This is a genomic window from Acidovorax sp. FHTAMBA, from assembly GCF_038958875.1.
GTDB lineage: Bacteria > Pseudomonadota > Gammaproteobacteria > Burkholderiales > Burkholderiaceae_C > Acidovorax.
In genome coordinates, this window is sequence record NZ_CP152407.1 from 631,107 (window position 1) to 853,932 (window position 222,826).

Consider the following 222,826-nt stretch of genomic DNA (forward strand, 5'->3'; position numbering starts at 1 on the left):
TCATCGCGCTGATGAGCAGCAGCATGCCGCCGCCCACCTGAAAGCTTTGCAGCGAGATGTTGAAAAAATCCAGGATCTGCAGGCCCAGCAGCGCACAGGCCGCAATCACACAGAACACGCTGAAGCTGGCCACCTGGATGGTGCGTCGCCGCTGAGGGTACGAAAACCCCTGCGTGTAGTGGATGAAAAACGGCACGATGGCCAGCGGGTTCACGATGGCCAGCAGGGTGATGAGAGGTTTGAGATCCATATCAGTTTTCCGTTGTGCAGCTTGTCGCCCACAGATTTTCAACTTGGCGCTGTCGAAGCCAGTGCCCCGCGCAAGGGCCGCCGAAGCCGCGTATGCGGCGCTTTGCTTGTGTGCGCTGGGGGCGTCCCCCTCCCGCTTTGCGTAGCGAAGCGAGAGAGGGGGAAGGCGCGAAGCGACTCAGGGGGTGTCTCATCTACCTGCCTCCAGAGACTTCGAGGAACGACATGGTGGTGTAGGGCGACGCATCCGACATCAGCCACACGATGGCCTCGGCCACCTCTTCAGCCGTGCCGCCGCGCTGCATCGGCACCTGGTGGGCCAGGTCGCGCACGCGGTCGGGCAGGCCGCCGCTGGCGTGGATGTCGGTCTCGATCAGGCCCGGGCGCACGGCGTTCACGCGGATGCCTTCGGCGGCCACCTCGCGCGCCAGGCCCATGGTGAAGGTGTCGATGGCGCCCTTGGCCGCTGCGTAGTCCACATACTGGTGGGCCGCGCCCAGCCGCGCGGCGGCGCTGGAGACGTTGACGATGGTGCCACCCTGGCCGCCATGTTTTGTGCTCATGCGGCGCACGGCCTCGCGGGCGCAGACAAAGCTGCCGATCACGTTGACATCGAACATGCGGCGCAGGCGCGCCACGCTCATTGCGTCCACCCGCTGGGTGGTGTCCACCACGCCCGCGTTGTTCACCAGGGCGGTGATGCGCCCGAGTTGTGTATCCACGGTGGCAAACATGGCCAGCACCTGGGCCTCGTCGGCCACATCGGCCTGCACGGCCAGCGCGGTGCCGCCAGCGGTGCGGATCTGCTGCACCACGGCATCGGCAGCGGCCTCGTTGCCCTGGTAGTTCACGGCCACCGCCCAGCCCTGGCGCGCGGCCAGTTGGGCGGTGGCGGCGCCAATGCCTCGGCTGGCGCCGGTGATTAACACGATCTTGTCCATGAAAGCGTGGTCTCCTGCAAGAATGGCGCATTGGAACAGGTTCTTTGCGCTGCGCGGCGGTCGGGTGCGCGGCGCAACGCATCGTTGGCTTTTAACTCAAGGAGATTGCAGCATGGGACAGTTTGTCGATCTGACGTCCGGTGACGGATTTGTGTTTCCGGCCTGGGTGGCGCGGCCGGATGTCGCCCCCCGTGGCGCGGTGGTCGTGCTGCAGGAGATCTTCGGGGTCAATTCGCACATCCGTGCGATCGCCGACCGCTTTGCCGCCCGCGGCTACCTGGCGGTGGCGCCCTCGACCTTCCACCGGGTGAAACCGGGGGTCGAACTGGGCTATACCGCTGACGACATGCAGGCGGGCATGGGCCTGAAGGCTGCGGTGGAGGCGCTGCCCGCGCCGGGCGTGATGCCCGACATCCAGGCCGCCATCGACCACGCCGCAGAGCAAAGCGGCCGCAAGGTGGGCATTGTGGGATTCTGCTGGGGCGGCCTGCTGACCTGGCGCGCGGCCTGCGAACTGCAGGGGCTGTCGGCTGCCGTGCCCTACTACGGCGGCGGCGTGACCACCCCCGAAGAAATCGCCCGCCAGCCCCGCGTGCCCGTGCTGGCGCATTTTGGCGAGCGTGACCACTGGATCCCGCTCGACGGCGTGCAGGCGTTTTCGCGCGCCCACCCCGGGGTGGAAGTGCACGTCTATGCGGCTGACCACGGCTTCAACTGCGACCAGCGCGGCAGCTACGACGAGACCGCTGCCATGGCGGCGCGGGACCGCACGCTGGCCTTCTTCCACAAACATCTGGCTTGATGGCTCCCCCTGAGTCGCCTACGGCGCCTTCCCCCTGCGGGGGACGCCCCCAGTGCGGCGGGGCGGCCCTTGCACGGGGGCAATGGCGTGGATGTGCCCCGTGGAGGCTTCAGGGGAGTGCGATGGATTGATCGTGTCGGGAGGTTGCCATGGCGGGACTGACGTGCGTGCGGGGTTTTATGTCTTTTAGGCTTTCAGCGCTTATGCAGCAAGCGCTGGCAGCTATTATTTTGATAGTTATGGCCGGTGCGGCGGCGCCGGTGCGTGCCGCCGACTACGCTGGCCCGCTGTTCGACGCCCACCTGCACTACAACGAGGAGGCGTGGGATGGCAAAGCGGGCCCGCATCCGCCTGCGGATGTGCTGGCGCGCATGAAGGCCAGCGGGGTGCGCGCCATCGTGGCCAATTCGCGGCCCAATACCGGCTCGCTCACCCTGGCGGGCCTGCGCGAGACGCGCGAGGCGGGTGTCACCGTGGTGCCCTTTGTGCGGCTGTACCGCAACCGGGCCGACTACACCGGCTGGTTTGCCGACGAAACGATTTACGACATGGTGCTGGCCGAACTGGCGCGCGGCACGGGCGCGGGCCCTTACCGCGGCATTGGCGAATTCCACCTGTACGACAGTGCCAACGCCAACGGCCCGGTGGCGAAAAAGCTGATGGCGCTGGCCGAGCAGCGCGATCTGGTGGTGCTGGCGCATGTGGACGATGCGGCGATCGATCTGCTGATGGCCCACACGCCCTCCAAGGGGCAGAAGGTGCGACTGATCTGGGCGCATACCGGCATCGGCGGCGCGCCGGTGGAGCGGGTGGATGCGCTGCTGGCGCGCTACCCCGGCCTGGTGGGCGAGCTCTCGTACCGCCCGGGCCTGGTGTGCGACGACAACCAGCTGTGCCCCGCCTGGCGCGCGCTGCTGCTCAAGTACCCCACGCGGTTTGTGATCGGATCGGACACCTGGGTCAACCAGCGCTGGCAGTATTACGAGAGCCTGATGCAGGGCTACCGCCAGTGGCTGGGCGGCCTGCCCGCCGACGTGGCGCGCAAGGTGGCGTGGGACAACGGGGCCGGGCTGTTCGGCACACCAGCGCCGGCGCGCTGATTGCTATTCGCTGATCGTTGGGTCAGAGGCTGCGCAGCCGCGCCTGCAGGTCCAGCGCGTTCTCGGTAGCGGCTCCGCTGGCCGTGTTGTCGAAGATGCACCACACGCTGGCGGCCTCTAGCGGGGACTCCTGCGTGGCCGCTTTCAGGCGCGTGGCCAGCGCATCGATCAGGCCCGCGTCATAGGCCGAGTAGTAGGTGCGCGGCGAGCCGTGCAGCCGGCAGTACACCAGAGCGGGCCACCCGCCCGGTGCGCGCCCGGCATCGTGCAGCACCGGGTCGGCCAGCACGCGTGCGGCCTGCCAGTGCGCCAGCAGCGCGTCGGCCTCGGGGGTGAACCAGCTCGCATGGCGCGGCTCCACGGCCAGGCCGACACCGCCCGGCAGCAGGCGCCGCAGGCTCGCAAAGAAGATGTTGGCCACTGGCGCATCCAGCACCAGGCTGGGCGGCAGCTGCACCAGCAGGCAGCCCAGGCGGTCGCCCAGGCCGATGGCTTGCTCCAAGAATGTCTGCAGCAGGGCGGTGGAGTCCTTGAGCCGCGCGTCGTGCGTGATGCTGCGCGGCAGCTTGACGCAAAACCGGAACCCTGCTGGCGTGGCCGCAGCCCAGCGCGCGTAGGTGCTGCGCGGGTGCGGCCGGTAGAACGAGGAGTTGATCTCCGTCGCCGGGAGCTGCTGCGCATAGCGCGTGAGGTGCGGGAGCGCGGGGTCGGCCGCAAAGCGATACTGGCTGGCGCGCGGCAGGCTCCAGCCGGCGGTGCCGATGAACAGCGGGGCTCCCGCATCGGAAGAGGCGGGGTGAAAGGTGGCTGAAGGTTCGGCGGCGGGTGGGCGCATCAATGCACTCCGTGGTGTGTGCAGATGCGATGCTGCCCCCGGCGGTGCGGGGCAGGGGTAGGAATTACCGCCGGGTTCGTGAGAGGTATTGCTTGCGCCAGAACAGCGCCACCAGCCCCAGTGCGATGAACGCCATCGCGCCCAGCGCCCACCAGAAGCCGTCGGCCTTGTGGATCAGCGGCAGGAACTCGAAGTTCATGCCGAAGATGCCCGCAATCAGGTTCAGCGGCAGGAACACGGCAGTGAGCGCGGTGAGCGTGCGCATGATGTCGTTGGTGCGGTTGCTCTGCACGCTGAAGTGCATCTGCACGGCGGTTTCGGTGCTTTGCTCAAGCCGCCGCACGTGGTGCACCACGCGCTCGATGTGCTCGAGCACGTCGCGGCTGCGCACCTTGAGCAGGTCCAGCTCGCGCAGGCCGGTGGGCGTCTCGGGCAGGGGCCAGGTTTCCAGCGCGTCGATCCAGTCCTGCACGGCGGTGCGCTGGTCTTCGCAGATCTCGTCGAGCATGTGCAGCGACAGGCGTGCTTCGAGCAGCGAAGTCCAGTTCACGTAGCGCGCACGGGGTTTGAGCAGCTCGTTTTGCCAGTGGTCGAGCTGGCGCGTGAGCTCGCGGCGCAGGTCCAGGTAGCCATCGACCATCTGGTTGACCACGCGCAGCATCAGGTCGGCCGGGCTGGTGGGCACGCGGGCGCCAGGCATGGGGCTGCTGCGCCCTTCGCTGGTGCTGGCGGGCAGCGAGGCCAGCAGGCGGGCCGCGTAGGCGTCGCGCACCGCGCAGTCGGCCGGGTGCACGGTCAGCAGCAGCTGGTCGAACACCGCAAAACCCACCGGGCTGGTGTCGATGCGCCGCAGCACGGGCGGGCCCGAGCGTTTGGGCGGGCTGCTGCCGGTGGGTGCAGCCGGTGCGTCCGGGGGCCGGGGCGGCTCGGCGGCGTCGCCATTCAGGGTGGCCAGGCGGCGGAACACCAGCAGGTCGTACTGCGAGGTGTAGTCGTAGTGCGAGGGCAGCTGGGCGTTGAGCAGGTCGGACACGTGCAGGTCCACCAGCTGCAGCCCCACCAGGGTCTGCAGGCTGGCCTGGATCTCGGCCAGCCGCGCCTGGAAGGCCGGGCGCGCGCAGGCGATCCAGACAAAGCCCTGCGTGGGCATCTGCGTGGGCAGCGCGGCCAGCTCGTGCACGCCGCCGCTGTGGATGTGGAAGATGCGCATGCAACCCCGGTTTTGAATAAAAAGTGCCTCCAGCGCTTGCCCATCAAGCGCTAGTAGCTCTTATTTTCGGAGCAATCGTGCCACGTCGCGTGCGAAGTAGGTCAGCACGCCATCGGCGCCGGCGCGCTTGAAGGCCAGCAGGCTTTCCATCATCACGGCGTCGTGGTCCAGCCAGCCATTGGCGGCGGCGGCCTTGATCATGGCGTACTCGCCGCTCACCTGGTAGGCGAAGGTAGGCACCTTGAACTCGTCCTTCACGCGGCGCACGATGTCCAGGTAGGGCATGCCGGGCTTGACCATCACCATGTCGGCGCCTTCGGCGATGTCGATGGCCACCTCGCGCAGGGCCTCGTCGCTGTTGCCGGGGTCCATCTGGTAGACGTTCTTGTCGGCCTTGCCCAGGGCGCCGCGGGTGCCCACCGCATCGCGGAAGGGGCCGTAGAAGGCGCTGGCGTACTTGGCGCTGTAGGCCATGATGCGCGTGTGGATGTGGCCCTGCACCTCCAGCGCCTCGCGGATGGCGCCAATGCGGCCGTCCATCATGTCGCTGGGGGCGACGATGTCCACGCCCGCCTCGGCATGCGTGAGCGCCTGGCCGGTGAGGATCTCCACCGTCTCGTCGTTGATGATGTAGCCGGTGTCGTCCAGCACGCCGTCCTGGCCGTGGCTGGTGTAGGGGTCCAGCGCCACGTCGGTCATCACGCCAAGCTGCGGGAATTCCTTCTTGAGGGCGCGCACCACGCGCGGGATCAGGCCGTCGGGGTTCAGGGCCTCCTTGCCGTCGGGCGTCTTGAGCGAGGGGTCAATCGCCGGGAACAGCGCCAGCACCGGGATACCCAGGCGCGCGCAGTCTTCGGCCACGGGCAGCAGCAGGTCCAGGCTCAGGCGGTCCACGCCGGGCATGGAAGTCACGGCTTCGCTGCGGTTCGTGCCCTCGTGCACGAACACGGGGTAGATCAGGTCGTCGGCGGTGACCACGTTTTCGCGCACCAGGCGGCGGGTGAAGGCATCGCGGCGCAGGCGGCGCGGGCGGTTCTGGGGGAAGGGGGCGGGGCTTTGGAGATGCATGCCGAAGATTATCCCCTTGTGCCGCCGTGCGGCGTACCCCGGCGGGCGCACGCGTCAGCGCCCGGAAATGTCCCTTGTACCCGCCCAGCCCCGGTGCTAAATTGGCGCCGGGCAGCTTGCTGCCCCCCGCTTTTCCTCCCTGAGCGGGGGCCTGGATTGCAGCGATGCACAACAGGCTTTAAGGGCCCGGCGCAATTGCCGGGCTTTTTTTTGGAATCGCCGAAACGCCCCCGCATGCGCACTTAAACTGCCCGCATGCTCTGGGTCAAAGCCTTTCACATCGTCTTCGTGGCCAGCTGGTTTGCCGGCCTGTTCTATCTGCCGCGCATCTTCGTCAATCTGGCGATGGTGGCGCCCGGCTCGGCCGCCGAGCGCGACCGCCTGCTGCTGATGGCGCGCAAGCTGCTGCGCTTTACCACCTTGCTGGCCGTGCCCGCGCTGGCCCTGGGCCTGTGGCTGTGGCTGGGTTACGGCATTGGCCGTGGCGCGGGCAATGGCTGGATGCACGCCAAGCTGGCGGTGGTGGTGCTGGTGATCGGGTACCACCACGCCTGCAGCGTGGTGCTGCGCAAGCTGGCCGACGGCACCAGCCGCAGGAGCCATGTGTGGTTCCGCTGGTTCAACGAAGTGCCCGTGCTGCTGCTGTTGGTGGCGGTGGTGCTGGTGGTCGTCAAGCCCTTCTGACGCAGCCGCACACGGCGCATGCACAAGACCTCCGCCTGGCCCCTGGCGCTGATCTACACGGCGCTGATCGTCTTTGCCAGCCTGTTCCCGTTTGACGGCTGGCGCGCCCAGGGGATCAACCCGCTGGTGTTTTTGCTGGCACCGCTGCCGCCACCGTACTGGACGGGTTTTGACGTCACCACCAACATGGTGGGGTATGCGCCGCTCGGGTTTTTGCTGGTGCTGGCCATGCTGCGCTCGGGCTGGACGCGGGGCGTGGTGCCGCTGGCCACGCTGGCGGGCGTGCTGCTGTCGCTGGCCATGGAGTTCCTGCAGATTTACCTGCCCCGCCGTGTGCCCTCCAACCTGGACCTGCTGCTCAACGCTGCGGGCGCGCTGGCGGGCGGGTTGAGTGCGGCGTTGCTGGAGCGCCTGGGCGCCATCGACCGGTGGAGCGATTTCAAGGGCCGCTGGTTTGTGGCCGACGCGAGCGGTGCCATCGTGCTGCTGGCGTTGTGGCCGGTGGCGCTGCTGTTTCCGGCGGCTGTGCCGTTCGGACTGGGGCAGGTGCTGGAGCGGCTGGAGGCGGCGTTGACCGAGTTGCTGGCCGACACACCGTTTCTGGCCTGGCTGCCGGTGCGCGAGGCGGCGCTCGACCCGCTGTCACCCACTGCAGAGCTGCTGTGCGTCACCCTGGGCCTGCTGGCGCCGTGCCTGCTGGGCTACTGCGTGATCCGGTCGGCGGGGCGGCGGGCCCTGTTTGCGCTGGCGGTGGTGGCGGTGGGGGTCACGCTCACGGCGTTGTCGGCGGCCTTGAGCTGGGGGCCCGTGCACGCCTGGGAATGGATGGGCCAGCCGGCACGCGTCGGCATGTGGGGCGCCATGGCGCTGGCGGCGCTGTTGCTTGGGCTGCCGCGGCGCGCGTGCGCGGCCTTGCTGCTGCTCACGCTGGCCTGGCACCTGGCCTTGCTCAACCAGGCGCCCACCAGCGCGTACTTTGCCCAGACGCTGCAGATCTGGGAGCAGGGCCGGTTCATCCGCTTTTACGGGCTGGGCCAGTGGCTGGGATGGCTGTGGCCCTACGCTGCGCTGCTGTATGTGCTGCTGCGCGTGTCGCGCCGCGAAAGGCACTGAACCCGGGCGGGTTGCATCGGCAGGGGCCACGCTCCCCGAAAAACTAAAATGCCCGGATGAGCGACACCACATCCGCACCGGCCGCAGTGCCCGGCTACTACCAGCGCCACATTTTTTTCTGCCTGAACGAGCGCACCAACGGTGAAGACAGCTGTGCCCACCACAACGCCCAGGCGGGTTTCGACCGCTGCAAGGCGCAGGTCAAGGCCGCAGGCCTGGCGGGCGCTGGCAAGGTGCGGGTGAACAAGGCGGGCTGCCTGGACCGCTGCGCAGCGGGACCGGTGGCCGTGGTCTACCCCGAGGGCACCTGGTACACCTATGTGGATGCCGCCGACATCGACGAGATTGTCGAATCGCACCTCAAGAACGGCCAGGTGGTGGAGCGCCTGGTCACGCCAGCGGAACTTGGCCGCTGAACGCGCCTCCATCCTCCGTTCCGCAAATTTTTGGTGTTTTTGGCCGTTGGCGCTTATCCATCAAGCGCGAGCAGCTATTGATTTGGTAGTAAACCCGTGAATGCACAGACCGAACGCCTGACCCTGTCCGGCCCCGCAGGCGCCATCGAGGCGGTGCGTGACGCCCCCCTGCTGGCCGATGGCGCGGCCCCCCGGGGGGTGGCGGTCATTGCCCATCCCCACCCGCTGTTTGGCGGCACGCTGGACAACAAGGTGGTGCAGACGCTGGCGCGTGCGTTTGTGCAGTGCGGCTGGACGGCTGTGCGCTTCAATTTCCGGGGTGTCGGCGGTACCGAAGGCGTGCACGACGACGGCCAGGGCGAGTTGCAGGACATGCTGGCCGTGGTGGAGCAGGTGGCGCCCGCGGCCCAGGGGCAGCGCATTGCACTGGCGGGTTTCTCGTTTGGCGCATTTGTCACCAGCCATGCGCTGGCAGCCCTCTGGCCGGAAGGGCGTGTGGACCAGGCGGTGCTCATCGGCACTGCGGCCAGCCGGTTCACCGTGGCGCCCGTGCCGCCGGACGCCCACCTGCGAACGCTGGTGGTGCACGGCGAGCACGACGACACGGTGCCCCTGGCAGCGGTGATGGACTGGGCCCGCCCCCAGATACTGCCTGTCACAGTCATCCCCGCAGGCGGTCATTTCTTTCACGGACAATTGCCGCTTCTGAAAAATCTGGTGGTCCGCCACCTCCAATCGGGCGCCTGAGCGGGCGGCCCGGCCGGCCTGGCCGGTGTCGTCATCTCCTGCGCGTCTTTCTCTCCAACCCCTACCTCGAGCCTCTCCAGCCCCTTCTTGCCCCATGAAACGAATCCTGTCTGCGTTGCGATCTCTGGCCGTCTTTGCTGCGGTGGCCCCTGCCGCCTTTGGTGCCCATGCCCAGGCCCCCCAGCCTCCTGAAATTGCCGCACGCACGTACATGCTGGTGGACGTCACCGCCAACCAGGTGCTCGCCGCCAAGGACATCGATGCGCCGGTGGAACAGGCCTCGCTGACCAAGCTCATGACGGGCTACCTGGTGTTCGACGCACTGCGGAGCAAGAAGATTTCGCTGGACCAGAAGCTGCCCGTGAGCGTGCGTGCCTGGAAGATGCCCGGATCGCGCATGTTCATCGACCCCAAGATGCAGGTGCCGGTCGAAGACCTCATCAAAGGCATGATCGTGCAGTCCGGCAACGACGCCACCGTGGCGCTGGCCGAGGGTGTGGGCGGCACCTACGAGAATTTCGTCAAGCTCATGAACGATCAGGCCAAGGCCCTGGGCATGACGGGAACCAGCTACAAGAACCCCGAAGGCCTCACGGAACCCGGCCATCTGACCACCGCACGCGATCTGAGTGTGCTGGCGGTGCGGCTGATGAAGGATTTTCCGGAGTACATGCATTACTACTCCACCAAGCAATACAGCTATCCGGGCACCCCGCCCTCCAACGGCAGCAACCGCAATTCGCTGCTGTTCCGCGACCCCACCGTGGACGGCCTCAAGACCGGCCACACGGCTGCTGCGGGCTACTGCCTGGTGGCCACGTCCAAGCGGGAGTTTCCGGGCGTGGGCCAGCGCCGCCTGCTGTCCATCGTGCTGGGCACTGCCAGTGAAAACGCGCGCGCCAATGAAAGCCAGAAACTGCTGAACTGGGGTTACACCGCGTACGAAGCCGTCAAATTGTTCGATGTGGGGCAGCCTGTGGCCACGCCCGCGCTGTGGAAGGGCACGGCCAGCACACTCAAGATTGGCCGTGAAGAAGCGATTGTCGTGGCCGTGCCTGCGGGCAGCGCGGGCAAGCTCACCACCCAGATCGCGCGCCCTGACCCCTTGGTGGCACCCTTCACCAAGGGTCAGTCCATCGGCACGCTGAAGGTGCTGCTGGGCGACCAGCCCGTGGCCGAGGTTCCGCTGGTCTCGCTGGAAGGTGTCGAGCAGGCCGGCATCCTGGGTCGCGCGTGGGACGCGATCCGGTTGTGGATTAAATAGGACACAACCCCCTTGAGCGGCTGCGCCGCCAGCGCCCGCAAGTGAAACGACGCTGCGCAGCTGGGGCGGCCCTTGCGCGGCGGTCGCTGGCATCGGCTGTGCTCTTGCAGCAATGGTGGGACGACGCGCCAGGCGGCTGGGTTCGGCGAGAAAGCCGCGTGGTGCTTGCCTGTTTTGGGGCTTGCTGCTACATTAGAAGGCTTTTCGGAATTTCCGAAGGGATTCACGTTTTCGCTTTCACGAAGCAAATTCACGTTTAGGGACGTATTTCATGCCAACCATCAATCAACTGGTCCGTCAGGGGCGCGAGGTCGAAAAGACCAAGTCCAAGAGCCCCGCGATGGAAAACTCTCCACAGCGCCGTGGCGTGTGCACCCGTGTGTACACCACGACGCCCAAGAAGCCCAACTCCGCTCTGCGTAAGGTCGCCAAGGTGCGCCTGACCAACGGTTTTGAGGTCATCTCCTACATCGGCGGTGAAGGCCACAACCTGCAAGAACACAGCGTGGTGCTGGTTCGCGGCGGTCGTGTCAAGGACTTGCCTGGTGTGCGTTACCACATCGTGCGCGGTTCGCTCGACCTGCAAGGCGTGAAAGACCGCAAGCAGTCGCGCTCCAAGTACGGTGCCAAGAAGCCCAAGGCCAAGTAAGCCCTGCGCTTTTGCACAAAATTTTCGGTGCTGTTTCCCGCGTGGCGCGGTGATGCAGCGTAGTGACCCCAAACGCAGGTGTTCTGCGCGGGTCGAGTAAGTGAGAGTTCTGAATTGGCTCTCGCGGTGTCTGAAAAGATGCCAACTGAAGCAAAGATAGAGGTGAAAAAATGCCACGTCGTCGCGAAGTCCCCAAACGTGAAATCCTGCCGGATCCCAAGTTCGGCAATGTCGAGCTGTCCAAATTCATGAACGTGATCATGGAAGGCGGCAAAAAGGCAGTTGCAGAGCGCATCATTTACGGTGCCCTGGAACTGATCGAGAAGAAGCACCCTGACAAGGATCCTCTGGAAGCCTTCACCGTTGCCATCAACAACGTGAAGCCCATGGTCGAAGTGAAGTCCCGCCGCGTCGGTGGTGCCAACTACCAGGTGCCTGTGGAAGTGCGCCCTGTCCGCCGTCTGGCCCTGTCGATGCGCTGGATCAAGGAAGCCGCCCGCAAGCGTGGCGAAAAGTCGATGGCCCAGCGTCTGGCCAACGAACTGCTCGAAGCCACCGAAGGCCGTGGTGGTGCCATGAAGAAGCGTGACGAAGTGCACCGCATGGCCGAAGCCAACAAGGCATTCAGCCACTTCCGCTTCTAAGCAGACGAGCTGCCCTCGTCGCTCTGCGCAAGGCTGCCGGCAATTTTGCCTGCAGCCTTGTGGCGATTGAGGCAGTCACAAAACTGATGGGTTGCAGCGTCAAAAATGCTGGGCCCGCCCCCGAATAACACGAACCATCCAAGGATCCACCATGGCTCGCAAAACCCCCATCGAGCGCTACCGCAATATCGGTATCTCGGCCCACATTGACGCTGGCAAGACCACGACCACCGAACGTATTCTTTTCTATACCGGTGTGACCCACAAGCTGGGTGAAGTGCACGATGGCGCTGCCACCACGGACTGGATGGAGCAGGAGCAAGAACGCGGCATCACGATCACCTCGGCTGCCGTGACCTGCTTCTGGAAGGGCATGGACATGTCCTACCCCGAGCACCGTTTCAACATCATCGACACCCCCGGCCACGTGGACTTCACGATTGAAGTGGAGCGTTCCATGCGCGTGCTGGATGGCGCCTGCATGGTGTACTGCGCCGTGGGTGGCGTGCAGCCCCAGTCGGAAACCGTCTGGCGCCAGGCCAACAAGTACAAGGTGCCGCGTCTGGCCTTTGTGAACAAGATGGACCGCACCGGTGCCAACTTCTTCAAGGTCTACGACCAGATGAAGCTGCGCCTGAAGGCCAACCCCGTGCCCGTCGTGATTCCGATTGGCGCCGAAGAGAACTTCAAGGGCGTGGTCGATCTGCTGAAGATGAAGGCCATCATCTGGGACGAAGCGTCCCAGGGCATGAAGTTCAACTACGAAGAGATCCCCGCCGATCTGGTCGCGTCTGCCAAGGAGTGGCGCGAGAAGATGGTCGAAGCTGCTGCTGAAGCCTCGGAAGAGCTGATGAACAAGTACCTGGAAGAAGGTGACTTGACCGAAGCCGAAATCAAGGCAGGCCTGCGCCAGCGCACCATTGCCACCGAGATCCACCCGATGCTCTGCGGCACCGCGTTCAAGAACAAGGGCGTGCAGCGCATGCTGGACGCCGTGATCGACTACCTGCCCGCACCGACCGACATCCCTGATGTGACGGGTACGGACGACGACGAGCAGCCGATCAGCCGCAAGGCCGACGACAGCGAGAAGTTCTCTGCGTTGGCGTTCAAGCTGATGACCGACCCGTTCGTGGGTCAGCTGACCTTTGTGCGCGTCTATTCGGGCGTGCTGACCAAGGGCGACACCGTCTTCAACTCGGTCAAGGGCAAGAAAGAGCGCATCGGCCGTATCGTGCAGATGATGGCCAACGATCGCGTGGAAGTGGACGAAATCCGCGCCGGCGACATCGCTGCCTGCGTGGGCCTGAAGGAAGTGACCACCGGCGAAACCCTGTGCGATGTCGGCTCGCCGATCGTGCTCGAGCGCATGGTGTTCCCCGAGCCCGTGATCTCGCAGGCTGTTGAGCCCAAGACCAAGGCCGACCAGGAAAAGATGGGTATCGCACTGCAGCGCCTGGCCGCAGAAGATCCGTCGTTCCGCGTGCGTACCGACGAAGAATCCGGCCAGACCATCATCTCCGGCATGGGTGAGTTGCACCTCGAAATCATCGTGGACCGCATGAAGCGCGAGTTCGGCGTGGAAGCCAACGTGGGCAAGCCCCAGGTGGCCTACCGCGAAACCATCCGCAAGACGGTGGAAGAGGCCGAAGGCAAGTTCGTGCGCCAGTCCGGCGGCAAGGGCCAGTACGGTCACGTCGTGCTCAAGATCGAACCCAACGAAGCCGGCAAGGGCATCGAGTTCGTCGACGCCATCAAGGGCGGTGTGGTTCCTCGCGAATTCATCCCGGCCGTGGAAAAGGGTATCAACGAAGCCGTTACGCAAGGCGTACTGGCCGGCTACCCCGTGGTGGACGTCAAGGTCACGCTGCACTTCGGTTCGTACCACGATGTGGACTCGAACGAACTGGCGTTCAAGATGGCTGCCATCTTCGGCTTCAAGGAAGGTTGCAGGAAGGCCGGTCCGGTCATCCTGGAGCCCATGATGTCCGTCGAAGTGGAAACGCCTGAAGACTACGCCGGCAACGTGATGGGCGACCTGTCCAGCCGTCGCGGCATGGTGCAGGGCATGGACGACATCGTCGGTGGCGGCAAGGCCATCCGCGCTGAAGTGCCGCTGTCGGAAATGTTCGGCTACTCCACCACGCTGCGTTCGGCCACGCAAGGCCGCGCCACGTACACGATGGAGTTCAAGCACTACAGCGAAGCTCCTCGCAACGTCTCGGAAGCCATCATGGCTTCGCGCGCCAAGTAATACCTGTGGTTGAAAGGTCCGCCCTGGGGCGGACCTTGTTCCCATGAATCTGTATCAAATTGGCCGTTGACGCTTGTCCAGCAAGCGCGAGCAGCTATCAAGACAGTAGCAAATTTTTTTGCAATCTGCGACCCGGTGCCGTCCCGTTGCCCTGTGCAGGACGAATCAGCAATCGGGTGCAGACGTTAAACCCCGACACAGGCATTGCTCTTTGGAGAATTGAAAATGGCAAAAGGTAAGTTCGAACGTACCAAGCCCCACGTCAACGTGGGCACGATCGGCCACGTGGACCATGGCAAGACGACGCTGACGGCAGCCATCGCTACCGTGCTGTCCGCCAAGTTCGGCGGCGAAGCCAAGGCCTACGACCAGATCGACGCAGCGCCCGAAGAAAAGGCCCGCGGCATCACGATCAACACCGCCCACGTGGAATACGAAACGGCCAACCGCCACTACGCCCACGTGGACTGCCCCGGTCACGCCGACTATGTGAAGAACATGATCACCGGCGCTGCCCAGATGGACGGCGCCATTCTGGTGTGCTCGGCCGCTGACGGCCCCATGCCCCAGACCCGCGAACACATCTTGCTGGCTCGCCAGGTGGGCGTGCCTTACATCATCGTGTTCCTGAACAAGTGCGACATGGTGGACGACGAAGAACTGCTGGAACTCGTCGAAATGGAAGTGCGCGAACTCCTGGACAAGTACGACTTCCCAGGTGACGACACCCCCATCATCCGTGGCTCCGCCAAGCTCGCCCTGGAAGGCGACAAGGGCAAGCTGGGTGAAGAAGCCATCATGAAGCTGGCAGAAGCCCTGGACAGCTACATCCCCACGCCTGACCGCGCAGTGGACGGCGCCTTCCTGATGCCCGTGGAAGACGTGTTCTCCATCTCCGGCCGCGGCACCGTGGTGACCGGCCGTATCGAGCGCGGCATCATCAAGGTCGGCGAAGAAATCGAAATCGTCGGTATCAAGGACACCGTCAAGACCACCTGCACCGGCGTGGAAATGTTCCGCAAGCTGCTGGACCAGGGCCAGGCTGGCGACAACGTCGGCCTGCTGCTGCGCGGCACCAAGCGCGAAGACGTGGAGCGTGGCCAGGTGCTGTGCAAGCCCGGCTCCATCAAGCCCCACACACACTTCACCGCTGAAGTGTACGTCCTCTCCAAGGACGAAGGCGGCCGCCACACCCCCTTCTTCAACAACTACCGTCCCCAGTTCTACTTCCGTACCACGGACGTGACCGGCGCCATCGAGCTGCCAGCCGACAAGGAAATGGTCATGCCTGGCGACAACGTGTCGATCACTGTGAAGCTGATCAACCCCATCGCCATGGAAGAAGGTCTGCGCTTCGCCATCCGCGAAGGTGGTCGTACCGTCGGCGCTGGCGTCGTGGCCAAGATCATTGCTTAATTCTTGAGCAGAAAAGGAACTTGCCATGTCCAAGCAAAAAATCCGCATCCGCCTGAAGGCGTTTGACTACAAGCTGATCGACCAGTCCGCTGCCGAGATCGTTGACACCGCCAAGCGCACCGGCGCCATCGTCAAGGGTCCCGTGCCCCTGCCGACGCGCATGAAGCGTTTTGACATCCTGCGCTCGCCGCACGTCAACAAGACCAGCCGCGACCAGCTCGAAATCCGCACCCACCAGCGTCTGATGGACATCGTGGACCCTACGGACAAGACCGTGGACGCCCTGATGAAGCTCGACCTGCCCGCTGGCGTGGACGTCGAAATCAAGCTGCAGTGATGCAGCAATGGCTGCTGTGAGGCGGGCTTGCCTGCCTTGCAGTGACTGAAATAACGCGAACTTGCTTGAAAAAGCAGTTCGCGTTATACTTTAGGGCTTCGCTTGATTTGCGCCCGTAAAACGGTGCTCCATGGCGAAGTTTTATTAACCTTCTTTCATGCACGCAAGCGAGAGTTTGCGGAAACGCCGTAGCCAATTGAAGTTGCGGCGGTGAGAGTTTTGGAGAAAACCAATGAGTCTGAGCAACTCCCTCGGGTTGCTGGGTCGCAAAGTGGGCATGATGCGTCTGTTCACCGATGATGGGGACGCAGTGCCTGTCACGGTGGTGGATGTGTCCAACAACCGCGTTACCCAGGTCAAAACCCAAGAGAACGATGGCTACGTGGCCCTGCAGGTCACGTTCGGCTCGCGCAAAGCATCGCGCGTGACCAAGCCAGAAGCCGGCCACCTTGCCAAGGCAGGTGTGGAAGCCGGTGAAATCATCCAGGAATTCCGCGTGACCGCAGAAACCGCCGGCAAGTACGCCGCGGGCGCTGCTGTGCCTGTGGCCGATGTCTTTGCCGTGGGCCAGAAGGTCGACGTGCAGGGTACTTCCATCGGTAAGGGCTACGCCGGTACCATCAAGCGCCACAACATGGCCTCGCAGCGCGCGTCGCACGGTAACAGCCGTTCGCACAACGTGCCTGGCTCGATCGGCATGGCACAAGACCCCGGTCGCGTGTTCCCCGGCAAGCGCATGACGGGCCATCTTGGCGATGTCACCAAGACCACGCAAAACCTCGATGTCATCCGCATCGATGAAGCGCGTCAACTGCTCTTGATCAAGGGCGCTATTCCGGGCTCCAAGGGTGGGTTCGTGACCGTGCGTCCCGCCGTCAAGGCCAAAGATTCCAAAGGAGCGAACTAATGCAGCTCGAACTCCTGAATGACCAGGGCCAAGGTGCATCCAAGCTGGATGTTCCCGAAACCGTGTTCGGTCGTGAATACAACGAAGATCTGGTTCACCAGATCGTGGTGGCCTATCAGGCCAACGCACGCCAAGGCACTCGCGCCCAGAAGGACCGCGAGCAAGTCCGTCACTCGACCAAGAAGCCTTTCAAGCAAAAGGGTACGGGTAACGCACGTGCAGGTATGACCTCTTCGCCACTGTGGCGGGGGGGCGGTCGGATTTTTCCGAACATGCCTGACGAAAATTTCACGCAGAAGATCAACAAGAAGATGTACCGCGCCGGTATGTCTGCCATCTTGTCGCAGCTGGCCCGCGAAGGCCGTCTGGCTGTGGTCGATTCGCTGAAGCTTGATTCCCCCAAGACCAAGGTCCTGGCTGACAAGTTCAAGGCGATGAACCTGCAATCGGTGATGGTGATTGCCGACGAAGTGGACGAAAACCTGTACCTGGCTTCGCGCAATCTGGTGAACGTGCTCGTCGTTGAGCCCCGTTACGCCGATCCCGTGTCGCTGGTGCGTTTCAAGAAAGTGCTCGTCACCAAGGGTGCAATCGACAAACTCAAGGAGATGTTCGCATGAGCACACTCAAGTTTGACGAAGGTCGTCTGATGCAAGTGCTGGTCGCTCCCATCGTGTCCGAAAAGGCCACCATGGTTGCCGAAAAGTCCAATGCAGTGACGTTCAAGGTGCTGCAGAACGCTACCAAGCCAGAAATCAAGGCCGCTGTGGAATTGATGTTCAAGGTGGAAGTCAAGGGCGTTTCTGTGGTGAACACCAAAGGCAAGACCAAGCGTTTCGGCAAGACCGTGGGCCGCCGCGACAACGTTCGCAAGGCATACGTCACGCTGCAGCCAGGTCAAGAGCTGAACCTCTCCGGGGAGGCCGCGTAATCATGGCTGTCGTTAAGATGAAACCTACCTCGCCCGGCCAACGTGCCGTGGTGAAGGTCACGCGTGACCACCTGTACAAGGGTGAAGCGTACGCCCCCCTGCTGGAGCCACAATTCCAGAAGGCCGGTCGTAACAACAACGGTCACATCACTACCCGCCACAAGGGCGGTGGTCACAAGCACCACTACCGTGTGGTGGACTTCAAGCGCAACAAGGACGGCATTCCGGCCAAGGTTGAGCGCATTGAGTACGACCCCAACCGTACGGCCCACATCGCTCTGGTGTGCTATGCCGACGGCGAGCGTCGCTACATCATCGCTCCCCGCAACCTGGAAGTGGGCGCAACCCTGCTGTCCGGTTCGGAAGCTCCGATCCGCGCTGGCAACACGCTGCCTATCCGCAACATCCCTGTGGGTTCGACCATCCACTGCATCGAGCTCAAGCCCGGTGCCGGTGCACAGATCGCACGTTCGGCCGGTGCTTCGGCAACGCTGCTGGCCCGTGAAGGCGTGTATGCCCAGGTGCGCATGCGCTCTGGCGAAGTGCGCAAGATCCACATCGAATGCCGCGCCACCATTGGTGAAGTGGCCAACGAAGAGCACAGCCTGCGCCAACTGGGCAAGGCCGGTGTGAAGCGCTGGATGGGTATTCGTCCTACGGTTCGCGGCGTGGCCATGAACCCTGTGGATCACCCTCACGGTGGTGGCGAAGGCCGCACCGGCGAAGGCCGCCATGCAGTCGATCCTTGGGGCAATCTGACCAAGGGTTATCGCACCCGTAACAACAAGCGCACACAGATCATGATCGTGTCGCGTCGCAAGAAGTAAGGGGTAACAGATGACTCGCTCTCTCAAAAAGGGTCCATTTGTTGACCATCACTTGATGGCCAAGGTCGAAAAGGCCGTTGCCACCAAGGACAAGAAACCAGTCAAGACCTGGTCGCGTCGCTCCATGGTTCTGCCCGAGTTCATCGGTCTGACCATTGCCGTGCACAACGGCAAGCAGCACGTACCTGTCTATGTCACCGACCAGATGGTGGGCCACAAGCTGGGCGAATTCGCCCTGACGCGCACCTTCAAGGGTCACCCCGCTGATAAAAAAGCGAAGAAGTAAGGAACGACCATGTCTGAAACACGTGCAGTCCTCCGGGGCGTCCGTCTGTCGGTCGACAAGGGCCGTCTGGTCGCCGATCTGATCCGCGGCAAGAAGGTGGACCAGGCTCTGAACATCCTGAACTTCACGCAGAAAAAAGCTGCGGGAATCGTCAAGAAGGTTCTGGAGTCGGCCATCGCCAACGCCGAACACAACGATGGCGCTGACATCGACGAACTGAAGGTCAAGACCATCTACGTCGAACAAGGCACCACGCTCAAGCGCTTCACCGCGCGCGCCAAAGGCCGCGGCAACCGCATCAGCAAGCCCACGTGCCATGTGTACGTGACGGTTGGCAACTAAAGGCTCGGGAAGACTATGGGACAGAAAATCCATCCTACCGGCTTCCGCCTTGCGGTCAGCCGCAACTGGTCCAGCCGTTGGTACGCCAGCAACCGTGATTTCGCGGGCATGCTGGCCGAAGACATCAAGGTGCGCGAGTACCTGAAGGCCAAGCTCAAGAACGCGGCTGTGTCGCGCATCCTGATCGAGCGTCCTGCCAAGAACGCACGCATCACCATTTACTCGGCACGTCCTGGTGTGGTGATCGGCAAGAAGGGCGAAGACATCGAGAACCTGAAGAAGGAACTCGCTGCTCGCCTGGGCGTGCCGGTTGCAGTGAACATCGAAGAAGTGCGCAAGCCTGAAATCGATGCCAAGCTGATCGCCGACAGCATCACGCAACAGCTCGAAAAGCGGATCATGTTCCGCCGCGCCATGAAGCGCGCCATGCAGAACGCCATGCGTCTGGGTGCCCAGGGCATCAAGATCATGTCGTCCGGTCGTCTGAACGGTATCGAAATCGCTCGTTGCGAGTGGTACCGTGAAGGCCGCGTGCCACTTCACACGCTGCGTGCGGACATCGACTACGGCACCTCTGAAGCCAAGACCACCTACGGTGTGATCGGCGTCAAGGTCTGGGTCTACAAGGGTGACACGCTGGGTCGTAACGACCTTCCAGCTGTGGAAACGCCCCGTCCCGACGAAGAGCGCCGCCCACGCGGTCCACGCCGTGACGGCCGCCCAGGTGGCGATCGTCCAGGCGCAGGCCGTGGAGCCCCACGTCGTCCTGTCGGTGGTAACACCGCACCGGCCGACGGCAGCGACAAGCCAGCGGAAGCTGGTGGCGCTGATAACACCGCCGTTAAGCGCGTACGCAAAGTCGCCGCGCCCGCTACAGCAGCGGACGGTAAAGGAGAATAACTATGCTGCAACCTGCTCGCCGCAAATACCGCAAGGAGCAAAAGGGCCGTAATACCGGTGTCGCAACGCGGGGTGCCTCCGTTGCGTTCGGTGATTTCGGTCTGAAGTGCACCGATCGGGGCCGTCTGACGGCCCGCCAGATCGAAGCTGCACGCCGTGCGATTTCACGTCACGTCAAGCGTGGCGGCCGTATCTGGATCCGCGTGTTCCCGGACAAGCCAATTTCTACCAAGCCCGCAGAAGTGCGTATGGGTAACGGTAAGGGCAACCCCGAGTACTACGTGGCCGAAATCCAGCCCGGCAAGATCGTGTTCGAGATCGTCGGTGTGCCCGAAGAACTGGCCCGCGAAGCGTTCCGCCTGGCTGCAGCCAAGCTGCCGCTGCGCACCACGTTCGTCAGCCGTCACATTGGCTCGTAATTCAGGAGAACAAGCAATGAAGACTACTGAACTGCGCCAAAAAGACGTCGCCGGCATCGAAGCCGAAATCAAGGCTCTGCAGAAGGCCCATTTCGGCCTGCGCATGCAGAAGGCTACGCAGCAACTGGGTAACACCAACACGCTGCGCACCACGCGCCGTGATATCGCCCGTGCCAAGACCATCCTTGCTGAAAAGCAAGCCGCCAAGTAAGGAGCCCATATGACGGAACCTAAAAAATCCCTCAAGCGCACCTTGGTTGGCAAGGTGGTCAGCGACAAGCGTAACAAGACCGTGACCGTGCTGATCGAGCGCCGTGTGAAGCACGAGCTCTACGGCAAGATCGTTGGCAAGTCGAGCAAGTACCACGCGCACGACGAAAACAACGAGTACAAGCTGGGCGACACCATCGAAATCACCGAGAGCCGTCCGCTCTCCAAGACCAAGAACTGGGTGGCAACCCGCTTGGTGCAAAAGGCCGGTCTGCTGTAATCCGGCAGCCTCTTCGGCTCCGGGGCCAAGACCCCGGGCGGCAAAGCCCTTCAAAACGACCCACAATGTGGGTCGTTTTGCGTTTGGGGCCGCACTTTGCTGGTGGCTCCGGGCAGTTCGGCCCACCCATATTTCCCTTCATCCACCCATCCCAAGGAGATAGCAATGATCAAAGTCGGTGACACCCTGCCCGCAGCCACGCTGATGGAATATTCTGAAATTGAAGGTGAAGGTTGCAGCATCGGGCCCAACCCGGTGGCGGTGGACAAGGCCACTGCGGGCAAGACCATTGCGCTATTTGCCTTGCCCGGCGCCTTCACACCCACCTGCTCTGCCAAACATGTCCCCGGATACGTCGAGAAGGCCGCCGAGTTCAAGGCCGCTGGCGTGGATGAAATCTGGTGCCTGAGCGTGAACGACGCATTCGTGATGGGGGCTTGGGCGCGTGACCAGAAGACTGCCGGCAAAGTGCGCATGCTGGGCGACGGCAGTGCCGACTTTGCAAAAGCGACAGGTCTGACCCTGGACCTCACCACCAAGGGCATGGGCTTGCGCAGCAACCGCTATTCGATGCTGGTGCGCGATGGCAAGGTGGTCACGCTCAATGTGGAAGCACCGGGCAAGTTCGAAGTGAGTGACGCTGACACCCTGCTTGCCCAGGCCAAGGGTTGATGGATAGCGCGAATGCTATTAAATAAATAGCATTTGACGCTTTCTGGTTATGCCCTGAAGGCCGATTTGACTAAAAAATATCGACCTTGAGATAGTGGGCGCCAGCGATGGGGTTGTGGTAGTAGGGCGGTATCTCGGCAAAGCCCAGGTCGGTATACAGCGCCCGCGCCGACTCCATATCGTCCAGCGTGTCGAGCAATACACAGGCATAGCCGGCCTGCCGCGCCCGGTCCAGCATGGCCTCGGCCAGCTCGCGGCCCAGGCCGAAGCCGCGGAAGGCCTTGCGCACGAACAGGCGCTTCATCTCGCTGGCGTTGGGGTAGTCGGCGGTGTCCAGGGGGCGCAGTGCGCAGCATCCGGCAATGGCGCCCTCCACCTCGGCCAGCAACAGCGCGCCGCGTGGCTCGGCATAGTCGCCCGGCAGGCTGGCCAACTCCCTCTCAAAGTCCTGAAAACACAGGTCGACGCCGAGGGTGTCAGCGTACTCACGAAAGATGTCGCGGACGGCGTCCATTTCGACGGGCGAGCTGGGGGCCCGCAGGATGACGGTAGGCTTGTCCAAAGCGCAGCGGTGGTGGCAACAAAAAACCGCAGTGTACCGACTCCGCTCTAGAACCCAGGCGAAGCGCCCAGTGATGCCACCCACCAGGCCAGGCCGGCACTGAGCGAGAGCACCAGCAGCGCCAGGGCGCGTGCAGCCAGGTTGTCGCGTGACGGCACCGTGGGCACGGGCAGCACCTTGTCACCGTGAAGCATGGGCCGGACCAGGCGCTGGCGGCGCACCAGCACGTAAAAGAGGATCGCGGCCAGGTGCAGCCCCACCAGTCCGAGAACCAGGTACTGCCCGATTTCCTTGTGGTAACCGGTGGCCTGGCCCACCACTGCGTTCGATACGAAGCGCGTGAGCGGGCCTGAGAAAGCGATTTCGTCGTCGCTGAGCAGACCGGTGCCCACCTGCGCGAGCAGTACCGCCAGCATCCCCACCACCGCAAGGGCGCCAAGGGGGCTGTGGCCCGCGTTCTCCTCGGCAGGGTCGTTGCCCCGCAGGTAGCGCACCAACCGGGCGGGCGACAGGAGAAAACTCGAAAACCGGGACCAGCGCCCGCCCACCACACCCCACACCAAGCGGAATACCAGCAGTGCCAGCACCCCGTAGCCGAGCCGGAAGTGCCACTCCATCGCATTGCCCCCCACCTTGGCGGTGATCACCAGGCCCACGACGCAGGCGGCCAGTGCCCAGTGAAAGAGACGGGTGGGAAGGTCCCAGATGCGTACGGTGTGTTGCGTCATGGTGGCGGGGCGCGCGATGGCAAGGCAGGAATGGCATGCATTGTGAAGGAGCGCGGGAAACCCCGAAAGGGCCCGTCACTGCCAAACAGGCGGTAAACGGTCATACTTCCGGCGGTTTCCCCCGCTTTTGTTCATCTGCAAATAAAGGAAATTCCCCATGAAAACACTCACCGCGTAGGTCCTCGCCGCTGCAACACTCACGTTGTCCGCACCAGCTTCTGCCCAGTTTGCGAAGGCGGAAGACGCCATCAAATACCGCCAGAGCGCACTGTTTGTGATGGGCCAGCACTTCAGCCGCATTGGCGCCATGGCCAATGGACGCATTCCTTTTGACGCCAAAGCCGCCCAGGAGAACGCGGATGTGGTGGCCGAGATGGCCAAGTTGCCCTGGGCAGGGTTTGGCGCGGGCACGGACAAGGGCGCGCCCACCAAGGCTTTGCCGCAGATCTGGACTGAGCAGGCCAAGTTCAAGGAGCACTCGGACAAGCTGGAGGCCGAGGCGATCAAGCTGGCCGCTGCCGCAAAAACCGGCAATCTGGACAACCTGAAGACCGCGTTTGGCGCCACAGCCGGCACGTGCAAGGCCTGCCACGACGCCTATCGGGGCAAATAATTTGCTACTAAATTAATAGCTGTAAGCGCTTATCGGTAAAGCGTTACAGGCAGATTTCATTAGAATCCAACCGGGGCTCGCAGCCCCGGCGCCAATGCGAGCTCAGCCTTCGGCCAGCAGCTTCTCGATCAGCAGGTGCAGGGCGGCAAAATCGGGTGCGCCGACATAGGTTTTCACGATCTCGCCGCGTTTGTTCACGATGAAGGTGGAGGGGGTGAGCCGCACATCGCCCCAGGCCTTGGCCACGTTGCCGGTGTTGTCGATGGCCACCTTGAAGGGCAGCTTGCGGGTCTCGGCAAAGTTCACCACGTAGCTGGGCGGGTCGTAGCTCATGGCCACGGCCACGGTGTCGAAGCCCTTGGCCTGGTACTTGTTGTATGTGGCCACGATCTCCGGCATCTCGGCCACGCAGGTGGTGCAGCTGGTGGCCCAGAAGTTGACCAGCGTCACCTTGCCCTTCATGTCGGCGGTGGTCTGGCTCGATCCGTCCAGCAGTACAAAAGTGGACTCCGGCGCTGCGGATCGGCCTGTATCCAGGTACACGTAGGCGCCCAGGGCCACAAACGCCGCCACCGCCACACCTGCTGTCCAATGCTTGATCGCCATGACTTTTCGATTCCTTCTGAAAATGCAACCCGTGGCACTGCACCGATGCATCCGGGGAGATTGTGCCGGACCCGCCCTGGCGGCACGCCCGATACCGCAGGCCGCGCAGGCCCATTGGTTCCGATGGAGTGGTAAAGGCGGCAGAAAGTTCGGGCGCCGGGGTGTGGGGCAGTTGACCTGTGTCACTGTGCCGATAATCGACCGATGAACTGGACCCCGACCCGCGCTGCTGCCCTGGCGCTGTTGCTGTGTGTATTGCAGGGCTGCAGCCCTGCGTTGAACTGGCGCAGCGTGCCCCTGCCGGACGCTGGCATCACCATCACCCTTCCCTGCAAGCCCGACTACGCCACGCGCACGGTGGAGCTGGCGGGCGCGCCGGCCGAGCTGTCCATGTCGGGATGCGATGCGGACGGCGCCACTTTTGCCGTGTCGCACGCTGCGCTGGGCGATCCGGCGCTGGCGGGGGCGGCGCTCAGGCACTGGCGTGCGGCGGTGTTGGCCCACCTCGGCCCCGGCGCTGCCGGATCGGCGGTGGATGCTCCCTACGCGCCCCGTGGGGTGCTGCCCTTGCCAGAGTCGGTGCGCACGGTGGTGCAGGGCCAGCGCGCCGATGGCAGCACCGTGTATGCCCAGGGCGTGTGGTTTGCGCGCGCTCAGGGGCCGCAGTTGCGGCTGTACCACGCGGTGGTGTACACGGGCACGCCACGCCCTGAGCTGGCCGAGCAGTTCTTTGCAGGCTTGGTGCTGCCATGACCGGGCACGAGGTGCTGCCGCGCCGGGCGGCCGTCATTGTTTTTCTGGCGTTTGCGTTTGCCTACTTTTTGTCGGCGCTGGTGCGTGCCGTCACGGCCACGCTGGCGCCCACGCTGGCCCAGGAGTTCGCGCTGTCGTCCAGCGACCTCGGGCTGCTGGCGGGAGGCTTTTTCCTGGGGTTCGCCGCCACACAGCTCCCCCTGGGTACCTGGCTGGACCGGCATGGCCCCCGCAAGGTCGCGCTGGGGTTCTTGGGTGTCGCCGTGGCGGGGAGCCTGGTGTTCTCGGTGGCCACGGGCTTTTCGGGCTTGCTCGCCGGGCGCATGTTGTGTGGCGCAGGGGTCAGCGCCTGCCTGATGGCGCCGCTCACGGGGTACCGGCGCTGGCTGGAGCCCACGGCGCAGATGCGGGCCAACTCCTGGATGCTGATGACCGGGTCGCTGGGCATGGTGGCGTCCACGCTGCCGGTGCAGTGGGCGTTGCCGGTGGTGGGGTGGCGGCCGCTGTTCTGGGGGCTGGCGGCGCTCATTGCGTTGTCCATGGTGGTGATCGCCCTCTGGGTGCCTGCCTGGGCGGCGCCGCTCCGGGGTGCGGCCCATGAAGGCCGCGCACCTTCACCGGGGGGCGGCGCAGCAGGCGTGGCGGCGGGGTATTCAAAGGTGTGGCGCCACCCGTACTTCCAGCGACTGGTGCCGCTCGGGTTCTTCGTGTACGGCGGCATGGTGGCCATGCAGACCCTGTGGGCCGGGCCGTGGATGCAGCGCGTGGCGGGCTACACCGCGCTGGAATCCGCAACGGGCCTGTTCTGGATCAATGTCTCCATGCTGTGCACCTTCTGGACCTGGGGCATGGTCACGCCCTGGCTGCTGCGCAAAGGGCTGGACGCCAACCGGCTGATGACCGCGGGCCTGCCGCTGTGCCTGCTGGTGCTGCTGGGCATCATCCTTGCAGGGCCGCAGGCCGGGGGGGGTGCCTGGGCGCTGTTTTGTGTGTCATGCACCTTCGTGTCGCTGTCGCAGCCCGCAGTGGCCATGGCGTTTCCCCAGATCCTGGCGGGGCGGGCGCTGTCCGCGTACAACCTCGTCATCTTTGCGGGCGTGTTTGTGGTGCAGTGGGGCATTGGCCTGGCGGTGGATGCGTTTGCGGCCGCCGGGCTGGATACGGTGCCCGCATTTCAGGGCGCCATGGCGGTGTACCTGGCCTGCAACGCTGGCGCCTATGCGTGGTTCCTGCTGGGGGGGCGGCGCCATAATGCACTGCAAACCTCCGCACCATGAAGACTTACCCACCGAAAGACCAGCCTCGGCCCGCCTGCCGCGTGCAAACGATGGGGCGTTGCCTTGTGGCGCGCAAGTCATGACCATGAGCTCCACCAGCATCCTCATCATTGCCCACGCCCCGTTGGCCCACGCGCTGCGGGAGTGTGCGCTGCACGTGTTTGCCGATTGCGGCGACAGCGTGGCCGCCCTGGACGTGCAGCCCAACCAGCCGCCTGAAGAATCGCTGGCCCAGGCGCGCATCCTGCTCGACAGGCTGGGGCCGGATTCCACCCTGGTGCTGACGGATGTGTTCGGCGCCACTCCCTGCAACGTGGCGCAGCGCCTGGTCGATGGTGTGCGCTCGCGCCTGGTGACCGGCGTCAACCTGCCCATGCTGCTGCGCGCCGTGAGTTACCGGGCCGAGCCGCTCGACTCTGTGGTGACCCGCGCGGTGGTGGGGGGCACACAAGGGGTGATGCAGGTGGCCATCTCCGCTCCGCAAAACCAGAACCGACGTACCGTACATGATCAAGACTCGCACGACCATCAACAATAAGCTGGGCCTGCATGCCCGCGCCTCGGCCAAGCTCACCAAGCTGGCCGGGAGTTTCCCTTGCGACGTTTTCATGAGCCGGGGCGAGCGCCGCATCAATGCCAAAAGCATCATGGGCGTGATGATGCTGGCCGCCGGCATGGGCACCGAAGTCGAGATTGAAACCAGTGGCGACCGCGAGCAGGAGGCCATGGATGCGCTCCTGGCCCTCATCGCCGACAAGTTCGGCGAAGGTGAATGAGGATGGCCCCCACGGTCGCGCACTGCGTGTCGCTCCCTGCTCCCCGAGGGGCCCCAGCCCGCCTTCGGGCGGCCGGGCGGCGGGCTGAGGCGCTCTTCTCTGCGATCTGCATCGGATAACTCCCATGACCTTCTCCGTCCACGGTCTTGCAGTTGCCCGCGGGATCGCCATCGGCCGCGCGGTGCTGGTGGCGTCCAGCCGTGTGGACGTAGCGCACTATTTTGTGGAGCCCCATCAGGTCGAAGACGAGATCGAGCGCGTGCGCCAGGGACGCAATGCCGTGGCCGAAGAGCTGCAGCGGTTGCAGAACGACATGCCGGCCGATGCGCCCCACGAGCTGACCGCGCTGCTTGATGTGCACCTTATGCTGCTGCAGGACGAAGCCCTCACGGGCGGCGTCAAGCACTGGATCAAGGAGCGCCTGTACAACGCCGAATGGGCGCTGACCACCCAGCTCGAAGTGATTGCGCGCCAGTTCGACGAGATGGAGGACGAGTACCTGCGCGAGCGCAAGGCCGACCTGGAGCAGGTGGTCGAACGCATCCTGCGCTACATGAAAGGTGTGGCCAGCCCGGTGGCGCCGCCACCCAGCAGCCCGCGCCGCAAGACCCAGCAGGACCTGCTGCTCGATGACACGGTGGATGTGCCGCTGGTGCTGGTGGCGCACGATTTATCGCCCGCCGACATGCTGCAGTTCAAGCAAAGCGTGTTCGCCGGGTTTGTGACCGATGTGGGTGGCAAGACATCGCACACCGCCATCGTCGCGCGCAGCATGGACATCCCTGCCGTGGTGGGTGCGCGCAGCGCCAGCCAGCTGGTGCGCCAGGACGACTGGGTCATCATCGACGGCGATGCGGGCGTGGTCATCGTCGATCCGTCGCCCATCATCCTGGCCGAATACGGCTTCCGCCAGCGACAGGTGGAGCTGGAGCGCGAGCGGCTGGCGCGCCTGCGGCACACGCCCGCCATCACCATCGACGGCCACAAGGTGGAACTGCTGGCCAACATCGAGCAGCCCGGCGACGCTGCGGGCGCCGTGCGCGCCGGGGCGGTGGGTGTGGGGCTGTTCCGCAGCGAGTTTCTGTTCATGGGCCGCACGGGCAACCTGCCCGGTGAGGACGAGCAATACCGCGCCTACTGCGAAGCCATCGAGGGCATGCAGGGCCTGCCCGTCACCATCCGCACCATCGACGTGGGCGCCGACAAGCCGCTGGACCACAAGGCCCACAAGGACAACTACCTGAACCCGGCCCTGGGCCTGCGCGCCATCCGCTGGAGCCTGGCCGACCCGGCCATGTTCCGCACACAGCTGCGTGCCGTGCTGCGGGCGGCGGCCCATGGCAAGGTGAACCTGCTGTTCCCCATGCTGGCGCACACGCACGAGATCCAGCAGACCCTGGCGCAGGTGGACCTGGCCCGTGCCGAGCTGGATGCGCGCGGCGTGCCCCACGGCCCGGTGCAACTGGGCGCCATGATCGAGGTGCCCGCGGCTGCGCTCATGGTGCGCACCTTCCTCAAGTATTTCGACTTCCTTTCCATCGGCACCAACGATCTGATCCAGTACACCCTGGCCATCGACCGCGCCGACGAAGCCGTGGCCCACCTGTACGACCCATTGCATCCGGCCGTGCTGCGGCTGGTGGCCGACGTGATTGCCGAAGGCGAGCGGCAGGGCAAAAGCGTGTGCGTGTGCGGCGAGACGGCGGGTGATGTGGCCATGACCCGCCTGCTGCTGGGCCTGGGCCTGCGCAGTTTCTCGATGCACCCGGCGCAGATCCTCGCCATCAAACAAGAGGTGCTCAGGGCCGACACCCGCAAGCTGGCGCCGTGGGCGCAGCAGGTGCTGGGCGGGGACGAGCCTGCCGCGCTGCTGGCCCATTAGGCGAGCGCAAAAATGCTACTAAAATAATAGCTATTGGCGCTTGATGGATAAGCGCCGAGGGCCAATTTGACCAAAATTCTTGGATCAACGCGCCCGCATTCCCATCACCGCGGCGCTGATGATCATCACCGTTGCCAGCCCAATGCTCCAGCTGAACGAGCGGCCGCTCACCACGATCAGCAGCGCGGTGGACGCCAGCGGTGTGATGTAGCTCAGGATGCCGATGTGCCGCGCGTCCCCCAGCTTGAGCGCCTTGTCCCACATAAAAAACGACGCCCCCAGCGGCCCCAGGCCCAGCACTGCGAGCAGCGCCCAGTCGCGCGGCTGCAGCGCCACGGCGGGCTCCAGCGCCACGTGGCACAGCAGCGACAGCACGCCCGACACCAGCCCGAACAGGCCGATGGCGGTGGTCGGAAAAGCCGCCACGCGCTTGGTCATGAGCGAATAGGTGGCCCAGATGAAAGCCGCCGCCAGCGCAGGCAGGTAGCCCCAGGCCAGCGTGCCACTCAGCTCGCGCCCGCCCGCAATCGCAATGGCTGCGCCTCCAAAACCCAGCAGCGCTGCCAGCACATGCGGCAGGCGCAATGCCACGCCGGGCAGCACCACGGGCGAGAGCACCACGATGAACAGCGGCCACAGGTAGTTGACCAGGTTGGCCTCCACCGGCGGCGCGTGGCGCAGCGCGATGAACAGCAGAAAGTGGTAGGCAAACAGGCCATACACCCCGAGTGCCAGCGTGCGCAGCGGGATGCGCCACTGCGACGGGTCATGCAGCACGAACGGCCAGGCGGGCACGCTGCCGATAACGAGCGCAATACCCGTGAGCAGGAAGGGCGGAATGTGGGTGAGCGACACCCCCAGAGAGGCGAGGGAGGCCCACAGAGCGATGGCGCCCAGGGCATAGAGGTTGGCTTGCATGGCCGAGAGCTTACGCGCGCCTGCTGTGGTGAATCGTCGCGCAACACCGGTCCATCGTCGCGTCACCGGGTTGTTGGTGTGTGGTCAGCGATGTTGAGCGCGGCGCAGCGCAGCCGTGAGGGCCGAGGGCGAACGGTAGCCCGTGCGCCGTGCCACCTCCGCCACCGCCATGCCCGCGTTGCGCAGCACACGGGCCTGCGCCAGGCGCAAGCCACGCAGCCAGGCGATGGCACCCACGCCGTTCTCGTCCCGGCAGCGGGCGGCAAACTGGCTGGGGCTCAGGTACACCTGCGCCGCGAGGTCGGCCACGGTCAGTTCCCGGTGCCATTGCTGCGCTGCCCATTGCTGCAGCGCGGGCCAGTCGATGGCGCGGCGGCGTGTGGGGCCGGGCGTGGGCAGGTCCGCGCGGGCGCTGCCAAGCCATGCCTCAAGCAGCAGCGCGGGGCCGTGGGCTTGTGCCAGCGGGCGGCCCTGCTCCAACGCACCGGCCAGATAGTGGGCCAGGGGCAGGGCACTGGCGGGCGGGGTGATCCGGTGGCGCTGGCCGGTGCAGTGCGCCCAGCCGGGGCGGGCGCTGTCGAGCACCAGGCACACGCTGCCCCGGGATGATTCAAAGTCGTGCCTGTCGCCTGGGGCTATCACGCAGCCGCCGCCGGGTGAAACGCGCATGCCGTGTCCTGCGACCTCCAGGTCAAGCGTGCCGGAGAGGCCCAGCAGAATCTGGAAGTGGTCGTGGCTGTGGCTGCCCGGCGATGCGCTGTAGTGCCGCAGCGAGAGCGATTCCGTCGGCGTCATCGCACGCTGTGGTGGTGTTGCTCGGCGCGTGGCTTACACGCCAGCGGCGTGCGCCTGCTGGTCGGCGTGGTAGCTGCTGCGCACCATGGCGCCCACGGCCGCGTGGCTGAAGCCCATCTTGTAGGCCTCTTCCTCGAACATCTTGAAGGTGTCGGGGTGCACGTAGCGGCGCACGGGCAGGTGGCTGTTGCTGGGCGACAGGTACTGGCCGATGGTCAGCATGTCGATGTTGTGTTCGCGCATGTCGCGCATCACCTGCAGGATCTCTTCGTCCGTCTCGCCCAAGCCCACCATGATGCCGCTCTTGGTGGGAACATTGGGGTGCAGGGCCTTGAACTTTTTCAGCAGGTTCAGGCTGAACTGGTAGTCAGAGCCTGGGCGCGCTTCCTTGTACAGGCGGGGTGCGGTTTCCAGGTTGTGGTTCATCACGTCGGGTGGCGCGGCTTTCAGGATTTCGAGCGCACGGTCGTCGCGGCCCCGGAAGTCGGGCACCAGGATCTCGATCTGCGTAGCGGGCGACAACTCGCGGATGTTCTGGATGCATTCGACAAAGTGGCCGCTGCCGCCGTCGCGCAGGTCGTCACGGTCCACGCTGGTGATCACCACGTACTTGAGCTTGAGGGCGGCAATGGTCTTGGCCAGGTTCAGCGGCTCGTCCTTGTCGAGCGGGTCGGGGCGGCCGTGGCCCACGTCGCAGAAGGGGCAGCGCCGCGTGCACTTGTCGCCCATGATCATGAAGGTGGCTGTGCCTTTGCCAAAACATTCGCCGATGTTGGGGCAGGAGGCTTCTTCGCACACCGTGTGCAGCTTGTGCTCGCGCAGGATCTCCTTGATTTCGTAGAAGCGTGTGGTGGGGCTGCCCGCCTTCACGCGAATCCACTCAGGCTTCTTGAGCACTTCGCCTTGCTCGACCTTGATCGGAATGCGCGAGAGCTTGGCGGCCGCTTTTTGCTTGGCCAGCGGGTTGTAGGCTTCGACGGATTGCGCTTCGCGGACGACTTCAGGGGTGCTCATGGCGTGTAGACAGGTTCAGGGCGCCAAACGGATGCTGAGCTGCTGGCCCAGCACCTGCGCGGCTTCTTCCCAGGTGGTGTGGACCCCGATTGTAGAAAGGTCCACCGTCTGCAAACCTGCGTAACCGCAAGGGTTGATGCGGGCAAAGGGCTCCAGGTCCATCGCCACATTCAGCGCCACGCCGTGGTAGGTGCAGTGCCGGCTGACCTTGATGCCGAGCGCAGCGATCTTGCCCAGGCCTTCGAAGTCGGGGGTTGGCGGGGCGACACCCACCCGTTTCTGCGGGCGTTGGGGCAGCATGGCGTGGCTGTGCGGGTCATCAAGGCGCACATAGATGCCGGGGGCGCCGCCCACCCGGTGCCCGGTGATGCCAAAGTGCGCCAGCGTGCGGATCACGGCCTCTTCCACGCGGTACACATATTCCTTGACGAAATAGCCTGCACGTTGAAGGTTGATCAGTGGGTAAGCCACGACCTGACCGGGGCCGTGGAAGGTGACCTGCCCGCCCCGGTTGGTGGCCACCACGGGGATGTCGCCTGGGTTGAGCACGTGATCACTCTTGCCTGCGAGCCCCTGTGTGTACATCGGAGCGTGCTCACACACCCAGAGCACATCGGGTGTTTCGGGGTTGCGACTGGCCGTGAAGTCCTGCATGGCCTGCACGGTGGCGGCATAGTCCACGCGGCCCAGCATGTGAATGGCGATGGTCATGCAGAGAACCTGCGCTTGTCTGCGGTCAGAGCACCACTTTGACGAGGGGGTGCGACGACAGCGCCCGGTACAGCTCGTCGAGCTGCTCCCGGCTTGTTGCCGTGATGGTGATGGTTACTCCGAGGTAATTGCCAGCGCGGCTGTCGCGCAGTTCAATGGTGCTGGCGTCAAATGTGGGGTCGGCCTTGCGGGCCAGCTCCGTGATGGCGTGCACAAAGCCATCGACCTTGGCCCCCATCACTTTGATCGGAAATCTGGAGGGGTATTCGATCAGCGAGTCCTTGCGAGGATCGCCAGGTTGTGCATCAAGACCGTTGGCAGGAGGCGAAGGAGGTGTGGTCATGGTGAGGGGTTCTTTTGCTTCGATTTCAATAGCTGCAGGCGCTTTGCCATTGTGCGACAAGGCCCGGGCGGCGCGTCGATAACTGGTCCGTTTCTGCGCGGTGAAGCACGGCAATGCACATCGCATTGCACCCCGAAACCCGTTGGCCCATCACCACAGGCGGGCGAGTCCTGGTGGCGGTTACATGACCCGTTTGCGGTTTTTTGTCGTTCGCCACGGGTTTTTACTTATAATTAGAGGCTTTGTGAAAGTTGCAGTCTGTAACGCGGGCGTCATTCAACAATGAAAACAATCGCGACAGAGACTGAAACTGAGGCTGAAGAATCTGACTTCAAGCCCCTGACGGCCCAAGAGGCTGATCAGTGGCGCAGTCGCAATCCCCCCGTCTCCGTGTGGAAGGTGGTGGCGGGTCAGGCGCTGGTCGGGCTGCTGGTGGCTCTTGGGGCCTGGGCGGTGGCGGGAAGTGTGCAGGCAGGCTGGTCTGCTGCGTATGGTGCGCTGTCCGTGGTGATTCCGGCAGCCTTGTTTGCCCGGGGTGTGCTGCGCCAGAAGGCGTCGATCAACCCGCGCGCTGCGATGGTGGGGTTCTTTGGCTGGGAGATTGCCAAGATCGTATTGACGGTTGCGCTGCTTGCGGCGGCACCCTGGGTGGTTCCCGGCCTGAGCTGGATCGCCCTGCTGGTGGGCTTGGTAGTCACGATGAAAACGTACTGGGTTGCGCTGTTGGTGCGGCCCGGTGTTCGAAAAACCGATTGATTTAGAGAAGAGTTGTCCGATGGCCGCAGAAGCGCACGCTCCGACTGCAAGTGAATACATCGTTCACCACCTGCAGCATCTTCAAAACGTCAAGCAGACCAAGATTGTTGACTTCACGGTCATCAATTACGACTCCATCATTATTGGTTTGGTTCTGGGTGTCATCACCCTGCTGATTCTCTGGTCGGCTGCCCGCAAGGCGACTTCCGGCGTTCCTGGCCGCTTCCAGGCTGCGGTGGAAATGCTGGTCGAGATGGTGGACAACCAGGCCAAGGCCAATATCCACAACGCTGAAAGCCGCAAGTTCATCGCCCCCCTGGGCCTGACGGTGTTCGTCTGGATCTTCCTGATGAACTTCATGGACATGATTCCCGTGGACCTGCTGCCCTCCATCTGGGCCCAGATTTACGGTGCTGCCGGCCATGATCCGCACGACGCCTACCTGCGCGTGGTGCCCACTGCTGACCTTTCCACCACTCTGGGTCTCGCATTTGCGGTCCTGATCCTGCGCTTCTGGTACAGCGTCAAGATCAAGGGCGCTGGCGGTTGGGCGCATGAGCTGGTTTCCGCGCCTTTCGGCACCAGCAAGAACCCCATCTTCGCCCTGATCCTGGGCGTGGTGAACGTGCTGATGCAGATCATTGAATATGTCGCCAACACCGTGTCGCATGGCATGCGGTTGTTCGGCAACATGTACGCCGGTGAACTGGTGTTCATGCTGATCGCCCTCATGGGTGGTGCGGCTGCACTGTCGCTGTCGGGTGTGCTGCTGCCTGTGGGCCACGTCATCGCTGGCACCATCTGGACGCTGTTCCACATTCTGGTGATCTCCCTGCAGGCATTCATCTTCATGATGCTCGCACTGATCTACCTCGGTCAGGCGCACAACGCGCACTAAGTTTCCCTTTCGTTTTTTCTTTCCTCAACTTTTCTTTTTTACTCAGGAGTCATCATGGAAAACATTCTCGGTCTCGTCGCTCTGGCTTGTGGTCTGATCGTTGGTCTGGGCGCTATCGGCGCTTCCATCGGTATCGCACTGATGGGTGGCAAGTTCCTCGAATCGTCGGCACGTCAGCCTGAGCTGATCAACGAACTGCAAACCAAGATGTTCATCTTGGCCGGTCTGATCGACGCTGCCTTCCTGATCGGTGTGGCTATCGCTCTGCTGTTCGCCTTCGCTAACCCCTTCGCTTCCACGTTCTTGGCCAACCTGCCCAAGTAAGTTCCGTTCAACGCCACTTTAGAAAGGTGTTGCCGTGAGTATCAACGCGACCCTGTTCATTCAGGCCATCGTCTTCCTGATCCTGGTGTGGTTCACGATGAAATTCGTGTGGCCCCCGATCGCCAAGGCGTTGGATGAACGAGCCCAGAAAATCGCCGAAGGCCTCGCTGCTGCCGACCGTGCCAAGTCCGAGCTGACCGCTGCCAACCAGCGCGTCGAGAAGGAATTGTCACAGGCGCGCAACGAAACGGCCTCGCGTCTTGCGGACGCCGACCGCCGTGCCCAGGCCATCATCGAAGAAGCCAAGGCACGCGCCACGGAAGAAGGCAACAAGATCGTTGCTTCCGCCCGTGCTGAAGCCGAGCAGCAAACGGTGCAAGCCCGCGAAGCCCTGCGCGAGCAGGTGGCCGCGCTGGCCGTCAAGGGTGCAGAGCAGATTCTCCGCAAGGAAGTCAACGCCGGCGTACACGCCGACCTGCTCAACCGCCTGAAGACCGAGCTGTAAGGGGACACACATGGCTGAACTCGCCACCATTGCCCGCCCCTACGCCGATGCCCTGTTCAAGGCCGCTACTGCGGGTGCGGGCGTGGACCTGGCCAGCACCGCTGACTGGGTCGATGAACTGGCGGCCATTGCCGCCAACCCCCAGTTGCGTCAGCTGGCGGACAACCCCAAGGTGACGGCAGACCAGGTGTTTGCCGTCTTCACGGGTGTTGCGCGTTCGGCGCTGTCCGATACGGCCAAGAATTTCCTGCGTACAGTCATCGACAACGGACGCATCAACGCGCTCCCGGAAGTGGCTTCGCAGTTTCGTGCCCTCGTGAATCGCCGCAACGGATCTTCTGATGCCGTGGTGTACAGCGCCTTCCCCATGGACAGTGCTGCACTGTCCGAGGTCGGCGCAGCGCTGGAAAAGCGCTTTGGCCGCAAGCTCAATCTCGCTGTCCAGCAGGACGAGTCACTGATTGGCGGCATTCGCGTAGTGGTGGGTGACGAGGTGCTGGACACTTCGGTCAAGGCCCGTCTTGAACAAATGAAAGCGGCCCTCACCGCCTAGTGCGCGGCGAGGACAGCGAACCAAAGAAAGAAGGAAAGAGTCATGCAACTCAATCCCGCAGAAATTTCTGAACTCATCAAGAGCCGCATCGAAGGTCTGGCCGCCAGCAGCGATATCCGCAACCAGGGTACCGTGGTGTCCGTGTCTGACGGTATCGTGCGCGTGCACGGCCTCTCGGATGTGATGCAGGGCGAAATGCTCGAGTTTCCCGCCACCAAGGACGGTCAGCCTTCCTACGGCCTCGCGCTGAACCTTGAGCGCGACTCCGTCGGCGCCGTGATTCTGGGCGAGTACGAGCACATCTCCGAAGGCGACACCGTCAAGTGCACGGGCCGTATTCTGGAAGTGCCGGTCGGCCCCGAACTGATCGGCCGCGTGGTGAATGCCCTGGGCCAGCCTATCGACGGCAAGGGTCCTATCAACGCCAAGCTCACCGACGTGATCGAAAAGGTCGCTCCTGGTGTGATCGCCCGTAAATCGGTGGACCAGCCTCTGCAAACCGGCCTGAAGTCTATCGACTCGATGGTGCCCGTCGGCCGTGGCCAGCGCGAGCTGATCATTGGTGACCGCCAGACCGGCAAGACGGCCGTTGCCATCGACGCCATCATTGCCCAGAAGGGCCAGGGCGTTACCTGTATCTACGTCGCCATCGGTCAGAAGGCCTCGTCGATCAAGAACGTGGTGCGCGCTCTGGAACAAGCCGGCGCCATGGAGTACACGATCGTGGTGGCTGCATCGGCCTCCGAATCGGCCGCCATGCAGTACGTGTCGGCCTACTCCGGCTGCACCATGGGCGAATACTTCCGCGACCGCGGTGAAGACGCCCTGATCGTGTATGACGACCTGTCCAAGCAAGCTGTGGCTTACCGTCAAGTGTCCCTGCTGCTCCGCCGCCCACCAGGCCGTGAAGCCTACCCTGGCGACGTGTTCTATCTCCACAGCCGCCTGCTCGAACGCGCAGCCCGCGTGAACGCCGACTACGTCGAAGCCTTCACCAAGGGTGAAGTCAAGGGCAAGACGGGTTCGCTGACGGCTCTGCCCATCATCGAAACGCAAGCCGGCGACGTGTCTGCCTTCGTTCCTACCAACGTGATTTCGATCACCGACGGTCAGATCTTCCTGGAAACCAGCCTGTTCAACGCCGGTATCCGCCCCGCCATCAACGCCGGTATCTCGGTGTCGCGCGTGGGTGGTGCTGCACAGACCAAGCTGATCAAGAATCTGTCCGGCGGTATCCGTACCGATCTGGCTCAGTACCGTGAACTGGCTGCGTTCGCGCAGTTCGCTTCCGATCTGGACGAAGCCACCCGCAAGCAGCTGGACCGCGGTGCCCGCGTGACCGAACTGCTCAAGCAGGCGCAGTACAGCCCGCTGTCCATCTCGCTGATGGCTTCCACGCTGTTTGCTGTGAACAAGGGTTTCATGGACGACATCGATGTCAAGAAGGTGCTCGACTTCGAACACGGCCTGCACCAGTTCCTGAAGACCAGCCACGCCGCTTTGTTGGCCAAGCTGGAACAGGCCAAGGCCATGGACAAGGATGCTGAAGCCGAATTGACCGCAGCGATCGCCGCGTTCAAGAAGTCGTTCGCTTAAACCGGACGAGGAGCCATCATGGCAGCAGGCAAGGAAATACGCGGCAAGATCAAATCGGTGGAAAACACCAAGAAGATCACCAAAGCCATGGAAATGGTGGCTGCATCCAAAATGCGCAAGGCGCAGGACCGGATGCGGGCTGCCCGCCCGTACAGCGAGAAGATCCGCAACATTGCAGCCAATCTCGGCAAGGCCAACCCGGAGTACGTGCATCCGTTCATGAAGATGAACGATGCCAAAACCGCTGGCGTGATCGTCATCACCACGGACAAGGGTCTGTGCGGTGGCATGAACACCAACGTGTTGCGTGCCGTGACGACCAAGCTGCGTGAACTGCAAGGCGCGGGTGTTTCGACCGAAGCCGTGGCAATTGGCAACAAGGGCCTGGGTTTCCTGAACCGTGTGGGCGCCAAGGTGGTTTCGCACGTGACGGGCCTGGGCGACACGCCCCATCTGGACAAGCTGATCGGCCCCGTCAAGGTGCTGCTCGATGCCTACGCCGAAGGCAAGATCAACGCGGTGTACCTGTCGTACACCAAGTTCATCAACACCATGAAGCAGGAATCGGTGGTGGAGCAGCTGCTCCCCCTGTCGTCCGAGCAGATGGAGGCCGAAAAGACCGAACACGGCTGGGACTACATCTACGAGCCCGATGCGCAAAGCGTCATCGACGAGTTGCTGGTCCGTTACGTCGAGTCCCTGATCTATCAGGCGGTTGCGGAAAACATGGCGTCCGAGCAGTCGGCGCGCATGGTGGCCATGAAGGCTGCCACCGACAACGCCGGCAGCGTCATTGGCGAGTTGAAGCTGGTCTACAACAAGACGCGCCAGGCAGCGATCACGAAAGAACTTTCGGAAATCGTGGCTGGCGCCGCTGCTGTGTAAGCAGCTCAACAAACTACTTTATTGGAGCGAAAAATGGCTCAAGTGCAAGGCAAGATTGTTCAATGTATCGGCGCTGTGGTGGACGTTGAGTTCCCCCGCGACCAGATGCCCAAGATTTATGACGCCCTGAAGCTCGAAGGTTCGTCGCTGACGCTGGAAGTGCAACAGCAGCTGGGCGACGGCGTGGTGCGTACCATTGCTCTGGGCTCGTCCGACGGCCTGCGCCGCGGCATCATGGTGTCCAACACCGGCAACCCCATCACCGTGCCTGTGGGCAAGGCGACGCTGGGCCGCATCATGGACGTGCTGGGCACGCCCATCGACGAGCGTGGTCCGGTCAGCCAGGACCTGACGGCCTCCATCCACCGCAAGGCCCCTGCGTACGACGAACTGTCGCCTTCGCAAGAGCTGCTGGAAACCGGCATCAAGGTGATTGACCTGGTGTGCCCGTTCGCCAAGGGCGGCAAGGTGGGTCTGTTCGGTGGCGCCGGCGTGGGCAAGACTGTGAACATGATGGAGCTCATCAACAACATCGCCAAGGCCCACAGCGGTCTGTCGGTGTTCGCTGGTGTGGGCGAGCGTACCCGTGAAGGGAACGACTTCTACCATGAAATGGCCGATTCCGGCGTGGTTAACCTCGAGAAGCTCGAAGAGTCCAAGGTTGCCATGGTGTACGGCCAGATGAACGAGCCCCCAGGCAACCGTCTGCGCGTGGCCCTGACCGGTCTGACCATCGCCGAGTCGTTCCGCGACGAAGGCCGCGACGTGCTGTTCTTCGTGGACAACATCTACCGCTACACGCTGGCCGGTACCGAAGTGTCCGCTCTGCTGGGCCGCATGCCTTCCGCCGTGGGTTACCAGCCTACGCTGGCCGAAGAAATGGGCCGCCTGCAAGAGCGTATTACGTCCACCAAGGTCGGTTCGATCACCTCCATCCAGGCCGTGTACGTGCCAGCGGATGACTTGACCGACCCATCGCCTGCTACGACGTTCGCCCATTTGGACTCCACCGTGGTGTTGTCGCGTGACATCGCTTCGCTGGGTATCTACCCCGCCGTGGATCCTCTGGACTCCACCAGCCGTCAGCTGGACCCGAACGTGGTGGGCGAAGACCACTACAGCACGGCCCGCGCAGTGCAGGGCACGCTGCAGCGCTACAAGGAACTGCGCGACATCATCGCCATTCTGGGCATGGACGAACTGGCGCCTGAAGACAAGCTGGCCGTGGCCCGCGCGCGCAAGATCCAGCGTTTCCTGTCGCAGCCTTTCCACGTGGCCGAAGTGTTCACGGGCTCGCCAGGCAAGTACGTTCCGCTGTCGGAAACCATCCGTGGTTTCAAGATGATCGTGAACGGCGAATGCGATCACCTGCCAGAGCAAGCGTTCTACATGGTGGGCACCATTGACGAAGCCTTCGAAAAGGCCAAGAAGGTGGCCTGATGAGCCGTCGGCCGGGCAGCCCATGGCGGCTCGGCCTTCAGCAATCAAGCAACCCACCTTTTCTTAGGAGCAATGATGAACACCATCCTCGTTGACGTGGTCAGCGCCGAAGAGTCCATCTTCTCCGGTGAAGCGCGTTTTGTCGCTCTGCCCGGTGAAGCTGGCGAACTGGGCATTTACCCTCGCCACACCCCGCTGATCACCCGCATCAAGCCGGGCTCGGTGCGCATCGAAATGGCCGATGGCTCCGAAGAGTTTGTCTTCGTGGCCGGTGGCATTCTGGAAGTGCAGCCCAACCGCGTAACTGTGTTGTCCGATACCGCCATCCGTGGCAAGGATCTGGATGACGAGAAGGCCAACGCTGCGAAGGCTGCCGCCGAAGAAGCGCTCAAGAACGCCAAGAGCGATATTGATCTGGCCAAGGCACAGTCTGAGCTGGCAGTCATGGCCGCGCAGATTGCAGCGCTGCGCAAGTTCCGCCAGAAGAAGTAATACGGCTTCTTGCGAACGCGTACGAAAAACCCGGCAATGCCGGGTTTTTTGCTTTCCAGACGGGTTACTTCAACCCGATTGTGTCTTCCCACTGTGTTCATGGCTCCGTGGCTGATGGGCAGTCGCCGTTGTGTGGCAGGCCGTAAAACATCGCTCGCATTGGCGGCCGCAGCTTCCGTTGTAGCGGCGTTGGCGCCAAAGAGGGCGGCTGGCGCGCCTTCAAGCGAGGGTGGCCCCTATCGCACGACGGGGGCATCCGGCAGTTCGTTCACGCCGGGACCGTGCGACGTCCGTGGAAAGTGCCGGACGAGGCGTGAAGAAACGACTTCGATGGTGTTCTGCAGCCCTTGTTCATACTCAGAGCGCCGAAAGTGCGCTGACATCTGTGCGATGAGCTGCTGCCATTCAGCAGGGGGTACATGCCGGGACACTCCACGGTCGGCCACGATCTCGATGGCGTGTTCGGGCATCAGCAGATAGATGAGCACGCCATTGTTGTGTTCGGTGTCCCACACGCGGTACTTGCTGAACAGCATGATGGCCCGTTCGCGCGCACTCGCCTGTCGCCGCAGGTAGCTCCAGGGCAGGCTGAGCTCTGCGACGATGCGGATCTGACCGGTGTGCAGTTGCTCGCTGGCGGTCACACGTTCGGCAAGGCGCTGCAGCGTTTCCGGGGGCAGGGCGCGGCGTGCGCTGTGTTCGGCCCAGCGATGGCGCACCAGGCGCGCGATGGCACGAGGCAGTGCCGTCACAGAAGGTGGGATGGCTTCAGGCTGCATGTTCACCAGTCTCCCGAGGCGCCGCCGCCCCCAAAATCACCGCCACCGCCGGAGCTGAAGCCTCCGCCGCTGCCACTGCCGCCCCAACCCCCGGCGCTTCCGCCCCAGCCGCCGGTGGAACTGCCGCCGCGTCCCCGAACCACGTTGGCGCCGGAACCCCCGAAGATCCACGTGTAAAACAGCGCCAGCACACCGACCCCCCCTGCCACGGGAAGGCTGGCGGTCACCATATACGCAAGGAGGCCGACACCGCCGCCCATCAGCAGGCCGCCCACGGGGGCGCCAAAAACTTTGCGAGCCAGGGGGCCGATCACCATGACACCAAAGAACAGGAAGACTGCGAGATCCGACCAATCGAATCCGTCACCGGAGTTGCTGGATGAATTCGCTCCAGTGTCTGCGAGGGTGGGGGTCGGAAGCGCCTCGCCGGCTATGCGTGCGGACAGTTGGGAGATGGCGGCGTCCAGCCCTCCGGCAAAGTCATTCTGCTGAAACCTGGGTTTCATGGCGCCGTCGATGATGCGTGCCGCTGCGATGTCGGGAATCGCACCTTCCAGCGCCTTGGCAACTTCAATGCGCATCTTGCGGTCGTTCTTGGCCACCAGCACGATCACCCCGTCGCCGACGTCGCGACGGCCGATCTTCCAGGCATTGCCCACGCGATTGGCGAAGGAGGCAATGTCTTCCGGCGCCGTGGTGGGCACCATCAGCACCACCACCTGCGCACCCAGGGACTGCTCCAGCGCTTGCAGCCGCGCTTCCAGTGCGGCTTTGTCGGCGTCGCTCAGCGTGCCGGTGAGATCCACGACAGGGGAGGTGAGCGCCGGAACAGGTTGCAGCGCCCCGTCTGCACGCGCAAAAGGGAGTGCAAATGCTATAATAAATATAGCTATCAGCGCTTTTCTGACAAGCGCTAGCGGCATATTTTTCTCAAAACCGTGGGCTCAGTCAGCCCGCCTCAAGGCTTGGGGCGGGACGCAGAGAAATCCACGGTCGGGGGCGTGGCGATCTGGGCTTCGTTCGCAACGGCCAGGCCGGGCTTGGGGTCATAGCTGAAGACCATGGCCGTGAGGTTGGTGGGGAAACTGCGCGCGAGCACGTTGTATTCCTGAATGGTCTGGATGTAGCGGTTGCGGGCTACGGTAATACGGTTCTCGGTGCCCTCCAGCGTGACGCGCAGGTCGCGGAAACCCTGGTTGGCCTGCAACGTGGGGTACCGCTCGGAGACCGCCATCAGCCGCGACAGCGCGCCCGACAACTCCCCCTGTGCCTGCTGGAACTTGCTGAACGCTTCCGGATTGTTCAGGGTCTCCGGGGTCACCTGGATCGCGGTGGCCTTGGCTCGCGCCTCTATCACGCGGGTCAGGGTCTCCTGCTCGAAGTCCGCCTCGCCCTTGACGGTGGCGACAATGTTGGGCACCAGGTCGGCGCGCCGCTGGTACTGGTTGAGGACTTCGCTCCATGCGGCTTTGGATTGTTCGTCCAGCCGCTGGAAGTCGTTGTAGCCGCAGCCTGTCAGCGCGAGAGCGGCGGCCAGGACGGCAAGGATTCGTTGGATCATGGTAGGTTTGCCCTGCAGTTGGTAGCCCGGGGCCAATGACCGGGGCACCGGAACAACCCGATGCCGGTCTTTGGCGGTGCGGTAGATTCTGCAACATCCTGGGGCTCCAGGGCCAGTTTCCGGACGCATGACGCGGCATTGGGGATGGCCCCACAATTGCGACCTCTGTGGCGCCCTCTGGCCGCCACGCCGATCTTCCAACGCCTTTGCTTCCCCACACCACCATGCCCCGCTCCAGCGCCGCCACTTTATGGGGTTCCCCGGACGAAACAGAAGCCGCGTTCTATGAAGCGCTGCAGCTTGGCGACATTGAACTGCTGATGTCCTGCTGGGCCGAAGATGACGACATCCTGTGCATCCACCCGGGTGGGCCCCGGCTGCTGGGTGCAGGGGCCATTCGTACCGCCTTCGAGGCGATGTTCGCGCATGGCACCGTGCGCGCTCGGCCCCTGCAGGTCCACCGCGTGGTGGCGCTGACCAGCGCCGTACACAGTGTGGTCGAACAGGTGGAGGTGATGCTGCCCGACGGTCTGCACCAGGCCGTGGTGCTGGCTACCAACGTTTACCACAAGGCGCCCGAAGGCTGGCGCATGGTGGCGCACCACGCAAGCCCGGGCGGCGCGCCGGATGCCCAGGTGGTGGAAGCCCAGCGGCACGTCCTGCATTGATCGCATGCCAGTAGTTATGAGTATTTTTGGCCTGCAGCGCTTTATAGATAAGCGCCAGAAGCTATGAAATATATAGCGCCTCGATGGCTCCCCGGGGGGCAGATGCAGACGATCTGGCCGGCCCTGTATTCACGGCGTGTGTTTGGCCCACGCCCCGAATACCGGCGTGAGCGCTGGGACACGCCCGATGGCGACTTTGTGGACGTGGATTTTCTCCACGATGGCGCACTGCGTGCGCCACATGCGCCGTCCCCACGCCGCCGTCCTCTGCTGGTGGTGTTCCATGGCCTCGAAGGTTCATCGCGCAGCCACTATGGCGAAGCGTTTGCCGACCTGGCGCGCGAGCGGGGGTGGGCCTGCGCGCTGCCGCACTTTCGGGGTTGCAGCGGGGAGATCAACCGTGCGCCGCGCGCCTACCATTCGGGCGACCATGCCGAGATCGGCTGGATGCTGCAGCGGCTGCGCGCCGCGCATGACGGGCCGCTGATGGCCGTGGGCGTCTCGCTGGGGGGCAATGCACTGCTGCGCTGGGCCGCTGAAGTGGGCGAGGACGCCGCGCGCCATGCCGATGCAGTCGCTGCCGTGTGCTCGCCGATTGACCTGGCCGCTGGGGGCCATGCGATTGGGCGCGGATTCAACCGGCAGGTCTACACCCGCATGTTCATGCGAACGCTGGTGCCCAAGGCCCTGCGCAAACTGGCGCAGCATCCGGGGCTGTTCGACCGGCAGGCGCTGCTGGCGGCGCGCGATCTCTATGCTTTCGATAACGTGTTCACCGCGCCACTGCACGGGTTTCGGAACACCGAAGACTATTGGCAGCGTGCATCGGCCAAGCCCTTGCTGCACCGGATTCGTGTGCCCGCCTTGGTCGTTAATGCGCTCAACGACCCGTTTGTTCCGGCCGCCAGCCTTCCTTCGCCGCAGGAGGTCCGCAACCCGTTCGTGACGCTCTGGCAACCGGCACATGGCGGGCATGTGGGCTTTGCCCGTGGCCGCCTGCCCGGGCATGTGCGTGCGATGCCTGACGCCGTGGGCGAATGGCTGGCAGCCCACGCAGGGGCTGGGGCCATGACGCGGCCTGATATGCCGGTGGGTGCAGAATCACCCCATGGATGACATCGTCAAACAGGCGCTGGCCAAGTGGCCCAATGTGCCCGCCTGCTACGGCTGGCTGGGCCTGGATGCGCGGGGCCGCTGGTACCTGCGCGATGATTCGGCGCAGGCTGCAGGGCCCTTCCCGCTGAGCAAGGGATCACTGCTCCAGCATGAGAAGCTGATCGAGTTCATTGAACGCAACTACGAGCCCGACGCGCACGGCCAGTGGTTCTTTCAGAATGGCCCTCAGCGGGTGTACGTGGAGCTGGAAACCACGCCCTTCATCTGGCGCATACAGCCGGATTCCTCCGTGGTATCCCACACCGGTCGTGCAGCGGTGGTGCACAACTGCCTGGTGGACGAGCAGGGCCGTGTCTACCTGGCCACGGATATGGGGTTTGGCCTTGTGCACACGCTGGATGTGGCACTGGCAGTACAAGCTGTTGAGGCAGGGCACTGGACGCCACAGCAGGTGCACGCGGCCGACCTGCCAGAGCGGTTTGGCTATGCCATGAGCCCGCTGGACCGCAGCAAGACGGCCGCGTGACACCGGTAGCGCGCGCATAAAAAAACCGGTCTGCGACCGGTTTTTTTATGCCACCCCTGCCGTAGAACAGCACAGGGGGTTTGCAGACGTCATTTGACCGTTGCGGTCATGAACTCGACCGCTGCACGCAAATCGGCATCCGATGCCTGGGCGGCACCGCCACGGGGGGGCATGGCGCCCTTGCCATTGAGCACACTGTTGTAGAGAGCGTCCATGCCGCCCGCCATGCGGGTAGCCCAGGCGGCCTTGTCACCCAGCTTGGGGGCGCCCGCGACACCTGCAGCGTGGCACACCTGGCACGCCTGCTTGTACAGCGCCTCACCAGTGCCTGCACCAGCCACCGCTGCCGTGGCAGGTGCTGCAGCGGCTTCAGATTGCGACACCGATGCTGCGGCCACTGGAGCCGCCGCCGGGGCACTGGCTTCGGCAGGCGCTGCAGCCGCTCCCTCGGCGGCGGGGCCTGCGGGTTCGGCGAACTTGGCGCCAGCGGAGTTGGCCATGTATGCCACTGCGCGGGCAATCTCGGTGTCGTTGAAATCACCGCCACCCTGGGGAGCCATCGCCCCCTTGCCCTTCAGGGCGGACTGCACCAGTGCTTCAAAGCCTGTGGCAATGCGGGCAGACCATGCGGCTTCATCACCCAGTTTGGGAGCGCCGGCAGCGCCCGTGGCGTGGCAGGCGGCGCACTGTCCTTTGTAAGCTTCTTCACCCGACCTGAGCGGACGGTTGGCATCACGGATTTCGACCATGCCGACCTTCTGGATGCGCTCGGCGATGGCTTTCTCGGGGTTGGCGGCGCCCGCAGCGGGCTTGTCGGCCGACGTGACATACAGGACCAAGCCAATGATGGCAAAGACCGGAATCACAAACGAACCAAGTACCGCGATCAGCAACTGCTTGGGGTTCTTGATCGGGCCGGTATGGGCTTCTTCGTGGTGGTTGTCGCTCATGACGTCCTCTGGTGTAGCGGGGCTTTGATGAAATCAACCTTAAATTATATCTGCGGGTCTGCCCGCTCGGCCTGGACTACCCGCTGCCGTCAACACACGCCCCAACGCGCGCCCCCACATGCCGCACCTGCCTGGATGCAGGCACGGAGCGCAGTGGGCTTCAGGACGGTGCCCCCGCGGTTGCTGGGGGCGCGCCACCCCCCAGGGCCTTGTAGAGCGCCACCTGATTCTGCAGCTGTGCCAGCCGCACCTGCACGACGGCCTGTTGCGCCACAAACAGCGAGCGCTGGGCATCCAGCAGATCCAGATAGCTGGACACGCCGTTGCGGTACCGCAGGTCGGCGAGCTGCAGTCTGGCGGCCTCCGCTTGCGCCTGCGCCTGCTGTGCCCGGGCCTGCTCGCCCAGTGTGGCCTGGCCCGCCAGCGCGTCGGACACCTCACGGAACGCTGTCTGTATGGCTTTCTCGTACTGGGCGACGGCAATGCTCCGGCCTGCTTGCGCACTCTCGAGGTTTGCCTGGTTGCGCCCCGCATCAAAGATGGGAAGCAGAAGTGACGGTGCAATCGTGAACCCCCACGACCCGCCCTTGAACAGGCCGGACAGCTCTCCGCTGGCACTGCCCGCCTGGGCGGTAAGCGCTATCCGGGGGAAAAATGCGGCACGTGCAGCACCAATGTTGGCGTTCGACGCAATGAGCTGCTGCTCCGCCTGGAGAATGTCCGGCCGGCGGTTCAGCAAGTCGGACGGCAACCCCGCAGGCAATTGCGCCATCGCGGGCGCAGCCGCAAGTCGGCTGCCCGCGAGGCTGCCGCGAATGTCCTCGGGCAGCGATTGGCCCAGCAGCAATGCCAAGGCGTTTTCGTCCAGTGCGCGCTGCCGTTGCTGCTGGGCGAGCGTGGCACGCGCTGCCTCTGTCAGCGATTGGGCTTGGCGAAAATCGAGCTCGGAGGCAACTCCCGCATCCAGCCGCATCTTGGTCAGGCGTACCGACTCTTCGCGGGAAGCGAGGGTCTGGCGCGAGAGATCCAGCAATTCTTCGTCGGCCAAGAGGTTCAGCCAGCCATTGGCCACGGCGGCAATCAGGCTCACCTGGACTGCATTGCGCCCTTGCTCCGTGGCGAGGTACTGGGCCAAGGCTTGTTCCTTGAGGCTGGCAATGCGGCCGAAGAAATCGATCTCCCATGAAGAGATGGCCAAACCCACGCTGAAAGCGTTGGTCAGGTCCCCCGTGCCGGCGGCGGGTGCCCGGGACGCATTCGCAGCCAGGCCAACGCCGGGATACAGGTCGGCACGGCGCACCTGAAATGCTGCGCGTGCCTGCTCGATGTTGAGCACGGCGACACGCAGATCGCGGTTGTTGGCGAGGGCTACCTCGATCAAATGCTGCAGCCTGGGTTCGGCAAAGTAGTTCTGCCAGGGCACGGTGGCTGTGGCCACATCTTGTGCCATCGCTGCCGTGCTGGCATAGGTGGCGGGAACCGGGGCTTCGGGGCGCTCATATGTGGGGATGAAGGAGCAGCCCGCCAGCAGGGCAGCGGTTGCCAGTGCGATGGGTGCGCTGCGCTTAGTCATGGGTTCCAACTCCTGCTGCCTCTGCATGGCGGCGATTCATTTCCTGCTGGCGTGCGCTGCCTTTGAACAGGCCGCGCACCAATACGAAGAACACCGGCACAAAGAATACGGCAAGCGCCGTACCGGTGATCATGCCTCCCAGCACGCCGGTGCCGATGGCGCGCTGGCTGGCCGAGCCTGCGCCCGAGGCAATGGCCAGTGGCACCACACCCAGCCCGAAAGCCATGGAGGTCATGATGATGGGGCGAAAGCGCAGGTGTGCGGCGGTCAGGGCCGACTCGATCAATCCCTTGCCTTGCGCCTGCAGATCCTTCGCAAACTCGATGATCAGAATGGCGTTCTTGGCGGACAGCCCGATGATGGTGATCAGCCCCACCTGGAAGTACACGTCGTTCGAGTAGCCGCGTAGCAATGTGGCCAGCAGAACGCCCAGCACACCGAGCGGTACGACCAGAATCACAGCCAGGGGGATCGACCAGCTTTCATACAACGCTGCCAGGCACAGGAACACCGCCAGGATGGCAAAGCTGTACAGGATGAGCGACTGCGAGCCTGCAAGTTTTTCCTCGCGCGACTGACCCGTCCATTCGTAGCCAAAACCGGCGGGCAATTGCGCGGCCAGTTTTTCCATTTCGGCCATCGCAGCGCCCGTGCTCATGCCCGGTGCGGGCGAGCCAGAGATGCGCATGGCGGGATAACCGTTGTAGCGCACCGTTTGCTGCGCGCCGTTGACCCAGCGCGTGGTGGCGAAGGCCGATAGCGGCACCAGCTTGCCCTGGCGATTGGTGGCATGGATTTGCAGCAAGTCATCAGGCTGCATGCGCGCGGGCGCGTCGGCCTGGATCACCACACGCTGCAGGCGGCCCTGGTTCGGGAAGTCGTTCACGTAGGTCGATCCCAGTGCCGACGACAGGGACGAGTTGATCGCATCGAACGGCACGCCCAGGGCGTTGGCCTTGTCGCGGTCGATGTCGATCTGCAGTTGCGGCGCGTCTTCCAGGCCATCAGGGCGCACCTGGGCCAGCACCTTGCTCTGCGCGGCCATGCCCAGCAACTGGTTGCGGGCATTGACGAGCGCCTGGTGCCCCGCGCCGCTGCGGTCCTGCAGGCGGAAGGTGAACCCGCTGGCGCTGCCCAGTTCGGGGATGGGCGGTGGGCTGAGCGGAAAGATGAAGGCATCACGTATGCCCATCAGTCCTCCGAAGGCGCGGTTCGCCAGGTCCTGGGCCGACTGGCCCGGACCCGCGCGTTCCTTCCAGTCCTTGAGTGTCACGAATGCCAGCGCGGCGTTCTGACCCTGGCCAGAGAAGCTGAAGCCCAGCACCCCCACCATGCTCTGCACTTCAGGCTGCTTGAGAATGAACTCTTCCACCTGCTGCATCACATCCAATGTGCGCTCCTGTGTCGCACCGGGCGGCAATTGCACGTTGACGATGATGTTGCCCTGGTCTTCCCCCGGCAGGAACGATGTGGGCAGGCGCATGTAGACCACTACGACAGCACCAATGATGGCTGCATAGATGATGAGGTAGCGTGCCGCACGCTTGAGAATGCGGGCTACCAGTCCTTCGTAGCCCTTGGCGGTGCGCGAGAAGCCACGGTTGAACCAGCCAAAGAACCCCCGTTTTTCATGGTGGTGACCGGCTTCAACGGGTTTGAGCAGTGTGGCACACAGTGCAGGCGTCAGCGACAGCGCCATGAAGGCGGAGAAGCCGATCGACGCCACCATCACCGCCGAGAACTGGCGGTAGATGTTGCCCGTGGATCCGGCAAAAAATGCCAGCGGAACAAATACCGAGATCAGCACCACGGTCACGCCAATGATGGCTCCCGAGATCTGGCGCATCGCCTTGCGGGTGGCCTCCAGTGGCGGAAGGCCTTCCTCGCTCATGATGCGTTCGACGTTTTCCACCACCACAATCGCATCGTCCACCACGATGCCGATCACCAGCACCATGCCGAACATGGTCAGCACATTGATCGAGAAGCCAAGCGCCAGCAGCGTGGCGAACGTGCCCAGCAGTGCAATCGGAACAACAATGGTAGGGATGATGGTGTAGCGCCAGTTCTGCAAGAACAGGAACATGACCAGGAATACCAGGCCAACGGCTTCCAGCAGCGTGATGGCCACCTGCGTGATGGAAATATCGATGAAGCGCGAGCTGTCATACGGGATGCTCCAGGTCGTGCCTTCTGGGAAGTAGCGCGATAGCTCGTCCATCTTGGCGCGCACAGCCTTCGCGGCTTCCAGCGCATTGCCGCTGGGCGACAGCTGGACGCCGATACCCACGGCGGGCTTTCCGTTCAGGCGCGCCGTGGTGGCGTAGGCCTGGCCACCAAGTTCCACGCGCGCGACGTCCTTGATGCGCACTGTGGACCCATCAGTATTGGCGCGCAACACGATGTTGCCGAACTGCTCGACGCTCGACAGTTGGCCGTTGACGACCACTGTGGCGGCGATGCCCTGGCCCGCCACATTGGGCAGGTCGCCGATCGTGCCGCTGGCTACCTGTGCGTTCTGTGAGCGGATGGCCGCCGTGATTTCGGCGGCGGACAGGTTGAAGCTGACCATCTTGGCAGGGTCGATCCAGATGCGCATGGCGCGCTCGGTACCGAAAAGCTGCGCCTGGCCGATGCCGTTGACGCGTTGCAATTCGGGCACGATGTTGCGCGATGCGTAGTCCCCCAGTGCCACCGTGTCCATTTCGGGATTGGTGGACGAAAGCATCGTGAACAACAGGAAATTGGAGCGCGATTTGTCGACCCGTACGCCCTGCTGCGTCACGGCAGACGGCAGGCGCGGCGAGGCCCGCGACAACCGGTTCTGAACATCCACCTGGGCCAGATCGGCGTTCGTGCCCGGCTGGAAACTGAGCGTGATGCTGCCGGAGCCGTCTGCCTGCGCGACCGATTCCATATAGAGCAAACCGGGTGAGCCGTTCATCTCGCGCTCGATGACGGACAACACGCTGTCTTCCAGCGTCTGTGCAGATGCCCCAGGGTAGGCTGCATTGATGACGATGGCGGGTGGTGCCACCGGAGGGTACTGGGCAATCGGCAACTGGGTAATTGCCACGGCGCCCATCACCATGATGAACAAAGCGATCACCCACGCGAAGATCGGACGGTCAATAAAAAACTTGGCCATGGTTGGTCGCCCCTTATGGCTTGGAAGCCGCTGCGGTGGGGCTGGGCGCTGTTACAGCAGGCGCAGATGCCGTACCGGGTGCCTGCCACGGGACGGGTTTTACAGGTGTTCCGGGTGGCAGCATCTGCAGCTTCTGAAAGCCATCCACCATGACTTTCTCTCCGGCCTTGAGCCCGTCGAGAACGACCCAGCGGTTGTTCTGCGCCGCGCTGATCTTGATCGCCCGTTGGGACACCTTGCCATCGTCTCCCACCACACTGACGGTGTCGCCCTGCTGGGTCCGTGTCACGGCCTGCTGGGGGAGACTGATGGCATTGCTGGCTTGCGCCTGTTCAAGGCGCACCCGCAGGTACAGACCAGGCAGCAGTTCCCCTTTCGGGTTGGGCACTTCGGCGCGCAGTGTGACTTGGCCTGTGGTGGAGTCCACCGACAGATCGGTGAACAGCAGTTTCCCGGGCTGTTCGTACTCCGTGCCGTCACCCATGACGAGCTTGACACTGGCAGCGTTGCCGTCGCCAGTGCGCTTGAATTGCCCGCTTTCCACGGCACGGCGCAACCGGTATACGTCGCTTGCGGACTGGGTGAAGTTCACGTAAACAGGGTTGATTTGCTGCACGACAGCCAGTGGTGTTGCCTCGCCTTGACCCACCAGTGCGCCTTCGGTCACCAGTGCCCGGCCAATGCGGCCGGAGATGGGTGACGTCACGCTGGCGTAGCCGAGGTTGATATCTGCCGTGCGCACCGCAGCTTTCGCTGAGGCGACGTCAGCCAGTGCCTGCTTCTCAGCTGCCTCCGCATTTACGAATTCCTGTTTGCTGATGGCGTTTGCACCCACCAGCGGCCGATAGCGCTCCACCAGCGCGCTTGCCTGGGCCAGGTTGGCCTGGGCCTTCGCGAGGCTTGCCCGGGCGCTTTCGGCCGCTGCGGCGTAGGGCGCAGGATCGATACGGAACAGGGGCTGGCCCGCCTTCACATCGCTTCCTTCTTTGAAGAGCCGCTGCTGCAGGATGCCCGCTGCTCGCGCGCGCACCTCGGCAATTCGGGAGGCTTCAATGCGTCCTGGCAATTCGGTCACGAGCCCTATATCACCGGGCGTAGCAGTTACGACGCCCACCTCGACCGGAGGCATTTGGGCGCTGTTTCCAGGGGCTGGTTCGCCGGATTTGCCGCAAGCCGTCAAAAGCATCGTGGTCGTGAGAATGGCCAGTGCGGTGCGTGTCTTCTGCTTGGACAGGCTCAAAGGCGAGGTGGTGGTGCATGCGGCACGCATTTTTGGCATGGGAGACCTTTTGATGGGCATCAAAGAAGTGGGGGGCAGAAGCGGAGGGCGAATGTAGCGTTTCATCGCCGTCGGCAACCGTGGAAGCTGGTCTGAAATTATACATACAATCATGAATGTATAATTGCTACCAAGACCTTGCTGCGGAACGTCGGCGGTCGGGTTCAATGAGACAAGGAACGCTATGGCGCGTAAAACAAAAGAAGAGGCGATTGCAACGCGCAATGGGTTGATTGATGCTGCGGAATGTGTTTTTCTTGAGAAGGGCGTCTCGCGCGCATCGTTGAGTGACATCGCGCATGCTGCTGGAGCGACTCGTGGGGCCATCTACTGGCACTTCAAGGACAAGGTTGACCTGTTCAAGGCCATGATGGAGCGGGGAACCTTGCCGTTGGAGCAGGGGTACAGGGAGATTGAGTGCAGCACCTGCGCGGATCCCGTGCAGCGTTTGCGGGCGATGATGGCGTTGGTGCTGCGGACCGTGGCGTCTGATGAGCGCACACGGCGAGTTTTCGAAATTGCTTTGTACAGGGTGGAGTACGTGACGGATCTCGCAGGCGTGCGAGAGCGGCATGTAACAGCTTCTGAAGCCTTTACGCGGCAGTTGTCGCGGGATTTTGAGAACGCCGCGCAGTTACAGGGCATTGTCTTGCCGATGACGCCCATGGAGGCTGCGGTCGGCCTGCATGCGTTGTTCAATGGGTTGATGCAGAACTGGATATTGAATGAAGGTGCGTTTGATCTGGTGCGCGTCGGGCGCGTCAGCACGGATGCGTATCTGCTGGGACTTGGCTTGTCGCTACCGGCGGGTTGAGCGGGGTGGCGGCGCGCGGTGGGACGAATTGTGTGGCGAATGCAGGATCTTCCGGTTGGGGGTGGCCTGCTGACGTGCAATAATCGAAGTCTGCGCTGACGCGCGGTGTGCGGCTGTAGCTCAGTGGATAGAGTATTGGCCTCCGAAGGCTGTCGTCATCGGCGAAAAACGCAACAGGTAGACTCTTGGTCTCCAAACAGCATGCGGCTGTAGCTCAGTGGATAGAGTATCGGCCTCCGAAGCCGAGGGTCGTGGGTTCGATCCCCGCCAGCCGCACCAGAATTAACGACTTACGTGAGCTACTCATGCCCCACGCAGCAGTCGGTTGATTTCCTACCTACTCTTCTGAAGCCAGTGCTGGGCCCAGAGAAGTTCTAAGTGCAAGGGTCAGAGGCGTTCATGGCCATTTTCTGTGGCCCATCCGTGGCCCACTTGTAGCCCATCCAAAACCTATTGTCCTTCGGTGGAGGTCATGTTTGACTATTGGTCTTAGGCCCATTCAGCTTGCGCTGCATTCATCCGGCCGCCTGCCCTTACGAAGCAGGCATTTCTTCTTGCTTGCTGGAATCGAAATATTCGCGACAAGCGGTAGCTAATTTCGTTCGCGATTTCTTCACCTACCCCCTACCCCAAGCAGCGTGCCATGCCATTGACCTCGCTTCTCAATCATTTGTCGATCAAGGGCAAGAGTGTGTATGTCTTCGATGACCATCGCATAGCACTTGCTGCTTGAGCTAGCATCGGACTACCGATGTGATCCGCTTCTAGTGTCCTGAGTTAAAAATTCATTGAATTATTTTCCCTGACGGTGATCAGTCGTGTAGTGTGTTGTACGACGAGGTGGCCATGAGCGGAAGACCAAAGACTCCATTGGTGTTGGGCGCGACGGAGCGAGAGCAACTGATTGCGCTGACCAAGCGTCGCAAGACAGCGCAGGCCTTGGCCCTGCGAGCGCGGATCGTGCTCGCTTGCGCAGAGGGCTTGGACAACAAAGTGGTGGCAGCGCGCCTGCGGGTCACGCAGCAAACAGTTTCCAAGTGGCGGGGCCGTTTTGTTGAACTTCGCATGCAGGGTTTGTTGGATGCGCCACGTCCTGGCGCTCCGCGCACGATTGAAGATGAGCGCGTCGATGCAGTGATCGCCAAGACGCTGGAGTCTGTGCCAGTAGGCGCGACTCATTGGAGTACCCGCACCATGGCCCACGCAATGGGCATGTCACAGACGGCTGTCAGTCGAATCTGGCGGGCTTTCGGTCTACAGCCGCACCGCCAGGAGACGTTCAAGCTCTCCAGTGATCCGCTGTTTGTCGACAAAGTCCGTGACATCGTCGGCTTGTACATGGACCCGCCCGTCAAGGCGATGGTGCTGTGCGTGGATGAGAAGAGCCAGATACAGGCGCTGGACCGCACACAGCCGATCTTGCCGCTGGCACCAGGTATTCCTGAGCGCAGAACGCACGACTACATGCGCCATGGAACGACGACGCTGTTTGCGGCACTGGACATTGCCACGGGGGAGGTGATTGGACAGTTACACAGGCGCCATCGCAGCACGGAGTTTTTGCAGTTCCTGCGTACCATTGAAGCGAATGTGCCAGCCCAGCTGGATGTGCATTTGGTGATGGACAACTACGGCACGCACAAGACCCCTGCGGTCAAGGCATGGTTTGCAAGACACCCCAGGTTCCACGTGCACTTCACGCCAACCTCCGCGTCTTGGCTCAATCAGGTGGAACGTTGGTTTGCAACCCTGACCGAGAAGTACATCCGTCGCGGCACACACCGATCGACAAGACAGCTTGAGCAGGCGATTCGCCAATACCTGGAACTGAACAACTCAAATCCCACACCGTTCGTCTGGGTCAAGTCTGCCGATGACATCCTGGCGAGCATCGAGAGATTTTGTCTACGAATTTCTAACTCAGGACACTAGTGACCGGTCGCCCGCTGTGAACCATCTGGGCGGCGCAGCCAGCTGCTCTACATTGCTCCAGTCACCCGTTTCGCCAAGAAGATGTTCAACTTTCTCGTCACCTCCATCTATGGGGCCTGGGATCGCCCGCGCTACGAGTACGAACGCTGCAGGATTCTCGAGCAATCTCATGCTCACTGAGCAGAGAGGCGGTGCGGCTTGCGTTGCAGCTACGCTCCCGCTATACAAGCCGCACTTGGCATCTATATGGGGTAGAAAGAAAGCAAGCGTTGTTTTGTGGATGAACGTTCCCGGCGTTATCCGTGGCTTTTGGAGACCGATCGTGGTGTCTACCCGGTCGCCAAGGTGCTGATGATTGACAAGGGTGCACCGCTCACGTTGATTGCACTGAGCAACGGCAGACGCGTGATCTGTGAAGAGCGGCTGGTCGTGTGTGCCCGGACCGTGGGAGAGGAGCGGCAGATTGCTGCCAAGGGTGAAGGGAAATGAGGAAACCGGCACCAAGTGCAAACCAGTGAAAGGATCAGGTGTGTAGCAACGAACTCCTCTTACCCACGTGTTGGAGGGGCGATGCACTCATTCCCTGACCACCGGCATGGAGTTGAAGTTGATCTTGTCCGGTGAACTGTTTCCGATTTGATTTTCAAGCCTAGCCACGGGGACTCTTGCTGTGGCAAATGGCGCGGCCTTGCTAGGTCGAGACCGAGTCGTGTGGCCTTCACATCAACCACTTCCATAGGAGGCAGTAAGGGTATCTCCTATGGTGCGAGGTTTTAGCAGAGCATAAAAATGCGTCTGTCGAGAAATCGTCACCACTCATTCAACGTCGACTGCCAGTGCTGCCAGTCAGATGTTGGGCAAAAAAGCCCGAATCGGAATAACTCCGGTTCGGGCTTTTTCGTTTTCTGTCTTTCAACTTTGCTTCGGACGAGATCACACCCTCATCCGGCTGGCGGAGCTTTGCTTGATCGGAATTCTGTTGGGCTGTGGCGGTTGCTTGTCGGAGATCTTCTGTGTCTAGGGCTTACTTTTTCACAGGTGGATCACAAGTCGTCATTTCCGTAAACACAACTGCCAGGAGCTTGACCATGACTGAACTGAATCGCCGCGACATTATGAAGACCGGAGGATCGATGCTGATCCTTGGCGCAGCCGGGGGGGTGCCTGCAATCGCATCAGCGCAAGAGACCGTCAAACTGGGGCTCTTGCATTCGCTGTCGGGCACTATCGCCATCGCGGAGGCGTCTTTGGTCGATGCAGAAAAGCTCGCCATTGAGGAGATCAACGCAAGCGGTGGCGTCATGGGACGGAAGATCGAAGCTGTGGTCGAAGATGGTGCCAGCGACAACTCGGTTTTCGCAGAAAAGGCCCGCAAGCTTCTGGAGCGAGACAAAGTGGCTGCCATCGTGGGTTGCTACACCTCCGCCTCAAGAAAAGCGGTTCTGCCCGCACTCGGACGTGCCAAAGGTTTGCTGTACTACCCGACGTACTACGAAGGCCAAGAGCAGGACAAACAGGTTTTCTATCCATCGCAGGAGGCCACCCAATCGGTCATCGCCGCTGTGGAGTGGCTCGCTCGTGAAAAGGGCAAGACCTTCTTCTTGGTCGGCTCCGACTACATCTATCCCCGCACCTGCAACAAGATTGCGAAACCCACCATCGTGAAAGCTGGCGGCAAGGTGCTTGGCGAGGAATACGCCCCACTGGGTCACACCGAGTTCTCCTCGATCATCAACAAGATCAAGGCCGCAAAACCAGACTGCATCTACAGCACAGTCGTCGGTGGCTCCAACGTAGCCTTCTACAAGCAACTGCGCGCGGCTGGCCTTGACGGCTCGAAGCAGGTGCTGTTGTCCACGGTGGTTTCTGAAAACGAAATCGAAGGTATCGGCAAGGATAACGCGGCTGGCTACTACGCCTGCATGGGGTACTTCCAGAGCATCAAGTCGCCTGGCAACGAAAAATTCGTGAAAGCCTTCAAAGCGAAGTATGGACAGGATCGGGTTATCGGAGACCCGATGCAAGTGGCCTACAACAGCGTCTACCTGTGGAAGATGGCTGTGGAGAAGGCCAAGTCCTTTGACGTGGACAAGGTGATTGCCGCCTCGGGAGGCATCGAGCTGCAAGCCCCTGAAGGCACCGTGCGCATGCACGCTACGAACCACCATGTGTGGAAGAAAGTGCGCATCGGACGCGCACGCCCTGACGGTCAATTCGAAATCGTGTGGGAAGCCCCTGCATTGGTTGAGCCCAATCCCTTCCCCAAGATCTGAGGAAGCAGGACCGATGACCGGGCGCCGCTGGCGCTCGGCCATTTCAACGCAGCAGGAGCGGCAGGATGAGTTTCGATATTGCAGTGATGCAGATGTTCAACGGGGTCAGCCTGTTCAGCATTCTGTTGTTGATGGCGATTGGTTTGGCCGTGGTGTTCGGACTCATGGGCGTGATCAACATGGCCCATGGCGAATTGATGGCCTTGGGTGCGTACATGACGTACGTGGCATCACTGGCCTTCGAGCGCTGGGCGCCAGCCTGGATGGACGTTTACCTGTTCGCCGCCATACCCTTCGCATTCATGGTGACCTTTGCGTTTGGCTACGCACTGGAACGCGGCTTCATCCGCTTCTTCTACAACCGTCCGCTGGACACGCTACTGGCCACTTGGGGCCTGAGTCTCATCATGCAGCAGACTTACCGCACCGTATTCGGCGCGCAAGAGGTCAGCGTGCCGCTGCCCAGCTGGCTCGCCGGCGCCTGGGAGCCGGTGGTGGGCATTCAGTTGCCGATCACGCGCATCTTCATCGTCGGTCTGACGATCACGGTCGCGGTGGCGGTCTACATGTTGTTGTACCAGACCCGCTGGGGCGTGAAGGTTCGCGCGGTGACGCAGAACCGCGCCATCGCCGGCGCCACAGGAATCAATACCCAGCGGGTTGACGCCCTCACATTCGCGCTCGGTTCGGGTCTTGCCGGTATCGCCGGCTGTGTGTTCACCATGATCGGCTCCACCAACCCGGGCACAGGTCAGCTCTACATCGTCGACTCTTTCATCGTCGTGGTTTTCGGTGGCGTGCAGAGCCTTGCGGGTACAGCACTTTCTGCTTTTGCCATCGCTCAGACGCAAACATGGCTGGAGTTCCTCATGAGCGGATCGATGGCCAAAGCCACCATCCTGTTGCTCGTCATCGTGGTTCTCTACTTCCGACCGAATGGCCTGTTTGCTTTGCGCACCCGGAGCTGAACCATGCAAGACAACAAACACAAGCGCAGCCTCGTCTCCACCATTCTCTTGATCGGTCTCTTGGTGGTGGTGCTCCCCCTCGTGCTGGACCCGTTTCGCCTGAACCTGATCGGCAAGTACCTGGCGTTCGCATTTGTTGCGCTCGGCATTGTGCTGACCTGGGGCTACGGAGGCATCTTGAGCCTGGGTCAGGGTGTGTTCTTCGGTCTGGGTGGTTACATGATGGCGATGTTTCTGAAGCTCGAGGCTTCGGCACCTGAACTCCCGGACTTCATGGTCTGGAGCAGCGTGGAGCAACTCCCAACCTGGTGGATTCCTTTCAAATCTCTTGGACTCACAGTGCTGTGCATCGTCGTGATTCCCGCTGTATTGGCCTACGTGTTCGCGTACGCGATCTTTCGCCGCCGGGTCAGCGGCGTTTACTTCGCGATCGTGACGCTGTCCCTTGCGCTCACCCTCACCGTGGTCGTGATCGGGCAGCAAGGAGACACAGGCGGTGCGAACGGCATCACCGATTTCCGAACCTTGCTTGGCATGGACATCCTGTCCGATCACTCGTTGAGGATGCTGTATTTCGTCGAAGTCGCGGTGCTGTCGCTGGCCATGCTGTTGTCTCTGGCGGTGGTGCGCAGCCGCTTCGGAAAGATCCTGATCGCCATCCGAGACCGCGAAGACCGGGTTCGCTTCAGTGGCTACGACACGGCGCACATGAAGGCGTTTGTCTTTGCCTGTGGTGCCTTGCTGGCGTCCTTGGGTGGCGCGTTCTTCACCCTCCAGGTGGGTTTGATTGCGCCCAGCGTCATTGGTGTCGTGGCGTCGGTGGAGATGGTGATCTACGCAGCTGTGGGAGGGCGCATGTCGGTGCCAGGTGCCGTCGTCGGTGCCTTGCTCATCGGCTTCCTCAAGTCGTACTTGTCGGAGGCATTTCCCGAGGGTTGGCTCTACTTTCTGGGAGCTGTCTTCATCCTGGTGGTGTGGGTCATGCCCAACGGGTTGGCGGGGCTGATGGACCAGTGGTCCAACCGCCGTCGGAGCAGGGCTTCGTGATGAATGTCAGCGCCACTCTCCCACGAGTCCCACACAACGGTGCCAATCCTATGTCTCAAACGGCTACCCATACGAGTGAAAAAGTGCTCGTCGTCGAAGACCTCACGGTCTCGTTCGATGGTTTCAAAGCGGTGGACTCCCTGAGTCTTTCTGTGGACCGAAACGAGCTGCGCGTGATCATCGGGCCCAACGGCGCGGGCAAGACCACGTTGCTCGACATGATCTGCGGAAAGACCAAGCCTACGTCGGGGCGGGTGATGTTCAACGACATGGACATCACGCGCCTGACCGAGCACCAGATTGTGCGGGCGGGCGTAGGTCGAAAATTTCAGACGCCATCGGTTTACGAGGACCTCACGGTGCTCGAAAACCTCGAAATTTCCCTACCGCGCACACACGGTGTCTTTCAGTCTTTGACCTTTCGGCGAACACCCGAGGTCATGGACCGCATTCACGCGATGGCCGAGAAGATCTATCTCATCGAGGCCATCCACAGCCGTGCCGGTCAGCTCAGCCATGGACAAAAGCAGTGGCTTGAAATCGGGATGTTGCTCATGCAGGAGTCATCCCTGCTGCTGCTCGACGAACCCGTGGCGGGCATGAGTCCTCGTGAGCGCGAGCAGACCGGTGATTTGCTCAGTCTCATCGCTGCCGGCAAGTCCGTGATCGTGATCGAGCACGACATGGACTTCGTCAAACGCATTGCGCACAAGGTCACCGTACTCCATCAGGGAAAGCTTTTGAGCGAAGGCAGCGCAAGCGAGGTTCAGCAAGATCCCCGCGTCATCGACGTTTATCTTGGCCATTGAGGAGAGAACAGCATGTTGGAGATTTCTCAACTCAATGTCGCCTACGGCGAGTCCCATGTGATCCACGATGTGTCGTTCAAGGTAGGCCCGCGAGAGTCTGTGGCCATCATGGGTCGCAACGGGATGGGGAAGACCACCTTGCTCAAGTCCCTGATCGGGCTGCTTCCGGTGCGTTCGGGTGCGATCCGGTTGGATGGCGCGGAGATGGTCGGGCAGCCCAGCTACCGTCGCGTGCAAAACGGCATGGCCTTCGTCCCGCAAGGCCGCATGGTGTTCCCTTTTCTCTCGGTGGAGCAAAACATCCTCTGCGGAGCCGAGCACTCTGGTTATCGGCAGGTACCCGACTACATCTACCAGTTCTTCCCGGTGCTGAAGGACATGAAGCAGCGCAAGGCAGGGAATCTCTCGGGCGGTCAGCAGCAGATGCTGGCCATCTCGCGAGCCTTGGTCTCCGACCCGAAAGTTCTGATTCTTGATGAACCCACCGAAGGCATCCAGCCTTCAATCATCAAGGAAATTGCACAGACCCTCAACGTTCTTCGCCATGAGCGGGGATTTGCCGTCGTGGTGTCTGAGCAGGTACTGAGTTTTGCCCTGGATCTGGCTGACCGGTTTCTGGTCATCGATCGCGGGCGGATCGTGCACGAAGAAATGCGTGCTGAGCTCAATCAGGAAAAAGTGAAGTCGTTCCTGACCGTTTAACCCCCAACCCCTCCCAGGAGATTTTCATGAGACATGGTGACATTTCCAGCAGCAACGATTGTGTCGGCGTCGCGGTCGTCAACTACAAAATGCCCCGCCTGCACACCACCGCAGAGGTGTTGGCAAATGCGCGCGCCATTGGTGAGATGCTCGTTGGCATGAAGAAGGGACTGCCCGGCATGGACCTGGTGATCTTTCCAGAATATTCAACGCACGGGATCATGTACGACTCGAAAGAGATGTACGAGACCGCTTCGACAGTTCCAGGCGCTGAGACGGAGATTTTTGCCGAGGCTTGCCGCAAGGCCAACGTCTGGGGTGTGTTTTCCTTGACGGGAGAGCGTCACGAAGAACACCCCAACAAGGCGCCTTACAACACGCTCATCCTGATGAACAACAAGGGGGAGATTGTTCAAAAGTACCGAAAGATCATGCCTTGGGTGCCTATCGAGGGTTGGTATCCCGGCGACTGCACGTATGTCTCTGAAGGCCCGAAGGGCATGAAGATGAGCTTGATCATCTGCGACGACGGCAACTACCCTGAGATCTGGCGTGATTGCGCCATGCGCGGTGCAGAACTGATCATTCGTTGCCAAGGCTATATGTATCCCGCCAAGGAACAGCAGATCATGGTGTCCAAGACCATGGCTTTCCTCAACAACACTTACGTTGCGGTGGCCAACGCGGCTGGGTTCGACGGTGTGTATTCGTACTTCGGCCACTCGGCCGTGATCGGCTTCGATGGCCGCACGCTGGGCGAGTGCGGTGAGGAGGAGATGGGCATCCAGTACGCTGAACTGTCCATGAGCCTGATCCGTGACGCGCGCAAAAACGGGCAATCGCAAAACCACCTGTTCAAACTGGTGCACCGGGGCTACACCGGGTTGATCAACTCGGGCGATGGCGACAAAGGTGTAGCTGCTTGCCCTTACAACTTCTACGCCAACTGGATCAACGATCCGGAAGGAACGCGCGAAATGGTGGAGTCGTTCACACGCACCACCGTGGGCACGGAGGAATGCCCGATCGAGGGCATCCCCAACGCCGCGACCAAGCATCGCTGAGCCCGAGACGCGTCTTCTTCATCTTCAGGATCCTTGCATGTCAACAGCACTCGACGAGTACCTCATACGCACCGAACCGTTCTACCAGGCAGCGGGTCCCGAGATCGAGTGTTATGAGCGCGCGTACGCGCATCGGATGCCGTTGATGCTGAAAGGTCCTACCGGCTGTGGGAAGACGCGCTTCGTCGAATACATGGCGTGGAAGCTGCAGCGCCCGTTGGTGACGCTGGCCTGCAACGAAGACATGACAGCTTCCGATCTGATCGGGCGCTATCTCCTCGATGCCGATGGAACTGCGTGGCACGACGGGCCCATGACGCTCGCCGTGCGCCACGGTGGCATCTGTTACCTCGACGAGGTAGTGGAGGCTCGACAGGACACGACGGTGGTGATCCATCCGCTCACCGATGCTCGCCGCATTCTCCCGCTGGACAAAAAAGGCGAGGTCGTAAAGGCGCACCCGGACTTCCAGTTGGTGGTGTCGTACAACCCGGGCTATCAGAGCAGCTCCAAAGACATGAAGCCATCAACGCGGCAACGGTTTGCCTCGTTGGAATTCGACTACCCACCCGAAGACAAGGAGGTCAGCATCGTGGCACACGAAGCCGGAGTGTCTGACGTGTTGGCACGGCAGTTGGTCACCATCGCTCACTGCACCCGTGCACTGAAGCAAAAGGGATTGGACGAAGGCGTGTCCACTCGTATGCTCATCTACGCCGGCATCCTCATCCGAGACGGCATGTCGAAAGCCCAGAGTTGTGAAATGACGATGATCCGCCCGCTGACAGACGATCCCGACATGGCGCTGGCCATCCGCAATTTTGTCACTGCCCAGTTTGGATGACCGTGTCGCCTCACGTGAGCTCCGAGCTGTCGGGCGTTGAGCCTTTGTCGGGTTTACTGCCAGCGTTGCGCTTGCTGGCGCACGGGTTGAGCAACGGCCAGATCGCAGTGGAGGACAACAGCATGACGGGTCGGACAGAGCGCGCTGTGCTCACATCCACCCAGCTCTTGCTCACCAGCCGCCCAATGGATGAGAAGCCCGCTTTACCCGAGCGTCTGTTCGGCTTATTGCGCGCGACGGTGGCCCATGCCGTGGCGCACCGGCGGTTCTCTCGCCCTGCACTTCCGACGCACACGCTGAAGCCCTTGGGGCTCGCTGTTGTTTCTGCGATAGAAGACGCCCGAGTCGAGCGCCTGTTGTGGTGCAGGTATCCAGGTGTGCGCCAATGGTTTCTGGAGCACCTGGCCCCGGTCCCCGATCCAGGTGACCTGAGCTTTGAAGCACTCGTCTCACGCATGGACCGCATCTTGCTGGACCCTGGGTACAGCGACGACAACCATTGGGTCAACAAAGCAAAACGACTGTTCGAAGAGGTGGCCGCGGCACATGGGCTGGAGGCCTACGACGAGTTTCGTGCGGTCGCGTCCATCTTGGCCAATGACCTGGGCCAGATGCGCGTTCGTTTCGATCCGCAGCACCACGTCGTGCCCTCGCCCTATCGGGATGACAACAGTTACTTGTGGACGTTTCCCGAAAACAATCAGGCCCAGGACGAGGCGATCGCCTCACCTCAGTCGGCTACCCCCCGCATGGCGAATGTGACCAACGGGGACGCTTCGTCATCTCCGCAGGACAACCAGGAGGAAATGGAACTCGGCAGGTTTGTGTACCCCGAGTGGCACCACGTGCTGGATCTCTGGCGCCATAACTGGTGCACCGTGTTGGAAAAGCTGCCAAGCAGCTCGGTCCAGGGGCCATCACGAGGTGGCATTGCCGCTGCCCATTCCGTCAAGCCGATGGCCCTTCGTCGTTTGAGACGATTGAGCCGCCGGCACCGGTTGCGAAGGCAGTGGGAGGGCGATGACATCGACCTGAACGCCGCCATCGAAGTGTTGGTCGATCGTCGACTCAGCCTTCAGCCTGAGCCGCGTTTGTTCATGCGAGCAGGGCGGGAGACTGGGGCCTCCAGCATTCTGGTGCTGCTCGATCTTTCCGAGTCGACCAACGAACCTTGCGGTTCTTCTGGTCAGACCTTGCTGGATCTGGAAAAGCAAGCGGCTTTCATGCTGGCGGACGCGACCGCCAACACAGACGACCGCATTGCCATACATGGGTTCAGCTCCAACACGCGGGCGCAGGTGGACTACCACCGGATGCTTGAGTTCGGAGTGCCACTGCAAGGCGCAGCCCGATCCCGCCTGGCTTCGGTGCCAGGGCGCCACTCGACCCGCATTGGAGCGGCACTCCGCCATGCCAGCGCTTTGTTGCAGGATGAGGGGGACAATCGACGCGCGATCTTGCTCGTGACCGACGGCGCACCAGCGGATGTGGACGTGTTCGACTCCGAGTACCTCACAGAAGACGCGCGGGTGGCGGTGATGCAAGCCCGAGTGGCTGGCGTGAGAGTTTTTTGTATTGCCGTGGACGCCCAGGCCGACCATTACGTTCGCAGAATATTTGGCTGGCGGGACTATTGCATTGCCGAGAACGCTTCATCTCTTCCTACTCAGCTTCAACGGGCTTATGCCCGACTGGTCGGAGGATGAAGCATGTACGACTTGTGCAGCCACAGGTTGTGTTGTCAAGATGGGGATGTTTGCAACCATGCGTGAGAAGCTTTTGCCGCGCAAGCGGTGCGGGTGCGGCGTGAGCCGTAAAGGGGAGCCTAATGGCTAACAAAGACCCTATCAGGGTCGGTATATTGTTTTCCGCGACGGGTGTGACATCGACCATCGGGTTATCGCAGATGCATGGCGCCCTCTTGGCTGTTGATGAAATCAATGACTCGGGCGGCATAGACGGCCGGGAGCTGCAGCCCGTGCACTACGACCCCGAATCCAACCCGATTCGCTACGCTGAGTTGACCGAACGCCTCATCCATCGGGACGGCGTGAACGTGATTTTTGGCTGTTACATGTCCAGCAGTCGAAAGGCGGTGATTCCGATCATCGAAAAGTGGAACAAGCTGCTGTTTTATCCCACGCTGTACGAAGGCTTCGAGTATTCCGCCAATGTTATCTACACCGGGGCCGCTCCCAACCAGAACAGCGTGCAGCTGGCCGAATTCATAACGTCGAATTTTGGCGCCCGTGTGTATCTGATCGGATCCGACTACATCTACCCCTATGAGTCCAACCGGATCATGGGTGAGTTGGTCCTGCAGCGCCAAGGCAGCGAAAAACTGGCAGAGCGTTACGTACCTCTCGACGCGACCGAGCGCAATTTCGCAGATGTCATGTCGGACATCCGTAACAAGCGACCAGACTTCATTTTCTCTACGGTGGTCGGCGATTCCACTGCATCGTTGTACCGGGCTTACGCAGATGCCGGCTTCGACCCCAAGACGATGCCGATTGCCAGTCTGACGACTTCCGAGGCGGAAATTTCGCAGATGGAGCGTGGCCTTGCGACAGGTCACTACACATCTGCCCCTTATTTTCAGTCGATCGACTCGGAGGCCAACCGACGCTGCCTCACCAATCTTCGACAGCGGGTTGGTGACTCATGTGTTCCGAATCTATGCTGGGAAGCGTCATACTTCCAGATGCACATATTTGCCAACGCAATGCGCCATGCAGGCAGTGACGACATCTCGACATTGATGCCTTACATCCTGGGTAGCGAATTCGACGCGCCTCAGGGCCGGGTGAAGATTGATCCGACCAATCACCACACCTGCCTCTACCCGCGTATTGGTCGGGTCAATTCCGATGGGCAGTTCACGATCGTCCGCCAGGCCCGCCGATCGGTGTACCCGGATCCTTACCTCGTGACTCATTCACTGGGTGACTGGGCAGCGCGTTTGGACACGCTGGACAAGTTGGAGTGCTGATGAGCGAACAGGGTGAACACCGTTCTTCGTTGCGGGCCACGCCCCAGCAGCTCAAAGAACTGCGAACCTTGAATGTTGCAGTGATTCATCCCGACGACGCGGACGGACGCCAGCTTACCCAACAACTGCAGCGCATTGGTTGCAAGGTACAGGCCTTCTGGCCACCAGTGCATTCGATCTCCAAAGATGTCGATGTCGCATTTGTTGCTGTTCGACCCGACATCCTGAACTTGAATATGGACTGGGCACGATCCGAAGATGCTCCCACGGTCATTGCCGTTGTCAACTACGAAAACCCGACCATCGTGGAGGTGGTGCTGGGTTTGGGGGCCAAGGCAGTGCTTCCCTCGCCGGTCCGAACGTTTGGCTTGCTTTCAACGTTGGTGCTGGCGCGAGAGTCACACAAGGAAAATCGTGGCTTGCAAAGGCGCTTGCGCAAGGTTGAGGCGAAGCTGGTTGGCGTGCGACACATCGCTGACGCAAAGGTGATTCTGATGAAAACCCATCACGTTTCAGAAACTGAAGCCTACGACCTCATTCGTGAAAAAGCCATGAGCACGCGCTCCACAACAGAGGAGGTTGCCAAGGCGATCTTCGAGGCACATGAAGTGCTATCAATGGGTGGAAAGCGCTGAACGTTTCAAATCGACGAGAGCAAAGGTTTGTCGGTGTGGCAGTTAGTACCGTGCATGGATTCGGAAGTCGACTCCTGGGCTCTTATGAGGCATCAAATCCGCTTTCCATGGTGACCTAGAGTAGTTCCGTCAGAAAGAGATCGGCAGACCAGAGGCTGCCCTGCTTCAAACGAAAGAGAGTCGGATGCAGGGTGGACATCGTTGGATTATTCGTGAAAAAGCAGGGCTTCGTTAACCTGACTGCTGGCTCAGTTTTGACTCGGAGATCGTCACATCGGCATGTAGGATCACTCCACCAAATATCAACGAAGATGTCCAGCCAACCGCTATTGAAATCTCCAGTCTTTCACATGATCGCCGGCGCACCAGATCCCGTTGCGCCCTTCAGTCATGCCGTTGAATGCGATGGGTGGGTGTTTGTCACCGGACAAATGCCCTTCGTTGACACCTCGTTGGACACCCCTTACCCGGACGGTATCGAGGCCCAGACGCGGCAAGTCTTGAAGAACCTCCGGACCGTTCTGGCCGGTTGCGGTCTAGGACTGGAGCATGTGGTCTCCGTGCGTGTTTACCTCACGCATTTCGAGGCTGACTACGCGGCAATGAATGCCGTGTATGCCAGCCATTTTGAGGGCGGGAGGTATCCCGCTCGAACATGCGTTGGCGTGACTGGCCTGGCCAAGGGTGCCCGGATCGAAATCGATCTCGTGGCGTGTCGAAGCGGCCTGCCGGTCTCTGCCGAACCACTTGCCTGAAGGAGCTTGGATGAACTGGTTGGATAACTCGATCATGCGACAGCGCGGCGTGGCGCAGGGCCGGGCGCCAGAGACACACGCGCTGACCGAAGCGGTCCAAGGCAAATACCACTACACCATCGGCCCATACTCGGACCCCGTGTTGAAGATTCGTCCGGGCGACCGCGTGGTAGTGGAAACGCGTGATGCTTTCGAAGGCAAGGTGAAGACCGAGCAGGACCTGCCTTCGCGCGTGTTGAGCATGCCCTTTGTCAACCCGCAGAACGGTCCCATCATGGTGGAGGGCGCCAGCAAGGGGGACGTCCTGGCGGTGTACATCGAAAAGATGTCTCCAAGGGGTGACAACCCCCGCGGCACCTGCGCGATGATTCCCCAGTTTGGTGCTCTCAGCGGCACATCGCTCACTGCGCTGTTGGCAGAGGATCTTCCCGAGATCGTGCGCAAGGTGAACGTGGATGAAGAGGGCGTGTACTGGAGCAAGCGCGTCACGCTGCCATACCGTCCACACATCGGCACGCTGAGCTGCAGCCCGGAGATCGACTCGATCAACACGCTCACGCCCGACGCGCACGGCGGCAACATGGACTTGCCCGACATGGGCCCAGGCAGCATCACCTACTTGCCGGTTCGCAGCGAGGGCGGGCGCTTGTTCATCGGCGACGCACACGCCTGTCAGGGTGACGGCGAGGTCTGCGGCACAGCGGTGGAATTCTCCAGCACGACGACCATTCAAGTTGACCTCATCAAAGGCTGGCAGCTGGAATGGCCACGGCTTGAGAACGAGGTCATGATCATGGCCATCGGCAGCGCCAGACCACTTGAAGATGCCACGCGCATCGCCTACAAAGAGCTGATCCTGTGGATGGAAGCCGAATATGGCTACGACCGCTGGGACGCCTACATGATGCTCAGCCAATGCGGACAGGTCCGCCTGGGTAACTTTGTCGATCCCAAGTACACCGTCGGCGCAGGCATCAGCAAGAAGTACCTCGCGCCTGCCTGAGCAAAGCGCAATTCAAACCAGCAAGGAGAAAAAATGGATCTCGGATTGAAGGGCCTGAAGGCCGTGGTGACCGGCGGCACAAAGGGCATTGGACGCGCCATCGCGCAGACGCTGGCGGCCGAAGGCGCTCATGTGGCCTTCTGCGCACGCAACGCCGAGGAGGTTGCACAGGCGGTGAAAGACTTCCCCAACAACGGCGTGAAGATCAGTGGGCGCGCAGTCGATGTTGCCGACGGGCCGGCGTTAGCCGCGTGGGTGAACGATGTGGCCGCTGAGTTCGGCGGGATCGACATCGTTGTTGCCAACGTCAGTGCACTGGCGATCGCCACCGATGAGGCCGCCTGGCAGCGTGGCTTCGAGGTCGACATGATGGGAACGGTCCGGCTAGTCAACGCCGCCATGCCCCACCTTGAGAAAAGCAGCAAGGCCTCCATTGTGACGATCTCCAGCGTCTCCGGCCGGGAGATCGACTTTGCCTCGGGCCCTTATGGAGCCTTCAAAGCGGCCATCGTCCATTACACACAAGGCCTTGCCCATCACCTGGCAGGCAAGGGCATTCGCGCCAACACCGTCTCGCCTGGCAACACCTACTTTCCCGGTGGCGTCTGGAGCCAGATTGAGACCGGCAATCCTGAGTTTTTTAAAATGGCTCTGGGCATGAACCCAACCGGGCGCATGGGCACGCCCCAAGAGATGGCCAATGCGGTTGCCTTTCTGGCAAGTCCTGCAGCGAGTTTCATCACCGGGACAAATCTCGTCGTTGATGGCGCGCTGACCAAGGGTGTTCAGTTGTAGTTTTCCGGTCTGGCCCTTGCGAAGAATGCCGGAAGGTACCTAGAAACCAGCGATGTGTGGTGACTTACGTCTCCCCAAATCTGTTCACTTGTAAACTGGAGTTGGGAAGCTTTTCAGTGATTGATCTGGCCTCATTTTGAGGAGCTCGCTCGGAGTCAGGTTGCTGAGGAGCCGTAAGGGAAAGTCAAGGTGTCTAGGAAAAGATGCATCCATAGGTGCCTGAATATTCATACGCTGTACAGCGTATGAATGCGTTTGAGCGTATTGATGTGCTACCGCGAAGCTGGGGGTCACTTGCTTGCACTCCAACTCCAGATTGCCAGCGTTCGCTGCCCTCATGGCGAACTCCATCCTACGCAAGCAGGTCTTAAGTCCAGTGAGTTGGGGCTAGTTTCCACAAAACTAGCGCGACCCCGTGTCAGCGTCTCAGCCCTAGGTGTCGCATCCCGGACGATTGCCTAGACTCTAAACGCTATCCCCTCTTCATGGCCAGAGCGGTCCTGCAAGAGTTGATAGAGTCCTTGCAATCTACCCAGGGAGTAAAGCCATGTTGATTGCCCTGCACAAGAACGCCCGCACCACGCCCGCTGTGCGTGCCGAGATCGCAGCCAGCAACGAGCCAGCCAACGTCCTGGCCCTGCGCTTCGGGATCACTGAGCAGACGGTCTACAAATGGAAGAAGCGCGATGTTTTTGCAGACCGCTCGCACACGGCCCATCACCTGCAGACCGTGCTCACGCCTGCGCAAGAGACCGTGGTGCTCCACCTCAGGCGTACCCTGCTGCTGCCCCTGGATGACCTGCTGGCGGTCACGCGCGAGTTCATTTGCCCCCATGTCTCACGCTCTGGCTTGGACCGCTGTCTGCGCCGCCATGGCGCGGGCAACCTCAACGCCCTCAAACCCCAGGAGCCTGCGGTAGCACACAAGGCCTTCAAGAGCTACGAGCCTGGCTATGTGCACATGGATGTGAAGTACCTGCCCCAGATGCAGGACGAGAGCAGCAGGCGCTATCTGTTCGTGGCCATTGATCGGGCTACGCGCTGGGTGTTTGTGCAGCTCAAGACCAACAAGACAGCCGCCAGTGCGCAAGCCTTCCTGAAGGCATTGCACAAGGCCTGTCCGCTCAGGATCACCAAGCTGCTGACCGACAACGGCAAGGAGTTCACAGACCGCCTGTTTGCCAGCCGGGAACGCGAACCCAGCGGCAACCATGAGTTCGATCAACTGTGCCAGGAGCTGGGCATAGAGCACCGGCTGACCAAGCCCAGAACACCGAGAACCAACGGTATGGTGGAGCGGTTCAATGGGCGTATTGCAGACGTCCTGAAGACCCACAGGTTCAACAGCCGCGAGGACATGGAGCAGACCTTGTTGCGCTATGTGGCCCTGTACAACCACCAGTTGCCGCAATCAGCGCTCAAGAGCAGTACGCCCATGCAGGCCATGAAACAGTGGTATCAGTCGCACCCGCATCTGTTTAACAAGCGACCATATGATCGTCCGGGATGCGACACCTAGGGATTCAGTGGAGATAATGAGGGGCTTCGCGAAGGAAGTTGCCAATGCCTGCTGCGCACACTGAAAACCGCAATGGGCCTCTCTTGGACCTTGAGAGGGATCGGGGCCGAGTCGAAAAGGCGTAGCTGGCATGGACTCTCGACTGCCACAATTCCACCCCAATCCAGAATCGGCAAAGCCTGCCCAAGGCGCCGGCAAATGACACTCCAGGCGCGCACCTCGATCCAGGGGATGCAGGCAATCTGGTAGGCCTGCCGCTTGGACGTAGAGACCGCATGCGTGTGCCAGACTTCAATGGCCAAAACGAGCCTATCCGTGGTTCGGCAACGCACCACCAAATCGGGGATGTACCGGCGCCCAGCCATCTTCAAGGGCTCCTCGGCCCGAACAGTGATTGCCCGGCGCGAAGACCGCTTGAGCGCCATTGCGCAGGCCAAGGCCAAGATCGAGCAGCGCGCGGGCGAGCGCCATCAGGGCGAGCAGCAGGAGTACGAGGCCAAAAGCGCCAAGCGCAAAGTCCAGCGCGATGCCGGCAAGAAGCCACGCGGCAAGGACCCCGAGGCGCCGCAGGCCGGCCCCAAGGACGCCGACCAGGTCAACCTCACGGATGAAGAGTCGCGAATCATGCCCGTCTCGGGAGGGGGCTTCGAGCAAAGCTACAACGCGCAAGCCGGCGTGGACACCGACACGATGATGGTGATCACCGCGCACGTCACGCAGGCGTGCAACGACACTCGAAGTCGATGCGCGCCGAGATCGGTCGCGATCAGATCAGCGCAGCCGGTGGTGGGCGCTGTGCAGCGGCGGGTGTGCTCAAGCTCGAAACGCCCGCATTCGCGGGGATTCGGCACGAGTGGCCACTGAAGTTTTCCTGGTCGTATAGATCAGGTGGATTTGAGGCTGCAGCCTGGGGGCTGAGGTGCACAAATCGTTGGGTCAAGTCTGACACTGGGTCAGAACGCACTCCAAATGAAGTGCGGTATGGGGGCTATGTTCTGCGAACTTGGGGAGCCGCGCAAGCGTTGGCGACCAGTCCGCTTCTGAGCTTAAAAACGAAACTGTTTGCTTCAGCTGATGTGAGCCTCACGGGAAGGAGTCCGGATCGCTGTGTCAAAAAGGTTGCCGTGGTCGCATTCCAAGCGTGGATTTCGCACGATTCCCCCATCACCCAGCTTGCTATATACAATCGCCATATACATTGCGCTTGAAGGAGCCACCATGTCCATAGGTACCGTCTTCATCAACAACCGCACCCAGGCGGTTCGTTTGCCAATTGATGTGCGCCTGCCCGACGGGGTGCGCAAGGTCGAGGTGCGCGCCAAGGGCAACGAGAGGATCATCGCGCCGGTCGGCCAAACGTGGGACAGCTTCTTCTTGGATGGCCCGACTGTCAGCGAAGACTTCATGTCCGAGCGAGCATCTCAGCAACAGGCGGAACGGGAAAGCCTCTGATGCTGCGTTACCTGCTGGACACCAACATCGTTATCTACGTCCTCAAACGACGCCCCCCGGAAGTTCTATCTGTCTTCAACGCCAACGCCAGTCGCATGGGGATCTCGTCGATCACACTGGCCGAACTCATTCACGGCGCTGAGAAAAGCACGCGAATCAGTGAGAACCTTTCCGTCGTTGAGGATTTTTGTAGCCGCCTCGAGGTGTTGCCTTACACCAGCAAAGCCGCCCAGCATTACGGAGCTATCCGCGCTGGCCTGGAGAAGCTGGGGCAGCCGATTGGTGTGAACGATATCCACATCGCTGCGCACGCCCGCAGTGAGGGATTGGTGCTGGTCACCAATAACGTGTCAGAGTTCAAAAGGGTGCCAGCGCTTGAGATTGAGAACTGGGTGGGGTCGGTGGGGTGATCTGGGGAGGATCGATCGAGCGGCGTTCCAAAAAGCCAACTCCAACTCCAAACTCAACCAGCACCGTGGGATGTTCGTAACCCTCAAAGACGATGAGATCGTGCTGGCCTGCGCTTCAAACAAGCTTTAGGGTGGGGCTATGGTCACTTGGGCATTGATTGACCCACGAGGCACTTTTCGCCATCGACTTGCGGTTGGCTGTGACTTTCGGCGGCAATGGTCGCAAAGTGAATGTGATGAATAGTCACAGGCCACTTCAGAGAACTCTTTGTACATCAATGACTTATGGACAAATGCCGCCACTTGCTAGCTTGTGCTGGCTGATGCTGCATGCAGATGTGGAACGTCATCTCTGGCCTCCGAAGCCATCGTGGGTTCGATCCCCGCCAGCCGCACCATCCAGCCTCGTTGAAATTTGCCTGAGCTGCGCGTTCTTTGTTTCACTCGGCCAAAAGAATGCTATAATTCAAAATTCTCCGGAGGGGTGCCCGAGTGGCTAAAGGGGGCAGACTGTAAATCTGTTGGCTTACGCCTACACTGGTTCGAATCCAGTCCCCTCCACCAGTTGAAAGCAGAGCAGAGCTGAGGTTTGACGCGCAAGCGCCGCAAATTGGTGCGAGGCTAGTGCGGGAGTAGTTCAATGGTAGAACCCTAGCCTTCCAAGCTAATGACGCGGGTTCGATTCCCGTCTCCCGCTCCATTGCTTGTTGGGCTGGTTGGTGAGATAGAAATTTTGATGTTGCGTGAAGCGGCGTCAAGTTGCCCATGTGGCTCAGTGGTAGAGCACTCCCTTGGTAAGGGAGAGGTCGCGGGTCCGATTCCCGCCATGGGCACCACGTTCAGGTGCGTCCGATTCTGGTAGCGCCGAGATCCAGTTGTTTTGGTATTGATTTTTTTCGGAGTCGGAAAAATGGCAAAAGGTAAGTTCGAACGTACCAAGCCCCACGTCAACGTGGGCACGATCGGCCACGTGGACCATGGCAAGACGACGCTGACGGCAGCCATCGCTACCGTGCTGTCCGCCAAGTTCGGCGGCGAAGCCAAGGCCTACGACCAGATCGACGCAGCGCCCGAAGAAAAGGCCCGCGGCATCACGATCAACACCGCCCACGTGGAATACGAAACGGCTGCCCGCCACTATGCCCACGTGGACTGCCCCGGTCACGCCGACTATGTGAAGAACATGATCACCGGCGCTGCCCAGATGGACGGCGCCATTCTGGTGTGCTCGGCCGCTGACGGCCCCATGCCCCAGACCCGCGAACACATCCTGCTGGCTCGCCAGGTGGGCGTGCCTTACATCATCGTGTTCCTGAACAAGTGCGACATGGTGGACGACGAAGAACTGCTGGAACTCGTCGAAATGGAAGTGCGCGAACTCCTGGACAAGTACGACTTCCCAGGTGACAACACCCCCATCATCCGTGGCTCCGCCAAGCTCGCCCTGGAAGGCGACAAGGGCAAGCTGGGTGAAGAAGCCATCATGAAGCTGGCAGATGCCCTGGACAGCTACATCCCCACGCCTGACCGCGCAGTGGACGGCGCATTCCTGATGCCCGTGGAAGACGTGTTCTCGATCTCTGGTCGCGGCACCGTGGTGACCGGCCGTATCGAGCGCGGCATCATCAAGGTCGGCGAAGAAATCGAAATCGTCGGTATCAAGGACACTGTCAAGACCACCTGCACCGGCGTGGAAATGTTCCGCAAGCTGCTGGACCAGGGCCAGGCTGGCGACAACGTCGGTCTGCTGCTGCGCGGCACCAAGCGCGAAGACGTGGAGCGTGGCCAGGTGCTGTGCAAGCCCGGCTCGATCAAGCCCCACACGCACTTCACCGCTGAGGTGTATGTCCTCTCCAAGGACGAAGGCGGCCGCCACACCCCCTTCTTCAACAACTACCGCCCTCAGTTCTACTTCCGTACCACGGACGTGACGGGCGCCATCGAGCTGCCAGCCGACAAGGAAATGGTCATGCCTGGCGACAACGTGTCGATCACTGTGAAGCTGATCAACCCCATCGCCATGGAAGAAGGTCTGCGCTTCGCTATCCGCGAAGGCGGCCGTACCGTCGGCGCTGGCGTCGTGGCCAAGATCATTGCTTAATTGGCAGGATACAGGGGTATAGCTCAATTGGCAGAGCGTCGGTCTCCAAAACCGAAGGTTGTAGGTTCGATTCCTACTGCCCCTGCCACTTGAAAGTGGCCCAAAACAAGCCCGCCAGACCCTGGCGGGCTTCGGCGTCTTAGGTGACACCGTGTTCAGAAGCAGGAAATATTTCAAAGATGGCCACTTCACAGGTTGAAACTGTCAATACCGGCGCAGACAAGATCAAGCTCGCAGCAGTTGTGGCTTTGGTGGTCGCTTCGGTGGCGGGCTTTTATTTGCTGAGCAAGCAAGGACCGATTGCTCAATGGGGGGCGCTCATTGCTGGGCTGATTGCCGCAGCAGGAATGTTTTTGGTCTCCGAGCCTGGCCGCCAGTTTGTAGCCTTTGCCAAGGATGCTTGGCGTGAAGTGAAGAAGGTCGTGTGGCCCACCCGCAAGGAAACCTTGCAGATGACCGCCTACGTGTTTGCATTTGTTGTGGTGATGGCGCTTTTCCTGTGGCTCACCGACAAGACGCTGGAATGGGTCTTGTACGACTTGGTTTTAGGTTGGAGGAAGTCATGACCACGGCTGCGGAAATCACTGGAGCGGAAGCTCCTGCCGGCGCTGCTGCATCGGCGAATCCAGACTTGCGCTGGTACATCGTCCATGCCTATTCGGGCATGGAAAAGGCGGTGGAACGCAACATTCTGGAGCGTATCGGTCGCTCTGGCATGCAGGACAAATTTGGCCGTATTCTCGTCCCGACCGAAGAAGTTGTGGAGATGAAAAACGGTCAGCGTAAAACGACCGAGCGTCGGCTTTTTCCTGGCTACGTATTCGTCGAAATGGTCATGGACGACGACACCTGGCACTTGGTGAAGCACACCAACAAGGTGACTGGATTTGTGGGTGGGGCAAAGAATCGGCCAGCCCCCATTTCTGAAGAAGAAGTCCAGAAAATTGTCAGCCAGATGCAGGAAGGCACGGACAAGCCTCGCCACAAGATCGAGTTTATGGTGGGTGAGTTGGTCCGGGTCAAGGAAGGGCCCTTCACAGACTTTAATGGCTCTGTGGAAGAAGTGAATTATGAAAAGAGCCGCGTACGCGTCTCTGTCATGATTTTCGGTCGCTCAACGCCGGTTGAGTTGGAATTCGGTCAGGTAGAAAAAACCTGAAGCCTGCACCCTCAGGCATGGATCTGGATGTCGCACTTTTCGGCTCGGTGCGAACATTTTGATAGCGAGTCGTTAACCCCGGGGAGCCACAAGCTGCGTAGTGCGGCGCTGGCGTTATCACCCGCAAGGAGTAAAGCATGGCGAAAAAAATCGTCGGTTTTATCAAGCTGCAAGTTCCAGCTGGTAAGGCCAACCCGTCACCACCCATTGGTCCCGCACTGGGCCAGCGCGGTCTCAACATCATGGAGTTCTGCAAGGCGTTCAACGCCCAGACCCAAGGTGTGGAGCCAGGTCTGCCATTGCCCGTGGTCATCACGGCATTTGCGGACAAGAGCTTTACCTTCATCATCAAGACGCCTCCCGCGACGACCCTGATCAAGAAGGCCATCAAGCTCGAAAAGGGTTCTTCCAATGCCCTGAAGACCAAGGTTGGCAAGATCACGCGCGAACAGCTCGAAGAGATCGCCAAGACCAAGATGAAGGACATGAACGCCGCTAACGTTGACGCTGCTGTCCGTACGCTGGCTGGTTCCGCACGCTCGATGGGCGTGACGGTGGAGGGTTTGTAAATGGCCAAGTTGACGAAAAAGCAAAAGGCCCTGCAGGGCAAGGTTGACAGCACCAAGCTGTACGCTTTTGCAGATGCAGTGGCGCTCGTGAAAGAAGCTGCAACGGCCAAGTTCGATGAGTCCATCGACGTGGCAGTGCAACTGGGCATCGATGCCAAGAAGTCGGATCAAGTGGTGCGTGGCGCCGTGGTGCTGCCCAATGGCACTGGCAAGACGACCCGCGTGGCTGTGTTTGCGCAAGGCGCCAAGGCAGATGAAGCCAAGGCTGCAGGTGCTGACATCGTTGGCATGGACGACTTGGCCGCCATGGTCAAGGCTGGTGACATGCCTTTCGACGTGGTGATTGCTGCCCCTGACGCCATGCGCGTTGTGGGTACCCTGGGCCAGATCCTCGGCCCTCGTGGACTGATGCCTAACCCCAAGGTTGGCACCGTGACCCCTGACGTCGCCACCGCTGTGAAGAACGCCAAGGCCGGTCAAGTGCAGTTCCGCGTGGACAAGGCCGGTATCGTGCACAGCACCATTGGCCGCCGCTCGTTCGACAACGAAAAGCTGCAAGGCAATCTGGCTGCGCTGATCGATGCCCTGAACAAGGCCAAGCCAGCTTCTAGCAAGGGCCTGTACCTGCGCAAGGTTGCTGTGTCCTCCACGATGGGCGTTGGCGTCCGCGTGGATACGCAATCCATCGCAGCGTAATTGCGATAAAAAATCTTCGGGCCTGTCAAAGGGCCTGATGTGGTGGGCTGCAGGTGGTGCAATACCTGCCTGCAGGCCATCCAAGACCGTTGGTGTGTGGCTCGCCGCACTTAATCCCCTTGTGGGGCCAACGCAGATGGCGATCCCGCTGCAGATGGAATTCGTTCCGAAACAGTTGGTCGCTGCAACAAGAGCGCGCAGGAGGGTGCAAGCCTGAATGCGCAATTTAAGGAGTAGACCTTGAGTCTTAATCGCAGTGAGAAAGAAGCGGTCATCAGTGAAGTGACCAGCCTCGCCGCTAAAGCTCAAACGCTTGTGATCGCGGAATACCGTGGCATCACGGTCGCCGACATGACCAAACTGCGCGTTGATGCACGCAGCAAGGGTGTGAGCCTGAGTGTTCTGAAGAACACCCTGGCCCGCCGTGCTGTGGCAGGCAGCCAGTTTGACGTGGTGGCTGACCAGATGACTGGTCCCCTGATCTATGGCTTCTCCGAAGACGCCGTGGCCGCCGCGAAAGTGGTGGCTGACTTTGCGAAGACCAACGACAAGTTGGTGATTCGCGGTGGCGCTTTCGGTGGTAAAGCCCTGGACGTTAACGGCGTGAAGCAACTGGCCAACATTCCTTCCAAGGAAGTTCTGCTGGCTCAGATTTGTGGCTTGCTTATGTCCCCCATGTCGCGTACGGCCGTTGTGCTGGGCGCACTGGCGGCGAAAAAAGGCGAAGGCGCAGCCGCTCCGGCCGCCGAACCTGCAGCAGCTTGATAGCTGGGCAGTCAACCAACACAATTGTTAGGAAATCAAAATGGCATTCGATAAAGACGCATTTTTGACCGCGCTGGACAGCATGACGGTTCTGGAACTCAATGACCTGGTGAAGGCCATTGAAGAGAAGTTTGGCGTGAGCGCTGCAGCCATGGCTGCTCCTGCTGCCGCTGGTGGTGGCGCTGGCGCTGCTGCTGCCGAAGAAAAGACGGAATTCAACGTGGTGCTGACGGAAGCCGGCGCCAACAAGGTGTCCGTCATCAAGGCAGTGCGCGAAATCACCGGCCTGGGCCTCAAGGAAGCCAAGGACCTGGTGGACGGCGCTCCCAAGAACGTCAAGGAAGGCATTGCCAAGGCCGACGCCGAAGCAGCCGTCAAGAAGCTGGTGGAAGCCGGCGCCAAGGCCGAACTCAAGTAATTCGGTCTTGCTCAAGGGCTGGAGTGCTCCTCAAAGGGCCTCCAGCCTTTGGTGCTTTCAGAGAGCACCCGTAAGCCCCGTTCGCAACGAGGCTTTCGAGTGTCTTCTGACAACCCCGACAGCAGAAGACGCCTTGGTTCGGGTGATGTGCAACGCATCACCGTCCGCCATGGTTGGTAGTGGCCAACCGCCAAGCCCATAAGGACAACGCTCCTTGTGGGTCAGTCGTCGAAGACCCAGGACTCATGTCTTTGCCCGGAGATCTCATGGCCTATTCCTACACCGAACGCAAGCGAATTCGCAAAAGTTTCGGCACCCGCGATAGCGTGCTCGAAGTTCCTTATCTGCTGCAGATGCAGAAGGATGCCTACACCGCTTTCTTGCAGGCTGATAAAGCACCCCAAAAACGTACCATTGAAGGTCTTCAGGCTGCATTTGACGCCGCCTTCCCCATCGTCTCCCACAACGGGTTTGTGGAGATGAAGTTCATCGAATACAACCTGGCCAAGCCGGCTTTTGACGTGCGCGAGTGCCAGACACGTGGTCTGACCTTTGCCTCGGCCGTGCGCGCCAAGGTTCAGCTGATCATCTATGACCGCGAGTCCTCGACATCGCAGTCCAAGGTGGTCAAGGAAGTGAAGGAGCAAGAGGTCTACATGGGTGAAGTGCCCCTGATGACCGACAAGGGCTCGTTCATCATCAACGGTACCGAGCGCGTGATCGTGTCGCAGTTGCACCGTTCGCCTGGCGTGTTCTTTGAACACGACAAGGGCAAGACGCACAGCTCGGGCAAGCTGCTGTTCTCGGCACGGATCATTCCATACCGTGGCTCATGGCTGGATTTCGAGTTCGACCCCAAGGACATCCTGTACTTCCGTGTGGACCGCCGCCGCAAGATGCCGGTCACGATCCTGCTCAAGGCCATCGGCCTGAACCCCGAGTCCATCCTGGCGAACTTCTTCGTCAACGACAATTTCCGCCTGATGGACAGTGGCGCGCAGATGGAATTCGTGTCCGAGCGCCTCAAGGGTGAAGTGGCGCGCTTTGACATTACCGACAAGAGCGGCAAGGTCATCGTCGCCAAGGACAAGCGCATCACCGCGCGCCACACCCGTGAGCTGGAGCAGTCTGGCACCACGCACATCAGCGTGCCCGAAGACTTCCTCATTGGCCGCGTGGTCGCCCGCAATATTGTGGACGCCGACACCGGCGAAATCATCGCCAAGGCCAACGAAGAGCTGACCGAAGCGCTGCTCAAGAAGCTGCGCTCTGCTGGCGTGCAAGACCTGCAGGTCATCTACACCAACGAACTCGACCAAGGTGCCTACATCTCGCAAACGCTGCGCATCGATGAAACGGTGGACGAGTTTGCTGCGCGCGTGGCCATCTACCGCATGATGCGTCCTGGCGAACCGCCGACGGAAGACGCCGTGCAGGCGTTGTTCCAGCGCCTGTTCTACAACCCCGACACGTACGACCTGTCGCGCGTGGGCCGCATGAAGTTCAACGCCAAGATTGGCCGCGACGAATCCACCGGCCCCATGGTGCTGTCCAACGAAGACATCCTGGCCGTGGTCAAGATTCTGGTGGACCTGCGCAACGGCAACGGCGAAGTCGATGACATCGATCACCTGGGCAACCGCCGCGTGCGTTGCGTGGGCGAGCTGGCCGAAAACCAGTACCGCACCGGCCTCGCACGTATCGAGAAGGCTGTAAAGGAACGTCTAGGCCAGGCCGAGCAAGAGCCGCTGATGCCCCACGACCTGATCAACAGCAAGCCGATCTCGGCCGCACTGAAGGAATTCTTCGGCGCATCCCAGCTGTCGCAGTTCATGGACCAGACCAACCCGCTGGCGGAAATCACGCACAAGCGCCGCGTGTCGGCCCTCGGCCCGGGTGGCCTGACCCGCGAACGTGCCGGCTTCGAGGTACGTGACGTGCACGTGACCCACTATGGCCGCGTCTGCCCTATCGAAACGCCTGAAGGCCCGAACATTGGTCTGATCAACTCGCTGGCCCTGTACGCCCGCCTGAACGAGTACGGTTTCATTGAAACCCCGTACCGTCGCGTGGTGGATGGCAAGGTGACCAACGACATCGATTACCTCTCTGCCATCGAAGAAGGCAAGTACGTGATTGCGCAGGCCAATGCGCAGCTCGACAAGGACGGCCGCCTGACGGGCGAACTGGTCTCCGCCCGTGAAAAGGGTGAGTCCATCCTGTGCGGCGCAGACCGAGTGCAGTACATGGATGTGTCGCCTGCACAGATCGTTTCCGTGGCGGCTTCGCTGGTTCCGTTCCTGGAGCACGACGATGCGAACCGCGCACTGATGGGCGCCAACATGTCGCGCCAGGCCGTGCCTGTGCTGCGCCCCGAAAAGCCGCTGGTCGGCACGGGTATCGAGCGCGTTGCTGCAGTCGATTCCGGCACGGTGGTCACGGCCAACCGTGGTGGCATCGTGGATTACGTGGATGCCACCCGCATCGTGGTGCGCGTGAACGACGCCGAAGCCGTGGCTGGTGAAGTGGGCGTGGACATCTACAACCTGATCAAGTACCAGCGTTCGAACCAGAACACCAACATCCACCAGCGCCCCATCGTCAAGAAGGGCGACATGCTGGTCAAGGGTGATGTGATCGCCGACGGCGCATCGACGGACTTTGGCGAAATCGCCATCGGCCAGAACATGCTGATCGCGTTCATGCCCTGGAACGGCTACAACTTCGAAGACTCGATCCTGATCTCCGAACGCGTGGTGGCCGAAGACCGCTACACCTCGATCCACATCGAGGAACTGGTGGTGATGGCCCGCGACACCAAGCTGGGCGCCGAAGAAATCACGCGCGACATTCCGAATCTGTCGGAGCAGCAGCTGAACCGTCTGGACGAGTCCGGCATCATCTACGTGGGCGCCGAAGTGCAGCCCGGCGATACGCTGGTGGGCAAGGTCACGCCCAAGGGCGAAACCACCCTCACGCCCGAAGAGAAGCTCCTGCGCGCCATCTTCGGCGAGAAGGCATCGGATGTGAAGGACACCTCGCTGCGCGTGGACCAGGGCTCGCAAGGCACGGTGATCGACGTGCAGGTGTTCACCCGCGAAGGCATCCAGCGCGACAAGCGCGCCCAGCAGATCATCGACGATGAACTCAAGCGCTTCCGCCTCGACCTGAACGACCAGCTGCGCATTGTGGAAGCCGACGCCTTTGATCGTATCGAGAAGCTGCTGACCGGTCGCGTGGCCAACGGTGGCCCGCAAAAGCTGGCCAAGGGCACGAAGATCGACAAGGCTTACCTGGCCTCGGTGGAGAAGTTCCACTGGTTTGACATCCGCCCTGCGGAAGACGAAGTCGCCACCCAGCTCGAATCCATCAAGAATTCGCTGGAGCAGACGCGCCACAGCTTCGACCTGGCTTTTGAAGAAAAGCGCAAGAAGCTCACGCAAGGTGATGAGCTACCCGCTGGCGTGCTCAAGATGGTCAAGGTGTACCTGGCCGTCAAGCGCCGCCTTCAGCCTGGCGACAAGATGGCCGGCCGCCACGGTAACAAGGGTGTGGTGTCCAAGATCGTTCCCGTCGAAGACATGCCTTACATGGCCGACGGCACCCCTGCCGACATCGTTCTGAACCCGCTGGGCGTGCCATCGCGGATGAACATTGGTCAGGTGCTGGAAGTTCACCTGGGCTGGGCCGGCAAGGGCATTGGCCAGCGCATCGGCAACATGCTGCAGGAGCAGGCCAAGGCCGCTGAAGTGCGCAAGTTCCTCGAAGAGGTGTACAACTCGCGCGGCCGCACGGAAGACCTCTCGCTGCTCAGCGATGACGACGTGATGGCCATGGCGGCCAACCTGACCAACGGTGTGCCCTATGCGACGCCCGTGTTCGATGGTGCTTCGGAAGAAGAAATCAAGGACATGCTCAAGATCGCCTACCCGGACGACATCGCCGAGCGCAAGGGCCTCACGCCCACCCGCACGCAGGCTTACCTGTTTGACGGCCGCACGGGCGAGCGCTTTGAGCGCCCGACCACCATTGGCTACATGCACTACCTGAAGCTGCACCACCTGGTGGACGACAAGATGCACGCGCGCTCCACCGGTCCTTACTCGCTCGTCACGCAGCAACCGCTGGGCGGCAAGGCCCAGTTCGGCGGCCAGCGTTTCGGTGAAATGGAAGTGTGGGCGCTCGAAGCCTACGGCGCCGCCTACGTGCTGCAGGAAATGCTGACCGTGAAGTCCGACGACGTGGTGGGCCGTACCAAGGTGTACGAATCCATCGTCAAGGGCGAACACGCCATCGAGGCCGGCATGCCGGAATCGTTCAATGTGCTGGTCAAGGAAATTCGTTCCCTGGGCCTGGACATCGAACTCGAACGCTCCTGAACAGGATCGGGATTATTAAAAAAGTGAGCTGCTGGCGCTGATTGATAGAGGCTTTGCATGTGTTTTCACATGCAAAGCACCATGCATCAAGCGCTGTCAGCTATGATTTTTGACGAAAAGGAAAGAGTCACATGAAATCGCTACTCGACCTGTTCAAGCAATTTACGCCGGATGAGCACTTTGATGCCATCCGCATCGGCATGGCCTCGCCCGAGAAGATCCGTTCGTGGTCCTTCGGTGAAGTGAAGAAGCCTGAAACCATCAACTACCGCACGTTCAAGCCCGAACGCGACGGTCTGTTCTGCGCCAAGATTTTTGGTCCCATCAAGGACTACGAATGCCTGTGCGGCAAGTACAAGCGCCTGAAGCACCGCGGCGTGATCTGCGAGAAGTGCGGCGTGGAAGTCACGCAGACCAAGGTGCGCCGCGAGCGCATGGGCCACATCGATCTGGCCGCACCTTGTGCCCACATCTGGTTCCTGAAGTCGCTGCCATCGCGTCTGGGCCTGGTGCTGGACATGACGCTGCGCGACATTGAACGCGTGCTGTACTTTGAAGCCTACGTGGTGACCGACCCTGGCATGACCCCGCTGAAGAAGTTCAGCATCATGTCCGAGGACGACTACGACGCCAAGCGCAAGGAATACGGCGACGAATTCATCGCCAAGATGGGCGCTGAAGGTATCAAGGACCTGCTGGAATCCATCGACATCGACCTGTCGATCGAACGTCTGCGCGGTGACCTGACCGGCTCCGAAGTCAAGGTCAAGAAGAACGCCAAGCGCCTGAAGGTGCTGGAAGCGTTCAAGAAGTCGGGCATCAAGCCCGAGTGGATGGTGCTCGAAGTGCTGCCCGTGCTGCCCCCGGACCTGCGTCCGCTGGTGCCGCTGGACGGCGGCCGCTTTGCGACCTCCGACCTGAACGACCTGTACCGCCGCGTCATCAACCGCAACTCGCGTCTGCGCCGCCTGCTGGAGCTGAAGGCACCGGAAATCATCGCCCGCAACGAAAAGCGGATGCTGCAGGAAGCCGTGGACTCGCTGCTGGACAACGGCCGCCGTGGCAAGGCCATGACGGGCGCCAACAAGCGTGCCCTGAAGTCGCTGGCCGACATGATCAAGGGCAAGTCGGGCCGTTTCCGCCAGAACTTGCTGGGCAAGCGGGTGGACTACTCCGGTCGTTCCGTGATCACCGTGGGCCCAACGCTCAAGCTGCACCAGTGCGGCTTGCCCAAGCTGATGGCGCTGGAGCTGTTCAAGCCCTTCATCTTCTCGCGCCTCGAAGCCATGGGCATCGCGACGACGATCAAGGCCGCCAAGAAAGAAGTCGAATCCGGCACCCCCGTGGTGTGGGACATCCTGGAAGAGGTCATCAAAGAGCACCCCGTGATGCTCAACCGTGCGCCTACGCTGCACCGTCTGGGTATCCAGGCGTTTGAGCCCATCCTGATCGAAGGCAAGGCCATCCAATTGCACCCCCTCGTTTGCGCGGCCTTCAACGCCGACTTCGACGGTGACCAGATGGCTGTTCACGTGCCGCTGTCGGTGGAAGCGCAGATGGAAGCCCGCACGCTGATGCTGGCCTCCAACAACGTGCTGTTCCCTGCTTCGGGCGAGCCCTCCATCGTGCCTTCGCAGGACGTGGTGCTGGGCCTGTACTACGCCACTCGCGACCGCATCAACGGCAAGGGCGAAGGCCTGGTGTTTGCCGATACCGGCGAAGTGCAACGTGCCCTGGACGCTGGCGAAGTGGAGCTGGCCGCCAAGATCACGGTGCGCATGACCGAGTGGACCAAGGACAAGGAAACCGGCGAATTCGTACCGTCGTACTCTCTGGTCGAAACCACGGCGGGCCGTGCGCTGCTGTCTGAAATCCTCCCCAAGGGGTTGCCGTTCTCGCACATGAACAAGGCGCTCAAGAAGAAGGAAATCTCCAAGCTCATCAACGTGTCCTTCCGCAAGTGCGGCCTGAAGGAAACCGTGGTGTTTGCCGACAAGCTGCTGCAAAACGGCTTCCGCCTGGCCACACGCGCCGGTATCTCGATCGCCATCGACGACATGCTGGTGCCGCCCCAGAAGGCCGGCATCATCGAGCGCTCCGAGAAGGAGGTCAAAGAGATCGAACAGCAGTATGTGTCCGGTCTGGTGACGTCTGGCGAGCGCTACAACAAGGTGGTGGACATCTGGGGCAAGGCCGGTGACGAAGTCTCCAAGGTGATGATGGCCCAGCTGTCCAAGCAGAAGGTCATGGACCGCCACGGCAAGGAAGTGGATCAGGAGTCCTTCAACTCCATCTACATGATGGCCGACTCCGGCGCCCGCGGCTCTGCCGCCCAGATCCGCCAGGTGGCCGGTATGCGGGGTCTGATGGCCAAGCCAGACGGCTCGATCATCGAAACGCCCATCACCGCGAACTTCCGCGAAGGCCTGAACGTGCTGGAGTACTTCATCTCCACCCACGGTGCCCGTAAGGGTCTGGCCGACACGGCGCTGAAGACGGCCAACTCGGGTTACCTGACGCGCCGTCTGGTGGACGTGACGCAGGATCTGGTCGTGACCGAAGAGGACTGCGGCACTTCCAATGGTTCGCTGATGCGCGCCATCGTCGAAGGTGGTGAAGTGATCGAGTCGCTGCGCGACCGTATCCTGGGCCGTACCGCCGCCGAAGACGTGCTGCACCCCGAAACCCGCGCTGTGCTGGTCGAAGCGGGCGTGATGCTCGAAGAAGACGTGATCGAAGAGCTGGAAAGCGCTGGCGTGGACGAAGTGAAGGTGCGCACCGCACTGACCTGCGAAACCCGCTATGGCCTGTGCGCCAAGTGCTATGGCCGCGACCTGGGCCGTGGCGGCCTGATCAACCTCGGCGAAGCCGTGGGTGTGATCGCTGCCCAGTCCATCGGCGAGCCCGGCACGCAGCTGACCATGCGTACGTTCCACATCGGTGGTGCCGCTTCGCGTGCTGCCATCGCGTCCAGCGTGGAAGCCAAGTCCAACGGCGTGATCGGCTTCAATGCCACGATGCGCTACGTGAGCAACACCAAGGGCGAGCTGGTGGTGATTGCACGTTCGGGTGAGATCATCATCCAGGACGAGCATGGCCGCGAGCGTGAGCGCCACAAGGTGCCTTACGGCGCCACGCTGACGGTGAAGGCCGACCAGCAGATCAAGGCCGGTACGATCCTGGCCAACTGGGATCCGCTGACGCGACCCATCATCACCGAGTTCGCCGGTCAGACCAAGTTCGAGAACGTCGAAGAAGGCCTCACCGTTGCCAAGCAGGTCGATGAAGTGACTGGCCTTTCCACGCTGGTGGTGATCGACCCCAAGCGCCGCGGCGCTGCCAAGGTCGTTCGTCCGCAGGTCAAGCTGATCGACGCCCAGGGCAACGAGGTGAAGATCCCCGGCACCGACCACTCGGTGACCATCGGCTTCCAGGTGGGCGCTCTGATCCAGGTGCGCGATGGCCAGGACGTGGGCCCCGGCGAAGTGCTGGCGCGTATTCCGGTCGAAGGCCAGAAGACCCGCGACATTACGGGCGGTCTGCCCCGCGTGGCCGAGCTGTTCGAAGCCCGCACGCCCAAGGACAAGGGCACGCTGGCCGAGATGACCGGTACCGTGTCGTTCGGCAAGGAAACCAAGGGCAAGGTCCGCCTGCAGATCACCGATCCTGAAGGCCACGTGTTCGAAGAACTCGTGCCCAAGGAAAAGAACATCCTGGTGCACGAAGGCCAGGTGGTGAACAAGGGCGAATCGATTGTGGACGGCCCGGCCGACCCGCAGGACATCCTGCGTTTGCTGGGTATCGAAGAGCTGTCGCGCTACATCGTCGATGAAGTGCAGGACGTGTACCGCTTGCAGGGCGTGAAGATCAACGACAAGCACATCGAGGTGATCGTTCGCCAGATGCTGCGCCGCGTCGTGGTCGAGAACGTCGGCGAGTCGAACTACATTGCCGGTGAACAGGTCGAGCGTTCCGAGATCCTCAACACCAACGAGGCACTGCAGTCCGAAGGCAAGATTCCTGCGACCTACAGCAACCTGCTGCTGGGTATCACGAAGGCATCGCTGTCGACCGACTCGTTCATCTCCGCCGCTTCCTTCCAGGAAACCACCCGCGTGCTCACCGAGGCAGCCATCATGGGCAAGCGCGACGAGCTGCGTGGCCTGAAGGAAAACGTGATCGTGGGTCGCTTGATCCCGGCTGGTACCGGCCTGGCCTACCACCAGGCACGCAAGGCCAAGGACGCCATGGACGACGCAGAGCGCCGTGCCATCGCCGAAGCCGAAGCCGCCGAGATGGAAGCCCAGGGCGAAGCAACGGAAGTCGAAGGCAGCGCATCCGCCGCTACCGACGCAGCCGCTGACTAAGCACCCGGGCTGGCTCCAGAAAGCTCCCGTCCTGTCCCTGGCAGGCCGGGAGCTTTTTTCTGGGGACACGCAGAAAGATCGATCCCCCTGGATCGTTTTGATTGTCTTTTTTGGGCCGGTAATGCGCAGTTCATGCCAAGCCGGCCAATGAGCATGTGGTCATCGCCCCTTTTCTGGATTGTTTTTGCCATCGCCATGTTCTGGGCACTGGGCGCGTACAACCGTCTGATGCGCTTGCGCTCGGCCGTGGTGCAGGCGTTTGGCAGTTTTGATGCGCACATGGTGCGGCAGCTTGCGTTTCTGGGCGAGGTCGATGCATCGCATGCCGCACAGGCACCCGAGCTCGCTGGCGCCGCAGCGCCCGAGATGGCAGCCTTGCAAGGTGCCGCTACCCAGCTGAGTGCGTCGCTGGCCATGGCCCGTGCGCGGCCTCTCAAGCCCGACGCCGTAGCAGCGCTGGCGGCGGCGCGTGAGGTTCTGCATGCCTGCTGGCAGAAGGTCGACCGCGGCATGCCAGCGCAAAGCGTCGCCGCCACGCCTGCAGGGGCTGATTCCGCGGTCGTGCCTCCATCGGTGCCCAGGGCACTGGGCGCGCGGTGGCAGGAGCTTGTTCAGCAAAACGAACAGGCGATTGGTGTGTTCAACGATGCGGTGTTGCACTACAACGCCGCCATTGCCCAGTTTCCGGCCAGTGTTCTGGCTTGGGTGTTCGGATTCAAGGCCGCACGCGGGCTGTAGACAGTAAGCGAGAAACACGATGAGCCCATCCCGGCCACCACCTCCTGCCCGCGCACCGAGCGGTTCCGGCCCTGACCAGGCTCTGCGTGCTGCCCGCACTCCGCCCGCGGCGGGCGGCCAACCCGTGCCGCTGTGGCAACAGCTGGCAGCTGTGGCCGGGGCCTTGCAGGCCATCCGCGCCGGCCAGTCGGGCACTGCAGCCCTGGCGGCCGTAGACGCCGCGTTACGCCCGGGCGTGCAGGCTCTGCTGTTCCAGGTGCTGCGCCAGGCGGGGCGGGCCGAGGCGCTGCGCAGTCAGATGGTGGCACGCACGCCCCCACCGGCTGCAGATGCGCTGCTGTGCACGGCGCTGGCGCTGTGCTGGGACCCCGAACAATCCCCGTATGAGCCTTTCACCCTGGTCAACCAGGCGGTGGAAGCCGCCAAGCGCAGCGCGTCCACCCGGGCGCAGTCGTCGTTCCTCAATGGGTGCCTGCGGCGTTTTCTGCGCGAACGCGAGGCGCTGGTGGCACGGACCGACCGTGATCCGCTGGCCCGATGGAACCATCCGGTGTGGTGGATCGAGCGTTTGCGCAAGGACCACCCCACACACTGGGAGCAGATTCTGCGGGCCAACAATGCCCACGCTCCGATGACGCTGCGCGTTAATGCACAAAAAAGCACTCCAGTGCTTTACCAGAAAGCGCTCGCAGCTATTAATTTGGAAGCAAAACCGGTGGGTGATATGGGGCTGCTGCTGCGCAAGCCCGTACCGGTGCCAACCCTGCCGGGCTTTGCTGAGGGCTGGGTTTCAGTGCAGGATGCCGCCGCCCAGATGGCTGCGCCCTTGCTGCTGGGAGGGCTGGATCTCGCCCAGCCTTTGCGTGTGCTGGACGCCTGCGCGGCACCCGGGGGCAAAACCGCCCACCTCCTGGAGATGGCGGGGAGCGGTTCGCCCCTGCAGGTTACGGCCCTGGAGGTGGATGCCGTTCGCAGTACCCGGATTGGCGATGCCTTGCAGCGCCTGGGACTGCGTGCCAAGGTGGTGGTGGCCGATGCAGCGCGCCCGCAAGACTGGTGGCAGCAGCACTGCGAGGGCGTCCCGTTCGATGCCATTTTGCTGGATGCTCCCTGCACCGCTTCCGGCATCGTGCGACGCCATCCGGATGTCCGCTGGCTGCGCCGTGAAAGCGATATTGCCCAGCTCGCCAGGCTGCAGGCGCGTTTGCTGGCAGCGCTTTGGCCGCTTCTGCGCCCGGGCGGTCGGCTGCTGTACTGCACCTGCTCTGTCTTCCGGGAAGAGGGCGATGAACAGGTGCAAACGTTTCTTGCACACAACACCGACGCCACGTTGCTCCCGTCGCCGGGCCATTTAATTCCCGGCAACGACGACAAGCGCGGTGCCGTCCCGGACAATCAGTCGGGTGATCACGACGGTTTTTTTTACGCACTGTTGCAAAAATCAGCGTAATGAGCTTCTCAGAGCTCGTTGGCTGCTGGCCGGGATGTTTTGCCTGTTCATGGGCTGGGCTGCATGGGCGCCGTCGGCCGTGGCCGGGCAACCAGTGGCTCCGGAAGTGGGGGAGCTGCGCCTGGACCGGGCCGAGGACGGCCTGTATCTGAGCACCACACTGGATCTGATCCTGCCGGAACTGGCAGAAGACGCCCTCTACAAAGGCATCCCCATGTTCTTTGTCGCCGAGGCCCAGGTGCTGCGCGATCGCTGGTACTGGTCTGACCGCCAGGTTGCCGAAGCGACCCGTTACCTGCGGCTCAGTTATCAGCCCTTGACCCGACGATGGCGATTGAACATCTCGCCTGTGCCCTTTGCAAACAGTGGACTGGGGGTGGTACTGGGCCAGAACTTCGATGACTACTCGGACGCACTATCGGCCATTCAGCGCATTTCGCGCTGGAAGATCGCTGATAGCGACGTGATCGAGGCCGATGCGGTCCACACTGTCAATTTCCGGTTTCGACTCGACATGTCCCAGCTGCCCCGTCCTTTCCAGATCGGGGTGGCGGGGCGATCGGGCTGGAACCTTCTGGTGTCCCGCAGCCAGCGCCTGGCCGCGGAACCTGCAAAGTGAACCCGCCCGGCACCTCACAGCCCACCGCGTCTGCCTCTGCCCAGGCGGCGGCCAGCCAGTCGCGCGCCGTGCGGTGGGCGGTGGGGGTTGGCGCGGCCATCATGTCGGCCATCGGCCTGGTGCTGATGTTCCTGCTCACCCTGGCCACCAACAACCGGGCGCTGTACGAGCGCAACTACGCATGGCTTTTCGGCGTGAATGTGCTGGTGGCGATGCTGCTTCTGGCAGTGCTGCTGTGGGTTGCGGTGCGGTTGGGCATGCGCCTGCGCAAGGGGCGCTTTGGCAGCAGGCTGCTGGTCAAACTCGCTGCCATCTTTGCGCTGGTGGGTCTGATGCCGGGGTTGCTGATCTACGTGGTGTCCTACCAGTTCGTCACGCGTTCGATCGAAAGCTGGTTCGATGTCAAGGTCGAGGGTGCCTTGTCCGCAGGGGTCAACCTGGCGCGCGTGTCCCTTGACGCCATGGCGGCCGACATGGCCGCCAAAACCCGCAATGCGAGTGCGCAGGTGGCACAGGTCCCCGATGCGGCAGCCGGCCTGGTGCTGGAGCGCATCCGCGACCAGCTGGGCGCCACCGATGTGGTGCTCTGGAACGCGGCGGGCCAGGCGGTGGCCAGTGCCGGCCAGTCGCGTTTCAGCCTGAACCCCGACCGGCCGGGGGTGCCCTTGCTGCGCACCGTGCGCCAGCAACGCGCCACCGCACAGATTGAAGGGCTCGACGATATTTCCGACCCCGCAGCCGTTCAGAACGCGCGCGTGAAGGTACTTGCGCTGGTGAGCAGCCCCAGCGTGGGGTTGCTGGTGGAGCCGCGCTACCTGCAGGCCACGCTGCTGCTGCCACCCGCGCTGGTGGCCAACGCCATTGCGGTGCAGGAGGCCAATCGCGAATACCAGGAGCGCGCCCTGGCCCGGGGGGGGCTGCGGCGCATGTATGTGGGCACCCTCACGCTGAGCCTTTTCCTGGCGGTGTTTGGCGCCGTGCTGCTGGCGGTGTTGCTGGGCAATCAGCTCGCCCGCCCACTGCTGGTGCTGGCCGAAGGTGTGCGCGAGGTTGCCGCGGGCAACCTCAGCCCCAAGGCTGTGCTGCAAGGCAAGGACGAGCTGGGTGGGCTCACGCGTTCTTTTGCGCTGATGACCCAGCAACTATCCGACGCGCGCCAGGCGGTGGAGCAGAGCATGGGGGAGGTGGATGCCGCGCGCGCCAACCTGCAGACCATTCTGGACAACCTCACGGCCGGGGTCATCGTGCTCGATGCCCAGGGCCTGATCCGATCATCCAACCCGGGCGCAACCCGCATCCTGCGGGCACCGATGGCGGCGTATGAGGGGCGGCCGCTGTCGGAAGTCCCCGGGCTTGCCGAATTTGCAAGATCGGTACAGGGGCACTTTGATGCCTTTCTGGGCGATCACGAACGCCACGGGCTCGACCACTGGCAGCAACCGTTTGAGCTGCATGCAAGCTCCGGCGGAGTCGGCCAGCACGCCACCAGCCTCGTGGCGCGGGGGGCCGAACTGCCCGATGCGACCAGGCTGTTGGTTTTTGACGACATTTCCGAAATTGTTTCTGCCCAACGCGCGCAGGCCTGGGGCGAGGTGGCGCGGCGCCTGGCGCATGAAATCAAGAACCCGCTCACGCCCATCCAGCTGTCGGCCGAGCGGCTGGAAATGAAGCTCTCGGGCAAGCTGCCCGGCCCCGAGCAGGCCATTCTCGCCAAGTCGGTGAAGACCATCGTGGATCAGGTCGATGCGATGAAGCGGCTGGTCAACGAGTTCCGCGATTACGCGCGTTTGCCCGCGGCAGAACTCCATGCGCTGGACCTCAATGCCCTGGTGACTGACGTGCTCCATCTGTACGGTGAAGAGAACGCCACGGTGCGGGTGCAGGCAGAGCTGGACCCGCGCTGCCCTCCGATAGCAGGCGATGCACAGCAGCTGCGGCAGGTCGTGCACAACCTTTTGCAAAACGCGCAAGATTCCACCGAACAGGCGCGGGCCGGCACTGCTGATCCCGTGCCGCCCGTGCGCATCAGCACCCGCTGGAGTGAGTCCTCGCGCCGCGTGCGGCTCACGGTGTCAGACAGCGGAGGAGGCTTTCCCGCGCACATCCTCCAGAGGGCCTTTGAGCCCTATGTCACTACCAAGGCCCGGGGCACTGGACTGGGGCTGGCCGTGGTCAAAAAAATTGCCGACGAGCATGGTGCGCGTATCGACCTGTCCAATCGCACGGAGGATGGCGTGGTGCGCGGGGCCCAAGTGTCGTTATCATTCGCCCCTGAACCAGCGGTGGCGTCATAACAACACCGCCCCGCAGTACCCCAAGGCGCTTCAACACACATGGCAAACATTCTGGTGGTCGACGATGAGCTCGGCATTCGTGATCTGCTGTCGGAAATCCTGAACGACGAAGGTCACAGCGTAGACCTCGCAGAAAACGCCACCCAGGCGCGCTCCGCCCGGGCCGGCAACATCTACGACCTCGTGCTGCTCGACATCTGGATGCCAGATACCGACGGGGTTTCGCTGCTCAAGGAATGGGCCACGGCGGGTGTGCTGACCATGCCCGTGATCATGATGAGTGGCCACGCCACGATCGACACTGCCGTCGAGGCCACGCGGATCGGCGCCTTCTCGTTCCTTGAAAAACCCATCACCCTGCAAAAGCTGCTCAAGGCGGTGGAGCAGGGCCTGGCGCGCAACGCTGCCCACCAGGCCGCCCCGGTGGCAGCCGCCCCGGCGCCCGTGCACGCCCCGGCCGACCCCACGTTTTCGCAACTGCCCGCCGTGACGGCGGCCCTCATGGCCGGCGTGGAGGCAGGGCCCCATGCGCACCAGGGGTTTGACCTCGATCGCCCCCTGCGCGAAGCACGCGATGGCTTTGAAAAGGCTTATTTCGAATTTCACCTGGCCCGCGAAGGCGGCTCCATGACGCGCGTGGCCGAAAAGACGGGGTTGGAGCGCACGCACCTATATCGCAAGCTGCGCCAGCTGGGTGTCGATCTGGGCCGGGGTAAGCGCGGCTAGGTCTGCAAGAAATTCCTGGCACTCTGGTTCAAAGGCAGTTTTTTCTGGTTATAATTTGAGGCTCAGGCCCGGTAGCTCAGTCGGTAGAGCAGAGGATTGAAAATCCTTGTGTCGGTGGTTCGATTCCGCCCCAGGCCACCAAATAAAAGCCCTTGATTTTTGCGAATCAAGGGCTTTTTCAATTCCGGGTGCGTCGCGCTTCGGTGGCTTCTGGCCGGGCGGCAGCTCTGCCCCCACTGCCCTGCGGGTTCTTCTTGCCCCAAAACTGCATCCGATATCTTCGTTCACCGAGGCCTCAGCCGGTGCGCGTTGAACACTTTTTCATCGCTTCCACACGTCACCCATGCCCCTCCTGAAGGACACCACCCTCGGTATCGACTTTGGCACTTCCAACTCCGCGATGGCCGTGCGCCAGGGGGCAGGGTTGGCGCGGATGATTGCGCTGGAGGGGAGTGCGCACACACTGCCCACTGCACTGTTCTTCAACGCAGAGGATCACCGCACACACTTTGGTCGCGATGCCGTGGGCCAGTATCTGGCAGGCACCGAGGGGCGCCTGATGCGGTCGCTCAAGAGCCTGCTCGGCAGTGCGCTGCTGCAGGACAAGACGGCGGTGCACAACAAGATGGTGAGCTACCAGGACATCATCAGCCTCTTCTTGCGCATGCTGGTGCAAAGGGCGCGCGATGAGCTGGGCGGCATGCCCGCCCGTGTGGTGATGGGGCGGCCGGTGCATTTTGTGGATGGGGATGCCGACCGCGATCAGCAGGCGGAAGATGCGTTGCGCCAAGCTGCGCTGGATGCGGGGTTTGCCGAGGTGTCGTTCCAGCTGGAACCGATTGCTGCCGCGCTGGACTACGAGCAGCGCGTCGCGCACGAGTCGCTGGTGCTGGTGGTGGACATTGGGGGTGGTACCTCGGACTTCACGGTGGTGCGGCTGGGGCCGGAGCGCATGGCGCGTGCCGAGCGCGGCAGCGATGTGCTGGCCACCACCGGCGTGCATGTGGGTGGCACCGACTTTGACCGGCGGCTGAGCCTGGACCTGTTGATGCCCTTGCTCGGGTTTCGGCACACCGGGCCCACGGGGCGCGAGGTGCCCAGCCGGGTGTTTTTTGACCTGTCCACCTGGCACCTGATCCAGTGGCTGTACTCGCCGCGTGCACTGCGCGATGCGCAGAACCTGCGCACCGACTATTCCGATGCACGGCTGCACGCGCGGCTCATGCGGGTGCTGCACGAGCGCCTGGGGCACCGCATGGCCAATACCGTGGAGCAGGCCAAGATCGCCGCGTCGCTGGCCGATGCCGACGCGCCCATGCCGCTGGACTGGATCGAGGCAGGGCTGGGCGCCGCCGTCACAACACAGGGGCTGGCGCAGTTCCTGTTGCAACCCCTCGAACTGGTGGTGGCCTGCGCGCAGGAATGTGTGCAGCTGGCGGGCCTGGGTGTGCAGGGGCTGGATGCGATCTATCTCACCGGGGGCTCGTCGGCCTTGCGGCCGCTGCGCCAGGCGCTCAAAGCGGCGTTTCCCGACACTCCCCAGGTGGAAGGCGATTTGTTTGGCGGGGTGGCGGCCGGGTTGGCTGTGTCGGGGCGATAGATCTGGAGGGGGGCGGCGGCACCAGGGCCGGTAGTGGATTCGCTGTGGCGGATGAAATGCTATTAAAAATATAGCTATCAGCGCTTGTCCATCAAGCGCCAGGTGCCAATTTGGCCTGAAATCCGAGGTGTTATCAGCTCCCGGCGTCGCCTACTTCGTCTTCATTTTCCCCGCTCGCGCCGCTGCGCTTCCACGTCAGGGCCGTGTCGTACAGCGCGTTGCGCGATGCACCCGTGATCTCGGCAGCCAGGCGCACAGCGGTTTTCAGCGGCAGCTCCTGCACCAGCAGGCGCAACACCCGCAGGCTGGCGCCATCGTCGCTGGCCACCGCCACCGGGTGCAGCAGCACCACAAACTCGCCGCGCGAGCGCTGGGGTGCGCCGTCCAGCCAGGCCGTCAGCTCCCGGGCGGGCCGCGTGGTCACTTCCTCAAACTGCTTGGTCAGCTCCCGTGCCAGCGTTACCGGGCGATCACCCAGCACCGCCAGGGCCTGGGCCAGCTCGTTGATGCGGTGGGGGGCTTCAAGCAGCACCACGCAGCGCGGCTCCGGGGCCAGCTGCTGCGCAATCACCGTGGCGCGTTCTGCGTTCTTCACGGGTAGAAACCCTGCGAACACAAAACCGCCATGTTCAGTGCTGTGGGCCACTGCGCCTGCCACGCTCAGCGCTGTGGTGATGCTGCTGGCGCCGGGCAGGGGCACGGCCCGCAGGCCGGCCGCCTGCACGGCGGCCACGAGCCGGGCGCCAGGGTCACTCACGCCGGGCGTGCCAGCGTCACTCACATACACCACGCGCTGGCCCAGCTGCAGCCGCTGCACCACGTTCTGCGCGGCTTCGGCCTCGTTGTGCTGGTGCACGGCCAGCAGCTGGGCGGCACCCTTGTCGATGCCGTAGGCGCGCAGCATGGACTGTGTGTGGCGCGTGTCTTCGCAGGCCACGGTGTCGGCCATCTGCAGCACGTGCAGCGCGCGCAGGGTGATGTCCGCCAGGTTGCCAATGGGTGTGGCCACCACGTACAGGGCGCCCTCGGGATAATGCTGGAGAGCCGCCGCTTCGCGCGCGGCATCAAGGGCTGAAGCGAAAGATGCGCTCAATGAAATTCCTTGGAATGAGAAAACCGGCGAAGGACTCGGGCCCTGCCACCACCACACGCGCACGCGGCAACGCGGCGGAGGACCAGGCCCTGGCCCATCTGCAGGCGGCCGGCCTGCAGCTGGTGGTGCGCAATTATCGGACGCCCGGGCGCGGCGGTGGCGAGATTGACCTGGTGATGCGCGAGCGGGATGGCACGCTGGTCTTTGTCGAAGTGCGCAGTCGGTCGGGCAGCGCGTTTGGCGGCGCCGGGGCGAGTATCAGCGCCACCAAGCAGCAGCGCATCATTTTTGCGGCCCGGCACTACCTCCTACGCCTGCCATCGCCGCCGCCCTGCCGCTTTGATGTGGTGCTGGTCGAGGCCTCGGTGCAGTGGCTCAAGGCGGCCTTTGATGCGCAGTAGGCATCGGGGTTCCGCAAAGCGACCAAGCCCCCAGCGCAAGACCGGTGGCTACGGTTTGCTACAAAAGCTGTAACACCCGGCGGGTATCATCGGGCCCTCATGCTTGAGCAACGCATCCAACAGCATTTCATCGACAGCGCCGACCTGAAGTACCAGGCCGCGCAGGTTCTGAGCCATCCCATCGCCGCCGCCGTGCAGGCCGTTCTGGCCTGTGTGACCAGCGGCGGCAAGGTGTTGGCCTGTGGTAACGGCCCCTCGGCCGCCGAGGCGCAGCAGTTTGCCGCGTTCTGCGTGGCCGGCTTCGAGCGCGAACGGCCCGAACTGGCGGCGCTGGCCCTCACGTCCGACAGCACCCTGCTCACGGCCGCAGCGGGCGGCAGCCACGATGCCGCGCAGCAGTTTGCCCGCCAGGTGCGTGCGCTGGGCCAGGCGGGCGATGTGCTGCTGGCTCTGTCGGTGTCCGGCAACGACGCCAACCTGCTGGCCGCTGCCGAGGCCGCCCACGAGCGCGACATGACAGTGGTGGTGCTGACGGGCCGCACCGGTGGCAAGCTGGCCGCCATGCTGCGCGAAACCGATGTGTTGATCAGCGTGCCCCACGACCGCGCCGCACGCGTGCGCGAAGTCCATGCCCTGGTGCTGCATTGCCTGAGCGACGGCGTGGACGCCCAGTTACTTGGTGAACAGGAGATTCCCCTATGACCCCGACAACCGTGAACCGCACCCAGCGCACTGTCATGACCGCACTGGCGGCAGCCACCCTGGCTGCAGGCCTGTCGGCGTGTGCTCCATTGATCGTCGGCGGTGCCGTGGTGGGCAGCGTCATGGCGGTGGACCGTCGCACTGCAGGGACGCAGATCGAAGACGAGGGTATCGAGCTGCGCGCTGCCAACCGGATTCGCGAAACCCTGGGCGACCGAGTGCATGTCAACGTGACAAGCTACAACCGCCAGGCGCTGCTGACCGGCGAAGTGCCCAACGCACAGGACCGCCAGACGGTGGAGCAGATCGTGTCACAGGTGGAGAACACGCGCTCTGTGGTGAACGACCTGGCCGTGATGCCATCGACCACCCTGAGCCAGCGCTCTAACGACACCTTCATCACCGGCAAGGTGCGCGCCAGCCTGGTGGATGCGCGGGACATCTCGGCCACCTCCTTCAAGGTGGTGACGGAGCGCAATGTGGTGTACCTGATGGGCCGGGTTTCGCAGCGTGAGGCCAATCGCGCCACCGAGATCGCCCGGGGTGTCAGCGGCGTGGCGAAGGTGGTGCGGGTGTTTGAAATCGTGTCGGAAGAGGATCTGCGCCGCCTGGCGCCGCAACCCGCACCGGTGACCACCGACAGCAGCGACGCACCCCGGGGGTGAGTCGCGCACGCCGCCAAGGGCGTGGCACGAAAGCAAAAGGGGCTCTGCAAGGCCCCTTTTTGCATATGCATTGTGCGTGCCCCCGCGGGCGCAGGCGTCAGGTCAGCCGCTGGATAAGGCTGGAGGTGTCCCAGCGGTTGCCCCCCATCTTCTGCACATCGGCATAGAACTGGTCCACCAGCGCCGTCACCGGCACGCGCGAGCCGTTGCGCTTGGCTTCGTCGAGCACCAGGCCCAGGTCCTTGCGCATCCAGTCCACGGCAAAACCAAAGTCGAACTTGCCGTCCACCATCGTCTTGCCCCGGTTGTCCATCTGCCAGCTCTGGGCGGCGCCCTTGCCGATCACGTCCAGCACCTGCTTCATGTCCAGCCCGGCGTTCTTTCCAAAGGCCACGGCTTCCGACAGCGCCTGCACCAGCCCGGCAATGCAGATCTGGTTGACCATCTTGGCCAGCTGCCCTGCGCCGCTGTCTCCCAGCAAGGTGAATGCGCGGGAAAACGCCATGGCCACCGGCTGGGCGGCCTCGAAGGCCCCTGCATCTCCGCCACACATCACCGTCAGCAAGCCGTTCTGCGCCCCGGCCTGACCGCCGGATACGGGCGCATCCACAAATTGCAGGCCCTGGGCCTTGGCCGCCGCATACAGCTCGCGCGCGACCTCGGCCGATGCAGTGGTGTGGTCCACGAAGATGGCGCCCGGCTTCATGCCGGCAAAGGCGCCATCCGTGCCCAGCGTGACCGAACGCAGGTCATCGTCGTTGCCCACGCAGCAGAACACGATGTCGGCGCCTTCTGCCGCCTCACGCGGGGTTGCAGCATGTTTTGGGGCCTTGGCGCTGGCGTACTCTGCGCACCATGCTATAGATTTTGTAGCGGTACGGTTGTACACCGTGACTTCATGCCCGGCCAGGGCGAGGTGGCCGGCCATTGGGTAGCCCATCACGCCCAGGCCCAGAAAGGCGACCTTGCGGGAAGGGGTTGCGTCGTAGTTGCGGGGGTTGGTGCTTGGCATGGGTAGAGAAGAGCAGGTGCAGGTGGAAAAAACAAAACCCGCCCTGGGGGGCGGGCTTCACGGGGTCCTGAAGGCGGAGAGGCGCAAGCCGGTTCAGGCTCAGACGATGGCGAAATGCTCCGTGCCGGACGCCAGATCGGGAGACTTGGCGCGCTGGCTGTTGAGCTTGATCTGCAGGCGCAGGTCATTGAGCGAGTCGGCGTTGCGCAACGCGTCTTCGTAGCTGATCACGTTGGCTTCGTACAGGTCGAACAGCGCCTGGTCAAACGTCTGCATGCCCAGGTTGCGGCTTTTTTTCATGATCTCCTTGATCTCGGAGACTTCGCCCTTGAAGATCAGATCGGAAATCAGCGGCGTATTGAGCATGATTTCCACCGCGGCCGCGCGGCCCTTGCCATCCTGCTTGGGGATCAGGCGCTGCGACACCATGGCGCGCAGGTTGAGCGACAGGTCCATCAGCAGCTGGGCGCGGCGCTCTTCGGGGAAGAAGTTGATGATCCGGTCCAGCGCCTGGTTGGCGCTGTTGGCGTGCAGCGTGGCAAGGCACAGGTGTCCGGTTTCGGCGAACGACACCGCATGCTCCATGGTTTCACGGTCGCGGATTTCGCCCATGAGGATCACGTCGGGCGCCTGGCGCAGCGTGTTCTTCAGGGCCGCTTCCCAGCTGTCGGTGTCCAGACCCACTTCGCGCTGCGTCACCACGCAGTTCTTGTGCGGGTGCACGAATTCCACCGGGTCTTCCACCGTGATGATGTGGCCGAAGGAGTTCTCGTTGCGCCAGTCGACCATGGCGGCCAGCGTGGTGGACTTGCCCGAGCCTGTAGCACCCACCAGGATGCACAGGCCGCGCTTGGTCATCGTCACTTCCTTGAGCACCTGCGGCACGCCCAGGCCATCGATGGTGGGCAGCGTGAGCGGAATCGTCCGCAGCACCATGCCCACCTTGCCCTGCTGGATGAAAGCGTTGACGCGAAACCGCCCGATGCCGGCGGGTGAAATGGCGAAGTTGCATTCCTTGGTGCGCTCAAAATCGGCCACCTGCTTGTCGCTCATGATGGCGCGTGCCAGGGTGAGCGTGTGCGTTGGCGTGAGCGGCTGGGGCGAGACCTTGGTCACTTTGCCATCGACCTTGATCGCGGGCGGAAACTCTGCGGTGATGAACAGGTCGCTGCCATTGCGGCTCACCATCAGCTTGAGCAGGTCGTTGATGAATTTACTGGCCTGATCGCGTTCCATCAGATGTTCTCCCCGGGCTGTTCGTCCGCTGTGCGTTCGTTGGTATTGTGTCGGCGCATCGCCATCACTTCTGGTTGTCGCTCAGGCGGGCACTTACCACCCGCAGGCGCAGCGAGAGCTTGCGGGCCAGCAGTGCAATCAGGCTGGCAGCCAGTTGCGGATCCTTGGTCATCATGTCGTCCATGGCTTCGGCGCTGAGCACGGCGATCTCACAATCGGTGAGCGTGGTACAGGCGGAAAACCGGATGCCACTGTCCAGCAGCGACATCTCGCCCAGGATATCGCCGGGGCGCGTCTCGGCCAGTCGCAATTGCTCGCCCCAGGGCTGCACGCGGTCCACGGCGATGGTGCCGGTCAGCAGCACCACCATGAAATTGCCATATTCGTCCTGGCGGATCACGTCGCGGTTGGACGGCACGGCCGCAAACTCGAAAAAGCGCTCCATGCGCTCCACAGCGTCCTTGTCCAGGTGCGCCATGTACTTGTCTTTGGCCCACAGGCCCTGCAGCAGCTTGCCGCCCCGGCTGGTGGGCAGGCGCTTGGCGCCCACTTCCACAGCGCGGGCCTCCCAGGGGACCAGCATGGATTCGTCCACGCCCTGGCCCGCAAACGCGGTGGAGAACAGCACGGAATCCGTGTGGTCTTCCGCAGGCTTGCCGCCCCGGCTTTTCATTTTCAGAAGGCTCAGAATGCCTTTCATACAGTGCTCCGGTGTGCGGCGGTTCATGGCGCCGCAGGATTCAGGGTGGGGCGCAGATCAGCCGGGGAAGTTCTCGGGGATCTTGGCCTTGCTGCGGGCTTCGGCCGGGCTGATGATGTTGCGGCGCACCAGGTCGGTCAGGTTCTGGTCCAGCGTCTGCATGCCCACGCTGTTGCTGGTCTGGATGGTGGAGTACATCTGCGCCACCTTGGCCTCGCGGATCAGGTTGCGGATGGCGCTGGTGCCCAGCATGATCTCGTGCGCCGCCACGCGGCCCGAGCCATCCTTGGTCTTGCACAGCGTCTGCGAGATGACTGCCTGCAGCGATTCGGACAGCATCGCGCGAACCATTTCCTTTTCTTCGGCCGGGAACACGTCGATGATCCGGTCAATCGTCTTGGCGGCACTCGATGTGTGCAGCGTGCCGAACACCAGGTGGCCCGTTTCCGCAGCCGTCATGGCCAGGCGGATGGTTTCCAGGTCGCGCATTTCACCCACCAGGATGGCGTCCGGGTCTTCACGCAGTGCCGACTTGAGCGCCGCCGCGAACGACAGCGTCATGGGGCCGACTTCGCGCTGGTTGATCAGGCACTTTTTGGACTCGTGCACGAACTCGATCGGGTCTTCCACTGTGAGGATGTGGCCGTATTCGGTTTCATTGAGGTAATTCACCATGGCCGCCAGCGTGGTGGACTTGCCCGAGCCCGTGGGCCCGGTCACCAGCACCAGGCCGCGCGGCTTGAGGGCCAGGTCGCCGAAGATCTTGGGAGCATTGAGCTGCTCCAGCGTCAGGATCTTGCTGGGAATCGTCCGGAACACGGCGGCCGCGCCGCGGTTCTGGTTGAAGGCGTTGACCCGGAAACGGGCCAGGCCTTCGATTTCAAACGAGAAGTCGACTTCGAGAAACTCTTCATACGTCTTGCGCTGCGAGTCGCTCATGATGTCGTACACCATGCCGTGGACCGTCTTGTGGTCCAGCGCATCGACATTGATGCGCCGTACATCGCCGTGGACCCGGATCATGGGCGGCAGGCCCGCGGACAGGTGAAGATCGGAGGCCTTGTTCTTGACGCTGAACGCGAGCAGTTGGGTAATGTCCACGGAGTCCCTCTATCGTTTGATACGCTTGCCAAACATTATGACCACGATTGCTAACAACCTCCAACAGGTTCTGGGCAGGATCGCGCAGGCATGCCGGGCTGCCGGCTGCGATCCGGCCAGCGTTTCCTTGCTGGCGGTTTCCAAGACCTTCGGCGCACCGGCGGTGCTGGAGGCGGCAGCCGCAGGCCAGCGCGACTTTGGTGAAAACTACATCCAGGAGGGTGTGGACAAGATTGCCGCCGTGCGCGCTGCCCTGCCTGGTGTGGCGCTGCAATGGCACTGCATTGGCCCTATCCAGAGCAACAAGACCCGACTGGTGGCCGAGCACTTTGACTGGGTGCACACGGTGGACCGGCTCAAGATCGCCGAGCGCCTGTCGGCCCAGCGGCCCGATCACTTGCCGCCGCTGCAGGTATGTATCCAGGTCAACATCGACGGTGGGCCCACCAAGTCGGGCGTGGCCCCGCGCGATGCGCTGGACCTGGTCCGCGCTGTCGCAAAACTGCCACGGCTTGCCGTGCGGGGGATCATGTGCATCCCGGACCATGCTCCTGAATTTGAAGCGCAACTCGCAATCCACATCAGCGCCAGAGCGCTTTTTGATCAGATTGCTGAGCTCCGGGAGCCAGGCCTTGCGCAGTTCGACACCCTGTCCCTGGGCATGACCGCCGACCTGGAGGCCGCCATCCAGGCCGGCAGCACGCTGGTGCGTGTGGGCACCGGTGTGTTTGGTGGACGGACCTACCCCGCCGCTTGAGCAGGTTCAGCCCGGCAGCGCGAAGCGCGCCACGCAGTCCAGCGCCGCCGTCACGTCTGCCTCGCTCACATCCAGGTGCGTCACCCAGCGCAGCCGCGTGGCGCCGCCATAGAGGCTGCTGGTCACGCGCACACCATGCTGGGCCAGCCAGGCGGTGAAGGCGGGCGCCACCTCCGCATGCAGGTCGGTGAAGAGGATGTTGGTCTGCCACGGCAGTACCGTGATGCGGCCCTGCAACGCCGGGTGGCTGCGGTTGGCCTCGGCCAGCCCTTGCGCCAGCCGGTCCAGGCGGGCGTGGTCTTCGGCCAGGCGGTGCACATGCTGCTGCAGCGCATAGTGGCCCGCAGCCGCCAGCACGCCTGCCTGCCGCATGCCGCCACCCAGGATCTTGCGCGTGCGGCGCGCCTGGCGGATGAAGTCGCGCGAGCCCAGCACCAGCGAGCCCACGGGCGCGCCCAGGCCCTTGCTCAGGCACAGCGACGCGGAATCAAAGTGGCTGCACAGCGCGCGCGCTTCGTCATACACGTCTGTGTCGTTGCGCGCGGCATTGGCCGTGGCCGCATTGAACATGCGCGCGCCATCCAGGTGCATGGCGAGGCCGCGGCTGCGTGCCAGCTGCGCCACTTCGGCGATGTAGGGCGTGGGCAGTACCTGGCCGCCGGTGGTGTTCTCCAGCACCACAAGGCGGGTGCGGGCAAAGTGCGGGTCGTCGGGTTTGATGGCGGCGGCGATGTCGGCGATGCGCAGCGTGCCGTCAGGTTGGGTTTCCACCGGCTGGGGCTGGATGGAGCCCAGCACTGCCATGCCGCCCGCCTCCCAGCGGTAGGTGTGCCAGCTCTGGCCCACGATGGCCTCGTCGCCGCGCTGGCAGTGGCCCCACAGCGCGATCAGGTTGGTCTGCGTGCCCGAGGGGGCGAACAGCGCCGCTTCAAAACCCAGCAGTTCGGCGGCGTGCTCCTGCAGTGCGTTCACCGAAGGGTCGTCGGCAAATACATCGTCGCCCAGCGGGGCCTTGAACATGGCCTCGCGCATGGCAGGGGTGGGCTGGGTCACGGTGTCACTGCGAAAGTCTGGCATGGGCGTCCTGTGGGCAAACAGAGCAAAAGGCGCATCGTAGCGGCGCGCCGGGGCGTCTGGCTGCTGCAGGGGTTTCTTCGGGCGGCGGCTGTCGCTTGTTTGCCATGCATGCATGCCGGTCGCCGCCAGAATGCAGCGCAAGCCTTGCCATCTGTTGGGACCTCTGCATGACCGATTGCCCGTTGTTCGCCAAAGTCCTCGTTGCCAACCGCGGCGAAATCGCCCTGCGCATCGTGCGCGCCCTGTACGACCTGGGCATTGCCAGCGTCGCGGTCTATGCCGACGACGACGCCGCCAGTCCGCATGTCGGGGCGGCCACCCAGGCCGTGGCGCTGGGGGCCACGGGGCCGGCGGCCTACCTCGACGGCGCGCGCCTGCTGGCGATCGCACGCGAGCACGGCTGCGACGCCGTGCACCCCGGCTACGGCTTCCTGAGCGAGCGCGCCGACTTCGCGCGCGCCTGTGCCGACGCCGGGGTGCGCTTCATCGGCCCCACGCCGGGGCAGCTGAGCCTGTTCGGCGACAAGGCCCAGGCGCGCAGCCTGGCAATGCGCTGCGGCGTACCGCTCATGCCGGGCACGCAGGCGGCGGTTTCGCTCGAAGAAGCGCAGGCCTTCTGGCACTCGCAGCAAGGTGCGGGCATCGTCATCAAGGCGATTGGCGGCGGTGGCGGGCGGGGCATGCGCGCCGTGCAGTCGCTGGACGAGCTGCCCGCGGCCTACGCCCGCTGCCGCAGCGAGGCGCAGGCCGCCTTCGGGGTGGACGGGGTGTACGTCGAGCGCCTGATGAACAACGCGCGCCATATCGAGGTGCAGGTGCTGGGCGACGGGCGCGAGGCGATGGCGCTGGGCGAGCGCGAATGCACGCTGCAGCGTCGCTTTCAGAAGGTGGTGGAAATTGCGCCCAGCCCCTCGTTGCCCGGGCCACTGCGCGAGCGCATCATCGGCGCCGCCCTGGCCATGGCGCGTGAGGTGCAGTACGAGGGCCTGGGCACCTTCGAGTTTCTGGTGGATCTGGCCTCCAGCGATTTGCCCTATGTGTTCATCGAGGCCAACCCGCGCCTGCAGGTGGAGCACACCATCACCGAAGCTGTCACCGGCGTGGACCTGGTGCAGACCCAGCTGGCCCTGGCAGCAGGGCAGACCCTGCGCGACCTGGGGCTGAACCCCGACCAGCCCCCGGCGCCCGAAGGCTATGCCGTGCAGTGGCGCATCAACGCCGAAACGCTGGACGCCAGCGGCGGCGCCGTGCCGGGCAGCGGCACGCTCGCCCGGTTCGATCTGCCCGCGGGCCCCGGCATCCGCGTGGACACCCATGGCGTGGCGGGCACCGCGCCATCGCCGCACTACGACACCCTGCTCGCCAAGCTCATCGTGCACACGCGCGGCCCCCGCTTTGCCGATGCGCTGCGCCGCTCGCAGCGGGCGCTGCAGGAGTGCCGCATCACCGGCGTGGCCACCAACCTGGGCTTGCTGCAGGCGCTGGCCGGGCGGCCCGAGATGGCCAGCCAGCAGGTGCACACGCGCTGGCTGGAGTCGGTGCTACCAGACTTGCTAGATGCTATTGAAACAATAGCTGATGACGCTTTCCTGCAAAGCGCTGGAGGTCAAAAAGACGTTGAATCCTCCGCCCCGGCACCCGAAGGCGCCGTGCTGGCGCCCATGCCCGCGCGCCTGGTGCAGCTGAGCGTGGCCGAGGGCGATGCCGTCGCCGCAGGCGCCGAGCTGGCCGTGCTCGAAGCCATGAAGATGGAGCATGTGCTGCTGGCCCCGCACGCGGGCCGGGTGCGCCGGCTGCTGGCCGCGCCGGGCGCCTACCTGGCGCAGGGCGAGCCCCTGCTGGTGCTTGATGCCGCCGAGGTGGCGGCACAGGCGTTGGCGGACGACACCGCAGTGCACGACCCCGACCACATCCGCCCCGACCTGCAGCGCGTGCGGGACCGCCATGCCTTCACCCTGGATGCCGCGCGCCCCGCTGCAGTCGCCAAACGCCATGCCCAGGGCGGGCGCACGGCGCGCGAGAACATTGCCGACCTCTGCGATGAGGGCAGTTTCATCGAGTACGGTGCGCTGGCCATTGCCGCCCAGACTCGCCGTCGCAGCCTGGAAGACCTGATCGCCAATACGCCCGCCGATGGCATGGTGACGGGCATCGGATCGGTCAACGGCGCGCAGTGCGGCGAGGAAGCGGCGCGCACCGTGGTCATGTCGTACGACGCCACGGTGCTCGCGGGCACGCAAGGCATGCGCAACCACGCCAAGACCGACCGCATGCTGGACATTGCGATGGCGCAAAAACTGCCCCTGGTGCTGTTTGCCGAGGGCGGCGGCGGCCGGCCTGGCGACACCGATTCGGCGGTGCTGGCGGGTCTGCACATCCACACCTTTGCCCGCTATGCTGCCTTGTCGGGCCAGGTGCCGGTGGTGGGCATTGCGGCCGGGCGCTGCTTTGCGGGCAATGCGGCGCTGCTGGGCTGCAGCGATGTGATCATCGCCACGCGCGGCTGCAACATCGGCATGGGTGGCCCGGCCATGATCGAAGGCGGCGGGCTGGGCGTGTTCAAGCCCGAGCAGATTGGCCCGAGCCGCGTGCAGCATGCCAATGGCGTGATCGATGTGCTGGTGGAGAACGAGGCCGAGGCCGTGGCGGCCGCGCGGCAGTACCTGTCGTACTTCCAGGGCCGCACCTCGCAATGGACGGCCCCCGACCAGCGCGCCCTGCGCAGTGTGGTGCCCGAAAACCGCCTGCGCGTGTACGACACCCGCGCCGCCATGGGCGGCCTGGTGGACGAGGGCAGCCTCTTGATGTTGCGCACGGGCTTTGGCGCCGGCATCCATACGGCGCTGGCACGCATCGAAGGCCGGCCCGTGGGCCTGATCGCCAACAACCCGCTGCACCTGGGCGGCGCCATCGACGCCGATGCGGCCGACAAGGCCGCGCGCTTCATGCAGTTGTGCAACGCCCATGGCCTGCCCCTGGTCAGCCTGGTGGACACGCCCGGCTTCATGGTCGGCCCCGACGTCGAGGCGACGGCGCAGGTACGCCATGTCAGCCGCCTGTTCGTCACCGCCGCCAGTCTGCGCGTGCCGTACTTCAGCGTGGTGCTGCGCAAGGGCTACGGCCTGGGCGCCATGGGCATGACGGCCGGCGGCTTTCATGCCCCCGTGTTCACGGTGGCATGGCCCACGGGCGAGTTCGGCGCCATGGGCCTGGAGGGTGCGGTGCGCCTGGGTTTCCGCAAAGAGCTGGAGGCCCAGCCCGAAGGCCCCGCGCGCGACGCCCTGTTTGCCGAACTGCTGGCGCGCCAGTACGCCAATGGCGAGGCCATGCAGATGGCCACCACGCTGGAGATCGACGCCGTGATCGACCCGGCCGAAACGCGCGCGTGGCTGGCGCGCGGTTTGGCGTCGGCGCAGGTAAAACCCCTGTCGCACCGTTTCATCGACACCTGGTAAGCGCCTGCGAAGCGCGGCACCCCATGCTAAGCTGCCCCGCCTGGCCCGCCCGCACCGGGGTGGCGCCCCCGTTTGATGGAGACCTTGCACATGCCCGGACTGTTGCCCGATATCGACCCCGATGGTTTGCTGGAGTTTTCGGTGGTCTACACCGACCGCGCGCTCAACCACATGTCCAAGCGCTTTACCGGCGTGGTGCAGGACATTCTGGGCACCCTGAAAGAGGTCTACGGCGCGCATACCGCCGTGCTGGTGCCCGGCAGCGGCACCTTCGGCATGGAAGCCGTGGCGCGCCAGTTCGCCAACCAGGAAAAAGTGCTCATCGTGCGCAACGGCTGGTTCAGCTACCGCTGGACGCAGATTTTTGACGCCGACAAGGGCCTGGGCGGCGGCTCCGTGGTGTGCAAGGCGCGCCAGCAGGGTAGCGGTCCGCAGGCGCCCTGGGCACCATGCCCTGCCGACGAAGTCGCCGCCACCATCCGCGCCGAGAAGCCCAAGGTGGTGTTCGCACCCCATGTGGAGACGGCCAGCGGCATCATCCTGTCTGACGACTACCTCCGCACGCTGACGGCGGCTGCGCATGAGGTGGGCGCGCTGTTTGTGCTGGACTGCGTGGCGTCGGGCGCGATGTGGGTGGACATGCAGGCCACGGGCGTGGATGTGCTCATCAGCGCGCCGCAAAAGGGCTGGAGCGGCTCGCCCTGCTGCGCCATGGTGATGTTGAGCGAACGTGCGCGCCAGGCGATCGACGGCACCACGAGCAGCAGCTTTTCGTGCGACCTCAAGAAGTGGATGCAGATCGCCGAGGGCTACGAAAAGGGCCAGCACGCGTACCACACCACCATGCCCACGGATGCACTGGTGCGCCTCTCCGAGGTGATGGCCGAGACGCGTGAATATGGATTTGCCAAGGTGCGTGACGAGCAGATCGAATTGGGCGCCAAAGTGCGGGCGCTGCTCGAATCGCGCGGCTTCCCCAGTGTGGCGGCCGAGGGCTTCAAGGCACCCGGCGTGGTGGTGAGCTACACCACCGACCCCGGCATTCAGAACGGCAAGAAGTTCATGGAGGTGGGGCTGCAGACCGCTGCGGGCGTGCCGTTGCAATGCGACGAAGGGCCGGACTTCAAGACCTTCCGCATCGGCCTGTTTGGCCTGGAGAAGTGGCACAACGTGGACCGCACCGTGGGCCATTTGTCGAAGGCGCTGGACCAGATTGCGGCTGCGGCCTGACTGCCTGCATGGGCGTGAGGGCGTGCGCGCTGTACAGGTTGTGCGCGGCTGGCTATGACCCGCGCTGACCTCAGCCCCGCGCACCGCTCGCTGCGCACCGCCAAACGGCAGGCGCTGGGACTGTTGCTGCTGGTGACGGCGGTGTTCATCGCCACCAGCGTGGTCGAACGCGGACTGTGGCTCAACGGTGTGAAGGCCATCGCCGAGGCTGCCATGGTGGGGGCGCTGGCCGACTGGTTTGCGGTGGTGGCGCTGTTTCGCAAGCCGCTGGGCCTGCCCATTCCGCACACCGCCGTCATCGCACGCAACCAGGAGCGCATTGGCCGCAACCTGGCCGCATTTGTGCGCGACAAGTTTCTGGATGTGCCCTCGCTGGTCGCGCTGATCCGCCGGCACGACCCCGCCGAGCGGCTGGCGCAGTGGCTGCTGGCACCGGGCAACACCGCGCTGCTGGGGCACCAGACCACGCGGCTTGTCTCTGCGGCGCTGGAGACGGTGCAGGACGCGCAGGTGGAGCGCTTTATCCAGAAGGCGGCCCGTGCATTGATCGGGCAGGTGGACATGTCGCGTGCGTTGGCGGCGGTGCTGGACACCCTCACGCACAACGGCCGCCACCAGGCGCTGCTGGACGACGTGTTGGCCAAGCTCATTGAACTGCTGAAGAACGAGGACACACGCGCCTGGGTGGCGCAGACCATCGTGCTGTGGCTCAAGAAGGACCATCCGCGCACCGAGAAGTTGCTACCCAGCGACTGGCTGGGCGACAAGGGCTCGGCTCTGCTGGCCCGCGCGCTGGAGAGCCTGATGGCCGATGTGACCGCCAACCCGCAGCACGCACTGCGTGCGCAGTTTGATACCGCTGTGCAGCGCTTTATCGAGCGCTTGCGCAGCGACCCGGAATGGGAGCGCAAGGGCGAGGAGGTCCGCACCTGGCTGCAGACCGATGCCACTGTGGGCGGCTATGTGCAGACCTTGTGGCTGGACCTGCGCGGCGCGCTGCAGCGCGACCTGGCCGATGCCGATTCGGTGCTTGCGCGGCAGGTGGGCAAGCTGGGGTTGTGGCTGGGCGAGTCGCTGGCGGGGGATGCGGCGCTCAGGCAGTCGTTCAATGACCGGCTGGAGCACTGGGTGCAGGGCCTGGCGCCGGATGTGTCAGCGTTCATTGCGCAGCACATTGAGGACACGGTGCGGCGCTGGGACGCCGAGGAGATGACGGATCTGATCGAAGTGAATATCGGGAAGGATCTGCAGTACATCCGGATCAATGGGACGGTGGTGGGCGGGCTGATCGGGCTGGTGCTGTTTGCGGTGTCGCACGCGGGGGAGATTTGGCGGGCGGTGGGGGGTGGCTGAGTGCTGCCAAGCCATGGGTCCTATCTGCCCAGGAAAACACCGTCGACGCGTGCACAACCAGGGTTCAGTGCCACGAGTCGTGTGCGCGTTCTGGAATCCGCACCGCAAACCTTGGCAAACTTCACCTCGTTCGCTCCTGCGGTGCATCGGTGTGGTGAGGACTACTTCTGGTTGCAAAAAAACTGTGGGTTGACGTCGGCTAGGGGCCTTAGGCTCTCGCCACTTCACCTTGGGTGCTGTCTTGACGCAACATGTAATGCCGGGTCCGATGGGGACCAAGATTGGGGACGAGGAATTTTCGGGTGAATCCGCGTGTTTGCGACGGGACTACGTCCCCAATGGCTTGACTCCTGGTCCTATCGGGCTTGGACGTGACGCGGCTGGGCACTATCCGTGGGACATCAAAGAAAAACAGAGCGTTCCGGCAGGAGGTGACCTGGGCCCTCAAAAAGCGGGGGCTGCCTTACTGTCCCGGTTCTTCGTTCCCGGCGACAAGATTGTCGGAAATCTCTTTTTCGGTGGCGCGGGAATGGACGGGGGCTACATCTCGGACATGGTGAGGGCATTTGCAGAGAAACACGTCCAGCTAATCTCCGTAGATCCAAAAAAGTGGTCTGGTGGAACGCTTGCAGATGCCGCCATCGGCGTGGATGTTTTTCGCGCTGGGAAATCGCTAATTCAAGTGCCGCTCGATAAATTTCCACAGAGTGGAACCCAGTTCAACCTGATCGGCTATTCCTACGGGTCTCTAGCTGCCGCGCAGGTCGCGATAAATTACGGCGCTGGGGGTACTGTTGTGAATCATTTGGTCCTGATTGGCTCTCCCATCAGCGGGAATTTTCTTCAGCAGGTCAAGACAACGTCATCGTCGTGGATCTGAAAGCTCAGGGTGATCCACTGTATGCCGGTATGAGTCGCGAAAAATTATTACTGTCTACCCCCAGCTTGGGAAAACAGATGGTCGAAGCCTCAGGCCATTTTTACTAGGCCCCCAATACCGATGAAGGTAAGCGTCGGCGGCGGGAGCTGGCGGCGTACCTTTACTCAAAAGGGCTTAGATAGTGGCATCCCTTCTTAGCCGTGCGAGGTGGATTTTCTACGGGGCGGCAGCGGCTGTCCTTGCCTTGGTAAATATCTATCTGTTGACTGTCCATGCCCACCTGTGGACAAGCGGAAAATTCATCGTGGGTGCTTTTTCTGGGCTGTTGTTGGCACTAGCGCTGGCGTTGGCTGGAGTTTTCTGGGGAGCTGGTTTTTATCTACGAAGAGATGCACTCTTGGATAGGCTGCTGTCGGCGGCTTTTCTGGTCTCGTTGCTTTGGTTTTTTATTCCAGGGCGATTTTCTGTGGAGTGATCTGAGGCCCGACCCCCAGTCTGCGACCCCTTCGCTGTGCGAAGGGGCAACCTACGTCGGGGCGGTTTCGGGGTGCGCCGTGGAACTCGCTTTGCGCTGGCGCGCGCGCTCGGACAACCACGGCGAGCCAGAGCACGAAGCATGGGCGCTGCGACGCCCATGCCACCCCGCAACCGCCCCGCCGCAGGCGTAGCCAGCAGGGGTGGGGCACCGAACAGCCGAACATCCACACGGGCCTTTGCTTCGCTCGGCCTCGCGGTCGCGGCGCGAAGCGCCTGCGCGTTCGGGGCCGAGCGCAGTGCAGCGAAGCAATGGCCCGAATGGAAGTTTTCTCCCCAGCCCCTCTGTATGCGCCGAGGAGCGCAGTGGGCGGGGTGGCATGTGTGCCGAAGGACACACATGCTTCGTGGACTAGCTCGTCGCAGTTGTTTGAACGTAGCGCGAAAGGCGCGCAGTGAGTTCTGCGACGCACCCCGTCCGCGAGCACCACAGGTTGCCCCGGCGCGAAGCGCTGGGGACGCAGACAGCGGGGTCGCCCTTTCTTTGGTGACTTTCTTTCGGCGACGCGAAAGAAAGTTACTCGCGCGCCGGGCGACTCCCGGCCTCCGCTCTCCGCAAAGGCGCGCCACAAGATCAGCACGCGAGCGTCGCCGTCGACAGATGAATGATCAGAAGAAACCGGATACTACAAAAACAATAGCTACCAGCGCTTGATAGATAAGCGCTAGGGCCCGATTTTGTTCTCAAAACAACCGAAACACCAACGGCATCAACACCGCCGCCAATACCACCTGCAACCCCAACGCCAACCCCGCATACGCCCCCGCCTCGGCATGCACCTGCAAGGCATGCGCCGCCCCAATGCCATGCGACGCGGTGCCCAGCGCAAAACCCCGCAGCGCCATGCCCTGTGCATCGGTGGGCAAGCGCATCAGCCCAAACAGCCAGCGCGCCGACAGCGCCCCCACCATGCCCGTCAGCGCTGCAAACACCGCCGCCAAGGCAGGCACGCCGCCGATCTGCGCCGCCACGCCCATGGCGACGGGGGCAGTGACCGACTTGGGCGCTAGCGACATCAGCACATCACCCGGCAGGCCCAATGCCCAACCCAGGCCCACGGCGCTGGCTGCAGCCGCACTGCCACCGGCCAGCGACGCCAGCACCAGCCGGCCCCAACGCGCGCGCAAGGCCGCGCGGCGCTGCCACAAGGGCCAGCCCAGTGCGACCACGGCAGGGCCCAGCAGGAAGTGGATGAACTGTGCGCCTGCAAAGTACGTGGGATACGCGGTGCCAGTGGCCAGCATGAGAGCGGCCAACACCACCACCGACAGCATCACCGGGTTGGCCCACGGCGCGTGGCCCGAGCGCACCGACAGCGCCTGCGCCAGCACGTAGACCGCCAGCGTGGCCGTCAGCCCGAACAGCGGGGCCGACGCCAGGTACACCCACAGTTCAACGAAGTTCGGCATCGTCGCCCGCCTGGGGTGTAGGTGTGGGTGTGGGTGTGGGTTGCCACAGGCGTAGCACCAGCGCCGTCACGGCCATGCCGATCCAGGTGGAAAGGACAATCACCACGATGAGCTGCAGGCCGTACGCGCTCAGCAGCGCCAGGTGCGTCATCACGCCGACGCCCACGGGCACGAACAGCAGCGACAGGTGATTGAGCAAAAACGTGGCGGCAGGTGCCACGGCCTGCTGCACGGGCGCCCAGCGCAGCGCCAGCAGCAGTGCGACCATGCCCACCACGGGCCCCGGCACGGGCAGCGCCAGAAAGTGCGACAACGCCTCGCCCGCCGACTGCATGAGCAGCAGAAAAGCCAGGCCCTGCAGCGGCTTCATGGCGCGTCAGAAGCGGGGCAGGTCGGGGTGGCTGATCTGCCCGCCGCGCACCAGCATCTTTCCGTATTCGGCACACCGGTTCAGCGTGGGGATGACCTTGCCCGGGTTGAGCAAACCGGCGGGGTCAAACGCATGCTTGAGCCCGAACATCTGCGCGTTCTCCGCCGCAGAGAACTGCACGCACATGCTGTTGAGTTTCTCCACGCCCACGCCATGCTCACCCGTCACCGTGCCGCCCATGGCCACGCTGGTCTCCAGGATGTCCGCGCCAAACAGCTCGCAGCGGTGCAGTTGGTCGGCATCGTTCGCATCGAACAGGATCAGCGGATGCAAGTTGCCGTCGCCCGCGTGGAACACGTTGGCGCAGCGCAGCTGGTACTTCTTTTCCATTTCCTGGATGGCGAGCAGGATGTCCGCCAGGCGCTTCCTCGGGATGGTGGAGTCCATGCACATGTAGTCAGGGCTGATGCGGCCGCTGGCGGGGAAGGCGTTCTTGCGGCCGCTCCAGAAGCGCAGGCGCTCGGCTTCGTCGTTGCTGACCGAAATGGCGGTGGCGCCCGCAGCGCGCAGCACGTCGCTCATGCGGCCGATTTCTTCCTCCACCTCTTCGGGGGTGCCGTCGCTTTCGCACAGCAGGATGGCTTCGGCCGTCAGGTCGTAGCCTGCGTGCACAAAGTCCTCCACGGCGGCGGTCATGGGCTTGTCCATCATCTCCAGCCCGGCGGGGATGATGCCGGCGGCAATGACGGCGGCCACGGCGTCGCCCGCTTTGCGCACGTCGTCAAAGCTGGCCATGATGCAGCGCGCCAGTTGGGGCTTGGGGATGAGCCTGACCGTCACTTCGGTGGTCACGGCCAGCATGCCTTCGCTTCCGATCACGGCGGCCAGCAGGTCGTAGCCGGGGGCATCCAGCGCTTCGCTGCCGAATTCGACGGGCTCCCCTTCCACCGTGAAGCCCTTCACCTTGAGCACGTTGTGCACGGTGAGCCCGTATTTGAGGCAGTGCACGCCGCCCGAGTTTTCGGCCACGTTGCCGCCGATGGTGCAGGCGATCTGGCTGCTGGGGTCGGGGGCGTAGTAGAGGTTGTAGGGGGCAGCAGCTTCGCTGATCGCCAGGTTGCGCACGCCACACTGCACCACGGCCGTGCGGCTTTCGGGGTTGATGTCGAGGATGCGGTTGAACTTGGCCAGCGACATCGTCACGCCCAGGGCGTGCGGCATGGCGCCGCCCGACAGGCCCGTGCCCGCGCCGCGTGCCACCACGGGCACCTGCAGCTGGTGGCATACCTGCAGCACGGCCTGCACCTCGTCATACGTTTCCGGCAGACACACCACCAGCGGGCGCTGGCGGTAGGCGGTGAGGCCGTCGCATTCATATGGAGTGGTGTCTTCGCTGTGCCAGAGCAGGGCGTGTGAGGGTACGACGCGGCTCAGGGCCTGGACCACTTCGGCCTGGCGCGCGGCGCGTTCTGACGGAGCTGCGGTGGGGGCGGCGGCAGTGTTCATGGCTGCCACTGTAGGGGATGGCCGGGTGCCCGGGCGTGAGCTTTTCTGCAGGCGTTTGTGAAAAGCGCCCGAATGCTCACTAATTGATAGCTATTGGCGCGTGATGGACAAGCGCTGGGGCTGATTTTTGCCTGAACCTGGTGGAGTAGGGCGCGGCTCGGGCGAGGGCCGCCGAGCAAGGGCCGCCCCGCAGCGAGGGCTGCGCCCCCCTTCCAGGCTCAGCCGAGAGAAGGGGGAAGGCGCCAAAGTCGACTCAGGGGGATGCCCCTACTACGCCATCGTCTTGCGCAGCCACTCGGCAAATGCAGCGCATTCCCACCGGTCCATGGTGCCGGTGCGCCAGCACAGGTAATGGGCGTGCGGGCTGGCGGTGTCGGTGGCAAACAGGCGCACCAGCGTGCCCTGGTCGAGCCAGGGCGCACCGAGCTTCAGGCGCACCAGCGCTACGCCCATGCCGGCGGCGGCGCCGTCGCACATCAGGCCGATGTCGTTGAACTGCGAGCCTTCGCTGGGCTCGGCCCAGTCGAGGCCGGTGGCGGCAAACCAGGTGCGCCAGGGCTCCAGCGGGCTGCGCAGCAGGGGCACGCCCTCCAGGTCTTCGGGGCGCTCGAACGGCCCGTGTTCGCGCACAAAGGCGGGCGAGGCCAGGGGCGTGACCACATCGCGCGCAATTTCCACGTGTTCCACGTCGGCATAGTGGCCGGGGCCAAAGCGCACCATCAGGTCTGCGTCTTCGGCCACCACATCGAGCAGCGGGATGGACACCTGCAGCGCCAGGTCGATCTCGGGGTACGCCTCGGTGAACTGGCGCAGGCGCGGGATGAGGATGGTGCGCGCAAACGTGGGCGTGACGGCCAGCTTGAGCCGCCGGCGCCCGGGCGCGGCCGCCTGGCCCGGAAAGCGCTGCAGCGCGCCCAGCCCTTCGCGCACATGGGCCAGGTAGGCGCTGCCCTCGGTGGTCAGCGAAAAATCGGCCCGGCCAAACAGCCGCACGCCCAGGATCTGCTCCAGCTGCTTGACCCGGTGGCTCACGGCGCTGGGCGTCACGCACAGCTCGTCGGCCGTCTGCGTCACGCTGCGCAGGCGGGCCAGGGCCTCGAACGTCAGCAGGCACTGGATGGGCGGAATGCGCCGCGCCGCGCTGCTGAGGAAGGAGGTGGGAGCTACCGTGGCCATGGGACAGAACGGGTTATCGGGCTAGCGGAAGATCACGGTCTTGTGGCCGTTCAGGATCACGCGGTGCTCGCTGTGCCACTTCACGGCGCGGGCCAGCACCTGGCTTTCGGTGTCGCGGCCGCGGGCCGTGAGGTCTTCCACCGTGTCGGTGTGGTCGGCGCGGGCCACGTCCTGCTCGATGATCGGGCCTTCGTCCAGGTCGGCCGTCACGTAGTGAGCCGTGGCGCCTATCAACTTCACGCCCCGGTCATGGGCCTGGTAGTACGGCTTGGCACCCTTGAAGCTCGGCAGGAAGCTGTGGTGGATGTTGATGGCCCGTCCGGCCAACTTTTGACATAAGTCAAGAGAAAGTATCTGCATGTAACGGGCCAGCACCACCAGTTCGGCCCCTTCGGCCTCGATAATCTCCAGCTGCCTGGCTTCGGCCTGCGCCTTGGTCGCGCTGGTCATGGGGATGTGATGAAACGGCACGTTGTAGCTGGCCGCCAGCTGGTAAAAGTCGCGGTGGTTGCTGATGATGGCGCGGATGTCGATGGGCAGCAGGCCACTCTTCCAGCGGAACAGCAGGTCGTTCAGGCAGTGGCCCTCCTTGCTGACCATGAGCACGGTTTTCATGGGGGCTGCCGTGGCGTGCAGGGTCCAGCGCATCTGGTGGGGCTCGGCAAAGGTGGCCAGGCGGGCTTTGAGGGTGGGGTGGTCGTGCTGGTCGCAGGCAAACTGCACCCGCATGAAGAACAGCCCGGTGGCGTGGTCGTTGTACTGCGCGGCTTCTTCGATGTTGCCGCCGTGCTCCAGCAAGAAGCCCGAGACAGCGTGCACCAGCCCCAGGCGGTCGGGGCAAGACAGGGTAAGGATGTAGGCGTTGGTCATAGCTGCGCAATTGTCGCAGCATGGCCTGTGGTGCGTGGAACGCGCGGGGAACAGGAAAAGGTCGATGGACAATCCAGGCTACGCCTCCAAATTGCTCCCGTGGCAGGGGATGCTGCTGTACCTGGTGGTGGGGGTGGCTTGGGTGTTTGTGGGCGATGCCCTGCTCATCCACTGGGTCAGAGACCCCGAGGCGCTCACGCATTTTCAGACCTGGAAGGGCTGGGGCTACGTCGCCTTCACCGCCCTGCTGGCCTGGTGGTTGCTGCGCCGCATGCGGCGGGCCGAGCGGGTGCGCATGGCCATGGCGCAGGAGCTGTCGCAGATCGTGCGCCACGCCCCTGCCGGTTTTGCGCGCGTGGCGCTGGACGGCCAGATCCTCTGGGCCAATGGCCGCCTGTGCGGGCTGCTGGGCGTCTCGTTGGAACACCTGCTCACCCTGAGTGTGCGGGACGTGATGCCCCCTCCCGATCTGGAGCGCGCCCGCATTCTGCTGGCGCGCCTGGTGGAGGGCACGATCGCCCACTTCGTGGAAGAGCGCGAGTGCCTGCGCCCGGGCGATGGCAGCCGCGTGCCGGTGCTGCTCACGGTCACCATGGTTCCGCAGGCGGGCGACGAGCCTGCCCACCTCGTGTGCGTGGTGCAGGATCTGGACGAGATCAAGGCCGCGCGGGCTGCGCTCAAGAGCAGCGAGGCGCGCCAGCGGCTGGCCGCCACGGTGGTGGACAACACCATCGAGGGCGTGGTGGTGACCGATGCGCAAAGCCGCATCCTGTCGGTCAACGCCGCCGTCACGCGCCTCTTGGGCTACACCGAGGAGGAGCTGCTGGGCAAGACGCCGCGCATCTTCAAGTCGGGCCGGCACGACAAGAGCTTTTACGACGCGATGTGGGGCGTGGTGCGGCACACAGGCCACTGGCAGGGCGAGATCTGGAACCGGCGCAAGAACGGGGAGGTGTTTCCCGCGCACATGTCGCTCTCCGTCGTGCGCGACGCGGCAGGCCAGATCACGCACTACGTGTGCATGTTCACCGACATTTCCGCAGACAAGGCCCAGCGCAAGCAGCTGGAGTTTCTGGCGCACAACGATGCCCTCACGGGTTTGTCCAACCGTGCGTGGTTCGGCCAGCAGCTCGAGCAGGTGGTGCAGGAGGCCAGCATCAGCGGGGAGCTTTTTGCGGTGCTGCTGCTCAACCTCGACCGCTTCAAGGACGTGAACGACAGCTACGGCCACACCATCGGCGACGAGGTGCTCAAGCACATTGCGCGGCAGGTGCAGTCGGCACTGCGGCCCGGCGACGTGCTGGGCCGCCTGGCGGGCGACGAGCTGGCCGTGGTGGCGCGCGACCTGCGCCATGCCGAGGGCGCCGCCGCCGTGGCGCGGCACCTGATAGCGGCCGTGGCCGAGCCCTGGCGTTCGCCCGACGGGTTTGAAGTGGTGGCGGGCGCGAGCGTGGGGATCTGCATGTTCCCCGAGCACGCGGGCAGCAAAGAGCTGCTGCTGCAGGGCGCCCACGCGGCGGTGTACGGCGCCAAGGCACAGGGCCGGGGGGCGTGGTGCTTTTTCCATGAGGCGATGACGCAGGCCGCCCGCGAGCGGCTGGCGCTGGAGTCGCGCCTGCGCCTGGCGCTGGCCCAGGGCCACCTGCAGATGTACTACCAGCCCCAGGTGGACATCGCCACCGGCCGCATCCTGGGTGCCGAGGCGCTGGTGCGCTGGAACGACCCGGCGGAGGGGCTGATATCGCCCGCCCGCTTCATCCCGGTGGCCGAGACTTCGGGGGTGATCGGGCCGCTGGGCGAGTGGGTGCTGCGCGAGGTGTGCCGCCAGGGCCAGCAGTGGCGCGCCGAAGGCCTGCAGCCCATCACGCTGGCGGTGAACGTGTCGCCACGGCAGTTCCACCTGACCGACCTGGCCGGCTGCGCTGCCAGTGCGCTGGCGGAGTCGGGCTTTCCGGCCGAGTCGCTGGAGCTGGAGATCACCGAAACCGCCCTGGCGGAACGCACCGACGAGGCGCGCCAGGTGCTGATGCGGCTGCGCGCGCTGGGCCTGCGCATTGCGGTGGATGACTTTGGCACCGGATATTCATCGCTGGCGCAGCTCAAGCGTTTCCCCATCGATGTGCTCAAGATCGACCAGGGTTTCATCCGCGACATCCCGCAAAGCGAAGATGACATGGCGATCAGTGCCGCCATCATCGCCATGGGCCACAGCATGGGCATGGCGGTGCTGGCCGAGGGGGTTGAAACCCCGGGCCAGCTGGCGTTCTTGGAAGAGCGCGGCTGCGACACCTACCAGGGCTACCTGTGCAGCCGCCCCCTGCCAGCCGACGCGTTTGCTGCGCTGCTGGGCGAACAGCGCGGCGCTGGAGGCTGAGCGCCGGTGGCGCTGGCGCGGCCCGCTTACCCGCCCGCGCGCCCACCCTGCTGCCACCGCTGGCGCAGCGCGGCGCAGTGATCCTGGGGTGGCAGGGCAGGGGTCTGCACCACGGAATCCACTTCTGTTTTGATAGCTGATTGCGCTTGACCAGCTTGTGCCAGAAGCACTTTTGACCTCAAATCTGCGGGCCAGTGCGTGGGCACGCCCCGGTCGCGCATCACATGGCCGCCGCCCGCAAGCAGCAGCACGGTCTGCCCCGGGCGCACCGCCTGCAGCGCGCTGCGGGCCAGGCTGGCGTCGCGCGCGATCTGGATGCGCGCCATCGGGGCCATCTGCGATTCGGGCAACAGGCCGCAATGGCCTTCGCGCAGCGCCTCGTACTGGCGTTGCAACGCGGGCGCGGGCAGGTGCTGGTCCCAGGCTGTTTCGCCCATGGTTGCGCTCATGCGGGCGCGGGGCAGGTTGCCGCCCAGCACAGGCACACCGGCGGCCACGGCGGCCATCACCACGGGGCCATAGGCCTTCCAGGGCCAGGCGGCGTCGTTCCAGTGCAGCGCGGCCTGTACCTGGGCTTCGGTGGCGTCCGGGGCAAGGGCCTGGGTGCCGTGGCCGCTCTCGGCCATCTCCAGCACCACGGCGGCCAGCTGCCCCCGCGCCGCCAGCCATTGCACCGCACCCTGCTGCAGGCGCTGGTGGTCTGGCGCGTCGTGCTGTTCGCCCAGCAGCAGTACATCGGCAGGCAACAGGGCCGCGAGGGCGCCGGGCCAAGCGGCGGTAGACAAGCGCATGGGCCCTGCGTGCGGCGCGGTGCCCAGCGCGCCGCAACCACCCAGCACCACCGCCAGGGCCAGCGCGACCGCCGGGCGCCAGGGGGCGCGGGTAGGGTTCTGAGGGGCTGGCGTCGGGGTTTTGGGGGCGGTCATGGCGTAAATGCTAAGGGCTTCAGACTTGATGCAGGTCAAGAATGCGGGTATGCCCCCTGCCTACACTGCGCCCATGCGCGCCAAGCCCACCCTGACCACCAAGCTACTGGCCATGGGTGCGGGTTTTCTGTTGGTGGCGCTCACGTCCATCAGCCTCACCCTGTGGGTCACCTGGAAGCTGGAAGGCGGCGCCGCCGCCGTCAACGAAGCGGGCCGCCTGCGCATGAACATGCTGCGCATGGTGCTGGTGCTGCAGACCGAACCCCAGGAGGCGGTGCGCGACCGAGTGCTTCAGTTCGACGCCAGCCTCGACCTGTTGCGCACGGGCGACCCTTCGCGCCCCCTGTTCGTGCCCTGGAGCGATGAGACCAGCGCCCGTTTTGAGGCCATTCGCAGCCAGTGGGCGCAGGCCCGTAGCGACTGGGTGGTTGCGCCCCCGCCCAGCCGTGCGCAGACCCTGGCACAGGCCGACGCATTTGTGCAGGAAGTCGATGGCTTTGTGGACGCCATCGAGATTCAGATCGCCGGCTGGACCGCAGCGCTGCACCTGTTCCAGTTGTTCATGATGGCCGTGGCCATCGTGGCGGCCATGACCTTCATGGCCGTGAGCTACCTGCTGGTCATCAACCCCGTGGCCCGGCTGCAGCAGGCCCAGACACGCCTGCGCCAGGGCGAGCTGGGAACGCGGCTGCCTGTCGAAACAGACGACGAGTTCGGCCAGCTCTCGGCGGGCTTCAACCTCATGGCGCATGCGCTGCAGGCGTCCCATGACGGGCTGGAGCACAAGGTGCGCGAGAAGACCGCCAGCATCGCGGTGCAGAACCAGCGCCTCGCGGCGTTGTACGAGGTGAGCGCGCTGGCCTCCACCGCCGGTAGCCTGGAGCTGCTGGCCCAGGGCTTTGTGCGGCAGATCCGCCGAGTGGCGGGGGCCGACGCCGCCGCAGTGCGCTGGTCCAACGAGGCCAACGAACGCTATGTGCTGCTGGCAGCAGACGGCTTGCCCCGCAGCATGGCCGAGGGCGAGCACTGTCTGCACACCGGCAGCTGCCTGTGTGGCCAGGCCCAGGCCCAGGCCCGCACGCGGGTCATCCCCATCACGCCGTCCACCCAGCTGTCCCTGCCCCACTGCCGCGAGGCGGGTTTTGAAACCATGGTGACCATTCCGGTGCAGATGCAGCAGCGCGTGCTGGGCGAAGTGGACCTGTTCTTTCGCTCGCCGGTGGAGATGACCGACGAGTTGCGCGAGCTGCTAGAAGCCATGACGCGCCACCTGGCCAGCGCCATGGAAGGGCTGCGCGCCACCGCGCTCGAGCGCGAGGCGGCGGTGGCGCAAGAGCGCAGCATGCTGGCGCGGGAGCTGCACGACTCCATTGCGCAATCCCTGGCTTTCCTCAAGATCCAGACGCAGCTGCTGCGCGATGCCGTGGCGCGGGGCGACACGGTCAAGCGCGACCGCAGCATGGGCGAGCTGGAAGAGGGCGTGCGCGAGTGTTATGCCGACGTGCGCGAGCTGCTGGTGCACTTTCGCACCCGCACCAGCGATGAGGACATCGAATCTGCACTGCGCGCCACCTTGTCCAAGTTTGAACACCAGACCGGCATGGCCACCACGCTCAGCATGGAGGGCCATGGCCTGCCGCTGCCTTCGGACCTGCAGATCCAGGTGCTGCACATGGTGCAGGAGGCGCTGTCGAACGTGCGCAAGCACGCCGGTGCGACGCGGGTGGACCTGCGCATGCACCGCCACCCGCGCTGGCGTTTTGAGGTGCAGGACAACGGTCGCGGCTTTGACGTGGCCACCGTGCCGCCCGATTCGCTGCATGTGGGCCTGGGCATCATGCGCGAGCGGGCCCAGCGCGTGGGCGCGGTGCTGCAGGTGGAGTCCTCGCCCGGCCAGGGCACCCGCGTGTGCATCGAGCTGCCCACGGTGAACGCCGCGAGCACGCCGGTTGTGCCATCTTCCGGTGATATGGTGGCGGGTCGCGCCCCCGGCAGTGCCGGTACCGACACCGTCTTTGCACCCCCGGCTGTTGCGGCCAGGGTGCCCACGCCCACGACATGACAACAAGCACCCATCTTTCCGTTTCTCCGCCCCCCGCTGCCGATCCGGATGCCGGGCAGCAGCCCCCGGTCACGCTGCTGGTGGTGGACGACCACACGCTGTTCCGTCGCGGGCTGATCGCGCTGCTGGGCCAGGATGCCGGCCTGCAGGTGGTGGGCGAGGCGGGAGACGCTGCCGAGGCCCTGCGTCTGGCGCCGCAACTGCAGCCCCAGGTGATCCTCATGGACAACCACCTGCCCGGCGTGATGGGTGTGGATGCCATCCGGGGCCTGCGCGAAGTGGCGCCCGCGTCGCGCGTGCTCATGCTCACCGTGAGCGAGGATGCCCAGGACCTGGCGGCCGCGCTGCGCAACGGCGCACAGGGCTACCTGCTCAAGACGATCGATGGCGACCTGCTGGCCGAGGCCATCCGCCGCGCAGCGCGCGGTGAGCCCGTGGTGAGCCCCGAGCTCATGGGCAAGCTGGTGGCGGCATTCCAGTCGCAAGGTGTGGCCGAGGCCGCCGCGCTCATGGCCGCCCCGGCCACAGCCCCGGCGCCGCTGCCGGAGGCGGGCAGCGGTGCGGCGCCCTTGTCGCCCCGAGAGGAAGACGTGCTGCGCGAGATTGCCCGCGGCGCCAGCAACAAGGAAATCGCGCGCGCGCTGGACATCGCCGAAACCACGGTGAAGATCCACGTGCAGCACATCCTGCGCAAGCTCGGACTGAGCTCCCGCGTGCAGGCGGCGGTCTACGCGTCGGACCGCCAGCGCACGGAGTAGCGGCCCTGCGCTGCGGGCCGTACCAGCCAAGGCCCGCAGCATTCATTTGCTATTAAATATGTAGCTATTGGCGCTTTACCACAAAGCGCTGGAGCCTGTTTTGGCTTGAAATCCGCTCCCTGGCCGGGGGGGCGGATGCGTTGGTGTGCGCGCTGCCTGCGTGCGGCAGCTGCCCCGGCTTTGCAGACCATAGTTCTTTCGAACGATGCGCACCTGCTGCCTGGCCTGTGCGGACTAGTTCTTTTGCTGCGGTGCAGATGTGCTTGCGGAGGATGTTCACGGCGGTCCGGAAAACCGACCATACAGCCTACGCAAAAGAGAAGAACAGGAACCGCGCAATGGCCTCCACCCCCTTGCCCCCGGGCGACAGCCCGCAGCGCACCCGCCAGGCCTGGTCGGTGCTCATCGTCAGCACCTTCGCCTTCACGGTGTGCTTCATGGTCTGGATGATGTTCGGCGTCATCGGCATCCCCATCAAGAAGATGCTGGACCTGAACTCCACACAGTTCGGGCTGCTCATGTCCATGCCCGTGCTCACGGGCTCGCTGGTGCGGGTGCCGCTCGGCATCTGGACCGACAAGTACGGTGGCCGCATCGTGATGACCGCGGTCATGGCCACCACCGTGCCCGCCATCTGGATGATGGGCTACGCCACCGAATACTGGCACTTCCTCACCATCGGCCTGTTCGTCGGCCTGGCCGGCGGCTCGTTCTCGGTCGGCACGCCCTATGTGGCGCGCTGGTTTCCCAAGCACCGCCAGGGCACGGCCATGGGCGTGTACGGTGCGGGCAACTCGGGCGCGGCCGTGAACAAGTTCGTGGCGCCGGTGATTCTGGTGGCCTTCGGATGGACCATGGTGCCGCAGGTGTACGCGGCCATCATGCTGGGCACGCTGGTGCTGTTCTGGTGCTTCAGCTACAGCGACCCGGCCCATCTGGTGCCCAGCAATGTCAAGTTCACCGACCAGCTCAAGGCGCTCAAGGACCCCAAGGTGCTCAAGTACTGCCAGTACTACAGCATCGTGTTCGGCGGCTATGTGGCGCTGTCGCTGTGGATGGTGCAGTACTACGTGGGCGAGTTTGGCCTCGACATCCGCGTGGCCGCGCTGCTGGCCGCCTGCTTCTCGCTGCCCGGCGGCGTGCTGCGTGCCATCGGCGGCATGCTCTCTGACAAGTACGGCGCGCACAGCGTGACCTGGTGGGTGATGTGGGTGAGCTGGATCTGCCTGTTCCTGCTGAGCTACCCGCAGACCGACTTCACCATCGTCACCGTCAACGGCCCCAAGACCTTCCACATCGGCCTCAATGTGTACATGTTCACCGGCCTCATGTTCTTGCTGGGCATCGCCTGGGCTTTCGGCAAGGCGAGTGTCTTCAAGTACATCAGCGACGACTACCCGCAGAACATCGGCGCCATCAGCGGCATCGTGGGCCTGGCTGGCGGTATGGGCGGCTTCATCCTGCCCATCCTGTTCGGCGCTCTGATGGACCTCACCGGCATCCGCTCCAGCGCCTTCATGCTGATGTATGGCGTGGTGTGGGTCTCGCTGATCTGGATGTACTTCACCGAGGTGCGCCGCACCGATCTCATGGGCACACAGACCGCCGCCACCGCCGCGACTGCGCCTCGCTGAACCCTCAATTTCCAAGGAACCACCATGTCAGCCACACCCGCCAGCAGGCGCCAGGGGCGTCTGCTCACCCTCTGGGCCCCCGAGGACAAATCGTTCTGGGAGCGCGAAGGCGAAGCCATCGCCAAGCTCAACCTGTGGATCTCGGTGCCCGCACTGTTCCTGGCCTTCGCCATCTGGCAGGTCTGGAGCGTGGTCGCCGTGAGCCTGCCGGGCCTCGGGTTCAAGTACTCGACCAACCAGCTGTTCTGGCTGGCCGCAGCGCCCGCGCTGTCGGGCGCCACGCTGCGTATCTTCTATTCGTTCATGGTGCCACTCGTCGGTGGCCGCCGCTGGACGGCGATCTCCACCGCCAGCCTGCTGATCCCCGCCATCGGCATCGGCTTTGCGGTGCAGGACAACACCACGGCCTACCCCACCATGCTCATCCTGGCGCTGCTGTGCGGCCTGGGCGGCGGCAACTTCAGCTCCAGCATGGCCAACATCAGCTTCTTCTTTCCGAAGGAGCGCAAGGGCTCGGCGCTGGGCGTGAATGCCGGCCTGGGTAACCTGGGCGTGTCGGTGGTGCAGTTCCTGAGCCCGCTGGTGGTCACCGCCGGCATATTCGGCATCTTCGGCGGTGAAGGCCAGACCATCGTGAAGGACGGCAACACTGTGCAGGTGTGGACGCAGAACGCGGCTTTCATCTGGGTGCCGTGGATCGCCATCACGGCGCTGGCCGCGTGGTTTGGCATGAACGATATTGCCGATGCCAAGGCGTCATTTGCCGCGCAGGCCGCCATTTTCAGGCGCAAGCACAACTGGCTGATGTGTGTGCTGTACCTGGGCACCTTCGGCTCGTTCATCGGTTACGCCGCAGGTTTTCCACTGCTCATCAAGAGCCAGTTCCCCGGCATCAACCCGCTGGCGTATGCCTGGCTGGGCCCGCTGGTGGGCGCAGTGATCCGCCCCTTTGGCGGCTGGCTCGCCGACAAGCTGGGCGGTGCACGCGTCACGCTGTGGAACTTCATCGTCATGGCGATCGCCGTGATGGGCGTCACGTTCTTCCTGCCCTCAGAAGGCAATGAGGGGCAGTTTGCAGGCTTCTTCGTGTGCTTCCTGGTGCTGTTTCTCACCACCGGTATCGGCAACGGTTCCACCTTCCGCATGATCCCCGTGATCTTCCTGACCGAAGCCATGCGCGGCGTGGACACCCACAACCCCGCTGCCGTGGCACAGGCCAACAAGGAGGGCAACACCCTGGGCGCTGCCACGCTGGGCTTTACGGCCGCCATGGCTGCCTACGGCGGGTTCTTCATTCCCAAGAGCTATGGCAGCTCGATTGCCCTGACCGGCAGCCCCCACGCGGCGCTGTGGACATTCTTCGCGTTCTACCTCGTCTGCATCGTGCTGACCTGGTGGTACTACGCCCGCAAGCAGGCCGAGATGCCTTGCTGACACCCCGCACACCGAACAGATAAAGGAGCCCCCGATGAGCCATTTCCTCGATCGCCTTTCGTACTTCTCGCAGCCCCGTGAGACCTTTGCACAAGGCCACGGCGAAACCAACGGCGAAGACCGCACCTGGGAAGACGCCTACCGCGACCGCTGGGCGCACGACAAGATCGTGCGCTCCACGCACGGCGTGAACTGCACGGGATCGTGTTCGTGGAAGATCTACGTCAAGGGCGGCATCGTGACCTGGGAAACCCAGCAGACCGACTACCCCCGCACCCGCCCGGACCTGCCCAACCACGAGCCCCGCGGCTGCGCGCGCGGCGCCAGCTACAGCTGGTACCTGTACAGCGCCAACCGCGTGAAATACCCCATGGTGCGCGGGCGTTTGCTCAAGCACTGGCGCGCCGCGCTGCTGCTGGCCAAGAGCCCGGTGGACGCCTGGGCCAGCATCGTCGAGAACGACGCGGCCAAGAGCGAGTGGCAAAAGCAGCGGGGCCTGGGTGGCTTCGTGCGCAGCACCTGGGACGAAGTCAACCAGATGATCGCTGCGGCCAACGTGTACACCATCAAGAAGCACGGCCCCGACCGCATCATCGGCTTCTCGCCCATTCCGGCGATGTCGATGATTTCGTATGCCGCTGGCAGCCGCTACCTGAGCCTCATTGGCGGCGTGTGCATGAGTTTTTACGACTGGTACTGCGATCTGCCCCCCAGCAGCCCGCAGACCTGGGGCGAGCAGACCGACGTGCCCGAGTCGGCCGACTGGTACAACAGCTCCTACATCATTGCCTGGGGCTCCAACGTGCCCCAGACGCGCACGCCCGACGCGCACTTCTTGACCGAGGTGCGCTACAAGGGCACCAAGGTCGTGTCCATCACGCCCGACTATTCCGAGGTCGCCAAGCTGGGCGATTTGTGGATGCACCCCAAGCAGGGCACCGACGCCGCCGTAGCCATGGCCATGGGCCATGTGATCCTCAAGGAGTTTTACTTCGACAAGCGTTCGGCGTACTTCGATGACTACGCCCGCCGCTACACCGACCTGCCGCTGCTGGTGGTGCTCAAGGAAAAGACGCTGCCCGACGGCCGCACGGTGATGGTGCCCGACCGCTATGTGCGCGCCAGCGACTTCCCCGGCCAGCTCGACCAGTCCAACAACCCCGACTGGAAAACCGTGGGCTATGACGAGCTTGGCCAGGTCACGCTGCCCAATGGCTCCATCGGTTTCCGCTGGGGCGCGGACGGACGCGCTGACCAGGGTCTGTGGAATCTGGAAGACAAGGACGCGCGCACGGCCAATACCGTCAAGTTGAAGTTGTCGGTCATCGAAGACGGAGCGCAGGCGCACGAGGTGGCCGATGTGGCCTTCCCGTACTTCGGCGGCGTGGCAACGCCCAACTTCACGGCCAACGAACAAGGCGGCGACGTGATGGTGCGCCGTGTACCGGTGTCCCACCTGGAGCTGGCCGGGCACGAAGCCCAGGGCCGCGTGATGGTGGCCACGGTGTTCGACCTGCTGGCCGGCAACTACGGCGTCGACCGCGGTCTGCCTGGCGAGGTGCCCGGTGGCGGCTACGACGCCGACCGCCCCTACACCCCCGCCTGGCAGGAGAAGATCACCGGCGTGCCGCGCGACCAGATCATCACCGTGGCGCGCCAGTTTGCCGACAACGCCGACAAGACGCATGGCAAGTCCATGGTCATCATCGGTGCGGCCATGAACCACTGGTACCACAGCGACATGAACTACCGCGGCATCATCAACATGCTGATGTTGTGCGGTTGCATCGGCCAAAGCGGTGGCGGCTGGGCGCACTACGTGGGCCAGGAGAAGCTGCGCCCGCAGACCGGCTGGACCGCGCTGGCCTTTGCGCTGGACTGGATCCGCCCACCCCGCCAGATGAACAGCACGAGCTTCTTCTACGCCCATACGGACCAATGGCGCTACGAGAAGCTGGGCATGGAGGAAATCCTCTCGCCCCTGGCTGACAAGAAGGCCTACCACGGCGCGCAGATCGACTACAACGTGCGCGCCGAGCGCATGGGCTGGCTGCCATCGGCACCCCAGCTCAAGACCAACCCCATGCAGGTGGCCAAGGATGCCGCTGCAGCGGGCATGGATGCGAAGGATTACGTCGTCAAGTCGCTGAAGGACGGCACGCTCACGATGAGCTGCGAGGACCCCGACCATCCGTCCAACTGGCCGCGCAACATGTTCGTGTGGCGCTCCAACATCCTGGGTTCGTCGGGCAAGGGGCATGAATACTTCCTCAAGCACCTGCTGGGCACCACCCACGGCGTGCAGGGCAAGGACCTGGGCAAGGACGAAGCCAAGCCCGAGGAAGTGCAGTGGCACACCAACGCACCCGAAGGCAAGCTGGACCTGCTGGTCACGCTCGACTTCCGCATGAGCACCACCTGCCTGTATTCGGACATCGTGCTGCCCACAGCCACCTGGTATGAGAAGAACGACCTCAACACCAGCGACATGCACCCCTTCATCCATCCGCTGTCCACGGCGGTGGACCCTGCCTGGCAGGCCAAGAGCGACTGGGAGATCTACAAGGGTTTCGCCAAGGCCGTGAGCGAGGTCAGCGTGGGCCACCTGGGCGTGGAAAAGGATGTGGTGCTCACGCCCATCATGCACGACACGGCAGGCGAAATGGCCCAGCCTTACGCCGTGCGCGACTGGAAGCGGGGCGAGTGCGAACTCATCCCCGGCAAGACGGCGCCCCAGGTCACCGTGGTCGAGCGCGACTACCCCAACCTGTACAAACGCTTCACGGCCCTCGGCCCGCTGATGGATAAGGCAGGCAACGGAGGCAAGGGCATCGGCTGGAACACCCAAACTGAAGTCGGTCAGCTGGGCGACCTGAACGGCCGCGTGAAGGAAGAGGGCGTGACGCAGGGCATGCCCCGCATCGTGAGCGACATTGACGCCACCGAAGTGGTGATGATGCTGGCGCCCGAGACCAACGGCCACGTGGCCTGCAAGGCATGGGAGGCCCTGGGCAAGCAGACCGGCCGTGACCACGTGCACCTGGCGCTGCACCGCGAGGACGAGAAGATCCGCTTCCGTGACATCCAGGCGCAGCCGCGCAAGATCATCAGCTCGCCCACCTGGTCGGGCCTGGAAAGCGAAAAGGTCAGCTACAACGCCGGCTACACCAACGTGCACGAGTACATCCCATGGCGCACCCTCACGGGCCGCCAGCAGTTCTACCAGGATCACCCGTGGATGCGTGACTTCGGCGAAGGCTTTGTGAGCTATCGCCCACCGGTGCACCTGAAGACGCTGGAAGAAGTCGAGGGCAAGAAGCCCAACGGCAACCGCGAGATCGCGCTGAACTTCATCACGCCGCACCAGAAGTGGGGCATCCACAGCACGTACAGCGACAACCTGATGATGCTCACGCTGAACCGGGGTGGCTCGGTGGTGTGGATCAGTGAAGACGACGCCAAGGTCGCCGGCATTGTGGACAACGACTGGGTCGAACTCTTCAACGCCAACGGCGCCATTGCGGCCCGCGCGGTGGTGAGCCAGCGTGTGAACCCCGGCATGGTGATGATGTACCACTCGCAAGAGAAGATCATCAACACCCCCGGCTCCGAGATCACCGGCACCCGTGGCGGTATTCACAACTCGGTCACGCGCATCGTGCTCAAGCCCACCCACATGATTGGCGGCTACGCGCAATACAGCTACGGCTTCAACTACTACGGAACCATCGGCACCAACCGCGACGAGTTCGTGCTGGTGCGCAAGATGGACCGTATCGATTGGCTCGACGATGAGCCAGTGTCCGGCACTGCCGCCCACGCCTGAGCACCGCAAGGAGAAAAACGATGAAAATTCGCGCACAAATCGGCATGGTGCTGAACCTGGACAAGTGCATCGGTTGCCACACCTGTTCCGTCACCTGCAAGAACGTCTGGACCAGCCGTCCCGGGATGGAATATGCCTGGTTCAACAACGTGGAGACCAAGCCCGGCATTGGCTACCCCAAGGAATGGGAAAACCAGGACAAGTGGAACGGCGGCTGGGTACGCAACCCCGACGGCTCCATCGCCCCCCGCCAGGGCGGCAAGTGGAAGCTGCTCATGCGCATCTTCGCCAACCCCAACCTGCCGCAGATCGACGACTACTACGAGCCCTTCACGTTCGACTACGACCATCTGCAGTCGGCTCCGGAAAGCAAGGCCGCCCCCACGGCCCGCCCGCGCAGCCTGATCACCGGCAAGCGCATGGAGAAGATCGAGTGGGGCCCGAACTGGGAGGAAATCCTGGGCGGCGAGTTCAGCAAGCGCAGCAAGGACAAGAACTTCGACGATGTGCAAAAGGACATCTACGGCCAGTTCGAAAACACCTTCATGATGTACCTGCCGCGCCTGTGCGAGCACTGCCTGAACCCGGCGTGCGTGGCATCGTGCCCCAGCGGTTCGATCTACAAGCGCGAGGAAGACGGCATCGTGCTGATCGACCAGGACAAGTGCCGCGGCTGGCGCATGTGCGTCAGCGGCTGCCCCTACAAGAAGATCTACTACAACTGGCAGTCGGGCAAGGCCGAGAAGTGCATCTTCTGCTATCCCCGCATCGAGGCGGGCCAGCCCACCGTGTGCTCCGAGACCTGCGTGGGGCGTATCCGGTATCTCGGCGTGCTGCTGTATGACGCAGACCGCATCCAGGAAGCCGCCAGCGTGGAGCGCGACCGCGACCTGTACCAGGCCCAGCTCGATATCTTCCTGAACCCCAACGATCCCGACGTCATCAAGCAGGCGCGCATCGACGGCATTCCGGACAGCTGGATGGAAGCGGCCCGTAACAGCCCCGTCTACAAGATGGCCGTGGACTGGAAGGTCGCCCTGCCCCTGCACCCCGAATACCGCACGCTGCCCATGGTCTGGTATGTGCCACCGCTGTCGCCCATCACGGCGGCTGCCAACGCCGGCCATGTGGGTGTGAATGGCGAGATCCCGGACGTGTCGCAGCTGCGCATCCCCGTGCAGTACCTGGCCAACCTGCTCACCGCCGGTGACACCGGGCCCGTGGTGCGGGCGCTGGAGCGCATGCTGGCCATGCGCACCTACCAGCGCGACAAGCATGTGGAGCAGCGCCAGAACCTGTCGGTGCTCAAGCAGGCCGGCCTGTCGATGGCGGAGGTGGAAGAGATGTACCACGTGATGGCAATTGCCAATTACGAAGATCGCTTCGTGATCCCGTCGGCCCACCGCGAATATGCTGAAAACGCTTTCGACATCCGGGGCGGTTGTGGCTTCTCGTTTGGCAACGGTTGCTCCGATGGCGCCACCGAGACCAGCATGTTCGGCGGCAAGAAGCCCCGCACAATCCCGATCAAGGCCACGGTCTGATTGCACACAGGAAGGAATCACCATGTTCAAGAAGAACCCGACCTCCGTGCGCCTGACCCTGCGCGCCCTGGGCTACCTGCTGAGTTACCCCGACGCGCAGCTGCGCACCGTGATGCCGCAGCTCATCGACGCCTTGCAGACCGAACAGGCCCTCTCGGCAGACCGGATGGACGAGCTGAAGGCAGTGTGCGAGCACCTGGCCGCACTCGACCCGCTGGAAGCCGAAGCCCGCTATGTGGACAACTTCGACCGCGGCCGCCAGACCTCGCTGCACCTGTTCGAGCATGTGCACGGCGACTCGCGCGACCGGGGCCCGGCGCTCATTGACCTGATGCAGACCTATGAAAAAGCCGGTCTGCAGTTCGAGGCCGAAGAGCTGCCCGACCACCTGCCCGTGGTGCTGGAGTTCGCATCCACCCAGCCGCCCGAGGTGGCCAGGGAGTTTCTGGGCGAAATGGCCCACATCCTGAACGCCTTGTTCAGCGCATTGGTCGCGCGCAATAGCCCCTATGCCAGCGTGATCGCTGCGGTGCTCGAAGTTGCCGGGCAGCGTGTGCAGTCGGTGGCGCTCACCCCCGAGCCGCCCATGGACGAGGTCTGGGCCGAGCCCGAAGCGTTTGGTGGTTGCAGCACGCAGGGCCAGTCCAGGCCCGACCAGCCGCAACCGGTGCATTTTGTTCGTAACGCCCGCACCGAGCGGGCTCCAGAAGGAGTCTCAGCATGACCGCCTGGCTTGATACCCTGTTGTTTGGCATTTATCCCTATATCTGCCTGGCCGTCTTTTTCATTGGCAGCTGGGTGCGGTTTGACCGCGACCAGTACACATGGAAGAGCGATTCGTCGCAGCTGCTGCGCACCGGCAGCCTGCGCTGGGGCAGCAACCTGTTCCACATCGGCGTGCTGTACCTGTTCTTCGGGCATACCTTTGGCATGCTCACGCCACACTTCGTGTACGAGGCCTTCATCAGCGCTGGCACCAAGCAGATCATTGCCATGGTGACGGGCGGTATCGCGGGTGTGCTGGCCTTAATCGGCCTGTCCATCCTGCTGCACCGCCGCCTGTCGGACCCGCGCATCCGCGCCACCTCCAAGACCAGCGACATCCTGATCCTGGTGTTGTTGTGGTTGCAACTGGCGCTGGGCCTGGCCACCATTCCACTGTCTGCCCAGCATCTGGACGGTTCCATGATGATGAAACTGGCCGAGTGGGCCCAGCGCGTGGTGACCTTCCGCAGCGGTGGTGTGGAGTTGCTTGCAGAAGCCGGCTGGATCTTCAAGGCCCATATGTTCCTGGGCATGACGATCTTCCTGGTCTTCCCGTTCACACGACTCGTGCATGTGTGGAGCGGCTTCGGCACCCTGGCATACCTGCTGCGCCCTTACCAGGTGGTGCGTGCGCGCCGAATGAACCTTCCGGCCGGCCACATGCAGTCGCAGGACCGCCGCGCCTGAACCCCATCATTGCAAGGAGTACCCCATGAGCGGATGTGGAACCGGGAGCTGCGGATGCAGCTCCACAGACAGCAGTGCGTCGGCAGCCCCGGCCAGCACGTTGACCCCCACGCAGACAGCGGCCTATGAGGCACTGGCGGCAACGATGGGCCAGGCACCCTCGATGGCTGCACGGCAGTTCGATGCCGTGAGCCCCGGCGGTGCTGTGGCAGGGATAGCGCGCATCAACGGCATCGCCCTCAATGCAGCCAACGAGCTGCTCGATGAAGAAACCCTGCGCCAGCGGGCCTGCACCGAGCTGCTGCGCCAGGCCGCCCAGCAGGCGGGTTTGCTTTCTGCGGATGATGTTCCGGGTGTTCAAGGGGCAATCAGCGCCGAGGCGTCCCATGCCATCGAGCAGCTGCTGGACCGCGAACTGCAGGTTCCGGAGCCGTCGGAAGAGGCTTGTCGCCGATACCACGATGCTCACCCTGCAGCGCATGCGCAGGGCGAGCGTGTTCAGTTGCGCCATGTGCTTTTTGCCGTGACGCCGGGTGTGGATGTGAAACAACTGCGCCTGCGCGCCGAGGCCATGCTGATCGAGCTGCGCTGTGCGGACGATGGAGGGGCAAAGTTCTCCGAGGCGGCGGCGCAGTGGTCCAACTGCCCGAGTGGCCAGCAGGGCGGAGACCTGGGCTGGCTCACCCGTGGGGACTGCGCGCCCGAGTTTGCCCGCGAAGTGTTTGGCAGTGCCGAGATCGGCGTGCTGGCACGTCTGGTGCACAGCCGTTTTGGCTTGCATGTGGTGGAGGTGGTAGCGCGCGACCCGGGGCAGCAGCCCGCGTTCGAGGAAGTGCGCCAGGCTATCGCACTCACGCTGCGCCAGCAGACGTGGGTGAATGCCTTGCGCCAGTACCTGCAGCTGCTGGCGGGCGCTGCCGTGGTGGAAGGCGTTGCACTGGATGCGGCCGATTCGCCCCTGGTGCAGTAACTGCACTGCCGACTGACCGCACCATGCCCGACGAATTGCTTGACCGATTGCGCCGCTTTCACGACGACGCGTTTCCCCAGTACCGCGAGCAGTTCAAGACGCTGGTGGATGAGGGGCAGCATCCCACCACCCTGTTTATCGGCTGCTCCGACTCGCGCCTGGTGCCCTACCTGCTGACTGGCGCGGGCCCGGGTGAGCTGTTTCTGGTGCGCAACGTGGGGGCCTTTGTGCCGCCTTACGACGGCTCACACGGCCACCACGGCACCACGGCGGCCATCGAGTTCGCGGTGCTCAACCTGCACGTCAGCCGCATCGTCGTGTGCGGCCACAGTCACTGTGGGGCTATCAAGGCGATGTATGGTGAGGTTTCGCCCGAGGCGCCCAACCTGGACCGATGGCTGGACCTGGGGCGCGAAGCCCTGCTGCCCATGCAGGTGGGGCCCGAGGTGCTGCGGCGCACCGAGCAGCGCGCCGTGGTGCTGCAGCTGGAGCGCCTGATGGAGTACCCCATGGTGCGCAGCCGGGTGCAGTCGGGTCAGATCAGCCTGCACGGCTGGCACTATGTGATCGAAGAAGGAGAAGTGCATGTGTTTGATGTCAAGACGGGCGGCTTCGTGCCGGCCTCGCGGGCTGACAACAGCGGCACCGGTCCTTACCACCCGTATGTGGAGCACGACGGGCAGGTACTTCTGGACGAGCTTTGACCTTGCCGGGTATTTTTCGCGGTAGTCCGTGGTGAATACGCCCTGCTTGATGGAACGCAAGACCCCACCGGCGTGAAACCCAAATCATCGGCCCCCATGAAACGCGAACCCCAGCCCCCCCTCAAACCTACCGCCCCCCTGCAGCCCATCAGCCTGGATGTTCTGCGGGAGAAATACCTCAAACCCGGCGAAACCACGGCCGACGAGCTGTACCAGCGCGTGGCGCGGGCCCTGGCCTCGGTCGAAAAGCCGGAGCTGCGAGAAAAATACGAGGTCCTGTTCCTTGCCAACCTCAAGGCCGGCGCCATCGGTGCGGGCCGCATCATGAGCGCAGCGGGCACCGATATCCAGGCCACGCTCATCAACTGCTTCGTGCAGCCCGTGGGCGACTGCATCCAGGGCGTGGACGATGAGGGCTTTCCGGGCATCTACGAAGCCCTGCGCGAGGCGGCCGAGACCATGCGTCGTGGCGGTGGCGTGGGCTACGACTTCTCCCGCATCCGTCCCAAGGGCGCGCAGGTGAAGGCCACAGCCTCCATGGCCTCGGGGCCGTGCAGCTACATGAACGTGTTCGACCAGTCCTGCTCAACCGTGGAAAGCGCGGGCGCACGCCGGGGCGCGCAGATGGGCGTGCTGCGCATCGACCATCCCGATGTGCACGAGTTCATCACTGCCAAGCGCACGCCCGGCCGCTGGAACAACTTCAACGTGTCGGTGGGTGTGTCGGACGAGTTCATCCAGGCCGTTCAGAACAACGCACCGTGGGAGCTGGTGCACAAGGCCCGCCCCGGCGCCACCCTGCTGGCCCAGGGAGCCCGCCAGCGCGCCGATGGCCTGTGGGTGTATGCCACCGTGCCCGCGCGCGAGTTGTGGGACACGATCATGAAGTCGGCCTACGATTTTGCCGAGCCGGGCATCCTGTTTTTGGGGCGCATCAACGAAGACAACAACCTGCATTACTGCGAAGACATTGCGGCGACCAACCCCTGCGTCACTGCCGACACCTGGGTGATGACCTCCGAGGGCCCGGCGCAAGTGGCCGACCTGGTGGGCAAGCCGTTTGCTGCCGTGGTGGACGGGCGTGCCTACCGCGTGGAAAGCCAGGGGTTCTTCAAAACGGGCACCAAGCCTGTGCTGGAGCTGCAAACCCGCGATGGGCACTCGCTGCGCCTGACGGCAGACCACCGTGTGCGCCGCGTGGCGCGCAAAACCCGTTATTGCCTTGAGGTGGAATGGACGCCAGCAGCTCAACTACAGCCTGGCGATGAGGTGCTGCTTCACGACCACCGGGCTTTTGCGGGCTGGGGCGGTGCGGGAACGCAGGAGGAGGGCTACCTGCTCGGCCTGTTGATTGGCGACGGAACGCTCAAGGCAGACAAGGCCGTGATTTCGGTGTGGGCCCCTGAACTCAAAGCCGTGGGGCAGGGCACCATGGCTTTCGCCGCCACCGGGGCGGACGGCATCATGCGGGCCGCCACCGCGGCGGCGGCCACGTTGCCGCACCGTGCGGATTTCAAAGGGTTTCAGCGCCCTGTGGCGGGGCGTGGCGAGGTTCGCCTGGCCAGTGCGGCGCTGTGGAAGCTCGCACATGAGATGGGCATGGCGCCAGGTCACAAGATCATCACGGCCACCATGGAGAAGCAATCTTCTGCCTTTGCGCAGGGGCTGCTGTCGGGGTTGTTCGACGCCGACGGCTCGGTGCAGGGTACGCAGGACAAAGGGGTGAGTGTGCGTTTGTCGCAGAGCGACGATGCGCTGTTGCAAACCGTGCAACGCATGCTTGTGCGCATGGGGATTGTGTCCACGCTATACCGGAACCGCCGCATTGCGGGAACGCGCGACTTGCCCAATGGCAAAGGCAGCATGCAGTCCTACCTCACCCGGGCGCAGCATGAGCTGGTCATCAGTGGTGACAACCTTGAGTTGTTTGCCGAGCGTGTCGGCTTTTGCGACACGGAGAAATCAGCGCGCCTGCAGGAAGGGCTGGCGCAATACCAGCGTGCGCTCAATCGCGAACGCTTTACCGCTACTGTGCAGGCGCTGGTCGATGCGGGAATGGAGGATGTGTACGACGTCACCGTGGCTGATGTGCATGCCTTCGATGCCAATGGCCTGGTGGTCCACAACTGTGGCGAGCAGCCACTCCCGTCGTATGGCTGCTGTGACCTGGGGCCCATCATCCTCACCCGCTTTGTGCGCCACCCCTTCGGTTTTGGGGGTGTGGCCGCGTTTGACTTTGACGCATTCACCCAGGCCGTGGCGCTGCAGGTGCGCGCGCTCGACAACGTGCTCGATGTGACCTACTGGCCCTTGCCGCAGCAGCGCGACGAGGCCATGGCCAAGCGGCGCATTGGCGTGGGTTTTACCGGCATGGGCAACACGCTGGCCATGCTGTGCCTGCGCTACGACCTGCCCGAGGGCCGCACGATGGCGGCACGCATTGCCGAGTGCATGCGCGATGCGGCCTATGCCGCATCGGTGGACCTGGCGCGCGAGAAAGGCGTGTTCCCGAAGTTCGACGCCAGGGGCTATCTGGCCGAAGGCACCTTCGCCAGCCGCCTGCCGGAGTCGCTCAAGGCGGCCATCCACCAGCACGGCATCCGCAACAGCCACCTGCTGTCCATCGCGCCCACGGGCACGGTGAGCCTGGCCTTTGCCGACAACGCCTCCAACGGCATCGAACCACCGTTTTCGTGGATGTACAAGCGCAAAAAGCGCGAGTCCGACGGCAGCACCTCCGAATACGCGGTGGAAGACCACGCCTGGCGCCTGTACCGCGAGCTGGGCGGCGATGTCAATGTGTTGCCGGACTATTTCGTCTCGGCCCTCGCCATGCCCGCCGAAGGCCACATCGCCATGATGGAGGCCGTGCAGCCCTTTGTGGACACCGCCATTTCCAAAACCGTCAACATTCCCGCCGACTATCCGTACGAAGGGTTCAAGGACCTGTATCTGCAGGCCTGGCGCGCCAAGCTCAAGGGCCTGGCCACCTACCGGCCCAACAGCATTCTGGGTTCGGTACTCGAAACGCATGCAGAAGCTGCACCAGCGCCTGCTGCCGTGGCAGCGCCCGCGCCCGCCGCGCCGCCTGTGGACCCCATGCGCACCGTGATCGAAAGCCGCCCACAAGGGGGCCTCTCGGCGGTGGCAGAGAAGCTTGAATACTGGACGCAGGAAGGCCACAAGACCCTGTACCTCATCGTGTCCTTCCTGCCCGTGCCCACCGGCGTGGGCAACGGTACGGTGGACCGCGCCATCGAGTTCTTCATGCCCGTGGGCCAGAGCGGCGAGTCGCAGCAGTGGATCACGTCCAGCATGCGCATGCTGTCTCTGGCGGCACGGGGCGGCTTTCTGGAGCGGGCGCTGTCGGACATGCGCAAGGTCGCCTGGGACCGCGGCCCGGTGCGTCTGGGCACACACCGCAAGGACGACGGCACGCTGGTGCCCATGTGGCACGACTCCGAAGTGGCGGCCATGGCCTTCGCCATCCAGAATATTCTGGCGCGCCGTGTGTCCGACCCGGTGCAGCAGCAACTGCCGCTGGATGAACCCGCACCCTCACCCCTGGCGGTGCCGCAGGCCATGGCGGGCAAAAAATGCACCGAGTGCGGAGCCCATGCCGTGATACGCAAGGACGGGTGTGACTACTGCACCCAGTGCGGCCATCTGGGAAGCTGTGGGTGACCCAGGCACGGCCCTCCATCCCTATCCGCACGGCTTCGGGCAAACCCTCCGCGCAGGCGCTTGCGCAGATGGACAAACGCTGGCGCTGGCGTTATGTGATGCTGGCGCCCCACCGGCTGGGCTTCTTGCTGGCGATGGTGGTGCTGGTGGCTTCCGGCGTGTGGTGGGCGCTGGTGCAGCTCGATCGCTCTACAGCATGGCTGGGGATGTCGGCCGCGGTGTCGCCCACGCTGGCGCACTCCGCGGTGATGGCGTTTGGTTTTATTCCGCTGTTCTTTTCAGGCTTTCTGTTCACCGCAGGCCCCAAGTGGCTGGGCGTGCAGCCCTTGCCGGTACAGACGCTGCAATACCCGCTGTTGGCGCAGGCGCTGGGCTGGCTGCTGTGGCTCGCAGGCGCGTACCTGCAGGCGTGGGTGGCTTATGGCGGGCTCGCGCTGGCGTGCGCGGGGCTGTTGTGGATGAGCGCGCGGTTCTGGGGCCTTGTGCGGTTGAGCCGGGCGCAAGACCAGCTGCACGCGCGTGTGATTGCCTGTGCGTGTGCGCTGGGGTCCGTCAGCCTGGCGGGTTTGTGGCTGAGCCTGGTCGGCGGGCAGGGGGCGCTGGCGCGCGTCTGGGTGTTCACGGGGCTCTGGGGGTTTGTGGTCGTGGTGTATGTGACGGTGGCGCACCGCATGATCCCGTTCTTCACGTCCAGCGCCATGCCCATGGTGCAGTCCTGGCGGCCGTTCTGGGTGCTGTGGCTCATGCTGGCGGCAGCGTTGATGCAGGTGCTGGCCGCGTGGCTGGAGTGGGCGGGAGTTTCCGCCAGCCGGGCGGGGCCTGTCTGGGGGCTGTTGCATGGCACGCTGCAACTGGCGGTGGGGGGTATCCTGATCTGGCTTGCCGTGGTGTGGGGGCTGGTGCAAAGCCTCAAGAACAAGTTGCTGGCCATGCTGCACATCGGATTTCTGTGGCTGGGGGTTGCTTTTCTGCTCGGGGGCGCGGCGCAGTGGCTGGCCTGGGGGCTGGGCCTGGGCGGTCTGGCGCTGGGGGCGCTGCATGGGCTCACCATGGGGTGCCTGGCCTCGCTGATGCTGGCCATGGTCACGCGGGTCTCCTGCGGCCACAGCGGCCGCGCGTTGGTGGCCGACCGCATTGCGTGGTCGCTGTTCTGGCTGCTGCAGGTGTGCACCGTGCTGCGGATTGCCGCTACGGTGCCCGGTGTTCCCGGCGCTGTCACGCTCTGGCTCCTGCCGTTGGCTGCGGTGCTGTGGGCTGGCACCATGGGGGTCTGGGGTACACGCCTTGGCCGGTGGTATGGCTGCCTGCGGGCCGATGGTCGCCCGGGCTAAGACTTTTCCAGGAGCTGAAATGGCTGTCATTCCCTGGCCTCTGAGCCCCGCTGCAAAAACACTGCCCCCGGCTGCACGCCCGCCGGTGGCTGACGATGTGGCGGGCATGGCGGCAGCGTTGATCCAGTCGCGCCAGACCATCTTGCCCAAGCGCCTGGGCGCCCCGGGCCCGGGCACCACCGAGCTGGCCCAGATTCTGGGGGCGGCGGCCCATGCGCCCGACCACGGCCAGATCCTGCCCTGGCGTTTCATCGTGGTTCCGCAAGCCTCGCGCCCGCCGCTGGCCGAGGTGTTTGCCCAGGCGTTGCTGGAGCGCGACCCTGGCGCTACGACCGTGCAGGCCGAGCAGGCGCGCGAAAAGGCCTACCGCGCTCCGGTGTTGCTGCTCGCCGTGGTCGATGCCGCGCGTGGCGATGCCGACATCGACCTGGCAGAGCGCACGGTTTCCGCGGGTTGCGCCGTGCAGAACATGCTGCTCATGGCCACGGCCCAGGGCTATGGTTCGGCATTGACCAGCGGCAAGGCGCTCAAGTCGGCCAGCCTGCGTGCGCTGTTCCGGCTCGCCCCGTCAGAGCATGCGCTGTGCTTCATCAGCATCGGCACCGTACATTCACGCAAGGCTGCGCGCGCGCGGCCGCCCGCTGAGGCCTATGTCAGCACGCTGGATGCCCAGCACGGCGTAGTGCCTGGTTTCTGATTTCCTTTTTTTTCCTGCTTTCCTCCTATTCCCCGACTGCGAGACTTGTTCATGGATATTTCCAGCTTTGACGATTTGCTCCAGGCCGCACGCATGCAGCCAGAACCCCAGCGCCTTCTGTTTGTTTTTGCAGCGGTGGAACTGCCCGACGACGCCACCCCTGCGCAGCGCGCACGCTTTGAAGCCGGGCAGGGCGGGGCGCTGGTGCCGCTGATGTGCGTGGACAAGACGCCGCAGGAGCTGCCATCCTTCGCTGCGCTGGTGGAGGAAGCGCGCCAGTTCACGGCGCCCGGCCACGACTGGGCCATGGTGTTTGCGGCTGCGATGTCGGGCACCCTGAACAAGGCGCCCACCAGCGCCGATGCCGAAGCACCGCTGCAGCGCATGGTGGATTCCATCAAGGCCGGCGCCCATGGCGCCTACATTCCGTTTGACCGCCAGGGCCAACCGGTGCGGTTTGGGTGAATCGGGCCATGGCGTCCATCCCTGCTTCGGTTTCCGTACCCGTGCCCGCGCCTGTGTCTGCATCAGCAAAGCACGTGCCGGGGTTCAGTGCGCCCGCCGTGGGGTTCGAGCAGCCCTTTGCCATGCTGGAAGCCTGCCATGAACGCGTCCAGCGCACGCTGGGCCTGCTGGGCCGGTTGCGCACCCACGTGCGCGAGCACGGTGCCGATGACGACGCCCGGCAGGCCGCGCGCGATGTGCTGCGGTACTTCGACATTGCGGCGCCACTGCACCACCAGGACGAGGAGCTGCATGTGTTTCCGCTGCTTCTGGCCCAGGCACCGCCCGATGTTCGCGCCCTTGTGCAGCAACTGCAGCAAGACCATGTTGCGATGACGACCGACTGGGCGGCGGCCCGTGGGTGCCTGCAGGCCCTTGCCGACGGGGCTGCCTGCGCCTTCAGCGCTGACGACGAGGCCGCCCTCGACCGGTTTGCCGGGCGTTACGGCGCGCACATTGCCGCCGAAGAGGGACTGGCCTACCCCACTGCTGGCGCACTGCTGGCCCCGCAGGCCCTCGCCGCCATGGGGCAGGAGATGGCCGCCCGGCGTGGGGCTGTGTCGGTATCAAAATGATAGCTGTTGGCGCTTTGCTGATAAGCGCTAGAGGCCAATTTGGCTTGAAATTCTCAGCCACTGCCCGGTACCGCTGACCCTGCTGTTCGGCGATGCCCGGCATGCCATCCGGGCAGCACGGCGGGGGCTTCACTGCAGGGCGCGCGCGCCATACTCGGCGGCTTGCCAGCTTCGCCTTGCCTTGCCGTGTTCCGTATTCGCCCGTCCTTTGTCATTCGCACCCTGGCCACCCTGGCGCTGGCCTGGGGTGCCGCAGCACTGTGTGAGGCGCTGCACACGCCTTTGCCCTGGATGATCGGGCCCCTGCTGGCCACGTCGGTCGTGTCGATCGTGGGCGGCCCCACGGAAAGCTGGGGCCCGTTGCGCAACGCGGGGCAGTGGACCATCGGCGCAGCACTCGGCCTGTATTTCACGCCGGAGGTGGTCGTGCTGATTGGCGGCTTGTGGTGGGGCATTGTGCTGGGCATCGTGTGGGCGCTGTTCCTGGGCTGGCTTTTCGGGGCATGGCTGTACCGGGTGCACGCGCCGCGCATGCACGGCGTGCCCGCCCCCATGCTGCGCGCCACCAGCTACTTTGCGGGGGCCATTGGTGCCGCGTCGGAGATGACGCTGCTCTCCGAGCGCGAGAACGCCCGCACCGACCTGGTCGCCGCCAGCCACAGCCTGCGCCTGCTCATCGTCACGGTGACGATTCCGTTTGCGCTGCAGTTCAGTGGACTGCACGGCCTCGATATCCTGCCGCCCACGCTGCGGGTGGTGAACGGGCCCGGGCTGGCGCTGATGGCGGTACTGACCGGTGCCGGGGCGTTGCTGATGGACCGGCTGGGCCGCGCCAACCCCTGGTTCATGGGTGCGATGCTGGTGTCCATGGGCCTCACCATGGCGGGCCTGAGCCTGTCGGCGGTGCCCCAGGGGCTGGTCAATGCGGCCCAGCTCGTGATCGGGGTGAGCCTGGGCGTGCGCTTTCGCAGGGATTTCCTGCGCACCGCGCCCCGCTGGCTGGCCACGGTGGCCGTGGGCACCCTGGCGCTCATGGCGGTGTGCGCACTGTTTGCCGGGGCGCTGGCATGGGCCACCGGGCTGCCCTGGGTGACGTTGCTGCTGGGCACCTCGCCGGGCGGCATCACCGAGATGGCCATCACCGCCAAGGTGCTGCAGCTGGGTGTGCCGGTGGTCACGGCGTTCCAGGTGTGCCGGCTGATTGCGGTGCTGATGCTGGTGGACCCGCTGTACCGGCGGATCTATCCAAGGGACGAAAAAAAGGCACCTTGAAGCGTGTGAGAAGAGGAGCCGCGCGGCAAAACTGGCACGCCCCAACGCCAGGGACCCTGGCAAGGGCCGCCCCGCAGCGAGGGCGTCGTCCCCCTGCCCGCGCAGCGCAGCGTAGCAAGAGCGGGGGAAAGCCGCGAAGCGGCTCAGGGGGGTGTCGCTGTTAATGCACCACGACCGGGTTCTGCGCCAGCCCGGCATAGCGGTCCAGCGCATCTTCCACTTCTTCCTGCGTCGGCGTGTCGCGCTGCCAGGCCAGGATCTGTTCCTGGAACATCTCGGCCCAGGATCCGTCCAGGTAGACCTCCTTGCCGGAGCGCTTGTCCACGATTTCAAAGCCATGGCGCGCAAGCTGGGGAGCGGCGGGTGCGGTGTCGTTGAGCACCGGGGTGCTCTTTTTCTCCACGGCGTCAGGCAGCATATGGACCACCACGAAGGATTCTGAGTCGTAGAGCATGTGCATCGTGTTCCCCTTGTCGATATAGATGTCAGATGACAGCGGGTGGGCAGAGTTCAAGGGCCTTAGAACCTGTTCAAAGTCTTTTTGGAGATTGCATTGGAGTGCAATCGGGATGAGTGGAAGCTTCGGATGCGCCGCATGGGCTCGTGCCCATGCAAGCAGCCGGGGCGTTCAATCGCCCGATTTCACTCCAACCCTTCGGGCAAGTGCCTTGCCGGGCGGTCTGCGGCGTTGCGGCGCTTGCCAATAGCCGGGCTATTGGCGGCTCACCGCGCCTTGCATCCCATCCCGGTAAGGTACTTGTGCAACTCCAAAAAGACTTTGAACAGGTTCTTAGGTAAACCACGGCTTTTGTCCCCTGCTGCGATGCAGTATTTCATGAAAAACGGGGCACGCCGGGTTCGCGGGGCTTTTTTGCCCGGATGGCGTCTGGGCGCAACACCCCGTGCATGGCAAGCGGGCGCGTGGTCAGGGCGGGCTGCTGGAGCGCAGCTGCAAGTCGGCGTAGTCCCCATTGGCCTGGGTCAGCCGGATGCGCACCGGCAGGTAGCCCAGCGCGGGGGCCACCCACAATTCGGCTTTCTGGTCATAGTCCTTGCGGGGCAGGCGCTGCAGCTTGAGGGTGGGTGTGGTGCCCACGGGCAGTTCGAGGGTTTCGGGCCCTTCGATGGTGAAGGTCCAGCGGTCGGCGCTGCGTGCGCTCACGGTGTTGAGCGTGATCCGCGTGCCGGGCACGAAGCGGCCCGGATCGGCGGCGAGCAGGGCGCCCAGCTGGATGAAGACGCTCAGGCGGTCCTGCACGCCCGGCGCGGCCGGGGCCTCTGGCGTGTTGGCACTGAAGGTGACGCGGCCCTTGGTGTAGTCGAAGTGCGCCGCCTGCTCGCTGCGCGCCCGGTCCGAGAACCGCTCCGGCAGCAGCCCCTGCGCGGTGACGGCGCCCGCGCTGCGCTGGGCCCGGGTGCCGACCAGAAACGCGCTGATCTCCTGCCGCGCCTCGTAACGGCTCCCGTCGTGCTGCCACAGCAGCTCGGCGCGCGCGCTGTAGGCAAATTTCTTGGCCTGCCCGTTCACGTCAAACGCCAGCCGGGTGGAGGGGGGCAGCCGCACCGGCGGGGGCGCTGTGCTGGCGGGCGTGCCCGCGCCAGCCCCCGGGGCGGCTATGTCCACCCCTGCGGCGGGTTCTGCGGGTTCGGGCACCGAAGCGGGCGCGCCCGGCGCTGATGCGGCAGGCGCGGGCGCAGTGGCCACCGGCTCTGCCTGGGCCACCGGTGAGACATCACCGTCATGCGTCGCGCGTTCCACAGGGCTGGCGCCTGCAGCATCCGGCTCCGACGGGGATTCGGGCAGAGCGGGCGCTGCAGGGGAGGGCGCCTCGGCGGCGGTTTGCTGCGGCGTGGGGCGTGCGGGTGGCCGGGGGCGCGGGGCGGGCCGCGGCTTGGCAGCAACCGGTGCAGGCGCCACGGCAGCCACAGCGGCAACTGCGGCCACCGGTGCCGCGGGGGGCGGCGGCAGGGCGATGCTGCGGGTGCTGAACACCTTGCCAGCGGTGGGGGCCGGGCTGGTGTCCCACGCCAGCGGGATGCCGCCCAGCACCAGCCAGTGCAGCGCCAGCACCAGCGCGGTGATGGTCAGGAGGGCGCGGCGCGGCATCGGCCTGCGTGCCAGGGGCGTGGTCAGGCGCTGCCCGCGCCCAGGTCGCTGGACAGCCGGGCGGCGGCCGCACGCAGCGGGGCGTCGATGGCGCCGCCCCATTCGGGGTCGAAGGTGGCAATCGAGCCGAGGGTGGTGATCCCCAGCTCCAGGTGCCCGTCTGAATCAAATACCGGCGCGCAAAACGCCACGATGCCAGGCAGCAAGGTATCCACCACCCGCGCGGCCCCCCGTTTGCGCACCTCGTCCAGCAGCGCGTGCACCTCGGCCATGGTGGCGGGCAGGTCGGTGCGGCGCATCTTCACGGCGCGGGCCAGTTCCTCCTTGAGCAGCGGGGCCACCACGTCAGGCGACATGAAAGCCGCAAAACAGCGGCCGGTGGCTGACGACAGCAGCGGCATCACGTCGCCCAGGCGCAGGTTGGCGGTGACGGCCTGGGGCGACTCCTCCCAGTGCACGATGGTGGGGCCATGGTTGCCCCACACGGCCAGCGCCAGCGTGTGGCCGATGCTCTCCATCAGCTCGGGCATGCGCTCGCGCGCAAGGCGCACGGCGTCCAGTCGCGCCAGCGAGGCCAGCCCCAGCTTGAGCGCGGCGGGCCCCAGGTCGTAGCGCGCGGTGCGGGGGTCCTGCGTGACCAGGCCCAGGCGCTGAAAACTCACCAGATACCGGTGCGCCTTGGCCGCGCTCATGCCGGCCGAAGCCGCCAAATCCCTGAGCATCAAGGGCCCGCGCGAGCGCGTCAGCCCTTCCAGCAGGGCAAACCCCACCTCCACCGACTGAATTCCTGCACGTTCTTTGTCCATGTGCACTAAAATTTAAGAGTTTTGTTTAGTTAAATCAATTTACCCAAGCGTAATTAGTGCTGGGTGATGCCCCCAATCCCTCAAATCCCTTGAGACCGAAGGTTCTGCCACCATGAAACTTGCTACCTACAAAGACGGCTCGCGCGACGGCCAGCTGGTTGTCGTCTCCCGCGACCTGGGCACGGCCCATTATGCGACCGGCATTGCCAGCAAGATGCAGCAGGTGCTGGACGACTGGGGCTTCATCTCGCCCCAGCTGCAGGACCTGTATGACCAGCTCAACAGCGGCCGCGCGCGCCACGCGTTCCCCTTCGACCCGGCCCAGTGCATGGCCCCGCTGCCGCGCGCCTACCAGTGGGCCGACGGCTCGGCCTACATCAACCATGTGGAGCTGGTGCGCAAGGCGCGCAACTCCGAGGTGCCCGAAAGCTTCTATACCGACCCGCTGATGTACCAGGGCGGCAGCGATGATTTCATCGGCCCCTGCGACGACGTGGTGGTGCCCAGCGAAGCCATGGGCATCGACTTCGAGGCCGAAATTGCCGTGGTGACCGGCGACGTGAAGATGGGCGCCACGCCAGAGCAGGCGCTGGACGGCATCCGCCTGGTGATGATTGCCAACGACGTGAGCCTGCGCAACCTCATCCCTGCGGAGCTGGCCAAAGGTTTTGGCTTCTTCCAGAGCAAGCCCGCAACCGCCTTCAGCCCAGTGGCCGTCACACTGGACGAGCTGGGCGACGCCTGGGACCACGGCCGCCTGCACCTCACCGTGCAATCCACCTGGAACGGCCGCAAGGTGGGCATGTGCGACGCCGGTCCCGAGATGACCTTCCACTTCGGCCAGCTCATTGCCCACGTCGCCAAGACGCGCAATGTGCGCGCCGGCTCCATCATCGGCAGCGGCACCGTGAGCAACAAGGGCGTGACGGACGCCAACGGCCGCACCGAATGGCCCAAGGGCTACAGCTGCATTGCCGAAAAGCGCTGCATCGAAACCATCCAGGACGGCAAGCCGAGCACCGAGTTCATGAAGTTCGGCGACACCATCCGCATCGAGGTCAAGGGCAAGGACGGCGCCAGCATCTTTGGTGCCATTGACCAAGGCATCGCAGCCCCCTGAGCCGCCTTCGGCGTCATCCCCCTCAGGGGGACGCCACCCGTGGCCTGGCGGAGCCAGTTCCACGGTGGCGCTGGCCTTGGCACGCGCCGGTTTCCATCGACGCGCGCAAGGGTGACCAGACGAACAAGCAAAAAATGGCTACAGCGCTTTCTGGATAAGCGCTAACAGCTATCAATTTAGTAGTATTTTCAAGGAGACAACTTTCATGCAACGCCGCACCCTCTTGTCCGCCCTGGCCGCCGCAGGCGCCACCACCGCAGCACCCTGGGCCGCTGCTCAATCCACCTGGCCCGACCAACCCCTGCGCTGGGTTGTGCCGTACCCTGCCGGTGGCGGTACCGACGTGCTGGCCCGCACCGTGGCCGAGGCCATGCGCCAGACGCTGGGCCAGCAGATCGTGGTGGACAACCGCCCCGGCGCCTCCACCAACATCGGCGGCCAGGCCGTGGCCACGGCCAAGCCCGACGGCAACACCTTCATGTCGGCCGACAACGCCATCCTGGCCTACAACGAGCACCTGTTCACCAAGCTGCCGTTCAATCCTGAAAAGGACTTCACCTACGTGGGTGGCATCAGCCGCTTTCCGCTGGCGCTGGTGGTGCACCCATCGTTTGAAGCCAGGACGGTGAAGGAATTTCTGGCCTATGCCCGCGCCAACCCCGGCAAGCTCAACTACGCATCGCCCGGCAACGGCTCGCCGCACCACCTGGCGATGGAGATGTTCAAGAACCGCACCAAGACCTTCCTCACGCACATCCCCTACCGCGGTGCAGCGCCCGCCATGCAGGACGTGATGGGCGGCCAGGTGCCGTGCATGTTCCTCGACCTGGCGGCCGGCCTGCCCGTGATCCAGTCGGGCAAGGTGCGTGCCCTGGCCATCGGCTCGTCCAAGCGCGTGGCCGCATTGCCCGACGTGCCCACCCTGGCCGAAGCGGGCGTGCCCGATACCGAAGTGTTCGCCTTCCAGGGCATCCTCGCGCCCGCCGGTTTGCCCGCCGCGATCACCACGCGTTTGAACGCCGACCTGAACAAGGCCCTGCTCAATCCCGCCGTGGTCAAGCGCATGAACGACTTCGGCATGGAAGCCCTGCCCGGCACGCCCGAGCAGTTCCGCACCATGGCGCGGGCCGAGTCCAAGCGCTGGGGCGAGATCATCAAGGCGGCGGGGGTGAAGCTGGATTGACCCTTTGCGCAGCGGTGCTGCCGCATCTCCCGATGCGGGACGCACCCGGTGGTCTGGCAACGGCAGGTCCACGGGCGCAGGGGTCAGAAATGCGCCCACTTCGGGCGCCGCCGGCCTGCCTTACCCTGGCAGGTGGCACACCGCCTCTACGTTGTTGCCTTCCGGGTCAATGACAAACGCGCCGTAGTAGTGCGCGTGGTAGTCGGGCCGCAGGCCCGGGGCCCCGTTGTCCTTGCCCCCGGCGGCGATGGCGGCGGCGTAGAAAGTGTCCACCTGTGCGCGGCTTTGGGCGCGCCACGCCAGGTGGCAGCCTGCGGTGGCTGGTGGACCACCGTACGGCGAGGGGCCGTCGATGAACCACACATCGGCCTTCTTGCCATCCGGCTCGGACGGGTCTGCGTAGGCAAGGCCCAGCATGTTGGCGCCGTAGTTGCCTTCAAAACAAAGGGTGTAACCCAATGGCGCCAGGGCGGCGCTGTAAAACGCCTTGGCGCGGGCGATGTCGGTCACGCGGAAAGTCATGTGGTCCAGCATGGGCAGGGGCTCCTCCAAAAAATGGTGTCCCGATTTATACCCGAATACTGTGTATATAGACAGTATTTTGAATGGCGCAGTGGCACGGCGGCACCCGTGGGGTTATCGCGCGTGTGACGGGTGCTCCGCGTGGCGGCGCCGCACAATCGTTGTTCCCGGCCCGCCAGCGGCAAGCGCCCTGCAGGCAGCCCCCACCAGAAACACTCATCCCATGCTGAATTTCGACTTCCACAACCCCACCCACATCGCCTTCGGCCAAGGCCGCATTGCCGACTTGGCCAAGCTCGTGCCCGCTGCCGCCAAGGTGCTGATCCTCGTGGGTGGCGCCAGCGCCGAAAAGACCGGCACGCTGACCGAAGTGCGCGCCGCGCTGGGCGAGCGCCAGCACGCCACCTTCAGCGGCATCGAGCCCAACCCGAGTTACGAGACCTGCATGAAGGCCGTGGCGCAGATCCGCGAGGGCGGGTTTGACTTTTTGCTGGCCGTGGGCGGCGGCTCGGTGATCGACGCCACCAAGTTCATCGCGGCCGCCGTTCCGCTGGAGGGGGAGCCCTGGTCAATCCTTGAAAAATACGGCCGCAACGTGAAGAGTGCGCTGCCGTTTGGTGCTGTCCTCACGCTGCCCGCCACAGGCTCGGAGATGAACAGCGGCAGCGTCATCACCCACCGCGCCAAGGGGGCCAAGCTGCCTTTCAGCAGCCGGCACACCTACCCGCAGTTCTCGGTGCTCGACCCCACCAAGACCTACACCCTGCCGCCCCAGCAGCTGGCCAATGGCGTGGTGGATGCGTTTGTGCACACGGTGGAGCAGTACCTGACCTACCCGGTCAACGCGCCCGTGCAGGACCGTTTTGCCGAAGGCATCCTGCAGACGCTGATCGAGGTGGGCCCGCGCCTGCTGACAGCACAAGAGCCGGTGTATGACGACCGCGCCAACCTGATGTGGGCCGCCACCATGGCGCTCAACGGCCTCATCGGCGCCGGCGTGCCGCAGGACTGGGCCACGCACATGATCGGCCACGAGCTGACCGCGTTGCACGGCATCGACCACGCGCGCACCTTGGCCATCGTGCTGCCCGCGCTGCTCAACGAGCGCCGGGTGGCCAAGCGCGAAAAGCTCTTGCAGTACGGCGAGCGCGTGTGGGGCATCACCACGGGCACCGACGACGAGCGCATCACCGCCGCCATCGAGCGCACGCGTGATTTCTTTGAAAGCATGGGCATCGCCACGCGCCTGTCGGGCTACGGTCTGGGTGCCGAGGTGGTCACCACCGTGGTGGCGCAGCTCGAAGCGCATGGCATGGTGCAGCTGGGCGAGCAGCGCGAGATCACGCCCGCCGTGAGCCGTCGCATCCTCGAAGCCGCCCTGTAAGCGGCCCGCCCAGGGCCGTCAATACCCTTGGGGCCGGGTTTGGTTTGTGCGCGTGGGTTAGAGTAAACCCTTATCTTGCGGGAGAGAGGGGCGGCACCGCCCCCGCCGAAGGCGCAAACTCCCATCATCGCTCAGGCACACCGGACCGCAAGAGACCATCGCCGACTGGAGAGAGGCCGCCGCACTGCGCAACGCGGGCGGGGGCCCACCGAAGGGGCTGGCTGCCACCGCAGCTGAAACTCTCAGGTACCAAGGACAGGGGGAGAGGCGCCGCAGGCCCGTCATCGACGGGTACTGCTCAGCCCGAAATCCCTCTGGATGTCTTCATCACCCTCTGCTGCCGCGCCTGCCGTGGCGCCCAATAAGCGCTCGGCGCTCAAATTTCTCTGCGGCTTCCTGGCCGGTCTGGTGCTGGCCGGCAGCGCCGGTGGGGCCTGGGTGCTGCACCTGCTGTGGCAACAGTTACCCACGGTAGACCACCTGGCCGACTACGACCCCATGTTGCCCCTGCGCATTTATGCCGCCGACGGCAGCCTGCTGGCGGAGTTCGGCGAAGAGCGCCGCGATTTCGTGCCCATTGGCCACATACCGGCGCACGTGCGCCAGGCGCTGCTGGCGATTGAGGATGCGCGGTTTTACGAGCACGGCGCGGTGGACTTCACCGGCCTGGCGCGCGCTGCGCTGCGCAATGTGGTGTCTGGCGAGCACGCCCAGGGCGCGAGCACCATCACCATGCAGGTGGCGCGGGTGTTCTTTCTGAGCCGTGTCAAAACCTACAGCCGCAAGCTCATGGAGATCCTGCTGGCCTACAAGCTGGAGGCCATGTACAGCAAGGACAAGATCCTGGAGCTGTACATGAACCAGATCTACCTGGGCGAGCGGGCCTACGGGTTTGCAGCGGCCGCGTCGGTGTACTTCGACAAGACGCTGGACGAGCTGACAGTGGCCGAGGCCGCGATGCTGGCCGGCCTGCCCAAGGCGCCTTCGGCCTACAACCCGGTGGCCAACCGCGAACGCGCCACCGTGCGCCAGCAATACATCCTGCAGCGCATGCACGCGCTGGGCTACCTGGACACCGCCGCTTACGACGCGGCCAGTGCCGAGGTGCTCGCTTTGCGCACGCAGCCACGTTCCATCGACCCTGCCGCAGCGTTTGCCGTGGAACAAGCGCGCAAGATGGTGGTGGACCGGTTTGGAGAAGCGGCGTATTCGCTGGGCTTGGATGTGGTCACCACCCTGCGCCTGGCAGAGCAGCAGGCCGCCACGCGCGCGCTGCGCGCCGGGCTGCTGCGCGCGCAGGCGTCGCAGGGCTATGCGGGCCCCGAGGCACGCTTATCGCACACCGAGGCCGCCCGAAACGGCCACCCCCGGGCCCTGAGTGCAGCGCTGGCGCCGTACCGGGACAGCGGTGAACTGCGGGTGGCCCTGGTGCGCGAGGCGTCGCAGGCGGGCGGCATTTCTGCGCTGCTGCGCGACGGCACGCGCGTGCAGATTCCGCGCAGCCGCCTGACTGCCAGCGCCCGCGAGGCCTTGGCGCCCGATACGCCCACGCAGCGGCGCATTTCATCGGGCGCGGTGATTCGCGTGGTGGCCGACGCACGCCAGCAGTGGAGCCTTGCGCAGCTGCCCGGCATGGAAGGGGCGCTGGTCTCCATGGACACGGACACCGGGGAGATTCTGGCGCTCGCGGGCGGCTTCGACCACGCACTGAACCAGTTCGACCATGCGGTGCAGGCCCTGCGTCAGCCCGGCTCCACCTTCAAGCCGTTCATCTTCTCTGCCGCGCTGGAGAAGGGCTATGCACCGGGCACGCTGGTCGACGATACGCAGCGCGTGGTCACCCCCGCCGCACGCGGTCGCGCCGCCTGGAGCCCGCGCAACTATGGTGGCAATTACGAAGGTTTCATTTCCGCGCGGCGCGGCCTGGTGCGTTCCAAGAACATGGTGGCGGTCAACCTGATGGAAGCGGCCGGAGTGCAGTATGTGCAGCAGTTCGCCACCCGCTTTGGTTTTGACCCCGCGCTCAACCCGGCCCGGCTGCCGCTGGCGCTGGGCGCGGGCGCAGTCACGCCACTGCAGCTGACGCAGGCCTACGCCGTGTTTGCCAATGGTGGCACGCTGGTACAGCCCCGGCTGATCCGCACCGTGAGCGAGCGCGGCGGCGAGGTGCTGTACGAGGCGCAAGGGTCATCGCCCCGCGCCGCCGTGGTGTCCGAGCGCAACGCCTTCGTGCTCGACAGCATGCTGCGCGACGTGGTCGAGCACGGCACCGGCAGGCGCGCCAGGGCGCTGGGCCGCCCCGACGTGGCGGGCAAGACCGGCACCTCCAACGACGCGCGCGACGTGTGGTTTGCAGGCTACTCGTCGGGCGTGGCCTCGGTCGTGTGGATGGGCTACGACCAGCCGCGCAGCCTGGGCCGGCACACCGGCGGCACGCAGGCACTGCCGGTATGGACGGACTACATGGCCGTGGCCGTGCAGGGGCGCAAGCCGGTGCTGCGCACCATGCCACTCGACCTGATGCGCTTTGGCGACGACTACCTGTACCCCGAATACGTGTTTGGTACTTGCGTGGATGACCGTACCGCCTTTGTGCAAAGCCCGTTCGAATGCGGCCTGGAGAGGCGCCGCGATTCGGCCGTGGCGCTGGAAAATAGGGATGAAAATGGCCTCTGGCGATGGATGGATATGCGCTGACAGCTATCAAAATTGAAGTGATACGGCGTCGCCGCACCGCGTTGGTTTCAAGGTGCGGTCACAGCGGACCGGGCTGAGGCGTGCTTCCCCGACCTGTGGCGCACTTTCTGGCGCGGCACCTGCGTTGAACTGCGATGGGTGCGGAACGCGCGGCAGCGCCATGCTGTAAGCCAATGCCGCAAACCTGCCGGCATTGCGGGACAACGGGCCTTGTGGCTGGTACGGTGCCAGTTTGGTGTTTCACATCAACCCCTAACGAAAGCGACCTCCATGGCACACATCCTCATGGTTCTGACGTCCCACGACCAACTGGGCGACACCGGCAAAAAGACCGGATTCTGGCTGGAAGAGTTTGCAGCACCGTACTACGTGTTCAAGGATGCCGGCGCGCAGATCACGCTCGCGTCGCCCCGCGGCGGCCAGCCTCCGCTGGACCCCAAGAGCGACGACGAAGACGCCCAGACCGACGCAACGCGCCGCTTCAAGGCCGATGCCGAGGCGCAAAAACAGCTGGCCAGCACCGTGCCGCTGTCCAGCGTGAAGGCCGAGGACTTTGATGCCGTGTTCTACCCCGGCGGCCACGGCCCGCTGTGGGACCTGGCGGAAGACGCGCAGTCCATCGCGCTCATTGAAAAGACCTTTGCGGCCGGCAAGCCGCTGGCGCTGGTATGCCACGCGCCCGGCGTGCTGCGCCACGCCAAGGCGCCCGACGGGTCGCCGCTGGTCAAGGGCAAGCAAGTGACCGGCTTCACCAACAGCGAAGAAGAGGCCGTGCAGCTGACGCACATCGTGCCGTTTCTGGTGGAAGACATGCTCAAGGCCAACGGTGGACACTATTCCAAAGGCACCGACTGGGCACCCCATGTGCTGACCGATGGTGCGCTGATCACGGGGCAGAACCCGGCATCGTCGGAGCCGGGCGCAAAGGCTTTGCTCAGCCAACTGGGCAAGTGACCAACGCAAAGAAAAAGGGGCTTGGGCCCCTTTCATGGAGCCGTGCTCTACTGCAACGGTGAAGAACAATTCAAGCCAGATTGGCTTGTGGGGCTTGATGTATACGCGCTGGCAGCTATCAATTTTGCGTTTCTGGGTGCTGCATCGGAGCCCTGGCTTCGACAGGCTCAGCCCGAACGGTTTGGGGCCAATCCGACGCATCCAACCAGCCAGGCAATCCGCACCCGCCCGTCGGCGTTGTGAAGCTGCTATCAGGCAGAGGCCGGCGCCGGTGCATCCACTGCGCTGGCCTCCACTTCCACCAGACAGTCGTAGAACGTGGGCGCGCGGCCCAGGTCGGTCAGTGCCTGGCTGGTCACCTCGTTCACGTTGGTGCCGTTCAGCCCCAGCTTGCGCCACCAGATGCCCAGGCCGTTGACCACACCGGGCCTTGCGCGGCGCGAGACGGCGGCGTGGCACAGGTAGCTGCCCCGGTCGTTGAACACGCGCACCACGGCGTCGTTGGCGATGCCCCGCGCTTCGGCGTCGTCGGGGTGGATTTCGAGCAGCGGGCGGCCCTCGATGGTGCGCAGGCTCTGCACGTTCACAAACGTGGAGTTCAAGAAGTTGCGCGCGGGCGGCGAGATCATGGCCAGCGGGTAGCGGGCGTCCGTGCCCTGCAGTTCGTAGTTGGGCAGGTGGTCGGGCAGGCCGTCCAGGCCCTGCGCGGCCAGGCGGGCGCTGTAGAACTCGCACTTTCCAGAGGGTGATGGGAAGTTGCCTTCGGCGAACGGCGCATCGGGCAGCGCCAGCGTGGCAAAGCCTTGGCTTTCAAGCAGTGCGTAGTCCACCGCATCGCCAAACGCCTGGCGGCACAGGGCCTCGTCGCTGTCGGCAAAGCCGGGCTCGGTGAAGCCCATGTGCGCCGCCAGGTCGCGGAAGATCTGCGCATTGCTGCGCGCCTGGCCCTGCGGCGCGATCGCGGGGCGGTTGAGCACTACGTCGGTGTGGCCGTAGCTCAGGTGCACGTCCCAGTGTTCGAGTTGTGTGGTGGCGGGCAGGATGTAGTCGGCGTAGTCGGCCGTGTCGGTCTTGAAGTGCTCCAGCACCACGGTGAACAGGTCTTCGCGCGCAAAGCCTTGCACCACCTTGCCCGAGTCGGGCGCCACGGCCACGGGATTGCTGTTGTAGACCACGATGGCCTCCACCTTCGGGCCGAAGGCGGGCGCGGCCTCGCGCAGCAGGTCGTCGCCAATGGTGACCATGTTGAGGGTGCGGGCCGTACCACCCGTTGTCCGTTGAGGCATCAGGTCGGGCCGCTGCAGCACCGCGCGCTGCACGGGGAACTGACCGGAGCTCGACAGCAGCATGCCGCCCGCGCGGTGGCGCCAGGCACCGGTGAGCGCGGGCAGGCAGGCCACGGCGCGCACGGCATTGCCGCCGCCGCGCACACGCTGCATGCCGTAGTTCAGGCGGATGGCGGCGGGCTTCGTGGTGCCATAGTCCCTGGCCAGCTGACGAATCTGTTCTACCGGAATGCCGCAGACCTCGGCCGCGCGTTCGGGTGGCCATTGCAGGGCGCGTTCGCGCAGCGGTTCCCAGCCCAGCGTATGGTGGGCGATGTAGTCGTGGTCCAGCCAGTTGTGCGTGATCAGTTCGTGCATCAGCGCCAGGGCCAGCGCGGCGTCGGTGCCCGGGCGCAGGGCGATGTGCTCATGGCATTTGTCGGCCGTCTCGCTCTTGCGCGGGTCGATGCACACCAGCTTGGCGCCGTTGCGTTTGGCCTGCTGCGCGTAGCGCCAGAAGTGCAGGTTGCTGCCAATGGAGTTGCTGCCCCAGATCAGGATGAGCTGCGATTCGGCGAAAAACTCCACCTTCATGCCCACCTTGCCGCCCAGCGTCTGCGTGAGCGCCTCGGCCCCGGCCGACGCGCAGATGGTGCGGTCGAGCTGCGATGCGCCCAGCTGGTGGAAAAAGCGCCGGTCCATGCTCTCACCCTGCACCATGCCCATGGTGCCGGCGTAGCTGTAGGGCAGGATGGCCTCGGGCGCGCGTGCGGCGATGGCCTTCAGGCGCTGTGCGATGTCCGTCAGTGCCTCGTCCCAGCTGACCGGGGTGAACTGCCCGCTGCCCTTGGCACCCGTGCGTTTGAGCGGTGTGAGGATGCGCTCGGCGTGGTAGGTGCGTTCGGTGTATTTGCTCACCTTGGCGCACAGCACGCCGTCGGTGTGGGAGTGTGCGGGGTTGCCTTGCACGCGGGTGGCGATGCCGTTTTCCACGGTGGTCAGCAGCGCGCAGGTGTCCGGGCAGTCGTGGGGGCACGCGCCCCGTACGGTGGAGGAATCTGCCGATGGGTGGGTGGGCGAAATGGGCATGGCTATTGCTGTGGGGTAACGGTCAGTACACTTAGGGTTATTACCAAGGCGCACCACCGCTGCGGTTACAGAGCGCCGTGAGCAGGCGGAATCATGGTTGCGGGCGTCGGCACTGGCGCTGTCCGTGTTCCGGCCCCCAAGGGCCATGCCTTGCAGTGGCAACCGTTTTACTTTCAGATAGACAGGATTTCACCATGAACCACAAGGGCTTGGGACGCAGGCAGTTTTCCGTTGGCCTGGGTGCCGCCGCGCTCGGGGGCTTTCACCTGGCACACGCCCAGAGCGAAGGCCGCATCGTGCTCGGCCAGTCTGCCGCCTTCACGGGCCCCGCAGCCCAGCTGGGCGTGCAGTTCAACCTGGGTGCCAAGCTGTATTTTGACCAGCTCAACGCGCAGGGCGGCGTGGGCAAGCGCACGATCGAAATCCGCACCATGGACGATGGCTACGAGCCCGACCGCTGCGCCGAAAACACCCGCAAGCTCATTGCCGAAGATGTGTTTGCCCTGTTTGGCTATATCGGCACGCCCACCAGCCTTGCAGCCCTGCCGATCTTCACCAAGGAGCGGGTGCCGTTTTTTGGCCCCTTCACGGGTGCCGAGGCGCTGCGCCAGCCGTTCAACCGGCTGATCTTTCATGTGCGCGCCTCGTACTACGACGAAACCGCGCTCATCGTCCGCCAGCTGACCAATCTGGGCCTGCAGAAGATCGCGGTGTTCCACCAGAACGACGCCTACGGCAAGGCGGGGCTCGACGGCGTGACCCGCGCGCTGGCGGAACTCAAGCTCGCGCCGGTGGCCACGGCCACGGTGGAGCGCAATTCAACCGACGTGAAGATGGCGGTGGAAAAGCTGGTGGCTGCCAAGCCCGATGCTGTGGTGCAGATCTCGGCCTATTCCGCTGCGGCTGCGTTTGTGCGTGCCGCGCGCAAGGCGGGCTATGGCGGTACGTTCTACAACGTGTCGTTTGTGGGCACGCAGGCGCTGGCCGACGAGCTGGGCAAGGACGGTGCGGGTGTGGTGGTGTCGCAGGTGGTGCCCTCGCCCTACCAGCCCTCGCGCCAGATCACGCGCGAGTTTCTGGAGGCCATCAAGAAGGGCGGCGACAAGGTGCAGGCCAATTACTCCAGCATGGAAGGCTTCCTCGCCGCCCGCATCTTTGCCGAAGGCCTGCGCCAGTCGCAAAACGGCGGCAAGCTCACGCGCGAAGGCCTCATCACCGGCATCGAGTCGCTGGGCAGCCAGGTGATCTCGGGGTTTCCGGTAACGTTCAGCTCGGCCAGCCACGCGGCATCCAAATTTGTCGAAATGTCGATGCTGACCGGCGACGGGCGCGTGAGGACCTGACGGGGTGCCGGGGTGCCGGGGTGCCCGCCGAGGCCCCCGGCACCGGCAGGTGATCAGCCCAGGGTGCGCGTGCGCGCCAGGCCTTGCATGAAGGCCTCGCAACGCGCGAGTTGCTCCAGGCTCACATACTCATCCGGCTGGTGGGCCTGCCGGATGCTGCCGGGGCCGCACACCACGGTGGAGATGCCTGCGTTCTTGAACAGGCCCGCCTCGGTGCCAAAGGCCACCAAGGTGGTGTGCTTTTCGCCGCTCAGCTCCTGCGCCAGGCGCGTCACCGGGTCGTCCTTGCTGCCCAGAAAACTCGGGATCTCGCAGATGGTCTCGAACTCGAAGCCCGCTGCGGGCGCCACCTTCTTCATCGCAGGCTCCAGCGACTTGGCGTAGGCCACCACCTCGGACTGCATCTGCGCCGCATTGGCCGTGGGCAGGTCGCGGAACTCGTAGCGGAACTCGGCGTCGCGCGGCACCACGTTGTCGGCAATGCCGCCGTGGAACTGGCCCACGCTGGTGGTCGAGAACGGCACGTCAAAGCCCTCGAAGCGGGGCTCGTTCTTTTCAAAGCCTTCCGCCATGTCGCGCACCCGGCCCACCACGCGGGCGGCCATCTCGATGGCGTTGACCGAATGCGGCGTGAGGGACGAATGCGCCTCCTTGCCACGCACGCAGCACTTGTAGCGGTACACGCCTTTGTGCGCGATGGCGGGGATCATGCTGGTGGGCTCGCCCACGATGCAGGCCAGGGGCTTGATGTTCGCGTCGCGCAGGTCGGCGATGAGTTCCTTCACGCCAAAGCAGCCAATTTCCTCCTCGTAGCTGAACGCGTAGTGGAGGGCGAACGGCGCATCGCTGTTCAGGAACTGCTCGGCCTGCGACACGGCCACGCCGATGAAGGCCTTCATGTCGGCGCTGCCGCGCCCGTACAGGCTCGGGCCTTCCGGGCCGTCCTTGATCAGCGCACTCAGCGGGTCCATGGTCCAGTCCTGCCCGTCCCACGGCACCGTGTCGGTGTGGCCCGAGAGGATCACGCCGGCGGGTTTGCCTTCGCCCAGCGTGGCGAACAGGTTGGCCTTGGTCTTGTCCTCATTGAAGGTCAGGCGGCTTTTCACGCCCAGCCTGGCCAGGTGGTCGCGGATGAAATGGATCAGCTCCAGGTTGGAGTTATGGCTGACGGTGTTCATGCGCACCAGGGTTTGCGCAAGTTCGAGGGCGTGGGGGGAGAGTGTCATGTTGCAGTGCAAATAAACCCGGGGTGGCGCAAGGGGTGGTCAGCGGGCTAGACTGTGAGATCGTAAGGACACATATCATGAACGTTATCGACTCCATCGTCACCCAGGCGGCCAGTATTGCAGCGGTGCGCCGGGATATTCACGCCCACCCCGAACTCTGCTTTGAAGAGGTGCGCACCGCCGACGTGGTGGCGCAAAAGCTTACCGAGTGGGGCATCCCCATCCACCGGGGCCTGGGCAAGACCGGCGTGGTGGGCATTGTCAAGGGGCGCGACGGTGGCGCCAGTGGCCGGGCCATTGGCCTGCGCGCCGACATGGACGCCCTGCCCATGCAGGAGTTCAACACCTTCGCCCACGCCAGCAAACACCAGGGCAAGATGCACGCCTGCGGCCACGACGGCCACGTGGCCATGCTGCTGGCGGCAGCGCAGCACTTTGCCAAGCACCGCAACTTTGATGGCACCGTGTACCTGATCTTCCAGCCGGCAGAAGAGGGCGGCGGCGGTGCCCGCGTGATGATCGAAGACGGCCTGTTCGAGCAGTTCCCCATGGAGGCCGTGTACGGCATGCACAACTGGCCCGGCATGCCGGTGGGCACCTTTGCCGTGAGCCCCGGCCCGGTGATGGCATCGACCAGCGAGTTCAAGGTCACCATCCGCGGCAAGGGCGGCCATGCGGCACTGCCGCACACCGGCATCGACCCCGTGCCGATCGCCTGCGGCATGGTGCAGACCTTCCAGACCATCATCAGCCGCAACAAGAAGCCGGTGGACGCGGGCGTGATCTCGGTCACCATGATCCATGCGGGCGAGGCCACCAACGTGGTGCCCGACAGCGTCGAGTTGCAGGGCACGGTGCGCACCTTCACCACCGAGGTGACGGACCTCATCGAAAAGCGCATGCGCCAGATCGCCGAGCACCACTGCGCCGCGCACGATGCCACCTGCGAGTTCGAGTTCGTGCGCAACTACCCGCCCACCGTCAACTCGCCTGCCGAGGCCGAGTTTGCCCGCAAGGTGATGGCCGGCATCGTGGGCGAAGAGCGCGTGGTGGCGCAAGAGCCCACCATGGGCGCCGAAGACTTTGCGTACATGCTGCAGGCCAAGCCCGGCGCGTACTGCTTCATCGCCAACGGCGATGGCGCCCACCGCGAGATGGGCCACGGCGGCGGCCCCTGCATGCTGCACAACCCCAGCTACGACTTCAACGACGACCTGATCCCGCTGGGCGCGACCTACTGGGTCAAGCTGGCCGAAGAGTGGCTGGCTCAGCCGGCGGCCTGAAGTGAAACACCCCCTGAGTCGCTTCGCGCCTTCCCCCTCTCTCGCCTCGCTGCGCGAGCCGGGAGGGGGACGCCCCCAGCGCGGCGGGGCGGCCCTTGCGCGGGGGCGCTGGTTTAGAGCGCGCCAGTTTCATGCGTCGCGGGTGGCGCACAGCGCAACGGGCAACTGATACCCGTTGCGGTTTTTGTCCTAAAGCTCTGGCGTCCCTGTGTGCTCCGGGTGTTCTTTTTTGTTTCCAATCCTGTTCACGAAAGCAACTGCCCATGATCGGCATCGTCGACGCCTTTTTGCCCAGCTACGCGCAGGCCCGGACCAAATTCCTTGAAGCCGCGGCCGCAGCCGGGCTGCCCATCGAATCGCACGCCCACCCCCTGAAGGGCCGCGACGGTGAAGACCTGGCCATGGACGTGGTGCGCGACGGCCCGCTGGACGCGAAGAAACTGCTCATTGTGAGCAGCGCCTGCCACGGCGTGGAAGGCTACTGCGGCAGCGGCGTGCAGGTGTTTGCGCTGCACGACCAGGAGTGGCGCGACAAGGCGCATGCAGCGGGTGTTGCCACGCTGTATATCCACGCGCTCAACCCGTATGGCTTTTCGCACATCCGGCGTTTCACGCACGAGAACGTGGACCTGAACCGCAACTTCCAGGATTTTTCAAAACCCCTGCCGGTGAACGAGGCCTACCGAGAGGTGCACCCCCTGCTGCTGCCCGAGCAATGGCCGCCCGGCCCGGAGAACCAGGCAGCGGTGGCGGATTACATCGCCACCAAGGGCGAAGCGGCCTGGCAGGCCGCCATCTCGCAGGGCCAGCACGAGTATCCGGACGGCATCTTCTTTGGCGGCACCGCGCCCACCTGGAGCAACCGCACCTTGCGCGGCGTACTGCGCCAGCACGGTGCAAGCGCACAGGGCATTGCGTGGATTGACCTGCATACGGGGCTCGGCCCCAGTGGCCATGGCGAACGCATCTATGCCGGCAAGGACGACGCCACGTCGGTCGCCCGCGCCCGCGCCTGGTGGGATGGCGGCGGCGCCACACCCGTGACCTCGATCTATGACGGTTCGTCCACCTCCGCCTTCCTCACCGGGCTGATGTGGGGCGCCATCTATGACGAATGCCCGCGCGCCGAGGCCACCGGGATCGCGATGGAATACGGCACCGTGCCGGTGCTTGACGTGATGAATGCCGTGCGCGCCGAGCAGTGGCTCCACCTGCACCCCGAAACGCCCGCTGACAAGGCCGCGCAGATCAAGGCGCAAATGCTGGCAGCGTTCTACACCAACACCGACGCGTGGAAGGGTCAGATCATCAGCCAGGCGCGGCAGTCGATGTTCCAGGCGGTGGATGGGTTGACGGCCTAGAAATATGCATCAAATTGGCCTCTGGCGCTTTATGGATAAGCGCCAATAGCTATAAATTTAGTAGCAAATGAGCCCCCGGTGCGCAGCGCACGGGTGCGGCTGATCACTCCAGCCGCGCGCCCTGCGTGGCGCCGTGGGCTGTGCGCTGGTCGTACGCTTTTTCCCGGTCGGTGTGCTCCCGAAGCAGCCGGTGGCCCAGGGCGTTGGCCGTGCGTTCGAGCGTGGCGCAATCTTCTACAGCGGGCAGCCGGGCAATGCCCTCGTCAATGGCCTGCGCCGCGTCGCGCCCGAACTGCACATGCCCCTGTTCGTGCCGCGACAGGGCGGGCAGGTAGCGGTCAAACACAGCCTGTTGCGCGGGTGTGGCGGTGCGCAGCTGTGGCAGCTGCACCTCGGTGCGCAGGTGCGTCTGGACCTCCGTGATGGTGCAGCGCCCCGAAGGCTCGCGCCACCAGCGAAAGGTCCAGCGCACGTTCCACCGGGTATAGCCATGAAAGCGCTGCCCGTTCACGGCAATTGGCGTGGCGCGGTTCAGTGCCTGCCGCAGGCTCTCGCCGGGCTGGGCGTCCACGGTGTAGGGGCGCTGCAGGTTCTGCTCGGTGATTTCTGCCCGGGCGGCGGTGATGCACACCAGCACCACCAGGGCACTGCGCAGCCCGGCCATGAATCCCGAAGCCCTCATAACGGGCTCATTCGCCCCAGGGCAGCATCAGCGTCAGCAGCGAGAGCTGGTCGAATTCGGGCGCAAAGGCGTCGATGATCTGCTGTGGCTCGGGGCACAGCGTGGTGTCGGTGATCACGCCAAACTGAACGCCGCCACCGTAGCTCAGGATGGACACGCCGAGGCCGATGCCGCCCGACTGCGGCACCCAGAACATGCACTGCGTGACGCGCGCGCCGCACAGCGTGAGCTGCTCCTTGGGGCCGGGCACATTGGTCATCACCGCCGTGGTCTTGCGGCCAAACAGGTTGAGCAGCGCATCCTGCGCGGGCTTGATCATCAGCCCCGCCACCGCCAGCATGGCAAACGCCAGGATGGGCTGGGTGCTGCCCTTGAGTGCGTTCATGCGCTTTCGCACTTCGTACACCCGCTCGATCGGGTTGGCCATGCCGATGGGCAGCACCAGCGGCACCAGGCCAAAGCGGTTGCCCAGCTTCCACGCGTCTTCCATGGGGCGCAGGTTGACGGGGATCATCGCGCGGATCTCCTGGCCCGAGGGGTCGTCGCCCTGGCTGCGCAGGTAGCCGCCAATGGCGCCCGCCACGCACGACAGCAGCACGTCATTGACCGAGCAATTGAGCGCCTTGCCAATGGCCTTGACCTCCTCCAGCGGAATCGGCGGGCACCAGGCCACGCGCTTTTCGCTGCCGGGCTGGCCCTTCAGGCGCGTGGGCGTATCGTCGGGCATCAGCGCCAGGGCGGCTGCATCGGCGGCCAGCTGGTAGGCCACACGCGCCATGTCCATGGTGCCTGCCAGTCCGTGGTGCATGGCTTTTTCGGGGTCGCCCAGCATCTTGAGCGACCGGGCGGCGCCATCGCCCGCCAGGTCCAGGGCCTTGATGGTGAGCCCGGTGAAGGGCTTGATGAGCGCATCGGCAATCCAGTCCTCGGCCGTGGCGGCCTGCTCGCGCTGCCTGCGGGAGCGCCGGGGCGGCTCTGCGCCGCCGTCCACGATGGACATCGTCACCGAGATCAGCGCAATGCCATCGGCAATGCAGTGGTGGATGCGCACAATGAGCGCGCTGCCCGGCTGCCCGTCATCGCCCACAAAGTCTTCGATCAGGTGCATCTGCCACAGCGGGCGGCGCGTATCCAGGGGCTGCATGGCCAGTTCACCGACCCGGTCCTGCAGTGCACGCTGCATGCTGACGCCCTTGCGGTGTGGCAGCTTCTCGCGCAGCACATGGGCCGTGATGTCGAAGTTGCGGTCTTCTACCCAGGTGGCGCCGGCTGCGTCTTCCACCACCCGCTGGTGAAAGCGCGGGTACTGCAAAAGGCGCTGCTGCACACGTTCGCACAGGGCCTCCCAGGTGATGCCGGGTGACAGGGTCCACACCCCGTTGATCATCATCAGGTTGCTGGGCGAATCCATGCGCAACCACGCGGTATCGACCTTGCTCATGCGCTCGCCCGACAGGCCCAGCATGCCGGTGGCGGCGCGGCGCACGTTCTTTTGCACCACGGTGGCCGCCTTGCGGGCGGCCGGGGGCAGGGCCTGGGCGGCGCGGCGCGCCACTTCGGGGGCCTGGGCACGCGCCTTGCGCAGGCGGCTGGCGGCCCCCTGTGCAGCGGTGGCGCTGGGGGCTGGGATGCGGGTCACCATCGGATGTACACCTGTTGTGGTTGTTTTTGGGGGCTTGCCTCTATGCACGGCGCCACTTGGCGGGGCGCGCAGCCCGTAAGATACAACGCAGCAATCCTTTGCCGATACCGTTCTTTCCCTCCCCTACGAACCCAAGGAGCACACAGACATGGCTGACCTCAACGCCACTTTCGAAGCCGCCGTGGCCAATTCCAAGAACCTCAGCGAGCGCCCTGACAACGCCACACTGCTCAAGATCTACGCGCTGTACAAGCAGGCCACCGCCGGTGACAACAGCGAGAAGAAGCCCAGCTTCTCCGACATGGTGGGCCGCGCCAAGTGGGACGCCTGGGAAAAGCTCAAGGGCACCGGCGCCGACGAGGCCAAGCAGCAGTATGTGGACCTGATCGCGTCGCTGAGCTGATACGGCACGCGCTCCCCACAGGCGACCTCGGGTCGCCTTTTTTTGGCCCGCACGGGGGCAACTCCGAAGGGCGGGCCCACCGGAAGGTGAGCAAAGTGCCAGTTCTCTCTGCCATTGCGGCAAAGGGCGCTGCATTTGGCGGCAGTTTGGGCAATTCCCATTGTTTTGCCGCTCCCGGACACTGGTTTGAGTAGCGGCAGGAGCCTGTCGGGGCCGCCGCAACCATTCCCTTCCGGAGACAAACACCATGGCTTCCCGTCACCCCTTTTCCACCCTTTACCTCAGTGCGCCCGATGTCATAGCGCTGGTGCAACGCAAGGGCATCGAACAATGCCTGCGCGGCATCGCCGACAACATCCATGCAGACTTTCTGCGCTGGAGCGCATTCGACAAGACCGCCCGCGTGGCCAGCCACTCGCGCGACGGCGTGATCGAGCTCATGCCCATTGCCGACGAGCAGACCTATGCGTTCAAGTACGTCAACGGCCACCCCAGGAACACGCGCTGGGGCCTGCCCACGGTGATGGCGTTTGGCGTGCTGGCCGATGTGGCCACCGGCGCGCCGGTGATGGTGAGCGAGCTCACGCTCACGACCGCCCTGCGCACCGCCGCCATGTCGGCCGTGGCGGCCCGCGCACTGGCACGCCCGGGCGCGCGTACCATGGCGCTGATCGGCAACGGCGCCCAGAGCGAGTTCCAGGCGCTGGCCTTTCACCACCTGCTGGGCATCGATACCCTGCGGCTGTTTGACACCGACCCGGCCGCCACCGCCAAGCTGCAGGTCAACCTGCAAGGCACTGCGGGCCTGCGCACCGTGGCCTGCGCTAGCACGGCCGAGGCCGTGCGCGGTGCCGACATCGTGACCACCGTGACGGCCGACAAGACCAACGCCACCATCCTCACCCCCGACCTGCTGGCGCCCGGCATGCACGTCAACGCCGTGGGTGGAGACTGCCCGGGCAAGACCGAGCTGCATGCCGACGTGCTGCGCCAGGCCCAGGTGTTTGTCGAATACGCGCCGCAAACCCGCATCGAAGGCGACATCCAGCAGCTGCCCGCCGACTTTGCCGTCACCGAGCTGTGGGAAGTGCTGGCAGGTCAGCACACCGGTCGGGCCGGCGATGCGGCGGTAACGGTGTTCGACTCTGTGGGTTTTGCGCTAGAGGACTTTTCTGCGTTGCGCTTCTTGCGCGATGCGGCCACCGAGCTCGGCATGGGCCAGCCGATCGAACTGATTCCCGAACTGTCAGACCCCAAGGACCTGTTTGCGGTGCTGCGTTCGTGCAGCCCTGCACTGCGCGCCGTGGCCTGAGAGGCCGCGGCGGGTCAATCCCGCCACACCACGCTGCTGGCCGGGTCTGCGCGGGTGGTGCGGAAATGGTTGGCCGGGTGTGCCAGGTCTGCCATGCCCAACGAGATGCCGCAGACGATGGTGCGGTCGTCGCCAATGCCCAGCACTTCGCGCAACACCCCGGGGTACGATGCCAGTGCCGCCTGCGCGATGGAGCCCACGCCCAGGCTGTGCGCGGCCAGCATGAAGTTGCTCACATAGGCGCCGCAGTCCACCGCGCCGTACACGCCCAGCGCCTCGTCGCTGGTGACGATGGCCACGTGCGGCGCGCCAAACATCGTGAAGTTCTGCGCGGCCTGCTGCGCTGAGGCCTCGCGGTCGCCCCTGGCGATGCCCAGGGCTTCGTACAGACCCCAGCCACATTCACGCCGCCGCTCCTGGTACACGCCCCGGTATTCGCGGGGCCAGGGCAGGTCGGGCGCCGGCGCTGCGGTGGCCATGTGCGACTGCAGTGCGCTGCGCAGGCGTTCCAGCGTGGCACCGCTGGCGATGGTGAGCTGCCAGGGTTGCGCGTTGCACCACGAGGCGGTGCGCTGTGCAGTGGCCAGGATGGATTCGATGGTGCTGCGCGGCAACGGCTGGGGCAGAAAGGCGCGGCAGCTGTAGCGGGTGTGGAGCAGCCCGGAAAGCGTGTCAAAGGCCGGGCTGTGGGCGGCTGTATCCGTGGGCGACATGGTGAGCATCCCGGCGGCTACGCCTTGCGGGCCTTGGCGGCGGGCTTGGCGGTGGTCTTGGGCGCCGGCTTGGCAGCGTCAGCCTCTGCCGCCGGTTTCTTCTTGCCGGCAGCGGGCTTCCTGGCACCGGGGTGGGGCGCGTTGAGCAAGGCATCGAGCTGCTCGCCAATTTCGGCCTCGATGCGGTCCTTGAACGCACCGAACAGAAAACCGAGCTGCGCCTTCATCTCGAACTGGTGCGCATCCACCAGCAGCGTGCCCTTGACGCCCGAGCGGGTGAAGGTGAGCAGGTCTTCCTTCTCACCCTCTTCATAGGTGCATTCCATGTCGAATTTTTCCTCGGCCTTTTCGGCCCAGGAGAAAGCCACTTTGCGGGCTTCCTTGAAGCCCAGGTGGTGGTCGCGGTGGATATGGATGTCAGGCACCGGGTGTCTCCTTGAAGTGTCGGGGTTCAGGTAAAAGGGCGCGCAGGGCCTGGTGGCGCTCGGGCGGGGGCTGCTGCGTCAGTTGTCGTACGGCATCATAAAACCGGGGCCAGTTGCGGCCCTCGCGTTCAAACAAGGCCTCGAACGCGGGCACCAGTTCATCGTAGGCGGCCTGGGCGGCAAAGCTGGCGTTATTGGCCTGGGCCACCCAGCGGTCGTAACCTGCCACCTGGGCCGTGGTGGCCACGGGTGCGGGGCCGCCCGGGGTGCCCAGCCAGCGCGCACGCAGGGCGGCGTAGTCGGTGCGAAAGGCGGTCATTGCTTCACTTTTCATAGCTGTTAGCGCTTTGCCATCAAGCGCTGGAGCCCCTTTTTGTTCATAAATTGCTGCGAGCCGGGCCCGTGTGGCCCGCGTCAGCGCGCGGAAGGCGCTGCGTCGCGCCTCGCTGGTAGCAAAGGCTGCGCGCGCCTCGGGCGTGGACTCGGTGGCCAGCCACTGCGCAATGCCCATGCGCTCCACCGCCGTGGCAAAAGATTCGTTGAACAGGGTGTCGTTCTTGGCGTACACCACCTGGTGCGCCAGCTCGTGGAACAGCAGGCGCACAAAGTCGCCCTCGGGCCAGGCGATGAAGGTGGACAGCAGCGGGTCGCCACCCGCCCAGTTCATGTAACCCAGCGTGGAGTAGGCGGGCACGCCGTACACCTCCACTTCCAGTCCCTGCGCGGCCAGCTCCGCCGCTTCGGCTTGCGCGTCGGACTCGGTGAAGTAGCCCCGGTAGCCAATGCAGCCCGTGACCGGAAAGCACCAGGTGTGCAGCGTGAGGGAATAGGGCGGCGCGGCCACCACGTTCCAGACGGCTGCGGTGCGTTTGAGGTCCGCATAGCGGCGGTAGCTGGCGTTGTCGGGCAGACCCAGCTCGGCCACGGCAAAGGCGCGGGCACGCTGCGCAAGCTGCAGCCGCTCGCGCAGGGCGGGTGGGATGTCGGTGCGGGCGATCCAGCGGTCGATGGGCTCGGCCGCGTGCATCAGCTGCAGGTGGCCGCGCACCGATTGCCAGTAGTAACCCAGCGCGCTGGTGGGGCCCGTGGTGCTGGCACAGCCCGCCAGGGTCAGGCTGATGAGCAAGGCGGGCCAGCGCCGCAGGCGAAGGAAAGGCGGGTGCATGGCGGCAGTTTATGGGCAGATCAGCAAGTCGCGTGCGGCCGGGGTTGTCAGCCTCGCGACGCCCGTTTCTAGAATGTGGCGCATGAACGCTGAAGCCGCCCCTCCCCCGCAGTCGTTGCCCGACGGCCTGTTCGCCGACGAGGCTGGATGCCCGCGCTGCACCTGGTGCCAGGCCACGCCGCTTTACCGCCACTACCATGACACCGAGTGGGGTTTCCCCGTGGCCGACGACCGCAGGCTCTTCGAGAAGATCTGCCTGGAGGGCTTCCAGGCCGGTCTGAGCTGGCTCACCATCCTGAACAAGCGCGAAGCCTTTCGCGCGGCGTTTGCGAACTTCGATGCCGAGCTGGTTGCAGCCTTCGGCCCGGCCGACGTCGAGCGCCTGGTGCAGGATGCGGCCATCGTGCGCCACCGGGGCAAGATCGAGTCCACCATCAACAACGCGCGCCGCGTGCTGGAGCTCAAGCGCGAGTTCGGATCGCTCGCGCACTACGCCTGGCGCTATGAGCCCGCAGCCACCGACCGGCCCGAGCGCATCACGCGCGAAGTGGCGCGCACGCTGTCCACCTCTGCCGCGTCCATCGCCATGTCCAAAGACCTCAAGAAGCGCGGCTGGACCTTTGTGGGCCCCACCACGGTGTACGCCTTCATGCAGGCCATGGGGCTGGTCAACGATCACCTGGAGGGCTGCCATTCGCGCGCCGCAGCGCTGGCTGCGCGCAGGGCGTTTGTGGTGCCGCGCGGCTGAGCGATGGATCGATAGATCGTTCAGGCCCGCGCCACGGGACGCAGCAGCCACAGGGCGGCCAGCGCAGCCAGGCCCAGCAGCGTTGTGAGCCACACGGCCGCTACCCCCACACCGTCGAGCAGCATGCCAAACAGCACCGGTGCAAACGCCTGCGCAACACGGGCGGGCACCATCATCAGGCCCTGGCGGGCGCCATAGCCCGCAGGCCCAAACAACACCAGCGGTAGCGTTCCCTTGGCGATGGTCAGAATGCCATTGCCCGCGCCATGCAGCAGGGTGAACACCGCCGCCGCAGGCCCGCCCACCACCATCAACAGGCCCGCGCCCACGGGGTGTGCCGCGGCAGCCAGCTGGGCCGACAGCAGCGGGTGCAGGCGGCGCAGCAAGCCGAACTCCAGCAGGCGCGCCGCCACCTGCGCAGGGCCCACAAGAGCGGCCATGGCGACTGCCGCCTGCAGCGATGTGCCACTGGCCTGCAGCAGGCGCGGCAAATGCGCGGCCATGGCGGTGCTGGTGAACCAGGTGACGGCAAACACAAAGGACAGCAGCACGGTGGTGCGCAGCGGGTGAGCGGAAGCGGGCGGTGCGGATGCCGCCGGTTCCGTGGTGGCCGCCGCAGGTGCATCCGCTGAAGGTTGGGGAAGCTTTTCTGCAGTGTCGGCGCGTGGCAGCCAGCCGTTGAGCGGCACGCCCACCAGCAAGTGCAATGCCGCCCAGCCGGCACATGCGCCACGCCAGCCCCATTGCACCTCCATCCAGGCCGACAGCGGCCAGCCCACGGTGCTGGCAAAACCTGCAATCAACGTGATGCCGGTGATGGCGCCGCGTGCGCCCTGGCCATACAGCCGCACCAGCGTGGCAAATGCGGCCTCGTACAGGCCGGAGCCCATGGCCACGCCCATCAGCACCCAGGCGGCAAACAGCCCCACCGGGCCTTGGGCCAGCGCCATGCCGGTCAGGCTGGCGGCAAACAGCAGGTTGGTGCCCACCAGCACCGGGCGGCCACCATGGCGGTCGATGGCCCGGCCTGCGAAAGGCCCAAGCAGCGCCGACACGATGAGCGCCACCGAAAACGCTGCGAACACCGTGGGTGTGGCCACGCCCAGGTCGCGCGCCATGGGCGCGGCCAGCATGGCGGGCAGGTAATAGGACGAAGCCCAGGCCAGCGTCTGGGCCGTGCCCAAGCGCGCCACCGTCCAGCGTTGTGACGCGGCACTCATGCGGTGCCGAGCGCCATGGTGTGGTCTATGGCTTCAGGCACGCTGGCCCTGCGCGTTGATGACGACTTCGCCATCTTCTTTGGTGAAAGCGCCTCGCTGCGGCGCAGGCAGGATGTCCAGCACCTTCTCGGACGGGCGGCACAGCCGCGTGCCCAGGGGCGTGACCACAATGGGGCGGTTGATGAGAATGGGGTGCTGAAGCATCGCGGCGATGAGCTGCGCATCGGTGACGCCCGGTGCGTCCAGTTGCAGCTCGGTGAAGAGCGCCTCCTTGGTGCGCACGGCGTTGATCACTGGCTCGCCCGTGGCAGCAATCAGCGCCACCAGCGTGGCGCGGTCGGGCGGGGTTTTCAGGTATTCGATGACCTCGGGCTCCACGCCGCTGTTGCGGATCATGGCGAGGGTGTTGCGGGACGTGCCGCACTTCGGGTTGTGATAGATCGTGATAGTGGTCATGGCGTGCTGGAAAGTAAGGGAGCAACGGGCGAAAGTTTGCCACTGCGCCGGGGCCAGCCCGGCAAATTTTCCAGCGCGCTCAGCAGCCGCTGGCCTGCATCGCTCAGCGCGCCGTCGTTGTGCACTTCCAGGCTGACAGTGCCTGGGGGCGGTGTGTACGCCAGCGCGCGCTGCACCCGGGCCTCCACTTCTTCGCGCGTCTCGCGGCCCCGCGACAGCAGCCGTGCGCGCAGCACCTGCGGGCTGGCGGTGATGTGCACCGCTACGAGGTCCGGGAAGCGCGCCAGGGCCTGGGGCAGGTAGGCACGCGAGCCATTGAGCAGCACCCAGTGCCCTTGCGCCAGCGGCGCCAGTTGCGCATGCCGTACGCCGTAGCCCAGGCCGTTGGCCTGCCAGTGCAGGGCAAACGCGTGCTCGCTGCATAGTGCAGCAAACGCTTGGGGCGAAACGCTGTCATGCGCTTCGCCGCCGGATGTGGCGGCACGGCTGATGGTGCGCTGCGCCCAGTGCACGGTGCAGGGCTGGGGCAGGTGGGCGCGCAGCCAGTCCAGCAGGCTGTCCTTGCCCGCGCCCGAGGGGCCCATGCAGTAAATCAGTCTGCCGGTGGTCATGCGCCCATCTCCAGGTGATCCAGCAGCACAAAGTCTGCACCGGGCGTGGGCTCTGCGAACAAGGCGAGGCTGTTGAATTGGAGGTTGGGCAGGTCCGAGAAGAATTCCTGTGCAGCCTCGAACACCAGCGCCTGCGTTGGCGGGTCCACCTGCGCCAGACTGCCGGTGAGCGACATGTGAAAGCGGAACTCGTCCAGCACAAACGGGTAGCCCCATTGCTGTAGCAGTGCGTCATGCCGGGCGGTGAGCCCTGCCGCGCGGCGCCGCTCCAGGTCCGCGTCAGAAAGAGGGGCGGCCAGGGGCTGCAGCGCGGTTACGCAGGCGGCGGCGGTCTCCTGGATCTGCGCATTGGCGGGGTGCAACGCCGGGGGCACCAGCGCCAGAAAGTCGTCGATGCGTTGCACCTGCAGCGGCGGCAACACAAAGGGTTGCAGCCCGCGTGCCACGGACTGCACGGCCTGGTGCAGCGTGATCCAGTCGGTGCCGGGTTCCAGGGCAAACGGCGCCTTGAGCGTGGCGTGCCAGCCGTAGCGGCGGGGCGCTGCGGTTAGGCGGTGCAGGTCGTCCGCCGCCACGCCGTCGATGGCGAGCTGCTGCAGCGGCTGCAGCAGCGCGGCGCAGCGCCCCAGCCAGTGGCTGCCAGCCAGCCAGCCCAGGCTGCCCGGGTTGGGTGCGAAATAGACCGCATAGCGGTGGTGGGTGGGTGGCATCTCAGGCGTGTTCATCGTGGTCAATGGTCAGTTTCACGCGGTCGCCCGCAAACCAGGCGCGGGCCCATTCGATGGGCGTGCCTGCGAGGTCCACGTTCAGGCTTTCTACCTGCAGCACGGGGCGTGAGGTGGGTTGGCGCAACTGGGCGGCCACTTCAGCGCTGGGCAGCTCTGCGGTGATGCGGCTTTCGCGGCGTGTGTAGTCGGCCACGCCGTGGGCGGTGAAGCCGGCGGTGATGGAGCCTGTCTCGCGCACCACGGCCGCCAGGTTCTCGAAGCGGGGCAGGGGAAAGTAGCGCTCGCTGATGTGCAGGGGCTGGCCCTCGGCGTCGCCCCGCACGCGCAGCGCCAGCAGCGGGCTGCGCGCGGGTACCTGCAGCGCCTTGGCCAAGGCAGCCGTGGCCCGCGTGGTCTGCGCCTGCAGCACCACAAGGCTGCCGCGCAGCCCCGCCTGTGCCAGGCCCTGCTGGTGGCGCGTGCGCTTGCCCAGCACCAGGTCCACCGCAAAGTCTTCGACATAGGTGCCGCTGCCCTGCGTGATGCGCACCAGCCCCTGGCTGCACAGGCTGGCGAGCGAGCGGCGGATGGTGTGGCGGTTCACGCCGAACTGCTCGGCCAGCGCGTGCTCCGAGGGCAGGCGCTGACCGGGAGGGTAAACGCCGCTGCCGATGGCCTCGGCCAGCTCGGCGGCAATGCGCGTCCAGAAGCTGTCGCGCGCAGGGCGCAGTGGTGGTGCTTGCGGGACCTGTAGCGGGGTCGTGAGAGAGGTGGTGCTGGCTGTCATGAAACCTACATGCGCGCTCTTTAAGCTGGCGCCAGTTGTTCAATTTGTCTATACAACTTTCAGGGTACCACTTCCATGTTTCAAGCCTTTGACAACCCGGGGCCGGGCCGCCCCCTGGGCCGCGCGCAGTGGATGGCGCTGCTGGCCCGGGCGCCGCTGGGGCTGCTCGAATCTGCGTTGCACGAGCATGCCACGCGCCCCGCGCGCTGGCTGCGAGCGCCCGAGACCGGCCTGATGATGGTGCAGGGCCGCGCCGGTGGCACGGGCGAGCGCTTCAACCTCGGCGAGGTCACCGTCACCCGCTGCGCGCTGCGCGTGGCCGACGCATCGGACGCCGCCGAGGCCACTGTGGGCGTGGCCTACGTGCTGGGCCGATCGCACCGCCAGGTGCAGCTGGCGGCCCTGGCCGATGCGCTGCTGCAAGACCCTGTTCAGCAACCGGTGCTGGACGCACAACTGCTCGAACCCATCCGCAACCACCTGCGTAATACGCAGGCCGAGCGCCAGGCGCGGGCTGCCAGCACCAAGGTGGACTTCTTTACCGTGGCGCGCGAGAGCGGTGCCGACAACGACGAGGACACCGAATGAGCACGAACCCCTTGGCATCGCTGGGTGCCGGATTTTCGAACGAAGCCTTTGGCAGCCAGGCGGTGTTCCGCGCGGTACTGCAGGCGCTGTCGCATCCCGGCCGCACGGTATCGGTAGAACACGACGCGCAGAACCCCTCTGTGGGGTATGCCGCATCGGCTGCCGTGCTGTTGGCGCTGCTCGACAGTGACTGCACGCTGTGGCTCTCGCCCAGGCTGGCAGCCCGTGATGCCGGTGCCTGGCTGCGTTTTCACACAGGCTGTACCTTGGTGGCCGACGCTGCGCAGGCCCGCTTCATATGGGTAGCGCAGGGCGACGCACTGCCCACGCTGGGCAGTCTGGCCCAGGGTACCGACATTTACCCCGACCAGTCGGCCACTTGTGTGGTCGACGTATTGCGTGCCGCCGAAACCACGGCGGACGCGAGTGATGCGTGGCACTTGCGTGGCCCCGGCATCCAGAAGGTGGCGGCCTTGCAGGTGGATGGTTTGCCCGACGACTTCGAGGCCCAGTGGGCGGCCAACCATGGGGTGTTTCCACGCGGTGTGGATCTGCTGCTGGCCACTGCAGACCACATCGTGGGTCTGCCACGCACCACGCGGGCAACGCGCGGTGCCACTGCCCTTCAGGAGGCCTGAGCATGTACGTAGCCGTCAAAGGCGGAGAAGCCGCCATTCTCAACAGCTACCAGTTGCTGGCCCGCCAGCGCCGGGGCGATGCGGCACAGCCTGAACTCTCGGTGGCGCAGATCCGCCAGCAGCTCAAGCTGGCGGTGGACCGCGTCATGACCGAGGGATCGGTGTACGACCCCGAGCTTGCGGCCCTTGCCATCAAGCAGGCGGCGGGCGATCTGGTGGAAGCCATCTTCCTGCTGCGCGCCTACCGCGCCACGCTGCCGCGCCTGGGCACCACGTGCCCGCTCGATACCAGCCGCATGGCGCTGGACCGGCGCATCTCTGCCACCTTCAAGGACCTGCCCGGCGGACAGGTGCTGGGCCCGACCTACGACTACACGCAACGGCTGCTCGACTTCACTTTGCTCGCGCAGGGCGAAGCAGTTGCAGCACCTGCTGCGCAAGGCAGTGCGGCGGCCTTCACGCCTCCCAACACACCGCGTGTGGTGGACCTGCTCAACCATGAAGGGCTGATCGAGACCCGCCCTGTGCCGCCGGGTGATCCCATGCCCACCGATCTCACTCGCGAGCCGCTGCGTTTCCCCGCCAGCCGGGCCACGCGACTGCAAAACCTGGCGCGGGGCGACGAGGGCTTCCTGCTCGCCATGGCGTATTCCACCCAGCGTGGCTATTCGCACTCGCACCCGTTTGTAGGCGAGGTGCGCCTGGGCACGGTGGCCGTGGAGATCGAACCCGAAGAACTGGGCTTTGCCATCGACATTGGTGATATCGAGATCACCGAGTGCGAGATGGTGAACCAGTTTGCCGGCAGCAAGAGCCAGCCACCGCAGTTCACACGCGGCTACGGCCTGGCCTTTGGCCACAGCGAGCGCAAGGCGATGGCCATGAGTCTGGTGGACCGCGCCCTGCGCGCCGACGAGTTGGGTGAGCCCGTCGAGTCCCCTGCGCAGATGCAGGAGTTCGTGCTGGGCCACAGCGACAGCCTGGAGGCCTCAGGCTTCGTGCAGCACCTGAAGCTGCCGCACTACGTGGACTTTCAGTCCGAGCTGGAGCTGGTGCGCAAGATGCGCGCCGCTGCCGCCCACCCCACAACCCCCGCAGAGGAGGACGCCGCATGAACGCCCCCATGGAACCCGCCGTGATGGGCTTGCCCGCCGACGCAGCGCCGGTGGACGGCCACTTCAACTTTGCCTACCTGGACGAGCGCACCAAGCGCATGATCCGCCGCGCCATCCTGAAGGCTGTGGCCATCCCCGGCTACCAGGTGCCGTTTGGCTCGCGCGAAATGCCGCTGCCCTATGGCTGGGGCACGGGCGGCATCCAGGTCACCGCGTCCATCATCGGCCCGCAGGACTGCCTCAAGGTCATCGACCAGGGATCGGACGACACGGTCAACGCGGTCAACATCCGCCGCTTCTTCGAGCGCACCACCGCCGTGGCCACCACCACCCGCACGCGCGAGGCCACTCTGATCCAGACGCGCCACCGCATCCCCGAGACACCGCTGGCCGAGGGCCAGGTCATCGTCTACCAGGTGCCGGTGCCCGAGCCCATGCAACGCCTGGAGCCGCGCGAGACCGAAACGCGCACCCTGCACGGCCTGGCCGAGTACGGGCTCATGCATGTCAAGCTCTACGAGGACATTGCGCGCTACGGCCACATCGCTACCACCTACGACTACCCCGTGCTGGTCAATGGCCGGTACGTGATGGCGCCGTCGCCCATCCCCAAGTTCGACAACCCCAAGATGCACATGAACCCCGCGCTGCAGCTGTTTGGTGCGGGCCGCGAAAAACGCATCTACGCCGTGCCGCCCTACACACCGGTGGAGAGCCTGGGTTTTGAGGACCACCCGTTCGAGGTGCAGCGCTGGGACGCCGCCTGCGCGCTGTGCGGCGCCACGGACAGTTTTCTGGACGAGGTCATCACGGACGATCAGGGCGGGCGCATGCACGTGTGTTCGGACTCGGACTACTGCCAGGAGCGCCAAGCACAGCAGGTGCAGCAGGCCGAATCTGCGCAGGTGGAAGGCGGCGCCGCATGAGCGCTGTGCACATCCGCGAAGCCGGGCAGGCCGACCTGGAGAGCGTGCTGGCGCTGTATGCCGCCATTGAAGACAGCCCGGCCGACGTGCTGACCCTGGAAGAAGCCCAGGCCGTGTGGGCCCAGTTCGCCCGCTACCCCAGCTACCGCCTGTGGGTGGCCTGCGACCCCGCGCAGCACGGCGCCGTGGTGGGCACCTATGCGCTGCTCGTCATGCACAACCTGGCGCACCGGGGCACGCCCTCGGCCATCGTGGAAGACGTGGTAGTGGCACAGGACCAGCAGGGCCGAGGCATTGGCCGCCAGATGATGGCCCACGCCATGCAGCAGGCGCGCGACGCGGGCTGCTACAAGCTCGCGCTCTCGTCCAACGCCCGCCGCAAGGGCGCGCATGCCTTCTATGAATCCCTGGGCTTTGCGCAGCATGGCCTGAGCTTTGTTGTCGAGACCCTCACATGAATCACCCCGAACCTTCTGCGCCGCTGCTGAGCGTGCGCAATGTCAGCAAGCGCTATGGCGACCGCGTGGCGCTGCAAGGCGCGTCCTTTGATCTGTGGCCGGGCGAGGTGCTGGCCGTGGTGGGCGAGTCGGGCTCCGGCAAGTCCACGCTGCTCAACGCCATTGCGGCGCGCAGCGCCCCGGACGAAGGCACGGTGCAGTTCCGCCAGCGCAGCGGCGAGCTGCAGGACATCTATGCCATGTCCGAAGCCCAGCAACGCTTGCTGGCGCGCACCGACTGGGGCTTTGTGCACCAGAACGCGGCGGACGGCCTGCGCATGGATGTGTCCGCCGGTGCCAACGTGGGCGAGCGCCTGATGGGCCTGGGCGAGCGCCACTACGGCCGCCTGCGCGCCACGGCCACGGAATGGCTGCAGCGCGTGGAGATCGATGCCGCGCGCATCGACGATGCACCGCGCACGTTTTCAGGCGGCATGCGCCAGCGCCTGCAGATTGCGCGCAACCTGGTCACGCAGCCACGTCTGGTGTTCATGGACGAACCCACCTCGGGCCTTGATGTGTCGGTGCAGGCGCGCCTGCTGGACCTGCTGCGCCAGCTCACGCGGCAGATGCAACTGGCCGCCATTGTGGTCACGCACGACCTGGCCGTGGCGCGCCTGCTGGCGCACCGCATGGTGGTCATGCAGCGCGGCCGCGTGGTGGAGGCGGGCCTGACCGACCAGGTGCTCGACGACCCGCAACACCCTTATACCCAGCTCCTCGTTTCTTCGGTACTGCAGCCATGAACCAGTCTTCCATTGCGCCCATTCTCCAGATGCAAGGGGTGACCAAGCGCTTCACCCTGCACCACCAGAACGGCATCGAACTGCCTGTGCTTGCCCAGGTGGACCTGGCCGTGCAGCCCGGTGAATGTGTGGTGCTGGACGGCCCCTCGGGCATGGGAAAGAGCACGCTGCTCAAGATGATCTACGCCAACTACCGGGTCAATGCGGGGCGCATCACGGTGCGTTCGGCCGATGGCGCCGTGGTGGATGTGACGCAGGCCACGCCGCGTGCGCTGGTGCAGCTGCGGCGCGACACCGTGGGCTATGTCAGCCAGTTCCTGCGGGTCATCCCGCGCGTGTCGGCGCTGGACGTGGTGGCAGAGCCGCTGGCCGAAGACGCGGGGGACGACCCTGCAGGTATCGAGGCAGCGCGTGAGGCTGCCCGCCAGTGGCTGACCCGCCTGCGCATTCCCGAGCGGCTGTGGCACCTGCCACCCGCCACCTTCTCCGGCGGTGAGCAGCAGCGCATCAACATCGCCCGCAACATGATCAAGCCCAAGCCGCTGTTGTTGCTCGACGAGCCCACCGCATCGCTCGATGCGGCCAACACCGAAACGGTGATTGCGATGATCCGCGAGGCGGTGGAGCGCGGGGCGGCCTTGGTCGGCATTTTTCACGACGCCCAGGTAGGTGCCGCCGTGGCCACGCGTCGCGTGAACGTGGGTGACTTTCGGGGAGCATCGGCATGACTGCGACCGTGTTCAAGAACGCCCGCATGGTGCTGCCGGGCGAAGTGGTGCAGGGCAGCCTGCAAGTGGATGGCGGGCGCATCGCGTCGCTGGACAGCGGGGCCACCTCGGCCCTGCAAGGCATCGACCTGGGGGGCGACTACCTGTTGCCGGGCCTGGTGGAAATCCACACCGACAATTTTGAGCGCCACCTCATGCCGCGCCCCAAGGTGCAATGGGCCGAGATGCCCGCACTGCTGGCGCACGACGCAGAGATTGCGGCCGCAGGCATCACGACGGTGCTGGACGCGCTGGGCGTGGGCGAGGCCGATGTGGACAGTCTGCGTGGCAGCGCCTGGAACCGCGTGCTCGACACCATCGACACCTGCACCGAGCGCAACCTGCTGCGCGCAGACCATCACCTGCATGTGCGCTGCGAGCTGCCCGCACCCAACACCATCGACCTGTTCGAGCCCTTCCACGGCCACCCGCGCCTGTCGCTGATCTCGCTGATGGACCACACCCCGGGCCAGCGCCAGTGGGAGAACATCGAGCAGGCGCGCACCTACTACACCGGCAAGAAGGGCTGGAGCGCCGATAAGTTCGAGCGCCAGGTGGCGCATGCGGCCACGCTGCAGGCGCAATACGCCGAGCCGCACCGCGCGTACTTTGTGGACTACTGCCGCACGCATGGCATCTCGCTGGCCAGCCACGACGACACCACTGTGGCGCATGTGGAGCAGGCCCATGCCGAGGGGGCGGCCATGTCGGAGTTCCCTACCACGTTGGCCGCTGCCCAGGCCGCGCACGAGCGCGGGCTGCTCACCGTGATGGGCGGGCCCAACGTGGTGCGCGGCGGTTCGCACTCGGGCAACGTGGCGGCGGCTGATCTGGCGCGCCGCGGGCTCTTGGACATCCTCTCGTCCGACTACGTGCCCGGCAGCCTGCTCAGCGCGGTGATGCGGCTGGTGCAGGAGGGCATCCTGCCCCTGCCACAGGCCGTGGCCACCGTCACCCGCAGTCCGGCCAAGGCGGCGGGCATGGCTGATCGCGGTGAGCTGTCGCCCGGCCTGCGCGCCGACTTGGTGCAGGTGCACATGGCCGAGCTGCCGGATGGCAGCCGCCAGGCCGTGGTGCGCGGCGTATGGCGCGAAGGCCAGCGCGTGCTGTAGAAAAAATAAGCCAAATTGGCATCCAACGCTCTCACAGCAAGCGCTACTAGCTATTGAGTTTGTAGTGCGCAGGGTGCTGCATCCGCTCACTTGCGCTGACACCCAAACTTCCCGAAACCGTCAAGCCACTGTCACGCAAGCTCCGCACACTGCGGTTGTCTAGACAGATTTTTCAGGAGATCCACCATGTCCACTGCCCTGCGCATCCAGCGCCTGAACAAGCACTTTGCCAATGGCAAGCACGCGCTGCGCGACATCGACCTGACGGTGCAGTCGGGCGAAATGGTGGCACTGATCGGGGCCTCGGGTTCGGGCAAATCCACGCTGCTGCGCCATGTGGCCGGCCTGGTGGTGGCCGATGGCAACAGCGAGTCGCTGGTGGAGGTGGATGGCCGCTGCGTGCAGCAGGGCGGACGCATCCACAGCGACATCCGCAAGGTGCGTTCGCAGGTGGGCTTTGTGTTTCAGCAATTCAACCTGGTGGACCGCCTGCCCGTGTTGATGAACGTGCTGGTGGGCCTGCTGCACCGCACGCCCTCGTGGCGCGGCTGGCTGCGCATGTTCAAGCCGCAGGAGCGCGCCCTGGCGCTGGAGGCCCTTCACCGCGTGGGCATTGCCGAGTGCCATGCGCAGCGCGCGTCCACCCTGTCGGGCGGGCAGCAGCAGCGCGCCGCGATTGCGCGCACCCTGGTGCAGGGCGCCAAGGTGGTGCTGGCCGACGAGCCCATTGCGTCGCTGGACCCCGAGTCCTCGCGCAAGGTCATGGACATTCTTGCGCGCATCAACCGCGAAGACCGCTGCACCGTCATCGTGTCGCTGCACCAGGTGGATGTGGCCATCAAATACTGCCCGCGCGTGGTGGCGTTGCACCACGGGCAGGTGGTGTACGACGGCCCCTCGGCCGCCCTTACGCCCGCACTGTTGCGAAGCCTGTATGGCGTGCACGCCGACGAAATCCTTGCGGACGCCATGCCCTTGCATCCGGTGGCTGCGCCGGTTGCTGCACCAACCCCTCAGTGGGCACCTGCCATGGTTCGCGCTGCCTGATCGGGCAGTGATTCTTTGTCTTCCCTCTGGAGTTTCCCCATGTTCAAAAAACTGCTTTCCGCGCTCGCTCTGGGTTTGGGTCTTTCCGGCGCCCACGCCCAGGACATCAACTTCGGCATCATCTCCACCGAGGCCACGCAGAACCTCAAGGCCGACTGGCAGCCACTGCTGGACGACATGGCCAAGCAGACGGGCTTCAAGATCCGCGCCTTCTTTGCGCCGGACTACGCCGGCATCATTGAAGGCATGCGCTTCAACAAGGTTCAGGTGGCCTGGCTGGGCAACAAATCGGCCATGGAGGCGGTGGACCGCGCCAACGCCGAAGTCTTCGCGCAGATGGTCAATGCCGACGGCACCCAGGGCTACTACTCACACCTCATCGTGCACAAGGACAGTCCTCACAACACGCTCGACGACGTGCTCAAGAACGGCAAGTCGCTCAGCTTTGGCAATGGCGACCCCAACTCCACTTCGGGCTTTCTGGTGCCCGGCTACTACGCGTTTGCGCAAAACAAGGTCGACGTGAAAACCCACTTCAAGATCGTGCGCAGCGCCAACCACGAGACCAATGCGCTGGCCGTGGCCAACAAGCAGGTGGACGTGGCCACCAACAACAGCGAAAACCTGGACAAAATCAAGGAGCGCCAACCCGAGAAGTTCAAGGACATCAAGATTGTCTGGACCTCGCCGTTGATCGCGCTCGATCCTCTGGTTCTCCACAAGGAAATGCCCGAGTCCACCAAGACCAGGATCCGCGACTTCTTCTACAACTACGCCAAGACCGATGCGCGCGAGAAAGAGATCGTGATGAAGATCTCCAAGCTCTCGGGCTTCAAGCCATCGACCAATGCCCAGCTGATGCCCATTCGCCAGCTCGACCTGTTCGGCAAGCGCAACAAGATCGAGAGCGATGCCACCCTGGCCGATGCCGACAAAAAGTCGCGCCTGGCCGAGATCGACCAACAGCTGGCGTCGCTGAAGTAAGCCGCTCGTATTTCATTGCTGCCCGGGTGTCTCCATGTCCTCTGCTCTGAATCCTTCGCTGGCAGCCCTCGCCAGCCATACGGCGCCCAGGCGCAGCCTGGTGTGGTACCTGTCGTGGGGCATCCTGCTCGTGCTGCTGGCAGCGTCCTGGAAGGGCGCGGACATGCGCCCGCTGGACTTGCTGAGCGACTCGGGCAACATGGCCCGCTATGCGGCGGAGTTCTTCCCTCCCAATTTTTCGCAGTGGGAGCTTTATGTGCAGGAGATGCTGGTCACCCTGCAGATTGCGCTGTGGGGCACGGCGCTGGCGGTGATCACGGCAGTTCCGCTGGCGCTGCTGGCCTCCTCCAACATCGTGCCCTGGTGGGTCTACCAGCCGGTGCGCCGGGTGCTCGATGCGTTCCGCGCCATCAACGAAATGGTGTTTGCCATGCTGTTCGTGGTGGCCGTGGGGCTGGGGCCGTTTGCGGGCGTGCTGGCGTTGTGGATCCATACCTCGGGTACGCTGGCGAAACTGTTCTCCGAAGCGGTGGAGGCCATTGACCCGCAACCCGTGGAGGGCATCCGCTCCACCGGAGCCAGTGCACTGCACGAAATCATCTACGGCGTTATTCCGCAGGTGATGCCTCTGTGGATTTCTTTCACGTTGTACCGCTTTGAAGCCAATGTGCGCTCTGCCTCGGTGGTGGGCATGGTGGGGGCGGGCGGCATTGGCGTGGTGCTGTGGGAAATCATCCGGGGCTTCCAGTACGCCGAGACCTGCGCCGTGATGCTGATCATTGTGGTCACGGTGAGCGTCATCGACCTCGTCTCCGCCCGCATCCGCAAGGCTTTGGTCTGACAAGGAAAGACGATGGCATTGAGCCTTGAAGACATCACCCACCTGCTCGCAACCCGCGGCGTGAACCAATACGGCCGCGAGGCGGTCAGCCAGCTGGAGCATGCACTGCAGTGCGCGCAGTGGGCCGAGAAGTCGGGCGAAACCCCGGCCACGATCGTTGCGGCCCTGTTGCACGACCTGGGCCACCTGCTGGCGCCCGGGGGCGACACGGCCGAACAGGACGACCTGCACCAGTACATGGCAATCCCGTTCCTGCGTGGCCTGCTGCCCGACGCGGTGCTGGAGCCCATCCGCCTGCATGTGGATGCCAAGCGCTACCTGTGCACGATGGAGCCGGGCTACTGGGAGACGCTCTCGCCCGCGTCGCAGCACAGTCTGGTGCTGCAGGGCGGAGCCTTCACGGCCCAGGAAGCGGTCCTGTTCGCCGCCCAGCCCTTCGCCCATGAGGCCATCCGTCTGCGCCGCTATGACGACCATGCCAAGGTGCCAGCGCTGGCCACGCCGCCACTGGGCTACTACATGGCGATGGTGGAGCGTCTGGCCCAGCGCCCTGAGGCTGATGCTGTGGTCGATCCTGTAGCCGTTGCGTCGTAAACATCCGCAGGCGGTTCGCGTCAGCCTCCTTTGCCGGTTCCCATCCAGCCCAGGTCCATGGGCCGGTCTTCAAACTCGGTGTTCAGTACCACGGTGCTGGTCGTGCGTGCCACGCCTGCAATGGCCTTGATCTCGTAGATCACATCTTCCAGCGCACGCGCGTGGGTGGTGCGGATCTTGGCCAGAAAGTCGTACTCGCCCGCCACGCTGTGCAGCTCTTCTACCTGCGGCATGGCGCGCAGGCGCGGTGCCACGTCCCGGCAGTGGATGCCGCCGTCGTTGCGGATGGCCACAAACGCGGTGAAGTTCAGGCCCACGCGCTCCGGGTCCACGCTGATGGAAAAGCGGCGGATCACGCCCTTGTCCAGCATCTTCTTCACGCGCTCGTGCACGGCGGCGGTCGAGAGGCCCACCTCGGCGCCCACTTCGGCATAGGAACGCCGGCCATCTGCACCAAGCGCCGAAATAATTCTGGCGTCCATGTCATCCGTCTGAATATTTGCTTGCATATGGCCCTGATTTTGGTAAAAATTCCGTAAACGCTCGGATTTCCATAAATTATTCGGTCAGGTGAAGAATATGCCGGCAATTTTCAATGCGCAAGCCCGTAAGCAACGCAACTGGATGGTGGCGGTGGCACTGGTGCTGGTTTACGTGGTGTGGGGCACCACGTATTTCGCCATCGGCATTGCCTTGGAGAGTTTGCCGCCGCTGCTGATGAACGCCATCCGCTTTTTGTGCGCAGGCGGCGTCATGCTGCTGCTTGCGGTGTGGCAGGGGCACGCTCTGCCCACACGCGCCCAGTGGCGCAACTCGGCCCTGGTAGGTGGGCTCATGGTGTTTCTGGCCATGAATTTCATTGGCTTTGCACAAAAGCTGGGCATCGGCTCGGGCCTGATGGCCACGGTGGTGACCACCATGCCGATGTGGCTGGCGTTGTGGTCGCGCTGGGGCGGCGAGCGTGTGCCCTTCACCAGCTGGGTTGGCCTGGCGCTGGGGGTGGTGGGCGCACTGCTGCTGGCGCTGGAGGGTGATTTTTCGGCCACCTGGCTGGGCGCCTTGCTGGCGTTTGGCGCTCCACTGTGCTGGAGCATCGGCTCGTACGCCTCGCGCAGACTGTCGTTGCCGGCACCGGCCATGGCCGCAGCCGCGCAGTGGTTTGCTGGTGGTGCCATGGGGCTGGTGGTGGCGTTGTGGTTCGAGCCGTTGTCTGCGCTGGGCCAGGTGAGCGCCAGGTCATGGGCTGCATGGATTTATCTGCTGGTGTTTGGCACGCTGGTGGCGCTCAATGCCTATTTGTGGCTGCTGCAGAACACGTCGGCTGCGTTGGCGGGGAGTTATTCGTTTGTGAACCCGGCGGTGGCGTTGCTGGTGGGGGTGGCGCTGGGGGGCGAGTTGTTGACGGGGTGGGTGTTTGCGGCATTGCCGCTGATTGCTGCGGCGCTGGTTTTTATCTTGTATGGCAAGGCGCTGCAGGTGTGGTGGGCGGGGCGGCGGGCGTGGTTGATGGGGTATCGGGCGGGGTAGGCGGGGTGGGGGCAGGTGGGTGGAGGCTGTGTGCATCTCTTCCCCAACCTGTTCGGGCTGAGCTTGTCGAAGCCTGGGTTTGCGCGCTGGTTTGGGTGGCGTGCCGTTGCATAGGGCGGAGGCCGGGAGTCGTCCGGCGGCGAGTAACTTTCTTTCGCGTCGCCGAAAGAAAGTCACCAAAGAAAGGGCGCCCCCCAGTCTGCGACCCCTTCGCTGTGCGAAGGGGCAAACCTGCGTCGGGGCGGTTGCGGGGTGCGCCGTGGAACTCGCTCTGCGCTGCGCGCGCCGCTCGGACAGCCACGGCGAGTCAGATTACGAGGCATGCGCGCTCCGACGCGCATGCTCACCCCTCAACTGCCCCGCCGCAGGCGCAGCCAGCAGGGGTGGGACAGCCGAACATCCGAACATCCACACGGGCCATTGCTTCGCTCGGCCTCGCGGTCGCGGCGCGAAGCGCCTGCGTGTTCGGGCCGAGCGAAGCGCAGCGAAGCAATGGCCCGTGTGGAAGTCCGATCCCCGGGTTCCCTTCAGGATGCGCCGAGGAGCGGAGGTTTTGGCGGATCAGGGCTCGCGTCTGTTTGAGTGACGCGAAGCGGCGCGAGTTGAGCGAGACCCCGCCAAAACCGAGCACCGCAGGTTGCCCGCAGGGAAGCGAAGGGACGCAGCGTGTAGGGTCGCCTTCTCTTTGGTGACTTTCTCTTGGCGAGACAAGAGAAAGTTACTGCGCCGCCGGGCGCACACCCCGGCTCCCGCCCTGAACAAAGGCATGCTGCCAGATCAGCGCCCAAGCCCTGGCTTCGACAAGCTCAGCCCGAACGGTTGGGGATGACGCCCAGGCTTCGACGGGCTCAGCCCGAACGGGTGGGGCGGTGCAAATGCTTCAAACATAATAGCACCTACCGCTTAAAGGACGGGCGCTGTAAGCCAATTTCATCGAAAAACGACTGACTTCGACGAATCTCAACCAACATCCGGCACCACCGCCGTCGCCTCAATCTCCACCTTCGCCCGGTCCTCCATCAACCCCGCCACCTGCACACAGGCCATGGCCGGGAAGTTCTTGCCCAGCACCTCGCGGTACACGGCGCCCAGCTCCTTCAACCGCGCGTTGTATTCCGTGCGGTCCACCACGTACCAGGTCAGCCGCACCAAGTGCTCAGGCCCTGCGCCTCCGGCTTCCAGCACAGCCCGCACGTTCAACAACGTCTGCCGCGTTTGGTCGATGAAGTCATCGCTCTCAAACTGCTGCTGCGCATTCCAGCCGATCTGGCCGCCAGTAAAAACCATCGTGCCGCGTGCGGCAACGCCGTTGGCATACCCCTTGGGGGTGACCCAGCCCTCGGGCTGCAAAAGGGCGTGTTGCAGTGTCATGGTGCTTTCACTTCCGCTTGAGGGGTTGCAGCGGCCTGGCGCAGCTTGAAGCGTTGCAGCTTGCCGGTTTCGGTGCGGGGCAGCGCGGTCACGAACTCGACCACGCGCGGGTATTTGAACGGGGCGATGGTGGCCTTCACATGGTCCTGCAAAGTTTTCACCATGGCGGCATCACCCGTGTGGCCGGGTTTGAGCACGCACACGGCCTTGACCACCATGCCGCGTTCTTCGTCGGGAACGCCGATCACGCCGCACTCGGCCACAGCCGGGTGGCGCAGCAGGGCGTCTTCCACCTCGGGGCCGCCCACGTTGTAGCCGGCGGTGATGATCATGTCGTCATCGCGCGCCTGGTAGAAGAAATAACCGTCGGCGTCCTGCGTGAACGCGTCGCCCGGGTAATTCCAGCCGTCCTTCACGTATTTGGCCTGGCGCGGGTCATCCAGGTATTTGCAGCCCGTGGGGCCAATCACCGCGAGCTTGCCTACGGTGCCGCGTGGCACCTCGTTGCCATCGTCATCCACCACCTTGGCGGTGTAGCCGGGCACCACCTTGCCGATGGCGCCTGTCCGCGCCTCGCCACCTGCCGATGAAATGAAGATGTGGAACATCTCCGTGGCGCCGATGCCGTCCGTCATGTCGATGCCGGTGGCGTCCTTCCACAGCTGGCGCGTGGCGTCGGGCAGGCCCTCGCCCGCGCTCACGCAGATGCGCAGTTGCGGCAGCCCGATCTTCTTCGCGAAAGGAGCCATCTGCCGGTAGAACGTGGGCGCGGTGTAGCTGATGGTGACGCCCGCGTCGCGCATCAGCGTCACCATGGTTTCGGGCGTGTAGGGCTGGTCGGGGAAGTACACACTGGCCCCGGCCCACATCGGAAACACCAGCAGCCCGCCCAGTCCGAAGGTGAACGCCAGCGGTGGCGAGCCCGCCACGATGTCGTCGGGCGTGGCCTTGAGCACATGGCGTGGCCAGGCCTCGCAGCCTGCCAGCACGTCGCGGTGCGTGTGCACGGCGGCCTTGGGTGCGCCTGTGGTGCCCGAGGTGAATGCCATCAGCGCGATGTCATCGGCCGATGTGGGGCAGGGCTGCATGCTGCCGGGCTTGCCTTGGGCGCGCTGCAGCAGGTCGGCAGGATCCGTGGCGGTATGAAAGGGCACGATGGTGGTCAGCACGGGGTGCTGGTCTTGCGCCGCCGCCAGTTCGGCCAGCAGGCGGCCATCGCACAGCGCCAGCGTGGGCTGGGCGCGCTCGATGATGTTGGCCAGCTCACCCGCGCGCAGCAGCGGCATGGTGGCCACCGCTATCAGCCCGGCGTAGACCGTGCCCAGCCAGGCCAGCGCCATCTCCACCGTGTTGCCGCCGCGCAGCAGCACGCGGTTGCCGGGCACCAGGCCGTGGTCCTGCGTGAGCACCTCGGCAATGCGCGCGGCCTCGGTGCGGGCGTCGCGGTACGTGTAGGTGCGGTGCGGGCCGCGCAGCAACGGGCGGTCGATGTTGCCGGCCCGCTCGGCCCGCTCGGCCTGGTCGAACAGGGCGTGCACCAGGTTGGCCTGATCCGGAATCTGCAGCTCGGGCAGGTCATAACGCAGCGTGGGCCAGGCGCTTTGTGGCGGCAGGCGGTCGTGCACAAAGTGGTCGGGCTGGGCGGAAGAAACACTCATATTCAGATCACTCCTGCAAAGCGGCCTTGCCAATGATGAGTTGCTGCACCTCGGTGGCGCCTTCGTAGATGCGCAGCGAGCGGATGTCTCGGTACAGCGATTCGACCTTGCTGCCCACCTCCACGCCGCGCCCGCCGTGCAGCTGCAGCGCCATGTCGATCACACGCTGGGCGTTTTCGGTGGCGGTCATTTTTGCCATTGCGGCTTCGGCGGTCACCCGGGCTTGGCCTTGATCGCGCAGCCAGGCCGCGCGGTAGGTCAGCAGCGCGGCGCTGTCCACCAGCGCGGCCATCTCGCCGATCCTGGCCTGCGTGAGCTGGAAGTCGGCGAGCGTCTGGCCGAACATGCGGCGCTGGCGCGCGTGGTGCACCGCCTCGGCCAGTGCTCGGCGCGCCATGCCCAGGGCGGCGGCGGCCACCGATGCGCGAAAGATGTCCAGCGTGCGCATGGCCAGCTTGAAGCCGCCGTTCTCTTCACCCAGCAATGCCGTGGCAGGCACGGTGCAGTTGGTGAACAGCAGGGTGGCCAGCGGGTGCGGCGCCATCACGTGGATGTGTCGCGAGGCGTCCAGCCCCGGCGTGTTCGCATCGACGATGAAGGCGCTGATGCCGCGCGTGCCGCCTGCCGGGTCGGTCTTGGCAAACACGCAGTAGAAGTCGGCAATGCCGCCGTTGCTGATCCAGGTCTTGGTTCCGGTGAGGGAATAGGAGTGTTTTTGGCCGCTAGCGGTTGATGGATAAGCGCTGGTAGCTACTGTTTGCATAGCGCTCACGTCCGAGCCCGCTTCGGGTTCGCTCAGTGCGAACGCCGCAATCAATTCCCCGCGCGCCACGCCCTGCAGGTAGTGCGCCTGCTGCGCCGGGCTGCCCGCCAGCGTGATCGCGCCGCTGCCCAGCCCCTGCATCGCGAACGCAAAGTCCGCCAGCGGCGAGTGGTAGGCCAGCGTTTCGCGCAGCAGCACCAGCGCGCGCGAGTCGAGCGCGGGAAGGGCGCCGCCGTGGGCGGCAGGCACGCAGTAGCGCAGCCAGCCGCCCGCGCCCAGGCGCTGCACCCAGTCGCGGCAGGCGGCGCGGTCATCGGTTTCATCGACCTCTTGCGCGGCTGCCCAGGGCACCAGGCCCTCGGCGAGGGTGCGGTGGGCATCGTCAAAAAAGGGCAGGGCCAGGTGCGCCGTCGAGGGCGGGCGTGGGGCCGGGGGCGTTGCAACGTGCATGGGTTCAATCTCCCTGGAATACGGGCTTTTGCTTGGCGGCAAACGCCTCATACGCCCGTCGGAAGTCTTCCGTCTGCATGCAGATGGCCTGGGCCTGCGCTTCGGCTTCGATGGCCTGCTCGATGGTCATGCTCCACTCCTGGCTCAGCATGGTCTTGGTCATGCCGTGGGCGAAGGTGGGGCCGTCGGCCAGTGCGCGCGCCGTGGCCTGCACGTTGGCCAGCAGGTCGGCGCTTTCATACAGGTCGTTGAAGAAGCCCCAAGCCAGGCCTTCGTGCGCCGTCATCGCGCGGCCTGTGAACAGCAGCTCGCTGGCGCGGCCCTGGCCGATCATGCGCGGCAGCAGCGCACAGGCGCCCATGTCGGCACCGGCCAGGCCCACGCGGGTGAAGAGAAAGGCCGTTTTGGTCGCCTCGGTGCCGTAGCGCATGTCGCAGGCCAGCGCCATCATCGCGCCCGCACCTGCGCAGATGCCGTCGATGGCGCCCAGCACGGGCTGCGGGCAGGCACGCATGGCTTTCACCAGGTCGCCCGTCATGCGCGTGAACTCCAGCAGCTCGGGCATGGTCATGGTGGTCAGCGGGCCGATGATCTCGTGCACGTCGCCGCCCGAGCAGAAGTTGCTGCCTGCGCCGGTCACCACGATGGCCTTCACGTCGGTGGCGAAGCGCAGCGCATAGAAAAAATCGCGCAACTCGGCATAGCTCTGGAAGGTGAGCGGGTTCTTGCGGTCCGGCCGGTTGAGCGTGACGGTGCCCACCCCATCGGCAAAGCTCCAGGCAAAGTGCTCGGCCACATAGCTGGCCTGCGGGTTGAACTGCTCGCGCATGGGGTTGCTCGCCCCGATGTAGTGCTTCATTCGGCTGTCTCCTTAGAGCGTGTCATGAACTTTTACGTGCCCACGAAAGTCGGGGAAAGGCCCGACAACTAGGCGCAGGACGCGCCGCAGTATGGATACTGCAAGCGGCCTGCAACAACGTGGGCGGGCCTTTCCCCGGCTTTCCCGAAGGGTTGGGCCAAAAGGCCAGCGCTCGCTGCGTTGCAGTCCTTGCCAAGGCACGGGCCTTGGCGGCGGCCTGCGCCTTGCGATCGCAGGCCTTGTGGCCCAACGTGGGTACGTAAAAGCTCATGACACGCTCTCGTTGTTCTGTGTGTGTTCCTTCACCTTGCCCAGCAGGCGGTACAGGGTGGCGATGTCGCGCTCGCCCAGCGCGGCGAAGGCCTCGACGATCCATTGCTCGTGCTGGCGCGCCATGGTGTTGAACTGCGCGCGGCCCTGCGGCGTGAGGCGCACCAGGTAGGCGCGGCGGTCGCCTTCCACATCCATGCGCTCGACCAGCCCCTCGGCCACGAGCTGGTCGGTGATGCCGGTGATGTTGCCGCTCGTCACCATCATGCGGCGCGAGAGCTCTTTCATCTTCATGCCGTCCGGCGCGCGCTCCAGTTGCGCCATCAGGTCAAAGCGTGGCAAGGTGGTGTCGAACTGCGCGCGCAGGTGGCTGCGTACCTGCTTTTCGATGAGCTGGGTGCAGGTGAGCAGGCGCAGCCACAGGCGCAAGGCCTCGGGGTGCTCGCTGGGGGCAGCGCCGTGCAGGCGGGCTTCGAGATCCATGGTGGCTTACTCGATTGCTTCAATTTTGGTAGCTGCTTGCGCTTGACTGGTAAGCGCTGCGACCTGTTTTTGTTTTGAAATCTCGCGCAGCATCTGGTCGCGGCCGCTGTGGTATTGCACAGGCCAGTCGGTGTGCGCTGCGGCCACAGGGCCCAGCTGCGCGGCGGCGTGCAGCGTCCAGGCCGGGTCGGCCAGGTGGGGGCGTGCAATGGCACACAGGTCGGCGCGGCCGGCGGCGATGATGCTGTTGGCGTGGTCGGCCTCGGTGATCGCGCCCACCGCCATGGTGGCAATGCCCACCTCGTTGCGGATGCGGTCGGCAAACGGCGTCTGGTACATGCGGCCGTACACGGGGCGCGAGTCGCGCGTGGTCTGGCCGGAGGAGACGTCAATCAGGTCGGCGCCCGCGGCCTGGAACAGGCGTGCGATGGCAATCGCGTCGTCAGCGGTGTTGCCATCCGGGAGCCAGTCGTGGGCCGAAATGCGTACGCTGAAGGGCTTGTCATCGGGCCACACGGCGCGCAGCGCGGCGAACACTTCCAGCGGGTAGCGGCAGCGGTTGTCCAGGCTGCCGCCATAGTCGTCCGTGCGCTGGTTGGTGACGGGGCTCAAAAAGCTGGCCAGCAGGTAGCCGTGTGCGCAATGCAGTTCCAGCCAGTCAAAGCCGCAGGCCACGGCCCAGCGGGCGCTCTCTACAAACGCGGCGGTCACGCGGTCCATGTCGGCGCGGGTCATGGCAGCGGGGGTCTGGTTCTGTGCACCGTAGGCGATGGGGCTGGCGGCCAGCAGGGGCCAGTTGCCCGCCTCCAGCGGCTCGTCCGTGCCCTCCCAGCCCACGCGGGTGGAGCCCTTGGGGCCGCTGTGGCCGAGCTGCAGGCCGATCATGGCCGTGCTGCTGCCGTGCACAAAGTTCACGATGCGCGCAAAGGCGGCTTGCTGCGCGTCATTCCACAGGCCCGTGCAGGCGGGGGTGATGCGCCCTTCCGGCGTGGGGCTGGTCATTTCCACCATCACCAGCGCTGCACCGCCCAGGGCCCGCGCGCCCAGGTGCACCAGGTGGAAGTCCTGCGGCACGCCCTCGACCGCGCTGTAGGTGGCCATGGGCGAGACGACGATGCGGTTCTTCAGAGTCACGCTCTTTAACGTGAAGGGTGTGAGCATGGGCGGCACGGCGGCCTTACCTCCGGCGAGCCACGCCTCGTACCCCTCCAGCCACGCTGCATCGCGCAGCCGCAGGTTCTCGTGGCTGATGCGCTGGCTGCGCGTGAGCAGCGAGTAGGTGAACTGCTCAATGGGCATGCCGGTGTAGCGCGCCACGTTTTCAAACCACTCGGTGCTGTTGCGTGCGGCGTTCTGGATCTTGAGCACCTCCACGCTGCGGCGTGCCTCGTAGTGCTGCAGCACTTCGTCGATGGGCAAGCTGGTGGCGAACTCGTTGGCCAGGTCGATGGCGTCTTCCAGCGCCAGCTTGGTGCCGCTGCCAATCGAGAAATGTGCGGTGTGCGCGGCGTCGCCCATCAGCACGATGGGCACCTGCTTGCTGCCGATAACTTCGCGGTGCACCCAGGTGTTGCAGATCACACGCGGAAAACGGATCCAGTTGGCCGAGCCGCGCAGGTGCGTGGCGTTGCTGATAAGCGCGTTGCCGTCCAGGTATTTGGCAAACAACTTCTCGCAAAACGCAATCGCCTCGGGTTGCTCCATGGCGTCCAGGCCGTGGGCCTTCCACACAGTCTCGGGCGTTTCGATGATGAAGGTGGAGGTGTCGGCATCGAACTGGTAGGCATGCGCCTGGAACCAGCCATGCTCGGTCTGTTCGAAAGCAAACGTAAAAGCATCCAACTTTTTGTGTGTGCCCAGCCAGACAAAACGGCACTCGCGCAGGTCGATATCGGGCTGGTAGGTGGTGGCGTAGCGGGTGCGGATGCGGCTGTTCAGGCCGTCGCTGGCAATGACCAGGTCGGCGTTGTACTGCGTAGCCAGCGCCTGGTCGTCGGCCACGTCGGTCTCGAACACCAGCTCCACGCCCACCGCCAGGCACCGGTCCTGCAGGATGTTAAGCAGCCGCTTGCGGCCAATGCCGCAAAAGCCGTGGCCGGTGGAGCGCACGCTGCGGCCCCTGAAGAACACCTCGATATCGTCCCAATGGTTGAACGCATCGCCGATGAGCGCTGCCGTGGGCGCATCGGCCGCTTGCAGGTTGGCCAGCGTCTGGTCCGACAGCACCACGCCCCAGCCGAAGGTGTCGAACGGCCGGTTGCGCTCCACCACGGTGACACTGTGCGCCGGGTTCTGCTGCTTCATCAGCAGGGCGAAATAAAGGCCTGCGGGGCCGCCGCCAATGCAGAGGATGTTCATGGGAAAATAGTTTAGGCTTAAACAAAGTGCTGTCAATGGGGCGTTCCCGGCGAAGCCCCCAGGGTTCCATGGGGTGTTGACGCGCCGCAGCGAACTTTTCAAGATGCGGCGCATGAAGCACTTGCTGCACACCCTGGAGGGGCGGCTGGCGACTTTGCCGGTGCCCATGGCGGTCCAGCTACCCGCGGGCCAGAAACTGGGCGCACCTGACCCGGCGGTGACCTTGCGCTTTCGCGACCGCATGGCGCTGGTAGCGCTGGCCACGGGCGAGATTGGCAACGTGGGCGCCGCCATCGTCGAGGGGCGGGTGGCGCTGGAAGGCGGCATGCGCGACCTGATGGCCGCTGCGGCAGGGCTGCTGACGCGCGATCCGGCGCGCGACCACCACGATGGCTGGTGGCACCGTGTGCTGGCACGCGCGCGGTCGATGGCGGTGCACACGCTGGCGCACGACGCGCGCCATGTGCAGTTTCACTATGACTTGTCGGATGACTTCTATGCGCTGTGGCTCGACCCGCGCCGCGTGTATTCGTGTGCCTACTACCGCGCGCCAGACCTGACGCTGGCCAAGGCTCAAGAGGCCAAGCTCGACCACATCTGCCGCAAGCTGCAGCTGCAGCCTGGGGACCGGTTCCTGGACATTGGCGCGGGCTGGGGCGGGCTGCTGCTGTGGGCGGCCGAGCACTATGGTGTGAACGCCACAGGCATCACCCTGTCACGCAACCAGCACGCGCATGTGCAGCGGCTGATCCATGAACGCGGTCTGCAAGGCCGTGTGCGGGTGCATTTGCAGGACTATCGCGAGCTGGAGACCCACCGGAGCTTTGACAAGATCGCGTCGGTCGGCATGTTCGAGCATGTGGGCCGCGCGCAGATGGGGCGCTACTTTGATACCGTGTTTCGCTTGCTGCGCCCCGGCGGGCTGGTGCTGAACCACGGCATCACTGCGGGTGCGGTGGACAACGCGCAGTTGGGTGCAGGCATGGGCGACTTCATTGAGCACTACATCTTTCCGGGTGGGGAGCTCTTGCATGTGAGCGCGGTGCTGCACGACATGGCCCGCGCGGGGCTGGAGATGGTGGACACAGAAAACCTGCGGCCCCACTACGCGCGCACCCTGTGGGCGTGGTCCGACGCCCTGGAGGCCCAGCTGCCTGCGGCCCGGGAGGTGCTGGCCGCACAGGGTGGGGCGCAGCAGGGTGATAAGGTCTTGCGTGCATACCGCCTGTATCTTGCGGGCAGTGCCCTGGGGTTTGAGCGCGGCTGGATGGCACTGCACCAGATGCTGGCCACCAGGCCCGATGGAAATACGGCCACAGGTGCCTTGCCCGGCGCACAATCGGTCTACCCTTTCACTCGCGACTACATCTACTCCCCTGGTTGGAACCAGAAAGACACATCACCATGCTCTACAAGTTCAAATCCCGCGCCGCAGCCGACCTGATCATGCTGGAACCCCAGGGCCGCCAGATTCTGGAAATCATCGGCAAGACACCTGGCGCCAATGGCATCGTGACGGCCGCCCAGATCCCCGCAGCCATCGCCGCGCTGGAGGCCGCCGTGCTGGCAGACGAAGCACAACCCGCGGTGGAGGACGAGACCGAAGAGGAAGCTGCCAACAACGAACGCAAAGACACGGTGCGCCTGCGCCAGCGGGCCGCCCCTTTTATCGACATGCTCAGGCGCAGCGCGGCAGAGAATGTCGATGTGGTGTGGGGCGTGTAAGAGGCACTTCGCAGCAGACTCAGTCCACCTTCGCCCCCGACGCTTTCACCACCTGCGCCCACTTCTTGTGTTCGCTGTCGATGTGCTTGGCAAATTCGGCGGGGGTGTTGCCACCGGGAATCGCCCCCTGCGCCATCAGACGCTCCTTCATCGCAGGTGAAGCCAGCGACTTGGCCACCTCCTGCTGAATCCGGTTCACGATCTCGGGCGGCGTGCCTGCCGGGGCCAGCAGCCCAAACCACGAACTGGCCTCGTAGCCCCTGAGCGATGGCCCACCGGCCTGTTCCACGGTGGGAATGTCGGGCAGCGCGCCGGAGCGCTCGGCACTCGTCACCGCCAGCGCCGTCAGTTTGCCGCCCTTGATTTGCGCCATGGAGGAGGGCAGGTTGTCAAACATCACATCTGCATTGCCCGCCACCATGTCCATCAGCGCAGGGCCCGATCCCCGGTAGGGCAGATGCAGCATGTACGTGCCCGTCATGCTCTTGAAAAGCTCCCCCGCCAGGTGGATCGATGTGCCATTGCCACTGGACGCCATGTTCAATTTGCCCGGATTGGCTTTGGCCACCCGGATGAAGTCCTGCACGTTCTTCACGCCCATCTGCCGCGCCTTGTCGGCGTTCATCACCATCACATTGGGCACTGCCGCCACCAGCGTGATGGGGACAAAGTCCTTGATGGGATCGAAGGGTAATTTGGCATACAGCGCACGGTTGATGCCGTGCGTGCCCACGGTGCCCATCAGCAAGGTGTATCCGTCACCGGGCGATTTCGCCACGATATCGGCTCCCACGTTGCCGCCGGCGCCGGCGCGGTTGTCCACGATGAACTGCTGGCCCAGTGCCGCACTGAGGTCCGGCACCAGCGCGCGGGCCAGGATGTCGGTGGTGCCGCCCGGCGCGAAGGGCACGATGATGCGCACGGGCTTGTTGGGCCACGCCGCCTGCGCGTGCGCGGCCGTGGTCGCCAAAGCGGAGAACGAACCAAGTGCCAACACAGCAATGGTGGACAGGGCGTGGCGACGGTGTTGTTGAGCGATCCGGATCATTGTGTGCCTTTCATATGTGTGCTGTGCTCATTGTTTTAAGCGCGGCGCACTGATCCGTGCAGATGGATAACCCGCATCGCAGTGGGCTGCGCTTCGCAGGTGTGCCCTGTTTCAGGAGTTACAACCGAGTCAGACTGTTACGCGCGGTGAAAAGCTTGGCCGCACCTCCACTCCTATGATTTCCGCCGCCAGGGCCCGATAGAGGTCGCTGCAAATCATGGAGGGATTTCAACAATGAGTTTTTTGGCTTGGCCTTTGGAGACCAACCGCATTCGGCGCGATGTGACGAATAACACTTTCGGCACAGTCCGTAGAAACGCCGACGGCACGAAGCGCGATCACCAGGGGTGGGATTTGGTGGCGACGCCGCTTACGGCTTGTTATGCGATTGCTGAGGGGGTGATTCGAAAAAGTGAGAACCACAGCCCTAAAGGACACGGCAAATTGGTGATCCTTGAGTTTGTGTTTCAAGGGCGCACTCTGTTTGCTTTGTATTCGCACCTCAGCTTAGTTTCAGTTGTGCGTGGGACCAAGGTTTCACAAGGAGAGGTCATCGCGTACACAGGGAACTCGGGCAACGCCAGTGGCATGGCTGGCGAAGACCAGCATTTGCATTTTGAAGTTCGCACCGAGCTGGATGCTGGAAGGGGTCTGGCCGGGCGTGTTGATCCCAAAACACTGTACGGAAGAGCGCCCCGTGAATACACCATCGTTGAATCCCATGGGCAAAAGCGATTGTTGAATCCAAGCGGAACGGGGCTCAAAATCAACGCGGGGGATATGAGGCGATGGTAAGCATCAAACAGATGCCTTTGCTGCTTCTTTGTGTGGCACTGTCAGCGTGTAGGCCTGCGGGTCACGGCGGGGCCGAAGCCACTGATGTGGCTTCCCGCTTGATTGGGCATGAGTACGCTGTGGTCCCCCTCGGCGACACCGTTGCAGAGGGGCTTGCATGTAAGTTCGCTTCCAGTGACGACGTGCGGCAAGCGAGCGTTGAGAAAACGGGTTGGACCCGCGGTCTGCTGTTGTGCGGCGATAGCGTGCCGTACCTGTTCTTGGCCAAGAGCATTGGAGTTACGCAGTTTGCAATGTCGGGCGGTGACCCATCCCAGCCGTACCCGCGCAACAAAATCTTGGCTGTCCAGCAGCTACCCAAAGTTTCCAACTTCAGCACAGACGGAGATGGCTCCGAGCTACCGGAGCTTGTGGACTCCTTTGCAGGACAGTGCGACCTTGACGGACGCGGAGGGACCAGCTTTGTGGCCTTGGTACGCTGGAATGGCGAGGCCACGTTGCAGGGGCCACCAGGCGTGGAAGCCGCTTGGGGATTTGATGTGGAGGCTGCCCGTGTGGTGCCGCTGGACCCGCAGCGGCTCACTTGCGAGCCGATGTTGATGGAGTGATTCAAGGCGCGTCGCCCCGCGCAATCACAGAGATGCCCCAATAACAAAAGGCCGACCACCTTTCGGTTGGACGGCCTTTGTGCTTGCCGGGTTTGGCGGGAACTGGCCGCCTTCTTCAGGACAATCAGTCCGCAAACGTCCCCGCCGCCTTGATCACAGCACCCCACTTTTCAATCTCTGCGGCCACAAACTTCTTGTGCTCGGCGGGTTCGATGCGCTTGTCGGTGATCACCACTGCGCCCAGGCCTTCCTGCTTCTTGATGAAGTCCGCGTCCTTCAGGGCAACTTTCAGCGCGTCGTTGATCTTGGTGACCACCGCGGCTGGGGTGCCCTTGGGGGCGTACAGGCCGTGCCAGATGGTCACGTTGAAGTCTTTGAGCCCTGCCTCGGCCAGTGTGGGCAGATCTTTGAGGGCAGGGGTGGTAAGGCGCTTGTTGGTGGTCACGGCGTAGGCCTTGACCTTCTTGCCTTCGATCTGCGGCGTGGTGTTGGTCGTCTGGTCGCACAGCAGGTCGATCTGGCCGCCGATCAGGTCGGTAATGGCGGGGGCGGTGCCCTTGTAGGGAACCGTGGTCATCTCGACGTTCATGGCGTTCTGGAACATCAGGCCGCACAGGTGGGAGGCAGCGCCCAGGCCGGCATTGCCCAGGTTGATCTTGCCCTTGTTCTGGTTGATCCAGGTGGTCAACTCTTTCATGTTGTTCGCCGGCATGGTGGGGCGAGCAATCAGAGTCATGGGCACATCGTTGACCATGCCCAGGTATTCAAAGTCATTGGGCACGCTGAACGCCAGCTTGCGGTACAGCGCGGGCATGGTGGACATGCCGATGTGGTTGAGGAGCAGCGTGTAGCCATCGGGTGCGGCGCGGGCGACACGGGCAGCGCCCACCGAACTGCCAGCGCCTGCGGTGTTGTCCACCACCACGGTAGCACCCAGTGGGCCGCGCAGCGCTTCGGCCAGGTCGCGTGCCACGCGGTCGGTGGGGCCGCCAGCAGCGAACGGCACCACGATGGTCACGGTCTTGTCCTTGGCGGGATAGTCTTGGGCGCTCGCGCCAAAAGCGGTGGCTGCCGCTGCAGCGATCAGAGCAAGTTTCAGCGTTGTTTTCATAATCTCTCCAGTGAATGACGGGCCATGATAGCGAGGGGGGTTTACGGGAGCATTGCGGATATTACGTAGCCTGCTGCCGACAGGGTTTCTGCAAAAAAATGGCCCGTAGCGCTTGTAAATAAAGCGTTCGGTGCTATCAATTAATTAGCAATCCTAGGGTAAACACTGCGGGCTGCTGGCACGCAAGTTGGGCACTTATTGCGCTGCCGCAAACCCGTTGGGCACCGCAAAAGCGCCGCGCGGTGCGCGTGCTTTGTGCCCTGCCTCCGGCGCTCTTGCACCGGAACCCGGGCCCCCCGAGATCGGGGAAGCCCGGGCTTTTACTTGTAGCTGCGCGCGTCTTCGATGACCTTGCCATCGTTGGGCAGGGTGCCAGGGGCCACCATCTGCACTTCGCCGCGCAGCTTGGTCACTTCGCGCATCGCGTCGCTCAGCTGGCGGGCCAGCCCCTCGGCGGTCTCCACTGTCTCGACCTGCAGCACCATCTGGTCGTTGGCCATTTCGCCGCTGACCACGAGCCGGGCGCGCTGCACCTGCGGAAAGCGCCGCGCAATGGTGGCGATCTGCCCCGGATGCACAAACATGCCGCGCACCTTGGTGGTCTGGTCGGCCCGGCCCATCCAGCCCTTGATGCGGGTGTTGGTGCGGCCGGTGGGGCACTGGCCTGGCAGCACCGCCGACAGGTCGCCGGTGCCAAAGCGGATCAGCGGGTAATCGGGGTTGAGCGTGGTGATGACCAGCTCGCCCACCTCGCCCTCGGGCACCGGGTCGCCGGTGCCGGGGCGCACGATCTCGACGATCACGCCTTCGTCCAGCACCAGGCCTTCGCGTGCACTGGTCTCGTACGCAATCAGGCCGAGGTCCGCCGTGGCGTAGCACTGGTAGCCCGCGATGCCGCGTTCGGCAAACCAGTCGCGCAGCGAGGGCGGAAACGCCTCGCCCGACACCAGCGCCTTGGTCACGCTGGGCAGCGCCACGCCCATCTCTGCGGCCTTTTCGACAATGATCTTCAGAAAGCTGGGCGTGCCGATGTAGCCCGCTGGCTGCAGCTCGGCCATGGCTTGCACCTGCTGCTCGGTCTGGCCCGTGCCACCGGGGAAGACGGTGCAGCCCAGCGCGTGGGCGCCGGTTTCCATCATCGAACCCGCAGGCACAAAGTGGTAGCTGAAACTGTTGTGGATCAGCTCGCCACTGCGAAAGCCCGCGGCATGGATGGCCCGCGCCATGCGCCAGTAGTCAGGCCGCGTGCCCTCGGGCTCGTAGATGGTGCCGGGGCTGGCAAACACGCGGGTCATGCCGGGCCCAAAGCCCAGCGCGCTGAAGCCCCCAAACACATTGGCCGCGCGGCCCGCCTGCTGGCGCTCCAGCAGTTCGTACTTGCGCGTGACGGGCAGCTGCGCCAGCGCTGCGCGGGTGGTAACGGTCGATGCGTCCACGCCCGCGAGGATGCTGGCAAACGCCGGCGACGCCTTCTGGGCATGGGCGATCTGCTGCGGCAGCGCCGCCATCAAGGCCGCTTCGCGCTCGGCGGGGCTGCGCGTTTCCAGGGCGTCATAAAACGTGCTCATGCCTGGGGTTCCTTGTGAGGTGGTTTAAGGTGAAATTGGCCTCTGGCGCTTATCCATAAAGCGCAAGCAGCTATGAAATAAGGAGTGATTCGTTCAGCGTTTGAAAAGGTGCGGAGCCTGGAATACCGGCGCTGCCGAAGGCCAGCGCCACCGCCCAAGGGCCGCCCCGCCGCGCTGGTGGCGTCCCCCTGAGGGGGAAGGCGCGTCAGCGCCACAGGGGGCTCCTCAAGCCAACCAGCGCTTGCGCCGCTTGTAGCTTTTGACATCCTTGAAACTCTTGCGCTCGCCGCCGCCCACGCCCAGGTAGAACTCCTTGACGTCCTCGTTGTTGGCCAGGTCGCTGGCGGCACCGTCCATCACCACGCGGCCGCTCTCCATGATGTAGCCGTAGTCCGAATATTTGAGGGCCATGTTGGTGTTCTGCTCGGCCAGCAGGAAGGTGACCTTCTCCTTGGTGTTCAGGTCCTTCACGATGTTGAACACCTCCTCCACGATCTGCGGCGCCAGGCCCATGGAGGGTTCGTCCAGCAGCACCATGCTGGGGTTGGCCATCAACGCGCGGCCAATGGCGCACATCTGCTGCTCGCCGCCCGAGGTGTAGGCCGCCTGCGATGTGCGGCGTGTCTTGAGGCGCGGAAAGTAGTTGTAGACCTTCTCCAGGTTGGCCGCGATCTCGGCCTTGCTGGTGCGGGTGTAACTGCCCGTCATCAGGTTCTCTTCAATCGTCAGGTGGGCAAAGCAGTGCCGCCCCTCCATCACCTGCACCACGCCGCGCTGCACCAGGTCGGCGGGCGAGAGGTTCTCGATGCGCTCGCCACGCAGCTCGATGCTGCCCTTGGTGACCGCCCCACGCTCGCCCTGCAGCAGGTTGGACACTGCACGCAGTGTGGTGGTCTTGCCCGCCCCGTTGCCCCCCAGAATGGCCACGATGGAGCCCTCGCGCACCTGCAGCGAGACGCCCTTGAGCACCAGGATCACATGGTTGTAGATGACCTCGATGCCGTTGACGTTGAGAACGATATTGCTGTTGGAGTCCATGGTGTTGCCTTCCTGTACCAATCCAAAGGGCTGTTGCCCAACCCTTTGGATTGGCGGCTGCCCCCGAGAGCGCAACCGCGAATCACTGGCGGTAAAAACCGTCCCAGCCCAAGCGAGGAACGCCGCGCAAGGGCCGCCCCGCCGCGCTGGTGGCGTCCCCCTTCCCGCAGCGCGAAGCGCTAAGAGAGAAGGGGGAAGGCGCGTCAGCGCCTCAGGGGGATGGTCCGAATCAAGACTGGCAGTCCGCTGCGTCGCGTCGCGTCATCTTCTTGTCGGCCAGGTACTTGTCCGCACCGGCCTTGACCATGGGCTTCAAGATCTGCTCATCAGCCTGGTACCAGTCCGACGAGAAGTTCCACTTGGCGCCATCCCAGGTGTGCACGCGGGCCCAGGTGGAGCCCATGTGGTCGGCGCAGCTGGTGGACAGTGGGCGCATCACGCCGCTGAAGCCCAGCGCGTCCAGCTTCTTCTGGTCCAGCGCCAGGTTTTCCATGCCCCAGCGCACTTGTTCGCCGGTCATGACCTTGCCCTTACCAAAACGTTCCTGCGCGCGGCGCACGGATTCCACGGCCAGCATCTGGATGATCACACCGCGTGTGTACAGCACCGAACCCACTTCGTCCTTGGGGCCCGTGCCCTGGCCTGCGCCATGCACGTGCTTGAGGATGTCCTGGATCACCTTGGGCTGCTGGCCCGAGGTGTTCAGTGTCAGTGCGTTGTAGCCCTTGGCACCGTCGCCCACGTCACGCACGTCCGGCTCGGCACCAGCCCACCACACGCCGTACATCTTGTCGCGCGGGTAGCCCGTGGCCTGCGCTTCCTTCAGCGCGGTGGAGTTCATCACGCCCCAGCCCCACAGCAGCACGTAATCGGGACGGCTCTGGCGCACCTGCAGCCAGGTGGCCTTCTGCTCCACGCCGGGTGCGGTCACGGGCAGCAGCTGCAGTTCAAAGCCGTGCATCTTGGAGCGCTCCTGCAGCAGCGGGATGGGCTCCTTGCCGAACGGACTGTCGTGGTACACCAGCGCGATCTTCTTGCCCTTGAGCTTGTCGAGGCCGCCGTTGGTCTTGCCCAGGTGCTGGATCAGGATGTCGGCGCCCGTCCAGTAGCTGCCCATGAAGGGGAAGTTCCACTTGAACGCCTGGCCGTCCTGCGCTACCGACAGGCCATAGCCCAGCGTCATCAGCGGGATCTTGTCCACGGGGGCCTTTTCGGTCAGCGCAAAGGTGATGCCGGTGGCCTGGGGGTCAAACAGCGTCACGCCGGGGCGGCTCTTGAGGCGCTCGTAGCATTCCACGCCGCGGTCGGTGGCGTAGCCGGTTTCGCACTCTTCAAAGGTCAGCTTCACACCGTTGATGCCGCCGTCGCGGGCGTTGATCATCTTGATGTAGTCCTGCTTGCCATTGGCCCATGGCACACCGTTGGGAGCGTAGGGGCCGGTGCGGTAAGACAGCAGCGGGAAGAACTGCTCCTTGGCCTGCGCAAGGGCGCTGGTGGTGACGGCGGAGGCGCCGGCAGCAATCACCGCAGCGGCGATCACGAGTTTGGAAAGCTTCATGGATGTCTCCTTTGAATGAATGTGTTGAAGCACGGGGGAAAACCGGATGGAACAGACAGTTAACGCGTCAATGGGGGCGGAACGTATCGGGAATTGCGAGTACGGGGTTTCCTCAGGGACCGCCCGCTCAGTGCGGGAAGGGCCACAGGCGCAGTTTCTGCTTGGCGGTGGACCACAGCTTGGCCAGGCCATGCGGCTCCACGATGAGGAACCAGACGATCAGTGCGCCAAAGATCATCAGCTCGGCGTGGGAGATGCCGGCGGTGGAGACCTCGATGCCAAAAATCCCCATGAAGGCCGGCAGGAACTGGTTGAGCACGATGGGTAGCACCACGATGAACGCCGCGCCAAAAAAGCCCCCCATGATCGAGCCGAGCCCGCCAATGATCACCATGAACAGCAGCCGGAATGAGATCTCTACCGAGAAGGCCGCAGGCTCCCATGCGCTCAGGTGCACGAAAGCCCACAGTGCACCGGCCATGCCCACGATGAACGAGCTCACGGCAAAGGCGCTGAGCTTGGCGTACATGGGGCGGATGCCGATCACCGCTGCGGCCACGTCCATGTCGCGGATGGCCATCCACTCCCGGCCAATCGCGCCGCGCACCAGGTTCTTGGCCAGCAGGGCCACCACCACCAGCAGCGCCAGACAAAAGAGGTACTTGCTGGTGGCGCTCTCGATGGGCATGCCGAACACCTGCAGGTTGTTCACCGACACCGAGCCCGAGTCGGAGTTGTTGGTGAACCACTTGATGCGCAGGAACATCCAGTCGCTGAAAAACTGCGCCGCCAGCGTGGCCACGGCCAGGTACAGGCCCTTCACGCGCAGGCTGGGCAGCCCGAACAGGATGCCGAAGAACGTGGCGCACAGGCCGCCCAGGATGAGCGCCGGAATCAGCGGCATGCCCGGAAAGCGCACGAAGAAGTTGTAGGCCCCGTAGGCCCCCACGGCCATGAAGGCACCCGAGCCCAGCGAGATCTGGCCGCAGTAGCCCACCAGGATGTTCACCCCCAGCGCCGCCATGGCCATGATGACGAACGGGATCAGGATGGCGCGGAAGAGGTAGTCGCTGGCCAGCATGGGCACGGCGATGAAGGCAATGGCCAGGATGATGGCCAGCGCAATGCGGTCCTGCGCGATCGGGAAGATCTGCTGGTCGGCGCGGTAGCTGGTCTTGAACTGGCCGTTTTCGCGGTAGAGCATGGAAGTCTCCTGTTGTTCTTATGGGTTACACGCGATCAATGATTTTTTCCCCGAAGAGCCCCTGGGGCCTGAAGAGAAGAAACACCAGCGCCAGCACGTACGCAAACCAGATCTCGATGCCCCCGCCCACGAACGGGCCCAGGTACACCTCGGAGAGCTTCTCGCCAACACCGATGATCAGCCCGCCGATGATGGCGCCCGGCACGGATGTGAGGCCGCCCAGGATCACCACCGGCAGCGCACGCAGCGCCACCGTGGTCAGCGAGAACTGCACCCCGAGCTTGCTGCCCCAGATCATCCCCGCCACCAGGGCCACCACACCCGCCACGCACCACACGATCACCCAGATGCGGTTGAGCGGAATGCCGATGGACTGTGCCGCCTGGTGGTCGTCCGCCACGGCCCGCAGGGCGCGGCCGGTGGAGGTCTTCTGGAAGAACACCGACAGCAGGGCCACCAGCGAGGCAGCAATGGCGGCGGCAATCACGTCTTCCTTGTTGATCAGGATGCCACCCTGGAAAACGCTGTCGAGCATGAAGATCGGCTCCTTGGGCATGCCGATGTCGATCTTGTAGATGTTGCTGCCAAAGATCGTCTGGCCCAGGCCTTCCAGAAAGTACGTGATGCCCAGCGTGGCCATCAGCAGCGTCGCACCTTCCTGGTTGACCAGGTGGCGCAGCACCAGGCGCTCGATCAGCCACGCCACCGCAAACATGATGGCGCCGGCGATCACGAAGGCCACCAGGTTGGCAACGATGAGGTTGTCGATGCCGGTCCACTTGGGGATCCACTCGGCAAAGCGCGCCATGGCCAGGGCTGCGAACAGCACCATGGCGCCCTGCGCAAAGTTGAACACGCCAGAGGCCTTGTAGATGAGCACGAAGCCCAGCGCCACCAGCGAATACAGCATGCCGGCCATGAGGCCGCCGATCAGTGTTTCAAGAAAGAATGCCATGTTGCTTTTCCCTGCCTTTTAGTGGCTGGTTCCCAGGTAGGCGCTGATCACGTCTTCGTTGTTGCGGACTTCGTCGGGGCTGCCGTCACCGATCTTCTTGCCGTAGTCCAGCACCACCACGCGGTCGGAGATGTCCATCACCACGCCCATGTCGTGCTCGATGAGCACGATGGTGGTGCCGAACTCGTCGTTCACATCGAGGATGAAGCGGCACATGTCCTGTTTTTCTTCCACGTTCATGCCGGCCATGGGCTCGTCGAGCAGCAGCACCTGCGGCTCCATGGCCAGGGCACGGCCCAGATCCACGCGCTTTTGCAGGCCATAGGGCAGCTGGCCCACGGGGGTCTTGCGAAAGGCCTGGATTTCCAGGAAGTCGATGATGTGCTCGACGTACTCGCGGTGGCGGATCTCCTCGCGCTCGGCCGGGCCGATGCGCAGCGCCTGCATCAGCAGATTGCTTTTGATCTTGAGGTTGCGGCCGGTCATGATGTTGTCGATCACGCTCATGCCCTTGAACAGTGCCAGGTTCTGGAAGGTGCGCGCCACGCCCATCTCGGCCACCTGGCGTGAGTTCATGTGCGAGAACGTCTTTCCCCGGAAGGTGATGGAACCCTCGGACGGCGTGTACACGCCGTTGATGCAGTTGAGCATCGAGCTCTTGCCCGCGCCGTTGGGGCCGATGATGGCGCGGATCTCGTGCTCCCGGACGTTGAACGAGATGTCGGTCAGCGCCTTCACACCGCCAAACCGCAGGCTGATGTTCTTGACGTCGAGGATGACGTCGCCGATCTTCTTTTTGGTCATGGATGGATGCCTGGACTCAATGGATGGGAGTGCGTGATCACGCGGCCTTCTTGACCGGTGCAAACGTCTTGGTGTCCGACAGCTTCAGCGTGGCGCTCACGCTGCCCGTGCGGCCGTCCTCGAACTTGACCTGGGTCTCGATGTACTGCTCGGTGCGGCCTGCGTATAGCGCATCCACGAGCACCGCGTATTTCTCGGCAATGAAGCCGCGGCGGACCTTGTTGGTGCGTGTGAGTTCGCCGTCGTCGGCATCCAGCTCCTTGTGCAGCACCAGAAAGCGGCTGACCTGGCTGCCCGCCAGCATGGTGTCGGTGGCGAGGTCGGCGTTGACCTTCTCGATGCACTCGCGGATCAGCTCATACACCTCGGGCTTTTGCGCCAGGTCGGTGTAGCCCGCGTAGGGCAGGTTGCGGCGTTCGGCCCAGTTGCCCACGGCGTCGAAGTCGATGTTGACCATTACGCACACCTTCTCGCGGCCATCGCCCAGGGCCACCACTTCCTTGATGTGCGGGAAGAACTTGAGCTTGTTCTCCACGTACTTGGGCGCAAACATCGCGCCGTCGTTGGCGCCGCCCTTGATGCGGCCCACGTCTTTCACGCGGTCGATGATCTTGAGGTGGCCGTGCGCGTCCAGAAACCCGGCGTCGCTGGTGTGGTACCAGCCATCGGCGGTGAGCACCTCGGCCGTGGCCGTGGGGTTCTTGTAGTACTCCTTGAGCAAGCCGGCGGACTTGACGAGGATCTCGCCGTTGTCGGCCACCTTGATCTCCACGCCGCGGATCGGCACGCCCACCGTGTCGGCGCGCGCCTGGTTGTCGGGCTGCAGGCAGACGAACACGGCGGTCTCGGTGGAGCCGTACAACTGCTTGAGGTTGATGCCGATGGAGCGGTAGAAGGTGAAAAGGTCCGGGCCGATGGCCTCGCCTGCCGTGTAAGCCACACGCACGCGGCTGAAGCCGAGGTTGTTGCGCAGCGGGCCGTACACCAGCAGGTTGCCCAGCGCGTACTTGATGCGGTCGATCGTGCCCACGGGCTCGCCGTCCATCAGGGCCGGGCCCACGCGTTTGGCCACGCTCATGCAGGCCTCGAACATCTTGCGCTTGATGGTGCCCGCGTCTTCCATGCGGATCATCACGCTGGTGAGCAGGCCTTCAAAGATGCGGGGGGGCGCAAAGTAGTAGGTGGGGCCGACTTCTTTCAGGTCGATGGTCACCGTGCTGGCCGACTCGGGGCAGTTCACCACATAGCCGCAGGCCAGCCACTGCGCATAGCTGAAGATGTTCTGGCCGATCCAGGCCGGGGGCAGGTAGGCCAGCACCTCTTCGCTGCTGGTGAGCCTGTCGAACTCTGCCCCCGCGCTGGCGCGGTCCAGCAGCGTGCTGTGCGTGTGCACCACGCCCTTGGGGTTGCCGGTGGTGCCCGAGGTGAAGAACATGGCGGCCACGTCGTCGGGCCGGGCCTTGGCGACCTCGCTCCGAAACCACTCGGGGTTTTTGGCGACGTGCGCCTTGCCGGCTTCGATCAGCGAGTCCAGCGACGCCAGACCCTGTTCCTCGTAGTTGCGCAGGCCGCGCGGGTCGTCAAAGTAGATGTTCGAAATCTGGGGGCACTGCTCGCGGATCTCCAGAATCTTGTCCACCTGCTCCTGGTCTTCCACCAGGCAAAAGCGCACCTCGGCGTTGTTGAGCGGGAACACGCATTCGGCCCCCACGGCATCCTGGTACAGCGGCACCGGAATGGCGCCCAGCGACTGGGCGGCCAGCATGGTGGCGTACAGGCGGGGGCGGTTGGCGCCGATCACCACCATGTGTTCATGGCGGCGCAGGCCCGCCAGGTGCAAGCCCGCCGCCACCTGTTCCACCAGCTGCACCAGGTCGGCCCAGCTGTGGGTTTGCCAGATGCCATATTCTTTTTCGCGCAGTGCCGGTGCGGTCGGGCGCTCGGCGGCATGCTTGAGCAGCAGTTGCGGGAACGTGGTCAACATTGCAGCTTCCTAAAAGTGTGGGTGTCAGCCGGGTGACAGTCGGTGGCGCGGCCTTGTGGCAGCGCGTTGGGTCCAATGCTAGGACTCACTTTGACGTCATCTTGTCTTTCCGACGACAATTTGCGGGTAAGTCCTTATCAGGTGAAACCCTGCCCGCCGCCGGGCGGTATCCTTGGGCCGGTGAACACGCCCTCCATGTACGCACCGTTCTTCGGTCTTCAGCACCCCCCGTTTTCCATCGCCCCGGACCCGCGCTACCTGTTCATGAGCGAGCGGCACCGGGAGGCGCTGGCGCACCTGCTGTACGGGCTGGATGCAGGGGGAGGTTTTGTGCTGCTCACCGGCGAAGTGGGGGCGGGCAAGACCACCGTGTGCCGCTGCTTTCTGGAACAGATTCCGGCGCACTGCAACGTGGCGTACATCTTCAATCCGAAGCTCACCGTGGGCGAGCTGCTGCGCACCATCTGCGACGAGTTTGGCGTGCCGCACCAGCCCACCGTACCGGGGGTGGAGACCGTCAAGGACTACATCGACCCGCTCAATGCCTCGCTGCTGGCTGCGCACGGCGCAGGGCGCAACACCGTGCTCATCATCGACGAGGCGCAGAACCTGTCGGCCGATGTGCTGGAGCAGCTGCGCCTGCTCACCAACCTGGAGACCAGCGAGCGCAAGCTGCTGCAGATCATTCTCATCGGGCAGCCCGAACTGCGTGCCATGGTGGCCCAGCCGTCGATGGAGCAACTGGCGCAGCGCGTGATTGCGCGGTTTCACCTGGGGCCGCTCAGCCCGCAGGAGACCGAGCAGTACATCGCCCACCGCCTTGCCGTGGCGGGGCTCAACGGCCCGCTGCCTTTTGACCGGCGGGCCCTGCGCCGGGTGCAGGAGATTTCGCAGGGCATTCCGCGGCGCATCAATCTGCTGTGCGACCGCGCGCTGCTCGGCGCCTACGCCGAGGGGGCCCGGCAGGTCACGCGCGCGATCGTCAACCGTGCCGCGCGCGAGGTATTCGATGCGCCGGGGTCTGCACAGGCTTTGCGGGGTGCGCGGGCCACGCTGCCCCGGTGGGTGTGGGCCAGCGTGGGGGCCGTGGCCGGCGCGGCGGCCGTGGTCGCGCTGGGCGCGGGTGTGGGGGTATTGCCCTGGAACCTGGGGGAGCCGCAGCCTGCCCCCCGGGCGGCCGCCTCCAGTGCAGGCAGCAGCGCAGTGGCCCAGAGCGCGGGCGCACCGGCATCTGGTCCGCAGGGCAACCCAGGCACGGCGGATGCGGTGGCACCGCGTGCGGCGACGTCTGCGCTGGAGCCTTTTCTGCAGGCACAACCGGCAAACGATGCGTCAGCCTGGCAGGTGCTGGCGTCTGCGTGGGGGGCTGCGGTACCGGCGGGCGCCGACGCCTGCGCCACCTTGCCGCGTGAGGGCCTGCGGTGTTACCGCAACCGCCGCGCTGGTCTCAACCTCGTCCGCCAGATGGACCGGCCGGTGGTGCTGGCACTCTATCCCGCGGAAGACGCCGAGGTGCCCGTGTCGGTGGTGCTTCGCAGCCTCGAGGGCGACATGGCCGTGCTGGAAGGCGGCGGCCGCACTGTGCAGCTGCCGGTGGCCGAGCTGGCCCAGGTCTGGCGCGGCGAAATGGCCACGCTGTGGCGCACCCCGCCGGGCATGCCCGAGCGCGGCGACATCGTGGACAGCCCGGAAGGCGCCGCATGGCTGGACCTACAGCTGGCCTCCAGGGCCGCGGGCGGCAACGGCCCCGGCAGCCGCCCGATGACGCCCGCATTGCGCCAGTCGCGCATTCACCGTTTCCAGCTGGCCCAGGGCGTGACGCCCGACGGCCGGGCTGGCCCCCTGACCCTCATGCTGCTCAATCGCGCGACCGGTGTGAGTGAGCCGCGCTTGCGCACCGGAGGCTGAAAAAGTGTCTTACATCCTCGATGCGCTGCGGCGCGCAGACGCCGAGCGGTCCCGTGGCGACGTGCCCGGGCTGCACACTCCTGCCATCCCGGTGCCTGCAGCCGTTTCTGCCGAGCGACGCACTGCATCGGCGCCGCTGACCCTGCTGGCCGGGGCCGCGCTGGTGGTGGCCGCATTGGCAGCGGGCATGACCTGGTGGGTGGCGCAGCGCAGCGCGCCTGGCGGGGGCGTGGTGCTGGCGGGCGCTGCCCCCACCCCGTCACCCCTTCCTTCCCCAGCGGCTTCACCCGCCGCTGCGGTCGCGTTGCCGGCGCAACCCGCGGCCTCGTCTGCCGCGCCGGTGCCCGCCGCGCCCACCAGCCCGCCGGTCACCACGGCGGCGCCTGCCCCGGCAGCCATGCCAGTGCCCCGCCCGGCCGAGAGCCCTGCAGCGCCCGCAGCCCGAGAGAAAAAGCCCTCGCCCGCCGTGGCGCGCGCCGCACCTGCCGAGCCCGCCCCACCGCGCCCCGCGCGTGAAGCGGCGCGCGAGAGTGTGCGGCCCAGCGCGCCCGCCCCCCGCACGCCGGACGCCGCACCTGCGCCAACCACCGCGCCGACCGGCACCGTGTTTGCCCAGGCCGACCTGCCCGAGGCGGTGCGTGCGCAACTGCCCGTGCTCAAGATATCGGGGGCCACCTACTCCTCCAACCCCGTGTACCGCATGGCGATCGTGAACGGCCAGGTCTTGCATGAAGGCGACCTGGCTGCACCCGGGTTGCAGCTCGAAAAAATCGAGCAGGGCCGCACGATCTGGTCGTTTCGGGGCTACCGCTACGGGCTGGCTTCGCAGTAGAAAATATCAGTCAAAATGGCCGCTAGCGCTTAATGGTAAAGCGCGAACAGCTATTAAAAATGTAGCGATAACGTGCCGTGGCAAGCAGCGCTGCCACGTACAACCGGCTACCGGATGAACCTGCCGTCGCGCCCCACCAGGGTCAGCTCCACGAAGCGCGATGCGTTGCGTTCGGGCGTGGTGGCATTGATTTCAAAGCCGCCCAGGTCCCATTTCTTGAGGTTCCAGGTGGCGTCGATGAACGCAGCCCGTGTGGGGTTGCGGCCCGCGCGCTGCAGGGCCTCGGCAAACACCCGGGCGTTGATGTAGCCCTCCAGCGCCAGGTGCGAGGGCTCGGCCGTGGCGCCCGACGCTTTCCAGGCGGTTTGAAACTCGCGCACCACGGGCATCACCGCGTTGGAGGGCAGCGGCACCACCTGCGAGATGGCCATGCCGGTGGCATCGGCGCCCAGGGCCTTCACGGTGGCGGGGGTGCCCATCACCGACAGCGCATACAGCGTCACGCCCCGCTTGAGCGCCCGGAACGCCTTCACAAACTCCATCGTCGGTTTGCCCGCCAGGCCGATCACGATCGCCTCCAGGTTGCCCCCTGCCAGCTTGGCCGCGGCGCTGCCAGCGTCGGAGGCGTTGTTCTCGACCGTCACGGTCACGGCGTCGGGCAGCTTGAGGCGGTCCATCGACTGCTTGGCGGCGGTGTAGACCTCTTTGCCAAAGGAATTGTTCTGATAGACGATGCCGATGCGCTGGATGCCGATGGTGGACAGGTGCTGCACCAGCTTCTCGGCCTCGTCGGCGTAACTGGCGCGGATGTTGAACACACTCTTGGCCTTGGTGCGGCTGAGCTGCGCACCGGTGAACGGTGCGAAGAACGGAATGCCGCTGTCGATCACCTTGGGCAGCATGGCATCGATCATCGGCGTGCCCATGCAGTTGAACAGCGCGAACGTGCCCGGATCGGCCATGAACAGCTCCACGTTCGCCAGCGCCTTGGGTACTTCGTAGGCGTCGTCCTGCGTGACGAGTTCTATGGTCTTGCCGTGCACGCCACCGCGCGCATTGATGCCTGCAAATGCGGCCTTGGCGCCCTGGTGCATGGCCGAGCCCAGATCGCCCAGGGGCCCTGTGAGCGCAGTGGACTGGGCGATCCGGATGGTGCTTTCCTGCGCGCGGGCGGCGCCCCCCCAGCCCAGCCAGGGAAGGCTGGCAGCGGCTGCGGCCAGGACCTGGCGGCGCGCCAGCGGGCGTGGGTGGTGCAGCGCGGGGCGCTGGAGGTCTGTGTTTGACGGCGGGGTGTGCATGGTGCGGGTCTCCTCAAAGCGCCCCGGGGTCGCACGACCTTGGCTTCCGGGGCGAGGCGACATCATCCGGCTTCAATTGACATTTTTTTGTCGTTCTGACGACAATCAGGGTCGTGGTATTCCCGCACCTTCCGGCGCGTTGCCGTTCCCTTTTTCCTTGTTGTTTTCACTCTGACCACGCTGTGCCATGGACTCTCGCATGAACCAGGACCTGTCGTTGCACCAGCGGCGCCGCTCGCCCACGCCGCAGGAGCTGGAGGGCATTCCCTGGCTGGGCCTGCTGCTGCCCGCCGAGCGCGAACGCGCCGTCGCATCGTTGCTGGTTGGCGACGCCAACGCGGGCGACTATGTATGCCGCGTGGGCCGCCCGGTGACCTACTGGTTTGGCGTGGTCGAAGGCCTGCTCAAGATGAGCAGCGATGACGCCCAGGGCCAGACCATGACGTATGCCGGCCTGCCGCCCGGCGGCTGGTTTGGCGAGGGCACCACCATCAAACGCGAGCCCTACCGCTACAACATCCAGGCGCTGCGCAAAAGCGTGGTGGCGGGTTTGCCCATTGACAGCTTTCACTGGCTGCTGGACCACTCCATCGGCTTCAACCGTTTTGTGATGAACCAGCTCAACGAGCGCCTGGGCCAGTTCATTGCCGCGCGCGAGATCGACCGGCTGAACAACCCCGACGTGCGTGTGGCGCGCAGCCTGGCGTCGCTGTTCAACCCGGTGCTCTACCCCGGCGTGGGCGAGGTGCTGCGCATCACGCAGCAGGAGCTGGCGTATCTGGTGGGCCTGTCGCGCCAGCGGGTGAACGAGGCGCTGGCGGCGCTGGAAGCGCAGGGCGCCATCCGTGTCGAATACGGTGGCCTGCGGGTGCTCGACCTGGCGGCGCTGCGCTCGAGTGTCTCCCCTCCCTGAGTAACCGCTGCGCGGCTTCCCCCGGGGGACTGCGCCCTCGTTGCGGTGCGCGCCGTGATGTGACGACCGGGGTGGGTTCAGCTGCGCGGCAATGCGGGAGCGCGCGGGGCGGCTGTGGGTGCTGGCGCGGGCACGGCCAGCGGCGGTGTGGCGGATTGGGCCGCGCCCCAGCTCTTTTCATCGCCCCCGTCGCGCGTGAGGCGAAAGGTGCCCACCATCTGCGTCAGGCGCCCGGCCTGGTCCTTGAGGCTGTCGGCGGCGGCGGCGCCTTCCTCCACCAGTGCGGCGTTCTGCTGGGTCATTTCCTCCAGCTCGCCCACTGCCCCGCTCACCTGGCCGATGCGCTGGCTCTGTTCCTGCGTGGCAGCCGTGATCTCGCCCATGATGTCCGACACCCGGCGCACCGACTGCACCAGCTCATCCATGGTGGTGCCCGCATGGTGGACCAGGGTGCTGCCTTCCTGCACCTGGTCCACACTGGCACCGATCAGGGCCTTGATCTCGCGCGCCGCGTTGGCCGAGCGGCCCGCCAGGCTGCGCACCTCGCTTGCCACCACCGCAAATCCGCGCCCCTGTTCACCCGCGCGGGCGGCTTCCACGGCGGCGTTCAGCGCGAGGATGTTGGTCTGGAAGGCAATGGAGTCGATCACGCTGATGATGTCGGCGATCTTGCGCGAGCTGGCGCTGATGGTGTCCATGGTGCGCACCACCTGTGACACCACCTCGCCGCCGCGCGTGGCCGCATCCGAGGCGGTGGATGCCAGCTGGTTGGCCTGGCGGGCGGCGTCGGCGCTCTGGGCCACCGTGCCGGTCAGGTCCACCAGCGAATTGGCGGCGCTTTGCAGGTTGTGCGAGGTCTGTTCGGTGCGCTGGCTCAGGTCCAGGTTGCCCGAGGCCACCTCGGAGCTGGCCACGAGGATCGAATCCGCCGTCTGCCCGATCTCGCCCACCAGCGAGCGCAGGCGGTCCTGCATGGCGTCGATGGCGCCGAGCAGGCGGCCGGTTTCGTCCTGGATGCGTACTTCCACCTGCGAGGTGAGGTCGCCGCGGGCAATGCGCTCGGCCACCACGACAGCCCGGCCTATGGGCGCAGTGATGCTGCGCGTGATGCGCCAGGCGATCAGCGCCCCCAGCCCGATCGCCAGCAGCACCAGCAGCCCGGCCACGGTGCGGGCCTGGACTTGAGTGCGCTCAGCCGAAGCGGTGGCTTCGGCGTTCAGTCTGCCCTGCAGGTCCACCAGCTCGCGCAGCTTGCCGCGCCAGGCGGTTTCAGCAGGGGCCACGCGCGTCATCAGCGCCAGCGTGGCACTCACGGTGTCGCCTTCATCGGCGGACTTGATGGCGTTCTCCAGTTCCGGCCGTGTCCTGGCACCCAGTGCCTGCACCTCTTGCAACAGCCGCATTTCCGCGGCCGAGCCGCCGCCAGTCGCCAGCAGTTCGGCCAGTGCCGCCTCCTGACGCGCATATTCCCTGAGCGTCCCGGCCACGCCTTCGATCTGCTCGCGCGCCTGCTTGGGGTCAATGTCGTTGAGCATGGCTGCCGACCGGCTCTGGATGCCCATCGCGCCCACGCTTTCAAGCATGCCGTTGACCAGCACCGACTTCTGGGCGCCCAGGCCGGTGATCAGCCGCATCTGCTCGTGCACCTTGCCCACCGAGAACTGGCCAACGGCGGCCACCGCTACCACCAGCACCAGCATGCACCCGAACCCCAGCCCGAGCCGCGTGGATATCGACAGCGATTTCAATGACGTTGCGGCCTGCATGGTGTTCCTTGTATGAAGCGTTTTGACGGTGCCATGCCCCATGCAATGACGGTGCCAGTTCTCCCCGACGGCAGATGAGTCTCACAGGCTGCCATTGGCGGCAGTGTAGGGAGGAATTACAAAATGTGTCATGACGCTTGTGGATAGCGGCATGCCCATTGCGCATGGGGTGTCTGTTACAACTTCGCCGGACGTGCTGGCGATTGTGCGCGCGCCCGTACCGGTTGTTGCGGTCGACGTGAAAAACGTTTCAATCGCTTATTGATAAACAACTAATAGCTATTAATAAAATAGCATTTTGACGCGTGGGGCATGGAGAGATGCTCCCCCGAAAAGCGACCCATCAGGTATAAACCCGTTACAGATGTGAGGCCTCCCCGATGAAACTGCATTCCCTTCTTTCAGTGCGCCGCACTGCCGCCGCGTGGCTGGCACTTGTGGCGGGTGTGGCGTTGACGGGCTGCGCCACGGCGCCTGCACCCGAGACCAGCCAACGTGAACTGGTGGTCGCGGTGACGGACTCGCACGAGCTCATCACCTTCAACGCCGCACAGCCCGCCCAGATTCTGGAGCGGCGCCCGGTCACCGGGCTGCCCGCGGGGGAGCGGCTGGTGGGCATCGACTTCCGGGTGGCGCGCGGCGTGCTGTATGCGCTGTCGCAGGCGGGCAGGCTCTACACGCTCGATATACCTACCGGTGCCCTGCGCCCTGTGGGAGCGGCGCCGGCGATTGTGGCGTTGAAAGGCACTTCGTTCGGCTTCGACTTCAACCCGGCAGCAGACCGGATCCGCGTGGTGTCCAACACCGGCCAGAACCTGCGGCTGCACCCGGATACCGGCGCCGCAGTGGACGGCGACGCTGCCCTGGAGGGCGTGCAGCCTGACCCGTCCTTGCGATACGCCTGGAGCGATGCCAATGCCGGCCGCACGCCGGATATCGTCGGGGCGGCCTACACCTACAACACGCAGGACAGCAAGCTCACCACCAACTACGCCATCGATCGCGCGCTCGGTGTGCTGGTAATGCAGGGATCGCGCGAGGGCACCACGCCGGTCGTGTCGCCCAACACGGGCCAGTTGCGCACCGTGGGGTCACTGGGGCTGCCGCCGCTGACCGACGTGGCGTTTGACATCTCTGACGTTGACAACACGGCCCTGATTGCCGTGCGCACAGCGGCGGACCGCCAGACGCGCCTGCACCTGGTGGACTTGCGCACCGGCACCACCCGGCCGCTGGGGACCGTGGGCGAGGGCGCCGCGCTGCTGGGCATGGCCATCGAGCCATGACCACCACCGGGAGCCGCCGCGCTGCGCTGCGCGCCGGGGGCAGGGCCGCTGGCCGGGGCGTGCTGGGCGCCTTCTGTGCGCTGGGGCTGGGGCTGGGCGCGCACGCCGCAACCGTGCAGGTGGAGGTGCTGGACGCGGCAGGCCAGCCACTGGCCGATGCGGTGGTGTTTCTGGAATCGCCCGAGGCCCGCAAGGCGGTCAGGCCCCTGGCGGGCGCCGAGATGGCACAGGAAAAGCGGCAGTTCGTACCCGGTGTGCTGGTGGTGCCCCTGGGGACCGAGGTGCGGTTCCCCAACCACGACACCGTGCGCCACCACGTCTATTCGTTTTCGCCTGCCAAGAAATTCGAGCTCAAGCTCTACACGGGGATGCCCTCCAACCCGGTGCGGTTCGATCAGCCCGGGGTGGCTGTGCTGGGGTGCAACATCCATGACCAGATGGTGGGCTGGATCGTGGTGGTGGACACTCCGCATTTCGCCCGCACACCGGCAGCGCCAGGCCGGGCGCAGATCGACAATGTGCCGCCTGGCGCCTACACCCTGCGCACCTGGCACGCGCGCCTGCCGGTGGGCGCCCCTGCGCAGGAGCAGACACTGACCGTGCCCCCCGCAGGAGGCGCGGTGGCCACGGTGCGCCTGGCAGGGTTGCAGCCTTGATGCAGTGGCGCCTGCTGCGGCACAGCCTGATCCTGCGGCTGGTCGGGCTCTCGCTGTTGCTGCTGCTCCTGGTCCAGGCGGCGGGCTTTGCGGTGGTGCGGGCCACCATCGACCGCAATGCACGGGCCCAGATCGCGCAGGCCCTCGATCTGGATGAAAACGTGTGGCGTCGCCTGCTCGAGCAGAACGCCGAGAAGCTGCGCCAGGGCTCGGCCCTGCTGGCTGCCGACTACGGTTTTCGCTCGGCCGTGAACTCGGGCGATGAGGACACCATCCAGTCGGTGCTGGAGAACCACGGCAGCCGCATCGGGGCCACCGTGGCTGCCTTGCTCGGTACCGGCATGGAAGTGCGGGCGGTCAGCCTGACTGGCTCCATGAACGCATTTGCGGACGCCCTGCGCGACGTGGTGCCGCCGCTGGCCGTGCAGCCCCAGGGCAGCCAGATCGCGGTGGTCGATGGTGTGCCCTACCAGTTTGTCATGGTGCCGCTGCGCGCGCCGGTGGTCATCGGCTGGGTGCTGATGGGCTTTCCGGTCAACCAGCCGCTGGCCGACGAAGTGCGGCAGCTGCTGTCAGTGCACGTGGCGCTGGTGGTGACGGATGCCGGCGGCGCCACAAAGGTGCCAGTGAGCACGCTGCCGCCCGGGCCGCTGGCGCAGCTGCAGCGGGAGGGTGTGCCCTCGGGCGAGCTGCAGACGCCGGACGGCACCTTGCTGGCCCGCGCCATCCGCCTGGACAGCGTGGGGGGCGATGTGCAGGCGCTGCTGCTGCGTTCGGTGGAAGAGGTCATTGCACCCTACCGCCAGCTGCAGGTGCTGCTTGCCATCATCACTGTGGCGGGTGTGCTGCTGTTTGCCGTGGGCACGGGGCTGGTGGCGCAAAGGCTCACCACGCCGCTGCGCTCGCTGCTGGCCGCCACGCAACGGCTGTCGCGCGGCGAATACGATGTTCCGCTGGACCACACGCGCCGCACCGATGAGATTGGCAACCTGGCGCGTTCGTTCGACCTCATGCGTGTGGACATCGGTGCGCAGCAAACCGAGATCCGCCGACTGGCCTACTGGGACCGGCTGACCGGCTTGCCCAACCGCGAACGTTTTCGCGACGCCGTGGTGCAGGCCATCGCGAGCCCTGCCAGCCCCGTGCAGCCGCTGGCCGTGCTCACCCTCGATCTGGACCGGTTCAAGCATGTCAACGACGTGCTGGGGTACGCCTTTGGCGACCGTCTGCTGCAGGCCGTGGCCGAGCGCCTGAGCCAGCAGGTGCGCTCGCCCGATGACATGGTGGCCCGCTTGGGCGGCAACGAGTTCGCGATTCTTTTGCACCGCGCCGATGCCGCGGCTGCCCACGATGTTGCGCTGCGGATCAACCAGTCGTTCGAGGACCCCCTGGCGTTCGAAGACCAGACGGTGGACCTGAGCGCCGGGATCGGCTTTGCCTGCTGGCCGGGGGATGCGGACGACGCCGACACCCTGCTCAGCCGGTCAGAGATCGCCATGTATGCCGCCAAGCGCAAGCTCAGTGGTGCACTGCAGTACGACGCGGCTTTCGACTCGACGAGCACGCAGACGCTGTCGCTGCTGAGTGAGCTGCGCCACGCGGTGGAACACCATGAGCTGCGCCTGTACCTGCAGCCCAAGGTGGGATTGCACGGGCAGCCGGGCCTGGCGGCCGAGGCGCTGGTGCGCTGGCAGCACCCGCAGCGCGGCCTGGTGCCGCCCATGCAGTTCATCCCGTTTGCGGAGCAGACCGGGTTTGTGCGCCACCTCACGCTGTGGATGTTTGAAGAAGTGGCGCGCCTGCTGGCCGACCCGCGCACCCAGGGCCTGCCGCTCAGGGTGTCGGTCAACCTCTCCACCCGCGACCTGCTCGACCCTGAGTTGAGCCACCGGCTGGCCGACATTCTGCTGCGCCACGGGGTAGCGGCCAGTGCGTTTTGCCTGGAGATCACCGAGAGCGCGATCATGGACGACCCGCAGCGTGCCGAGGCCATGCTCAACCGCCTGTCGGAGCAGGGGTTCAAGCTGTCCATCGACGATTTCGGCACCGGGTATTCATCGCTGGCCTACCTCAAGCGCCTGCCGGTGGATGAGCTCAAGATCGACAAGTCGTTTGTGATGGGCATGGAAACGGGCGAGGACGACGCGATGATCGTGCGCTCGACCATCGACCTGGCGCATAACCTGGGGCTCACCGTGGTGGCCGAGGGTGTGGAGACCGCCGCCATCCTGGAGCGGCTGCGCATCCTGGCCTGCGATGAGGCGCAGGGTTATCACATCGCGCGGCCCCTGCCGGTGGACGATTTTCTGGCCTGGCAGGCGCGCCCAAGGTAGCTTGCAGCAGCCCGTTGCATCGCCGTTTTTGGGGGCTAAGAACCTGTTCAAAATCTTTTTGGTGATTGCATTGGAGTGCAATCGGGATGAGTGGATGCCTCGGGTGCGCCGCATGGGCTCGTGCCCATGCAAGCAGCCGGGGCGTTCAATCGCCCGATTTCACTCCAACCCTTCGGGCAAGTGCCTTGCCGGGCGGTCTGCGGCGTTGCGGCGCTTGCCAATAGCCGGGCTATTGGCGGCTCACCGCGCCTTGCATCCCATCCCGGCAAGGTACTTGTGCAACTCCAAAAAGACTTTGAACAGGTTCTAAGCAGTCCACAGGCGAAAATACACGCAATGTCTTCCTCCTCCTCTCGCCCGCCTGCGGGCCCCGCCGCCGCCCCAGCCTCCGACGTTGGCGGCCCATCGTCTTCTGCGCCTGCGGCCGGTCGGCCCGTGCTGCGCCGCCCGACCCTGGCGGCCAAACCCGCCCCGCCCACGCGGCCTGCGCCGCCGCCCCGGGCCCCACGGCCCGACCGCGCGCCCGCGCCGTCGGGTTACCGTGTGGCATCGGGCGCGTTTGTGGCGCCCGTGCGCCAGGTGCCTGCGTCTGCCACCAGCACCGTGGGCGGCCTGCCCACCTCGCGCCTGAACAAGCGCATGGCCGAGCTGGGCCTGTGTTCGCGCCGCGAGGCCGACGACTGGGTGGAGCAGGGCTGGGTCAAGGTCAACGGTGTGTTGGCCACCATGGGCCAGCAGGTTACGGCGGCCGACCGCATCGATGTGGACAAGATTGCCCAGGGTTTCCAGGAGCAGCGCGTCACCATCCTGCTGAACAAACCCATTGGCTATGTGAGCGGCCAGGCCGAGGACGGCCACACGCCCGCCGTTGCGCTGATCAATCCCCGCACCCACTGGCGCGACGACCCCAGTCGCAACCGCTTCTCGCCGCCGCAGCTGCGGGGCCTGGCACCTTGCGGACGGCTCGATATCGACTCGGTGGGCCTCTTGGTGCTGACGCAGGACGGCCGCGTGGCCCGGCAGATCATTGGCGAGGACTCCGAGATGGAAAAGGAGTACCTCGTGCGCGTGGTCTACCCGGCACCGGGCCAGGCGGTGCCACGCCACCCCGGCGAGCGCTCCGCGCCGCTGCAGGAAATCGACGAGCGTGACCCGGTCAGCACCAACGTGCAGGCGGTGTTTCCCCGAGAGTTGCTGGAGCGCCTGCGCCATGGCCTGAGCCTGGACGGCGAGCCGCTCAAGCCCGCCAGGGTCGATTGGCAAAACCCCGAGCAGCTGCGTTTTGTGCTCACGGAAGGCAAAAAACGCCAGATCCGCCGCATGTGCGAGCTTGTGGGCCTCAAGGTGGTGGGCCTCAAGCGCATCCGCATCGGCCGCGTGACCCTGGGCAACCTGCCCGTGGGGCAGTGGCGCTACCTGTCGCCCAACGAGCGGTTCTGAAGACCGCTGGCCTCACACCGCATTCCCGAACGGAGCCGTCCGCATGCCCAATCCCTCTCGGCCGCGCGCCGCTTTGGCACCAGTCCCCCGATCCAATCCGCTGCGCCAGCTGCGCGCCTCCGATCTGCGCGGTGTGGCACGGCTGGCAACGCAGGCCACCACCAGCATCAGCCACGTGGCCGAGGGCGTGCACCAGTCGGTGCTGGGAACGCTGGGGCTTCCCGGGGGGGCGCAGCCGGGGCAGGCTCGCGGGCTCACGGGGCTGGTGTACCAGAGCATCCGGGGTGTGACCCGCCTGGTCGATGCGAGCCTGCAGGCCGGCCTGGCGCGGCTGGAGCCGTTTTTTGGCCCTGATGAGCCCCCTTCATCGGTGCACTGGGAGCGCGAAGCCGTACTGGCCGCCCTCAATGGCGTGATGGGTGACCGCCTGCAACATGACAACAACCCGCTGTGCACGCGCATGGGGTTCTATCGGGATGGCCAGCCCCTGGACCTTGCCAACCTGGCTGCCAGCGGCGCTGCCACCGGCAAGCTGCTGGTGCTGGTTCATGGCCTGTGCATGAACGATCTGCAGTGGCGGCACCAGGGCCATGACCATGGCGCGTACCTTGCGCAGGCGCTGGGCTACACCCCGGTCTACCTGCGCTACAACACGGGCCTGCACACCTCGGAAAACGGCGCGCAGCTGGCGGCGCAGCTGGAATCGCTGATCACCGCCTGGCCTGTGCCCGTGACCGAGTTGGCCTTGCTGGCCCACAGCATGGGGGGGCTGGTGGCCCGCAGCGCCTGCCAGCAGGCGCAACAGGCGGGCGGGCAGGGCTGGCTGGCGCTGCTGCGCCACCTCATATTTCTGGGCACTCCCCACCACGGCGCGCCGCTGGAGAAAGCGGGCCACTGGGTCGATACCCTGCTGGGCAGCACACCGTATTCCCGCCCCTTTGCACGGCTGGCGCAGCTGCGCAGTGCGGGCATCACCGACCTGCGCTACGGCCACGTGCTGGAGTCTGACTGGCAGGGGCGTGACCGCTTCCTGCGCCATCCCGACCGTCGCACGCCGGTGCCGCTGCCCGAAGGCGTGGCGTGTTTTGCCATCGCGGCCACCCTGGCGCCGCGGCGCAGCCCGTCGGCGGAGCGGCTGGTGGGGGACGGGTTGGTGCCCTTGCGCAGCGCGCTGGGCATCCACGATGATGCCCGGCGTACCCTGGGTTTTGGCAAGGCCCGGCAGGCCGTGTACCACCGCATGGGCCACCTGGCGCTGCTGGGCGACGCCGATGTGGCGCAGCAGCTGCAGCACTGGCTGGAGCCAGCATGAGGCGAACCTGGTGGCGCCTTCCCGGGTGCGCAAGCGGTGTCGATGGTCTGTTTTGGCCTGCGAGCGGTGTTGCCCAGCGTGGGGCTGACGCTACCATCGCACCACGAACTGAATAACAAGGAGCAATGAGTGAGCGACAAGAAATACCGCCTGGTAACCCGCAGCGATTTTGACGGCCTGGTCTGTGCCGTGCTGCTCAATGAGTTGGAACTCATCGACGAGATCACCTTCGTGCATCCGAAAGACATGCAGGATGGCAAGGTCGCCATTACCAGCCGCGATATCACCACCAACCTGCCCTATGTGCCCGGCGCGCACATGGTGTTCGACCACCACGAGTCCGAAACCATCCGCAACTCGGGCCGGCGCGACGAGAACCACATCATCGAGGCGCACGCTCCCTCGGCCGCACGCGTGGTCTACAACTATTACGGCGGCAAGGCCGCGTTTCCCCGCATTACCGAGGAAATGATGGCCGCCGTGGACCAGGCCGACTCGGCCCAGTATTCGCGCGACGACATCTTGAACCCCCAGGGCTGGGTGCTGCTGAACTACCTCATGGACTCGCGCACGGGCCTGGGGCGGTTTCGGGAGTTCCGCATCAGCAACTACGCGCTGATGATGGACCTGATCCAGTACTGCCGTGACCACACGATTGACGAGATCCTGGCCCTGCCGGATGTGCAGGAGCGCGTGCAGCTCTACCGCGAGCACGCCCCCAAGGCCCAGGCCCAGCTGCAAAGCTGCGCCATCCGCATCGGCAACCTGGTGGTGCTGGACCTGCGCGACGAGGAAACCATCTGGGCCACCAACCGGTTCATGATCTATGCGCTGTTCCCCCAGTGCAACATCTCCATCCATGTGATGTGGGGCCTGCAGAAGCAGAACACCGTGTTTGCCACCGGCAAGTCCATCCTTGACCGCAGCAGCAACACCCATGTGGGCAACCTGATGCTGGAGTTTGGCGGCGGCGGCCACGCTGCGGCGGGCACCTGCCAGGTGGCCAACGACAAGGCCGACGCCATGCTCAAGACGCTGATCGAGCGCATCACCAACGACGGCTGATCCCGGCGCCCCCGGCTGGGTGGCGGGCAGCCGCCCACGCGGGCCCTTGAAAACCGGGCGCATGCCCCTACATCACGCCTGCTGGCCCGGCAGGCGTGATTTTTTGTGCCGGGCCCTGTTCTTCCGTATCGACCGAATCCACAGAGAGAAACCCTCCATGAGCAAGCAAACCCTGTCGTTCCAGGCCGAAGTGGCCCAGCTGCTGCACCTGGTCACCCATTCGCTGTATTCCAACCAGGAAATCTTCCTGCGCGAGCTGATCTCCAACGCGTCGGACGCCTGCGACAAGCTTCGTTTTGAGGCGCTGGACAAGCCCGCCCTGTACGAAGACGCCCCCAACCTCGAAGTGCGCGTGACCTTCGACAAGGCAGCCAAGACGCTCACCATCACCGACAACGGCATCGGCATGAGCCAGCAAGAGGCGATTGACCACCTGGGCACCATTGCCAAGAGCGGCACCAAGGACTTCATGGGCCGACTCTCAGGCGACCAGAAGGCGGACGCCCAGCTCATCGGCCAGTTTGGCGTGGGCTTTTATTCGGGCTTCATCGTGGCCGACAAGATCACCGTGGAATCGCGCCGTGCAGGCCTTGCGGCCGAAGAAGGCGTGCGCTGGATCAGCGGCGGTACGGGGGATTTCGAGGTGGAAACCATCACCCGCGCCGCACGCGGCACCAGCATCATCCTGCACCTGCGCGAAGAGGCTGAGGAGTATCTCAACGCCTGGAAGCTCAAGCAGGTCATCGCCAAGTATTCCGACCACATCAGCCTGCCCATCCTGATGGAAAAGGAAGAGTGGAAAGATGGCGAGCTCATCAACCCCAGCGACGAAAACGGTGGCCGCCAGCCCGGCGGCATGGTCAAGACCGGCGAGTGGGAAACCATCAACAAGGCCAGCGCCCTGTGGACGCGCCCCAAGAAGGACATCACCGAAGAACAGTACGCTGAGTTCTACAAGACCATCAGCCACGACCACGAGGCCCCGCTCACCTGGGCGCACAACCGCGTCGAGGGCAACACCGAGTACACGCAGCTCTTGTACATCCCCGCCAAGGCGCCGTTCGATTTGTGGAACCGCGACAAGAAGGCAGGCGTGAAGCTGTACGTGAAGCGTGTGTTCATCATGGACGACGCCGAGGCGCTGATGCCCACCTACCTGCGCTTTGTGAAGGGCGTGATCGACTCGGCCGACCTGCCGCTGAACGTGAGCCGCGAGCTGCTGCAGGAAAGCCGCGACGTGCGCGCCATCCGCGAAGGCAGCACCAAGCGCGTGCTCTCCATGCTGGAAGACCTGGCCAAGCACGACAAGCATGACACCGCGGCCAATGCCGATGGCGTGACCGATGTGGTCGATGCCGACGACAAGGCCAAGGAAGGCAAGTACACCGCGTTCTACAGCGAGTTTGGCGCTGTGCTGAAGGAAGGCCTGGGCGAAGACTTTGGCAACCGCGAGCGCCTGGCCAAGCTGCTGCGCTTTGCCTCCACCACCAGCGACGCTGTGACGGTGGGCTTTGCCGACTACAAGGCGCGCATGAAGGAAGGCCAGGAGGCGATTTACTACATCACTGCCGACACCCTGGCTGCTGCCAAGAACAGTCCACAGCTCGAAGTCTTCAAGAAGAAGGGCATCGAGGTCCTGCTGATGACCGACCGCGTGGACGAGTGGGCGCTGAACTACCTGCACGAGTTTGACGGCACCCCGCTGCAAAGCGTGGCCAAGGGCGCCGTGGACCTGGGCAAGCTGCAGGACGAGGCCGAGAAGAAGGCTGCTGAAGAGGCTGCCGAGGCGTTCAAGCCCGTGCTCGCCAAGCTGAAAGAAGCCCTCAAGGACAAGGCCGAAGACGTGCGCGTGACCACCCGCCTCGTCGATTCACCCGCCTGCCTGGTGGTGCAGGACGACGGCATGAGCACCCAGCTGGCGCGCATGCTCAAGCAGGCTGGCCAGCAGGCGCCCGAGACCAAACCCGTGCTGGAAGTGAATGCCGAGCACGCGCTGGTCAAGAAGCTCGACGGCAGCGTGCACTTCCACGATCTGGCCCACATCCTGTTCGACCAGGCGCTGCTGGCCGAAGGCGGCTTGCCGGAAGACCCGGCGGCCTACGTCAAGCGCGTGAACGCCCTGTTGGCCTGATCCATCGGCTCCAAGGGATATATTTGGGGCTAAATTGGCCTCCAGCGCTTACCCAGTAAGCGCTGGCAGCTATCAAAATAGAAAACCCCGGCTGCTGTGGCAGACCGGGGTTTTTGCATGTTGATGTGGGGCCCGCCGCAGCGGTGCGGCGTCACTCCTCGGGCTCGGCCTGCTCCAGGATGCGGGAGTGCGCGCGGTTGCGCTCCTGCGGGTTGGCGGCGATCAGCTCCCGCAGCGCCCCTTGCGGGATGCGCAGCCCCTTGCGCCGGTCGTTCTTGACTGGCAGATTGCGCCAGCCCGAAAGAACCAGCCAGTCCCACAGCTCGCGGGAGATGGGCTGATCGACGGACATTTTGACTTCGCCGCGGATGATGGTGCTGCCGACCTGCGGGAGCGGGCCTACCGGCGCAGGTTTGCGCTGCTGGCGGATGGAAAACAGGTTTCGAAGCAGATCCTTCATGGGCAGGCCAACTCGCTGGGGAATGAACGAACCTGCAGCATAGCCCAGGCGCGCAGCAAGCCCAAGCCGCTGTGGCCAGGGCGGGGCGCGCTCACGCCGCCTCAGGCCATAAGGGGCTCCTCCGCCATCGCCTCGATCTGCTCGATCAGCATGTCCACCTGCCCTCGCCAGTAGTCGCTGCTGCCAAACCACGGGAAGTTGGCGGGGAAGATCGGGTCTTGCCAGCGGCGCGCGAGCCAGGCGCTGTAGTGGATCAGGCGCAGCGTGCGCAGCGGCTCGATGAGCGCCAGCTCGCGGCGGTCAAAGTTGCGGAACTGCTCGTACCCGTCGATCAAGGCGCCGAGCTGGTGGGTGCGCTGGCGCCGATCTCCCGAGAGCAGCATCCACAGATCCTGCACGGCCGGGCCCATGCGCGCGTCGTCCAGGTCCACAAAATGCGGGCCGCCGCGGCCCCATTCATCCAGCGGGGTCCAGAGAATGTTGCCGGGGTGGCAGTCGCCGTGCAGGCGGATCAGGGCTGCATCTTTCAAGCCAAATTGGCCTGTAATGCTTGATGGATAAGCACTGGCAGCTATCATTTCAAGAGCTTTGTCGCATTGCGCCTTCCAGGTCGCCTGCATGTCGAGCGGTATGATCTCGTTCATCAGCAGCCAGTCGCGCGATGCCGTGCCAAAGGAGGCCAGGTCCAGCGTGGGCCGGTGGTCAAACGGCTGGGCCGCGCCCACGGTGTGAATGCGGGCCAGAAAGCGGCCGATCCATTCGAGCACCTCGAAGTCGTCGAGCTCGGGCTGGCGCCCGCCGCGCCAGGGGCTGACGGAAAACGCAAAGCCATCGTGCTGGTGCAGGGTGGCGCCGCTCAGCACCAGCGGGCCCACGGCGGGCACTTCGGCGGCCATCAGTTCGGCGGCAAAGGCGTGCTCTTCGAGGATCTGCGCGTCACTCCAACGGCCGGGGCGGTAGAACTTGGCCACCACGCGCTCACCGTCTTCCAGTGTGACCTGGTACACCCGGTTTTCGTAGGATGACAGGGCCATGAGGCGGCCGTCGCCGTACAGGCCCACGCTGGCCAGCGCGTCCAGCACCACGTCGGGGGTGAGCTTGGAGAAGGGGTGCAGTGGCGAGGCGTCGGGAATAGAGTGCATTCACTCATTCTCGCCGGTCCGTTGCGCTCCAGCCGTGCCATACTTTTAACAGCTGGTTACAAGTTCAGTTTCAATACAAGGGGCGCGCATGGCGTTGAGCATCAAAACCAAGATATGGCTGCCGGCCATTGCCGTGAGCATGGGGCTGGTACTCATGTCAGTGGGCTCGGCGGTGCGCACGGTGCAGTCGCAGGCGATCACGGTCAAAGAGCAGTCCGACCAGCAGAGCAAGCTGGAGCTGGCGTCGCGCTGGCGCGGCTTGGCCGAGGCGCAGGCCTTGCGCACCCTGGGCGCGGCGCTGGCGGCCGATGAGGCTTCGGCCGCCCTGCTGCAGGGCGGGCAGGAGCAGGACCAGCAGGAGCTGGCGCAGGTGCAATCGGC

General features: G+C 64.4%; 209 protein-coding genes, 6 tRNA genes, 1 pseudogene and 1 riboswitch (2 of these 217 only partly in view). Of the genes and pseudogenes, 148 read left to right on the plus strand and 68 right to left on the minus strand.

What is annotated here, in order from left to right:
• Positions 1 to 250: the start of a MarC family protein gene (locus AAFF19_RS02890; protein WP_008905809.1), read on the minus strand. 386 nt of this gene lie to the left of the window's left edge; 250 of the gene's 636 nt are visible here — the first part of the coding sequence; the start codon lies at positions 248 to 250; the stop codon falls past the left edge of the window.
• Positions 251 to 443: 193 nt separating this feature from the next.
• Positions 444 to 1,190, minus strand: coding sequence for an SDR family oxidoreductase (locus tag AAFF19_RS02895; protein WP_008905808.1), 747 nt, complete (start codon positions 1,188 to 1,190; stop codon positions 444 to 446).
• A gap of 112 nt (positions 1,191 to 1,302) precedes the next feature.
• On the opposite strand from AAFF19_RS02895, the gene AAFF19_RS02900 reads away from it, so the two are divergent.
• A complete protein-coding gene (locus tag AAFF19_RS02900) occupies positions 1,303 to 1,992 on the plus strand; it encodes a dienelactone hydrolase family protein (RefSeq protein ID WP_342721282.1) in 690 nt (229 codons plus the stop codon).
• Between the two features lie 203 nt (positions 1,993 to 2,195).
• Positions 2,196 to 3,092: an amidohydrolase gene (locus AAFF19_RS02905; RefSeq protein ID WP_342721283.1), complete on the plus strand. Its 897-nt coding sequence runs from the start codon at positions 2,196 to 2,198 to the stop codon at positions 3,090 to 3,092.
• A gap of 22 nt (positions 3,093 to 3,114) precedes the next feature.
• On the opposite strand, the gene AAFF19_RS02910 is transcribed toward AAFF19_RS02905, so the two are convergent.
• From AAFF19_RS02910 to hemB, 3 genes are all read right to left on the minus strand, one after another.
• Complete coding sequence (locus AAFF19_RS02910) at positions 3,115 to 3,927, minus strand: DUF72 domain-containing protein (protein ID WP_342721284.1); 813 nt, start codon at positions 3,925 to 3,927, stop codon at positions 3,115 to 3,117.
• 64 nt (positions 3,928 to 3,991) lie between these two features.
• Entirely contained in the window at positions 3,992 to 5,137 is a 1,146-nt protein-coding gene (locus tag AAFF19_RS02915) for a magnesium transporter CorA family protein (protein WP_342721285.1), read from the minus strand.
• A gap of 60 nt (positions 5,138 to 5,197) precedes the next feature.
• Positions 5,198 to 6,205 carry a porphobilinogen synthase gene (gene hemB, locus AAFF19_RS02920; RefSeq protein WP_008905803.1) on the minus strand — a complete coding sequence of 336 codons (1,008 nt, stop codon included), beginning with the start codon at positions 6,203 to 6,205 and terminating at the stop codon, positions 5,198 to 5,200.
• Between the two features lie 255 nt (positions 6,206 to 6,460).
• On the opposite strand from hemB, the gene AAFF19_RS02925 reads away from it, so the two are divergent.
• The 21 genes from AAFF19_RS02925 to AAFF19_RS03025 all read left to right on the plus strand — a co-directional run bounded on the left by AAFF19_RS02925 (position 6,461) and on the right by AAFF19_RS03025 (position 21,503).
• On the plus strand, positions 6,461 to 6,889 hold the full coding sequence (locus AAFF19_RS02925) for a CopD family protein (RefSeq protein ID WP_342721286.1): 429 nt from the start codon (positions 6,461 to 6,463) through the stop codon (positions 6,887 to 6,889).
• 18 nt (positions 6,890 to 6,907) lie between these two features.
• Entirely contained in the window at positions 6,908 to 8,002 is a 1,095-nt protein-coding gene (locus AAFF19_RS02930) for a VanZ family protein (protein ID WP_342721287.1), read from the plus strand.
• A 56-nt stretch (positions 8,003 to 8,058) separates the two neighbouring features.
• On the plus strand, positions 8,059 to 8,418 hold the full coding sequence (locus AAFF19_RS02935) for a (2Fe-2S) ferredoxin domain-containing protein (protein WP_342721288.1): 360 nt from the start codon (positions 8,059 to 8,061) through the stop codon (positions 8,416 to 8,418).
• A 96-nt stretch (positions 8,419 to 8,514) separates the two neighbouring features.
• Positions 8,515 to 9,165, plus strand: coding sequence for an alpha/beta fold hydrolase (locus AAFF19_RS02940; protein WP_342721289.1), 651 nt, complete (start codon positions 8,515 to 8,517; stop codon positions 9,163 to 9,165).
• 94 nt (positions 9,166 to 9,259) lie between these two features.
• A complete protein-coding gene (locus AAFF19_RS02945; protein WP_342721290.1) occupies positions 9,260 to 10,429 on the plus strand; it encodes a D-alanyl-D-alanine carboxypeptidase family protein in 1,170 nt (389 codons plus the stop codon).
• Between the two features lie 271 nt (positions 10,430 to 10,700).
• A complete protein-coding gene (gene rpsL, locus AAFF19_RS02950) occupies positions 10,701 to 11,078 on the plus strand; it encodes a 30S ribosomal protein S12 (protein WP_008905797.1) in 378 nt (125 codons plus the stop codon).
• A 170-nt stretch (positions 11,079 to 11,248) separates the two neighbouring features.
• On the plus strand, positions 11,249 to 11,722 hold the full coding sequence (gene rpsG / locus AAFF19_RS02955; protein ID WP_005798541.1) for a 30S ribosomal protein S7: 474 nt from the start codon (positions 11,249 to 11,251) through the stop codon (positions 11,720 to 11,722).
• Between the two features lie 151 nt (positions 11,723 to 11,873).
• Positions 11,874 to 13,976 (plus strand): elongation factor G, encoded by a 2,103-nt coding sequence (fusA, locus tag AAFF19_RS02960; protein ID WP_008905796.1) that lies wholly within the window; start codon positions 11,874 to 11,876, stop codon positions 13,974 to 13,976.
• Between the two features lie 225 nt (positions 13,977 to 14,201).
• Positions 14,202 to 15,392 (plus strand): elongation factor Tu, encoded by a 1,191-nt coding sequence (gene tuf, locus AAFF19_RS02965; RefSeq protein WP_182119630.1) that lies wholly within the window; start codon positions 14,202 to 14,204, stop codon positions 15,390 to 15,392.
• 25 nt (positions 15,393 to 15,417) lie between these two features.
• On the plus strand, positions 15,418 to 15,729 hold the full coding sequence (gene rpsJ, locus AAFF19_RS02970; RefSeq protein WP_005796953.1) for a 30S ribosomal protein S10: 312 nt from the start codon (positions 15,418 to 15,420) through the stop codon (positions 15,727 to 15,729).
• Between the two features lie 232 nt (positions 15,730 to 15,961).
• Complete coding sequence (gene rplC, locus AAFF19_RS02975; protein ID WP_008906424.1) at positions 15,962 to 16,636, plus strand: 50S ribosomal protein L3; 675 nt, start codon at positions 15,962 to 15,964, stop codon at positions 16,634 to 16,636.
• Positions 16,636 to 17,256 carry a 50S ribosomal protein L4 gene (gene rplD, locus AAFF19_RS02980; protein ID WP_008906425.1) on the plus strand — a complete coding sequence of 207 codons (621 nt, stop codon included), beginning with the start codon at positions 16,636 to 16,638 and terminating at the stop codon, positions 17,254 to 17,256. Before rplC ends, rplD begins: the two co-directional genes overlap by 1 nt.
• A complete protein-coding gene (gene rplW / locus AAFF19_RS02985; RefSeq protein ID WP_007847815.1) occupies positions 17,253 to 17,567 on the plus strand; it encodes a 50S ribosomal protein L23 in 315 nt (104 codons plus the stop codon). The genes rplD and rplW overlap by 4 nt, the downstream gene beginning before the upstream one ends.
• A gap of 2 nt (positions 17,568 to 17,569) precedes the next feature.
• On the plus strand, positions 17,570 to 18,394 hold the full coding sequence (gene rplB / locus AAFF19_RS02990) for a 50S ribosomal protein L2 (RefSeq protein WP_008906426.1): 825 nt from the start codon (positions 17,570 to 17,572) through the stop codon (positions 18,392 to 18,394).
• A 10-nt stretch (positions 18,395 to 18,404) separates the two neighbouring features.
• Entirely contained in the window at positions 18,405 to 18,680 is a 276-nt protein-coding gene (gene rpsS / locus AAFF19_RS02995) for a 30S ribosomal protein S19 (protein ID WP_008906427.1), read from the plus strand.
• 9 nt (positions 18,681 to 18,689) lie between these two features.
• Complete coding sequence (gene rplV / locus AAFF19_RS03000) at positions 18,690 to 19,022, plus strand: 50S ribosomal protein L22 (RefSeq protein WP_007847806.1); 333 nt, start codon at positions 18,690 to 18,692, stop codon at positions 19,020 to 19,022.
• A 15-nt stretch (positions 19,023 to 19,037) separates the two neighbouring features.
• The gene (rpsC, locus tag AAFF19_RS03005) at positions 19,038 to 19,922 is read left to right on the plus strand and encodes a 30S ribosomal protein S3 (protein ID WP_069104472.1); all 885 of its coding nucleotides are present in this window, start codon (positions 19,038 to 19,040) and stop codon (positions 19,920 to 19,922) included.
• Between the two features lie 2 nt (positions 19,923 to 19,924).
• Positions 19,925 to 20,341 (plus strand): 50S ribosomal protein L16, encoded by a 417-nt coding sequence (gene rplP / locus AAFF19_RS03010; protein WP_007847799.1) that lies wholly within the window; start codon positions 19,925 to 19,927, stop codon positions 20,339 to 20,341.
• A 16-nt stretch (positions 20,342 to 20,357) separates the two neighbouring features.
• Positions 20,358 to 20,552, plus strand: coding sequence for a 50S ribosomal protein L29 (gene rpmC / locus AAFF19_RS03015; RefSeq protein ID WP_008906429.1), 195 nt, complete (start codon positions 20,358 to 20,360; stop codon positions 20,550 to 20,552).
• Positions 20,553 to 20,561: 9 nt separating this feature from the next.
• Entirely contained in the window at positions 20,562 to 20,831 is a 270-nt protein-coding gene (rpsQ, locus tag AAFF19_RS03020; protein ID WP_008906430.1) for a 30S ribosomal protein S17, read from the plus strand.
• A gap of 165 nt (positions 20,832 to 20,996) precedes the next feature.
• The gene (locus AAFF19_RS03025) at positions 20,997 to 21,503 is read left to right on the plus strand and encodes a peroxiredoxin (protein WP_008906431.1); all 507 of its coding nucleotides are present in this window, start codon (positions 20,997 to 20,999) and stop codon (positions 21,501 to 21,503) included.
• Between the two features lie 70 nt (positions 21,504 to 21,573).
• Here the strand turns inward: AAFF19_RS03025 and AAFF19_RS03030 are convergent, their stop codons facing one another.
• On the minus strand, positions 21,574 to 22,065 hold the full coding sequence (locus tag AAFF19_RS03030; RefSeq protein WP_008906432.1) for a GNAT family N-acetyltransferase: 492 nt from the start codon (positions 22,063 to 22,065) through the stop codon (positions 21,574 to 21,576).
• 47 nt (positions 22,066 to 22,112) lie between these two features.
• Positions 22,113 to 22,793, minus strand: coding sequence for a cytochrome b/b6 domain-containing protein (locus AAFF19_RS03035; RefSeq protein WP_342721292.1), 681 nt, complete (start codon positions 22,791 to 22,793; stop codon positions 22,113 to 22,115).
• A gap of 202 nt (positions 22,794 to 22,995) precedes the next feature.
• Here AAFF19_RS03035 and AAFF19_RS03040 point away from each other — a divergent pair, with 202 nt between their 5' ends.
• A complete protein-coding gene (locus AAFF19_RS03040) occupies positions 22,996 to 23,406 on the plus strand; it encodes a cytochrome c (protein ID WP_342721293.1) in 411 nt (136 codons plus the stop codon).
• Between the two features lie 102 nt (positions 23,407 to 23,508).
• Here AAFF19_RS03040 and AAFF19_RS03045 read toward each other — a convergent pair whose 3' ends face one another.
• Positions 23,509 to 24,012 carry a TlpA disulfide reductase family protein gene (locus AAFF19_RS03045; RefSeq protein WP_182120711.1) on the minus strand — a complete coding sequence of 168 codons (504 nt, stop codon included), beginning with the start codon at positions 24,010 to 24,012 and terminating at the stop codon, positions 23,509 to 23,511.
• A 204-nt stretch (positions 24,013 to 24,216) separates the two neighbouring features.
• On the opposite strand from AAFF19_RS03045, the gene AAFF19_RS03050 reads away from it, so the two are divergent.
• The 5 genes from AAFF19_RS03050 to ptsP all read left to right on the plus strand — a co-directional run bounded on the left by AAFF19_RS03050 (position 24,217) and on the right by ptsP (position 28,700).
• The gene (locus AAFF19_RS03050) at positions 24,217 to 24,765 is read left to right on the plus strand and encodes a hypothetical protein (protein ID WP_342721294.1); all 549 of its coding nucleotides are present in this window, start codon (positions 24,217 to 24,219) and stop codon (positions 24,763 to 24,765) included.
• Complete coding sequence (locus AAFF19_RS03055) at positions 24,762 to 26,042, plus strand: MFS transporter (protein ID WP_342721295.1); 1,281 nt, start codon at positions 24,762 to 24,764, stop codon at positions 26,040 to 26,042. Before AAFF19_RS03050 ends, AAFF19_RS03055 begins: the two co-directional genes overlap by 4 nt.
• Positions 26,043 to 26,127: 85 nt before the next feature.
• Entirely contained in the window at positions 26,128 to 26,580 is a 453-nt protein-coding gene (locus AAFF19_RS03060) for a PTS fructose transporter subunit IIA (protein ID WP_085942620.1), read from the plus strand.
• Entirely contained in the window at positions 26,549 to 26,818 is a 270-nt protein-coding gene (locus AAFF19_RS03065; protein ID WP_008906437.1) for an HPr family phosphocarrier protein, read from the plus strand. The genes AAFF19_RS03060 and AAFF19_RS03065 overlap by 32 nt, the downstream gene beginning before the upstream one ends.
• A gap of 124 nt (positions 26,819 to 26,942) precedes the next feature.
• Entirely contained in the window at positions 26,943 to 28,700 is a 1,758-nt protein-coding gene (gene ptsP, locus AAFF19_RS03070) for a phosphoenolpyruvate--protein phosphotransferase (RefSeq protein WP_342721296.1), read from the plus strand.
• Positions 28,701 to 28,784: 84 nt separating this feature from the next.
• On the opposite strand, the gene AAFF19_RS03075 is transcribed toward ptsP, so the two are convergent.
• The 5 genes from AAFF19_RS03075 to AAFF19_RS03095 all read right to left on the minus strand — a co-directional run bounded on the left by AAFF19_RS03075 (position 28,785) and on the right by AAFF19_RS03095 (position 32,481).
• Positions 28,785 to 29,618, minus strand: a complete 834-nt coding sequence (locus AAFF19_RS03075; RefSeq protein WP_342721297.1) for a DMT family transporter — start codon at positions 29,616 to 29,618, stop codon at positions 28,785 to 28,787.
• A gap of 84 nt (positions 29,619 to 29,702) precedes the next feature.
• The gene (locus AAFF19_RS03080) at positions 29,703 to 30,413 is read right to left on the minus strand and encodes an AraC family transcriptional regulator (protein ID WP_342721298.1); all 711 of its coding nucleotides are present in this window, start codon (positions 30,411 to 30,413) and stop codon (positions 29,703 to 29,705) included.
• 33 nt (positions 30,414 to 30,446) lie between these two features.
• The gene (lipA, locus tag AAFF19_RS03085; protein ID WP_342721299.1) at positions 30,447 to 31,427 is read right to left on the minus strand and encodes a lipoyl synthase; all 981 of its coding nucleotides are present in this window, start codon (positions 31,425 to 31,427) and stop codon (positions 30,447 to 30,449) included.
• Between the two features lie 15 nt (positions 31,428 to 31,442).
• Complete coding sequence (lipB, locus tag AAFF19_RS03090) at positions 31,443 to 32,138, minus strand: lipoyl(octanoyl) transferase LipB (protein ID WP_342721300.1); 696 nt, start codon at positions 32,136 to 32,138, stop codon at positions 31,443 to 31,445.
• Between the two features lie 25 nt (positions 32,139 to 32,163).
• Positions 32,164 to 32,481 carry a DUF493 domain-containing protein gene (locus tag AAFF19_RS03095; protein WP_008906472.1) on the minus strand — a complete coding sequence of 106 codons (318 nt, stop codon included), beginning with the start codon at positions 32,479 to 32,481 and terminating at the stop codon, positions 32,164 to 32,166.
• 282 nt (positions 32,482 to 32,763) lie between these two features.
• Here AAFF19_RS03095 and AAFF19_RS03100 point away from each other — a divergent pair, with 282 nt between their 5' ends.
• From AAFF19_RS03100 to AAFF19_RS03140, 9 genes are all read left to right on the plus strand, one after another.
• Positions 32,764 to 33,237, plus strand: coding sequence for an ATP synthase subunit I (locus tag AAFF19_RS03100; protein ID WP_008906473.1), 474 nt, complete (start codon positions 32,764 to 32,766; stop codon positions 33,235 to 33,237).
• 19 nt (positions 33,238 to 33,256) lie between these two features.
• A complete protein-coding gene (gene atpB, locus AAFF19_RS03105) occupies positions 33,257 to 34,135 on the plus strand; it encodes a F0F1 ATP synthase subunit A (RefSeq protein WP_008906474.1) in 879 nt (292 codons plus the stop codon).
• Positions 34,136 to 34,189: 54 nt separating this feature from the next.
• Positions 34,190 to 34,459, plus strand: a complete 270-nt coding sequence (gene atpE, locus AAFF19_RS03110; RefSeq protein WP_007847749.1) for a F0F1 ATP synthase subunit C — start codon at positions 34,190 to 34,192, stop codon at positions 34,457 to 34,459.
• Positions 34,460 to 34,493: 34 nt separating this feature from the next.
• A complete protein-coding gene (locus tag AAFF19_RS03115; protein WP_007847746.1) occupies positions 34,494 to 34,964 on the plus strand; it encodes a F0F1 ATP synthase subunit B in 471 nt (156 codons plus the stop codon).
• A gap of 10 nt (positions 34,965 to 34,974) precedes the next feature.
• The gene (locus AAFF19_RS03120) at positions 34,975 to 35,517 is read left to right on the plus strand and encodes a F0F1 ATP synthase subunit delta (RefSeq protein WP_342721301.1); all 543 of its coding nucleotides are present in this window, start codon (positions 34,975 to 34,977) and stop codon (positions 35,515 to 35,517) included.
• A gap of 42 nt (positions 35,518 to 35,559) precedes the next feature.
• Positions 35,560 to 37,113, plus strand: a complete 1,554-nt coding sequence (gene atpA, locus AAFF19_RS03125) for a F0F1 ATP synthase subunit alpha (protein WP_008906476.1) — start codon at positions 35,560 to 35,562, stop codon at positions 37,111 to 37,113.
• Positions 37,114 to 37,131: 18 nt separating this feature from the next.
• On the plus strand, positions 37,132 to 37,998 hold the full coding sequence (gene atpG / locus AAFF19_RS03130; protein ID WP_008906477.1) for a F0F1 ATP synthase subunit gamma: 867 nt from the start codon (positions 37,132 to 37,134) through the stop codon (positions 37,996 to 37,998).
• A gap of 33 nt (positions 37,999 to 38,031) precedes the next feature.
• Complete coding sequence (gene atpD, locus AAFF19_RS03135) at positions 38,032 to 39,438, plus strand: F0F1 ATP synthase subunit beta (RefSeq protein WP_008906478.1); 1,407 nt, start codon at positions 38,032 to 38,034, stop codon at positions 39,436 to 39,438.
• A gap of 75 nt (positions 39,439 to 39,513) precedes the next feature.
• Positions 39,514 to 39,930, plus strand: a complete 417-nt coding sequence (locus AAFF19_RS03140) for a F0F1 ATP synthase subunit epsilon (RefSeq protein ID WP_008906479.1) — start codon at positions 39,514 to 39,516, stop codon at positions 39,928 to 39,930.
• A gap of 236 nt (positions 39,931 to 40,166) precedes the next feature.
• Here AAFF19_RS03140 and AAFF19_RS03145 read toward each other — a convergent pair whose 3' ends face one another.
• From AAFF19_RS03145 to AAFF19_RS03155, 3 genes are read right to left on the minus strand one after another with little or no spacing between them, the layout of a single operon-like run.
• Entirely contained in the window at positions 40,167 to 40,709 is a 543-nt protein-coding gene (locus AAFF19_RS03145; RefSeq protein ID WP_182120701.1) for a TPM domain-containing protein, read from the minus strand.
• 2 nt (positions 40,710 to 40,711) lie between these two features.
• Positions 40,712 to 41,632, minus strand: coding sequence for a TPM domain-containing protein (locus tag AAFF19_RS03150; protein WP_342721302.1), 921 nt, complete (start codon positions 41,630 to 41,632; stop codon positions 40,712 to 40,714).
• Positions 41,633 to 41,667: 35 nt separating this feature from the next.
• Complete coding sequence (locus AAFF19_RS03155; protein ID WP_182120724.1) at positions 41,668 to 42,267, minus strand: LemA family protein; 600 nt, start codon at positions 42,265 to 42,267, stop codon at positions 41,668 to 41,670.
• A 227-nt stretch (positions 42,268 to 42,494) separates the two neighbouring features.
• Between AAFF19_RS03155 and AAFF19_RS03160 the strand changes: the two genes are divergently transcribed.
• The 3 genes from AAFF19_RS03160 to AAFF19_RS03170 all read left to right on the plus strand — a co-directional run bounded on the left by AAFF19_RS03160 (position 42,495) and on the right by AAFF19_RS03170 (position 44,580).
• A complete protein-coding gene (locus tag AAFF19_RS03160; protein ID WP_034695299.1) occupies positions 42,495 to 42,938 on the plus strand; it encodes a nuclear transport factor 2 family protein in 444 nt (147 codons plus the stop codon).
• Between the two features lie 63 nt (positions 42,939 to 43,001).
• Entirely contained in the window at positions 43,002 to 44,054 is a 1,053-nt protein-coding gene (locus AAFF19_RS03165) for an alpha/beta fold hydrolase (protein WP_342721303.1), read from the plus strand.
• Positions 44,047 to 44,580: a DUF2946 family protein gene (locus tag AAFF19_RS03170; protein WP_342721304.1), complete on the plus strand. Its 534-nt coding sequence runs from the start codon at positions 44,047 to 44,049 to the stop codon at positions 44,578 to 44,580. The genes AAFF19_RS03165 and AAFF19_RS03170 overlap by 8 nt, the downstream gene beginning before the upstream one ends.
• An 89-nt stretch (positions 44,581 to 44,669) precedes the next feature.
• Here AAFF19_RS03170 and AAFF19_RS03175 read toward each other — a convergent pair whose 3' ends face one another.
• From AAFF19_RS03175 to AAFF19_RS03190, 4 genes are all read right to left on the minus strand, one after another.
• Complete coding sequence (locus AAFF19_RS03175) at positions 44,670 to 45,530, minus strand: c-type cytochrome (protein WP_342721305.1); 861 nt, start codon at positions 45,528 to 45,530, stop codon at positions 44,670 to 44,672.
• A 160-nt stretch (positions 45,531 to 45,690) separates the two neighbouring features.
• Positions 45,691 to 47,103, minus strand: a complete 1,413-nt coding sequence (locus AAFF19_RS03180; protein ID WP_342721306.1) for an efflux transporter outer membrane subunit — start codon at positions 47,101 to 47,103, stop codon at positions 45,691 to 45,693.
• On the minus strand, positions 47,096 to 50,251 hold the full coding sequence (locus AAFF19_RS03185; RefSeq protein ID WP_342721307.1) for an efflux RND transporter permease subunit: 3,156 nt from the start codon (positions 50,249 to 50,251) through the stop codon (positions 47,096 to 47,098). The genes AAFF19_RS03180 and AAFF19_RS03185 overlap by 8 nt, the downstream gene beginning before the upstream one ends.
• 13 nt (positions 50,252 to 50,264) lie before the next feature.
• A complete protein-coding gene (locus AAFF19_RS03190) occupies positions 50,265 to 51,521 on the minus strand; it encodes an efflux RND transporter periplasmic adaptor subunit (protein WP_342721823.1) in 1,257 nt (418 codons plus the stop codon).
• 193 nt (positions 51,522 to 51,714) lie between these two features.
• On the opposite strand from AAFF19_RS03190, the gene AAFF19_RS03195 reads away from it, so the two are divergent.
• From AAFF19_RS03195 to AAFF19_RS03395, 41 genes and pseudogenes are all read left to right on the plus strand, one after another.
• Positions 51,715 to 52,344 (plus strand): TetR family transcriptional regulator, encoded by a 630-nt coding sequence (locus tag AAFF19_RS03195; protein ID WP_342721308.1) that lies wholly within the window; start codon positions 51,715 to 51,717, stop codon positions 52,342 to 52,344.
• A gap of 203 nt (positions 52,345 to 52,547) precedes the next feature.
• A tRNA-Arg gene (locus AAFF19_RS03200) sits at positions 52,548 to 52,623 on the plus strand.
• 567 nt (positions 52,624 to 53,190) lie between these two features.
• A complete protein-coding gene (locus tag AAFF19_RS03205) occupies positions 53,191 to 54,276 on the plus strand; it encodes an IS630 family transposase (RefSeq protein ID WP_342721310.1) in 1,086 nt (361 codons plus the stop codon).
• 276 nt (positions 54,277 to 54,552) lie between these two features.
• Entirely contained in the window at positions 54,553 to 54,765 is a 213-nt protein-coding gene (locus AAFF19_RS03210; RefSeq protein ID WP_182120693.1) for a hypothetical protein, read from the plus strand.
• A 599-nt stretch (positions 54,766 to 55,364) separates the two neighbouring features.
• Positions 55,365 to 56,549 (plus strand): urea ABC transporter substrate-binding protein, encoded by a 1,185-nt coding sequence (urtA, locus tag AAFF19_RS03215; protein WP_182120692.1) that lies wholly within the window; start codon positions 55,365 to 55,367, stop codon positions 56,547 to 56,549.
• 65 nt (positions 56,550 to 56,614) lie between these two features.
• Positions 56,615 to 57,517, plus strand: coding sequence for an urea ABC transporter permease subunit UrtB (gene urtB / locus AAFF19_RS03220; protein ID WP_182120691.1), 903 nt, complete (start codon positions 56,615 to 56,617; stop codon positions 57,515 to 57,517).
• A 3-nt stretch (positions 57,518 to 57,520) separates the two neighbouring features.
• Positions 57,521 to 58,564, plus strand: a complete 1,044-nt coding sequence (gene urtC / locus AAFF19_RS03225) for an urea ABC transporter permease subunit UrtC (protein ID WP_182120690.1) — start codon at positions 57,521 to 57,523, stop codon at positions 58,562 to 58,564.
• A gap of 50 nt (positions 58,565 to 58,614) precedes the next feature.
• On the plus strand, positions 58,615 to 59,373 hold the full coding sequence (gene urtD / locus AAFF19_RS03230; protein WP_182120689.1) for an urea ABC transporter ATP-binding protein UrtD: 759 nt from the start codon (positions 58,615 to 58,617) through the stop codon (positions 59,371 to 59,373).
• Between the two features lie 12 nt (positions 59,374 to 59,385).
• The gene (gene urtE, locus AAFF19_RS03235; RefSeq protein ID WP_182120688.1) at positions 59,386 to 60,075 is read left to right on the plus strand and encodes an urea ABC transporter ATP-binding subunit UrtE; all 690 of its coding nucleotides are present in this window, start codon (positions 59,386 to 59,388) and stop codon (positions 60,073 to 60,075) included.
• 26 nt (positions 60,076 to 60,101) lie between these two features.
• On the plus strand, positions 60,102 to 61,139 hold the full coding sequence (locus AAFF19_RS03240) for an aliphatic amidase (protein WP_182120687.1): 1,038 nt from the start codon (positions 60,102 to 60,104) through the stop codon (positions 61,137 to 61,139).
• Between the two features lie 37 nt (positions 61,140 to 61,176).
• Complete coding sequence (locus AAFF19_RS03245) at positions 61,177 to 61,983, plus strand: CbbQ/NirQ/NorQ/GpvN family protein (RefSeq protein WP_182120686.1); 807 nt, start codon at positions 61,177 to 61,179, stop codon at positions 61,981 to 61,983.
• A gap of 14 nt (positions 61,984 to 61,997) precedes the next feature.
• Positions 61,998 to 63,689 carry a VWA domain-containing protein gene (locus AAFF19_RS03250; RefSeq protein WP_291081792.1) on the plus strand — a complete coding sequence of 564 codons (1,692 nt, stop codon included), beginning with the start codon at positions 61,998 to 62,000 and terminating at the stop codon, positions 63,687 to 63,689.
• Positions 63,690 to 63,811: 122 nt separating this feature from the next.
• Positions 63,812 to 64,975 carry a transporter substrate-binding domain-containing protein gene (locus AAFF19_RS03255; RefSeq protein ID WP_182120684.1) on the plus strand — a complete coding sequence of 388 codons (1,164 nt, stop codon included), beginning with the start codon at positions 63,812 to 63,814 and terminating at the stop codon, positions 64,973 to 64,975.
• The gene (locus AAFF19_RS03260; protein ID WP_182120683.1) at positions 64,975 to 65,610 is read left to right on the plus strand and encodes an ANTAR domain-containing protein; all 636 of its coding nucleotides are present in this window, start codon (positions 64,975 to 64,977) and stop codon (positions 65,608 to 65,610) included. Before AAFF19_RS03255 ends, AAFF19_RS03260 begins: the two co-directional genes overlap by 1 nt.
• 311 nt (positions 65,611 to 65,921) lie before the next feature.
• Positions 65,922 to 66,365 carry a RidA family protein gene (locus AAFF19_RS03265; protein ID WP_246331082.1) on the plus strand — a complete coding sequence of 148 codons (444 nt, stop codon included), beginning with the start codon at positions 65,922 to 65,924 and terminating at the stop codon, positions 66,363 to 66,365.
• A gap of 10 nt (positions 66,366 to 66,375) precedes the next feature.
• A complete protein-coding gene (locus AAFF19_RS03270) occupies positions 66,376 to 67,368 on the plus strand; it encodes an acetamidase/formamidase family protein (protein ID WP_182120682.1) in 993 nt (330 codons plus the stop codon).
• Between the two features lie 33 nt (positions 67,369 to 67,401).
• Positions 67,402 to 68,163 carry an SDR family NAD(P)-dependent oxidoreductase gene (locus AAFF19_RS03275; RefSeq protein WP_182120681.1) on the plus strand — a complete coding sequence of 254 codons (762 nt, stop codon included), beginning with the start codon at positions 67,402 to 67,404 and terminating at the stop codon, positions 68,161 to 68,163.
• Positions 68,164 to 68,710: 547 nt separating this feature from the next.
• Complete coding sequence (locus AAFF19_RS03280) at positions 68,711 to 69,682, plus strand: IS481 family transposase (protein ID WP_342721311.1); 972 nt, start codon at positions 68,711 to 68,713, stop codon at positions 69,680 to 69,682.
• A gap of 393 nt (positions 69,683 to 70,075) precedes the next feature.
• A pseudogene (locus AAFF19_RS03285) lies at positions 70,076 to 70,414 on the plus strand (IS5/IS1182 family transposase); the annotation flags it as partial.
• A 486-nt stretch (positions 70,415 to 70,900) separates the two neighbouring features.
• Positions 70,901 to 71,134 (plus strand): type II toxin-antitoxin system VapB family antitoxin, encoded by a 234-nt coding sequence (gene vapB, locus AAFF19_RS03290; RefSeq protein WP_086125040.1) that lies wholly within the window; start codon positions 70,901 to 70,903, stop codon positions 71,132 to 71,134.
• Positions 71,134 to 71,544, plus strand: coding sequence for a type II toxin-antitoxin system VapC family toxin (locus tag AAFF19_RS03295; protein ID WP_086125041.1), 411 nt, complete (start codon positions 71,134 to 71,136; stop codon positions 71,542 to 71,544). The genes vapB and AAFF19_RS03295 overlap by 1 nt, the downstream gene beginning before the upstream one ends.
• 478 nt (positions 71,545 to 72,022) lie before the next feature.
• Positions 72,023 to 72,108 (plus strand) — tRNA-Tyr (locus AAFF19_RS03300).
• Positions 72,109 to 72,170: 62 nt separating this feature from the next.
• Positions 72,171 to 72,244, plus strand: a tRNA-Gly gene (locus AAFF19_RS03305).
• Positions 72,245 to 72,305: 61 nt separating this feature from the next.
• Positions 72,306 to 72,380, plus strand: a tRNA-Thr gene (locus tag AAFF19_RS03310).
• A 74-nt stretch (positions 72,381 to 72,454) separates the two neighbouring features.
• Positions 72,455 to 73,645 (plus strand): elongation factor Tu, encoded by a 1,191-nt coding sequence (gene tuf, locus AAFF19_RS03315; protein WP_342721312.1) that lies wholly within the window; start codon positions 72,455 to 72,457, stop codon positions 73,643 to 73,645.
• A gap of 12 nt (positions 73,646 to 73,657) precedes the next feature.
• Positions 73,658 to 73,733: transfer RNA gene (locus AAFF19_RS03320), tRNA-Trp, on the plus strand.
• A gap of 91 nt (positions 73,734 to 73,824) precedes the next feature.
• Positions 73,825 to 74,211: a preprotein translocase subunit SecE gene (gene secE / locus AAFF19_RS03325; protein WP_008907080.1), complete on the plus strand. Its 387-nt coding sequence runs from the start codon at positions 73,825 to 73,827 to the stop codon at positions 74,209 to 74,211.
• Entirely contained in the window at positions 74,208 to 74,804 is a 597-nt protein-coding gene (nusG, locus tag AAFF19_RS03330; protein WP_008907081.1) for a transcription termination/antitermination protein NusG, read from the plus strand. Before secE ends, nusG begins: the two co-directional genes overlap by 4 nt.
• 137 nt (positions 74,805 to 74,941) lie before the next feature.
• Entirely contained in the window at positions 74,942 to 75,373 is a 432-nt protein-coding gene (gene rplK, locus AAFF19_RS03335) for a 50S ribosomal protein L11 (RefSeq protein WP_008907082.1), read from the plus strand.
• Entirely contained in the window at positions 75,374 to 76,069 is a 696-nt protein-coding gene (gene rplA / locus AAFF19_RS03340; RefSeq protein ID WP_008907083.1) for a 50S ribosomal protein L1, read from the plus strand.
• A 240-nt stretch (positions 76,070 to 76,309) separates the two neighbouring features.
• Positions 76,310 to 76,834 carry a 50S ribosomal protein L10 gene (rplJ, locus tag AAFF19_RS03345; RefSeq protein WP_034695835.1) on the plus strand — a complete coding sequence of 175 codons (525 nt, stop codon included), beginning with the start codon at positions 76,310 to 76,312 and terminating at the stop codon, positions 76,832 to 76,834.
• Between the two features lie 40 nt (positions 76,835 to 76,874).
• The gene (rplL, locus tag AAFF19_RS03350) at positions 76,875 to 77,252 is read left to right on the plus strand and encodes a 50S ribosomal protein L7/L12 (protein WP_008907085.1); all 378 of its coding nucleotides are present in this window, start codon (positions 76,875 to 76,877) and stop codon (positions 77,250 to 77,252) included.
• 266 nt (positions 77,253 to 77,518) lie between these two features.
• Positions 77,519 to 81,631, plus strand: coding sequence for a DNA-directed RNA polymerase subunit beta (rpoB, locus tag AAFF19_RS03355; protein ID WP_182119631.1), 4,113 nt, complete (start codon positions 77,519 to 77,521; stop codon positions 81,629 to 81,631).
• A 131-nt stretch (positions 81,632 to 81,762) separates the two neighbouring features.
• Positions 81,763 to 85,998 carry a DNA-directed RNA polymerase subunit beta' gene (rpoC, locus tag AAFF19_RS03360; RefSeq protein WP_182119632.1) on the plus strand — a complete coding sequence of 1,412 codons (4,236 nt, stop codon included), beginning with the start codon at positions 81,763 to 81,765 and terminating at the stop codon, positions 85,996 to 85,998.
• A gap of 153 nt (positions 85,999 to 86,151) precedes the next feature.
• Positions 86,152 to 86,736, plus strand: coding sequence for a LemA family protein (locus AAFF19_RS03365; RefSeq protein ID WP_008907088.1), 585 nt, complete (start codon positions 86,152 to 86,154; stop codon positions 86,734 to 86,736).
• Positions 86,737 to 86,755: 19 nt separating this feature from the next.
• Complete coding sequence (rsmB, locus tag AAFF19_RS03370) at positions 86,756 to 88,186, plus strand: 16S rRNA (cytosine(967)-C(5))-methyltransferase RsmB (protein ID WP_085942650.1); 1,431 nt, start codon at positions 86,756 to 86,758, stop codon at positions 88,184 to 88,186.
• Between the two features lie 49 nt (positions 88,187 to 88,235).
• Positions 88,236 to 88,805, plus strand: a complete 570-nt coding sequence (locus AAFF19_RS03375) for a DUF4390 domain-containing protein (RefSeq protein WP_342721313.1) — start codon at positions 88,236 to 88,238, stop codon at positions 88,803 to 88,805.
• A complete protein-coding gene (locus AAFF19_RS03380; RefSeq protein WP_342721314.1) occupies positions 88,802 to 91,099 on the plus strand; it encodes an ATP-binding protein in 2,298 nt (765 codons plus the stop codon). The genes AAFF19_RS03375 and AAFF19_RS03380 overlap by 4 nt, the downstream gene beginning before the upstream one ends.
• 39 nt (positions 91,100 to 91,138) lie before the next feature.
• Positions 91,139 to 91,825 (plus strand): response regulator, encoded by a 687-nt coding sequence (locus tag AAFF19_RS03385; RefSeq protein WP_008907092.1) that lies wholly within the window; start codon positions 91,139 to 91,141, stop codon positions 91,823 to 91,825.
• Between the two features lie 65 nt (positions 91,826 to 91,890).
• A tRNA-Phe gene (locus AAFF19_RS03390) sits at positions 91,891 to 91,966 on the plus strand.
• A gap of 202 nt (positions 91,967 to 92,168) precedes the next feature.
• Complete coding sequence (locus tag AAFF19_RS03395) at positions 92,169 to 93,425, plus strand: Hsp70 family protein (RefSeq protein WP_342721315.1); 1,257 nt, start codon at positions 92,169 to 92,171, stop codon at positions 93,423 to 93,425.
• Positions 93,426 to 93,558: 133 nt separating this feature from the next.
• Here AAFF19_RS03395 and rsmI read toward each other — a convergent pair whose 3' ends face one another.
• Positions 93,559 to 94,518: a 16S rRNA (cytidine(1402)-2'-O)-methyltransferase gene (rsmI, locus tag AAFF19_RS03400; protein WP_182119637.1), complete on the minus strand. Its 960-nt coding sequence runs from the start codon at positions 94,516 to 94,518 to the stop codon at positions 93,559 to 93,561.
• Between rsmI and AAFF19_RS03405 the strand changes: the two genes are divergently transcribed.
• The 3 genes from AAFF19_RS03405 (at position 94,518) to AAFF19_RS03415 (ending at position 96,286) form a co-directional block, all read left to right on the plus strand.
• Positions 94,518 to 94,919 (plus strand): YraN family protein, encoded by a 402-nt coding sequence (locus AAFF19_RS03405; RefSeq protein ID WP_034695839.1) that lies wholly within the window; start codon positions 94,518 to 94,520, stop codon positions 94,917 to 94,919. The genes rsmI and AAFF19_RS03405 overlap by 1 nt on opposite strands.
• Before the next feature lie 99 nt (positions 94,920 to 95,018).
• Positions 95,019 to 95,621, plus strand: a complete 603-nt coding sequence (locus AAFF19_RS03410; protein WP_008907096.1) for an SIS domain-containing protein — start codon at positions 95,019 to 95,021, stop codon at positions 95,619 to 95,621.
• The gene (locus AAFF19_RS03415; RefSeq protein ID WP_008907097.1) at positions 95,618 to 96,286 is read left to right on the plus strand and encodes a BON domain-containing protein; all 669 of its coding nucleotides are present in this window, start codon (positions 95,618 to 95,620) and stop codon (positions 96,284 to 96,286) included. The genes AAFF19_RS03410 and AAFF19_RS03415 overlap by 4 nt, the downstream gene beginning before the upstream one ends.
• 97 nt (positions 96,287 to 96,383) lie before the next feature.
• Here AAFF19_RS03415 and AAFF19_RS03420 read toward each other — a convergent pair whose 3' ends face one another.
• From AAFF19_RS03420 to AAFF19_RS03435, 4 genes are all read right to left on the minus strand, one after another.
• Positions 96,384 to 97,298 (minus strand): NAD(P)-dependent oxidoreductase, encoded by a 915-nt coding sequence (locus AAFF19_RS03420; RefSeq protein WP_342721316.1) that lies wholly within the window; start codon positions 97,296 to 97,298, stop codon positions 96,384 to 96,386.
• Positions 97,299 to 97,397: 99 nt separating this feature from the next.
• On the minus strand, positions 97,398 to 98,534 hold the full coding sequence (locus AAFF19_RS03425) for a PilT/PilU family type 4a pilus ATPase (RefSeq protein WP_182119639.1): 1,137 nt from the start codon (positions 98,532 to 98,534) through the stop codon (positions 97,398 to 97,400).
• Between the two features lie 64 nt (positions 98,535 to 98,598).
• On the minus strand, positions 98,599 to 99,234 hold the full coding sequence (locus tag AAFF19_RS03430) for a cyclic nucleotide-binding domain-containing protein (RefSeq protein WP_008907100.1): 636 nt from the start codon (positions 99,232 to 99,234) through the stop codon (positions 98,599 to 98,601).
• A 57-nt stretch (positions 99,235 to 99,291) separates the two neighbouring features.
• Positions 99,292 to 100,335: a type IV pilus twitching motility protein PilT gene (locus AAFF19_RS03435; protein WP_008907101.1), complete on the minus strand. Its 1,044-nt coding sequence runs from the start codon at positions 100,333 to 100,335 to the stop codon at positions 99,292 to 99,294.
• Positions 100,336 to 100,372: 37 nt separating this feature from the next.
• On the opposite strand from AAFF19_RS03435, the gene AAFF19_RS03440 reads away from it, so the two are divergent.
• Positions 100,373 to 101,092 carry a YggS family pyridoxal phosphate-dependent enzyme gene (locus AAFF19_RS03440; protein ID WP_342721317.1) on the plus strand — a complete coding sequence of 240 codons (720 nt, stop codon included), beginning with the start codon at positions 100,373 to 100,375 and terminating at the stop codon, positions 101,090 to 101,092.
• Positions 101,093 to 101,098: 6 nt separating this feature from the next.
• On the opposite strand, the gene ltaE is transcribed toward AAFF19_RS03440, so the two are convergent.
• Entirely contained in the window at positions 101,099 to 102,169 is a 1,071-nt protein-coding gene (gene ltaE / locus AAFF19_RS03445; RefSeq protein WP_008907103.1) for a low-specificity L-threonine aldolase, read from the minus strand.
• Between the two features lie 182 nt (positions 102,170 to 102,351).
• On the opposite strand from ltaE, the gene AAFF19_RS03450 reads away from it, so the two are divergent.
• The 5 genes from AAFF19_RS03450 (at position 102,352) to AAFF19_RS03470 (ending at position 109,562) form a co-directional block, all read left to right on the plus strand.
• On the plus strand, positions 102,352 to 105,624 hold the full coding sequence (locus tag AAFF19_RS03450; protein WP_182119739.1) for a carboxyl transferase domain-containing protein: 3,273 nt from the start codon (positions 102,352 to 102,354) through the stop codon (positions 105,622 to 105,624).
• A gap of 90 nt (positions 105,625 to 105,714) precedes the next feature.
• Positions 105,715 to 106,854 carry an aminotransferase class V-fold PLP-dependent enzyme gene (locus AAFF19_RS03455; protein ID WP_182119642.1) on the plus strand — a complete coding sequence of 380 codons (1,140 nt, stop codon included), beginning with the start codon at positions 105,715 to 105,717 and terminating at the stop codon, positions 106,852 to 106,854.
• 54 nt (positions 106,855 to 106,908) lie between these two features.
• Positions 106,909 to 108,207 (plus strand): DUF445 family protein, encoded by a 1,299-nt coding sequence (locus AAFF19_RS03460; protein ID WP_342721318.1) that lies wholly within the window; start codon positions 106,909 to 106,911, stop codon positions 108,205 to 108,207.
• A 268-nt stretch (positions 108,208 to 108,475) separates the two neighbouring features.
• Positions 108,476 to 109,087, plus strand: coding sequence for a hypothetical protein (locus AAFF19_RS03465; protein ID WP_342721319.1), 612 nt, complete (start codon positions 108,476 to 108,478; stop codon positions 109,085 to 109,087).
• Positions 109,088 to 109,268: 181 nt separating this feature from the next.
• Positions 109,269 to 109,562 (plus strand): hypothetical protein, encoded by a 294-nt coding sequence (locus AAFF19_RS03470; RefSeq protein WP_182119645.1) that lies wholly within the window; start codon positions 109,269 to 109,271, stop codon positions 109,560 to 109,562.
• 743 nt (positions 109,563 to 110,305) lie between these two features.
• On the opposite strand, the gene AAFF19_RS03475 is transcribed toward AAFF19_RS03470, so the two are convergent.
• The 5 genes from AAFF19_RS03475 to purU all read right to left on the minus strand — a co-directional run bounded on the left by AAFF19_RS03475 (position 110,306) and on the right by purU (position 114,953).
• Positions 110,306 to 111,031, minus strand: a complete 726-nt coding sequence (locus AAFF19_RS03475) for an LrgB family protein (protein WP_182119646.1) — start codon at positions 111,029 to 111,031, stop codon at positions 110,306 to 110,308.
• On the minus strand, positions 111,015 to 111,401 hold the full coding sequence (locus AAFF19_RS03480; protein WP_182119647.1) for a CidA/LrgA family protein: 387 nt from the start codon (positions 111,399 to 111,401) through the stop codon (positions 111,015 to 111,017). Before AAFF19_RS03480 ends, AAFF19_RS03475 begins: the two co-directional genes overlap by 17 nt.
• Positions 111,402 to 111,407: 6 nt before the next feature.
• Positions 111,408 to 112,907, minus strand: a complete 1,500-nt coding sequence (locus AAFF19_RS03485) for an FAD-linked oxidase C-terminal domain-containing protein (RefSeq protein WP_342721320.1) — start codon at positions 112,905 to 112,907, stop codon at positions 111,408 to 111,410.
• Between the two features lie 270 nt (positions 112,908 to 113,177).
• Positions 113,178 to 114,083: a LysR substrate-binding domain-containing protein gene (locus AAFF19_RS03490; protein ID WP_342721321.1), complete on the minus strand. Its 906-nt coding sequence runs from the start codon at positions 114,081 to 114,083 to the stop codon at positions 113,178 to 113,180.
• Positions 114,084 to 114,104: 21 nt separating this feature from the next.
• Entirely contained in the window at positions 114,105 to 114,953 is an 849-nt protein-coding gene (gene purU / locus AAFF19_RS03495) for a formyltetrahydrofolate deformylase (RefSeq protein WP_342721322.1), read from the minus strand.
• Between the two features lie 64 nt (positions 114,954 to 115,017).
• Between purU and AAFF19_RS03500 the strand changes: the two genes are divergently transcribed.
• Positions 115,018 to 117,327 carry an EAL domain-containing protein gene (locus AAFF19_RS03500; protein WP_342721323.1) on the plus strand — a complete coding sequence of 770 codons (2,310 nt, stop codon included), beginning with the start codon at positions 115,018 to 115,020 and terminating at the stop codon, positions 117,325 to 117,327.
• 26 nt (positions 117,328 to 117,353) lie between these two features.
• Here the strand turns inward: AAFF19_RS03500 and AAFF19_RS03505 are convergent, their stop codons facing one another.
• On the minus strand, positions 117,354 to 118,253 hold the full coding sequence (locus AAFF19_RS03505; RefSeq protein WP_342721324.1) for a ChaN family lipoprotein: 900 nt from the start codon (positions 118,251 to 118,253) through the stop codon (positions 117,354 to 117,356).
• Between the two features lie 73 nt (positions 118,254 to 118,326).
• On the opposite strand from AAFF19_RS03505, the gene AAFF19_RS03510 reads away from it, so the two are divergent.
• The 16 genes from AAFF19_RS03510 (at position 118,327) to AAFF19_RS03585 (ending at position 140,700) form a co-directional block, all read left to right on the plus strand.
• Positions 118,327 to 120,315: a type IV pili methyl-accepting chemotaxis transducer N-terminal domain-containing protein gene (locus tag AAFF19_RS03510; RefSeq protein WP_342721824.1), complete on the plus strand. Its 1,989-nt coding sequence runs from the start codon at positions 118,327 to 118,329 to the stop codon at positions 120,313 to 120,315.
• Positions 120,312 to 121,073 (plus strand): response regulator, encoded by a 762-nt coding sequence (locus AAFF19_RS03515; RefSeq protein WP_008907119.1) that lies wholly within the window; start codon positions 120,312 to 120,314, stop codon positions 121,071 to 121,073. Before AAFF19_RS03510 ends, AAFF19_RS03515 begins: the two co-directional genes overlap by 4 nt.
• Before the next feature lie 338 nt (positions 121,074 to 121,411).
• Positions 121,412 to 122,707 (plus strand): nitrate/nitrite transporter, encoded by a 1,296-nt coding sequence (locus tag AAFF19_RS03520; RefSeq protein WP_342721325.1) that lies wholly within the window; start codon positions 121,412 to 121,414, stop codon positions 122,705 to 122,707.
• 24 nt (positions 122,708 to 122,731) lie between these two features.
• Positions 122,732 to 124,141: a NarK family nitrate/nitrite MFS transporter gene (locus tag AAFF19_RS03525; RefSeq protein ID WP_342721326.1), complete on the plus strand. Its 1,410-nt coding sequence runs from the start codon at positions 122,732 to 122,734 to the stop codon at positions 124,139 to 124,141.
• Positions 124,142 to 124,175: 34 nt separating this feature from the next.
• Complete coding sequence (locus tag AAFF19_RS03530; RefSeq protein ID WP_342721327.1) at positions 124,176 to 127,967, plus strand: nitrate reductase subunit alpha; 3,792 nt, start codon at positions 124,176 to 124,178, stop codon at positions 127,965 to 127,967.
• A 20-nt stretch (positions 127,968 to 127,987) separates the two neighbouring features.
• Positions 127,988 to 129,511 carry a nitrate reductase subunit beta gene (gene narH, locus AAFF19_RS03535; protein ID WP_342721329.1) on the plus strand — a complete coding sequence of 508 codons (1,524 nt, stop codon included), beginning with the start codon at positions 127,988 to 127,990 and terminating at the stop codon, positions 129,509 to 129,511.
• A gap of 22 nt (positions 129,512 to 129,533) precedes the next feature.
• On the plus strand, positions 129,534 to 130,235 hold the full coding sequence (gene narJ, locus AAFF19_RS03540; RefSeq protein WP_342721330.1) for a nitrate reductase molybdenum cofactor assembly chaperone: 702 nt from the start codon (positions 129,534 to 129,536) through the stop codon (positions 130,233 to 130,235).
• Complete coding sequence (gene narI / locus AAFF19_RS03545; RefSeq protein WP_342721331.1) at positions 130,232 to 130,963, plus strand: respiratory nitrate reductase subunit gamma; 732 nt, start codon at positions 130,232 to 130,234, stop codon at positions 130,961 to 130,963. The genes narJ and narI overlap by 4 nt, the downstream gene beginning before the upstream one ends.
• Before the next feature lie 163 nt (positions 130,964 to 131,126).
• Complete coding sequence (locus tag AAFF19_RS03550; RefSeq protein WP_342721825.1) at positions 131,127 to 131,933, plus strand: peptidylprolyl isomerase; 807 nt, start codon at positions 131,127 to 131,129, stop codon at positions 131,931 to 131,933.
• A gap of 23 nt (positions 131,934 to 131,956) precedes the next feature.
• Positions 131,957 to 132,637, plus strand: coding sequence for a carbonic anhydrase (locus tag AAFF19_RS03555; protein ID WP_008903131.1), 681 nt, complete (start codon positions 131,957 to 131,959; stop codon positions 132,635 to 132,637).
• 96 nt (positions 132,638 to 132,733) lie between these two features.
• A complete protein-coding gene (locus AAFF19_RS03560) occupies positions 132,734 to 136,321 on the plus strand; it encodes an LAGLIDADG family homing endonuclease (protein WP_342721332.1) in 3,588 nt (1,195 codons plus the stop codon).
• On the plus strand, positions 136,318 to 137,652 hold the full coding sequence (locus AAFF19_RS03565; protein ID WP_342721333.1) for an NnrS family protein: 1,335 nt from the start codon (positions 136,318 to 136,320) through the stop codon (positions 137,650 to 137,652). The genes AAFF19_RS03560 and AAFF19_RS03565 overlap by 4 nt, the downstream gene beginning before the upstream one ends.
• Positions 137,653 to 137,671: 19 nt before the next feature.
• Positions 137,672 to 138,349, plus strand: coding sequence for a nitroreductase (locus AAFF19_RS03570; RefSeq protein ID WP_342721334.1), 678 nt, complete (start codon positions 137,672 to 137,674; stop codon positions 138,347 to 138,349).
• A gap of 51 nt (positions 138,350 to 138,400) precedes the next feature.
• Complete coding sequence (locus AAFF19_RS03575) at positions 138,401 to 138,814, plus strand: ribonucleotide reductase subunit alpha (protein WP_342721335.1); 414 nt, start codon at positions 138,401 to 138,403, stop codon at positions 138,812 to 138,814.
• 122 nt (positions 138,815 to 138,936) lie between these two features.
• Positions 138,937 to 139,428 carry a hemerythrin domain-containing protein gene (locus AAFF19_RS03580; RefSeq protein WP_342721826.1) on the plus strand — a complete coding sequence of 164 codons (492 nt, stop codon included), beginning with the start codon at positions 138,937 to 138,939 and terminating at the stop codon, positions 139,426 to 139,428.
• 186 nt (positions 139,429 to 139,614) lie between these two features.
• Positions 139,615 to 140,700, plus strand: a complete 1,086-nt coding sequence (locus AAFF19_RS03585; protein ID WP_342721336.1) for an AbrB family transcriptional regulator — start codon at positions 139,615 to 139,617, stop codon at positions 140,698 to 140,700.
• Between the two features lie 160 nt (positions 140,701 to 140,860).
• Here the strand turns inward: AAFF19_RS03585 and AAFF19_RS03590 are convergent, their stop codons facing one another.
• The 3 genes from AAFF19_RS03590 to AAFF19_RS03600 all read right to left on the minus strand — a co-directional run bounded on the left by AAFF19_RS03590 (position 140,861) and on the right by AAFF19_RS03600 (position 143,613).
• On the minus strand, positions 140,861 to 141,160 hold the full coding sequence (locus AAFF19_RS03590) for a DUF3567 domain-containing protein (protein WP_008903124.1): 300 nt from the start codon (positions 141,158 to 141,160) through the stop codon (positions 140,861 to 140,863).
• 465 nt (positions 141,161 to 141,625) lie between these two features.
• Positions 141,626 to 142,807, minus strand: a complete 1,182-nt coding sequence (locus AAFF19_RS03595; protein ID WP_182119665.1) for a DUF3108 domain-containing protein — start codon at positions 142,805 to 142,807, stop codon at positions 141,626 to 141,628.
• Positions 142,808 to 142,830: 23 nt separating this feature from the next.
• The gene (locus AAFF19_RS03600; RefSeq protein ID WP_182119666.1) at positions 142,831 to 143,613 is read right to left on the minus strand and encodes an IclR family transcriptional regulator; all 783 of its coding nucleotides are present in this window, start codon (positions 143,611 to 143,613) and stop codon (positions 142,831 to 142,833) included.
• A 112-nt stretch (positions 143,614 to 143,725) separates the two neighbouring features.
• On the opposite strand from AAFF19_RS03600, the gene AAFF19_RS03605 reads away from it, so the two are divergent.
• Positions 143,726 to 144,733, plus strand: a complete 1,008-nt coding sequence (locus tag AAFF19_RS03605) for a fumarylacetoacetate hydrolase family protein (protein ID WP_342721337.1) — start codon at positions 143,726 to 143,728, stop codon at positions 144,731 to 144,733.
• Between the two features lie 205 nt (positions 144,734 to 144,938).
• Entirely contained in the window at positions 144,939 to 145,916 is a 978-nt protein-coding gene (locus AAFF19_RS03610; protein ID WP_182119668.1) for a tripartite tricarboxylate transporter substrate binding protein, read from the plus strand.
• A 120-nt stretch (positions 145,917 to 146,036) separates the two neighbouring features.
• On the opposite strand, the gene AAFF19_RS03615 is transcribed toward AAFF19_RS03610, so the two are convergent.
• Positions 146,037 to 146,450: a VOC family protein gene (locus AAFF19_RS03615; RefSeq protein WP_182119669.1), complete on the minus strand. Its 414-nt coding sequence runs from the start codon at positions 146,448 to 146,450 to the stop codon at positions 146,037 to 146,039.
• 211 nt (positions 146,451 to 146,661) lie between these two features.
• On the opposite strand from AAFF19_RS03615, the gene AAFF19_RS03620 reads away from it, so the two are divergent.
• The 3 genes from AAFF19_RS03620 (at position 146,662) to AAFF19_RS03630 (ending at position 151,473) form a co-directional block, all read left to right on the plus strand.
• The gene (locus AAFF19_RS03620) at positions 146,662 to 147,822 is read left to right on the plus strand and encodes an iron-containing alcohol dehydrogenase (RefSeq protein ID WP_182119670.1); all 1,161 of its coding nucleotides are present in this window, start codon (positions 146,662 to 146,664) and stop codon (positions 147,820 to 147,822) included.
• 68 nt (positions 147,823 to 147,890) lie between these two features.
• Positions 147,891 to 147,980: riboswitch (glycine riboswitch) on the plus strand.
• A 160-nt stretch (positions 147,981 to 148,140) separates the two neighbouring features.
• Complete coding sequence (locus AAFF19_RS03625) at positions 148,141 to 150,519, plus strand: PBP1A family penicillin-binding protein (protein ID WP_182119671.1); 2,379 nt, start codon at positions 148,141 to 148,143, stop codon at positions 150,517 to 150,519.
• Positions 150,520 to 150,789: 270 nt separating this feature from the next.
• Positions 150,790 to 151,473, plus strand: coding sequence for a type 1 glutamine amidotransferase domain-containing protein (locus tag AAFF19_RS03630; protein ID WP_008903116.1), 684 nt, complete (start codon positions 150,790 to 150,792; stop codon positions 151,471 to 151,473).
• 251 nt (positions 151,474 to 151,724) lie between these two features.
• Here AAFF19_RS03630 and AAFF19_RS03635 read toward each other — a convergent pair whose 3' ends face one another.
• On the minus strand, positions 151,725 to 153,827 hold the full coding sequence (locus AAFF19_RS03635) for a molybdopterin oxidoreductase family protein (RefSeq protein ID WP_182119672.1): 2,103 nt from the start codon (positions 153,825 to 153,827) through the stop codon (positions 151,725 to 151,727).
• Positions 153,828 to 154,021: 194 nt separating this feature from the next.
• Between AAFF19_RS03635 and AAFF19_RS03640 the strand changes: the two genes are divergently transcribed.
• A complete protein-coding gene (locus AAFF19_RS03640; protein ID WP_182119673.1) occupies positions 154,022 to 155,170 on the plus strand; it encodes an ABC transporter substrate-binding protein in 1,149 nt (382 codons plus the stop codon).
• Positions 155,171 to 155,223: 53 nt separating this feature from the next.
• On the opposite strand, the gene argE is transcribed toward AAFF19_RS03640, so the two are convergent.
• Positions 155,224 to 156,396, minus strand: a complete 1,173-nt coding sequence (gene argE / locus AAFF19_RS03645) for an acetylornithine deacetylase (protein ID WP_182119674.1) — start codon at positions 156,394 to 156,396, stop codon at positions 155,224 to 155,226.
• Between the two features lie 77 nt (positions 156,397 to 156,473).
• Here argE and AAFF19_RS03650 point away from each other — a divergent pair, with 77 nt between their 5' ends.
• Together AAFF19_RS03650 and AAFF19_RS03655 are read left to right on the plus strand one after the other, a co-directional pair.
• On the plus strand, positions 156,474 to 157,679 hold the full coding sequence (locus AAFF19_RS03650) for a M20 aminoacylase family protein (protein ID WP_008903112.1): 1,206 nt from the start codon (positions 156,474 to 156,476) through the stop codon (positions 157,677 to 157,679).
• Between the two features lie 263 nt (positions 157,680 to 157,942).
• Positions 157,943 to 159,040, plus strand: a complete 1,098-nt coding sequence (locus tag AAFF19_RS03655; RefSeq protein ID WP_182119675.1) for a M14 family metallopeptidase — start codon at positions 157,943 to 157,945, stop codon at positions 159,038 to 159,040.
• 103 nt (positions 159,041 to 159,143) lie between these two features.
• Here AAFF19_RS03655 and AAFF19_RS03660 read toward each other — a convergent pair whose 3' ends face one another.
• Both AAFF19_RS03660 and AAFF19_RS03665 read right to left on the minus strand, forming a co-directional pair.
• Positions 159,144 to 159,722 (minus strand): DUF922 domain-containing protein, encoded by a 579-nt coding sequence (locus AAFF19_RS03660; protein WP_182119676.1) that lies wholly within the window; start codon positions 159,720 to 159,722, stop codon positions 159,144 to 159,146.
• A 7-nt stretch (positions 159,723 to 159,729) separates the two neighbouring features.
• A complete protein-coding gene (locus AAFF19_RS03665) occupies positions 159,730 to 161,364 on the minus strand; it encodes a wax ester/triacylglycerol synthase family O-acyltransferase (protein ID WP_182119677.1) in 1,635 nt (544 codons plus the stop codon).
• Between the two features lie 148 nt (positions 161,365 to 161,512).
• On the opposite strand from AAFF19_RS03665, the gene AAFF19_RS03670 reads away from it, so the two are divergent.
• Both AAFF19_RS03670 and AAFF19_RS03675 read left to right on the plus strand, forming a co-directional pair.
• Positions 161,513 to 161,767: an acyl-CoA-binding protein gene (locus tag AAFF19_RS03670; protein WP_008903108.1), complete on the plus strand. Its 255-nt coding sequence runs from the start codon at positions 161,513 to 161,515 to the stop codon at positions 161,765 to 161,767.
• Between the two features lie 247 nt (positions 161,768 to 162,014).
• Positions 162,015 to 163,079: an ornithine cyclodeaminase gene (locus tag AAFF19_RS03675; protein WP_182119678.1), complete on the plus strand. Its 1,065-nt coding sequence runs from the start codon at positions 162,015 to 162,017 to the stop codon at positions 163,077 to 163,079.
• A gap of 14 nt (positions 163,080 to 163,093) precedes the next feature.
• Here AAFF19_RS03675 and AAFF19_RS03680 read toward each other — a convergent pair whose 3' ends face one another.
• Genes AAFF19_RS03680 through AAFF19_RS03690 form a run of 3 tightly spaced genes read right to left on the minus strand, consistent with a single transcriptional unit; the run spans position 163,094 to position 165,382 of the window.
• Positions 163,094 to 163,801 carry a nitroreductase gene (locus AAFF19_RS03680; RefSeq protein ID WP_182119679.1) on the minus strand — a complete coding sequence of 236 codons (708 nt, stop codon included), beginning with the start codon at positions 163,799 to 163,801 and terminating at the stop codon, positions 163,094 to 163,096.
• A gap of 8 nt (positions 163,802 to 163,809) precedes the next feature.
• Positions 163,810 to 164,217: a polyhydroxyalkanoic acid system family protein gene (locus tag AAFF19_RS03685; RefSeq protein WP_182119680.1), complete on the minus strand. Its 408-nt coding sequence runs from the start codon at positions 164,215 to 164,217 to the stop codon at positions 163,810 to 163,812.
• Entirely contained in the window at positions 164,210 to 165,382 is a 1,173-nt protein-coding gene (locus tag AAFF19_RS03690) for an aminopeptidase (protein ID WP_342721339.1), read from the minus strand. The genes AAFF19_RS03685 and AAFF19_RS03690 overlap by 8 nt, the downstream gene beginning before the upstream one ends.
• Positions 165,383 to 165,455: 73 nt before the next feature.
• Here AAFF19_RS03690 and AAFF19_RS03695 point away from each other — a divergent pair, with 73 nt between their 5' ends.
• Positions 165,456 to 166,130, plus strand: coding sequence for a DNA-3-methyladenine glycosylase I (locus AAFF19_RS03695; protein WP_342721340.1), 675 nt, complete (start codon positions 165,456 to 165,458; stop codon positions 166,128 to 166,130).
• Positions 166,131 to 166,150: 20 nt separating this feature from the next.
• Here AAFF19_RS03695 and AAFF19_RS03700 read toward each other — a convergent pair whose 3' ends face one another.
• From AAFF19_RS03700 to phnF, 5 genes are read right to left on the minus strand one after another with little or no spacing between them, the layout of a single operon-like run.
• The gene (locus AAFF19_RS03700) at positions 166,151 to 167,350 is read right to left on the minus strand and encodes an MFS transporter (protein WP_182119683.1); all 1,200 of its coding nucleotides are present in this window, start codon (positions 167,348 to 167,350) and stop codon (positions 166,151 to 166,153) included.
• A 33-nt stretch (positions 167,351 to 167,383) separates the two neighbouring features.
• Positions 167,384 to 167,806 carry an arsenate reductase (glutaredoxin) gene (gene arsC / locus AAFF19_RS03705; RefSeq protein ID WP_008903101.1) on the minus strand — a complete coding sequence of 141 codons (423 nt, stop codon included), beginning with the start codon at positions 167,804 to 167,806 and terminating at the stop codon, positions 167,384 to 167,386.
• On the minus strand, positions 167,803 to 168,417 hold the full coding sequence (gene phnN / locus AAFF19_RS03710; RefSeq protein ID WP_008903100.1) for a phosphonate metabolism protein/1,5-bisphosphokinase (PRPP-forming) PhnN: 615 nt from the start codon (positions 168,415 to 168,417) through the stop codon (positions 167,803 to 167,805). Before phnN ends, arsC begins: the two co-directional genes overlap by 4 nt.
• Positions 168,414 to 169,142 (minus strand): DUF1045 domain-containing protein, encoded by a 729-nt coding sequence (locus AAFF19_RS03715; protein WP_182119684.1) that lies wholly within the window; start codon positions 169,140 to 169,142, stop codon positions 168,414 to 168,416. Before AAFF19_RS03715 ends, phnN begins: the two co-directional genes overlap by 4 nt.
• Positions 169,129 to 169,911 carry a phosphonate metabolism transcriptional regulator PhnF gene (phnF, locus tag AAFF19_RS03720; RefSeq protein ID WP_008903098.1) on the minus strand — a complete coding sequence of 261 codons (783 nt, stop codon included), beginning with the start codon at positions 169,909 to 169,911 and terminating at the stop codon, positions 169,129 to 169,131. Before phnF ends, AAFF19_RS03715 begins: the two co-directional genes overlap by 14 nt.
• 75 nt (positions 169,912 to 169,986) lie before the next feature.
• Here phnF and phnG point away from each other — a divergent pair, with 75 nt between their 5' ends.
• The 12 genes from phnG (at position 169,987) to AAFF19_RS03780 (ending at position 179,766) form a co-directional block, all read left to right on the plus strand.
• A complete protein-coding gene (gene phnG, locus AAFF19_RS03725; RefSeq protein ID WP_121422099.1) occupies positions 169,987 to 170,499 on the plus strand; it encodes a phosphonate C-P lyase system protein PhnG in 513 nt (170 codons plus the stop codon).
• Entirely contained in the window at positions 170,496 to 171,137 is a 642-nt protein-coding gene (gene phnH, locus AAFF19_RS03730; RefSeq protein ID WP_182119686.1) for a phosphonate C-P lyase system protein PhnH, read from the plus strand. The genes phnG and phnH overlap by 4 nt, the downstream gene beginning before the upstream one ends.
• Positions 171,138 to 171,139: 2 nt before the next feature.
• Positions 171,140 to 172,252, plus strand: coding sequence for a carbon-phosphorus lyase complex subunit PhnI (locus AAFF19_RS03735; RefSeq protein ID WP_008903095.1), 1,113 nt, complete (start codon positions 171,140 to 171,142; stop codon positions 172,250 to 172,252).
• Positions 172,249 to 173,178 carry an alpha-D-ribose 1-methylphosphonate 5-phosphate C-P-lyase PhnJ gene (locus AAFF19_RS03740; protein WP_008903094.1) on the plus strand — a complete coding sequence of 310 codons (930 nt, stop codon included), beginning with the start codon at positions 172,249 to 172,251 and terminating at the stop codon, positions 173,176 to 173,178. Before AAFF19_RS03735 ends, AAFF19_RS03740 begins: the two co-directional genes overlap by 4 nt.
• Positions 173,175 to 173,636, plus strand: a complete 462-nt coding sequence (locus AAFF19_RS03745) for a GNAT family N-acetyltransferase (protein WP_008903093.1) — start codon at positions 173,175 to 173,177, stop codon at positions 173,634 to 173,636. The genes AAFF19_RS03740 and AAFF19_RS03745 overlap by 4 nt, the downstream gene beginning before the upstream one ends.
• Positions 173,633 to 174,421 carry a phosphonate C-P lyase system protein PhnK gene (phnK, locus tag AAFF19_RS03750; RefSeq protein ID WP_008903092.1) on the plus strand — a complete coding sequence of 263 codons (789 nt, stop codon included), beginning with the start codon at positions 173,633 to 173,635 and terminating at the stop codon, positions 174,419 to 174,421. The genes AAFF19_RS03745 and phnK overlap by 4 nt, the downstream gene beginning before the upstream one ends.
• Positions 174,418 to 175,149: a phosphonate C-P lyase system protein PhnL gene (gene phnL, locus AAFF19_RS03755; RefSeq protein WP_182119688.1), complete on the plus strand. Its 732-nt coding sequence runs from the start codon at positions 174,418 to 174,420 to the stop codon at positions 175,147 to 175,149. Before phnK ends, phnL begins: the two co-directional genes overlap by 4 nt.
• On the plus strand, positions 175,146 to 176,300 hold the full coding sequence (locus AAFF19_RS03760) for an alpha-D-ribose 1-methylphosphonate 5-triphosphate diphosphatase (RefSeq protein WP_342721341.1): 1,155 nt from the start codon (positions 175,146 to 175,148) through the stop codon (positions 176,298 to 176,300). The genes phnL and AAFF19_RS03760 overlap by 4 nt, the downstream gene beginning before the upstream one ends.
• A gap of 186 nt (positions 176,301 to 176,486) precedes the next feature.
• Complete coding sequence (gene phnC / locus AAFF19_RS03765) at positions 176,487 to 177,347, plus strand: phosphonate ABC transporter ATP-binding protein (RefSeq protein ID WP_008903089.1); 861 nt, start codon at positions 176,487 to 176,489, stop codon at positions 177,345 to 177,347.
• 39 nt (positions 177,348 to 177,386) lie between these two features.
• Entirely contained in the window at positions 177,387 to 178,331 is a 945-nt protein-coding gene (gene phnD, locus AAFF19_RS03770; protein WP_182119690.1) for a phosphonate ABC transporter substrate-binding protein, read from the plus strand.
• Between the two features lie 34 nt (positions 178,332 to 178,365).
• Entirely contained in the window at positions 178,366 to 179,172 is an 807-nt protein-coding gene (gene phnE / locus AAFF19_RS03775; protein WP_034695282.1) for a phosphonate ABC transporter, permease protein PhnE, read from the plus strand.
• A 12-nt stretch (positions 179,173 to 179,184) separates the two neighbouring features.
• Positions 179,185 to 179,766 (plus strand): phosphonate degradation HD-domain oxygenase, encoded by a 582-nt coding sequence (locus AAFF19_RS03780; RefSeq protein ID WP_008906441.1) that lies wholly within the window; start codon positions 179,185 to 179,187, stop codon positions 179,764 to 179,766.
• A gap of 20 nt (positions 179,767 to 179,786) precedes the next feature.
• On the opposite strand, the gene AAFF19_RS03785 is transcribed toward AAFF19_RS03780, so the two are convergent.
• Entirely contained in the window at positions 179,787 to 180,248 is a 462-nt protein-coding gene (locus tag AAFF19_RS03785) for an Lrp/AsnC family transcriptional regulator (RefSeq protein WP_008906442.1), read from the minus strand.
• Positions 180,249 to 180,345: 97 nt separating this feature from the next.
• On the opposite strand from AAFF19_RS03785, the gene AAFF19_RS03790 reads away from it, so the two are divergent.
• Positions 180,346 to 181,293 (plus strand): EamA family transporter, encoded by a 948-nt coding sequence (locus AAFF19_RS03790; protein ID WP_034695283.1) that lies wholly within the window; start codon positions 180,346 to 180,348, stop codon positions 181,291 to 181,293.
• Between the two features lie 960 nt (positions 181,294 to 182,253).
• On the opposite strand, the gene AAFF19_RS03795 is transcribed toward AAFF19_RS03790, so the two are convergent.
• From AAFF19_RS03795 to AAFF19_RS03820, 6 genes are all read right to left on the minus strand, one after another.
• Positions 182,254 to 182,664, minus strand: coding sequence for a RidA family protein (locus AAFF19_RS03795; protein WP_008907120.1), 411 nt, complete (start codon positions 182,662 to 182,664; stop codon positions 182,254 to 182,256).
• The gene (locus AAFF19_RS03800; protein ID WP_008907121.1) at positions 182,661 to 184,322 is read right to left on the minus strand and encodes an AMP-binding protein; all 1,662 of its coding nucleotides are present in this window, start codon (positions 184,320 to 184,322) and stop codon (positions 182,661 to 182,663) included. Before AAFF19_RS03800 ends, AAFF19_RS03795 begins: the two co-directional genes overlap by 4 nt.
• Before the next feature lie 7 nt (positions 184,323 to 184,329).
• Positions 184,330 to 185,535 carry an acyl-CoA dehydrogenase family protein gene (locus AAFF19_RS03805; RefSeq protein ID WP_342721342.1) on the minus strand — a complete coding sequence of 402 codons (1,206 nt, stop codon included), beginning with the start codon at positions 185,533 to 185,535 and terminating at the stop codon, positions 184,330 to 184,332.
• A gap of 4 nt (positions 185,536 to 185,539) precedes the next feature.
• On the minus strand, positions 185,540 to 186,394 hold the full coding sequence (locus tag AAFF19_RS03810; protein WP_008907123.1) for an enoyl-CoA hydratase family protein: 855 nt from the start codon (positions 186,392 to 186,394) through the stop codon (positions 185,540 to 185,542).
• A gap of 267 nt (positions 186,395 to 186,661) precedes the next feature.
• Positions 186,662 to 187,147, minus strand: coding sequence for a MarR family transcriptional regulator (locus tag AAFF19_RS03815; protein ID WP_182119698.1), 486 nt, complete (start codon positions 187,145 to 187,147; stop codon positions 186,662 to 186,664).
• A gap of 6 nt (positions 187,148 to 187,153) precedes the next feature.
• Positions 187,154 to 189,505, minus strand: coding sequence for a bifunctional salicylyl-CoA 5-hydroxylase/oxidoreductase (locus AAFF19_RS03820; protein WP_342721343.1), 2,352 nt, complete (start codon positions 189,503 to 189,505; stop codon positions 187,154 to 187,156).
• Between the two features lie 112 nt (positions 189,506 to 189,617).
• Between AAFF19_RS03820 and AAFF19_RS03825 the strand changes: the two genes are divergently transcribed.
• Positions 189,618 to 190,949 (plus strand): class I SAM-dependent methyltransferase, encoded by a 1,332-nt coding sequence (locus AAFF19_RS03825; protein WP_182119700.1) that lies wholly within the window; start codon positions 189,618 to 189,620, stop codon positions 190,947 to 190,949.
• On the plus strand, positions 190,910 to 191,230 hold the full coding sequence (locus AAFF19_RS03830) for a DUF1840 domain-containing protein (RefSeq protein ID WP_182119701.1): 321 nt from the start codon (positions 190,910 to 190,912) through the stop codon (positions 191,228 to 191,230). The genes AAFF19_RS03825 and AAFF19_RS03830 overlap by 40 nt, the downstream gene beginning before the upstream one ends.
• A 19-nt stretch (positions 191,231 to 191,249) precedes the next feature.
• On the opposite strand, the gene AAFF19_RS03835 is transcribed toward AAFF19_RS03830, so the two are convergent.
• On the minus strand, positions 191,250 to 192,278 hold the full coding sequence (locus AAFF19_RS03835; RefSeq protein WP_182119702.1) for a tripartite tricarboxylate transporter substrate binding protein: 1,029 nt from the start codon (positions 192,276 to 192,278) through the stop codon (positions 191,250 to 191,252).
• Positions 192,279 to 192,512: 234 nt separating this feature from the next.
• On the opposite strand from AAFF19_RS03835, the gene AAFF19_RS03840 reads away from it, so the two are divergent.
• Both AAFF19_RS03840 and AAFF19_RS03845 read left to right on the plus strand, forming a co-directional pair.
• On the plus strand, positions 192,513 to 193,073 hold the full coding sequence (locus AAFF19_RS03840) for a M23 family metallopeptidase (protein ID WP_182119703.1): 561 nt from the start codon (positions 192,513 to 192,515) through the stop codon (positions 193,071 to 193,073).
• A gap of 464 nt (positions 193,074 to 193,537) precedes the next feature.
• Positions 193,538 to 193,681 carry a hypothetical protein gene (locus tag AAFF19_RS03845; protein WP_182119704.1) on the plus strand — a complete coding sequence of 48 codons (144 nt, stop codon included), beginning with the start codon at positions 193,538 to 193,540 and terminating at the stop codon, positions 193,679 to 193,681.
• A gap of 124 nt (positions 193,682 to 193,805) precedes the next feature.
• On the opposite strand, the gene AAFF19_RS03850 is transcribed toward AAFF19_RS03845, so the two are convergent.
• From AAFF19_RS03850 to AAFF19_RS03885, 8 genes are all read right to left on the minus strand, one after another.
• Positions 193,806 to 194,792, minus strand: coding sequence for a tripartite tricarboxylate transporter substrate-binding protein (locus AAFF19_RS03850; RefSeq protein WP_008907131.1), 987 nt, complete (start codon positions 194,790 to 194,792; stop codon positions 193,806 to 193,808).
• Positions 194,793 to 195,112: 320 nt separating this feature from the next.
• Positions 195,113 to 196,360, minus strand: coding sequence for an AMP-binding protein (locus tag AAFF19_RS03855; protein WP_182119705.1), 1,248 nt, complete (start codon positions 196,358 to 196,360; stop codon positions 195,113 to 195,115).
• A 225-nt stretch (positions 196,361 to 196,585) separates the two neighbouring features.
• Positions 196,586 to 197,398: an ABC transporter ATP-binding protein gene (locus AAFF19_RS03860; protein WP_008907133.1), complete on the minus strand. Its 813-nt coding sequence runs from the start codon at positions 197,396 to 197,398 to the stop codon at positions 196,586 to 196,588.
• Positions 197,399 to 197,627: 229 nt separating this feature from the next.
• On the minus strand, positions 197,628 to 198,956 hold the full coding sequence (locus AAFF19_RS03865; protein WP_182119706.1) for an ABC transporter substrate-binding protein: 1,329 nt from the start codon (positions 198,954 to 198,956) through the stop codon (positions 197,628 to 197,630).
• Between the two features lie 127 nt (positions 198,957 to 199,083).
• On the minus strand, positions 199,084 to 200,160 hold the full coding sequence (locus tag AAFF19_RS03870) for a branched-chain amino acid ABC transporter permease (RefSeq protein WP_008907135.1): 1,077 nt from the start codon (positions 200,158 to 200,160) through the stop codon (positions 199,084 to 199,086).
• A 25-nt stretch (positions 200,161 to 200,185) separates the two neighbouring features.
• Positions 200,186 to 201,115 (minus strand): branched-chain amino acid ABC transporter permease, encoded by a 930-nt coding sequence (locus AAFF19_RS03875; protein WP_008907136.1) that lies wholly within the window; start codon positions 201,113 to 201,115, stop codon positions 200,186 to 200,188.
• A gap of 18 nt (positions 201,116 to 201,133) precedes the next feature.
• Entirely contained in the window at positions 201,134 to 201,919 is a 786-nt protein-coding gene (locus AAFF19_RS03880) for an ABC transporter ATP-binding protein (RefSeq protein WP_008907137.1), read from the minus strand.
• A 37-nt stretch (positions 201,920 to 201,956) separates the two neighbouring features.
• Positions 201,957 to 203,903 carry an AMP-binding protein gene (locus AAFF19_RS03885; RefSeq protein WP_342721344.1) on the minus strand — a complete coding sequence of 649 codons (1,947 nt, stop codon included), beginning with the start codon at positions 203,901 to 203,903 and terminating at the stop codon, positions 201,957 to 201,959.
• Between the two features lie 195 nt (positions 203,904 to 204,098).
• On the opposite strand from AAFF19_RS03885, the gene AAFF19_RS03890 reads away from it, so the two are divergent.
• Positions 204,099 to 205,811, plus strand: coding sequence for an AAA family ATPase (locus AAFF19_RS03890; RefSeq protein ID WP_342721827.1), 1,713 nt, complete (start codon positions 204,099 to 204,101; stop codon positions 205,809 to 205,811).
• Positions 205,812 to 205,815: 4 nt separating this feature from the next.
• Positions 205,816 to 206,643: a general secretion pathway protein GspB gene (locus AAFF19_RS03895; RefSeq protein WP_342721345.1), complete on the plus strand. Its 828-nt coding sequence runs from the start codon at positions 205,816 to 205,818 to the stop codon at positions 206,641 to 206,643.
• 107 nt (positions 206,644 to 206,750) lie between these two features.
• Here AAFF19_RS03895 and AAFF19_RS03900 read toward each other — a convergent pair whose 3' ends face one another.
• A complete protein-coding gene (locus tag AAFF19_RS03900) occupies positions 206,751 to 207,941 on the minus strand; it encodes an ABC transporter substrate-binding protein (protein ID WP_182119709.1) in 1,191 nt (396 codons plus the stop codon).
• A 199-nt stretch (positions 207,942 to 208,140) separates the two neighbouring features.
• On the opposite strand from AAFF19_RS03900, the gene AAFF19_RS03905 reads away from it, so the two are divergent.
• A complete protein-coding gene (locus AAFF19_RS03905; protein WP_008905267.1) occupies positions 208,141 to 208,854 on the plus strand; it encodes a Crp/Fnr family transcriptional regulator in 714 nt (237 codons plus the stop codon).
• Positions 208,855 to 208,931: 77 nt separating this feature from the next.
• Here AAFF19_RS03905 and AAFF19_RS03910 read toward each other — a convergent pair whose 3' ends face one another.
• On the minus strand, positions 208,932 to 210,620 hold the full coding sequence (locus AAFF19_RS03910) for a methyl-accepting chemotaxis protein (RefSeq protein ID WP_008905268.1): 1,689 nt from the start codon (positions 210,618 to 210,620) through the stop codon (positions 208,932 to 208,934).
• Positions 210,621 to 210,750: 130 nt separating this feature from the next.
• Between AAFF19_RS03910 and AAFF19_RS03915 the strand changes: the two genes are divergently transcribed.
• From AAFF19_RS03915 to htpG, 8 genes are all read left to right on the plus strand, one after another.
• Positions 210,751 to 210,885, plus strand: coding sequence for a hypothetical protein (locus AAFF19_RS03915; protein ID WP_342721346.1), 135 nt, complete (start codon positions 210,751 to 210,753; stop codon positions 210,883 to 210,885).
• Between the two features lie 115 nt (positions 210,886 to 211,000).
• Positions 211,001 to 211,906 carry a DUF4394 domain-containing protein gene (locus tag AAFF19_RS03920; RefSeq protein WP_034694433.1) on the plus strand — a complete coding sequence of 302 codons (906 nt, stop codon included), beginning with the start codon at positions 211,001 to 211,003 and terminating at the stop codon, positions 211,904 to 211,906.
• On the plus strand, positions 211,903 to 212,562 hold the full coding sequence (locus AAFF19_RS03925) for a methylamine utilization protein (RefSeq protein ID WP_008905270.1): 660 nt from the start codon (positions 211,903 to 211,905) through the stop codon (positions 212,560 to 212,562). Before AAFF19_RS03920 ends, AAFF19_RS03925 begins: the two co-directional genes overlap by 4 nt.
• On the plus strand, positions 212,562 to 214,895 hold the full coding sequence (locus tag AAFF19_RS03930) for an EAL domain-containing protein (protein WP_182119711.1): 2,334 nt from the start codon (positions 212,562 to 212,564) through the stop codon (positions 214,893 to 214,895). The genes AAFF19_RS03925 and AAFF19_RS03930 overlap by 1 nt, the downstream gene beginning before the upstream one ends.
• 336 nt (positions 214,896 to 215,231) lie before the next feature.
• Positions 215,232 to 216,335 (plus strand): pseudouridine synthase, encoded by a 1,104-nt coding sequence (locus tag AAFF19_RS03935; RefSeq protein ID WP_246330915.1) that lies wholly within the window; start codon positions 215,232 to 215,234, stop codon positions 216,333 to 216,335.
• A gap of 43 nt (positions 216,336 to 216,378) precedes the next feature.
• Complete coding sequence (locus tag AAFF19_RS03940) at positions 216,379 to 217,647, plus strand: alpha/beta hydrolase (protein ID WP_182119712.1); 1,269 nt, start codon at positions 216,379 to 216,381, stop codon at positions 217,645 to 217,647.
• A gap of 129 nt (positions 217,648 to 217,776) precedes the next feature.
• Positions 217,777 to 218,712, plus strand: coding sequence for an exopolyphosphatase (locus AAFF19_RS03945; RefSeq protein ID WP_008905274.1), 936 nt, complete (start codon positions 217,777 to 217,779; stop codon positions 218,710 to 218,712).
• Positions 218,713 to 218,869: 157 nt separating this feature from the next.
• Entirely contained in the window at positions 218,870 to 220,843 is a 1,974-nt protein-coding gene (htpG, locus tag AAFF19_RS03950; protein ID WP_342721347.1) for a molecular chaperone HtpG, read from the plus strand.
• 151 nt (positions 220,844 to 220,994) lie between these two features.
• Here the strand turns inward: htpG and AAFF19_RS03955 are convergent, their stop codons facing one another.
• Positions 220,995 to 221,303: a hypothetical protein gene (locus AAFF19_RS03955; RefSeq protein ID WP_034694436.1), complete on the minus strand. Its 309-nt coding sequence runs from the start codon at positions 221,301 to 221,303 to the stop codon at positions 220,995 to 220,997.
• A 101-nt stretch (positions 221,304 to 221,404) separates the two neighbouring features.
• Positions 221,405 to 222,445 carry a serine/threonine protein kinase gene (locus tag AAFF19_RS03960; protein ID WP_342721348.1) on the minus strand — a complete coding sequence of 347 codons (1,041 nt, stop codon included), beginning with the start codon at positions 222,443 to 222,445 and terminating at the stop codon, positions 221,405 to 221,407.
• An 88-nt stretch (positions 222,446 to 222,533) separates the two neighbouring features.
• On the opposite strand from AAFF19_RS03960, the gene AAFF19_RS03965 reads away from it, so the two are divergent.
• On the plus strand, positions 222,534 to 222,826 hold the start of the coding sequence (locus AAFF19_RS03965) for a methyl-accepting chemotaxis protein (RefSeq protein ID WP_008905278.1). 1,282 nt of this gene lie beyond the right edge of the window; the window shows 293 of its 1,575 coding nt (coding positions 1–293); it begins with the start codon at positions 222,534 to 222,536; its stop codon lies beyond the right edge, outside the window.

What these genes read in the sequence shown, in the direction of transcription:
- AAFF19_RS02895 (WP_008905808.1), bottom strand. Translation starts at nt 1,190, where the DNA reads ATGGACAAGATCGTGTTAATCACCGGCGCCAGCCGAGGCATTGGCGCC.
- AAFF19_RS02900 (WP_342721282.1), top strand. Translation starts at nt 1,303, where the DNA reads ATGGGACAGTTTGTCGATCTGACGTCCGGTGACGGATTTGTGTTTCCG.
- AAFF19_RS02905 (WP_342721283.1), top strand. Translation starts at nt 2,196, where the DNA reads ATGCAGCAAGCGCTGGCAGCTATTATTTTGATAGTTATGGCCGGTGCG.
- AAFF19_RS02910 (WP_342721284.1), bottom strand. Translation starts at nt 3,927, where the DNA reads ATGCGCCCACCCGCCGCCGAACCTTCAGCCACCTTTCACCCCGCCTCT.
- AAFF19_RS02915 (WP_342721285.1), bottom strand. Translation starts at nt 5,137, where the DNA reads ATGCGCATCTTCCACATCCACAGCGGCGGCGTGCACGAGCTGGCCGCG.
- hemB (WP_008905803.1), bottom strand. Translation starts at nt 6,205, where the DNA reads ATGCATCTCCAAAGCCCCGCCCCCTTCCCCCAGAACCGCCCGCGCCGC.
- AAFF19_RS02925 (WP_342721286.1), top strand. Translation starts at nt 6,461, where the DNA reads ATGCTCTGGGTCAAAGCCTTTCACATCGTCTTCGTGGCCAGCTGGTTT.
- AAFF19_RS02930 (WP_342721287.1), top strand. Translation starts at nt 6,908, where the DNA reads ATGCACAAGACCTCCGCCTGGCCCCTGGCGCTGATCTACACGGCGCTG.
- AAFF19_RS02935 (WP_342721288.1), top strand. Translation starts at nt 8,059, where the DNA reads ATGAGCGACACCACATCCGCACCGGCCGCAGTGCCCGGCTACTACCAG.
- AAFF19_RS02945 (WP_342721290.1), top strand. Translation starts at nt 9,260, where the DNA reads ATGAAACGAATCCTGTCTGCGTTGCGATCTCTGGCCGTCTTTGCTGCG.
- rpsL (WP_008905797.1), top strand. Translation starts at nt 10,701, where the DNA reads ATGCCAACCATCAATCAACTGGTCCGTCAGGGGCGCGAGGTCGAAAAG.
- rpsG (WP_005798541.1), top strand. Translation starts at nt 11,249, where the DNA reads ATGCCACGTCGTCGCGAAGTCCCCAAACGTGAAATCCTGCCGGATCCC.
- fusA (WP_008905796.1), top strand. Translation starts at nt 11,874, where the DNA reads ATGGCTCGCAAAACCCCCATCGAGCGCTACCGCAATATCGGTATCTCG.
- tuf (WP_182119630.1), top strand. Translation starts at nt 14,202, where the DNA reads ATGGCAAAAGGTAAGTTCGAACGTACCAAGCCCCACGTCAACGTGGGC.
- rpsJ (WP_005796953.1), top strand. Translation starts at nt 15,418, where the DNA reads ATGTCCAAGCAAAAAATCCGCATCCGCCTGAAGGCGTTTGACTACAAG.
- rplC (WP_008906424.1), top strand. Translation starts at nt 15,962, where the DNA reads ATGAGTCTGAGCAACTCCCTCGGGTTGCTGGGTCGCAAAGTGGGCATG.
- rplD (WP_008906425.1), top strand. Translation starts at nt 16,636, where the DNA reads ATGCAGCTCGAACTCCTGAATGACCAGGGCCAAGGTGCATCCAAGCTG.
- rplW (WP_007847815.1), top strand. Translation starts at nt 17,253, where the DNA reads ATGAGCACACTCAAGTTTGACGAAGGTCGTCTGATGCAAGTGCTGGTC.
- rplB (WP_008906426.1), top strand. Translation starts at nt 17,570, where the DNA reads ATGGCTGTCGTTAAGATGAAACCTACCTCGCCCGGCCAACGTGCCGTG.
- rpsS (WP_008906427.1), top strand. Translation starts at nt 18,405, where the DNA reads ATGACTCGCTCTCTCAAAAAGGGTCCATTTGTTGACCATCACTTGATG.
- rplV (WP_007847806.1), top strand. Translation starts at nt 18,690, where the DNA reads ATGTCTGAAACACGTGCAGTCCTCCGGGGCGTCCGTCTGTCGGTCGAC.
- rpsC (WP_069104472.1), top strand. Translation starts at nt 19,038, where the DNA reads ATGGGACAGAAAATCCATCCTACCGGCTTCCGCCTTGCGGTCAGCCGC.
- rplP (WP_007847799.1), top strand. Translation starts at nt 19,925, where the DNA reads ATGCTGCAACCTGCTCGCCGCAAATACCGCAAGGAGCAAAAGGGCCGT.
- rpmC (WP_008906429.1), top strand. Translation starts at nt 20,358, where the DNA reads ATGAAGACTACTGAACTGCGCCAAAAAGACGTCGCCGGCATCGAAGCC.
- rpsQ (WP_008906430.1), top strand. Translation starts at nt 20,562, where the DNA reads ATGACGGAACCTAAAAAATCCCTCAAGCGCACCTTGGTTGGCAAGGTG.
- AAFF19_RS03025 (WP_008906431.1), top strand. Translation starts at nt 20,997, where the DNA reads ATGATCAAAGTCGGTGACACCCTGCCCGCAGCCACGCTGATGGAATAT.
- AAFF19_RS03035 (WP_342721292.1), bottom strand. Translation starts at nt 22,793, where the DNA reads ATGACGCAACACACCGTACGCATCTGGGACCTTCCCACCCGTCTCTTT.
- AAFF19_RS03045 (WP_182120711.1), bottom strand. Translation starts at nt 24,012, where the DNA reads ATGGCGATCAAGCATTGGACAGCAGGTGTGGCGGTGGCGGCGTTTGTG.
- AAFF19_RS03050 (WP_342721294.1), top strand. Translation starts at nt 24,217, where the DNA reads ATGAACTGGACCCCGACCCGCGCTGCTGCCCTGGCGCTGTTGCTGTGT.
- AAFF19_RS03055 (WP_342721295.1), top strand. Translation starts at nt 24,762, where the DNA reads ATGACCGGGCACGAGGTGCTGCCGCGCCGGGCGGCCGTCATTGTTTTT.
- AAFF19_RS03060 (WP_085942620.1), top strand. Translation starts at nt 26,128, where the DNA reads ATGAGCTCCACCAGCATCCTCATCATTGCCCACGCCCCGTTGGCCCAC.
- AAFF19_RS03065 (WP_008906437.1), top strand. Translation starts at nt 26,549, where the DNA reads ATGATCAAGACTCGCACGACCATCAACAATAAGCTGGGCCTGCATGCC.
- ptsP (WP_342721296.1), top strand. Translation starts at nt 26,943, where the DNA reads ATGACCTTCTCCGTCCACGGTCTTGCAGTTGCCCGCGGGATCGCCATC.
- AAFF19_RS03075 (WP_342721297.1), bottom strand. Translation starts at nt 29,618, where the DNA reads ATGCAAGCCAACCTCTATGCCCTGGGCGCCATCGCTCTGTGGGCCTCC.
- AAFF19_RS03080 (WP_342721298.1), bottom strand. Translation starts at nt 30,413, where the DNA reads ATGACGCCGACGGAATCGCTCTCGCTGCGGCACTACAGCGCATCGCCG.
- lipA (WP_342721299.1), bottom strand. Translation starts at nt 31,427, where the DNA reads ATGAGCACCCCTGAAGTCGTCCGCGAAGCGCAATCCGTCGAAGCCTAC.
- lipB (WP_342721300.1), bottom strand. Translation starts at nt 32,138, where the DNA reads ATGACCATCGCCATTCACATGCTGGGCCGCGTGGACTATGCCGCCACC.
- AAFF19_RS03095 (WP_008906472.1), bottom strand. Translation starts at nt 32,481, where the DNA reads ATGACCACACCTCCTTCGCCTCCTGCCAACGGTCTTGATGCACAACCT.
- AAFF19_RS03100 (WP_008906473.1), top strand. Translation starts at nt 32,764, where the DNA reads ATGAAAACAATCGCGACAGAGACTGAAACTGAGGCTGAAGAATCTGAC.
- atpB (WP_008906474.1), top strand. Translation starts at nt 33,257, where the DNA reads ATGGCCGCAGAAGCGCACGCTCCGACTGCAAGTGAATACATCGTTCAC.
- atpE (WP_007847749.1), top strand. Translation starts at nt 34,190, where the DNA reads ATGGAAAACATTCTCGGTCTCGTCGCTCTGGCTTGTGGTCTGATCGTT.
- AAFF19_RS03120 (WP_342721301.1), top strand. Translation starts at nt 34,975, where the DNA reads ATGGCTGAACTCGCCACCATTGCCCGCCCCTACGCCGATGCCCTGTTC.
- atpA (WP_008906476.1), top strand. Translation starts at nt 35,560, where the DNA reads ATGCAACTCAATCCCGCAGAAATTTCTGAACTCATCAAGAGCCGCATC.
- atpG (WP_008906477.1), top strand. Translation starts at nt 37,132, where the DNA reads ATGGCAGCAGGCAAGGAAATACGCGGCAAGATCAAATCGGTGGAAAAC.
- atpD (WP_008906478.1), top strand. Translation starts at nt 38,032, where the DNA reads ATGGCTCAAGTGCAAGGCAAGATTGTTCAATGTATCGGCGCTGTGGTG.
- AAFF19_RS03140 (WP_008906479.1), top strand. Translation starts at nt 39,514, where the DNA reads ATGAACACCATCCTCGTTGACGTGGTCAGCGCCGAAGAGTCCATCTTC.
- AAFF19_RS03145 (WP_182120701.1), bottom strand. Translation starts at nt 40,709, where the DNA reads ATGCAGCCTGAAGCCATCCCACCTTCTGTGACGGCACTGCCTCGTGCC.
- AAFF19_RS03150 (WP_342721302.1), bottom strand. Translation starts at nt 41,632, where the DNA reads ATGCCGCTAGCGCTTGTCAGAAAAGCGCTGATAGCTATATTTATTATA.
- AAFF19_RS03160 (WP_034695299.1), top strand. Translation starts at nt 42,495, where the DNA reads ATGCCCCGCTCCAGCGCCGCCACTTTATGGGGTTCCCCGGACGAAACA.
- AAFF19_RS03165 (WP_342721303.1), top strand. Translation starts at nt 43,002, where the DNA reads ATGAAATATATAGCGCCTCGATGGCTCCCCGGGGGGCAGATGCAGACG.
- AAFF19_RS03170 (WP_342721304.1), top strand. Translation starts at nt 44,047, where the DNA reads ATGGATGACATCGTCAAACAGGCGCTGGCCAAGTGGCCCAATGTGCCC.
- AAFF19_RS03175 (WP_342721305.1), bottom strand. Translation starts at nt 45,530, where the DNA reads ATGAGCGACAACCACCACGAAGAAGCCCATACCGGCCCGATCAAGAAC.
- AAFF19_RS03180 (WP_342721306.1), bottom strand. Translation starts at nt 47,103, where the DNA reads ATGACTAAGCGCAGCGCACCCATCGCACTGGCAACCGCTGCCCTGCTG.
- AAFF19_RS03185 (WP_342721307.1), bottom strand. Translation starts at nt 50,251, where the DNA reads ATGGCCAAGTTTTTTATTGACCGTCCGATCTTCGCGTGGGTGATCGCT.
- AAFF19_RS03190 (WP_342721823.1), bottom strand. Translation starts at nt 51,521, where the DNA reads ATGCGTGCCGCATGCACCACCACCTCGCCTTTGAGCCTGTCCAAGCAG.
- AAFF19_RS03195 (WP_342721308.1), top strand. Translation starts at nt 51,715, where the DNA reads ATGGCGCGTAAAACAAAAGAAGAGGCGATTGCAACGCGCAATGGGTTG.
- AAFF19_RS03205 (WP_342721310.1), top strand. Translation starts at nt 53,191, where the DNA reads ATGAGCGGAAGACCAAAGACTCCATTGGTGTTGGGCGCGACGGAGCGA.
- urtA (WP_182120692.1), top strand. Translation starts at nt 55,365, where the DNA reads ATGACTGAACTGAATCGCCGCGACATTATGAAGACCGGAGGATCGATG.
- urtB (WP_182120691.1), top strand. Translation starts at nt 56,615, where the DNA reads ATGAGTTTCGATATTGCAGTGATGCAGATGTTCAACGGGGTCAGCCTG.
- urtC (WP_182120690.1), top strand. Translation starts at nt 57,521, where the DNA reads ATGCAAGACAACAAACACAAGCGCAGCCTCGTCTCCACCATTCTCTTG.
- urtD (WP_182120689.1), top strand. Translation starts at nt 58,615, where the DNA reads ATGTCTCAAACGGCTACCCATACGAGTGAAAAAGTGCTCGTCGTCGAA.
- urtE (WP_182120688.1), top strand. Translation starts at nt 59,386, where the DNA reads ATGTTGGAGATTTCTCAACTCAATGTCGCCTACGGCGAGTCCCATGTG.
- AAFF19_RS03240 (WP_182120687.1), top strand. Translation starts at nt 60,102, where the DNA reads ATGAGACATGGTGACATTTCCAGCAGCAACGATTGTGTCGGCGTCGCG.
- AAFF19_RS03245 (WP_182120686.1), top strand. Translation starts at nt 61,177, where the DNA reads ATGTCAACAGCACTCGACGAGTACCTCATACGCACCGAACCGTTCTAC.
- AAFF19_RS03255 (WP_182120684.1), top strand. Translation starts at nt 63,812, where the DNA reads ATGGCTAACAAAGACCCTATCAGGGTCGGTATATTGTTTTCCGCGACG.
- AAFF19_RS03260 (WP_182120683.1), top strand. Translation starts at nt 64,975, where the DNA reads ATGAGCGAACAGGGTGAACACCGTTCTTCGTTGCGGGCCACGCCCCAG.
- AAFF19_RS03265 (WP_246331082.1), top strand. Translation starts at nt 65,922, where the DNA reads ATGTCCAGCCAACCGCTATTGAAATCTCCAGTCTTTCACATGATCGCC.
- AAFF19_RS03270 (WP_182120682.1), top strand. Translation starts at nt 66,376, where the DNA reads ATGAACTGGTTGGATAACTCGATCATGCGACAGCGCGGCGTGGCGCAG.
- AAFF19_RS03275 (WP_182120681.1), top strand. Translation starts at nt 67,402, where the DNA reads ATGGATCTCGGATTGAAGGGCCTGAAGGCCGTGGTGACCGGCGGCACA.
- AAFF19_RS03280 (WP_342721311.1), top strand. Translation starts at nt 68,711, where the DNA reads ATGTTGATTGCCCTGCACAAGAACGCCCGCACCACGCCCGCTGTGCGT.
- vapB (WP_086125040.1), top strand. Translation starts at nt 70,901, where the DNA reads ATGTCCATAGGTACCGTCTTCATCAACAACCGCACCCAGGCGGTTCGT.
- AAFF19_RS03295 (WP_086125041.1), top strand. Translation starts at nt 71,134, where the DNA reads ATGCTGCGTTACCTGCTGGACACCAACATCGTTATCTACGTCCTCAAA.
- tuf (WP_342721312.1), top strand. Translation starts at nt 72,455, where the DNA reads ATGGCAAAAGGTAAGTTCGAACGTACCAAGCCCCACGTCAACGTGGGC.
- secE (WP_008907080.1), top strand. Translation starts at nt 73,825, where the DNA reads ATGGCCACTTCACAGGTTGAAACTGTCAATACCGGCGCAGACAAGATC.
- nusG (WP_008907081.1), top strand. Translation starts at nt 74,208, where the DNA reads ATGACCACGGCTGCGGAAATCACTGGAGCGGAAGCTCCTGCCGGCGCT.
- rplK (WP_008907082.1), top strand. Translation starts at nt 74,942, where the DNA reads ATGGCGAAAAAAATCGTCGGTTTTATCAAGCTGCAAGTTCCAGCTGGT.
- rplA (WP_008907083.1), top strand. Translation starts at nt 75,374, where the DNA reads ATGGCCAAGTTGACGAAAAAGCAAAAGGCCCTGCAGGGCAAGGTTGAC.
- rplL (WP_008907085.1), top strand. Translation starts at nt 76,875, where the DNA reads ATGGCATTCGATAAAGACGCATTTTTGACCGCGCTGGACAGCATGACG.
- rpoB (WP_182119631.1), top strand. Translation starts at nt 77,519, where the DNA reads ATGGCCTATTCCTACACCGAACGCAAGCGAATTCGCAAAAGTTTCGGC.
- rpoC (WP_182119632.1), top strand. Translation starts at nt 81,763, where the DNA reads ATGAAATCGCTACTCGACCTGTTCAAGCAATTTACGCCGGATGAGCAC.
- AAFF19_RS03365 (WP_008907088.1), top strand. Translation starts at nt 86,152, where the DNA reads ATGTGGTCATCGCCCCTTTTCTGGATTGTTTTTGCCATCGCCATGTTC.
- rsmB (WP_085942650.1), top strand. Translation starts at nt 86,756, where the DNA reads ATGAGCCCATCCCGGCCACCACCTCCTGCCCGCGCACCGAGCGGTTCC.
- AAFF19_RS03375 (WP_342721313.1), top strand. Translation starts at nt 88,236, where the DNA reads ATGGGCTGGGCTGCATGGGCGCCGTCGGCCGTGGCCGGGCAACCAGTG.
- AAFF19_RS03385 (WP_008907092.1), top strand. Translation starts at nt 91,139, where the DNA reads ATGGCAAACATTCTGGTGGTCGACGATGAGCTCGGCATTCGTGATCTG.
- AAFF19_RS03395 (WP_342721315.1), top strand. Translation starts at nt 92,169, where the DNA reads ATGCCCCTCCTGAAGGACACCACCCTCGGTATCGACTTTGGCACTTCC.
- AAFF19_RS03405 (WP_034695839.1), top strand. Translation starts at nt 94,518, where the DNA reads ATGAAATTCCTTGGAATGAGAAAACCGGCGAAGGACTCGGGCCCTGCC.
- AAFF19_RS03410 (WP_008907096.1), top strand. Translation starts at nt 95,019, where the DNA reads ATGCTTGAGCAACGCATCCAACAGCATTTCATCGACAGCGCCGACCTG.
- AAFF19_RS03415 (WP_008907097.1), top strand. Translation starts at nt 95,618, where the DNA reads ATGACCCCGACAACCGTGAACCGCACCCAGCGCACTGTCATGACCGCA.
- AAFF19_RS03420 (WP_342721316.1), bottom strand. Translation starts at nt 97,298, where the DNA reads ATGCCAAGCACCAACCCCCGCAACTACGACGCAACCCCTTCCCGCAAG.
- AAFF19_RS03425 (WP_182119639.1), bottom strand. Translation starts at nt 98,534, where the DNA reads ATGGAACGCGATCAGGCCAGTAAATTCATCAACGACCTGCTCAAGCTG.
- AAFF19_RS03430 (WP_008907100.1), bottom strand. Translation starts at nt 99,234, where the DNA reads ATGAAAGGCATTCTGAGCCTTCTGAAAATGAAAAGCCGGGGCGGCAAG.
- AAFF19_RS03440 (WP_342721317.1), top strand. Translation starts at nt 100,373, where the DNA reads ATGACCACGATTGCTAACAACCTCCAACAGGTTCTGGGCAGGATCGCG.
- ltaE (WP_008907103.1), bottom strand. Translation starts at nt 102,169, where the DNA reads ATGCCAGACTTTCGCAGTGACACCGTGACCCAGCCCACCCCTGCCATG.
- AAFF19_RS03455 (WP_182119642.1), top strand. Translation starts at nt 105,715, where the DNA reads ATGCCCGGACTGTTGCCCGATATCGACCCCGATGGTTTGCTGGAGTTT.
- AAFF19_RS03460 (WP_342721318.1), top strand. Translation starts at nt 106,909, where the DNA reads ATGACCCGCGCTGACCTCAGCCCCGCGCACCGCTCGCTGCGCACCGCC.
- AAFF19_RS03465 (WP_342721319.1), top strand. Translation starts at nt 108,476, where the DNA reads ATGGGGACCAAGATTGGGGACGAGGAATTTTCGGGTGAATCCGCGTGT.
- AAFF19_RS03475 (WP_182119646.1), bottom strand. Translation starts at nt 111,031, where the DNA reads ATGCCGAACTTCGTTGAACTGTGGGTGTACCTGGCGTCGGCCCCGCTG.
- AAFF19_RS03480 (WP_182119647.1), bottom strand. Translation starts at nt 111,401, where the DNA reads ATGAAGCCGCTGCAGGGCCTGGCTTTTCTGCTGCTCATGCAGTCGGCG.
- AAFF19_RS03485 (WP_342721320.1), bottom strand. Translation starts at nt 112,907, where the DNA reads ATGAACACTGCCGCCGCCCCCACCGCAGCTCCGTCAGAACGCGCCGCG.
- AAFF19_RS03490 (WP_342721321.1), bottom strand. Translation starts at nt 114,083, where the DNA reads ATGGCCACGGTAGCTCCCACCTCCTTCCTCAGCAGCGCGGCGCGGCGC.
- purU (WP_342721322.1), bottom strand. Translation starts at nt 114,953, where the DNA reads ATGACCAACGCCTACATCCTTACCCTGTCTTGCCCCGACCGCCTGGGG.
- AAFF19_RS03500 (WP_342721323.1), top strand. Translation starts at nt 115,018, where the DNA reads ATGGACAATCCAGGCTACGCCTCCAAATTGCTCCCGTGGCAGGGGATG.
- AAFF19_RS03505 (WP_342721324.1), bottom strand. Translation starts at nt 118,253, where the DNA reads ATGACCGCCCCCAAAACCCCGACGCCAGCCCCTCAGAACCCTACCCGC.
- AAFF19_RS03510 (WP_342721824.1), top strand. Translation starts at nt 118,327, where the DNA reads ATGCGCGCCAAGCCCACCCTGACCACCAAGCTACTGGCCATGGGTGCG.
- AAFF19_RS03515 (WP_008907119.1), top strand. Translation starts at nt 120,312, where the DNA reads ATGACAACAAGCACCCATCTTTCCGTTTCTCCGCCCCCCGCTGCCGAT.
- AAFF19_RS03520 (WP_342721325.1), top strand. Translation starts at nt 121,412, where the DNA reads ATGGCCTCCACCCCCTTGCCCCCGGGCGACAGCCCGCAGCGCACCCGC.
- AAFF19_RS03525 (WP_342721326.1), top strand. Translation starts at nt 122,732, where the DNA reads ATGTCAGCCACACCCGCCAGCAGGCGCCAGGGGCGTCTGCTCACCCTC.
- AAFF19_RS03530 (WP_342721327.1), top strand. Translation starts at nt 124,176, where the DNA reads ATGAGCCATTTCCTCGATCGCCTTTCGTACTTCTCGCAGCCCCGTGAG.
- narH (WP_342721329.1), top strand. Translation starts at nt 127,988, where the DNA reads ATGAAAATTCGCGCACAAATCGGCATGGTGCTGAACCTGGACAAGTGC.
- narJ (WP_342721330.1), top strand. Translation starts at nt 129,534, where the DNA reads ATGTTCAAGAAGAACCCGACCTCCGTGCGCCTGACCCTGCGCGCCCTG.
- narI (WP_342721331.1), top strand. Translation starts at nt 130,232, where the DNA reads ATGACCGCCTGGCTTGATACCCTGTTGTTTGGCATTTATCCCTATATC.
- AAFF19_RS03550 (WP_342721825.1), top strand. Translation starts at nt 131,127, where the DNA reads ATGGCTGCACGGCAGTTCGATGCCGTGAGCCCCGGCGGTGCTGTGGCA.
- AAFF19_RS03555 (WP_008903131.1), top strand. Translation starts at nt 131,957, where the DNA reads ATGCCCGACGAATTGCTTGACCGATTGCGCCGCTTTCACGACGACGCG.
- AAFF19_RS03560 (WP_342721332.1), top strand. Translation starts at nt 132,734, where the DNA reads ATGAAACGCGAACCCCAGCCCCCCCTCAAACCTACCGCCCCCCTGCAG.
- AAFF19_RS03570 (WP_342721334.1), top strand. Translation starts at nt 137,672, where the DNA reads ATGGCTGTCATTCCCTGGCCTCTGAGCCCCGCTGCAAAAACACTGCCC.
- AAFF19_RS03575 (WP_342721335.1), top strand. Translation starts at nt 138,401, where the DNA reads ATGGATATTTCCAGCTTTGACGATTTGCTCCAGGCCGCACGCATGCAG.
- AAFF19_RS03580 (WP_342721826.1), top strand. Translation starts at nt 138,937, where the DNA reads ATGCTGGAAGCCTGCCATGAACGCGTCCAGCGCACGCTGGGCCTGCTG.
- AAFF19_RS03590 (WP_008903124.1), bottom strand. Translation starts at nt 141,160, where the DNA reads ATGCACATGCTCTACGACTCAGAATCCTTCGTGGTGGTCCATATGCTG.
- AAFF19_RS03595 (WP_182119665.1), bottom strand. Translation starts at nt 142,807, where the DNA reads ATGCCGCGCCGCGCCCTCCTGACCATCACCGCGCTGGTGCTGGCGCTG.
- AAFF19_RS03600 (WP_182119666.1), bottom strand. Translation starts at nt 143,613, where the DNA reads ATGGACAAAGAACGTGCAGGAATTCAGTCGGTGGAGGTGGGGTTTGCC.
- AAFF19_RS03605 (WP_342721337.1), top strand. Translation starts at nt 143,726, where the DNA reads ATGAAACTTGCTACCTACAAAGACGGCTCGCGCGACGGCCAGCTGGTT.
- AAFF19_RS03610 (WP_182119668.1), top strand. Translation starts at nt 144,939, where the DNA reads ATGCAACGCCGCACCCTCTTGTCCGCCCTGGCCGCCGCAGGCGCCACC.
- AAFF19_RS03615 (WP_182119669.1), bottom strand. Translation starts at nt 146,450, where the DNA reads ATGCTGGACCACATGACTTTCCGCGTGACCGACATCGCCCGCGCCAAG.
- AAFF19_RS03620 (WP_182119670.1), top strand. Translation starts at nt 146,662, where the DNA reads ATGCTGAATTTCGACTTCCACAACCCCACCCACATCGCCTTCGGCCAA.
- AAFF19_RS03625 (WP_182119671.1), top strand. Translation starts at nt 148,141, where the DNA reads ATGTCTTCATCACCCTCTGCTGCCGCGCCTGCCGTGGCGCCCAATAAG.
- AAFF19_RS03630 (WP_008903116.1), top strand. Translation starts at nt 150,790, where the DNA reads ATGGCACACATCCTCATGGTTCTGACGTCCCACGACCAACTGGGCGAC.
- AAFF19_RS03635 (WP_182119672.1), bottom strand. Translation starts at nt 153,827, where the DNA reads ATGCCCATTTCGCCCACCCACCCATCGGCAGATTCCTCCACCGTACGG.
- AAFF19_RS03640 (WP_182119673.1), top strand. Translation starts at nt 154,022, where the DNA reads ATGAACCACAAGGGCTTGGGACGCAGGCAGTTTTCCGTTGGCCTGGGT.
- argE (WP_182119674.1), bottom strand. Translation starts at nt 156,396, where the DNA reads ATGACACTCTCCCCCCACGCCCTCGAACTTGCGCAAACCCTGGTGCGC.
- AAFF19_RS03650 (WP_008903112.1), top strand. Translation starts at nt 156,474, where the DNA reads ATGAACGTTATCGACTCCATCGTCACCCAGGCGGCCAGTATTGCAGCG.
- AAFF19_RS03655 (WP_182119675.1), top strand. Translation starts at nt 157,943, where the DNA reads ATGATCGGCATCGTCGACGCCTTTTTGCCCAGCTACGCGCAGGCCCGG.
- AAFF19_RS03660 (WP_182119676.1), bottom strand. Translation starts at nt 159,722, where the DNA reads ATGAGGGCTTCGGGATTCATGGCCGGGCTGCGCAGTGCCCTGGTGGTG.
- AAFF19_RS03665 (WP_182119677.1), bottom strand. Translation starts at nt 161,364, where the DNA reads ATGGTGACCCGCATCCCAGCCCCCAGCGCCACCGCTGCACAGGGGGCC.
- AAFF19_RS03670 (WP_008903108.1), top strand. Translation starts at nt 161,513, where the DNA reads ATGGCTGACCTCAACGCCACTTTCGAAGCCGCCGTGGCCAATTCCAAG.
- AAFF19_RS03675 (WP_182119678.1), top strand. Translation starts at nt 162,015, where the DNA reads ATGGCTTCCCGTCACCCCTTTTCCACCCTTTACCTCAGTGCGCCCGAT.
- AAFF19_RS03680 (WP_182119679.1), bottom strand. Translation starts at nt 163,801, where the DNA reads ATGCTCACCATGTCGCCCACGGATACAGCCGCCCACAGCCCGGCCTTT.
- AAFF19_RS03690 (WP_342721339.1), bottom strand. Translation starts at nt 165,382, where the DNA reads ATGCACCCGCCTTTCCTTCGCCTGCGGCGCTGGCCCGCCTTGCTCATC.
- AAFF19_RS03695 (WP_342721340.1), top strand. Translation starts at nt 165,456, where the DNA reads ATGTGGCGCATGAACGCTGAAGCCGCCCCTCCCCCGCAGTCGTTGCCC.
- AAFF19_RS03700 (WP_182119683.1), bottom strand. Translation starts at nt 167,350, where the DNA reads ATGAGTGCCGCGTCACAACGCTGGACGGTGGCGCGCTTGGGCACGGCC.
- arsC (WP_008903101.1), bottom strand. Translation starts at nt 167,806, where the DNA reads ATGACCACTATCACGATCTATCACAACCCGAAGTGCGGCACGTCCCGC.
- phnN (WP_008903100.1), bottom strand. Translation starts at nt 168,417, where the DNA reads ATGACCACCGGCAGACTGATTTACTGCATGGGCCCCTCGGGCGCGGGC.
- AAFF19_RS03715 (WP_182119684.1), bottom strand. Translation starts at nt 169,142, where the DNA reads ATGAACACGCCTGAGATGCCACCCACCCACCACCGCTATGCGGTCTAT.
- phnF (WP_008903098.1), bottom strand. Translation starts at nt 169,911, where the DNA reads ATGACAGCCAGCACCACCTCTCTCACGACCCCGCTACAGGTCCCGCAA.
- phnG (WP_121422099.1), top strand. Translation starts at nt 169,987, where the DNA reads ATGTTTCAAGCCTTTGACAACCCGGGGCCGGGCCGCCCCCTGGGCCGC.
- phnH (WP_182119686.1), top strand. Translation starts at nt 170,496, where the DNA reads ATGAGCACGAACCCCTTGGCATCGCTGGGTGCCGGATTTTCGAACGAA.
- AAFF19_RS03735 (WP_008903095.1), top strand. Translation starts at nt 171,140, where the DNA reads ATGTACGTAGCCGTCAAAGGCGGAGAAGCCGCCATTCTCAACAGCTAC.
- AAFF19_RS03740 (WP_008903094.1), top strand. Translation starts at nt 172,249, where the DNA reads ATGAACGCCCCCATGGAACCCGCCGTGATGGGCTTGCCCGCCGACGCA.
- AAFF19_RS03745 (WP_008903093.1), top strand. Translation starts at nt 173,175, where the DNA reads ATGAGCGCTGTGCACATCCGCGAAGCCGGGCAGGCCGACCTGGAGAGC.
- phnK (WP_008903092.1), top strand. Translation starts at nt 173,633, where the DNA reads ATGAATCACCCCGAACCTTCTGCGCCGCTGCTGAGCGTGCGCAATGTC.
- phnL (WP_182119688.1), top strand. Translation starts at nt 174,418, where the DNA reads ATGAACCAGTCTTCCATTGCGCCCATTCTCCAGATGCAAGGGGTGACC.
- AAFF19_RS03760 (WP_342721341.1), top strand. Translation starts at nt 175,146, where the DNA reads ATGACTGCGACCGTGTTCAAGAACGCCCGCATGGTGCTGCCGGGCGAA.
- phnC (WP_008903089.1), top strand. Translation starts at nt 176,487, where the DNA reads ATGTCCACTGCCCTGCGCATCCAGCGCCTGAACAAGCACTTTGCCAAT.
- phnD (WP_182119690.1), top strand. Translation starts at nt 177,387, where the DNA reads ATGTTCAAAAAACTGCTTTCCGCGCTCGCTCTGGGTTTGGGTCTTTCC.
- phnE (WP_034695282.1), top strand. Translation starts at nt 178,366, where the DNA reads ATGTCCTCTGCTCTGAATCCTTCGCTGGCAGCCCTCGCCAGCCATACG.
- AAFF19_RS03780 (WP_008906441.1), top strand. Translation starts at nt 179,185, where the DNA reads ATGGCATTGAGCCTTGAAGACATCACCCACCTGCTCGCAACCCGCGGC.
- AAFF19_RS03785 (WP_008906442.1), bottom strand. Translation starts at nt 180,248, where the DNA reads ATGGACGCCAGAATTATTTCGGCGCTTGGTGCAGATGGCCGGCGTTCC.
- AAFF19_RS03790 (WP_034695283.1), top strand. Translation starts at nt 180,346, where the DNA reads ATGCCGGCAATTTTCAATGCGCAAGCCCGTAAGCAACGCAACTGGATG.
- AAFF19_RS03795 (WP_008907120.1), bottom strand. Translation starts at nt 182,664, where the DNA reads ATGACACTGCAACACGCCCTTTTGCAGCCCGAGGGCTGGGTCACCCCC.
- AAFF19_RS03800 (WP_008907121.1), bottom strand. Translation starts at nt 184,322, where the DNA reads ATGAGTGTTTCTTCCGCCCAGCCCGACCACTTTGTGCACGACCGCCTG.
- AAFF19_RS03805 (WP_342721342.1), bottom strand. Translation starts at nt 185,535, where the DNA reads ATGCACGTTGCAACGCCCCCGGCCCCACGCCCGCCCTCGACGGCGCAC.
- AAFF19_RS03810 (WP_008907123.1), bottom strand. Translation starts at nt 186,394, where the DNA reads ATGAAGCACTACATCGGGGCGAGCAACCCCATGCGCGAGCAGTTCAAC.
- AAFF19_RS03815 (WP_182119698.1), bottom strand. Translation starts at nt 187,147, where the DNA reads ATGGATCTCGAAGCCCGCCTGCACGGCGCTGCCCCCAGCGAGCACCCC.
- AAFF19_RS03820 (WP_342721343.1), bottom strand. Translation starts at nt 189,505, where the DNA reads ATGAACATCCTCTGCATTGGCGGCGGCCCCGCAGGCCTTTATTTCGCC.
- AAFF19_RS03825 (WP_182119700.1), top strand. Translation starts at nt 189,618, where the DNA reads ATGAAGCACTTGCTGCACACCCTGGAGGGGCGGCTGGCGACTTTGCCG.
- AAFF19_RS03830 (WP_182119701.1), top strand. Translation starts at nt 190,910, where the DNA reads ATGCTCTACAAGTTCAAATCCCGCGCCGCAGCCGACCTGATCATGCTG.
- AAFF19_RS03835 (WP_182119702.1), bottom strand. Translation starts at nt 192,278, where the DNA reads ATGATCCGGATCGCTCAACAACACCGTCGCCACGCCCTGTCCACCATT.
- AAFF19_RS03840 (WP_182119703.1), top strand. Translation starts at nt 192,513, where the DNA reads ATGAGTTTTTTGGCTTGGCCTTTGGAGACCAACCGCATTCGGCGCGAT.
- AAFF19_RS03850 (WP_008907131.1), bottom strand. Translation starts at nt 194,792, where the DNA reads ATGAAAACAACGCTGAAACTTGCTCTGATCGCTGCAGCGGCAGCCACC.
- AAFF19_RS03855 (WP_182119705.1), bottom strand. Translation starts at nt 196,360, where the DNA reads ATGAGCACGTTTTATGACGCCCTGGAAACGCGCAGCCCCGCCGAGCGC.
- AAFF19_RS03860 (WP_008907133.1), bottom strand. Translation starts at nt 197,398, where the DNA reads ATGGACTCCAACAGCAATATCGTTCTCAACGTCAACGGCATCGAGGTC.
- AAFF19_RS03865 (WP_182119706.1), bottom strand. Translation starts at nt 198,956, where the DNA reads ATGAAGCTTTCCAAACTCGTGATCGCCGCTGCGGTGATTGCTGCCGGC.
- AAFF19_RS03870 (WP_008907135.1), bottom strand. Translation starts at nt 200,160, where the DNA reads ATGCTCTACCGCGAAAACGGCCAGTTCAAGACCAGCTACCGCGCCGAC.
- AAFF19_RS03875 (WP_008907136.1), bottom strand. Translation starts at nt 201,115, where the DNA reads ATGGCATTCTTTCTTGAAACACTGATCGGCGGCCTCATGGCCGGCATG.
- AAFF19_RS03880 (WP_008907137.1), bottom strand. Translation starts at nt 201,919, where the DNA reads ATGACCAAAAAGAAGATCGGCGACGTCATCCTCGACGTCAAGAACATC.
- AAFF19_RS03885 (WP_342721344.1), bottom strand. Translation starts at nt 203,903, where the DNA reads ATGTTGACCACGTTCCCGCAACTGCTGCTCAAGCATGCCGCCGAGCGC.
- AAFF19_RS03890 (WP_342721827.1), top strand. Translation starts at nt 204,099, where the DNA reads ATGTACGCACCGTTCTTCGGTCTTCAGCACCCCCCGTTTTCCATCGCC.
- AAFF19_RS03900 (WP_182119709.1), bottom strand. Translation starts at nt 207,941, where the DNA reads ATGCACACCCCGCCGTCAAACACAGACCTCCAGCGCCCCGCGCTGCAC.
- AAFF19_RS03905 (WP_008905267.1), top strand. Translation starts at nt 208,141, where the DNA reads ATGAACCAGGACCTGTCGTTGCACCAGCGGCGCCGCTCGCCCACGCCG.
- AAFF19_RS03910 (WP_008905268.1), bottom strand. Translation starts at nt 210,620, where the DNA reads ATGCAGGCCGCAACGTCATTGAAATCGCTGTCGATATCCACGCGGCTC.
- AAFF19_RS03915 (WP_342721346.1), top strand. Translation starts at nt 210,751, where the DNA reads ATGACGCTTGTGGATAGCGGCATGCCCATTGCGCATGGGGTGTCTGTT.
- AAFF19_RS03920 (WP_034694433.1), top strand. Translation starts at nt 211,001, where the DNA reads ATGAAACTGCATTCCCTTCTTTCAGTGCGCCGCACTGCCGCCGCGTGG.
- AAFF19_RS03925 (WP_008905270.1), top strand. Translation starts at nt 211,903, where the DNA reads ATGACCACCACCGGGAGCCGCCGCGCTGCGCTGCGCGCCGGGGGCAGG.
- AAFF19_RS03930 (WP_182119711.1), top strand. Translation starts at nt 212,562, where the DNA reads ATGCAGTGGCGCCTGCTGCGGCACAGCCTGATCCTGCGGCTGGTCGGG.
- AAFF19_RS03935 (WP_246330915.1), top strand. Translation starts at nt 215,232, where the DNA reads ATGTCTTCCTCCTCCTCTCGCCCGCCTGCGGGCCCCGCCGCCGCCCCA.
- AAFF19_RS03940 (WP_182119712.1), top strand. Translation starts at nt 216,379, where the DNA reads ATGCCCAATCCCTCTCGGCCGCGCGCCGCTTTGGCACCAGTCCCCCGA.
- htpG (WP_342721347.1), top strand. Translation starts at nt 218,870, where the DNA reads ATGAGCAAGCAAACCCTGTCGTTCCAGGCCGAAGTGGCCCAGCTGCTG.
- AAFF19_RS03955 (WP_034694436.1), bottom strand. Translation starts at nt 221,303, where the DNA reads ATGAAGGATCTGCTTCGAAACCTGTTTTCCATCCGCCAGCAGCGCAAA.
- AAFF19_RS03960 (WP_342721348.1), bottom strand. Translation starts at nt 222,445, where the DNA reads ATGCACTCTATTCCCGACGCCTCGCCACTGCACCCCTTCTCCAAGCTC.